This is a genomic window from Salinicoccus halodurans (genome assembly GCF_900114445.1).
Lineage (GTDB): Bacteria > Bacillota > Bacilli > Staphylococcales > Salinicoccaceae > Salinicoccus > Salinicoccus halodurans.
This window is the reverse complement of record NZ_FOTB01000005.1, coordinates 57,672-288,357: the sequence shown is the minus strand read 5'-3', so window position 1 is coordinate 288,357 and position 230,686 is coordinate 57,672. Positions and strand designations below refer to the sequence as shown.

Annotated in this window: 244 protein-coding genes, 1 tRNA gene, 4 pseudogenes and 2 riboswitches (2 of these 251 only partly in view); of the genes and pseudogenes, 85 read left to right on the top strand and 164 right to left on the bottom strand. The window is 43.8% G+C overall.

Going from position 1 to position 230,686, the window contains the following annotated elements; genetic code table 11:
* The 6 genes and pseudogenes from acsA to BM271_RS12025 form a co-directional block, all read right to left on the bottom strand.
* Positions 1-458: the 5' end (the start) of an acetate--CoA ligase gene (gene acsA, locus BM271_RS12050; RefSeq protein WP_046791541.1), read on the bottom strand. The gene continues 1,213 nt to the left of window position 1, outside the view; 458 of the gene's 1,671 nt are visible here — the first part of the coding sequence; the start codon lies at positions 456-458; its stop codon lies off the left edge, out of view.
* A 55-nt stretch (positions 459-513) separates the two neighbouring features.
* Positions 514-2,313 (bottom strand): PLP-dependent aspartate aminotransferase family protein, encoded by a 1,800-nt coding sequence (locus tag BM271_RS12045; protein WP_046790685.1) that lies wholly within the window; start codon positions 2,311-2,313, stop codon positions 514-516.
* A gap of 74 nt (positions 2,314-2,387) precedes the next feature.
* A riboswitch (SAM riboswitch) is annotated at positions 2,388-2,498 on the bottom strand.
* 138 nt (positions 2,499-2,636) lie between these two features.
* The gene (locus BM271_RS12040) at positions 2,637-3,494 is read right to left on the bottom strand and encodes an NAD(P)-binding domain-containing protein (protein ID WP_046790686.1); all 858 of its coding nucleotides are present in this window, start codon (positions 3,492-3,494) and stop codon (positions 2,637-2,639) included.
* Between the two features lie 12 nt (positions 3,495-3,506).
* Positions 3,507-3,779: a YciI family protein gene (locus BM271_RS12035; protein ID WP_046790687.1), complete on the bottom strand. Its 273-nt coding sequence runs from the start codon at positions 3,777-3,779 to the stop codon at positions 3,507-3,509.
* A 136-nt stretch (positions 3,780-3,915) separates the two neighbouring features.
* Positions 3,916-4,161, bottom strand: a pseudogene (locus tag BM271_RS12030) (glycoside hydrolase family 2 TIM barrel-domain containing protein); the annotation flags it as partial.
* A gap of 162 nt (positions 4,162-4,323) precedes the next feature.
* Positions 4,324-4,905: a TetR/AcrR family transcriptional regulator gene (locus tag BM271_RS12025; protein ID WP_159430865.1), complete on the bottom strand. Its 582-nt coding sequence runs from the start codon at positions 4,903-4,905 to the stop codon at positions 4,324-4,326.
* A 144-nt stretch (positions 4,906-5,049) separates the two neighbouring features.
* Here BM271_RS12025 and BM271_RS12020 point away from each other — a divergent pair, with 144 nt between their 5' ends.
* Complete coding sequence (locus BM271_RS12020; RefSeq protein ID WP_046790689.1) at positions 5,050-8,355, top strand: efflux RND transporter permease subunit; 3,306 nt, start codon at positions 5,050-5,052, stop codon at positions 8,353-8,355.
* Positions 8,356-8,572: 217 nt separating this feature from the next.
* On the opposite strand, the gene BM271_RS14590 is transcribed toward BM271_RS12020, so the two are convergent.
* Positions 8,573-8,704 (bottom strand): hypothetical protein, encoded by a 132-nt coding sequence (locus BM271_RS14590; protein WP_268794019.1) that lies wholly within the window; start codon positions 8,702-8,704, stop codon positions 8,573-8,575.
* A 132-nt stretch (positions 8,705-8,836) separates the two neighbouring features.
* Between BM271_RS14590 and BM271_RS12015 the strand changes: the two genes are divergently transcribed.
* Together BM271_RS12015 and BM271_RS14670 are read left to right on the top strand one after the other, a co-directional pair.
* Positions 8,837-9,244 carry a helix-turn-helix domain-containing protein gene (locus BM271_RS12015; protein WP_052749890.1) on the top strand — a complete coding sequence of 136 codons (408 nt, stop codon included), beginning with the start codon at positions 8,837-8,839 and terminating at the stop codon, positions 9,242-9,244.
* 14 nt (positions 9,245-9,258) lie between these two features.
* The gene (locus tag BM271_RS14670; RefSeq protein ID WP_082103678.1) at positions 9,259-9,360 is read left to right on the top strand and encodes a helix-turn-helix domain-containing protein; all 102 of its coding nucleotides are present in this window, start codon (positions 9,259-9,261) and stop codon (positions 9,358-9,360) included.
* A 51-nt stretch (positions 9,361-9,411) separates the two neighbouring features.
* On the opposite strand, the gene BM271_RS12005 is transcribed toward BM271_RS14670, so the two are convergent.
* The gene (locus tag BM271_RS12005) at positions 9,412-10,185 is read right to left on the bottom strand and encodes an acetoin reductase (RefSeq protein WP_046790690.1); all 774 of its coding nucleotides are present in this window, start codon (positions 10,183-10,185) and stop codon (positions 9,412-9,414) included.
* Between the two features lie 146 nt (positions 10,186-10,331).
* Between BM271_RS12005 and BM271_RS12000 the strand changes: the two genes are divergently transcribed.
* A tRNA-Val gene (locus BM271_RS12000) sits at positions 10,332-10,403 on the top strand.
* 68 nt (positions 10,404-10,471) lie between these two features.
* Here the strand turns inward: BM271_RS12000 and BM271_RS11995 are convergent.
* The 9 genes from BM271_RS11995 to BM271_RS11955 form a co-directional block, all read right to left on the bottom strand.
* Positions 10,472-11,365 (bottom strand): YitT family protein, encoded by an 894-nt coding sequence (locus BM271_RS11995; RefSeq protein WP_143544948.1) that lies wholly within the window; start codon positions 11,363-11,365, stop codon positions 10,472-10,474.
* A 130-nt stretch (positions 11,366-11,495) separates the two neighbouring features.
* The gene (locus BM271_RS11990; protein ID WP_046790691.1) at positions 11,496-12,446 is read right to left on the bottom strand and encodes an arsenic resistance protein; all 951 of its coding nucleotides are present in this window, start codon (positions 12,444-12,446) and stop codon (positions 11,496-11,498) included.
* A 45-nt stretch (positions 12,447-12,491) separates the two neighbouring features.
* Positions 12,492-12,860, bottom strand: coding sequence for an iron chaperone (locus tag BM271_RS11985; protein ID WP_046790692.1), 369 nt, complete (start codon positions 12,858-12,860; stop codon positions 12,492-12,494).
* Positions 12,861-12,881: 21 nt separating this feature from the next.
* Positions 12,882-13,409 carry a hypothetical protein gene (locus BM271_RS11980; protein WP_046790693.1) on the bottom strand — a complete coding sequence of 176 codons (528 nt, stop codon included), beginning with the start codon at positions 13,407-13,409 and terminating at the stop codon, positions 12,882-12,884.
* Positions 13,410-13,582: 173 nt separating this feature from the next.
* Positions 13,583-14,434 carry an aldo/keto reductase gene (locus BM271_RS11975; protein WP_046790694.1) on the bottom strand — a complete coding sequence of 284 codons (852 nt, stop codon included), beginning with the start codon at positions 14,432-14,434 and terminating at the stop codon, positions 13,583-13,585.
* Positions 14,435-14,453: 19 nt separating this feature from the next.
* Positions 14,454-15,584 carry a DUF1722 domain-containing protein gene (locus tag BM271_RS14115; protein WP_052749891.1) on the bottom strand — a complete coding sequence of 377 codons (1,131 nt, stop codon included), beginning with the start codon at positions 15,582-15,584 and terminating at the stop codon, positions 14,454-14,456.
* Positions 15,585-15,728: 144 nt separating this feature from the next.
* Positions 15,729-17,123 (bottom strand): 23S rRNA (uracil(1939)-C(5))-methyltransferase RlmD, encoded by a 1,395-nt coding sequence (rlmD, locus tag BM271_RS11965; RefSeq protein WP_046790695.1) that lies wholly within the window; start codon positions 17,121-17,123, stop codon positions 15,729-15,731.
* Positions 17,124-17,215: 92 nt separating this feature from the next.
* The gene (locus tag BM271_RS11960; protein WP_046790696.1) at positions 17,216-17,740 is read right to left on the bottom strand and encodes an RDD family protein; all 525 of its coding nucleotides are present in this window, start codon (positions 17,738-17,740) and stop codon (positions 17,216-17,218) included.
* A 15-nt stretch (positions 17,741-17,755) separates the two neighbouring features.
* A complete protein-coding gene (locus BM271_RS11955; protein WP_046790697.1) occupies positions 17,756-18,175 on the bottom strand; it encodes a hypothetical protein in 420 nt (139 codons plus the stop codon).
* Positions 18,176-18,310: 135 nt separating this feature from the next.
* On the opposite strand from BM271_RS11955, the gene BM271_RS11950 reads away from it, so the two are divergent.
* Entirely contained in the window at positions 18,311-19,210 is a 900-nt protein-coding gene (locus BM271_RS11950; RefSeq protein WP_052749892.1) for a protein-ADP-ribose hydrolase, read from the top strand.
* Positions 19,211-19,239: 29 nt separating this feature from the next.
* Here the strand turns inward: BM271_RS11950 and BM271_RS11945 are convergent, their stop codons facing one another.
* The 3 genes from BM271_RS11945 to cysK form a co-directional block, all read right to left on the bottom strand.
* Positions 19,240-20,184 (bottom strand): VOC family protein, encoded by a 945-nt coding sequence (locus BM271_RS11945; protein ID WP_046790698.1) that lies wholly within the window; start codon positions 20,182-20,184, stop codon positions 19,240-19,242.
* Positions 20,185-20,208: 24 nt separating this feature from the next.
* Positions 20,209-20,991, bottom strand: a complete 783-nt coding sequence (locus BM271_RS11940) for an ABC transporter ATP-binding protein (protein WP_046790699.1) — start codon at positions 20,989-20,991, stop codon at positions 20,209-20,211.
* Positions 20,992-21,082: 91 nt separating this feature from the next.
* Positions 21,083-22,003 carry a cysteine synthase A gene (gene cysK, locus BM271_RS11935; RefSeq protein WP_046790700.1) on the bottom strand — a complete coding sequence of 307 codons (921 nt, stop codon included), beginning with the start codon at positions 22,001-22,003 and terminating at the stop codon, positions 21,083-21,085.
* Between the two features lie 58 nt (positions 22,004-22,061).
* Between cysK and BM271_RS14425 the strand changes: the two genes are divergently transcribed.
* Positions 22,062-22,289 (top strand): hypothetical protein, encoded by a 228-nt coding sequence (locus BM271_RS14425; protein ID WP_046790701.1) that lies wholly within the window; start codon positions 22,062-22,064, stop codon positions 22,287-22,289.
* A 31-nt stretch (positions 22,290-22,320) separates the two neighbouring features.
* On the opposite strand, the gene BM271_RS11930 is transcribed toward BM271_RS14425, so the two are convergent.
* The 5 genes from BM271_RS11930 to dcm form a co-directional block, all read right to left on the bottom strand.
* Positions 22,321-23,292 carry a tRNA dihydrouridine synthase gene (locus BM271_RS11930; protein ID WP_046791545.1) on the bottom strand — a complete coding sequence of 324 codons (972 nt, stop codon included), beginning with the start codon at positions 23,290-23,292 and terminating at the stop codon, positions 22,321-22,323.
* Positions 23,293-23,332: 40 nt separating this feature from the next.
* Positions 23,333-23,503 (bottom strand): hypothetical protein, encoded by a 171-nt coding sequence (locus BM271_RS14320; protein WP_159430864.1) that lies wholly within the window; start codon positions 23,501-23,503, stop codon positions 23,333-23,335.
* Positions 23,496-23,915, bottom strand: coding sequence for a very short patch repair endonuclease (locus BM271_RS11925; RefSeq protein WP_046790702.1), 420 nt, complete (start codon positions 23,913-23,915; stop codon positions 23,496-23,498). The genes BM271_RS14320 and BM271_RS11925 overlap by 8 nt, the downstream gene beginning before the upstream one ends.
* A gap of 75 nt (positions 23,916-23,990) precedes the next feature.
* Positions 23,991-25,166 carry a type II restriction endonuclease gene (locus BM271_RS11920; RefSeq protein WP_052749893.1) on the bottom strand — a complete coding sequence of 392 codons (1,176 nt, stop codon included), beginning with the start codon at positions 25,164-25,166 and terminating at the stop codon, positions 23,991-23,993.
* Positions 25,153-26,145, bottom strand: coding sequence for a DNA (cytosine-5-)-methyltransferase (gene dcm, locus BM271_RS11915; RefSeq protein ID WP_046790703.1), 993 nt, complete (start codon positions 26,143-26,145; stop codon positions 25,153-25,155). The genes BM271_RS11920 and dcm overlap by 14 nt, the downstream gene beginning before the upstream one ends.
* A 109-nt stretch (positions 26,146-26,254) precedes the next feature.
* Here dcm and BM271_RS11910 point away from each other — a divergent pair, with 109 nt between their 5' ends.
* Positions 26,255-26,551, top strand: a complete 297-nt coding sequence (locus BM271_RS11910; protein ID WP_046790704.1) for a hypothetical protein — start codon at positions 26,255-26,257, stop codon at positions 26,549-26,551.
* A gap of 287 nt (positions 26,552-26,838) precedes the next feature.
* Here BM271_RS11910 and BM271_RS11905 read toward each other — a convergent pair whose 3' ends face one another.
* The 3 genes from BM271_RS11905 to BM271_RS11895 are packed head-to-tail and all read right to left on the bottom strand — an operon-like array spanning position 26,839 to position 30,275.
* The gene (locus BM271_RS11905) at positions 26,839-27,084 is read right to left on the bottom strand and encodes a hypothetical protein (protein WP_143544946.1); all 246 of its coding nucleotides are present in this window, start codon (positions 27,082-27,084) and stop codon (positions 26,839-26,841) included.
* 39 nt (positions 27,085-27,123) lie between these two features.
* The gene (gene rlmD / locus BM271_RS11900) at positions 27,124-28,482 is read right to left on the bottom strand and encodes a 23S rRNA (uracil(1939)-C(5))-methyltransferase RlmD (RefSeq protein ID WP_046790706.1); all 1,359 of its coding nucleotides are present in this window, start codon (positions 28,480-28,482) and stop codon (positions 27,124-27,126) included.
* An 11-nt stretch (positions 28,483-28,493) separates the two neighbouring features.
* On the bottom strand, positions 28,494-30,275 hold the full coding sequence (locus BM271_RS11895) for a 5'-nucleotidase C-terminal domain-containing protein (RefSeq protein WP_046790707.1): 1,782 nt from the start codon (positions 30,273-30,275) through the stop codon (positions 28,494-28,496).
* An 87-nt stretch (positions 30,276-30,362) separates the two neighbouring features.
* Between BM271_RS11895 and BM271_RS11890 the strand changes: the two genes are divergently transcribed.
* A complete protein-coding gene (locus BM271_RS11890) occupies positions 30,363-31,175 on the top strand; it encodes a glucose 1-dehydrogenase (RefSeq protein ID WP_420806933.1) in 813 nt (270 codons plus the stop codon).
* Here BM271_RS11890 and BM271_RS14530 read toward each other — a convergent pair.
* From BM271_RS14530 to BM271_RS11870, 3 genes are all read right to left on the bottom strand, one after another.
* The gene (locus tag BM271_RS14530; RefSeq protein WP_234960573.1) at positions 31,099-31,548 is read right to left on the bottom strand and encodes a hypothetical protein; all 450 of its coding nucleotides are present in this window, start codon (positions 31,546-31,548) and stop codon (positions 31,099-31,101) included. The genes BM271_RS11890 and BM271_RS14530 overlap by 77 nt on opposite strands.
* 451 nt (positions 31,549-31,999) lie before the next feature.
* The gene (locus BM271_RS11875) at positions 32,000-32,935 is read right to left on the bottom strand and encodes a diacylglycerol kinase (protein WP_046790708.1); all 936 of its coding nucleotides are present in this window, start codon (positions 32,933-32,935) and stop codon (positions 32,000-32,002) included.
* A 156-nt stretch (positions 32,936-33,091) separates the two neighbouring features.
* On the bottom strand, positions 33,092-33,598 hold the full coding sequence (locus BM271_RS11870; protein ID WP_046790709.1) for a GrpB family protein: 507 nt from the start codon (positions 33,596-33,598) through the stop codon (positions 33,092-33,094).
* 124 nt (positions 33,599-33,722) lie between these two features.
* Here BM271_RS11870 and BM271_RS11865 point away from each other — a divergent pair, with 124 nt between their 5' ends.
* On the top strand, positions 33,723-34,475 hold the full coding sequence (locus tag BM271_RS11865; RefSeq protein WP_046790710.1) for a hypothetical protein: 753 nt from the start codon (positions 33,723-33,725) through the stop codon (positions 34,473-34,475).
* 241 nt (positions 34,476-34,716) lie between these two features.
* Here BM271_RS11865 and gatB read toward each other — a convergent pair whose 3' ends face one another.
* The 3 genes from gatB to gatC are packed head-to-tail and all read right to left on the bottom strand — an operon-like array spanning position 34,717 to position 37,924.
* Positions 34,717-36,147 carry an Asp-tRNA(Asn)/Glu-tRNA(Gln) amidotransferase subunit GatB gene (gene gatB, locus BM271_RS11860; protein ID WP_046790711.1) on the bottom strand — a complete coding sequence of 477 codons (1,431 nt, stop codon included), beginning with the start codon at positions 36,145-36,147 and terminating at the stop codon, positions 34,717-34,719.
* A complete protein-coding gene (gene gatA, locus BM271_RS11855) occupies positions 36,147-37,622 on the bottom strand; it encodes an Asp-tRNA(Asn)/Glu-tRNA(Gln) amidotransferase subunit GatA (protein WP_046790712.1) in 1,476 nt (491 codons plus the stop codon). Before gatA ends, gatB begins: the two co-directional genes overlap by 1 nt.
* Before the next feature lie 11 nt (positions 37,623-37,633).
* Complete coding sequence (gene gatC, locus BM271_RS11850) at positions 37,634-37,924, bottom strand: Asp-tRNA(Asn)/Glu-tRNA(Gln) amidotransferase subunit GatC (protein ID WP_046790713.1); 291 nt, start codon at positions 37,922-37,924, stop codon at positions 37,634-37,636.
* Between the two features lie 295 nt (positions 37,925-38,219).
* Here gatC and putP point away from each other — a divergent pair, with 295 nt between their 5' ends.
* Positions 38,220-39,788 (top strand): sodium/proline symporter PutP, encoded by a 1,569-nt coding sequence (gene putP, locus BM271_RS11845; RefSeq protein WP_046790714.1) that lies wholly within the window; start codon positions 38,220-38,222, stop codon positions 39,786-39,788.
* Positions 39,789-39,858: 70 nt separating this feature from the next.
* Here the strand turns inward: putP and BM271_RS11840 are convergent, their stop codons facing one another.
* The 10 genes from BM271_RS11840 to BM271_RS11795 form a co-directional block, all read right to left on the bottom strand.
* Positions 39,859-41,073, bottom strand: coding sequence for a CamS family sex pheromone protein (locus BM271_RS11840; RefSeq protein WP_046790715.1), 1,215 nt, complete (start codon positions 41,071-41,073; stop codon positions 39,859-39,861).
* A 2-nt stretch (positions 41,074-41,075) separates the two neighbouring features.
* Positions 41,076-43,046: an NAD-dependent DNA ligase LigA gene (gene ligA / locus BM271_RS11835; RefSeq protein ID WP_046790716.1), complete on the bottom strand. Its 1,971-nt coding sequence runs from the start codon at positions 43,044-43,046 to the stop codon at positions 41,076-41,078.
* A gap of 9 nt (positions 43,047-43,055) precedes the next feature.
* Positions 43,056-45,227: a DNA helicase PcrA gene (gene pcrA / locus BM271_RS11830; RefSeq protein ID WP_046790717.1), complete on the bottom strand. Its 2,172-nt coding sequence runs from the start codon at positions 45,225-45,227 to the stop codon at positions 43,056-43,058.
* 15 nt (positions 45,228-45,242) lie between these two features.
* Positions 45,243-45,911 carry a heptaprenylglyceryl phosphate synthase gene (gene pcrB / locus BM271_RS11825; protein ID WP_082103682.1) on the bottom strand — a complete coding sequence of 223 codons (669 nt, stop codon included), beginning with the start codon at positions 45,909-45,911 and terminating at the stop codon, positions 45,243-45,245.
* Positions 45,912-46,040: 129 nt separating this feature from the next.
* Positions 46,041-46,727: a M15 family metallopeptidase gene (locus tag BM271_RS11820; protein ID WP_046790719.1), complete on the bottom strand. Its 687-nt coding sequence runs from the start codon at positions 46,725-46,727 to the stop codon at positions 46,041-46,043.
* A 34-nt stretch (positions 46,728-46,761) separates the two neighbouring features.
* Positions 46,762-48,057: an adenylosuccinate lyase gene (purB, locus tag BM271_RS11815; RefSeq protein ID WP_046790720.1), complete on the bottom strand. Its 1,296-nt coding sequence runs from the start codon at positions 48,055-48,057 to the stop codon at positions 46,762-46,764.
* 118 nt (positions 48,058-48,175) lie between these two features.
* Positions 48,176-48,370, bottom strand: coding sequence for an NETI motif-containing protein (locus BM271_RS11810; protein ID WP_046790721.1), 195 nt, complete (start codon positions 48,368-48,370; stop codon positions 48,176-48,178).
* Entirely contained in the window at positions 48,339-48,983 is a 645-nt protein-coding gene (locus BM271_RS11805) for a DUF2179 domain-containing protein (protein ID WP_143544945.1), read from the bottom strand. Before BM271_RS11805 ends, BM271_RS11810 begins: the two co-directional genes overlap by 32 nt.
* 50 nt (positions 48,984-49,033) lie before the next feature.
* Positions 49,034-49,867 carry an ammonia-dependent NAD(+) synthetase gene (gene nadE, locus BM271_RS11800; RefSeq protein WP_046790722.1) on the bottom strand — a complete coding sequence of 278 codons (834 nt, stop codon included), beginning with the start codon at positions 49,865-49,867 and terminating at the stop codon, positions 49,034-49,036.
* A gap of 6 nt (positions 49,868-49,873) precedes the next feature.
* Positions 49,874-51,325, bottom strand: a complete 1,452-nt coding sequence (locus tag BM271_RS11795) for a nicotinate phosphoribosyltransferase (RefSeq protein WP_046790723.1) — start codon at positions 51,323-51,325, stop codon at positions 49,874-49,876.
* 105 nt (positions 51,326-51,430) lie between these two features.
* Here BM271_RS11795 and BM271_RS11790 point away from each other — a divergent pair, with 105 nt between their 5' ends.
* From BM271_RS11790 to BM271_RS11775, 4 genes are all read left to right on the top strand, one after another.
* On the top strand, positions 51,431-52,612 hold the full coding sequence (locus BM271_RS11790) for an MFS transporter (protein WP_046790724.1): 1,182 nt from the start codon (positions 51,431-51,433) through the stop codon (positions 52,610-52,612).
* Positions 52,613-52,674: 62 nt separating this feature from the next.
* Positions 52,675-53,223, top strand: a complete 549-nt coding sequence (locus BM271_RS11785) for a cysteine hydrolase family protein (RefSeq protein WP_046790725.1) — start codon at positions 52,675-52,677, stop codon at positions 53,221-53,223.
* Positions 53,224-53,288: 65 nt separating this feature from the next.
* Positions 53,289-54,212: a manganese-dependent inorganic pyrophosphatase gene (locus BM271_RS11780; protein ID WP_046790726.1), complete on the top strand. Its 924-nt coding sequence runs from the start codon at positions 53,289-53,291 to the stop codon at positions 54,210-54,212.
* A 15-nt stretch (positions 54,213-54,227) separates the two neighbouring features.
* Positions 54,228-54,491, top strand: a complete 264-nt coding sequence (locus tag BM271_RS11775; protein ID WP_046790727.1) for a GNAT family N-acetyltransferase — start codon at positions 54,228-54,230, stop codon at positions 54,489-54,491.
* A 121-nt stretch (positions 54,492-54,612) separates the two neighbouring features.
* Here the strand turns inward: BM271_RS11775 and BM271_RS11770 are convergent, their stop codons facing one another.
* Both BM271_RS11770 and BM271_RS11765 read right to left on the bottom strand, forming a co-directional pair.
* Positions 54,613-54,921, bottom strand: coding sequence for a hypothetical protein (locus tag BM271_RS11770; RefSeq protein ID WP_046790728.1), 309 nt, complete (start codon positions 54,919-54,921; stop codon positions 54,613-54,615).
* Complete coding sequence (locus BM271_RS11765) at positions 54,922-55,941, bottom strand: lactonase family protein (protein ID WP_046790729.1); 1,020 nt, start codon at positions 55,939-55,941, stop codon at positions 54,922-54,924.
* A 147-nt stretch (positions 55,942-56,088) separates the two neighbouring features.
* On the opposite strand from BM271_RS11765, the gene BM271_RS11760 reads away from it, so the two are divergent.
* Positions 56,089-56,472, top strand: coding sequence for a YolD-like family protein (locus BM271_RS11760; protein ID WP_052749894.1), 384 nt, complete (start codon positions 56,089-56,091; stop codon positions 56,470-56,472).
* Between the two features lie 192 nt (positions 56,473-56,664).
* Here the strand turns inward: BM271_RS11760 and BM271_RS11755 are convergent, their stop codons facing one another.
* Both BM271_RS11755 and rpmG read right to left on the bottom strand, forming a co-directional pair.
* Positions 56,665-57,537, bottom strand: a complete 873-nt coding sequence (locus tag BM271_RS11755) for a bifunctional 5,10-methylenetetrahydrofolate dehydrogenase/5,10-methenyltetrahydrofolate cyclohydrolase (protein WP_046790731.1) — start codon at positions 57,535-57,537, stop codon at positions 56,665-56,667.
* A 153-nt stretch (positions 57,538-57,690) separates the two neighbouring features.
* Positions 57,691-57,840, bottom strand: coding sequence for a 50S ribosomal protein L33 (rpmG, locus tag BM271_RS11750; RefSeq protein ID WP_046790732.1), 150 nt, complete (start codon positions 57,838-57,840; stop codon positions 57,691-57,693).
* A gap of 348 nt (positions 57,841-58,188) precedes the next feature.
* Here rpmG and BM271_RS11745 point away from each other — a divergent pair, with 348 nt between their 5' ends.
* Complete coding sequence (locus BM271_RS11745; RefSeq protein ID WP_046790733.1) at positions 58,189-59,178, top strand: metal ABC transporter solute-binding protein, Zn/Mn family; 990 nt, start codon at positions 58,189-58,191, stop codon at positions 59,176-59,178.
* Positions 59,171-59,359: a hypothetical protein gene (locus BM271_RS14195; protein ID WP_143544944.1), complete on the top strand. Its 189-nt coding sequence runs from the start codon at positions 59,171-59,173 to the stop codon at positions 59,357-59,359. The genes BM271_RS11745 and BM271_RS14195 overlap by 8 nt, the downstream gene beginning before the upstream one ends.
* A gap of 104 nt (positions 59,360-59,463) precedes the next feature.
* Here the strand turns inward: BM271_RS14195 and BM271_RS14420 are convergent, their stop codons facing one another.
* Positions 59,464-59,634 (bottom strand): hypothetical protein, encoded by a 171-nt coding sequence (locus BM271_RS14420; protein WP_200795350.1) that lies wholly within the window; start codon positions 59,632-59,634, stop codon positions 59,464-59,466.
* Positions 59,635-59,844: 210 nt separating this feature from the next.
* Positions 59,845-60,243, bottom strand: coding sequence for a secondary thiamine-phosphate synthase enzyme YjbQ (locus BM271_RS11740; protein ID WP_046790734.1), 399 nt, complete (start codon positions 60,241-60,243; stop codon positions 59,845-59,847).
* Positions 60,244-60,311: 68 nt separating this feature from the next.
* On the opposite strand from BM271_RS11740, the gene BM271_RS11735 reads away from it, so the two are divergent.
* Positions 60,312-60,728, top strand: coding sequence for a DUF2188 domain-containing protein (locus BM271_RS11735; RefSeq protein WP_046790735.1), 417 nt, complete (start codon positions 60,312-60,314; stop codon positions 60,726-60,728).
* Positions 60,729-60,763: 35 nt separating this feature from the next.
* Here the strand turns inward: BM271_RS11735 and BM271_RS11730 are convergent, their stop codons facing one another.
* The 3 genes from BM271_RS11730 to BM271_RS14415 all read right to left on the bottom strand — a co-directional run bounded on the left by BM271_RS11730 (position 60,764) and on the right by BM271_RS14415 (position 62,949).
* Positions 60,764-61,828 (bottom strand): NAD/NADP octopine/nopaline dehydrogenase family protein, encoded by a 1,065-nt coding sequence (locus BM271_RS11730; RefSeq protein ID WP_046790736.1) that lies wholly within the window; start codon positions 61,826-61,828, stop codon positions 60,764-60,766.
* Positions 61,829-62,103: 275 nt separating this feature from the next.
* Positions 62,104-62,496, bottom strand: a complete 393-nt coding sequence (locus BM271_RS11725; RefSeq protein ID WP_046790737.1) for a (deoxy)nucleoside triphosphate pyrophosphohydrolase — start codon at positions 62,494-62,496, stop codon at positions 62,104-62,106.
* A gap of 279 nt (positions 62,497-62,775) precedes the next feature.
* A complete protein-coding gene (locus tag BM271_RS14415) occupies positions 62,776-62,949 on the bottom strand; it encodes a hypothetical protein (protein WP_200795349.1) in 174 nt (57 codons plus the stop codon).
* 103 nt (positions 62,950-63,052) lie between these two features.
* Here BM271_RS14415 and BM271_RS11720 point away from each other — a divergent pair, with 103 nt between their 5' ends.
* Positions 63,053-63,940, top strand: a complete 888-nt coding sequence (locus BM271_RS11720; RefSeq protein WP_046790738.1) for a helix-turn-helix domain-containing protein — start codon at positions 63,053-63,055, stop codon at positions 63,938-63,940.
* 50 nt (positions 63,941-63,990) lie between these two features.
* Here the strand turns inward: BM271_RS11720 and BM271_RS11715 are convergent, their stop codons facing one another.
* The 4 genes from BM271_RS11715 to nagE form a co-directional block, all read right to left on the bottom strand.
* Positions 63,991-64,485 (bottom strand): GNAT family N-acetyltransferase, encoded by a 495-nt coding sequence (locus tag BM271_RS11715; RefSeq protein WP_046790739.1) that lies wholly within the window; start codon positions 64,483-64,485, stop codon positions 63,991-63,993.
* 17 nt (positions 64,486-64,502) lie between these two features.
* Positions 64,503-64,799, bottom strand: coding sequence for a protease inhibitor I9 family protein (locus BM271_RS11710; protein ID WP_046790740.1), 297 nt, complete (start codon positions 64,797-64,799; stop codon positions 64,503-64,505).
* Between the two features lie 11 nt (positions 64,800-64,810).
* Entirely contained in the window at positions 64,811-65,917 is a 1,107-nt protein-coding gene (locus BM271_RS11705; protein WP_046790741.1) for an iron-containing alcohol dehydrogenase, read from the bottom strand.
* 90 nt (positions 65,918-66,007) lie between these two features.
* Positions 66,008-67,486 carry an N-acetylglucosamine-specific PTS transporter subunit IIBC gene (gene nagE, locus BM271_RS11700; RefSeq protein WP_046790742.1) on the bottom strand — a complete coding sequence of 493 codons (1,479 nt, stop codon included), beginning with the start codon at positions 67,484-67,486 and terminating at the stop codon, positions 66,008-66,010.
* A 137-nt stretch (positions 67,487-67,623) separates the two neighbouring features.
* On the opposite strand from nagE, the gene nagA reads away from it, so the two are divergent.
* Positions 67,624-68,763 (top strand): N-acetylglucosamine-6-phosphate deacetylase, encoded by a 1,140-nt coding sequence (gene nagA, locus BM271_RS11695; RefSeq protein WP_046790743.1) that lies wholly within the window; start codon positions 67,624-67,626, stop codon positions 68,761-68,763.
* Positions 68,764-68,822: 59 nt separating this feature from the next.
* On the opposite strand, the gene BM271_RS11690 is transcribed toward nagA, so the two are convergent.
* The 3 genes from BM271_RS11690 to BM271_RS11680 form a co-directional block, all read right to left on the bottom strand.
* Positions 68,823-69,314, bottom strand: coding sequence for a hypothetical protein (locus tag BM271_RS11690; RefSeq protein ID WP_046790744.1), 492 nt, complete (start codon positions 69,312-69,314; stop codon positions 68,823-68,825).
* A 136-nt stretch (positions 69,315-69,450) separates the two neighbouring features.
* The gene (locus BM271_RS11685; protein ID WP_046790745.1) at positions 69,451-71,067 is read right to left on the bottom strand and encodes a BCCT family transporter; all 1,617 of its coding nucleotides are present in this window, start codon (positions 71,065-71,067) and stop codon (positions 69,451-69,453) included.
* A gap of 100 nt (positions 71,068-71,167) precedes the next feature.
* Entirely contained in the window at positions 71,168-71,470 is a 303-nt protein-coding gene (locus BM271_RS11680) for a hypothetical protein (protein WP_074924577.1), read from the bottom strand.
* A 141-nt stretch (positions 71,471-71,611) separates the two neighbouring features.
* Between BM271_RS11680 and exaC the strand changes: the two genes are divergently transcribed.
* Both exaC and BM271_RS11670 read left to right on the top strand, forming a co-directional pair.
* The gene (exaC, locus tag BM271_RS11675; RefSeq protein WP_046790746.1) at positions 71,612-73,132 is read left to right on the top strand and encodes an acetaldehyde dehydrogenase ExaC; all 1,521 of its coding nucleotides are present in this window, start codon (positions 71,612-71,614) and stop codon (positions 73,130-73,132) included.
* A 1-nt stretch (position 73,133) separates the two neighbouring features.
* Positions 73,134-73,472, top strand: a complete 339-nt coding sequence (locus BM271_RS11670) for a DUF779 domain-containing protein (RefSeq protein ID WP_046790747.1) — start codon at positions 73,134-73,136, stop codon at positions 73,470-73,472.
* 161 nt (positions 73,473-73,633) lie between these two features.
* Here the strand turns inward: BM271_RS11670 and BM271_RS11665 are convergent, their stop codons facing one another.
* Entirely contained in the window at positions 73,634-73,939 is a 306-nt protein-coding gene (locus BM271_RS11665; RefSeq protein WP_046790748.1) for a thiamine-binding protein, read from the bottom strand.
* A gap of 114 nt (positions 73,940-74,053) precedes the next feature.
* Here BM271_RS11665 and BM271_RS11660 point away from each other — a divergent pair, with 114 nt between their 5' ends.
* Positions 74,054-74,245: a hypothetical protein gene (locus BM271_RS11660; RefSeq protein WP_046790749.1), complete on the top strand. Its 192-nt coding sequence runs from the start codon at positions 74,054-74,056 to the stop codon at positions 74,243-74,245.
* A gap of 33 nt (positions 74,246-74,278) precedes the next feature.
* Here BM271_RS11660 and BM271_RS11655 read toward each other — a convergent pair whose 3' ends face one another.
* The 7 genes from BM271_RS11655 to BM271_RS11625 all read right to left on the bottom strand — a co-directional run bounded on the left by BM271_RS11655 (position 74,279) and on the right by BM271_RS11625 (position 81,039).
* The gene (locus tag BM271_RS11655) at positions 74,279-75,418 is read right to left on the bottom strand and encodes a CapA family protein (RefSeq protein ID WP_046790750.1); all 1,140 of its coding nucleotides are present in this window, start codon (positions 75,416-75,418) and stop codon (positions 74,279-74,281) included.
* Positions 75,419-75,435: 17 nt separating this feature from the next.
* Positions 75,436-76,260 carry a DNA-3-methyladenine glycosylase family protein gene (locus BM271_RS11650; protein WP_234960571.1) on the bottom strand — a complete coding sequence of 275 codons (825 nt, stop codon included), beginning with the start codon at positions 76,258-76,260 and terminating at the stop codon, positions 75,436-75,438.
* A gap of 47 nt (positions 76,261-76,307) precedes the next feature.
* Positions 76,308-77,183 (bottom strand): M23 family metallopeptidase, encoded by an 876-nt coding sequence (locus tag BM271_RS11645; RefSeq protein WP_046790752.1) that lies wholly within the window; start codon positions 77,181-77,183, stop codon positions 76,308-76,310.
* 69 nt (positions 77,184-77,252) lie between these two features.
* Entirely contained in the window at positions 77,253-78,176 is a 924-nt protein-coding gene (locus BM271_RS11640; RefSeq protein ID WP_046790753.1) for an ABC transporter substrate-binding protein, read from the bottom strand.
* Between the two features lie 126 nt (positions 78,177-78,302).
* A complete protein-coding gene (locus tag BM271_RS11635) occupies positions 78,303-78,695 on the bottom strand; it encodes a hypothetical protein (RefSeq protein ID WP_046790754.1) in 393 nt (130 codons plus the stop codon).
* Positions 78,696-78,708: 13 nt separating this feature from the next.
* Positions 78,709-79,272 (bottom strand): VanZ family protein, encoded by a 564-nt coding sequence (locus BM271_RS11630; protein ID WP_046790755.1) that lies wholly within the window; start codon positions 79,270-79,272, stop codon positions 78,709-78,711.
* Positions 79,273-79,290: 18 nt separating this feature from the next.
* The gene (locus tag BM271_RS11625) at positions 79,291-81,039 is read right to left on the bottom strand and encodes an ABC transporter ATP-binding protein (protein ID WP_046790756.1); all 1,749 of its coding nucleotides are present in this window, start codon (positions 81,037-81,039) and stop codon (positions 79,291-79,293) included.
* A 98-nt stretch (positions 81,040-81,137) separates the two neighbouring features.
* Between BM271_RS11625 and BM271_RS11620 the strand changes: the two genes are divergently transcribed.
* Positions 81,138-82,037: an ABC transporter ATP-binding protein gene (locus tag BM271_RS11620; RefSeq protein WP_046790757.1), complete on the top strand. Its 900-nt coding sequence runs from the start codon at positions 81,138-81,140 to the stop codon at positions 82,035-82,037.
* The gene (locus BM271_RS11615; protein ID WP_046790758.1) at positions 82,030-83,250 is read left to right on the top strand and encodes an ABC transporter permease; all 1,221 of its coding nucleotides are present in this window, start codon (positions 82,030-82,032) and stop codon (positions 83,248-83,250) included. The genes BM271_RS11620 and BM271_RS11615 overlap by 8 nt, the downstream gene beginning before the upstream one ends.
* A gap of 346 nt (positions 83,251-83,596) precedes the next feature.
* Here the strand turns inward: BM271_RS11615 and nagB are convergent, their stop codons facing one another.
* From nagB to pxpB, 10 genes are all read right to left on the bottom strand, one after another.
* Positions 83,597-84,319, bottom strand: a complete 723-nt coding sequence (nagB, locus tag BM271_RS11605) for a glucosamine-6-phosphate deaminase (protein ID WP_046790760.1) — start codon at positions 84,317-84,319, stop codon at positions 83,597-83,599.
* Positions 84,320-84,465: 146 nt separating this feature from the next.
* Positions 84,466-85,062, bottom strand: a complete 597-nt coding sequence (locus BM271_RS11600) for a pyroglutamyl-peptidase I (RefSeq protein ID WP_046790761.1) — start codon at positions 85,060-85,062, stop codon at positions 84,466-84,468.
* An 86-nt stretch (positions 85,063-85,148) separates the two neighbouring features.
* A complete protein-coding gene (locus BM271_RS11595) occupies positions 85,149-86,681 on the bottom strand; it encodes a glutathione ABC transporter substrate-binding protein (protein ID WP_234960570.1) in 1,533 nt (510 codons plus the stop codon).
* A 154-nt stretch (positions 86,682-86,835) separates the two neighbouring features.
* Complete coding sequence (locus BM271_RS11590) at positions 86,836-87,606, bottom strand: putative hydro-lyase (protein ID WP_046790763.1); 771 nt, start codon at positions 87,604-87,606, stop codon at positions 86,836-86,838.
* An 11-nt stretch (positions 87,607-87,617) separates the two neighbouring features.
* A complete protein-coding gene (locus tag BM271_RS11585; protein WP_046790764.1) occupies positions 87,618-88,832 on the bottom strand; it encodes an NRAMP family divalent metal transporter in 1,215 nt (404 codons plus the stop codon).
* A gap of 22 nt (positions 88,833-88,854) precedes the next feature.
* Positions 88,855-89,610: a LamB/YcsF family protein gene (locus tag BM271_RS11580; protein WP_269146997.1), complete on the bottom strand. Its 756-nt coding sequence runs from the start codon at positions 89,608-89,610 to the stop codon at positions 88,855-88,857.
* Between the two features lie 19 nt (positions 89,611-89,629).
* Positions 89,630-90,976 (bottom strand): acetyl-CoA carboxylase biotin carboxylase subunit, encoded by a 1,347-nt coding sequence (locus BM271_RS11575; protein ID WP_046790766.1) that lies wholly within the window; start codon positions 90,974-90,976, stop codon positions 89,630-89,632.
* Between the two features lies 1 nt (position 90,977).
* A complete protein-coding gene (locus BM271_RS11570; RefSeq protein WP_046790767.1) occupies positions 90,978-91,409 on the bottom strand; it encodes an acetyl-CoA carboxylase biotin carboxyl carrier protein in 432 nt (143 codons plus the stop codon).
* A 4-nt stretch (positions 91,410-91,413) separates the two neighbouring features.
* Positions 91,414-92,397, bottom strand: a complete 984-nt coding sequence (locus tag BM271_RS11565; RefSeq protein WP_046790768.1) for a 5-oxoprolinase subunit C family protein — start codon at positions 92,395-92,397, stop codon at positions 91,414-91,416.
* Positions 92,397-93,116: a 5-oxoprolinase subunit PxpB gene (pxpB, locus tag BM271_RS11560; RefSeq protein WP_046790769.1), complete on the bottom strand. Its 720-nt coding sequence runs from the start codon at positions 93,114-93,116 to the stop codon at positions 92,397-92,399. The genes BM271_RS11565 and pxpB overlap by 1 nt, the downstream gene beginning before the upstream one ends.
* Before the next feature lie 192 nt (positions 93,117-93,308).
* Between pxpB and BM271_RS11555 the strand changes: the two genes are divergently transcribed.
* Together BM271_RS11555 and BM271_RS11550 are read left to right on the top strand one after the other, a co-directional pair.
* On the top strand, positions 93,309-94,037 hold the full coding sequence (locus BM271_RS11555; protein ID WP_338054655.1) for a DUF554 domain-containing protein: 729 nt from the start codon (positions 93,309-93,311) through the stop codon (positions 94,035-94,037).
* A 64-nt stretch (positions 94,038-94,101) separates the two neighbouring features.
* Complete coding sequence (locus BM271_RS11550; RefSeq protein ID WP_046791551.1) at positions 94,102-95,367, top strand: Zn-dependent hydrolase; 1,266 nt, start codon at positions 94,102-94,104, stop codon at positions 95,365-95,367.
* A 58-nt stretch (positions 95,368-95,425) separates the two neighbouring features.
* Here BM271_RS11550 and BM271_RS11545 read toward each other — a convergent pair whose 3' ends face one another.
* The 4 genes from BM271_RS11545 to BM271_RS11530 form a co-directional block, all read right to left on the bottom strand.
* Complete coding sequence (locus tag BM271_RS11545; protein ID WP_046790770.1) at positions 95,426-96,127, bottom strand: ferredoxin reductase domain-containing protein; 702 nt, start codon at positions 96,125-96,127, stop codon at positions 95,426-95,428.
* Positions 96,128-96,280: 153 nt separating this feature from the next.
* Positions 96,281-97,186 carry a macrolide 2'-phosphotransferase gene (locus BM271_RS11540; protein WP_046790771.1) on the bottom strand — a complete coding sequence of 302 codons (906 nt, stop codon included), beginning with the start codon at positions 97,184-97,186 and terminating at the stop codon, positions 96,281-96,283.
* A gap of 272 nt (positions 97,187-97,458) precedes the next feature.
* Positions 97,459-99,078 carry a MutS-related protein gene (locus BM271_RS11535; RefSeq protein ID WP_046790772.1) on the bottom strand — a complete coding sequence of 540 codons (1,620 nt, stop codon included), beginning with the start codon at positions 99,076-99,078 and terminating at the stop codon, positions 97,459-97,461.
* Between the two features lie 11 nt (positions 99,079-99,089).
* Positions 99,090-99,878, bottom strand: coding sequence for a DUF429 domain-containing protein (locus tag BM271_RS11530; protein WP_234960569.1), 789 nt, complete (start codon positions 99,876-99,878; stop codon positions 99,090-99,092).
* 87 nt (positions 99,879-99,965) lie between these two features.
* Here BM271_RS11530 and BM271_RS11525 point away from each other — a divergent pair, with 87 nt between their 5' ends.
* The gene (locus BM271_RS11525; protein ID WP_046790774.1) at positions 99,966-100,838 is read left to right on the top strand and encodes an AraC family transcriptional regulator; all 873 of its coding nucleotides are present in this window, start codon (positions 99,966-99,968) and stop codon (positions 100,836-100,838) included.
* Between the two features lie 184 nt (positions 100,839-101,022).
* Positions 101,023-101,910 (top strand): RluA family pseudouridine synthase, encoded by an 888-nt coding sequence (locus BM271_RS11520; protein ID WP_046790775.1) that lies wholly within the window; start codon positions 101,023-101,025, stop codon positions 101,908-101,910.
* 146 nt (positions 101,911-102,056) lie between these two features.
* On the opposite strand, the gene BM271_RS11515 is transcribed toward BM271_RS11520, so the two are convergent.
* The 12 genes from BM271_RS11515 to BM271_RS11460 all read right to left on the bottom strand — a co-directional run bounded on the left by BM271_RS11515 (position 102,057) and on the right by BM271_RS11460 (position 112,908).
* Positions 102,057-102,860 (bottom strand): hypothetical protein, encoded by an 804-nt coding sequence (locus tag BM271_RS11515; RefSeq protein ID WP_046790776.1) that lies wholly within the window; start codon positions 102,858-102,860, stop codon positions 102,057-102,059.
* Between the two features lie 188 nt (positions 102,861-103,048).
* On the bottom strand, positions 103,049-103,297 hold the full coding sequence (locus BM271_RS11510) for a DUF2188 domain-containing protein (RefSeq protein ID WP_046790777.1): 249 nt from the start codon (positions 103,295-103,297) through the stop codon (positions 103,049-103,051).
* 162 nt (positions 103,298-103,459) lie between these two features.
* On the bottom strand, positions 103,460-104,911 hold the full coding sequence (locus BM271_RS11505; protein WP_046790778.1) for a glycoside hydrolase family 32 protein: 1,452 nt from the start codon (positions 104,909-104,911) through the stop codon (positions 103,460-103,462).
* A gap of 26 nt (positions 104,912-104,937) precedes the next feature.
* Positions 104,938-106,344 carry a sucrose-specific PTS transporter subunit IIBC gene (locus tag BM271_RS11500; RefSeq protein WP_046790779.1) on the bottom strand — a complete coding sequence of 469 codons (1,407 nt, stop codon included), beginning with the start codon at positions 106,342-106,344 and terminating at the stop codon, positions 104,938-104,940.
* 99 nt (positions 106,345-106,443) lie between these two features.
* Positions 106,444-107,439 (bottom strand): LacI family DNA-binding transcriptional regulator, encoded by a 996-nt coding sequence (locus tag BM271_RS11495; protein WP_046790780.1) that lies wholly within the window; start codon positions 107,437-107,439, stop codon positions 106,444-106,446.
* Between the two features lie 72 nt (positions 107,440-107,511).
* Complete coding sequence (locus BM271_RS11490) at positions 107,512-108,117, bottom strand: class I SAM-dependent methyltransferase (RefSeq protein ID WP_046790781.1); 606 nt, start codon at positions 108,115-108,117, stop codon at positions 107,512-107,514.
* Complete coding sequence (locus BM271_RS11485) at positions 108,117-108,917, bottom strand: CHAD domain-containing protein (protein ID WP_046791552.1); 801 nt, start codon at positions 108,915-108,917, stop codon at positions 108,117-108,119. Before BM271_RS11485 ends, BM271_RS11490 begins: the two co-directional genes overlap by 1 nt.
* Before the next feature lie 85 nt (positions 108,918-109,002).
* Positions 109,003-109,857 (bottom strand): fructosamine kinase family protein, encoded by an 855-nt coding sequence (locus tag BM271_RS11480; protein ID WP_074924576.1) that lies wholly within the window; start codon positions 109,855-109,857, stop codon positions 109,003-109,005.
* A 104-nt stretch (positions 109,858-109,961) separates the two neighbouring features.
* Positions 109,962-110,429 (bottom strand): thioesterase family protein, encoded by a 468-nt coding sequence (locus BM271_RS11475; RefSeq protein WP_046790782.1) that lies wholly within the window; start codon positions 110,427-110,429, stop codon positions 109,962-109,964.
* Positions 110,429-111,394 carry a 3-hydroxyacyl-CoA dehydrogenase NAD-binding domain-containing protein gene (locus BM271_RS11470; protein WP_046790783.1) on the bottom strand — a complete coding sequence of 322 codons (966 nt, stop codon included), beginning with the start codon at positions 111,392-111,394 and terminating at the stop codon, positions 110,429-110,431. The genes BM271_RS11475 and BM271_RS11470 overlap by 1 nt, the downstream gene beginning before the upstream one ends.
* Positions 111,394-112,269, bottom strand: coding sequence for a beta-keto acid cleavage family enzyme (locus BM271_RS11465; RefSeq protein ID WP_046790784.1), 876 nt, complete (start codon positions 112,267-112,269; stop codon positions 111,394-111,396). The genes BM271_RS11470 and BM271_RS11465 overlap by 1 nt, the downstream gene beginning before the upstream one ends.
* 102 nt (positions 112,270-112,371) lie before the next feature.
* Positions 112,372-112,908, bottom strand: coding sequence for a TetR/AcrR family transcriptional regulator (locus BM271_RS11460; RefSeq protein ID WP_046790785.1), 537 nt, complete (start codon positions 112,906-112,908; stop codon positions 112,372-112,374).
* Between the two features lie 290 nt (positions 112,909-113,198).
* On the opposite strand from BM271_RS11460, the gene BM271_RS11455 reads away from it, so the two are divergent.
* The 6 genes from BM271_RS11455 (at position 113,199) to purU (ending at position 118,342) form a co-directional block, all read left to right on the top strand.
* A complete protein-coding gene (locus BM271_RS11455) occupies positions 113,199-113,621 on the top strand; it encodes a universal stress protein (protein ID WP_046790786.1) in 423 nt (140 codons plus the stop codon).
* Between the two features lie 171 nt (positions 113,622-113,792).
* Entirely contained in the window at positions 113,793-114,134 is a 342-nt protein-coding gene (locus BM271_RS11450; protein WP_046790787.1) for a DUF6176 family protein, read from the top strand.
* Positions 114,135-114,269: 135 nt separating this feature from the next.
* Positions 114,270-114,422 (top strand): hypothetical protein, encoded by a 153-nt coding sequence (locus BM271_RS14315; protein WP_158462235.1) that lies wholly within the window; start codon positions 114,270-114,272, stop codon positions 114,420-114,422.
* A 657-nt stretch (positions 114,423-115,079) separates the two neighbouring features.
* Positions 115,080-116,279, top strand: a complete 1,200-nt coding sequence (locus BM271_RS11445; RefSeq protein ID WP_052749895.1) for an ElyC/SanA/YdcF family protein — start codon at positions 115,080-115,082, stop codon at positions 116,277-116,279.
* Between the two features lie 18 nt (positions 116,280-116,297).
* On the top strand, positions 116,298-117,107 hold the full coding sequence (locus BM271_RS11440) for an endonuclease/exonuclease/phosphatase family protein (RefSeq protein WP_046790788.1): 810 nt from the start codon (positions 116,298-116,300) through the stop codon (positions 117,105-117,107).
* A gap of 383 nt (positions 117,108-117,490) precedes the next feature.
* Entirely contained in the window at positions 117,491-118,342 is an 852-nt protein-coding gene (purU, locus tag BM271_RS11435) for a formyltetrahydrofolate deformylase (protein ID WP_046790789.1), read from the top strand.
* Positions 118,343-118,658: 316 nt separating this feature from the next.
* Here purU and BM271_RS11430 read toward each other — a convergent pair whose 3' ends face one another.
* From BM271_RS11430 to BM271_RS14525, 5 genes are all read right to left on the bottom strand, one after another.
* Positions 118,659-119,444, bottom strand: coding sequence for an SDR family oxidoreductase (locus BM271_RS11430; RefSeq protein WP_046790790.1), 786 nt, complete (start codon positions 119,442-119,444; stop codon positions 118,659-118,661).
* A 95-nt stretch (positions 119,445-119,539) separates the two neighbouring features.
* Positions 119,540-120,433 carry an NAD(P)/FAD-dependent oxidoreductase gene (locus BM271_RS11425; protein WP_046790791.1) on the bottom strand — a complete coding sequence of 298 codons (894 nt, stop codon included), beginning with the start codon at positions 120,431-120,433 and terminating at the stop codon, positions 119,540-119,542.
* A gap of 87 nt (positions 120,434-120,520) precedes the next feature.
* Positions 120,521-120,904, bottom strand: a complete 384-nt coding sequence (locus BM271_RS11420) for an RrF2 family transcriptional regulator (RefSeq protein WP_046790792.1) — start codon at positions 120,902-120,904, stop codon at positions 120,521-120,523.
* Positions 120,905-121,036: 132 nt separating this feature from the next.
* Positions 121,037-121,822, bottom strand: coding sequence for an SDR family oxidoreductase (locus BM271_RS11415; RefSeq protein WP_046790793.1), 786 nt, complete (start codon positions 121,820-121,822; stop codon positions 121,037-121,039).
* On the bottom strand, positions 121,815-122,000 hold the full coding sequence (locus BM271_RS14525; RefSeq protein ID WP_143544942.1) for a hypothetical protein: 186 nt from the start codon (positions 121,998-122,000) through the stop codon (positions 121,815-121,817). Before BM271_RS14525 ends, BM271_RS11415 begins: the two co-directional genes overlap by 8 nt.
* Before the next feature lie 211 nt (positions 122,001-122,211).
* Here BM271_RS14525 and BM271_RS11410 point away from each other — a divergent pair, with 211 nt between their 5' ends.
* Positions 122,212-122,967: a hypothetical protein gene (locus BM271_RS11410; protein ID WP_046790794.1), complete on the top strand. Its 756-nt coding sequence runs from the start codon at positions 122,212-122,214 to the stop codon at positions 122,965-122,967.
* A 129-nt stretch (positions 122,968-123,096) separates the two neighbouring features.
* The gene (locus BM271_RS11405; protein ID WP_046790795.1) at positions 123,097-123,864 is read left to right on the top strand and encodes a glucose 1-dehydrogenase; all 768 of its coding nucleotides are present in this window, start codon (positions 123,097-123,099) and stop codon (positions 123,862-123,864) included.
* Between the two features lie 39 nt (positions 123,865-123,903).
* On the opposite strand, the gene BM271_RS14410 is transcribed toward BM271_RS11405, so the two are convergent.
* On the bottom strand, positions 123,904-124,059 hold the full coding sequence (locus tag BM271_RS14410; RefSeq protein ID WP_158462236.1) for a hypothetical protein: 156 nt from the start codon (positions 124,057-124,059) through the stop codon (positions 123,904-123,906).
* Between the two features lie 235 nt (positions 124,060-124,294).
* On the opposite strand from BM271_RS14410, the gene BM271_RS11400 reads away from it, so the two are divergent.
* The 4 genes from BM271_RS11400 (at position 124,295) to BM271_RS11385 (ending at position 127,179) form a co-directional block, all read left to right on the top strand.
* On the top strand, positions 124,295-125,143 hold the full coding sequence (locus tag BM271_RS11400; protein ID WP_046790796.1) for a patatin-like phospholipase family protein: 849 nt from the start codon (positions 124,295-124,297) through the stop codon (positions 125,141-125,143).
* 134 nt (positions 125,144-125,277) lie between these two features.
* Positions 125,278-125,655, top strand: a complete 378-nt coding sequence (locus tag BM271_RS11395) for a GntR family transcriptional regulator (protein WP_046790797.1) — start codon at positions 125,278-125,280, stop codon at positions 125,653-125,655.
* Entirely contained in the window at positions 125,652-126,518 is an 867-nt protein-coding gene (locus tag BM271_RS11390; RefSeq protein WP_046790798.1) for an ABC transporter ATP-binding protein, read from the top strand. The genes BM271_RS11395 and BM271_RS11390 overlap by 4 nt, the downstream gene beginning before the upstream one ends.
* 1 nt (position 126,519) lies before the next feature.
* Entirely contained in the window at positions 126,520-127,179 is a 660-nt protein-coding gene (locus tag BM271_RS11385; RefSeq protein ID WP_046790799.1) for a hypothetical protein, read from the top strand.
* Positions 127,180-127,234: 55 nt separating this feature from the next.
* Here BM271_RS11385 and BM271_RS11380 read toward each other — a convergent pair whose 3' ends face one another.
* The 4 genes from BM271_RS11380 to abc-f form a co-directional block, all read right to left on the bottom strand.
* On the bottom strand, positions 127,235-127,579 hold the full coding sequence (locus BM271_RS11380) for a DMT family transporter (RefSeq protein ID WP_046790800.1): 345 nt from the start codon (positions 127,577-127,579) through the stop codon (positions 127,235-127,237).
* Positions 127,580-127,592: 13 nt separating this feature from the next.
* Complete coding sequence (locus BM271_RS11375; RefSeq protein ID WP_046790801.1) at positions 127,593-127,901, bottom strand: SMR family transporter; 309 nt, start codon at positions 127,899-127,901, stop codon at positions 127,593-127,595.
* Positions 127,902-128,438, bottom strand: a complete 537-nt coding sequence (locus tag BM271_RS11370; protein ID WP_046790802.1) for a TetR/AcrR family transcriptional regulator — start codon at positions 128,436-128,438, stop codon at positions 127,902-127,904. It abuts the gene before it with no gap.
* Positions 128,439-128,565: 127 nt separating this feature from the next.
* On the bottom strand, positions 128,566-130,017 hold the full coding sequence (gene abc-f, locus BM271_RS11365; RefSeq protein ID WP_046790803.1) for a ribosomal protection-like ABC-F family protein: 1,452 nt from the start codon (positions 130,015-130,017) through the stop codon (positions 128,566-128,568).
* Positions 130,018-130,391: 374 nt separating this feature from the next.
* On the opposite strand from abc-f, the gene BM271_RS11360 reads away from it, so the two are divergent.
* Positions 130,392-130,598, top strand: a complete 207-nt coding sequence (locus tag BM271_RS11360) for a hypothetical protein (RefSeq protein ID WP_046790804.1) — start codon at positions 130,392-130,394, stop codon at positions 130,596-130,598.
* A 5-nt stretch (positions 130,599-130,603) separates the two neighbouring features.
* Here the strand turns inward: BM271_RS11360 and BM271_RS11355 are convergent, their stop codons facing one another.
* The 5 genes and pseudogenes from BM271_RS11355 to BM271_RS11335 all read right to left on the bottom strand — a co-directional run bounded on the left by BM271_RS11355 (position 130,604) and on the right by BM271_RS11335 (position 133,931).
* On the bottom strand, positions 130,604-130,996 hold the full coding sequence (locus BM271_RS11355; protein ID WP_046790805.1) for a hypothetical protein: 393 nt from the start codon (positions 130,994-130,996) through the stop codon (positions 130,604-130,606).
* A 274-nt stretch (positions 130,997-131,270) separates the two neighbouring features.
* Positions 131,271-131,441, bottom strand: coding sequence for an aminoglycoside 6-adenylyltransferase (locus tag BM271_RS14665; RefSeq protein ID WP_420806932.1), 171 nt, complete (start codon positions 131,439-131,441; stop codon positions 131,271-131,273).
* Positions 131,398-131,502: pseudogene (locus BM271_RS14580) on the bottom strand (aminoglycoside 6-adenylyltransferase); the annotation flags it as partial. The pseudogene BM271_RS14580 and the gene BM271_RS14665, both read right to left, overlap by 44 nt.
* A 19-nt stretch (positions 131,503-131,521) precedes the next feature.
* Positions 131,522-132,001 carry a hypothetical protein gene (locus BM271_RS11340; protein ID WP_046790806.1) on the bottom strand — a complete coding sequence of 160 codons (480 nt, stop codon included), beginning with the start codon at positions 131,999-132,001 and terminating at the stop codon, positions 131,522-131,524.
* 133 nt (positions 132,002-132,134) lie between these two features.
* On the bottom strand, positions 132,135-133,931 hold the full coding sequence (locus tag BM271_RS11335) for a cation:proton antiporter (RefSeq protein ID WP_046790807.1): 1,797 nt from the start codon (positions 133,929-133,931) through the stop codon (positions 132,135-132,137).
* 183 nt (positions 133,932-134,114) lie between these two features.
* Here BM271_RS11335 and BM271_RS11330 point away from each other — a divergent pair, with 183 nt between their 5' ends.
* From BM271_RS11330 to BM271_RS11315, 3 genes are all read left to right on the top strand, one after another.
* Entirely contained in the window at positions 134,115-135,212 is a 1,098-nt protein-coding gene (locus BM271_RS11330; protein ID WP_046790808.1) for a glycerol dehydrogenase, read from the top strand.
* Positions 135,213-135,724: 512 nt separating this feature from the next.
* Positions 135,725-135,997: a hypothetical protein gene (locus tag BM271_RS11320; RefSeq protein ID WP_143544941.1), complete on the top strand. Its 273-nt coding sequence runs from the start codon at positions 135,725-135,727 to the stop codon at positions 135,995-135,997.
* A gap of 44 nt (positions 135,998-136,041) precedes the next feature.
* Positions 136,042-136,755 (top strand): GDSL-type esterase/lipase family protein, encoded by a 714-nt coding sequence (locus tag BM271_RS11315; protein WP_046790811.1) that lies wholly within the window; start codon positions 136,042-136,044, stop codon positions 136,753-136,755.
* Between the two features lie 123 nt (positions 136,756-136,878).
* Here the strand turns inward: BM271_RS11315 and BM271_RS11310 are convergent, their stop codons facing one another.
* Entirely contained in the window at positions 136,879-137,751 is an 873-nt protein-coding gene (locus BM271_RS11310; protein WP_046790812.1) for a LysR family transcriptional regulator, read from the bottom strand.
* A gap of 92 nt (positions 137,752-137,843) precedes the next feature.
* On the opposite strand from BM271_RS11310, the gene BM271_RS11305 reads away from it, so the two are divergent.
* From BM271_RS11305 to BM271_RS14575, 3 genes are all read left to right on the top strand, one after another.
* On the top strand, positions 137,844-138,482 hold the full coding sequence (locus BM271_RS11305; RefSeq protein WP_046790813.1) for an HD domain-containing protein: 639 nt from the start codon (positions 137,844-137,846) through the stop codon (positions 138,480-138,482).
* A gap of 238 nt (positions 138,483-138,720) precedes the next feature.
* Positions 138,721-139,425, top strand: a complete 705-nt coding sequence (locus BM271_RS11300) for an alpha/beta fold hydrolase (protein WP_046790814.1) — start codon at positions 138,721-138,723, stop codon at positions 139,423-139,425.
* 215 nt (positions 139,426-139,640) lie between these two features.
* Complete coding sequence (locus BM271_RS14575) at positions 139,641-139,763, top strand: hypothetical protein (RefSeq protein WP_268794018.1); 123 nt, start codon at positions 139,641-139,643, stop codon at positions 139,761-139,763.
* A gap of 788 nt (positions 139,764-140,551) precedes the next feature.
* On the opposite strand, the gene BM271_RS11290 is transcribed toward BM271_RS14575, so the two are convergent.
* The 3 genes from BM271_RS11290 to BM271_RS11275 form a co-directional block, all read right to left on the bottom strand.
* Positions 140,552-141,703: a zinc-dependent alcohol dehydrogenase gene (locus BM271_RS11290; protein ID WP_046790816.1), complete on the bottom strand. Its 1,152-nt coding sequence runs from the start codon at positions 141,701-141,703 to the stop codon at positions 140,552-140,554.
* A gap of 429 nt (positions 141,704-142,132) precedes the next feature.
* Positions 142,133-142,609, bottom strand: a complete 477-nt coding sequence (locus BM271_RS11285; protein ID WP_046790817.1) for a GNAT family N-acetyltransferase — start codon at positions 142,607-142,609, stop codon at positions 142,133-142,135.
* A gap of 991 nt (positions 142,610-143,600) precedes the next feature.
* Positions 143,601-144,143, bottom strand: a complete 543-nt coding sequence (locus BM271_RS11275) for a recombinase family protein (RefSeq protein WP_046790819.1) — start codon at positions 144,141-144,143, stop codon at positions 143,601-143,603.
* 111 nt (positions 144,144-144,254) lie between these two features.
* On the opposite strand from BM271_RS11275, the gene BM271_RS11270 reads away from it, so the two are divergent.
* The 7 genes from BM271_RS11270 to arsB all read left to right on the top strand — a co-directional run bounded on the left by BM271_RS11270 (position 144,255) and on the right by arsB (position 152,169).
* Complete coding sequence (locus tag BM271_RS11270) at positions 144,255-145,706, top strand: SulP family inorganic anion transporter (protein WP_074924574.1); 1,452 nt, start codon at positions 144,255-144,257, stop codon at positions 145,704-145,706.
* A 19-nt stretch (positions 145,707-145,725) separates the two neighbouring features.
* Positions 145,726-146,139 carry a universal stress protein gene (locus BM271_RS11265; RefSeq protein WP_046790821.1) on the top strand — a complete coding sequence of 138 codons (414 nt, stop codon included), beginning with the start codon at positions 145,726-145,728 and terminating at the stop codon, positions 146,137-146,139.
* Positions 146,140-146,845: 706 nt separating this feature from the next.
* A complete protein-coding gene (gene arsD / locus BM271_RS11260) occupies positions 146,846-147,193 on the top strand; it encodes an arsenite efflux transporter metallochaperone ArsD (RefSeq protein WP_020006645.1) in 348 nt (115 codons plus the stop codon).
* The gene (gene arsA / locus BM271_RS11255; protein ID WP_020006646.1) at positions 147,174-148,901 is read left to right on the top strand and encodes an arsenical pump-driving ATPase; all 1,728 of its coding nucleotides are present in this window, start codon (positions 147,174-147,176) and stop codon (positions 148,899-148,901) included. The genes arsD and arsA overlap by 20 nt, the downstream gene beginning before the upstream one ends.
* Position 148,902: 1 nt before the next feature.
* Complete coding sequence (locus tag BM271_RS11250) at positions 148,903-150,561, top strand: FAD-dependent oxidoreductase (protein ID WP_046790822.1); 1,659 nt, start codon at positions 148,903-148,905, stop codon at positions 150,559-150,561.
* Positions 150,545-150,877 carry an ArsR/SmtB family transcription factor gene (locus BM271_RS11245; RefSeq protein WP_033426511.1) on the top strand — a complete coding sequence of 111 codons (333 nt, stop codon included), beginning with the start codon at positions 150,545-150,547 and terminating at the stop codon, positions 150,875-150,877. The genes BM271_RS11250 and BM271_RS11245 overlap by 17 nt, the downstream gene beginning before the upstream one ends.
* A 2-nt stretch (positions 150,878-150,879) precedes the next feature.
* The gene (arsB, locus tag BM271_RS11240; protein ID WP_046790823.1) at positions 150,880-152,169 is read left to right on the top strand and encodes an arsenite efflux transporter membrane subunit ArsB; all 1,290 of its coding nucleotides are present in this window, start codon (positions 150,880-150,882) and stop codon (positions 152,167-152,169) included.
* 66 nt (positions 152,170-152,235) lie between these two features.
* On the opposite strand, the gene BM271_RS11235 is transcribed toward arsB, so the two are convergent.
* The 3 genes from BM271_RS11235 to BM271_RS11225 all read right to left on the bottom strand — a co-directional run bounded on the left by BM271_RS11235 (position 152,236) and on the right by BM271_RS11225 (position 153,680).
* Positions 152,236-152,352, bottom strand: a complete 117-nt coding sequence (locus BM271_RS11235) for a hypothetical protein (RefSeq protein WP_046790824.1) — start codon at positions 152,350-152,352, stop codon at positions 152,236-152,238.
* Positions 152,353-152,385: 33 nt separating this feature from the next.
* A complete protein-coding gene (locus BM271_RS11230) occupies positions 152,386-153,270 on the bottom strand; it encodes a permease (RefSeq protein ID WP_046790825.1) in 885 nt (294 codons plus the stop codon).
* A gap of 89 nt (positions 153,271-153,359) precedes the next feature.
* On the bottom strand, positions 153,360-153,680 hold the full coding sequence (locus BM271_RS11225; RefSeq protein ID WP_020006652.1) for an ArsR/SmtB family transcription factor: 321 nt from the start codon (positions 153,678-153,680) through the stop codon (positions 153,360-153,362).
* Between the two features lie 557 nt (positions 153,681-154,237).
* Here BM271_RS11225 and BM271_RS11220 point away from each other — a divergent pair.
* Positions 154,238-156,424: an AAA family ATPase gene (locus BM271_RS11220; protein ID WP_046790826.1), complete on the top strand. Its 2,187-nt coding sequence runs from the start codon at positions 154,238-154,240 to the stop codon at positions 156,422-156,424.
* A gap of 288 nt (positions 156,425-156,712) precedes the next feature.
* Here the strand turns inward: BM271_RS11220 and BM271_RS11215 are convergent.
* The 5 genes and pseudogenes from BM271_RS11215 to BM271_RS11195 all read right to left on the bottom strand — a co-directional run bounded on the left by BM271_RS11215 (position 156,713) and on the right by BM271_RS11195 (position 162,011).
* Positions 156,713-157,987, bottom strand: a pseudogene (locus BM271_RS11215) (MFS transporter).
* 335 nt (positions 157,988-158,322) lie between these two features.
* On the bottom strand, positions 158,323-159,102 hold the full coding sequence (locus BM271_RS11210) for a sulfite exporter TauE/SafE family protein (protein ID WP_046790827.1): 780 nt from the start codon (positions 159,100-159,102) through the stop codon (positions 158,323-158,325).
* On the bottom strand, positions 159,102-160,463 hold the full coding sequence (locus tag BM271_RS11205) for an MBL fold metallo-hydrolase (RefSeq protein ID WP_046790828.1): 1,362 nt from the start codon (positions 160,461-160,463) through the stop codon (positions 159,102-159,104). The genes BM271_RS11210 and BM271_RS11205 overlap by 1 nt, the downstream gene beginning before the upstream one ends.
* Positions 160,464-160,522: 59 nt before the next feature.
* Positions 160,523-161,623 carry a DsrE/DsrF/DrsH-like family protein gene (locus BM271_RS11200; RefSeq protein WP_046790829.1) on the bottom strand — a complete coding sequence of 367 codons (1,101 nt, stop codon included), beginning with the start codon at positions 161,621-161,623 and terminating at the stop codon, positions 160,523-160,525.
* A gap of 112 nt (positions 161,624-161,735) precedes the next feature.
* Positions 161,736-162,011 carry a metal-sensitive transcriptional regulator gene (locus BM271_RS11195; RefSeq protein ID WP_234960586.1) on the bottom strand — a complete coding sequence of 92 codons (276 nt, stop codon included), beginning with the start codon at positions 162,009-162,011 and terminating at the stop codon, positions 161,736-161,738.
* A gap of 605 nt (positions 162,012-162,616) precedes the next feature.
* Here BM271_RS11195 and BM271_RS11190 point away from each other — a divergent pair.
* The 4 genes and pseudogenes from BM271_RS11190 to BM271_RS11180 all read left to right on the top strand — a co-directional run bounded on the left by BM271_RS11190 (position 162,617) and on the right by BM271_RS11180 (position 164,544).
* Positions 162,617-163,000, top strand: a complete 384-nt coding sequence (locus BM271_RS11190; RefSeq protein WP_046790830.1) for a DUF302 domain-containing protein — start codon at positions 162,617-162,619, stop codon at positions 162,998-163,000.
* Between the two features lie 123 nt (positions 163,001-163,123).
* A complete protein-coding gene (locus BM271_RS14570) occupies positions 163,124-163,258 on the top strand; it encodes a hypothetical protein (RefSeq protein ID WP_268794017.1) in 135 nt (44 codons plus the stop codon).
* Between the two features lie 473 nt (positions 163,259-163,731).
* Positions 163,732-163,971 (top strand): SHOCT domain-containing protein, encoded by a 240-nt coding sequence (locus BM271_RS11185; protein ID WP_046790831.1) that lies wholly within the window; start codon positions 163,732-163,734, stop codon positions 163,969-163,971.
* A pseudogene (locus BM271_RS11180) lies at positions 163,961-164,544 on the top strand (class I SAM-dependent methyltransferase). The gene BM271_RS11185 and the pseudogene BM271_RS11180 overlap by 11 nt, the downstream one beginning before the upstream one ends.
* A gap of 350 nt (positions 164,545-164,894) precedes the next feature.
* Here the strand turns inward: BM271_RS11180 and BM271_RS11175 are convergent.
* Complete coding sequence (locus tag BM271_RS11175) at positions 164,895-166,343, bottom strand: bifunctional metallophosphatase/5'-nucleotidase (RefSeq protein ID WP_046790832.1); 1,449 nt, start codon at positions 166,341-166,343, stop codon at positions 164,895-164,897.
* Positions 166,344-166,552: 209 nt separating this feature from the next.
* Here BM271_RS11175 and BM271_RS11170 point away from each other — a divergent pair, with 209 nt between their 5' ends.
* The 5 genes from BM271_RS11170 to BM271_RS11150 are packed head-to-tail and all read left to right on the top strand — an operon-like array spanning position 166,553 to position 170,307.
* Entirely contained in the window at positions 166,553-167,212 is a 660-nt protein-coding gene (locus BM271_RS11170; RefSeq protein WP_046790833.1) for a hypothetical protein, read from the top strand.
* Positions 167,199-167,957 (top strand): cytochrome c biogenesis CcdA family protein, encoded by a 759-nt coding sequence (locus tag BM271_RS11165; RefSeq protein ID WP_046790834.1) that lies wholly within the window; start codon positions 167,199-167,201, stop codon positions 167,955-167,957. Before BM271_RS11170 ends, BM271_RS11165 begins: the two co-directional genes overlap by 14 nt.
* Positions 167,958-167,973: 16 nt before the next feature.
* Positions 167,974-168,513, top strand: a complete 540-nt coding sequence (locus BM271_RS11160) for a TlpA family protein disulfide reductase (RefSeq protein WP_046790835.1) — start codon at positions 167,974-167,976, stop codon at positions 168,511-168,513.
* Between the two features lie 38 nt (positions 168,514-168,551).
* Positions 168,552-169,235, top strand: a complete 684-nt coding sequence (locus tag BM271_RS11155) for a response regulator transcription factor (RefSeq protein WP_046790836.1) — start codon at positions 168,552-168,554, stop codon at positions 169,233-169,235.
* A gap of 49 nt (positions 169,236-169,284) precedes the next feature.
* The gene (locus BM271_RS11150) at positions 169,285-170,307 is read left to right on the top strand and encodes a sensor histidine kinase (RefSeq protein WP_234960564.1); all 1,023 of its coding nucleotides are present in this window, start codon (positions 169,285-169,287) and stop codon (positions 170,305-170,307) included.
* A gap of 319 nt (positions 170,308-170,626) precedes the next feature.
* Here the strand turns inward: BM271_RS11150 and BM271_RS11145 are convergent, their stop codons facing one another.
* The 8 genes from BM271_RS11145 to BM271_RS11110 all read right to left on the bottom strand — a co-directional run bounded on the left by BM271_RS11145 (position 170,627) and on the right by BM271_RS11110 (position 177,939).
* Complete coding sequence (locus BM271_RS11145) at positions 170,627-171,997, bottom strand: adenylate/guanylate cyclase domain-containing protein (protein WP_046790838.1); 1,371 nt, start codon at positions 171,995-171,997, stop codon at positions 170,627-170,629.
* Between the two features lie 4 nt (positions 171,998-172,001).
* The gene (locus tag BM271_RS11140) at positions 172,002-172,730 is read right to left on the bottom strand and encodes an adenylate/guanylate cyclase domain-containing protein (RefSeq protein ID WP_046790839.1); all 729 of its coding nucleotides are present in this window, start codon (positions 172,728-172,730) and stop codon (positions 172,002-172,004) included.
* A 1-nt stretch (position 172,731) separates the two neighbouring features.
* A complete protein-coding gene (locus BM271_RS11135) occupies positions 172,732-173,295 on the bottom strand; it encodes a Pycsar system effector family protein (protein ID WP_046790840.1) in 564 nt (187 codons plus the stop codon).
* 762 nt (positions 173,296-174,057) lie between these two features.
* Positions 174,058-174,549 carry a dihydrofolate reductase gene (locus BM271_RS11130; protein WP_046790841.1) on the bottom strand — a complete coding sequence of 164 codons (492 nt, stop codon included), beginning with the start codon at positions 174,547-174,549 and terminating at the stop codon, positions 174,058-174,060.
* Positions 174,550-174,686: 137 nt separating this feature from the next.
* A complete protein-coding gene (locus BM271_RS11125) occupies positions 174,687-175,106 on the bottom strand; it encodes a pyridoxamine 5'-phosphate oxidase family protein (RefSeq protein ID WP_046790842.1) in 420 nt (139 codons plus the stop codon).
* A gap of 104 nt (positions 175,107-175,210) precedes the next feature.
* Positions 175,211-176,011: an alpha/beta hydrolase family protein gene (locus BM271_RS11120; protein WP_052749896.1), complete on the bottom strand. Its 801-nt coding sequence runs from the start codon at positions 176,009-176,011 to the stop codon at positions 175,211-175,213.
* Positions 176,012-176,055: 44 nt separating this feature from the next.
* Positions 176,056-177,522 carry a PTS transporter subunit EIIC gene (locus BM271_RS11115; protein WP_046790843.1) on the bottom strand — a complete coding sequence of 489 codons (1,467 nt, stop codon included), beginning with the start codon at positions 177,520-177,522 and terminating at the stop codon, positions 176,056-176,058.
* Positions 177,523-177,684: 162 nt separating this feature from the next.
* A complete protein-coding gene (locus BM271_RS11110) occupies positions 177,685-177,939 on the bottom strand; it encodes a hypothetical protein (RefSeq protein ID WP_046790844.1) in 255 nt (84 codons plus the stop codon).
* Between the two features lie 144 nt (positions 177,940-178,083).
* Between BM271_RS11110 and BM271_RS11105 the strand changes: the two genes are divergently transcribed.
* From BM271_RS11105 to BM271_RS11095, 3 genes are all read left to right on the top strand, one after another.
* Entirely contained in the window at positions 178,084-178,743 is a 660-nt protein-coding gene (locus BM271_RS11105) for an SDR family oxidoreductase (RefSeq protein ID WP_046790845.1), read from the top strand.
* Positions 178,744-179,136: 393 nt separating this feature from the next.
* Positions 179,137-179,580, top strand: coding sequence for a LytTR family DNA-binding domain-containing protein (locus tag BM271_RS11100; protein ID WP_046790846.1), 444 nt, complete (start codon positions 179,137-179,139; stop codon positions 179,578-179,580).
* Positions 179,577-179,966: a DUF3021 family protein gene (locus tag BM271_RS11095; protein WP_082103689.1), complete on the top strand. Its 390-nt coding sequence runs from the start codon at positions 179,577-179,579 to the stop codon at positions 179,964-179,966. Before BM271_RS11100 ends, BM271_RS11095 begins: the two co-directional genes overlap by 4 nt.
* A gap of 51 nt (positions 179,967-180,017) precedes the next feature.
* On the opposite strand, the gene BM271_RS11090 is transcribed toward BM271_RS11095, so the two are convergent.
* From BM271_RS11090 to BM271_RS11080, 3 genes are all read right to left on the bottom strand, one after another.
* Positions 180,018-181,721 carry an ABC-ATPase domain-containing protein gene (locus tag BM271_RS11090; RefSeq protein ID WP_046790848.1) on the bottom strand — a complete coding sequence of 568 codons (1,704 nt, stop codon included), beginning with the start codon at positions 181,719-181,721 and terminating at the stop codon, positions 180,018-180,020.
* Positions 181,722-181,846: 125 nt separating this feature from the next.
* Positions 181,847-182,644, bottom strand: coding sequence for a carbon-nitrogen family hydrolase (locus tag BM271_RS11085; RefSeq protein WP_046790849.1), 798 nt, complete (start codon positions 182,642-182,644; stop codon positions 181,847-181,849).
* A gap of 21 nt (positions 182,645-182,665) precedes the next feature.
* Complete coding sequence (locus tag BM271_RS11080; protein WP_046790850.1) at positions 182,666-183,103, bottom strand: SRPBCC family protein; 438 nt, start codon at positions 183,101-183,103, stop codon at positions 182,666-182,668.
* 180 nt (positions 183,104-183,283) lie between these two features.
* Between BM271_RS11080 and BM271_RS11075 the strand changes: the two genes are divergently transcribed.
* A complete protein-coding gene (locus BM271_RS11075; RefSeq protein WP_046790851.1) occupies positions 183,284-183,724 on the top strand; it encodes a GNAT family N-acetyltransferase in 441 nt (146 codons plus the stop codon).
* 115 nt (positions 183,725-183,839) lie between these two features.
* Here BM271_RS11075 and BM271_RS11070 read toward each other — a convergent pair whose 3' ends face one another.
* The 9 genes from BM271_RS11070 to BM271_RS11030 all read right to left on the bottom strand — a co-directional run bounded on the left by BM271_RS11070 (position 183,840) and on the right by BM271_RS11030 (position 193,370).
* Positions 183,840-184,862, bottom strand: coding sequence for a hypothetical protein (locus BM271_RS11070; RefSeq protein WP_046790852.1), 1,023 nt, complete (start codon positions 184,860-184,862; stop codon positions 183,840-183,842).
* Between the two features lie 239 nt (positions 184,863-185,101).
* Positions 185,102-186,175, bottom strand: coding sequence for a hypothetical protein (locus BM271_RS11065; RefSeq protein ID WP_046790853.1), 1,074 nt, complete (start codon positions 186,173-186,175; stop codon positions 185,102-185,104).
* Between the two features lie 122 nt (positions 186,176-186,297).
* On the bottom strand, positions 186,298-187,137 hold the full coding sequence (locus tag BM271_RS11060) for a YitT family protein (protein ID WP_082103724.1): 840 nt from the start codon (positions 187,135-187,137) through the stop codon (positions 186,298-186,300).
* Positions 187,138-187,281: 144 nt separating this feature from the next.
* Entirely contained in the window at positions 187,282-188,172 is an 891-nt protein-coding gene (locus tag BM271_RS11055; RefSeq protein ID WP_046790854.1) for a diacylglycerol/lipid kinase family protein, read from the bottom strand.
* A gap of 223 nt (positions 188,173-188,395) precedes the next feature.
* Positions 188,396-188,656 (bottom strand): DUF378 domain-containing protein, encoded by a 261-nt coding sequence (locus tag BM271_RS11050; RefSeq protein ID WP_046790855.1) that lies wholly within the window; start codon positions 188,654-188,656, stop codon positions 188,396-188,398.
* Positions 188,657-188,800: 144 nt separating this feature from the next.
* The gene (locus tag BM271_RS11045) at positions 188,801-190,030 is read right to left on the bottom strand and encodes a metal-dependent hydrolase family protein (protein WP_046790856.1); all 1,230 of its coding nucleotides are present in this window, start codon (positions 190,028-190,030) and stop codon (positions 188,801-188,803) included.
* A gap of 26 nt (positions 190,031-190,056) precedes the next feature.
* Positions 190,057-191,208: a hypothetical protein gene (locus BM271_RS11040; RefSeq protein ID WP_046790857.1), complete on the bottom strand. Its 1,152-nt coding sequence runs from the start codon at positions 191,206-191,208 to the stop codon at positions 190,057-190,059.
* 142 nt (positions 191,209-191,350) lie between these two features.
* Positions 191,351-192,844 (bottom strand): pyruvate kinase, encoded by a 1,494-nt coding sequence (locus BM271_RS11035; protein ID WP_046791558.1) that lies wholly within the window; start codon positions 192,842-192,844, stop codon positions 191,351-191,353.
* Between the two features lie 115 nt (positions 192,845-192,959).
* Positions 192,960-193,370, bottom strand: a complete 411-nt coding sequence (locus tag BM271_RS11030) for a hypothetical protein (RefSeq protein WP_046790858.1) — start codon at positions 193,368-193,370, stop codon at positions 192,960-192,962.
* A 135-nt stretch (positions 193,371-193,505) separates the two neighbouring features.
* On the opposite strand from BM271_RS11030, the gene BM271_RS11025 reads away from it, so the two are divergent.
* From BM271_RS11025 to BM271_RS11010, 3 genes are all read left to right on the top strand, one after another.
* Positions 193,506-195,587: a HelD family protein gene (locus BM271_RS11025; protein WP_046790859.1), complete on the top strand. Its 2,082-nt coding sequence runs from the start codon at positions 193,506-193,508 to the stop codon at positions 195,585-195,587.
* An 81-nt stretch (positions 195,588-195,668) separates the two neighbouring features.
* Entirely contained in the window at positions 195,669-197,060 is a 1,392-nt protein-coding gene (locus BM271_RS11020; protein WP_046790860.1) for an L-cystine transporter, read from the top strand.
* 414 nt (positions 197,061-197,474) lie between these two features.
* Positions 197,475-197,870: a VOC family protein gene (locus BM271_RS11010; RefSeq protein ID WP_046790861.1), complete on the top strand. Its 396-nt coding sequence runs from the start codon at positions 197,475-197,477 to the stop codon at positions 197,868-197,870.
* 60 nt (positions 197,871-197,930) lie between these two features.
* On the opposite strand, the gene BM271_RS14310 is transcribed toward BM271_RS11010, so the two are convergent.
* Positions 197,931-198,080 (bottom strand): hypothetical protein, encoded by a 150-nt coding sequence (locus BM271_RS14310; protein WP_158462237.1) that lies wholly within the window; start codon positions 198,078-198,080, stop codon positions 197,931-197,933.
* A 377-nt stretch (positions 198,081-198,457) separates the two neighbouring features.
* On the opposite strand from BM271_RS14310, the gene BM271_RS11005 reads away from it, so the two are divergent.
* On the top strand, positions 198,458-198,739 hold the full coding sequence (locus tag BM271_RS11005) for a hypothetical protein (protein ID WP_046790862.1): 282 nt from the start codon (positions 198,458-198,460) through the stop codon (positions 198,737-198,739).
* Between the two features lie 14 nt (positions 198,740-198,753).
* On the opposite strand, the gene BM271_RS11000 is transcribed toward BM271_RS11005, so the two are convergent.
* The 3 genes from BM271_RS11000 to BM271_RS10990 all read right to left on the bottom strand — a co-directional run bounded on the left by BM271_RS11000 (position 198,754) and on the right by BM271_RS10990 (position 200,854).
* Positions 198,754-199,182 (bottom strand): GNAT family N-acetyltransferase, encoded by a 429-nt coding sequence (locus BM271_RS11000; protein ID WP_046790863.1) that lies wholly within the window; start codon positions 199,180-199,182, stop codon positions 198,754-198,756.
* 106 nt (positions 199,183-199,288) lie between these two features.
* Positions 199,289-199,927, bottom strand: a complete 639-nt coding sequence (locus BM271_RS10995) for an FMN-dependent NADH-azoreductase (RefSeq protein ID WP_046790864.1) — start codon at positions 199,925-199,927, stop codon at positions 199,289-199,291.
* A 129-nt stretch (positions 199,928-200,056) separates the two neighbouring features.
* Entirely contained in the window at positions 200,057-200,854 is a 798-nt protein-coding gene (locus BM271_RS10990) for a class I SAM-dependent methyltransferase (RefSeq protein WP_046790865.1), read from the bottom strand.
* Positions 200,855-200,970: 116 nt separating this feature from the next.
* On the opposite strand from BM271_RS10990, the gene BM271_RS10985 reads away from it, so the two are divergent.
* Entirely contained in the window at positions 200,971-201,639 is a 669-nt protein-coding gene (locus BM271_RS10985; RefSeq protein WP_046790866.1) for a type 1 glutamine amidotransferase domain-containing protein, read from the top strand.
* 63 nt (positions 201,640-201,702) lie between these two features.
* Here the strand turns inward: BM271_RS10985 and BM271_RS10980 are convergent, their stop codons facing one another.
* Positions 201,703-202,158 carry a DinB family protein gene (locus BM271_RS10980; protein WP_046790867.1) on the bottom strand — a complete coding sequence of 152 codons (456 nt, stop codon included), beginning with the start codon at positions 202,156-202,158 and terminating at the stop codon, positions 201,703-201,705.
* 123 nt (positions 202,159-202,281) lie between these two features.
* On the opposite strand from BM271_RS10980, the gene BM271_RS14405 reads away from it, so the two are divergent.
* Complete coding sequence (locus BM271_RS14405) at positions 202,282-202,458, top strand: hypothetical protein (protein ID WP_200795348.1); 177 nt, start codon at positions 202,282-202,284, stop codon at positions 202,456-202,458.
* Positions 202,459-202,534: 76 nt separating this feature from the next.
* Positions 202,535-204,001, top strand: coding sequence for a DHA2 family efflux MFS transporter permease subunit (locus BM271_RS10975; protein WP_046790868.1), 1,467 nt, complete (start codon positions 202,535-202,537; stop codon positions 203,999-204,001).
* Between the two features lie 61 nt (positions 204,002-204,062).
* Here the strand turns inward: BM271_RS10975 and BM271_RS10970 are convergent, their stop codons facing one another.
* Entirely contained in the window at positions 204,063-205,487 is a 1,425-nt protein-coding gene (locus BM271_RS10970) for a DHA2 family efflux MFS transporter permease subunit (protein WP_046790869.1), read from the bottom strand.
* Between the two features lie 75 nt (positions 205,488-205,562).
* On the opposite strand from BM271_RS10970, the gene BM271_RS10965 reads away from it, so the two are divergent.
* Positions 205,563-206,030: a MarR family winged helix-turn-helix transcriptional regulator gene (locus BM271_RS10965; protein ID WP_143544938.1), complete on the top strand. Its 468-nt coding sequence runs from the start codon at positions 205,563-205,565 to the stop codon at positions 206,028-206,030.
* A gap of 57 nt (positions 206,031-206,087) precedes the next feature.
* Here the strand turns inward: BM271_RS10965 and BM271_RS10960 are convergent, their stop codons facing one another.
* Entirely contained in the window at positions 206,088-207,512 is a 1,425-nt protein-coding gene (locus BM271_RS10960; protein ID WP_082103691.1) for an MDR family MFS transporter, read from the bottom strand.
* 68 nt (positions 207,513-207,580) lie between these two features.
* A complete protein-coding gene (pepT, locus tag BM271_RS10955) occupies positions 207,581-208,807 on the bottom strand; it encodes a peptidase T (RefSeq protein ID WP_046790871.1) in 1,227 nt (408 codons plus the stop codon).
* Between the two features lie 117 nt (positions 208,808-208,924).
* On the opposite strand from pepT, the gene BM271_RS10950 reads away from it, so the two are divergent.
* Positions 208,925-209,971 (top strand): LLM class flavin-dependent oxidoreductase, encoded by a 1,047-nt coding sequence (locus tag BM271_RS10950; protein WP_046790872.1) that lies wholly within the window; start codon positions 208,925-208,927, stop codon positions 209,969-209,971.
* A 136-nt stretch (positions 209,972-210,107) separates the two neighbouring features.
* On the opposite strand, the gene BM271_RS10945 is transcribed toward BM271_RS10950, so the two are convergent.
* Genes BM271_RS10945 through BM271_RS14305 form a run of 4 tightly spaced genes read right to left on the bottom strand, consistent with a single transcriptional unit; the run spans position 210,108 to position 212,364 of the window.
* Positions 210,108-210,620 (bottom strand): GNAT family N-acetyltransferase, encoded by a 513-nt coding sequence (locus tag BM271_RS10945; protein WP_046790873.1) that lies wholly within the window; start codon positions 210,618-210,620, stop codon positions 210,108-210,110.
* A gap of 36 nt (positions 210,621-210,656) precedes the next feature.
* Positions 210,657-211,109 carry an 8-oxo-dGTP diphosphatase gene (locus BM271_RS10940; protein WP_046790874.1) on the bottom strand — a complete coding sequence of 151 codons (453 nt, stop codon included), beginning with the start codon at positions 211,107-211,109 and terminating at the stop codon, positions 210,657-210,659.
* A gap of 9 nt (positions 211,110-211,118) precedes the next feature.
* Positions 211,119-212,180: a D-alanine--D-alanine ligase gene (gene ddlA / locus BM271_RS10935; RefSeq protein WP_046790875.1), complete on the bottom strand. Its 1,062-nt coding sequence runs from the start codon at positions 212,178-212,180 to the stop codon at positions 211,119-211,121.
* 46 nt (positions 212,181-212,226) lie between these two features.
* Positions 212,227-212,364, bottom strand: coding sequence for a hypothetical protein (locus BM271_RS14305; RefSeq protein ID WP_159430863.1), 138 nt, complete (start codon positions 212,362-212,364; stop codon positions 212,227-212,229).
* A gap of 38 nt (positions 212,365-212,402) precedes the next feature.
* Here BM271_RS14305 and BM271_RS10925 point away from each other — a divergent pair, with 38 nt between their 5' ends.
* Complete coding sequence (locus BM271_RS10925; RefSeq protein WP_420806934.1) at positions 212,403-214,133, top strand: ABC transporter ATP-binding protein; 1,731 nt, start codon at positions 212,403-212,405, stop codon at positions 214,131-214,133.
* Between the two features lie 132 nt (positions 214,134-214,265).
* On the opposite strand, the gene BM271_RS10920 is transcribed toward BM271_RS10925, so the two are convergent.
* The gene (locus BM271_RS10920; RefSeq protein ID WP_046790878.1) at positions 214,266-215,738 is read right to left on the bottom strand and encodes a Na+/H+ antiporter NhaC family protein; all 1,473 of its coding nucleotides are present in this window, start codon (positions 215,736-215,738) and stop codon (positions 214,266-214,268) included.
* A 559-nt stretch (positions 215,739-216,297) separates the two neighbouring features.
* On the opposite strand from BM271_RS10920, the gene BM271_RS10915 reads away from it, so the two are divergent.
* Together BM271_RS10915 and BM271_RS10910 are read left to right on the top strand one after the other, a co-directional pair.
* Positions 216,298-217,152, top strand: coding sequence for a prephenate dehydratase (locus BM271_RS10915; RefSeq protein ID WP_046790879.1), 855 nt, complete (start codon positions 216,298-216,300; stop codon positions 217,150-217,152).
* Positions 217,145-218,374, top strand: coding sequence for a dicarboxylate/amino acid:cation symporter (locus BM271_RS10910; RefSeq protein WP_046790880.1), 1,230 nt, complete (start codon positions 217,145-217,147; stop codon positions 218,372-218,374). The genes BM271_RS10915 and BM271_RS10910 overlap by 8 nt, the downstream gene beginning before the upstream one ends.
* A gap of 190 nt (positions 218,375-218,564) precedes the next feature.
* On the opposite strand, the gene BM271_RS10905 is transcribed toward BM271_RS10910, so the two are convergent.
* Genes BM271_RS10905 through BM271_RS10895 form a run of 4 tightly spaced genes read right to left on the bottom strand, consistent with a single transcriptional unit; the run spans position 218,565 to position 223,563 of the window.
* Positions 218,565-221,573, bottom strand: coding sequence for an efflux RND transporter permease subunit (locus tag BM271_RS10905; RefSeq protein WP_046790881.1), 3,009 nt, complete (start codon positions 221,571-221,573; stop codon positions 218,565-218,567).
* 33 nt (positions 221,574-221,606) lie between these two features.
* Positions 221,607-221,762 carry a hypothetical protein gene (locus tag BM271_RS14400; RefSeq protein WP_200795347.1) on the bottom strand — a complete coding sequence of 52 codons (156 nt, stop codon included), beginning with the start codon at positions 221,760-221,762 and terminating at the stop codon, positions 221,607-221,609.
* 21 nt (positions 221,763-221,783) lie between these two features.
* Positions 221,784-222,365 (bottom strand): nitroreductase family protein, encoded by a 582-nt coding sequence (locus tag BM271_RS10900; RefSeq protein WP_046790882.1) that lies wholly within the window; start codon positions 222,363-222,365, stop codon positions 221,784-221,786.
* 31 nt (positions 222,366-222,396) lie between these two features.
* Positions 222,397-223,563, bottom strand: a complete 1,167-nt coding sequence (locus BM271_RS10895; protein ID WP_046790883.1) for an amidohydrolase — start codon at positions 223,561-223,563, stop codon at positions 222,397-222,399.
* A gap of 145 nt (positions 223,564-223,708) precedes the next feature.
* Between BM271_RS10895 and BM271_RS10890 the strand changes: the two genes are divergently transcribed.
* Positions 223,709-224,632 (top strand): DMT family transporter, encoded by a 924-nt coding sequence (locus BM271_RS10890; protein ID WP_046790884.1) that lies wholly within the window; start codon positions 223,709-223,711, stop codon positions 224,630-224,632.
* 226 nt (positions 224,633-224,858) lie between these two features.
* Here the strand turns inward: BM271_RS10890 and BM271_RS10885 are convergent, their stop codons facing one another.
* The 3 genes from BM271_RS10885 to BM271_RS10880 all read right to left on the bottom strand — a co-directional run bounded on the left by BM271_RS10885 (position 224,859) and on the right by BM271_RS10880 (position 226,660).
* Complete coding sequence (locus BM271_RS10885) at positions 224,859-225,896, bottom strand: tellurite resistance/C4-dicarboxylate transporter family protein (protein ID WP_046790885.1); 1,038 nt, start codon at positions 225,894-225,896, stop codon at positions 224,859-224,861.
* Between the two features lie 150 nt (positions 225,897-226,046).
* A complete protein-coding gene (locus BM271_RS14565; protein WP_268794016.1) occupies positions 226,047-226,172 on the bottom strand; it encodes a hypothetical protein in 126 nt (41 codons plus the stop codon).
* 89 nt (positions 226,173-226,261) lie between these two features.
* Positions 226,262-226,660: a DUF805 domain-containing protein gene (locus BM271_RS10880; RefSeq protein ID WP_046790886.1), complete on the bottom strand. Its 399-nt coding sequence runs from the start codon at positions 226,658-226,660 to the stop codon at positions 226,262-226,264.
* A 170-nt stretch (positions 226,661-226,830) separates the two neighbouring features.
* Positions 226,831-226,931, top strand: a riboswitch (purine riboswitch).
* A gap of 128 nt (positions 226,932-227,059) precedes the next feature.
* On the opposite strand from BM271_RS10880, the gene BM271_RS10875 reads away from it, so the two are divergent.
* The 3 genes from BM271_RS10875 to BM271_RS10865 all read left to right on the top strand — a co-directional run bounded on the left by BM271_RS10875 (position 227,060) and on the right by BM271_RS10865 (position 229,410).
* A complete protein-coding gene (locus BM271_RS10875; RefSeq protein ID WP_046790887.1) occupies positions 227,060-227,659 on the top strand; it encodes a xanthine phosphoribosyltransferase in 600 nt (199 codons plus the stop codon).
* Positions 227,646-228,959 (top strand): nucleobase:cation symporter-2 family protein, encoded by a 1,314-nt coding sequence (locus BM271_RS10870; RefSeq protein WP_046790888.1) that lies wholly within the window; start codon positions 227,646-227,648, stop codon positions 228,957-228,959. The genes BM271_RS10875 and BM271_RS10870 overlap by 14 nt, the downstream gene beginning before the upstream one ends.
* A 100-nt stretch (positions 228,960-229,059) precedes the next feature.
* Entirely contained in the window at positions 229,060-229,410 is a 351-nt protein-coding gene (locus BM271_RS10865) for a DoxX family protein (protein WP_046790889.1), read from the top strand.
* 71 nt (positions 229,411-229,481) lie between these two features.
* Here the strand turns inward: BM271_RS10865 and BM271_RS10860 are convergent, their stop codons facing one another.
* Both BM271_RS10860 and BM271_RS14515 read right to left on the bottom strand, forming a co-directional pair.
* Entirely contained in the window at positions 229,482-229,928 is a 447-nt protein-coding gene (locus BM271_RS10860) for a DUF5342 family protein (RefSeq protein WP_046790890.1), read from the bottom strand.
* 123 nt (positions 229,929-230,051) lie between these two features.
* A protein-coding gene (locus BM271_RS14515) for an ABC transporter ATP-binding protein (RefSeq protein ID WP_052749900.1) crosses the window boundary here: on the bottom strand, positions 230,052-230,686 show its 3' portion. The gene runs 823 nt beyond the window's last position; the window shows 635 of its 1,458 coding nt (coding positions 824-1,458); the start codon falls outside the window, past its right edge — the gene reads right to left on this strand; the stop codon is at positions 230,052-230,054.

Here is a 230,686-nt window from a genome sequence, read left to right as displayed (position 1 = left end):
ATCAGGAGAGAAGCATTACAATCATTCATCCTATCACGGACCGCGTCTTCCATGAATGCTTCAAATAAAGGTCCTGCAATTGCACCAATTTTTATGACTGAAAGGATTGCGATGTAACACTCCGGGGTTTTAGGCAGAAACACAAACACCCTGTCTCCTTTAACGACCCCATTTTCTTTCAGTACGCGTGCGTAATGATCCGTTTTCTCTTTCACTTCTTTGAATGTATAGCTGATCCTCTCGTCACCATTCACATAATGAAGGGCTGTTTTATCTCCATGGCCATCATGTACATGACGATCTATCGTCTCATAGGCAATGTTCAATTTTCCTGTTTCATTAAAGCTCAAACCAATTTTGGCATCTTCCCAATCAAAGTGCCGGCGCACCTCCGGATAGTTAGGAAGATTGTGCTCACCGGACACCGGTTCAATAATTTCCAACTGACTCAAACTCATCATAAAAGCCCCTTCCTGGATGGTTGATTATAGATGTGAATTCACAAAAACATTTTCATATTTCACACGCATACGTGGAAATCGTTCCACGCAGCCGTTGTGCTTCTTTGTAAGTACAACGGTTGTGGATGACCTGGAGTCCGCCGTTCCTTGCGATATCCGCGGCTTCTGGTGAAATGACCCCTTCCTGCAACCAGAAAACTTTCGGGTTTACTTCCAATGCCTCTTTGGCAATTTCAATCGCCGCTTCAGGGCTTCTGAATACTTGGACCACATCAATCTGATCCGGAACACTCGCGAGGTCCGGATATGCCTTTTCTCCGAGTATTTCTGTTTCTCTCGGATTTACCGGAATGATCTTATATCCGAGTCTCTGCATCTTGCGTGCCAGACGGTAGCTCGGTCTTGCTTCTTTACCGCTCAAGCCGACAACCGCAATTGTTTTTTGGCGGGTTATTTCCTGGCCATCTACATCCACCGTTTTTTCTGTCGGTGAATTCAGCGCCCATTTGATGACACCTTCGTCATTGATGACGATTTCTTTATTTCCCCCGTTATCTATACCTGTAGCTGTAGCCAGTGCCTGACTGAGATCGTTTTGAATGTCCCTCACGGATTCAATCCCCACAGATAATCTGACAAGTTCTTCGTAAACGCCCGTTTCTTCGAGCTGTTCTTTCGTCAGCTGCTGATGTGTAGTCGAAGCCGGATGGATAATCAGTGATTTGGCGTCTCCGACATTTGCAACATGCGACCACAGGGCCACATTATCAATCAGTTTCTTCCCTGCCGCTTTGCCGCCCCTTATGCCGAAAGTGATGATTGAACCAAAACCGTTATTGAAAATCCTTTTGGCGATATCATGGGACGGATGGTCTTCCAGCCCCGGATATGTCACCCATTCCACAGCCGGATGACCGGACAGGAACCGGGCCAGTTTTTCCGCATTTTCATTATGGCGTTCTACACGGATGTGGAGTGTTTCAAGACCCTGGATGAGCTGGAAAGCATTATTCGGGCTGAGACTCGCTCCAAAATCCCGAAGCAGCTGGACACGGATCTTAGTGCTGAACGCAAGTGTTCCGAAATCCACGGCATAGCGGATGCCATTGTAGCTCGAGTCCGGTTCTGTAAATTCCGGAAACTTATCTGTATTCCAGTTGAAGCGTCCGCCGTCCACGACAATACCGCCAATGGAAGTTCCGTGGCCGCCGATCCATTTGGTTGCAGAATGAACGACAATGTCCGCACCGAGAGTAATCGGTTTGCATGTATGAGGCGTTGCAAAAGTATTATCGACAATCAGAGGGACACCTGCTTCATGCGCAACAGCAGCAACCTTCTCGATATCCAGTACTTGAAGACCGGGATTGCCGATTGTTTCGCCGAATACCGCTTTTGTCTTATCCGTAATCGCCGCTCTGAAGTTTTCAGGATCAGTCGGATCGACAAATTTCACATTGATGCCATACCGCGGCAGCGTCACTGCGAATAAATTATATGTACCGCCATACAGGTTCGAGCCGGCAACAATTTCATCGCCCGCACTCGCCAGGTTAAGAATCGACAGAGTGATCGCCGACATGCCTGATGAAGTTGCAACAGCAGCAACCCCTTCTTCGAGAAGTGCCATACGCTTTTCAAATACTTCTACAGTAGGATTGCCGATGCGGGAATAGATATTACCCGGCTCATCCAGAGAGAATAAGCTTTCTGCATGATCTGTATCGTGGAATACGTAGGAAGTCGTCTGGTAGATCGGCACTGCCCTCGAACCCGTCGTAGGATCCGGTGCCTGACCGCCGTGCAATGATAATGTTTCAAGGTCGTAAGTTGAATTATGTTCGTTTGACATGTCCATTCCTCCAAATATGTATGTGGTTATAAAAAAACTCTCTTCTTTGTATAAGAAGAGAGTTTGTTATCCTCCTCTTATCTTCCAGGAATAAATCCCTGCAGGAATTAGCACCTTTTTAAGCAAGTCTGCCTAATGGTTGCCGGGCGTCATAGGGCCAGTCCCTCTGCCTCTCTAGATAAGTTGGTAATATTAATTTCTAATAATGTATACTACAATACTAGGATTATTTGTATTTGTCAAAACATTTTATAAATACTAAATATTAAGTCAAATTAATCTTGTTCAAAACGGTGCCGGAGGGCACTGTCCTACGACATTTTTCATTCATCCTGATAATATTCATAGAGACCGCTGTGATCATTATTGCCTTTATCCTGAGCGATCAGTTCATCCATGATCTCCTTTGTTTTCGAAGTCACCGGCAGTTTCCCCGCACTATCCAGACTTTCGAAAGCATTATTCAGATCCTTCATATGAAGATTCATCTTGAATCCCGGTTCATACGCGGATTCTATCATCCTTCCGATTTTGGCATCCATGACATTGCTGCCTGCCAGTCCGCCTTTTATGGCATCATACATCGTATTCAAATCAAGACCCAGTGCACGGGCGACAGCAACCCCTTCAGAGAGTGCAATGATATTGTTGGCTACGATTACCTGATTGACCAGTTTTGTCGCATTTCCAAGTCCGACTTCACCAACATGCGTCACCCCTGCTCCCATGATTTCAAGCAGCGGCTTCACTTTTTCAATTGAAGCATCTCTGCCTCCGGCCATGATGGCGAGTGTACCTTCTATCGCTTTCTCTTCCCCGCCGCTGACCGGCGCATCGATATAATCTGCATCCTCTTTTCTCAGTTTTTCCGCCACCTGCCGGCTCATTTCCGGCGTAATTGAACTCATATCAACGACTACCGTACCCGGTTTCAATGTTTTGTACAAATTGCTGCCGATCACAACGTCATAAACATCCTGTGAGTTCGGAAGCATTAAAATCAGAACATCGGAATTCGCCGCCACTTCACCATAGTCTTCCATAATATTTGCATTCAATCTTTTTAACGCTTCGTTGGTTGATGCTTTACTGCTCGAAATATAAATTTCAATATTCTGTTTCAGCAGATTCTCACACATCGGTCTGCCCATTATGCCGAGGCCGATAAATCCCGCTTTCATAAAAACACACTCCTAAAAATTATAATTCGATTCCATTTCCCATTCATGAATTTCATAATTTCTCGCCCCATTAATGATATACGGATCCGTATTGACTAATTTCTCAACCGTTTCCAGAGATTCTCCTTTATAGATGACCAGCCCGCCTGCACCGTCAATAAACCGTCCGTTCATCAAAATTGACCCTTCCTCTCTTCCGGCGCTCAAAAATTCGAGATGCTGAGCGCGGAAATCCTTACTTTTCTGTTCGTCTTTCATCGGTAAAAATACTGCAAAATATTTCATTTTAGTCCTCCGCATTGATTTATGAATATTTAGATTACTTGATTTCATATTATCAGACGGTGGATGTTTTTTCCTTAAATCTCTTCTGAAACAGAAAAATGAAACACTGATCGAAATGACCAGTACCTACAGTGACCTACTTCTTATAGTTATAATCCGGAATACTTTCCCAGCGCTCTTTCATATAATGCGCTGCAAGTTTGGGCATGCAGTCACGCGTGAATATACCTTTTCTATTTCCCTGTACTCTGATGACACCCTGACTCGTTTCAAAGTCTGCAAAGTTCCAAATGTGCTCGCCCACGAAATTCTTCGTTTTATCGAATATTTCATGATTCGCTTCAAGATAGAGTTTCTAGTACTCTTCTGTGAACATGATCGGCTTATCCGGATATTCATTCGCATAATGGTCTGATATGTTCATACGCCCTTTCCTCTTCAAATCCTTTAATATAGACGCGCTGATCGATTCCAAAGCGGGAAAATAAAAAAATGGCTCCCGGTATCAGGAACCATTTTCAAATCATCATTAGATGTAGTATATTTACTTTGTATCATTCAACATATGGTTTATGACAGACAATGCTCCATCGTACGCCGTTTTTTCATACACGAGACCCAGTGACTCTTCATCGATATTCTGCTTTTTTTCCAACCAGAGCTGATACATGCTTATGAGACCGGCGATATGGTATTCAATGACATACTCAAAATCTTCCACTTCTTTTATTTCCAGATCTTCGGCATAGTTGATGATGATCTGCCTTAGACGGGCTTTCAGCTCATGGACGAAACCCGGGTCCCCTTTCGGACCGAGCAGCACCGCAATTTTCTCACCATTCTTCTTGAGATAATCATTTGTTCCCTCAATCGGTTCTATAATTTTGCCATCATTATCTTTTAGCTCTATGAAAGGATTGATAATCATATCTTTATCTGGCATCAATGATGCTTTCAATATTTCCAGCGCTTCATTGATATCAACGAAATATGTGTAAAACGTCCCTCTGTTATATCCGGCCTTGTCCGTAATCTCTTTTACAGTAATTTTAGTCAGCGGTTTCTCTTTATAAAGTTCCCAGAAAGCATCCAGAAGGTTATTTTTCGTTTCTTCTTTTCGACTCATTTCAGACATATTCCCTCTCTTTTCAACACATTCGATTAGATTGTTTATTGATATAAATCTACAATTTAATTATCATATAGCATTGTACAACATGTTGTTGGATTAGTAAAAATAAATTTTTTCTTAATAAGGAGCGAACATATTTTGAAGCTATCGGATTTTTCCATAAGGCGCCCCAATTTTACCATTGTGGTAATGATCATACTGCTTTTGCTTGGCGCCGTTTCCCTTACCCGTCTCCCTCTGCAGCTGATGCCGAATATAGAACCGCCAATCGCAGCAGTAGCCACTACTTACCAGGGAGCAGGCCCGGAAGAAGTCATGGAGGACGTTACGGTCCCCATCGAGTCGGAACTCTCCTCACTCAGCGGACTGACAAATATTTCTTCCCAGTCCCAGGAGAGCTCATCCGTCGTCATTTTGGAATTCGGATATGACACTAAGATTGACGATGTTGAAAATGATATTATGCGCGCAGTTGAATCTGCCGACCTGCCTGACGAGGCGGGCGATCCTTCTTTCCTTAAATTTGATATTTCCATGATGCCGAGCATTCAGATGGCAGTGACATCCAGTGGTGACAGTGTTGCTGAATACCAGGATCAGGTCGATGACCTGATCACGGAACTTGAAAATATCGAAGGTGTCGCTTCAATTACTGAAAATGGGTCAGTGACTGAAGAGATACAGGTTAATTTGGATACCGAGGCACTTGAACAATACAATATGAGCCAGAGTGATATCGCCGGTATCATTGAAGCGAATAATATCTCTATTCCAAATGCTACAGTAACGGATACGGAAGATCGCACTTCCATTTCGACCCGTACAGTAAGTGAGATAGACGGGGTGGAATCCCTCCAGGAACTCGTTCTTGCTGAACTTCCCGATGACGGAGGCACTATAACACTCGATGATGTTGCGGAAGTCTCCATTGAAGAGCAATCAAGCAATACATTGACGAGAATGAACCAGGAAGAAGCACTGTCAATCGATGTCATGCTCGCTTCCGATGCTAATGCATCGAACGTCAATAAAGAATTCAATGCCGTGCTGGACGAAAAACTGGATGAAGAAGAATTCAGTAACCTTACAGTAGAAACTTTATATGATGAAGGGGAATACATCGATATCGCAATCAACAGTGTCTATACTTCACTGATTTCGGGCGCAGTCCTTGCGATGATTGTCCTGTTCGCTTTCCTCAGAAATCTGAAAGCACCACTTATAATCGGTATTTCCATTCCGTTCTCCGTCATCACTACATTCGCGCTGTTGTTCTTTACAGATATCAGCATCAATATGATGACGCTTGGCGGTTTGGCACTTGGTATCGGGATGCTGGTCGATAACGCAGTTGTCGTAATTGAAAACATATACCGGCATCTGTCCATGGGCAAAAAACCCAAACAAGCAGCGAGTGAAGGTACGAAAGAAGTCGCATCGGCAATCATCGCCTCCACTTTGACGACTGCTGCAGTATTCCTGCCGGTCGTATTTGTCAGCGGTCTTGTCGGCCAGCTGTTTACACCTTTCGCCATAACAGTGGCATTCAGTCTGCTTGGCTCTTTATTCATCGCATTGACTGTCGTTCCGATGCTTGCAAGCAGAATTTTGACAGCGCCTGACGAAAACATGGAAAAAATCCGAAGTGAAAGATCCTACATGAGAATGCTGAGGAAATTCACGAGATGGTCTCTGAACCACCGGGTCCTCGTGCTCATATTGACTACGCTCCTATTGATCGTCAGTGCACTGGGCATCTACAACCAGGGAATAAACCTGATGCCTGAAAGTGATGAAGGTGCTCTGACAATTGAAATTGAAAAAGAACAGGGTACGATTTTTGAAGATACTTTTGATACAGTTGAAAATATAGAAAACGAGCTCAAAGATTACCCTGAAGTCGATACTTACCTGAGCAACATCGGTTCCTCGTCGCCGATGATGTCAATGTCCGAAGAACCGAACAAAGCAAGCATCACGGCGACATTGGTGGACCCGGCCGACCGCAGCGTCACTACCAATGAGTTCATAAATGATATTGAAGATGAGATTGAAAAAATCGATGATTCTGCAGAAATCAATATCGTTCCGATGTCTCAGTCAGGCATGGGCGGGGAACCGAATACCCTCATGCTCAACGTCTCAGATGATTCTGCAGACAGACTGGCCGAATCTGAACAAACAATCATCCAGGCACTGGAGGATGACGAAAAGATAGAAAGCGTAGAATCCAGCCGGGAAGAAATGGTACAGGAGCTGCAGGTGCAGGTAGACCGCGCAGCAGCCAGAGAAAACGGTCTGCAGCCTGCCCAGGTCGGTTCTGCACTGTATGAAGCATCAAATGGCGTACAGGCAACGACCGTAGAGAACAACAATGAATTCCTGTCCATTGTCGTCAAATATCCGGATGATGTCCTTTCCAGCATGGAAAATTTCCGAGATATCCAAATTGCGAATAGTGAAGGCGAATACGTTGCTCTAAGTGAAGTGGCAGAACTTGAAGAAGTGGACATGCTCCCAATGATCACCCGGGACAGCATGGAGGAAACAAGTGAACTGACTGTCACTTATGCTTCAGACATGTCACTTAATGAAGCTGGCACGTATGTAGAAAATATTATAGAAGATGCAGATTTCAGTGATGATACACACTATTCCATCGGCGGAGACCTGGAAATGCTGACAGATGCCATGCCTCAGATGCTGCTTGCATTGATTCTCGGCGTGCTGTTCATCTATCTCGTAATGGTTGCACAATTTGAATCATTCAAGCACCCATTCATAGTGATAATGGCAGTGCCGCTCAGTATTATCGGGGTTATGCTGGCATTGGTCATTACAAATAACCCGCTCAGCATCGTTTCGTTTGTAGGTATCATTATGCTGCTCGGTATTGTCGTCAACAACTCGATACTGCTGGTAGACTATACCAACCAGCAAAAAGAAAAGGGTTATCCTACACTGGAAGCTCTTGAACTGAGTGTACAGCACCGCTTCCGTCCAATCGTAATTACGGCACTCACGACAGCACTTGGCATGCTGCCGCTTGCTCTGGGTATCGGTGAGGGCGGAGAAATGGTCGCCTCGATGGGTATTGTGGTAATCGGCGGACTTACCAGCAGTACAATCTTCACACTGTTCATCATCCCTATCTTCTACAGCTACGTTGATAAGGAAACACGTAAAATGCATAAGAAGTATATGACGCCGGATGGTGAAATTATTACTCAAAAAGAAATCGATGCAAAGAAACGTGAAGAAGAACGTGAACAAAAAGAAAGATCAGATAACGACTATGATTATGAAATGAAAGATAATCATCCGGAGGGCACTGAAGAAGCACCTGAGGTTCAGGAAGCCGGACAGGACCGCTCAAAAGATGATTACATCAGTGAAATGCAGCAACTGATTGATAAAATGAAGAATGACAAATCCGATAGATAATATTGGAAACAAAAACCGGTCCGGGGAATTTCCCGGACCGGTTTTTATAATAGAAAAGCACTTTACATATGTTCAGGAAGAAAGTTCTTTTTCCAGATGTTTTACTGTCGGTGTCAGATTCAGAAGAAAATAAGTCTCTCTTAGTCTTCTGGAAGGATGACTGAAAATAAAAAGACGGATCCGTCATGTATCCGTCCTCTAATCTCCGATTCGATTTTTATTTCTTATATCCGAAGTCAGGAATGCTGTTCCAGCGTTCACTTAAATAGCGCGCAGCCATCTTCGGTTCTCTTTCTCTTGTGAAAACGCCCTTTTCATTCTCCTGGACGCGCTGGATTCCGAATTTCATCAAATATTTTATTGTTCATCCTGTAGTAGTCTTCCTGGTATTCTTCACTGAACGGTTCACCGTAAGGACAGTGGAACCCTGCCGCAGTATCTGCACCGTATACCCGGCAGTCCGATACGGTCATCCAAGAATATGGCTCTGGTTTCAATTACATCTTTCAGGGGCGCTGCCGAACGCAGTGGTGTCCATCCCGTCTATCTTCATATCATTTCTGAAAGATTCGCCATCCTGATTGAAAAAACAGATACACTGCCCAACCTGAAAAAGCTGATCCTCTCCATGGCAAATGAATACTGTGGATTCATGCGTTCTTGTCAGACAGGCGCTTACAGTGCGAATGTGCAAAAGGCAATGGATTATATCATGATGCACCTCGGGGAACCGATGACACTTGTAAAGATTGCAGAAGAGATACATGTGAATCCATCTTATCTTTCGAGAAAATTCAAAGAAGAGGCGGACTTGACCGTAACTGAATTCACAACGGGGAAAAGAATCGAGGAAGCAAAACTGTATCTTAAAAAAGAAACAATTCCGTAACAGATATCGCTTTGATGCTTGGATTCAATGATTTGAATTATTTTAGTAAAGTATTTAAAAAGCATACAGGAAACACACCTACCCAATATGCTGAAAACCATACAGTAAAATCATAAGAACCTTAAAAAATCCCCTTGATACAGATCAAGGGGATAGGCCGGCATCGTTTATCTGAATACCAGACCGCCGTCTGTGACAATAGCCTGTCCTGTTATATAATCCGAGTCATCCGACGCCAGGAAAGACACAAGGTTTGCTACATCTTCAGGCTCCTGGGGCCTCCCCAGCAGAATATTGCCTGAGAATTCCTTGAATGCGTCCCCCGGCTCCATATGGTCATAGTATTTGACCATCTCTTCATCGATCCTGTCCCACATGGCCGTGCCTGCCACACCCGGGCAGTACGCGTTCACCCTGATATTATACGGTGCCAATTCCTTAGCCGAAGAATGTGTAAAGGATTTGACCGCATGCTTCGTAGCAGAATAAGTGGAAAGCATCTCATAGGATTCATGTCCTGCAATGCTGCATGCATTAATGATTTTACCTTTGCTCTCCTGCTTTTTAAATTGCTCGGCAGCCGCCTGTGTGCCAAATACAACGCCGTTCACATTGATTGAAAATGCCTTGTTCAGCTGTGCTTCATCTACGTCAAGAAATGGAGTGACAACATCTATGCCTGCGTTATTGACGAAAACATCCAGCCGGCCGAATACCTCCACTGCACGCTGGACAAGAAGAAATTGGTGCTCCTTTTTTGAAACATCTCCCTGCACACCGATGACTTCATATCCGCCTGCCTTAATCTCTTCGACAGTAGAGTTAACCGCTTCTGCATTGATATCATTAACAACCACTTTAAAGCCGTCTTTTGCGAGACGTTCCGCAATCCCTTTTCCGAGCCCGCCGCCTGATCCTGTAATAACAGCTACTTTAGACATATTGACCCTCCTCAGTTTTATCCTTCGGTTCAATTATAATCCTTAAAGGTTATTACCACAATCAATATATCTGAAAATTCCATCTAATAATAAGTTTGACATTTTAATAAAAAACGTGTAAATTAGATTGCAGTGATTTAAATAATGACTCCGTAGCTCAGCGGGAGAGTGCTTGCTTGACATGCAAGAGGTCGGTGGTTCGAAACCACTCGGAGTCACTAAAGAAGCACCCGGAAAATTTTCCGGGTGCTTTTTCATTACTGGAGAAGATTTTTAATATAGGTGTTTAGACAAAAGAGTTTCCAAGCACGCTGTTCACGTCGTTTACCACTACAAAAGCATTCTCGTCATATTTTTTGATCAGGCGTTTGAGCCGGACCAGCTTGGATTTATTGATGACAACATAAAGTATGTCCGTTTCTTCCTTGGTATAGAAACCTTTGCCATTCAGCATGGTTACCCCCCGGCCGATCTCACTGTTGATCAAAGTACCCAGCGCTTCGGGTTTTTGCGAGACAATTGTAATTGCCTTTTTCGGGTCCATCCCTTCTATGATGAAGTCCATGACTTTTACCGCGATATACATTGAAATGACGGTCAGCAGCACCTGCTCGACAGTAAGTACTGTCAGACTGAGCAGAATGACAATGAGATCAGCCACCAGTATAGCTGAAGATATTTTTACATCCAGATATTTGTTGGCAATGCGTCCGATTATTGCCGAACCGGCTGTCGTAGCACCTATACGGATGACAAGACCATTGCCGAGGCCTACGAACAGACCGCCGAATACAACATTGATCATTATTTCATCCGACTGTAACACCCAAGTCTCTGTAAGTCCCAAAAACAGCGACATCATGATCACCGCAAATATTGTATAATACATCGAGCGTCTCGAGAGAAAGCTGAATCCGACAATAAGCAGAAGGCCGTTTAGTATCAAGGTGGATATTGCAGGGGATATATCAAAGGCATACAGAAGGATAATTGCCAGTCCCGTGACGCCGCCTTCCCCCAAATTACCTGCAATCATAAATGTATTAATACCAACGGAAAAAAGAAATGACCCTAATATTACGACCGCTATATTTATCAACGTCTGCATTGTAATCCTTGGCGTCATGTATATTCTTATCTTTTCAAAGTTGATTTTACCGCGCTTTTTTCTATTTTTCACAATTACCCTCCTTTTAAATCGTCCCAGTACCGCCGATTCATAATAAAGGAGAACGCATATGGATTTCAACTCTTTTTTTGTATTCCTAATTTTTTATATTTTTCAACAAGTTAATAAATCATGATATAATTCATTTTTCTCCGGTCCGGAGAAGTATATTTGACGTGAGTGCAAGTACAGGAAGCTCAATCAGGGGGCCGATTACAAGCGCCAGTGCTATCAGCGGTTCATCTGCAAATGCAGTAACGGCGATGGCCAGTGCAATCGGTGAATTTCTTGCCATGCTCGTCATGATCAGACTGATTGAATCGGCACGGTTAAACTTCATCAGACGTCCCGCCAGGCTGCTTATGAAAAATGTTACGAGGAAAAACAGCAGAACCGGGAGGAACATCAGCAGTACAACACCGGGATTGCCGGTCAAAACATCTCTTTCTGAGGCAAACATGGCCATTACAGCAAGCGCCAGGAAAATTATATTGTATCGCCCGAAGAACGGAGAAATCTTCTTTTCCAGAATATCTCTCCGCCGGCCTGAGAATAACATTCTGACCGCTGCTGCAAGTATCATCGGCACCACGAGTACAAGCAGTATGCTGCCCAATATGTTTTCGAACCCGACAGTTTCATATGTACCAAAAAATAAATACAGATAGACCGGCAAAAGTATAACCTGAACTACCAGATTAACCGGCAGGAGTGATGTGGACAGAGCAGTATTCCCTTTCGCCGATTCAGTAAATACCAGATACCAGTCGGTGCAGGGTGTCACCATGAGCATGAGGAAACCGATCCATAGCATTGGATAGTCGGACAGGAACATCATGCCGAGAGAATAGGCAAAAAGAGGCGTCCATATGAAATTTATTATGAGAGATGTCCAAAAGAATCCGGTCTTTCGGAATGACATGATGATGCTGCCTGTGGGCATCATTATGAAGAGGCCGAAAAGCATGACTGTCAGAAAAGGCACTATGAAAACCCCCGCATACATTTGTATGCCAGAGATGCCGCCGATTACGAGTCCTGTAACTACTGCTGCCATGATGATGAACGGCTGATATTTTTCCAAGGCATTCACAGCTGTCCCAGCCCCCTTTTCATATCAGTAAAGAACATTGTTCCATCATCTCCAAAACTTGTCATGATCTTTCTTATCTTCAATATTGAAGTCGATCAGTTTTTCAAGCAGTTCATAATCCATCGGTTCATTCCAGGTTATCCGGATGACATTATCTGTGTAGCTGTGGCCGGCTTCTTTGATTTCCTGTTGACAATGTTTGATTGCCGCTGTTTCCGGTGCAACAGATACATGTTTTTTCGCTACGCTGAAAGCGATTATGAAAGTGCCGTGATCGGTAAACATCGGCTGATTCCATTTCACCGTTTTACCCATTCCCGGGTATTTATCTGAAATCCACTGCAACACTTCCTCAATTTTAAAGCGCACGTCCTGATCGTCCAATTTATTCAGAAAAACTTCAAATTCCTGCATGATTCCCTTTCCTTTTTATCATTATGACAGCAGCTCCTCTATATACCAGGACTCCCTCTTGTATAATTTAAACATGAAAAACATCAGGATTACTACTGCAAAAACCACGCTGTTTTCTTCAATTTTATCCTCAATGATAATGGAAATCTTTTCAGCCGAATGTTCATTGACCACAGCCGCTTTGCCGCGGTCAATGAAAACATTCATGTTTCCCTCTTCATCTTCTTTTATATACATATGGTTTTCCCCGACGTGTCCTTTGACCCTGAAATGCAGAAGGTTCTTTCCCGCCCTCTCTTTCAGGAACATTGTAGTTTCCCCTGCAGCAATGATATAATTTGCGATATTCAAATCCTTGAATTTACGCCGTTTGAGCCCTACTATCACTTTAGAACCATCAAGTGGAGTAAAAGCATAAGTATATCTTTCTTCACATTTTCTAAGTACATCTTTTTCGATATGACCTACTACCCTCTCCATATCATTTATTATTTTGACAGATCTGTGATCATCCGGTTCAATAGTCGCCTGGAACTGATATTCTTTCATAGCTGCCTCCTTAATCACTGTAACGCTTAAATCATATATTTCTTTAATTATAAACATAATACCCTTACCTTCAAAGCCCAAGCACTATTGAACAGTAAAAAACATGTCCGGCTGTACTTTGTCCGGACATGTTTCTCATTGACTTTCCATTTTCAGCTTTATATGGCGGTTTATTAAACAAACTCTTCATACTCATTCGGATGCTGGCCTTCCACCCTGCCGGGCTCCCCTTTATCCAGATCATCTATGGCATTTAATTCTTCATCAGTCAGCTCAAAATCGAACACATCCAGGTTCTGTTTCTGGTGAAGAGGTGAAGATGATCTTGGAATCACCAGTACATCATTCTGCACATTCCAGCGCACAATGATCTGGGCCGTTGCTTTATCGTGTTTTTCGGCGATCTTTCTGATGGTCTCATTTTCCAGAACATCGTTGATTTCCCGTCCGAATGGACTCCACGCCTCCGGCATGATACCGAGGCGCTTGTTATCTTCAACCAGCTCTTTATTATTAAAATAAGGATGCCGTTCAATTTGGTTGGTCGCCGGCGTGACACCTGTTTCATCAATGATTTTCTCAAGATGCTCTGTAAGGAAATTCGATACACCGATTGTCTTTATCAGCCCAAATTTCTGTGCATCTATCAGCGCCTGCCATGCTTCCACATATTTACCCTGCTTCGGCAGCGGCCAATGTATAAGATACTTATCGAAATAATCGATTCCCAGACGATACAGGGATTCCTGGATCAGCTGGATCGCCTGATCGTAGTCATGAGCGGCACCGGGGAGTTTTGAATTGATGATCAATTCTTCCCTTGGAACGATTGTGCGGCGGATGGCTTCTCCCACTGCTCCTTCGTTATTATAATTAGTCGAGGTGTCTATTAGACGGTATCCATTCTCTTCTATTGCCGTGACGATACTGTTCACGCCTTTGGCGCCTTTGAGATCGATGGTCCCAAGACCTATTGCCGGCGTGCTGCTGCCATCATTCAATTGATAATTTTTATCCATTGTCATCATCAAACTTCCTTTCTTTCTACGTTCTTCCGTGTGTTTTGGCTACTGTCGAGTTGAGTAGATACGGTTCTCTGTACTTCAAGGCCAGGAATGCCACAAAATCATTGATTTTTTCAATATCCAGAGCCAACATTAATTCTTCATACTGCTTTTTTTCATCCTCATCAGCTTTATTCTTGAAATAGCCCCAGACATGCTGGAAATAGTTTCGTATATGTTTCTCATCGTATTTTTTCCGGTAGGCTTCATCGAGCAACTGTCTGAATTGTGAAACGGACATCTCCGTTCCCTCTTTGAACAGTTCACGAATTTCATCGTAAATCTTCTGACTTTTGGACAGGATGAAGTACTTCTCTTCCGCCCACACCTGTTCAAGCATGCCGACATCTTTTTGAGTCAGCTGGATTTCCTGCATGCGGCCGAGGAATGAGCGTTTATACATGTAGTGGCGGAGCAGCGGCATTTCTCCATTGGGGTAATAGCCGAACGGAGCATTCATTGCATCCATATATTTAATTTCCTTACTCGCCGGATGCTGGTCGATCAATATATAACCAAGATATATTTCCGATTCCGGTCTGTAGTCCGTGTGAGACTTGTCTTTTTCGGCATAAAGGTTGATAAGTCCGGTTTTTGTTTTATAATCCATACGAAATTTGAAATATTCATTCCCATAACTGTGGGTGGAATAATAGTTATGATTCATGTTAGTCTTTTTCGGAAACCATCTCACAATCTTTCCCAAATGCCGGTATAAATCACCCGTTTTAAATATATCGACGAAACGCAATACATTCCTGTATTTCAGAAATAAATGGATTTTATAGAACAGCCCTATGGATTCAGAAGATGAATCAAATGGAAAATAAGGAAAATTCACACCGATGATATCAATGGGTCTTAATGCATGATTGAATCGGACTGAACACCCTTTAATGTTGACCAGCCAATTTGGCACTCGTCCCGATGTGGAGGCATTCGAGAGGCGTACGAGTGCATGCTCGACATCTCCGAAAATTGCTTTCCCCATTTCATTCAGTGCCACCTGCCCTTTATGGTGTGACCCCGCGCCGTGTGCTCTTCTACTTCCGGGATCATGCACATCGAATCTTTCTATCAAGTCAATGATGATATCACCTGCCGTTTTCATGAGTTCCTCCCTTCGTCTTTCAAATATTATTCTATTCCCTGCAAATCAAGCATTCAATCACGCTATAAATCCAAATCGTTCAAATAAAAAAGAACCGGACAAATATGTCCGGTTCCGAAGTTTGGCTTTAAACAATATGAAATATTATTTTTCAATTCTTCTTAAAATCGAGACAACTTCAACATGGACAGTGTGCGGGAATAGATCCACCGGCTGCACCTGTTCCAATTCGTATCCGAATTCTCTCAGCCATGTAATATCGTCGGCGAATGATTCAGGATTGCAGGAAACATACACTACCCTGTCTGTCTGGAGCCTGCCGATTCTTCTCATCACTTTGCCGCCGGCACCCGAGCGCGGCGGATCCAACATGAGAAGATCCGGTATTCCCCATGTCTCAAGCACTTCATCCATGCCGCGTCTGGCATCTTTGGCAAGAAAGAATGTATTGTCTATTCCATTATCCCCTGCATTGCGTTTCGCGGATTCTATGGAAGACTCCACTATCTCAATGCCGGCAAGTTCTTTTACTCTCGCAGCAAACGGCAATGAAAATGTCCCTACGCCACAGAACAGATCGATCATACGCTCCTGTTTCTTAGCATCAGCCATCTCTATCGCCAGATCCACGAGTTTTTCTGCCTGTGCCGGATTTGTCTGGAAGAAAGTATCAAACCAGATTCTATACTTATAGCCGTACATTTCATCATTGATATAATCTCTGCCATATAATGTGTGCGTCTTCTCTGATTGGGCCATATCCGCCCAATCCCTGTTTTCCATCCACATCAGACTTTTCACGTTCTTGAATTTATCCGTGATCCTTGCAATCAGATTGTCCACTGCATTTTGCAGCGCGCCATCCGGTGATTCAGTTGCAAATACAGCGAGCATGAGTTCATCCGTCTTCTGGGATTGTCTCACCATCAGATTGCGGAGCAGCCCTGTATGCTGATCTTTATCATAGCCGCTCAGGTTGAATTCTTTTCTCCACTCCGAGACCTCGAGCATCGTCTCCACCATCTCATCCCCTGCAATCAGGCAGGTATCAAGATCGATGACTTTACGGAAATTCCCCAGCTCATGCATGCCAAGCGAACCGTCACGACCGAATGTGAATTCCATTTTATTACGGTATTCCCATGGATTTTCAGCACCAAGCGCATTTTTGACGACACTCGTATCAAATCCATGATGATTCAGGAACCGCTTCACTTCATCGGTTTTATACTCGAGTTGGTTTTTGTATGACCAATGCTGCCAGACACATCCCCCGCACAATTCAAAATGCGGACAGGCAGCCTCAATCCTCTCGGGACTTTCTTTGATAATCTCATCAGCCAGTACACGGGCCACTTTCCGGTTTGGATTTGAAACCGTCACTTCCGCTTCTTCACCGATCAAGGTCTGCGGCACATTCAGCTTCAGTTTCCGTGGATTGCTTCCACCTGTATCTCTCCATACTGCACCCATACCGGATCCCTTTTTATCCAATTTCTCTATGGTCACAGTATGCTTTTCATAATCTTGATTGGACACACTAGCAACTCCTCAAAATATCTATTGCTCAATTATAGTTAAATCTCTATATATTTTATAGAGTGTAAACCGTATTGGCAATAGATTCATACTTACTTATCCTTAAGCACATAGGTATTCACAGCAATGTCATAAACCGACTGCTTTTTCTTCGTAAAAATTGCTGTCAGTATATATGCCAATATCAGCATATAAGTAAGTATACCAATAATCCAGTCTTCAAGCGCCACATTATTATCACCCACATTCGCCATCCTGAAAGCCGTATAGTGTCCGAATTCCCACGGAATGAATTTAACCAGATTTCTTCCGAAAGAATGAAAGAAAGACGGGCGCTTTCCTTTTGAGTTGATCACCTTAAGCTCCATCTTCCTCTTGCCGAATGTCCCATGGCTCAAGCCAGAGTCAAAAAAGGAAAAATAAAGCGCGACAGGCAGAGTGACGAGACAAAAAGCGGTCAGCTGAGATCTCAGGACCGAATGCAGAAACAGCTCCTGTATCTTTGGTCCGATGAACATGGACATGACTACAATCGACACCAAATACAGGAAGATGATAATGTAATCGAAAAGGAAAGCTTTGAATCTGGCTAAAAACCGGGCGTAGACTGCATTCATGAATTCCATTCCTCTTTAAATCCAGAGTTTAATCAGGAGACCGATTGAAAGTCCGAACACGCCATGGCCGAATGTCCAGTAGAACCATGCTGCAGTATCGTTGTACGCAGGCGGCGTTTCTGTCAATGCACTGAGGAAATACAAAACCCCTCCTCCTGCTGCAAATACTAAAACGTAGGGCCACACATCCATTTCCCGTCCAAAAGGGAACAATATATAAAACAGAATGACTGCACTGGCTATGCAGGTTACATAGTGAAATAAAACCCCAGTAATCCAGTAATGATCCCATTTCTTTAAAACAGGCATATAGTCCATGTTATAAAGCAGTATATCCGCCTTATTTCCAGTAATTTTACGAATGATCTTCATTATTCCCGCGAGTATCACTCCAGAAATAATTCCTATTAAAATGAGTTTAATAAAAGTAGTCATCACAGCACTCCATGAATAATTGATTTTCAGTATACTTTTTTATACCCATTCCAGGCATTTTTTATCGCTCAGACTTTTACTTGGATAATTTTTATCCTGCATGTCAAAATAGTATTAAAGGCGAGGTGATCATTAATGGAACAGTTATCCCTTGATAAATATGCATCAAATATAAAACTCCGGGAGCCGTTCATTCCAAAACAGAGTGAAATCTCCGATAAAGAAATTCTGGTTGATGACATTCTCTTCATATTGCGGAATGAAAAGGCGGGTACTCAGGATATTGATATACCGGAAGACTATAAGTCTAAAAGACGTCTGATCAGAGCACTCCTCAATATCAGGCAGCCCCTTCCCTTGGATAAGGAAATGATGATAAAACTGGATACTTTACTGCAGATTGAACTGGATGAAAAAACAATCATCGAAGCGGAGCAGCTGGAAACCATCCGATCACATTATCCAGATACTTCATTATCCCAGGCAGATAAGATGAGTCTCTGGCAGGGTGATATTACTGAGCTGAGGGCCGATGCCATAACGAATGCCGCCAATGCACAACTCCTCGGCTGCATGCAGCCGCTGCACAATTGTGTAGACAACGCTATCCATTCCGCTGCCGGGCCACAGCTTCGGGATGATTGTGCCGAAATCATTCATGTACAAAAAGCGGATGAGCAAACAGGAGATGCTAAAATAACAAGAAGCTACAACCTTCCGTCCGGATATGTACTCCATACTGTCGGCCCGACCGTGCCAAAAGGAGACGGGCTGACGGAACGGCACATGCAGGAGTTGGCTTCAAGCTACAGTTCCTGTCTGGAGATCGCCAGTCAATTCGATGATATAAAAACTTTAGTGTTCCCTTCGATCTCAACAGGTGAATTCGGCTTTCCCATCACCCAGGCAGCAGAGATTGCTGTCGGCACGGTAAATGAATGGCTGGAAAATAATACGCATGACTTTGAAAAAATCATATTTAATGTGTTCAATGAAGCCGACAAGGATGTTTATATGAAAATATTCCGCCAATAATTAAACCTCCGGGATTCCCGGAGGCATTTTTATGTCCATTCTTCTATCGGCTTGAGTTTCGATTCTATTTCGTCCCTCTCCTCTTCCAGAAATGGCGGCAGATCCAGGCGCATTCCCAGCTCCTCTACTGAGGCATCCGCTGTGAAACCACGTGCTTCTGTTCCGACGATTTCGATCATCACGCCATTATCTTCGCGGAAGTAGAGACTGTCGAAATAGTATCTGTCCTTCACTCCTGTGGTTACATACCCCTTCTCTTTCAAAAGCCGGTCCCATTCTTCAAGTGATCTCCCTGCAGATTGGATTGCCAGATGATGGACGCTGCCCCTCCCCGGCCGTTCTTTATCCTCAGAAGATTCCTGTATGAGGATTTCTCCAAACACTTCCCCTTCCACCGCCTGCATAAGTGCTTTTTCACCATCTTCAAAGCTCAGTGTATATCCAAACAGGTCTTCGAGCAGACTTACCAGCCTTCCCTTATTGCTTACTGTTATCTCTACAGTGCCCATGCCAAGAATCTGGTGTGCTTTGGCGATTTCGTTTTCGCTCCATGGTGACCATTCATCAGGTATTTCTCCTCCAGCATGGTTGATCAGTATCAGTTTCAGTCCTTCATGATCTTCAAAAACCAGTGCATCCCTGCCGGCATATTCAGCAATTCCTTCATTTTTCACATCGTACTTGTCCAGTCTCTCCTGCCAGTAAAACAGTGAATCATACGATGGCACAAGGAGGCCGATACCTGAAATTGCGTCCGTTCCCCTGCGTGCAGCACCTATGTTGGGAATTTCGAAAAAAGTCAGATCATTGCCGGCAGCACCGGTTGTATCACCGTAAAACACATGATACATGCCAGTATCTCCCTGATTCACAGATATTTTGACTCTTCTCAAACCTAGTACTTCTGTATAGAACCGGTTATTCTCTTTTAAATCTTTTGTAAACATGGATATGTGATGATGTCTTCTGATCATTGAACAGCAACCGCCTTTATAATATTATTTAATTATGCTCATCCACGGCCGTCCGCCTTCCCAATGTACTTTTACCGGAATTTTATAAGTATCTGAAAGCAGTTCATCAGTAAGCACTTCATTTTTCGGACCTTCTGCGACGATTTTTCCATCGCGTACCAGAAGTACATGGGTGATGGCGTTTGTTATCTCCTCGATATGATGCGTCACGTATAACAGATGGGAAGATCTTCCCGCCACTTCTTCTGACATATCAAGAACATCCTCTCTGGCAAGAACATCAAGCCCTGAACAGGGTTCATCGAGTATAAGCAGTTCCGGTCCTGCCATTAAAGCTCGGCCGATCAGAATTCTGCGCTGCTCCCCCTGTGACATCAGATTATATGTTTTGCCTTTCAAATAAGACAATCGTAATTCATTTAATATGTCATCTGCTTTTTCATAATCTGCATCAGTGATTTCCTGATACAGGCCAAACGATGCATATTTACCGCTGACAATGATATTCTCTGCTGTTTCACGGTTCATCGTCTGGGAAAATCGTCCAAGTGAACTGCTGACATAGCCGATTTTTTTGCGCATATCCGGGAGGCTGGATTTTCCAAATTCAGCATCCAGCACTTTGACTCTTCCCGAAGTGGGATAGTTGTAACCTGTCACGATATTAAGCAAAGAAGTTTTGCCGGAACCGTTCAGTCCCAGAATCGCCCAATGTTCCCCCGTGTTGACCGTCCAGTTGATATCTTTAAGTATTTCTTCGCCGCTTCTTCTCCAGCAAACATTTTCCAAAGTGATAATCCCGTCCATAATCCAGTCACTCCTGGTGAAAATTTTATTTGTACTTTAACATGAATATACATAAAAAGACGACGGAATCAAAGTCCGCCGTCCTTTATACTCATTCATCAAAAAGATTCATGCTTAAATAACGTTCGCCTGTATCCGGGGCTATGGCCAGCACACGTTTGCCCGGTCCGAGTTTCCTGGCAACTTCAATCGCTGCAAAGGCAGATGCGCCTGCAGAAGGACCGACGAAAATTCCTTCTTCCCTGGCCAGCCTTTTAAACATGTCCACCGCATCTTCATCAGCAATCTGGATGATTTCATCATAGACATCCGTGTTTAAAATATTCGGGATGAAACCGGGACTGGTACCGACCAATTTGTGTTTTCCCGGCTCGCCGCCTGATAACACAGGTGAACCTTCCGGTTCAACTACCGCGATATGGAGATGCGGCAGATGTTCTTTCAAAGTTTCACCGGTTCCGGTGATGGTACCACCCGTGCCCGCGGTCGCAACAAAAGCATCCAGATCATTATCCATCTGTTCCAGTATTTCGACGGCAGTCGTCGTACGGTGTATATCAGGATTGGCAAAATTCTCAAACTGCTGCGGGATGAAACTGTTCGGAATATCCGCCTGAAGCTCTTTTGCCTTCCTGATACATCCCGGCATCTTCTCTTCGCTCGGTGTGAGCACCACTTCCGCCCCATAGGCTTTGAGCAGATTGATACGCTCGTTCGTAGAACTGTCAGGCAGCACGAAAATTGCCCTGTAGCCTTTGGCAGCAGCATTCATCGCCAAGCCGATCCCTGTGTTACCGCTTGTCGGTTCAATGATTGTTCCTCCCGGCTTCACAAGACCTTCTTCTTCCGCCTTTTTGAGCATGGCAAAAGCTGCGCGGTCCTTGACGCTTTTACTTGGATTGAACATTTCCAGTTTGACATAAACATCCGCCGCGCCCTCTGGCACCACTTTATTCAGTTTTACAACCGGTGTATCACCGATCAGATCAACAATACTATCCACTCTGTTCATGACAGAACCCTCTTTTCACGTTTAATTCCTATTACCATAGTATATTATAAAACGGCGAATGGTCAAAGTCACATCATCCGTCTTCATTCATAAAAGGACTCAACGCGCCATACAAGGCGGCATCATTAAACAATTCAGCTATGCTGAATTCAGTTTTCAAAAAACCAGGCGGCAGGAATGCTTCTATATGTTTTTCCATGATGGGGATTATCATTCTGAACTGGAATTTAAAGGTTCCAGAGAATTCAACCAGTTCGTCGAACTGAGCTACAAAGTAAAAAAATAATTCAAAAAATCCAAGGGAGTCCCTTGGATTTTTACTGTTCTACCATATTTTCAGAAAAGTTTCTCAGCAGACCGCGTGCTTCATCTGTAGACTTTGTATTCATCAAGCTGTTTCTCAACTGTCCCGCACCCCGGAAACCTTTGACATATATTTTGAAAAACCGGTGGAGCTGGGTGTAGTGCCGGAGTTCAAGTCCGGAATACTTGTCATGGAGATCGAGGTGCAGTTTCAGAAGATCCAGCAGCTCTTCACTGGTATGCTCTTTTGGTTCGTGTTCAAAGGCAAATGGATTTTTGAAGATGCCGCGTCCGATCATTACACCGTCCACACCATATTTTTCCGCAAGTTCCATGCCCGTCTGACGGTCCGGAATATCTCCGTTGATTGTGAGGAGTGTATCCGGTGCAATCTCGTCCCGGAGTTCCTTTATCTCCGGGATCAGTTCCCAGTGTGCATCAAACTTGCTCATTTCCTTACGTGTACGCAGGTGTATCGAAAGGTTCGCTATGTCCTGCTCCAGCACATGCCTCAGCCAATCGTGCCATTCATCTATTTCGGTATAGCCGAGCCGCGTCTTTACACTGACAGGCAGACCGCCCGCTTTAGCGGCCTGGATTAGTTCAGCCGCAACCTCGGGACGGCAGATCAGCCCGCTCCCTTTGCCGTCACCGGCAACGTTCGGGACGGGACAGCCCATGTTAAGGTCCAGGCCCTTGAATCCACGCTCCGCCATGCCGATGCTCATCTGGCGGAAATGTTCAGGTTTGTCCCCCCAAATATGGGCGACAATCGGCTGTTCATCCTCAGTAAAAGTCAGTCTTCCTCGCAGACTGTGGATGCCTTCAGGGTGGCAGTAGCTGTCCGAGTTTGTAAACTCCGTGAAGAATACATCCGGTTCAGCCGCTTCCGCCACTACATGGCGGAATACGACATCCGTCACATCCTCCATCGGTGCGAGCACAAAAAAAGGCCGCGGAAGATCGCGCCAAAAATTCTCTTTCATATATAAATTCCTTTCATCGCTTTTATGCGTATCACTCATTTCAATCATTATATTTTACACCAGATACAAATAAAAATCCAGATTCTAAAATCCGGATTTTCTTCTGCTCATCTATTTTTTTCAGCGGTTTGGCCGGCACACCGGCAACCACTGTATCTGCCGGCATATTTTGATCCCAGCCTACATATATAAAAGTACTTAACTTAGCCATTTTTTTTAGCTAAATTTATAAACTCACTTAATTCCTCAACTACGTTACCTAAATCCATTTTCACATCGTGCTCCCATATTCGTTTTATATACCAATTTTTTTCTCTATAGTATTCATTAACTTCCTGATCTCTTTCTGCATTCCTTTTAAGTTTCTTTTTCCAAAATTCAGTATTAGTCTTGGGCGTATTCCCATGGATAGGACATTGGTGCCAGAAACAAGAATCTATAAATATAACAATTTTATACTTTTTTATTGAGATGTCAGGTTTACCAAATAAATCTTTAGTATTTCTCCTAAATCGATACCCTTCGTTCCATAATTTACTGGATATAATAGATTCCAATTTAGATATAGATCTAATGGCTTTCATATTTTTTCTTCTTTGATCGGCAGTTAAAACATCAGTCATTATAAACACACCTATTATAAGAGCATAATAAATAATAATATTTACTTATAACTATACCTTATGAATTTAAATTATTTAACTCATCATATAAATATATTTATCTTGTGCAAAATCAATAAATTGCTGCACTGTCCAAATTTTATCTTTAAAAGATTTGGGATATTGTTTATGATAGGGCTTTGGTACTACTAACTGCAAATTAGCTGCTTCCATTTCTTCTAACTGATTTTCTGATATCCCTTGCTGTAAAGTAATTAGATGTTTCCTTTCTACCCTTTCCCCTTCACTTAATACTTGTCTCCATCGATCTTTACATGTTGTTTTAGCTCCTACTAATATTAAATTTTCAGCTGGAAATTCTGAGTTCTGATAATCTTCCGTTGAAGGTAAAAGAAAGTCAGGTTTTTTTCTTCCTTCTGTTTTTCCAGGATTATCAAAAGGAAGTTTGTATTTTTTGAATATATAATTCACATGATGTTCAAGACTTCTACCGGCTCTACTTTTTCTTCTATTTAAGGCACTGTTAGCAAAATCCAACAATGGTTGTAATTCATTAAAGGGTTCAGTTATGTATTCTTTATAAATTTGCTTCTCTAACATTTTAAATACATCATATTCTGTATCTACCCAGTTAACCAAATCACTATCTGGATTTATTTCATTTTTATGATGGTACTCCATAAAAGTTTTCCTTGAAATATCAGACATAACAATACTTGCAGGAAAATGATCATATCCATGAATTAATTTTTTTATAATTAATTCAAATGATTCTTTTTCTATTGTTTCGTCATTTTCATAATAAGTCATGTGATTTTCTGCAAGAGATAGTGAAAAAGTCTCTATAAATTCTTCAATTTCCTCTTCGGTATTAAATATATATACTTTGTATTCATCAATATGCATTGGTATGAAAAGTATTAATGCTCCAACCATTTCAGTATGAGGAATAAAAATATTTGTCCAAAAACGAGTTATTCTGAATTCTTTTTTCGAGCTATAATAAACTAGTCGACTTTCAAATTCTGTTTCATCATTAAAGTTTATCTTTACTTTTCTACTTTTTATTTCATTATTTGGTATGGGACCTTCAAAAAATATATCCCATGAACTCATATTCAAATATACTCCTGTTTGATGAGATCCGTTTGCTCCAGTGTCATTTGCGGATAAAAATTTACAAAAAAAGCAACCAATACCTCTGGCCGCTTCTATTGCATTAAATATACTTTCTCTTTCATTTTGTTGCATACTGTATCTCTCCCTCATCCTTAGGATTTTCAACAATTTGCCCTTGTTCTAATGAAAAAATCATTTTTTCAGCTATCATTTCAACAACGGGGACAGCAACACTGTTACCAAATTGTTTATAAGCAGCTGTATTACTAACAACAATTTTAAAATCTTCCGGAAAGCCTTGAAGGCGTGCACATTCTCTCGGGGTTAACCTTCTTGGGTTTTTTCCTTCTTCTTGAGGGATAAGTATCTCAGATCCATCTTTGTGATACCTTGCAGATAGTGTTCTGCTATGAGAATTCAAATCTGCCAATCCAAATCCAAAACCATTCCCTTTCTCAGCATGCTTTTTTTTATAATTCTGAAGATAACCCCATAGTTTATCAGATAAAGTATATTTATCTTCAACAGTTTCTTCAAGAATTGAACTTAAAGGAGGACCATTTAACGGCACTTCTGGAAATTCAAAATCCATAGGGTCTTTAAAACCGACTAAATATATTCTTTCTCTATTTTGAGGGACTAGTCCTTTAGCATTTATAACTTGATCGTAAACAGTATATCCGAGTTCTTCTTCCAAAACTTTTTTAATTACTTTATATGTGTTCCCTTTATCATGACTTCTTAGATTCTTCACATTCTCTAATAAGAACATTTTAGGTTGTTTTGCTTTGATAATTTTAGCAATATCAAAAAACAAAGTACCCTGAGTCTCATCCAAAAAACCATGCTTAAGGCCCAAGCTATTTTTCTTACTCACTCCAGCAAGAGAAAATGGTTGGCAAGGGAAGCCTGCCAATAAAATTTCATGATCTGGAATCTCTTCTGCGGAAATACTTTTTATATCACCATAAGGTTTTTCATTAAAATTCGCCTCATAAGTTTCTTTAGCCTTCCCATCCCACTCAGATGAGAAAACACATTGACCATACGGCTCAAATGCTAATCGTATACCACCAATACCAGCAAATAGATCTATAAATCTATATAGCATTATTATCACTCCTGTTCTGTTTATTATAGCAGGTATTACACAACACGAATATTTTTTATGGTAAAATAGTTTATTATATATTTTAACTACATAAAAGGTGTGTTACCTAATGTTAAACATCGCCGTTTATTATAAATTAGACAAACATGAGACAGATACCAAAGCTGTCAACCGTATCAATTTATTAATTAATACACTTACTTCTAAAAAATACAATATTAAACAAGTATTTATCGATGAATGGTCTGATAACAAACAATTGAATAAACTTCTTGAGTTTCAATTAGAAGAATTAGATATCCTATATTTAAAGGACCACTCAAATGATTACTTTAACGAGGAATTATTAAATGAAGTTGCAAAAATCAATGATTTTTCAATAGTTAATTTTGACTCACAAATTTAACTTCTCCTTTATAATAAGACCACTGTATTTTTAGAGGATATTTCATACTTAATAATTTCAGGTTATTTTTAAACAAAAGGAGAGATGGAAAAGCCATTGATGTATGATGTTTCAAATATTTAAGATGGAAAGATAAGAAGTCTTCTTCCTCTCCATCAAAATACTTATAACAAAATAGGCTCTCTAATGAATTATAATATTCTTTTTATCTTTTTCATACTGCTCCAAAACTTCAATCTGTTTTAGTTTTGGCAGATTTTTTATAAAGTCAATAAAGGGAATATCCATTAAATGATATTTATAGTATGATTTTCTTTTATTGAGAACATCACCTCTATAAAATTCTTGTCTAATATTTCTTTAATAATATTTAATTTGGAGACAGACCTATCTTTAATCTTTACTAGATAATCTTTCGGTATAATAACCTGAAGGTCTATATCTTCATCGAACCCCCCTATATTTGAAACAATTAACTTTGCTGCCTTAAACTCTTCAATAGGAGTTTTAATTTCGGAAAATATGTAATCCATAACAAAATCATCGAGTTTAAAATACAATCCTGAATAAATTTATTTCATGAGCTCCAGCGCCACTACACCTTCGACATGGTTCGTCTGCGGGAACATATCGACCGGTGTGACCGGGCTTACATCATACCCTTGCGCGTTTAAGTATTTAAGATCTCTCTGCAGCGTACTTGGGTTGCATGAGACATAGATGATTTTTTGCGGCTTCACTTCGGCAAGTGCTTCCAAAAATTCAGGATGACATCCTTTTCTGGGCGGATCGACGAATACGACATCGGGCTTCACACCCTGGCTCACGAGTTTCTTCATCACTTCTTCCGACTTGCCCAGATGATAGTCTGCATTTTCCACACCGTTCAGCTCTGCATTTTCCTTCGCATCTTCCACTGCGGAATCCACAACTTCAATACCGATGATCCTCTCTGCCTTATCAGATGCGCACAGACCGATTGTTCCGATTCCGCAATACGTATCGATGATTGTCTCATCGCCTTTAAGGTCTGCCGCTTCCAGTGCCTCTTTATACAGCTTCTCTGTCTGTTCGTGATTTACCTGGTAGAATGATCTTGCCCTGATACGGAATTTCTTCCCGAGCAGTGTATCTGTGATGTAGTCCTGTCCATAAAGGATGTTTGTCTTATTCCCAAAAATCACATTCGTTTTCTCTGTGTTTACATTTTGCACAATGCTTGTGACCATCGGGAAATGTTCTGTAATCGCCTGATTGATTCCCCCGAACACATTTTTTCTGCCGTTGGTTACAAAAGCGATCTGTACTTCGGAATCATCATTGTTGGAACGGATGATGACGTGTCTGAGCAGCCCCTGATGCTTTGCTTCATCATAAATCGATACTTTTTCATCGTTGAGTAATTCTTTGATGAAAACCATAAGGTCGTTATGGATTTCCTTCTGTATCAGGCAATGATGGATATCAACAATGTCATGGCTGCGGGGTTTGTAAAATCCCATCTCCACTTTACCATCATTGAATTTCACCGGTATCTGGGATTTGTTACGGTAGTACATCGGTGTTTCCATGCCGATCGTATCATTGACTGTCTGATTGAGCTGCGCCATGCGGTTGATGCTTTTATCCATTGTACCTTTTTTGAAGACTCGCTGTTCTGTGTAATCCAGTGTTTGAATCTGACAGCCGCCGCACTGGAAATAGTACGGGCATGGCGGTTCTATCCTGTTTTTTGCAGGTTCGATGACATTGATGAGCTTTCCGAATCCGAATTTCTTATTGGCCTTCAGCACTTTGACTTCAATTTCTTCTCCCACGAGTACATCGGGGACGAAAATCGGATAGTGCTCCACTTTGATGACTCCCATTCCTTCATGAGTGTAGTCTGTCACTGTTTTTGTATAGTATTCATTTTTGGATACTGTGGTCATATTCATCCCTCTTAATCCAGATTGATTTCATACCAGCTGAAGCCGTCACCCTTTTCTTCAAGGTGCTTTATCTGCTGATCTTCTGTTATATAATCTTTCGCTTTTGTTGCTGTGCTTATTTTATATCTGCCCCTGGGTAGTATGGTCATCGGATCGCTCAGAACGAAATCAGGACTGTCCTTTATATATTCGATGACAATATCCCTTACATTCAGCTGCGATTCATGCAGTATTTCAGCATTTCTTAAAAATGGCGTGTAGGCTACACGGTAGCTGTTGGCAGGCACGATAAATACTTCCTCATCCTCTACTGCCTTTCCCCTGTACCTCACTTCAACCAGTCTTGATGAGTTGTTAATAAGTTTAGCTGTACTATCATACTTCGGCGGCTGTGTAATGTCAAAGACATAATCGAGGTCGAAGAAAGTATCATAATTATAGCTCGGGAATCCATCTCTTGAACGGTTCGGTTTCAATAAAATATCCGTCTCATCCGGGGAGTTGAACTGCGATGCACTCCACTCCAGCCATTCCTTGAGTGTGGCGCCGTTGATCTTGATGATGACCATCGAATTGGCATGCTTGTATAAATTAATAGCCTCCGACAATGTAACCTCTCCTGCCTCAAGCACTGTAAAGTCATCAGGCCCGTCTCTGCCGGCTTTGATCGCAGCATTGAAACCAAGGACCGGCTGACTTTCAAGCTCCCCTGACTGAATCAGTTTTTCCGTATAGGCTTTGCCTGCTTCAGCCACAACCTGTACTGCTTTTGAAGGAAACAGCCTTGAGAAATAAGTATGCCATACAGCCTCTATTTTACCGATCGGCTGAGACAGGAATTCCCGTACTTTTTGATGATCCGGCTCGTATTTATTCTTAAGTTCCTGTGTGAGCGGGATTTCCCTGGTGTCGATCAGACATGCAGTCCGGTCGAGGCTGTTCCAGGAGCCATCCTTTTTTTCAATTTCAAAAGTGAGCATTCCTAAATGGCTTGCATAAACGCCCGGCTGGACCATCGGCTTGTCGTTGATTGTGCCCTTTCTGAAATCGATAGTGCCGATTTCAACTTCAAAATCTGCATCGGGAAAAAACTCATGTGTATGACCGAATATGATACCGTCGATATTTTTGACCATTGTCATCAGAAGCGTTTGGTTCTCCCCGTATTTCCTGAGATGATCCGGGTTCTTGCTCAGACCCGAATGGGAAAGCAGTATAGTCATGTCTGCACCTGCGGCTTTCATCTCAGCCGCAGTCTCTTCCACCGTCTTTCTCATGTCCGCGACAGTCAGCCTGCCTTCCAGGTGGAATGCGTCCCACTTCATAATCTGGGTGGGGACGACGCTCAGGAAACCGATCTTTATTATCCCGGACGATGTTTCTTTTTCCAATATTTCGTAGGGCAGCACACGCTTTTTCAGTGGATGATCTTTGAAATCCACATTGGCATTGATGATTACCGGCTCGATCTCCTTATAAACTGTGTACAGATAATCCAGGCCGAAATTGAATTCGTGGTTGCCGATCCCGATGATGTCATACAGGTCATTGATGATTTTGGGTACAAGCATGCTCCCGGCGCGATGCTCATAATCGTAATCATTCCAGACACCTCCCTGCAGAATATCTCCGTTATCAACGGTCAGAACAATTTCTTCGGGGTTTTCCTGTTTATACCAATCGATATAGGATTTTATATGGAGCAGGCTTGAATTCTTATCTGTATCGGTAAAGTAATCATAGGGATAGATTGCACCATGGACATCAGTCGTTGCAAATACCGTCAGTTTCATAATGCACCTCATAATCGTAGTAGTTATCATTATATCAGATACAGTCAGGCAATAAGCATATCGATTAAAATAACGGGTATAGTCCAAATGATCAAAACAGAAAGTGGTGAGCATGTGTATAAAGAATTGAACGGCAAGACTGCAGTGGTTACCGGCGGATCCAGCGGAATTGGCAAAGCGATCGTTGAGCGCTTTTTTTCAGAGGGGATGAATGTACTGTTTTCTTTCCACAGCGACGAAGAGGCAGCAGATAAAATAGCAGGGGCACTCGACAGTGACAGGGTTTTGACTCAAAAATGCGATGTCACGAAGGAAGAAGAAGTGATTGCTCTCGTCCGGCATGCGATTGATCACTTCGGCGGTGTCGATGTCATGGTCAATAATGCCGGCATCCAGGCGGATGTGCCGAGCCACGAACTGGCCGTCGAAGATTTTGATAAAGTGATCAATACGAATCTGCGCGGTGTCTTCATAGGTTCCAAAGAGGCAATCAAACATTACCTGGATACTGATAAGAAAGGCAGCATCATCAACATATCCAGTGTCCACGAAATCATACCCTGGCCCCACTACGCTCACTATACAGCTAGTAAAGGCGGGGTAAAACTGCTGACCCAGACACTTGCCCTTGAATATTCAAGGCTCGGCATCCGCGTGAACAATATCGCCCCGGGCAGTGTGAATACCCCGATCAATGAGGATTTCTTCTCCACCGCCGAGGAAAAAAAGGGCGCTGATGATTTCGTGCCGATGGGATTCGTTGCTGAACCCGAACACATTTCAAATATCGCAGCATTCATGGCTTCGGAAGAATCAATCTATATTACAGGACAGTCAATTGTTGCAGACGGCGGCTTGAGTCTGTATCCTTCACACCGTAATCCGGAACATGACGGATAAATATTATTATGCTAAAAAACGTTCCTTTACTGTTAACAGTCAGTAAAGGAAACGTTTTTTCACATTTTATATTTTCCTTTTTCTTCTTTGCTTTCTCTTTCTTTCTCTGCTCCTCTTTTTTCTTCCCCCTCTCTTTCTGAAGCCGGTCCTGGAGCTCCTTCATTTCATCCTGATATTCCGTTTCTATATCGGATGTGGAGGGAAGAAAAGGTGTTCTATTATGGTCTATTCTCCTGCCATACCTGATGAGTTCGTATATGATCATGCCGTTATTCGGCATTCCGTTTATCGTTTTCATCGGAACCGAATCAAACAGGACGTAATAAAACGTGTAGAAGATGAATCGGTTCCAGAACGTGGCCTGCTCTTCCATATATCCATTTGCGAGCAGAGCGTTTATTTATAAGCCCTACAGCGACATTGATCAATATCGGACTCAAATAGAGACAGACATACGCAAATTTCCCATGGTGTCTGAGTTTATCATAGGAAAAACAGCTGTAGAGATGATAATATTTGCGCACATCAAACATCCCCACTTTAAAAAGACGAGGACCCGACCCCGATGTAACTCGGGGATTCACAGCGCCAAATATCTTCCCACCAATCAGGTATCCCATTTCCCTGAGAAATATGACAACCGGAAGTATAAAAAATGCTGATATTATTAAAGAGATCAATTCCGCTATGCCGAACATACACTGACAGCTCCTGCTACATTTCGTTTTTAAATACGGTTATATGATTATTAAATATACTTCCCCAATCCTCCGGGCACAAACCTGATTAAAAAAATCCGGAACCTCTTTTTGAGGCTCCGGATTCTAATAGTTGTATTTGTCTTTTTTGTCATTCAGTATATGTGTATTAAAGAAAGCTTCAGGCACTCTCACTTCCAGATGCTCTTTCAGGTTTTGGAAATGTGCAGGCAGCACGCCCCCGAATTCACCATCCAGATTCAGCTGTACTTCTTCATAGGAGGAAATGTGGACATCCTGCGCCTTGAACACATGCACTTTGGAATGTTTCAGGTGTTCCCCTCTTGTCGCAAGGGTTAGAATATGTCCCAGTTCCGCGAGACTCGCTTCTTCGACAATGATCAATGAAAACTTGCCGTCGTTGAATTTCGCATCCGGCACCAGCTTATCAAAACCGCCGATTGAATTTGTAAGCCCCAGCAGGAACAGCATGACTTTCCCTTCAAAAATATTACCGTCATAATCGATTCTGACATTTGAACTCCTGATCTGCGGCAGCATTTCAATCCCTTTGACATAATAGGCCAGAGGTCCGATGATAGCCTTCAATTTACTCGGTGCTTCATACGACACTGCTGTGATTTTTCCGCCGCCGCCGATATTCATGAAGTATTTGCTGTTCATCCTGCCCAGATCAATCCGTGCTGTTCTGCCGGTTATAATCATATCGACGGCTTCAAGTATATCCGAAGGAATAAGCAGTGCTTTGGCAAAATCATTCACAGTCCCCATCGGTACAATGCCTAGTGCCGGCCTGTCTTCAAAATCAGCCATGCCGTTTATCACTTCATTGACTGTCCCGTCACCGCCTGCGGCAACGATCAGATCAAAATCCATCTCACATGCTTTTATGGCAGCAAGCGTTGCATCCCCTTCTCCTGTAGTCGCATGCGTGCTTGCTATGTATCCGTTTATTTCCAGACGTTCAAGAACATCTGCCAGCGATTCTTTAAATGCTTCTCTTCCTGAAGTTGGATTATATATGATTCTCGCAGTTTTCATTTCTTTCTCCTAATCTCATGTTTTGAATATGAATAAAACAAATAGACACTAAGTAAAAATACGACAATCTGAAGTATGCGGGTCAGGACGGATAATTCCAATGTCGACATGAATATCATGATCCCGATCAGCACGAAATTCAGGACGAATAAAAATCTATACAATTTCGACTTCCCCCGGCCGGCCCATGATGCTTAAGAACAATTTTGATTTTTTCTTCTGGTACTCGTTAAACCCTATTTTGGATTTCAAGTAGGCATCTTTGATATTTTCCAATTGACGGGCGTAAACCGGGTTTTTATTGATGCAGTCCCTGCAGTAAAGGATATCTTTTTTCCGCTTCGAATTGTGCTCCATCAGTATGAAATTCACTTTGAAACCTTCATATGAGCAGCGCAGGATCGTCTCGCCTTTGTAATATTCAGTTACTGTTTCAACGACTTCGTAACCCTCATCAATCATATGACCAGGGAGGTTTCCCAATGATTCACTGTTTTTTACAAGGACCAGTATATCTATGTCTCCCGGCAGGTTTACAGATTCCAGACTCGTTGATCCCACATGATGTACTTCCATCACAATTGATTTATAATGATTGAGAATGTCGAGTGTCGCCTGAACATAACACTCGGATGCTTTTTTATATAGTAAGCTGTCATTCATTGTTTATCATTCCTATATATCATTCACAAAGAGTTTTGTGTATAATTAATTTGAAAATTTTTTTATTTTTCATATTATACCATATACTAGTAAAAGTATGAACATCCCGTATAAGGAGGGCACCATGAAGAATGTATTAATAGTCATATTGCTTATCGCCTTTGGCGCTGGGCTGTATGTAAACTTTGGCATGAGCCAGAATATTGATCAATCAGATATCATCTCCGAATCCACCGAAGGTGAAACAGAGGAAAACACTGAAGATGACGCCTCTCAAACTTCAGACGAAGATGGGAATTCCGGGAATCCGGCAACGAGTGGAGAAAACCTCACATTCAGCCAGGAACCTTTGCAGGAGCGCTATACACAGGCCGTAGAAAATAACGAGGCACTGATCATCGACGTCCTCCTCCCTTCGTATTATACAGATGGTTTCATTGAAACGCTTGCCGGGCAGTTTGGTACGGATAATATCCAGTTCAACCGTATCGATATTGATACCAACACAGTCGATTTGACCGAACTTACAGTCAGTGAGAACAGTGATGCTGTAATCATGGACGCATTGCAGATCAGAGATTATAACGACGAAGTGCTGCCGGAACGTAATGTCGACAATCTGACCAATGCCTACATGAATATTTACAACAGTGATAAAATCGTGTATATACTGGGGAACCCGAACGTACACGAACATGAAAACCTCGCGGACATCCTTGCAGAAGATCAGGCATCGCTTGTTGAAAATGACTATTTCTATATAGATAATCAGGATGTGTCGGTTGATGGCGAATTTTATGATTACGAAGCAGATACCCTGACACCCGAAACAGAAAGCCGGATCGCAGAAAGCATATACGGATATATGGTTGAATAAAAATTGAAGAAACGATAACAGAAGCACCGGCCCATTTGGGTCTGGTGCTTTTTTTGCGATTAGTCAACAGGTTTATGGCGGTTTTTCGTGATTTTAATTCCTTCTCTGAGGACGCTCTTCCCCTGTCACTTTGTATGATGATGACGCCCTTCTCCTCAACGAAACAAAACACTGAAGTGGAAATTCCCCCATCAAATAAAAAAACAGATACACACCGGCCGGTGTGTATCTGTTTAAATCATTATCTCTTATTAATTTCTTCCAACAGGATCTGGTTGACCATTTTAGGGTTGGCCTGCCCTTTGGATTTCTTCATGATCTGACCGACGAGGAAGCCGATTGCACGGTCTTTGCCGTTTTTGAAGTCTTCAATGGATTGTTCATTCGCATCAAGTACTTCTGTGACCATTTCGCCGAGGATTTTCGGATCTGAAATTTGTTCCATTCCAAGATCTTTGACAGTTTTTTTAGCATCTCCGCCTTTTTCAACCAGGACATTGAATACTTTCTTAGCCTGTTTACTGGAGATTGTACCATCTTCGATGAGTTTGATCATATCTGATAGATTTTGAGGTGTAAGCTCTGTTTCACCGAGTTCCACCTGATTTTTATTCAGATATTCATTTACACCACCCATCAACCAGTTGGAGGCGAGTTTCACATCCGCTCCATTTGTTTCCACCATTTCATTGAAGAAGTCTGATGTTTCTTTTTTCAAAGTCAAAACATGCGCATCATACGCGGGCAGTTCATACTCTTTCACATATTTTTCTTTCAATTCATCAGGAAGCAACGGGATGCTTTCGCGGATTCTGTCTTTCCAGTCCTGATCGATATGGATTTCTACAAGATCCGGTTCCGGGAAGTATCTGTAGTCATCGGAGCCTTCTTTGACACGCATCAGGATTGTTTCGTTCGTCTTCTCATCAAAACGGCGTGTCTCCTGTTCGATGATGCCGCCTTTCATCAGTACTTTCTCCTGACGTTTCTCTTCGTGTTCAAGACCTTTTCTAACGAAGTTGAATGAGTTCAAGTTCTTAAGTTCAGCTTTCGTACCGAATTCTTCCTGTCCGTATGGACGGAGTGAAATATTGGCATCACATCTGAGTGAGCCTTCTTCCATTTTCACATCGGATACGCCCGTGTACTGTATGATTGCCTTGAGTTTCTCCAAATAGGCATATGCTTCTTCCGGCGTACGGATATCCGGTTCGGAAACAATTTCCACAAGCGGTGTGCCCTGACGGTTCAGATCCACGAGTGAGTGGTCATCTTTATGCGTGGATTTACCCGCATCTTCTTCCAGATGCAAACGTGTGATTCCAATGCGTCTTGTTTCACCATTCACTTCGATGTCGATCCAGCCATTCTCACCAATCGGTCTGTCGAATTGTGAAATCTGGTATGCTTTCGGGTTATCAGGATAAAAATAGTTTTTACGGTCGAATTTAGTGATGTCCGCGATATCCATATTAAGTGCCATCGCTGCTTTCATACCGAAATTGATCGCTTCTTTGTTTGGAACGGGAAGTGTACCCGGATAGGCAAGATCCACTACACTCAGGTTGGTGTTTGGTCCGGCACCGAAATGTGCCGGTGCATCCGAGAACATTTTAGTGTTTGTTTTCAGTTCGACGTGGACTTCCAGTCCTATTACTGTTTCGAAATGCATTAGTGCACCTCCAACTGCAGGCTTTTCAATTGTTCATGAAGATTATACTGCTCTTCAAATTTGAATGCTGCGTTATAAATTTTCTTCTCATCAAAATGATTGCCAATGAGCTGCAGACCTATCGGACGTCCTTTTTCAGACAATCCGCTTGGTATGGACAGTGCAGGCATGCCAGTCAGGTTCGCCGGCACAGTAAGGATGTCATCCTTGTACATTTTCAGGCTGTCTTCACTTTTTTCACCGATTTCATATGCCGGTGTCGGTGTTGTCGGTCCCATGATCAGGTCATAGCTGGAGAATAATTCTTTCATTTCATCTTCCATCAGACTGCGTAGTTTCTGTGCCCTGATGTAATGCTGATCATAGTGTCCCGCACTGAGCACGAAAGTCCCCAGAAGAATTCTGCGTTTTACTTCTGATCCAAATCCTTCGGAACGTGTTTTCTTATAGTGTTCTTCCAATGTCTCTGCACCTTCAGCCTTATATCCGTAGCGGATACCGTCAAAACGGGCAAGGTTGGCACTGGCTTCACTGGATGCAATAAGATAATATGCGCTGACACCGTATTTAGTGTGCGGAATCGAAACCTCTTCCACTGTTGCGCCGAGTGATTCGAATATTTTAGCAGCATTCTTAACAGATTCACTCACTTCGTCATCGATGCCTTCACCGAGGAATTCTTTTGGAAGTGCTATTTTCATACCAGTAAGGTCAGCGTCGATGCCTTCAAGGAAAGTATTATCCATATCCGGCATGCTTGTCGCATCCTTTTGGTGGTTTCCTGAAATGATTTCAAGAACTTTTGCATTGTCTCTTACATTCCTGGTGATTGGACCGATCTGATCCAGTGAAGATGCGAATGCCACAAGACCATATCTTGATACACGGCCGTATGTCGGCTTCATTCCTACCACACCGCAGAAAGCTGAAGGCTGACGCACGGAACCACCGGTATCGGAACCCAGAGAAAATGGCACATACCCTGCTGCGACCGCTGCCGCAGAACCTCCGGATGATCCACCCGGCACCGCTTTTGTATCCCATGGATTACGCGCAACTTTAAAGTAGGAATTCTCTGTGGAGCCTCCCATTGCGAATTCATCCATGTTCTGTTTACCCATCATTACCGGGTTTTCATGGTTCAGTTTTTCCATAACCGTTGCATCATATACCGGATTGAAATCCTCCAGCATATGGCTCGCGCAAGTTGTCAGAATATCTTTTGTACAGATGTTGTCCTTGATTCCCATCGGAATGCCGAACAGCTGCCCATCCATCTTATCTTCTTCCTGAAGACGATCCAGCTCTTCCGCTCTTTTCAGGCCTTCTTCTTTATTGACAAATAAAAAAGAACCGATTGTCTCATCAGACGCCTCGATTCTATCGAACAGCGCGCCCACAACTTCCGAGGGCTTTATCTCTTTTGATTGTATCTTTTCATACAGTTCTTCAACTGTCAGCTCATGAATATTCACATTAAACCTCCCTATAACATTTTCGGCACTTTGAAGTAGCCATCTTTCGTTGACTTGGTATTTCTCAATGCTTCTTCCTGCGTAAGCGGCTCTGCCACTTCATCTTCACGAAGAACATTATTCAAATCCAAAGCGTGGAACATCGGCTCTGTAGAGCTGAGGTCCAGCTCATCCAGAAGATGTGCATAGTTGACAACTTCATCCAGCTCTTTAGTAAATGCTTCTGCCGCCTTTTCATCTTCAAGTTCTATCCTTGCAAGATTGGCCACATGCTTCACCGTATCTATAGTAATCTCAGACATTCCGTTCCCTCCATTTCTAATTAGAACATTTAAATTTTATCAAATATCCCGTTAAAAATCTATTCAATGGGCATTTTCCTGCTGTTTCCTGTTCAAGTGTAATATTTTCCCAATATTTTCTCAATATTCATTGTAATCGGAAAACTCTGTAGTATAATTAAGTTGTGTAATTTTATCCCGCCATAATCGTTATAATAACAGGGGATAGAGCATATTGGGTGCAATAATTTCAGAAATTCAATTTGCAATACAAATCCAGTTTTTGTATTGTGACTAAGGGGAGGAGATTTATACTATGATTTTAAATGCAGCACTAAGTTCAGAATTCACCTTTACAGCTGGATGGGAACAGTACTCGATGATGGCTGTTTACTTCTTAATTTTAATCCTGGTCGGTTATTATGCCTACAAACAATCCACATCGAATCTTAACGAATACATGCTTGGCGGCCGTAATATCGGTCCATGGGTGACAGCTCTGTCTGCAGGTGCATCAGACATGTCCGGCTGGATGCTCATGGGTCTTCCGGGCAGCATGTACAGTGTGGGCCTGTCCAGTATCTGGATTGCCATCGGCTTGACAATCGGTGCATATGTAAACTACTGGGTTGTTGCACCAAGACTACGCGTCTACTCGGAAGTATCAAAGGATTCAATTACACTTCCGGACTTTTTCGAAAACAGATTCAGAGATAACAGACACATACTTAAAATTGTTTCAGGTCTTGTTATAGTTATATTCTTCGCTGTGTATACAGCAAGTGGAATGGTATCCGGCGGGAAATTGTTCGAAAGTGCATTTAATCTTCCATATCACTGGGGATTATTTGTTACTGCAGGTGTAGTTGTCGTCTACACTTTCTTTGGAGGTTATCTGGCAGTCAGCCTGACAGACTTCTTCCAGGGTACGATAATGTTCATCGCGATTGTAATGATACCTATCGTGACATGGTTGAATCTGACCGGACAGGGTGTGGAGCCTTTTGTCAGAATCGAAGAGCTTGGCGCACTGGCTGATATCAACTATCTGTCATTCATAAGCGGTGTTTCAATTGTTACGATTTTAAGTAACCTGGCATGGGGCTTCGGTTATTTCGGACAGCCTCACATCATCGTCCGTTTCATGTCCATCAGGTCACATAAAATCATTCCACAGGCCCGCCGCATTGGTATTACATGGATGACGATTTCACTTATCGGCGCTTGTCTGACCGGCCTGCTGGGTATTGCTTTCACTGACGCTACACGTCACGCTATAGCCGATCCTGAAACGATATTGATACTTATGAGCCAGGTGCTCTTCCACCCACTTATCGGTGGTTTCTTCCTGGCAGCGATCCTGGCAGCGATCATGAGTACGATTTCTTCGCAGTTGCTTGTGACTTCAAGTTCACTTGTACAGGACTTCTATAAAATGATCCGTACTAAAATGGTGAACAAAGAAACGAAATCCGATGAAGAACTCGATAAACTCTACGTCTTCATGGGACGACTTTCCGTTGTTCTCGTTGCATTGGTTGCGATAATCATCGCATGGGACGATGAATCCGTAATCCTTAACATCGTTGCAAACGCATGGGCAGGGTTCGGTGCAGCATTCGGTCCGCTTGTTGTACTTTCTCTTCACTGGAAAGGCATGACCCGTTCAGGTGCTGTAGCAGCAATCATCGGTGGTGCCGGAACTGTAATCATCTGGATCGCAGCAGGCACTTTCGGTACCGGACTTTATGAAATCATTCCTGGTGTCATCGTTTCTACTCTTGCAGCAGTCATTGTAAGTAAAATGACGCAGGGTGAAGGCATCACGCAGGAAATAGAAGCAGAATTTGATGAAACAACAAGAATTCTTAAAGAAGAAAAATAATATTATCAAAAGCACCCAATAAGAAAAGGACTGCCGATAAAAAATCGGCAGTCCTTTTTCATGTCTTTTATCATTCATATATATGGACATCAAGTTCATCATCAGCTGTCTTCGTGATGAGGGCATAGCTTTTATTCTTATCTTTTATCGCGATTTCCACTTCCGTATCCCTGAAATGTTCCTGAATCATTTCGCTTACATACTGGGTGAGTCCGATCACTTCCCCCCGGGAGCTGTACTCCAGAGGGATTTCTATGGATAGATGTTCGAGCGTACCATCTTTGAAATAACCCTGTCCGATGGATGTTGTGAAACTGTCAAAGTATGATTCCAGCTTCCTGTTGAAATTCTGATACTCACTGTTTATCTCTTCGCTGATATTACCCGCTTCAGAGGATGGAAGAAGCACATAGTTCTCCTCGATTTCAGTGAAGGAGGAAATTTCACTGCTTCCCGGTTCAACGACCGCAGTGGACAGGAAATGTCCTGGTGTAATATCCGTCTCTCCTGACTGCATGAATATGCCGAACACTATGGTCATATCCTGATACTGTTCATTCGCACGGATACGTTCCAGAATTTCAGCCGCCATGCGTTCCCCCTGCTCTCTGACTTCCTGTTCATCGAGCTCTTTTGTATATGTTTCCCCGTACTGCTCTGTCTGATAGTGATATTCGCTGTTCATTGCGAGTCCGATGGTCATACCTGAGAAATCCAGGTTGCCTTCCTCGTCCTGGGTCATATAGTTCTGCTCCAGTATGTGGGAAAGATAGAGCGGTGATTCCTCTGCAATGACTTCCGGGTCTGTTTCCCCTTCTTTGGAGGGGTTGAGACCGAGGTTGCTGAATGCATTGTTTTCCGCCTTTTCCTCCTCACTCATCGCATCGATTTCTTCAGATGTATAACTGCGGTTCAGGAAACCGCGGACCATTTCTTCAGTGAAGACCTGCCCTTCCCTGAATATATAATCTTCAGTGCTGAAGACAGGTTTGCTGATATTAAACAAGCCTTTTTCGAATGTTTCAATATTATAGCTCGATACCATATTGGAACTTGTCAGTCCGCGGGATGGTGAAATCTGGTAAGGAATCACCGTCTGGTAATATCCCGGATTTTCTTCCACTTCATTTGTCACCGTTTCCTCCTGCTCTTCAACAGGGACGCTGTTCATCCCCTCTTCATCCGACGCTGTTTGGGTCTGATCTGCGACTTCGCTTTCTGACGCCCCGCAGGACGCCATAAGGATCATTAACAACAATGGTGTAAGAATGTATAACTTTTTCATAATCACTGCCCCAACTTCTCAATGAATTCATTCTCGTCCCAAACAGTTACACCTAATGACTGTGCTTTTTCAAGCTTGCTGCCTGCTTCTGCACCCGCCACTACTACATCCGTATTGCCTGAAACACTTCCGGTTACTTTACCGCCGGCATTTTCAATCATCTCTTTTGCTTCACCACGTGTCAGTTCTTCGAGTCTCCCGGTCAGGACGAATGTCATTGCCGAAAACTCTGTACTTTTCGCTTCCGTCTTATCTTCCGTCATATTGACCCCGAAATCTGCCAGCTTGTCGATCAGAGCCCTGAAGTCAGGATTCTCGGTGTACGTCACGATTGAACTGGCAATTTTCTCCCCGATTTCAGGAATTTCTATGAACCGCTCCGCCGGTTGCTTCATAATTTCTTCCATGGTGCCGAATTCCTGTGCAATGAGTTCTGAAGCTTTCGCGCCTAAGAATCTGATTCCAAGGCCGACCAGCAGTTTCCTGAGAGGATTTTCTTTTGATGCTTCAACCGCAGCCAGCAAATTGGTGACTTTCTTGTCTCCCATCCTCTCAAGCGGAATCAAATCATCATAAGTCAGGGCATAAATATCACTGATATCCCGGACCAGGCCTGCATCGAATAGCTGACGGACCACTTTTTCACCCAGCCCGTCTATATTCATGGCACCTCTGGATACAAAGTGAATCATTCCTTCGACAAGCTGTGCCGGGCACTGGGGGTTGATACAGCGGATGGCAACCTCATCTTCAAGCTTGATGGTGTCATGGCCGCATCCCGGGCATTCAGTCGGCGCTTCATAGACTGCCTGATCGGTACGTTCTTCCAGAATCGGGCGGACCACTTCCGGTATGATGTCTCCAGCTTTCCTGATGACAACTTTATCATTGATCCTGATATCTTTCTGTTCAATCAGTTCATGGTTATGGAGTGACGCTCTTGCCACAGTCGTTCCGGCCACCTTCACCGGTGTCAGAATCGCTGTCGGAGTAATGACGCCGGTCCGTCCGACTGTCAGTTCTATATCTGTAATATCCGTGACCACTTCTTCGGCAGGGAATTTATAGGCAATCGCCCAACGCGGAGATTTGGCCGTGAATCCCATCTGATCCTGCTTTTTGATATCATTCACTTTGACTACGATACCGTCAATATCATAGTCGAGTGCATTTCGATGATGCGTCCAATACTCTATATACCCGATCACTGCTTCGATATCATCTGCGAGCCTGCGCTCCCGGTTAGTTTTGAATCCTTCCTGATCAAGCCTGTCCATTGCCTCACTCTGCGTTTTTGCATTCAGTTCAGTCAGATCATTGACACTGTACAGGAAAACAGAAAGATTTCTTTTGGCTGCAAGTTTCGGGTCCAGCTGCCTGAGAGAGCCTGCTGCGGCGTTTCTCGGATTCTGGAACAGTCCCTCCCCTTTTTCCTCTTTTGCTGCGTTCAGCCTTTCAAAGGATGTTTTAGGCATATAGGCTTCGCCACGGACTTCGAATGACAACGGATTCTTTATCTTCAGCGGGATTGCCTTGATTGTCCTCAAGTTCGAGGTGATGTTCTCACCGACCGTACCGTCTCCGCGCGTCGTCCCCTGGACAAAACGCCCCTCTTCGTATTTAAGGGATACTGCCAGGCCGTCTATCTTAAGCTCGCACATGTAGTCCACTTCGCCGACCTTCTCACGCACTCTTTTATCGAATGCCCTGAGCTCTTCTGCATTAAATGCATTCGAAAGGCTCAGCATCGGTGTGTCGTGTGCCACTTTTTCAAAGCGGCTCATGACTTCCCCGCCGACTCTTACGGTCGGTGATGTATCTGTCCTGTACTCCGGATATTGCTCTTCAAGTGCAATCAGTTCATGTAAAAGCTTGTCATATTCACTATCTGGAACGGATGGATTATCGAGCACATGATATTCATAGTTATACCGGTTCAATCTATCCTGCAGCTCTTTAATTTTCTCTTCCATAAAATTTACCTACTCCTTCTTTGTCAGCGGTGCAAAGTTTGCAAGCAGCCTCTTGACACCCACCGTAGTGAATATTATATCCAGCTCCTGGCTGTCTCCTTCTCCCTTTATGCCGGAGATGATGCCTTCACCGAACTTCCTGTGTTCCACCTTGTCTCCCACTGTGAATGAAACACCGCTGTTGTTCGTGATGACGCGGCTTTTCTTCTTCGGCCCGCGGCTGTTCATGGTGAAGCTGTCCGATGCAATCGGCTTGGGTGTATCCGCAGCTTCGCCTTCGACGAGTTCCTCCGGGATTTCCGAAAGGAAGCGGCTGCGCATATTCGTCTCCGTCTTACCATAGATCATACGGCTGTCCGCCCTTGAGAGGAACAGCCTGTCCTCAGCCCGCGTCAATGCCACATACATCAGACGCCGTTCCTCTTCCAGTTCCTTGTCATCGAACATCACTCTCCTGGATGGGAAAATGCCTTCCTCGAGTCCGACAATGAATATGATTTTGAATTCCAGTCCTTTGGAGGCGTGCATCGTCATCAGTGTGACTCCGCTGTCCTCATCCACACCATCCTGGTCGGATACCAATGCCATATCGCTCAGGAACGTGAATAAAAGTTCATCGGATACTTCATTATCCTTATCGAACTCACGTGTCACTGTCCTGAACTCTTCCAGGTTTTCGATACGGCTGCGGGATTCGAGTGAATTTTCCTTCTCCAGCAGATCCAGGTAACCGGTATCCGCCAGCACTTCATCCACCAATTCAGTGACTGACATGTATTTGGATTTCTGTTTCAGATTATCGAGCATATCATTCAGATTCATGAGTTTGACGACTGCGTTCTTTGAAATCCCGATAAAATCGGACTCCTTGATTGCCTCGTATATGCTCGCACCCGTATGCACTCCGTGTTCCTTCAGCTTATCCACCGTTTTTGGACCGATGCCCCGTTTAGGGACATTGATGATGCGCTCAAAAGCAATATCGTCATTCGGATTCTGGATGACTTTCATGTAGCTCATAAGATCTTTTATCTCCATGCGGTCATAGAACTTCATGCCGCCGACCATCTTATAGGGGATGTTCGATTTCACAAGCGCATCTTCTATCGCACGGGACTGGGCATTGGTACGATAGAGTACCGCCATATCGTTGTAGGAATATCCGGATGAGAGATCCTGAATATTCCGCACGATTTCCTGCCCTTCCCCGCGCTCTGATGCCGATACGATGCTATGCAGTTTTGGACCGCCGTCCCGGTCTGTACGGAGCGCCTTCGGCTTGCGCTCGGTATTGTTTCCGATGACAGCATTCGCTGCGTCCAGTATGTTCTTGCTGGAACGGTAGTTCTGTTCAAGCTTGATCACTGCTGCTTCCGGATAGTCGTCCTCGAAGTTTAAAATATTGGTGATGTCCGCTCCGCGGAATTTATAGATGGACTGATCAGAGTCCCCCACCACACATATATTACGGTATTTTGCCGCAAGCAGTTTGACCAGCTGATACTGGGCATGGTTGGTATCCTGGTATTCATCCACATGGATGTATTGGAATAGGTTCTGGTACCTTTCAAGCACTGTCTTTTCCTTCTCGAAAAGTTCGATTGTCAGCATGATCAGATCATCAAAGTCGAGGGCGCTGTTGCGGTAAAGAATCTGCTGATAATCATGGTAGATTTCACTGTAGAGCGTATCCAGATACCCTTCCGCCTCTTCAGCACTCTGTTTCGGTCTGATCAGGGAATTTTTCCTGTCGGAGATGAATCCGATGATACTCCTTGGATTATGCTGTTTGATATCGAGGTTGCGGCGCTTCAGTATATCTTTCACTACGGATCTCTGATCAGTCGGATCCAGAATTGAAAAACTGTTTTCATATCCCAGATAATTGATGTTGCTGCGCAGTATTCTCACACACATCGCATGGAATGTGGAAACCCAGATGTCACTCGCGCCGTTCCGGATCAATGCTGAAACACGGTCCCTCATTTCACGCGCCGCTTTATTCGTAAAAGTGATTGCCAGTATGTTCCTTGCCGGCACTTCCTTCTCCTGCATCAGGTAGGCCACACGGTGTGTCAGTACACGTGTCTTTCCACTCCCCGCACCGGCCATGATTAGCAAAGGGCCCTCAGTTGTCTGGATTGCCCTCTTTTGTTCCTTATTCATTAAACTTAGATCCATTTTAAAAACTCCAATTTACTTGATAATTGTTCTGAGCGCCTTTTTGGTGCTGTCATATATCACATTGCCGACGACGATCGTGTCGGCGTACTGTGCCATCTCGCGGGCCTCATCGCGTGAAGTGATCCCGCCGCCGTATATGAGATGGGAATGAGCGGTGTTTTCACGCACCGTTTCCATCACATCCGCTTCACCGTATGCCCCGCTGTACTCTATGTAAATATAAGGGGTCTGGTAAAGCTTGTCCAACATATTTATATAATGCGGCACCATGTCCACCGGCACTTCCACTGCATCCGATTTTTTAAACGCCTTGCACTCTTTATTCATGATGATGTAGGGCAGTAGTGACATCTCACTGTAATCCAGCAGATGCCCGTATTCAGCCAATGCTTCCAGCATCAGCCCATGCTGCCACTTGATATCCGCCGTATTGAAAACCGCCGGAATGAAATAGTGATCGAACCCCGGAACAACCGCTTCAGTCGATGTCACTTCAAGGGCCACCGGCACGGAAAACCTGCGCACACGCGCCATCAGATTCAGGACATTGTCCTCCGTGACGCCGTCAGTTCCTCCGACGATGATTGCATCTGTATCCGATTCACAGATTTTCGTCAGTGCCTCATCGCTGATATCCTTTGCAGGATCCAATTTAAATACATGTTTACAATCCTTCAGCATATAGAAAACTCCCATTAAATTTCATAAGGACATTATATCATTTTTATACCTTTACTGTTTTATATTATGTGTGGAAATAGTGGATTTCCCGGACAAAAAAACGCGGCTCAATGAGCCGCGGCAGAGTCTTCAGTCTATTCCCAGATATTCTTCCAATGTCAATCCGCTTTCGTAGATGGCTTCCGCCGCATCCCCGACATACCTCAAATGCCACGGCTCGTACTGGTAGCCCGTAATATCTTCCTTACCTTCAAGATATCTTACGATGAACCCGTATTCATGGGCAACATCTTTCATCCACTCGTATTCAGGTGTCTCTCCGAATTTTATGCTGAGGGTCGTGGCACTGTCCGTTGAACCGACATCAATTGCGAGACCCGTCTGGTGCTCTGAATGTCCCGGTCTGGCACTGTACTTGTCCGCTTCGGCCTGACCGTCCCTCGCAACATAATTGTTGTACAGACCGGCCTGATAATCGTATGTCCTGAAATCGCTGACCAGGGTGAAGTCAAGACCGCGCTCTGCACCATCGGCAAACATCTCGCTGTAGGCATCGATCACTTCCTGCTGCAGCCCCGGATTATAATCCGCCGGCAACGGAATTTCCTTATTGACGACCAGAATACCGTCCACATATGTGACACCGTCAATGACTTCAATATCCGGCAGCGCCTGGATGTCACCGACATCAGCCGGAGTATATTGTTTAAAAAACGTTTCGTGCTCCCTGGTCTCTTCATCATCCAATGTAATGCTGCATCCCGACATCAGCAGTGCTGCTGAAATTGTTGTTCCTGTTAACAGCTTTCTAATCATACAATTTCCCTTTCTGCACTGCTGGAATCAAATGTTACTCGAGACCGGCACGCTGGAATATAATATCGACACGTTTCAGATGATGGTTTTCATCAAAGCAATCTTCAATCTCTTCCGGGCTCAGAAGTTCCCTGACACGTTCGTCTTTCTCTACAAGTTCCCTGAAAGGTACTTTCGTTTCCCATGATTCCATCGCTTTGGGCTGGACAAGGTCGTACGCTTCTTCCCGTACCAGGCCTTTATCAATCAATGTAAGCATAACACGCTGGGAATATACGAGGCCGAATGTTTTATCGATATTCGTTTTCATATTATCCTCGAATACAGTCAGATTATCAATGATATTCGAAAATCTGTTAAGCATATAATCCAACGCAATCGTTACATCCGGCATCATTATACGTTCGGCAGACGAATGTGAAATATCACGCTCATGCCAGAGCGGCACATTCTCATAGGCTGTCGTAATATAGCCACGGATGACGCGGGAAAGTCCTGTTACATTTTCACTGCCGATCGGATTCCTCTTGTGCGGCATTGCACTTGAACCTTTCTGCCCTTTCCCGAATGCCTCTTCCACTTCTCTCGTTTCCGTTTTTTGAAGACCGCGCACCTCAACAGCGAACTTTTCAATGGAAGTTGCAATCAGGCCCAGCGTCGCGATGTAATACGCATGGCGGTCGCGTTGGAGTGTCTGTGTGGAGACTTCCGCAGTATCGAGTCCCAGGTGATCGCAGACATAGGCTTCGACTTCAGGCGGGATGTTTGCGAATGTGCCGACAGCACCGCTCATCTTGCCGACTTCGATTTCTTTTCTCACATTTTTGAAGCGCTCCAGGTTACGTTTCATTTCCATATACCAAAGTGCCATTTTAATACCGAATGTCGTCGGTTCTGCATGTACACCGTGCGTCCGCCCCATCATCAGTGTCGTTTTGTGTTCTTTCGCTTTTTTAGCAAGCACATCTATAAATCGTTCCAGGTCACGTTCAATGATTTCATTTGCCTGCCGGATGATATAGCTCTGTGCCGTATCCACGACATCAGTGGAGGTAAGGCCGTAATGCACCCATTTCTTCTCTTCGCCCAATGTCTCTGACACCTGCCTGGTAAATGCGACAACATCATGGCGGGTTTCCGCTTCTATTTCCTTGATGCGGCCGGTATCAATTTCAGCGTTCTCTCTGATGCGTCTTACTTCATCCATCGGTATGTACCCAAGTTCTGCCCACGCCTCGGAAGCCAGAATCTCCACTTCAAGCCATGCTTTGAATCTGTTCTCTTCTGACCATATCTGTGACATTTCTTCACGGGAATAACGGGAAATCATGCATACACGCTCCTTAATTATTAGTTCGGTATCATTATAACAAATTCTCATGAAAAACGAACATTAAAATGATGGTTAATTTTAATGTTCGCAAAATCAGCGTTGCCAACACTGATATCTATTCTTCTGTAAGCTTTCCTTCAAAGATTATTTCCTGATGGTCCACGACTCTTTTACCGTCCTTTTCCATGAATACAGGCTGTTCCATGCGCCTCACGGGAGCATAGCCTTCAGCCCGCATCCGGTCCAGGCAGTCACTCAGATTTTCCGTCCTGTCCACTTTAAACTTTTTCTTTTTTGGCTTCTCTGGCATCTTCCCGTTCCTTTTCTTCATAGATTTCTTCCAGTACTTCTTCCACGTTTTCCGGTTCATAATTTTTCAGACGGCGGCGTCTGACGCCTTTTGTCCAGAATCCACCATTGATGTTTTTCGGTTCATGGGTGATGATGAACGCTTTTTCATCCAGTTCCTTGATCGTCTCGATGAGTTTACGTTCATACTTCCTTGGCGTCAGGATCTGCATCGTCGTCCGTTCTCCGTCACGGCCGTATTGGTAGCCGTGCGTGACACCGTAGCCCAGATCCCGGATGTTTTTAGGCAGATCCCTGTCTTTCTCTGCTGTAATCACATTGACCACGAGATATCCGAGCGCAAGCTTCTCTTCAATCTTAAGGCCGACAAGTATACCTGCACCAAAACCGAGTGCATATGCCACGACGTTCTGGAACTGGTCCAGGTTCTCAAGTACAAGACCCAGCCCGATGACGTAGACGAATGTTTCCAGAATACTGAATGTTGCTGCGGTATACCGGTATCCTTTAAGTGTCGAAATGGTGCGCAGTGTCAGGAAGCTGACATATATGATGTTAATGACGAATATGACGAGCACCATCAGCCAGGGATTTCCAGAAATGGCTGTTATCATTCTATATTACCTCTCTACTCAACAATTTCTATTATAATACCATTCATTTATCATTCGGTGTCGTATTTAGGCAGATTATGCCTGTGATACGGCAGGTCCCGCTTATGCTGGGTCTTCTTGTACCACTTCGTAATCGTTTCATAATCTGCATCGGAAATCTCTCTGCCTTCGAGGAAGTCATCAATCGCCTTATAGGACACGCCAAGCGCCTCCTCATCACTGATGAGCGGTTTATCGTCCTCCAGATCCGCCGTCGGCACCTTGCTCAGCAGGTTTTCCGGCGCCCCGAGATATTCCATGATCATCTTGCCCTGGCGCTTATTGAGTCCGAACAGCGGCACGAGGTCGCTCGCCCCGTCACCGTATTTCGTATAAAACCCCGTGATGGCTTCAGCCGGATGGTCGGTCCCGAGTACAATCCCCTGCCTGGCTGCTGCTACCGCATACTGCGCTTTCATACGTTCACGGGCCTTTTCATTCCCTTCGACAAAATCACTCAGTTCATATCCGGCTGCCGCAAGTGATTTGACACTTTCATCGACACTTGGTCTGATATCGATGGTTGCCTGGTGCGTCGGGCTGATGAAATCAAGCGCATCCAGTGCATCCTGTTCGTCATTCTGTTTTCCGTAAGGCAGACGGAGTGCATGGAATTCATAGCCGCCGTCTGACTCCTGGTTGAGCTCATCCACAGCCATCTGCGCCATTTTGCCGAGCAGTGTGGAATCCTGGCCGCCCGAGATGCCAAGTACAAATGACTTTATGAAGGTATTGTGTTTTACATATGTTTTCATGAAATCGATGATTTCCCTCGCTTCGGTTTCGGGATCGATTTTCGGCTTTACATGAAAATTGTCAATTATTTCCTGCTGTAACGGTCTCATCAATCATCACTCCAATGTTTTATTACTTACGTCTTCGATAAGGTTCTGCTTAATCTGCCATAATTCAGTGGAGAGATCCACCGGATATGCTTCCGGATTCAGGAACCTCTTATACTCTTCCCAAAGAATGGAGAGGTTATTCTCAAGACGCTGTTTTATATCGGTTATTTCTTCACTTTCGTACACAAGTCTGCCGTCTATGAAAATATCTTCCAGCAATTCGACTTTTTCAAACGAGCGGATCAGTTTCCTCTTCATCGTGTGGACAGGATGGAACATGAGTAGCGGCTGCTCCTCATTCACTTCTTCATCAGCGTGAGTGATGTACTCCCCTTCTGACATACCTGTGTATTTATTGATGATCCGGTAGACATCCTTCTTGCCCGGCGTCGTGACTTTTTCAGGGTTGCCGGAAATCTTGATGCGGTTTTCCATTTCCCCCGCTTCATTTTCCACAGCAACGAGCTTATAGACCGCACCCAGTGCCGGCTGGTCATAGGCCGTGATCAGTTTCGTCCCGATGCCCCAGCTGTCCACCTTTGCCCCCTGGGACAATAATGAAACGATGGTCACTTCATCCAGATCGTTGGATACGACGATCTTGGCATCCGGGAAGCCTGCTTCATCCAGCATTTTACGTGCTTCCTTCGACAGATAGGCAATGTCGCCGGAATCCAGACGGATTCCGATGAAGTTTATCCTGTCCCCATATTCTTTGGCCACTTTGATGGCATTCGGCACGCCGGAATTCAGCGTGTCAAAAGTATCCACCAGAAATACGCAATCCTCATGAGTGTCGGCATAGGCCTTGAACGCTTCATAGTCATCACCGTAGGCCTGGACCATCGCATGGGCATGGGTGCCGCTTGCGGGAATGCCGAATAATTTAGCTGCACGCACATTGCTGGTCCCGTCGAAACCGCCGATGATGGCAGCGCGTGCCCCCCAAAGTGCGGCATCAAATTCATGCGCCCTTCTGGTGCCGAATTCCATCAGTGTATCATTTGGCACAATCTGGCGGATCCGGCTCGCTTTAGTCGCAATCAGCGTCTGGAAATTGACGATGTTCAGCAGCGCGGTTTCAATCAGCTGTGCTTCGATGATCGGTGCTTCCACCTGAACGAGCGGCATGTTGGCAAATACGAGCTCACCTTCCTGGACGGCGCGAACTTTGCCCGTAAAACGCAGATCCTTGAGATAGTTTAAAAAGTCCGCTTCATAACCCAGTGTCCGCAGATATTCGATATCCGAATCTGTAAAACGGAACTTTTGTAAATAATCTATAATCCTTTCGAGCCCGGCAAAAACAGCGTAGCCGTTGCCGAACGGCATGTTCCTGAAATAAAGATCGAACACCGCAGTGCGGTCCGCCAATCCTTGTTCTAAATACGTCTGCCCCATGTTGATCTGGTACAGATCCGTATGCAGCATGAAACTGTCATCTTCAAATTTAAACATTTTTGCCAATCCCTTCATGTATGCTCTAAATCAGTTATAATTATTCATAATCAGTTTAACACAAGAATATACCGCACCATTACTATAATAGACTGGAGGAATACTATGAAACTTGAAAGCTTCAGAGCCCGCTTCATCATTTTGTCAGCCATCGTCTGCATATCCGGGTTCTCCCAGGGGATGCTCCTCCCACTGATATCGTTCATCTTCGAGAACCGTGAAGTCAGTGCAGCGATTAACGGACTGCATGCTTCCGGTCTTTATATAGGTGTTCTGCTGTCGGCATTATTCATCGAGGCACCGCTCAGGAAATACGGCTTCAGACCGATGATCATCACCGGCGGGGCCGTCGTCGGCCTGTCACTGCTCGCGTTTCCCCTGCTCGATACGATATGGCTGTGGTTCATACTGCGGCTCATCGTCGGTATCGGGGATAATGCTCTCCATTTCAGTACACAGACATGGCTGACCCAGAGCACACCGCACCATAAGCTCGGTAAAGTCATCGCATTCTACGGCTTGTTCTTCTCGGCGGGGTTCATGGTCGGACCGAAAGTCAGCGAACTGGTAACGATCTGGGAACCTCTGCCGTTCATCGTTTCCGGCGCACTTACAATGATGGCCTGGCCGCTGATCTTTCTGCTGAAAGATGCAGAAAATGCGAAACCGGAGGATACCGGGGTGCAGGTCAGTATCTTCAATACACTTAAAAACTTCAAAGATGTACTGCTCACCAGCTGGGTGGCATTTTTATTCCCCATGCTGTACGGGGTGCTGGAAGCCTCATTAAACAGCAATTTTCCGGTATTTGCCGTCAGAAACGATTTTGAACTGTCGGAAATCACGTGGATACTGCCGGCATTCAGCTTCGGGGCGATACTGCTCCAGGTGCCCATAGGCGGTCTCGGGGACAAAATCGGACGTGCAAAGCTCATCAATATCCTGCTTCTGTTCGGAGCCGCGACATTCCTGATGATGGAAGTCTTCAGCGGCTCATTCGTCATGCTGCTTCTTTCCTTCATGCTTGCAGGGATTTTTGTCGGTTCCATGTACTCACTCGGCATCAGCTATATGACCGATATCACTCCGAGGTCCAACTTGCCTGCTGGAAATCTGATGGCGGGCATCATGTTCAGTCTCGGCAGCATTTCAGGTCCCATAATCGGAGGTGCGATCATCGGCATGACCGGAGGAGCACATTATTTTACATTTTTCGCACTCGTCATTCTCATCATTATCGCCTTGAATATCGTGTTCACGAAGCGGCGGCACACAGCAGTTCAATAGAATTATCCGTTGTTTAATGGAATAATAAATACAAACAATTCATTTGGAAAAGAGGGAGTATTATGACAGAAGCACTTCTTGTAATTGATTATTCATATGATTTCGCGGCACCTGACGGCAGACTGACAGCAGGCAGACCGGCACTGGAAATTGAAGCGGCACTTGTAGAGAAGATAAGGAATTTCCATGAGGCCGAGAAACCGGTCTTCTTCATGATGGACATTCATCAGGAAGAAGATCCCCATCATCCTGAAACCAGGCTTTTCCCACCGCATAATATCGCCGGGACAGAGGGTCGTGAACTGTTCGGCAGGGTGAAGGACATTTATGAAGAAATAAAGGATGCCGGTCATGTATTCTTCATAGACAAGACAAGATACAGCGCATTTGCCGGAACCAATCTCGAACAGCTGCTCCGGGAGCGGGGGATCAACAGTGTTGTCCTGACCGGCCTGGTGACGGACATATGCATCATGCATAGTGCAGTTGATGCATATAACAGGGGATACAGGATTACAGTACCCGCCTCCTGTGTGGCATCGTTCAACCCTGACGGCCACACATTCGCACTGGAACATTTCAAAAATTCTCTCGGAGCCACAGTCGAATAATAGAAGAATGAGTGTTTGAGTGATAAAATGGGAATAGTAATAACATATCAAAGGAGACATTTAATATGAGTGCAGTTAAAATTTTTGGACATCAGAATCCGGATACCGATACAATCACTTCAGCGATTGTTGCAGCAGACATCGAAAGCCGTCTTGGCAATGATGCGAAAAGCTTCCGCCTGGGGGAAATTGGTGCAGAAACAAAATATGCCCTTGAATATTTTGGTGCCCAGGCACCTGAACTTCTTGAAAAACTCGAAGACGGGGAACAGGTCATTCTTGTCGACCACAACGAGTTCCAGCAGTCTGCCGAGAATATCGGGAATGCACATATCCTGAAAGTATTGGACCACCACCGCATTGCGAACTTCCAGACAGAGTCCCCGCTCTACTACCGGGCAGAACCTGTGGGATGTACAGCAACCATCCTCAACAAAGTGTATAAAGAGAACTCTCTTGAAATCACCAAAGAAATGGCGGGACTGATGATTTCAGCAATCATTTCAGATACTTTACTGTTTAAATCCCCTACTACGACTGAAGAGGATATCGATGCAGCGGCGGAGCTTAAGGAAATCGCTGGTGTCGATCTTGAATCCTATGGGATCGAAATGCTCAAGGCAGGTGCTTCGACACATGATAAGTCCGCTGAGGAGCTCATTACAGGAGATGCCAAATCATTCGACATGGGCGTCAAAACGACACGCATTGCCCAAATCAATGTAGTGGATGTTGATGAAGTGTTTGAGAGAAGAGCAGAAATCGAAGACGCAATCAACAAGCAGATTGACACAGAAGGCTATGACCTGTTTGTCCTTGTAGTGACAGACATCCTCAAATCCGAGTCCAAAGTACTCTCACTCGGAAAAGAATCCGGCGCTGTGGAGAAAGCCTTCGATGTTTCCCTTGATGATAACACTGCAGTATTGGAAGGTGTCGTTTCACGCAAGAAACAGGTTGTACCGAATATTACTAAAGCTTTGTCATAGAAAGGAGCAGATTTCATGCTTAAGAAGGAAGATGGAAAACTTTTTCTTGAAGAAGGCCACAATGTGGTTGCGGAACTCATTTACGAAGAGCATGATGCATATTATGATGTGACCAGTACTTTTACAGAACCTGAGTATCGCAACAGAGGTCTTGCACGGGATCTCGTAGATGAGATTGTGGAGATGGCACGGGCGAATGACAAGAAGATCCAGCCGACATGTCCATATGTCGCTTTTGTCATCAGGAGCGATCAATATGACGATGTAAAAATAAAATAGAACATGAAAATGCCCCTGCGGAAGCAGGGGCATTTTTTAATGGAAGGCAATTCCAAAAAAATAATAGTTGAAAGAATGAAAAAATGGTATAAACAAATAATACCACCAATTTTCTGAAAAATCAATATAGTATATCAACTTTTTGTTTAATTATTTTACTTATTACACTCTCCTTGCCTTCCTGCAAGTATTTCTTGGAACATTCATCTTTCACTGTATATCCAAGTTCTTCCGTTGCCCGTGAATATGAAACCTCATCGATATAATTGGTCAGGTCTGCCTGGTCAAAACAGGAAGGATGCACAATCTCATGAAGCGTATTATCGATGATGACCCGTTCAGAGCCACTGGTCTTATCCGCCAGCGGCAGTACGAGCAGCAGGACCGCAGCCAGAACGAGTACAATGATGATCATGCTGCTTTTCTTCATTTACAGAAATCCCACGAAGACGCCTTCCGGCACTTCCGCTTCACTTTCCCGGCGCGTGAGTGTGCCGTCTTCATTTATATCGAACAGCACGAGGTTATGCGAACGCTCGTGGGCACATATGAGATACGCCCCGTCCGGTGTAATGTTGAAATCACGCGGCCAGTCACCGTTTGTCGGTTCAATCTGGATTCTTTCGAGTTTCTTTCCTTCCTCATCGACTTTGAATACAGCAATGCTGTTGTGTCCTCTGTTGGATACATATAAAAATTTCCTGTTCGGATGTTTGCGGATGGCCGCTCCCTGTGAATGATCGTCAAAGTCTTCAGGCAATGCGGAATAAACTTCTTCAGGTGTGAAGACACCGTCTGCATAGGCTGCACCGATCACTTCATTTGAAAGCTCGGTGAATATGAACGCGAAATCCCCTGTTTCGTTAAATACGAGATGACGCGGACCGCTGCCCGGAGCGACTTTGCACTCTGCCACTTTTTCCAGTCTGCCCTCTTCAATCTTGAGCGTGACCAATTTATCTGCACCGAGATCCACTGCTGTAAGATACTGGCGGTCCGGTGTTTCAGTCACAAAGTGTGCATGTGGACCGTCCTGGCGCTCATGGGGCCCATCGCCTTCGATCTGGAAGACATCCAGCCTGTCCGTTACCACACCTCTGTCATCCACTTCATATAATCTCACTTCACCGGATCCATAGACCGTGTCCACCAGATAGTTCTGGTCTGACGTCAGCATCAGATGGCAGCCTGAACCGCCTTCCTCAAGACAGTCATCGATGAACCTGAGTTCACCTGTTTCAAAGTCGGCAATTTCATATGTAGCAATCCCGCCTTTGGTTTTTCCTTTTTTTATCGCATAGATGCGGTCGTTCTGAATATCCAGGTAAGTGGCGTTCGGTGTTTCTGCAGCCGTTTCAACAGATTTGAATTCGCCTTTTTCAGTATCCAGTTCATATCGGTATATCCCTTTTCCATTTTCTTTGGTATAGGTTCCAATATATCCAATCATTTAATTTTCCTCCTAAACTTGCTTTTCTAATAATCTTAGCATACACATCATCATTCCCTAAACAAACAGTTTACTAACTCCTTCTTGAAAAATAGAACATATGTTCGTATAATGAGTTTAAACCGCACGTGAAAAGAGGCGATGTCAATGGATTATCGGGATATGCCCATAGAAAAACTCAATTCCAACATTCCGCAGGGCAGGGGCATGATCAAATGGGCCCCTTTTGCGACGATGCCTGAACAATTCGAAACGGTGGACCGTCTGATTGATGACCAGACCAAAATCACCCGTCCGGAACTTTCAGATGACCGGCTGGAAGAGATGGACCGCGTCTTGACAAAAGCCCATGCAGACAAGAGACGGATAAAGGTCGAATACTACTATGACGGCAGACGCTTTCATATCACACTGAATATCGTCAAGATCGATATGTGGAGCCTCATGCTGATCGGACAGAAAACAAAAACCCGGACAGACGATATGGTATTCATATCCTTCATGGATATTCTGGATATTGCAATGCTTTGAAAAGTCATTTCCCGGGTGAGCACGTCTCGCTATTCATTTTCATTCCCGTTCTCTTTGATAAGAGTTGTTTTTTCTCAGTGCTTCGTCATTCATGATGATCCCTCCGTTAAATAAAAATATGACAATACGCCGTCCTTTCATATAACCGCCAAAAAAGAATAAGACCGGGACCCGATTCCCGGTCTCTGCCAATCAATCCTCCAGAAACAGTACTGGTTCTTTTTGAAAATCGGTTGCCAGCATCAGGTGATAGGCAAGCACTGTCGTGGTGATCGCCCCCACACCGCCCGGCACCGGGGTGATGAATGATGTCTTGCCTTTGACCGCTTCGTAATTCACGTCGCCGACCATCCTGCCTTCTTCAGTGAAGTTGATCCCGACGTCGATAACGACGGCACCTTCTTTGACGTGTTCTTCGTCAATCAGGTTCATCACCCCTGCTGCACTGATGACCACATCTGCATTCCTGCATTTGTCCACCAGATCATCAGTATAGAGGTTGCATGTCGTCACCGTCGCTTCTTTATTCATAAGTGATAAAGAAAGCGGCTTGCCGACAACCGTACTTGCACCGACAACAGTGACGTTTTTCCCTTTCAGGTCAATATCATAGAATTTCAGAATTTCCATCACTGCAGCAGGTGTGCAGGGTTCTAGGCGATCATCTTCAGCCATAAGCACCTTTCCGATGTTGATCGGCGTCATTCCGTCAATATCCTTGATCGGGTTCATCAGTTCCACGACACGTTTCATATCGATATGCTTTGGAATCGGCTGCAGCAGCAGAATGCCGTTGATCGCGTAATTCTCGTTGATCTCCCTGAATTTCGTCAGGAATGCTTTCGCAGAGACATCCCCCGGAAAATGGTACTGTTCCGTATCGATACCCAGTTTTTCAAAACGTTTTACAGCCGCATTCTCATATGAAATGGCGTCTGTCAGGTCACCAATCCTCACAAAAGCGACTTTGGGCTTGATCCCATGTTTATGGGATTCCCGAAGCGCATCTTTGATCTCTTCGGAAAGATATGCAGCTACTTTCTTGCCTTCCATAATCGTCGTCATTATCAAGTTCTCCTCCATGCATTTTTAAAAACACAAACGGTATACTTCCTCACTTTCAATGATAGCAGAATAAACGCTGCAACTTCCACTAATCGTATATGTAAAAGAATAAAAAAAAAGACCGCCTGGTCACAGGCGGCCAACAGGCGACACTTACTTCGTTTCACGATGCAGTGTGTAGCTGTTTGATCTAGGGCAGTATTTTTTCATTTCAATACGCTCAGGATTGTTTTTTTTGTTTTTAGTCGTAATATAGTTACGATCTCCACAGTCAGTGCAAGCCAAAGTTACATTTACTCTCATCAGTTCCGCCTCCTTTGCTATACGTGTTTCTAGTTCGATTTGCGGTGATGGATCTGCAAAATTGGAACAATATTAATATTATACCATGTCAGACAGCACTCTGAAAGTACTGCCGGGCTACTTTTCAACTGGCCAGTTGATCATCCTGCATGCAGGATGAAACGATTGCTATTCAATATCAGCCAGATCCCCGTCTTCATTAAACCGCCTTAACCATTTTAAGCGTTAATGCTGATTTTTTCAATACTTTTATAAAAATATCAATTCCCCCTTGCCTAACCGTAACCGTTACGATATAATTTTAAATCGTAATCATTCCGTTATGATTGATAAAAGGAGCACACTTACATGAAAAAAATTATGACAATCCTATACACAAGTCTGCTTGTGCTCACACTTGCTGCCTGTGGCAGTGACACAGCCGGAGATACAGACGGAGATAAAAACACTTTTGAAATATACACAACAGTGTTCCCTCTGAAAAGTTTCGTAGAACAGATTGGCGGGGACACGGTTGATGTGGAAACAATTTATCCGAACGGTGTCGATATCCATTCCTATGAACCGACACAAAAAGAAATGCTCGACTTTGCGGCCGGCGATTTATTCGTCTATACGACAGAGCAATTCGACCCTGTAGCGGAAAAAATCAAAAATGCAGTCGGAGAACACAGCAATTTCTTTGCAGCCGGGAAAGTCATTTCTGAAGACGATTTTATAGAAATGCATGAAGGACATAACCACGAAGACGGAGAGCACGGCCATGACCATGACAGCGAAAATGGAGACGAGGCACACGATCACGGACATGACCATGGTTCGGAAGATCCGCATATATGGCTCGATCCCAACTTTTCACTGCAGATGGCTGAATCGATAAAAGATAAACTTGTTGATATGAATCCAGAGCAGGAACAGCTTTATAATGAAAATTTCGAGACTCTGAAGAACGATCTGGAAGACATCGATTCAAAATTCAAAACGATTACAGAGTCGCCTGAGCGGGACACCGTCTATATTTCACATGAATCTCTCGGTTACCTGGCAGACAGGTATCATTTCAATCAGGTCGGCATAACAGGCATGAACAACCAGGAGCCTTCCCAGCAGGAACTCGTGGAAATCATCGAAAATGTTGAGGCGCAGGATGCACCGTATATTTTATACGAACAGAACCTCACTTCCAAAATTGCCGATACCATCCGCCAAGAAACAGGCACTGAACCACTGGAATTCCATAACCTTGCAGTCCTGACTGACCGGGATCGGGAAGATGCAACATATCAGTCGATCATGCGGGAAAATATTGAAGTGCTGGATAAAGCATTGAATGAATAGATTTGAAGTTTATGTTTTGAAGCAGGACGCCTCTGTTGACGGGGCGTCTTTTTTTATTGAAGTGACAGTGTGGCTTGCTGATTATCATCGCTCCGGTTTCGATAATAACTTTTTCTCATCTCAACGAATAAAAATCGATACTGCGACCTTTGTCGGCCGCCGTTTGTGCTGCCAACGCTGATACGGGACTTCTTCGTTCTTATCAACGCGGCTGAAACAGTGATGTAAGCCCGCAGCAAATAAAAAAAGGAACACAAAAGTGTCCCTCCCCTAGTATAAACATCTCTATTCTTTTTCCGAATTGATTTCCCGCTTCAGATTTTCTGTGAATTCTTTGATTTCATCCACATCTTTTTTCAGGAAGAAAGCCAGTACGGCAATTCCCGCTGTAGCTACGACCAACAGAACAACGAACAGTTTAAACAGAAATATAAGTAATGATTTAATGAATTCCATAATTGCCTCCAATACCCTTTTGATACTATCTACCCCATATCAAAAAAATAAATCCAAAAAAGTGAAATAAACTCTTGAAATTAATCAGAAAATTCAGTATTATAAAGATAGTTAATAAATATTAACTACAACCTATTCCATTTTCTTAATAAAAATTTCTCCTATTTTTCCTGCACTCACCCGGTGCAGGTTTTTCTATGCCTTTTTAAATTACCCTTTAATTACTTTTATATAGACTGTTCTCGTGCGTGGTCCATCAAACTCTGCAAAATACATGCTTTGCCATGTTCCATATATCACTTTACCATTTTCCACAATTAAAGTCTCACTCTCCCCCACAAGTGACGATTTCATATGCGAATCTGAATTACCTTCAGCATGCTGATACTCTTCTTTATTGTCGAAAGTAATATTCATGCCATATACCAGATCTTTCACGACATCCGGATCTGCATTTTCGTTGATGGTGATTCCGGCAGTGGTATGGGGTGTGAATACGGTTATTATTCCGGCTTTCAACTTACACTCATCCAGTGTCTGCCGGATCAGTGAATCGATATTGATAAAAGTTTCCCGCTTATCAGTTTCCACTTCATACTTAAATAACATTTTATCACCTTTATTCTTCAGTATTATGGGTACTATATTACTAGATATTGATGAAAGGAGAAATCGGTATGCCTTATACAACAAATGATTATCCGGATTCACTCAAGAATATGGAGAAACTGGAACGCAAAAAAGCGATTGATATCATCAATGCACTGCTTGAGGAAGGGTATGATGATAACCGCGCGATTCCAATCGGAACTGAACAGGCCCAGGATTGGTATAAAAATGCAAATGATGACGAATTAAAAGAACTTGAAAATAAAGATGTTACAGAACATGAAGACGATCCTGACGTTCAGGGCGGTAAGATTGCAGATAACGATGTTGAAGTATTCTATGAAGATGATGAATGGAAAGTACAGACAAAAGGCGCCAAACGTCCAAGCAATACGTACGATACAAAAGATGAAGCCGTGAAACGCGCAAAAGAAATCGCCGGAAACCGCGGCGCGGAAGTCATTACCCATAAAAAGAATGATTAACCAGAATGACCCGGCCCAACAGGACCGGGTCATTTTTACACTTGTGCATTCAAATTCATTGCAGCATCGATACCGAGCTTTTCCAATGTCAGCCCTTCCTGCATAAAATTGTACTCGAGCATGATTGATGCCAGATGAATGATTGAATCGATGGTCGGCGTTTTAATATTCAGCGCTTCACCGATACTTTTCCACAACACAAGTCCGTAACCGACATCTTCAATGATGTACCTGTTATTGAGCGTAGTCGGGCCCAACAGATCCTTAAGTACGATACTTTCGTTATATTGATCTTTTAGACTTTTATTCTCCTCAAAATATGTGCTTCGTTCCGAACGTGCAGATTTATCAAGTACTTCAAAATCAAGCGCTGCGCAAATTTCCTGACGTTCTTTATCAATCGCTTCAATCGCTTTTACTGTATGTGTCGTCACGCCCTCTTTATACAGATAAAACTCATCCCCGTGATTATCGATATATCCGGTGTTTAAAATTGACGGCGCAGGATGGCTTTCCGGATTTCCGTTGTTTAGCGCCGTCTCGATGACGTTATCGGCCGGCACCAGCGTATCATAGAGCCCCTGCAGTTTCTCAAGCATCAGCTCGGTGTCGCTGGCGGGAAACGCACTGAACAGGTTATGCTTGCTGCGCAGTATGATATCCGCATCGTTAGATTCACAGTCATACCTTGCTGCGTAAGTGAGCGACATCGATTCACCTATAAGCACAGATATGCCGCTTCTTTTTTCCTTTAACAGAGTACTCAGGACGACACTGTTCATGGCACTCGCACCGTTGATGAAAATCATCTGCCCGTTACTCAGATACGGAATCAGTTCTTCGAACATCTGCGGCAGTATATTCGTCGGCAGACATGTCATGATCACTTCTGCCCCTTCTACCGCATCCTCCGGGTCCTGAGTAAATTTATGGAAAACCACTTCCTCCCCTTCAAACATCAATTTCTCCTGCATGATATCCTGATGCGGGTCCTTCAACGCCTGCAGAGAATGATACAATGTCACTTCATGCCCTCTTACAGTCAGATCAGCTGCTGCAACAATTCCACCATTTCCTGCACCTATTATGGAAACTTTCATTATGTGTAAGACACTCCCGTAAATAATTTAGATACAATTATACTGAATATTCTCTAAATAATCCAATGGAACATCAAAATATAAAAAAAGAGATCCTTTTCATAGAATCTCTGCGCTACTGTAATAAATATAATATATAGTTTGTAAGGTCATTTGCAAACTGATAGATAACAGTCCCCAGCGCACTTACTGTAAAACATATAAACAGTAACTTAATTATTGATGCCGTCCCGAAAAATCCGACAATGTAATTAATACAGCTTTGCATTCAGACACTATCCTTTTTTAATCAGTTCAATCGCCGGAATATCCGCCGGCGCCCATTCCAATGTATCGATAACTTCTCTTTTGAGCCATTTCATATCCACATGTTCGAGCAGCTGGATATCACCGGAAATCACTTTGGAATAATATGTCGTCAGCTCAACGATACCAAAGTCATATTCATGGACTGTCGTTATAATCTTGTCACCGACTTCGATCTGACAGTTCATCTCCTCTTCCAGTTCACGTCTTAAAGCATCAAGTGGTGCTTCTCCCTCTTCGATTTTACCTCCGGGAAATTCCCACATCAGCTCAAGGCTCTTACCTTCAGGACGCTGGGCACACAGAATTTCATCGTTTTCATTTACAATTACCGCACCGACCACTTTTATGTATTTCTTCATCTTTTCCTCCGAAAATCTTTTTCCCCAATTATAACAAACTGCTTCAAAAATGAAATTAAATCTGTTCTTATGTATAATTATGATAAATTATTCTTAATTTTATATTAAGTCATTTCATATTTGGGTATGATAATATGAAAGATAACTCAATTATATGCATCCGGCATATTTTTTGCACAAAAAAACCCCCTGCCTGAAATTATTAAGAGGTCGGGTGCATTTCTTAGGCAGGGGTAAATCCAATTAAGGGTAAGGAAAAAATGAACTTACTATAAGTTGCTAATAAACATCGATAGGGCGGGGTCTACCATCAGACATATATGCGCCCCCAGCTACTCCAAATTCTGCTGAATCCGGCTGAACAATACTCGCTTCTACTGTTTCCGGATTGCTGAATGATACTGAAGCAATAAGCATGAGGCCCAAAATGAATACGCCGATAAGTTTTTTCATCCCTTTCACCACCAATCAATGTCTATAACCATATTATGAAGTATTCTAAATTTTTAATCAATATTCACATATGCAAAAATTGTGAACAAAAAGGAGGATATTTATGGAATATTACGAACGCTTTAAAGAGATACGACATCTGAAAGGATTAACCCATAAAGATCTTGCCGAGGGCATATGTGGTATGACAACCATCTATAGATTCGAGCGCGGAGACACCGCCATCACTGCAGAAGTACTCTATCAGCTGTGTCAGCGTCTGGGCATCAGCATGCAGACATTATTCGTTGATGAAGATTCAGAATACGCAATGATAGACTACTACTTAGAGAAATTGCGGGAATATGTTTATTTCCGCCATACTGATATGTTGAAAGCGACTTTAAAAGATGCAGAGGAAACAATCATTCAAAATTCGAATTTCGATCTGAAGTACAATAATTTCGACAGGCTCTTCAGAACATATTCCGCCATCGTATTAAGAAATGAAGAAAGATATGATCAGGCAGAGAAAATCTTGATTGAACTGATGAAAGAAAAGAAGAATAAGTCGGACCTCGAACTTGAAATCATCAATACGCTCGGTGACTTGTATATCACTCAGGACAAATATGAGGAAGCACTGGAACTATACACCCGCCACAGGAGACGCATTCTGGAATATGAAGACAGTCATTATTTCGACCATTATATGTTGATCCAGCTGTATTATGGTTATGCAAACAGTCTATATAGTAATTTTAAAGATGTCCAGGCTCTGGATATTTGCTTTAAACTGCTCATCCGGATTCAGGAATATAATACAATGTACTATCTGGGGCGGGCCCACCATTTAATATGCTTGATCTACACCGCTTTAAATGATTCCGATAATGCAGAGGAACATCTAAGAAAAGCAGAATCCGCATTTCATCTTGAAGATCTCAGTGAAAAGATGGCAGAGCATATTGAAGTAGCTGAAAAAGAGATAAAAAATCTCCGTAAAAATTAAAACAGCCTGCAAACCAAATCATAATCACAATGAATTGGTTTGCAGGTTGCTTATAATTCACGTTTAAACCGCAATGATACCTGTACTTCACCGGTTGCTGTCTTTGTCTCTTTTGAATGACGGCAGCTGAATCCCCTTGCTTCATAGAACGGCCTTCCGTAAATGTTTCCTTCCTGTACAGAGACCCATTGTTCAGATGCGCCTCTTTTAATATGCCCTCCGGTAATTTTATCAAGCAGTTTTTTCCCTATGCCTTGATACCGGTATTCTTCGTGCACATAGAAGACAAAGATTTCAGACGTATCCACCGCTGTCATTCCTCCGCCGATGACGCCGGCGACTGTGTCGTCCACTTCTGCGACATAACTGTAGCTGCCTCTTCTGATATCCTTTTGCACTTTTCCCTCTGTATACCAAAAAGAAATTACAGCGTGCTGATGAGACGAGGACATCTTTCCTTCCACAGTCTGACGCCACCCTTCGCTGCATATAAGCGCAACCCCGGGCGCATCCGCCGATTCGGGTCTGCGGATGATCAAAGCCATTCACATGCACCTCCCGGTCATTTTTCTTCATCTCCCGGTTCCGGTGTGGATACTTCCTGATCCGCTTCGACGTAGTTCACCTTTTCATGCCCTTCCAGCTTTTCTACCTGGCTCTCATTCAGTGAAATCAAGTACATATCCATAAATGAAAATTTATGTTTTATATCCGCTTCGTCAATATTCAGGGCTTCCAGCTCTTCTTCAGTAAAATCTTCTTTGACACTCACAAGATAATCTTTCTTTTCTTCCATACCATCACACCCCGCAAGTAAAATCAGTGAAAACAACCCCGCTAAGAACAGGATCCTCTTCATAAAGACGCCACCTACTTCCTTTCGAGCAGCTGCACGATTTCAGTTTTGTCCAACTGTGCTGTATTGTTCTTCATATTCGCCTGTTTCAGGCTCTCCTCCGCTATATTCTCTATATGATTACGATCGATTCCGAGTTCATCCAAAGTGATCCTTAAACCGACTTTGCGTTTTAAATCATTGAATCGTACGCTCAAGTGATCGGCATCCTCGAATCCGATATCTCTTGCATGATGATGCAGTTCCGGATTGGCTTTCGCATTGATTACAAACCATTCGTCCAATGAAAAAGCACATGCTTCCCCGTGGGGAACATCAAAATGGGAAGTCAGATAGTAGCTCATTGCATGAGATGCGGTTGTGCCAGTCTGACTGAACGCCATGCCCGCAAGAACACTCGCCAGCGACATGTTTTTACGCGCTTCCCTGTTTTCCGGCTCGTCGAACGCTGTGGACAGGTTTTCGAATGCGAGCTTCGCTGCACGGATCGCCAGCGCATCGGAAATCGGATTGTTTTTAGACGAACCCAGACAATCGAGTGCATGACAGATTACATCAATACCTGAGACAGCGGTGACATGCGGCGGGCAAGTAAAGGTCAGTTCAGGATCCACGATCGCCAGTTTCGGATAAAGACCGGGACCGGACAAAGGCACCTTGAGCTCATTTTCCTTATCACTGATGACACTTGACGGGGTCACTTCTGATGCCGAACCGCTCGTAGACGGAATTGCTATGACCGGCAGCGCTTCGGAGAAATCTTTATGCCCGAATAATGCTCCGATTCCAATGCCCTGCATATAGGCAGCTGCGGCAGCTTTCGATGCATCCATTACAGAACCGCCGCCCGCTGCGATTACAGCATGGGCATCGTGTTCATACATTGCGCTGACAATCGATTCGACATTTCCCAGTGTCGGATTGGCTTCAATACCGGTGACAACCTGTCTCACCTTATCCCCAAGCAGCGATTCGATCAGATTCACAACACCATTCCCGACCTGCGAGCCGGATGCAGCCACAACTATTCTTTCATAATCATACTCCTCAACAAATTCATTCAAACGGGTAAATATGCCTTCACCGAATTTTATCTCCACAGGGTGGTTAAATGAGAACATAAGCCCCCTCCTTTGCCGCTATTATATAATAAAACTCCGCTGCCACAACTGAAAAAGGCATTCCTCATCCGGAATGCCTCTCTGAAAATCTTACAGCATGCGCTTCATTTCTTCAGCCACATGTTCAACTTCCGTCCCCACTACAACCTGGACGTTGTTTTTTCCCGGTTTGATTACACCATGGGCCCCCGAAGTCTTGATCTGTCCTTCATCGACTTTTGAATCATCGTGGACATTTATTCGCAGTCTGGTTGTACAGTAGTCCACTGTATCGATATTTTCCTTACCGCCGAGGCCGATCAGGATCTTGTCCGTCTGCTGAGAGTACTTATCATCAAAGCCGCCGCTCTGACCTGTCTCCTGTACGCTGTCATCAGAGACAGCAGAGGAGCCGTCGTCAGCAAGGACAGATGCATCACGTCCCGGCGTTTTGAGATCGAGCATAGTGATGATCGCTCTGAAAATCACATAATACAGCACGAAGAACACGAGTCCCTGCACAATGAGCATGTAAGGCTGATTTGCGATTGGAACCTGGGTACTGAGGACGAAGTCGATCAGTCCCGCACTGAATCCGAATCCTGCTGTCCATTCGAATGCTGCTGCGATGAACATGGACAATCCTGTGAGGAATGCGTGAACCACATAAAGCAGTGGCGCCAGGAACATGAATGAGAATTCCATCGGTTCCGTCACGCCTGTAAGGAATGCAGTGAGGGCAGTTGCCAGCAGCACCGACCCTGCCGCTTTTTTATATTTCGTTTTAGCCGTATGGTACATCGCAAGTGCAGCACCGGGAAGACCGAACATCATGATCGGGAAGAATCCGGCCTGATAACGGCCTGTGATGCCCTGTTCCCCTTCACTTGCCCAGAAGTTACCAATGTCATTGATGCCGACTGTATCGAACCAGAACACCGAGTTTAGTGCATGGTGCAATCCAGTCGGAATAAGCAATCTGTTGAAGAAACCGTAAATACCCGCACCCAATGCACCAAGTCCGCTGATCCATTCACCGAAATTGAACAGTGCATTATAGAGCAACGGCCATGCAACGTAAAGAATACCCGAAACAGCGAGCATCACGAATACTGCGATAATCGGCACTGCCCGTCTGCCGCTGAAGAAAGCCAGATACGGCGGAAGTTTCGTTTCACTGAACCGGTTATATAAAGCAGCACTGATCAAACCGGTGACGATACCAATCAGGACGTTATTTTCTATGACACCAAACGCCTCACCGACCTCTTCTGCCGGCACACCCTGCAGCAATGCAACAGATTCAGCATTCAATAGATTCGTAACGACTAAAAATGATACCAGACCTGTAATTGCCGCAGCCCCATTCTTATCCTTGGACATACCAAAGGCAAGCCCTACTGAAAAGATGATGGCCAGATGATCAAGTATCGAACCTCCGGCGTTGATGAAGAATCCTGCAACAACACTTTCCCCGCCCCATCCTGTAGGATCGATGGCATAACCGATGCCAAGCAATAAGGCGGCAGCCGGAAGTACTGAAACAGGGAGCATGAATGATCTCCCCATATTCTGGACATAACGTAACATATCATTTCCTCCCTCTATTCACCCTTAATATATGTTATCGCTTACAATATAGCATATTTTGGTATATGTTTGATATACTAATTTTATTAACAGATCCATTTATGATAAATTATATTTCCCAGCAAGGATGCGATTATATGAAATTATTAATAAAGAACGCCAATATCGTCACGCATGAATGCGTTTATGCGGAACATTGGCTGCTCATAGAAGATGGGAAAATCCATTCATTCGGCCCGATGGAGGATTGTCCGGAAGTTGAAAATTTCATTGATGCAGAAAATAAAAACCTTCTGCCTGGGGCGATTGAAATGCATATCCACGGTGCAGATGGTGCAGATGCGATGGATGCGGATATGGAATATGTGGAAAAGATCTCGGCCCACCTGCCAAAAACAGGATCCACTTCATTCCTCGCGACAACGATGACATCAACGATAGAGAATATTGAACGGGCACTGATGAATCTGGCTGATTACACCTACCAGTCCGGAGCGGAAATGCTCGGCATCCATCAGGAGGGACCCTTCATTTCCAAAAAACATCCAGGCGCCCAGCATCCTGATCATATCGTCACACCGGATGTGGATCTGATCCGCCATCTTCAGGATATTTCAGGGAATAAAATCCGGCTGCTAACATTTGCACCGGAAGAAGATGAAAACGGCAGTTTCCTTGAGGCGTTGAAGGAACTTGATATCATACCTTCCGCCGGTCATACGGACGCTTTGTACGGCACACTTCTTGAAGCTGAAAAAAATGGTGTGAGTCATGTGACCCATCTTTATAACGGCATGCGCGGTCTGCATCACAGGGAGCCGGGTGTCGTCGGCTTCTCCTATATGTCCAGTGCATTCATCGAAATCATTTCCGACGGTATCCATTCACGGCCGGAGATGGTGAAGCTTGCCTATGACAACATCACTTCCGACCGCATGATCATGATCACTGATGCCATGCGTGCACAGGGGCTGCCGGACGGAGAATATGATCTCGGCGGACAGGATGTCCATGTAGTTAGAAATGAAGCCCGCCTCGCTGACGGCACACTTGCCGGCAGTGTCCTGACGATGGATCAGGCAGTGAGGAATATGCTGGATTTCACAGGCTGCGGATGGACCGACATTGTAAAGATGTCATCATATAATCCCGCAACCGAGCTTGGAATCACCGGCCAGAAAGGTGTCATCAAAGAAGGTGCAGATGCAGATCTCGTCCTCTATGATCAGGGTGGCAGCCTGATTCATACAATCGTTAAAGGCGAAGTTTTGGTGTAAATTAAAAAGGACCGCTGTATAAGAGCCGAAGCCTTGTACAGTGGTCCTTTTATCATAGATCAATACTGGAAGATGCTGATCTGGGCTATTTTTTCAATGCCGCTCCCGAATTTTTCCCATCCTTCCGGGAAAGCGTTATTGCCTGAACGGAGCAGATCCCCCGCATCCCGCTTCAATGTAATATCCCATTGGGTCCCATCCAGTACAAATGGATTATCGTAGCTGCGTTTCCAGTTCAGTATATCCACTTCTTTAAGCATATTCATCAATTCCGCTGTCTCTTTATCATCAAGGGCCCTTACTGTTTTTTCAGTCTTGCCGCGTGTAAAGTCCAGGGTGACTTCCCTGTTCTTCAAGTCAACATCAATTTCGTTGTATCCGCCGAAAAATCCGCCATAGGAAACTTTCATGACATTGATTTCATCGTAAGCTGCATCAATGGCTTCATCTTTGGTCCATTGCCTTCCGCATTCGCTGCAGGCATATTCATCGACTTTCAATTCTTCGGTTTCGCGTGAGCCACAGTCCAGACATTTTTTATAAATGATCACTGCACTCATCCTTTCAATTTACTGTACATACCATTGTCTCACTAAACCGCTATTATTGCTTGGTTTTCAGTTTTATTAAGTAAAAACACCTTATCAGGATAGTTTACCCTGATAAGGTGCCGTGATGGAAAAGAGACTATTCCCACCATCTGTCACGCTTGGCGTGTGTGATGGAAAGTGTCTTCCTCTCTTTTTCCTTGTATAATCTTCTTCTCTCTTCAAGTTTGACCCTGTCCTCCCCCAATGTCCTTATGAAGGAGACCATCAGCATGATGAATATTAAAATCAATGGTGCACCGGCAACAATTGACGTTGTCTGAAGCAGATTCAATGAGTTCTCACCGCCGATGAGCATCAGTGCCAAAGGAAGGAGAGACAGCGCAAATGCCCAGAACAGCCGGTTCCATCTGTAAGGCTCTCCATCCACCTCGGATTGGGTCGTTCCAGCCAGAATATAAGATCCTGAATCGAATGTCGTAGCCAGATAGATCAATGCGGTAATGAGGAACAATACAGTTGTTACATCCCCCATCGGCAGCTGACCGATGATGGCCATGATTGCATCTTCACCACTTTGAGCCGCCAGTACTTCAGTAACTGAAAATGTTCCTGAGAGTTCCAGCCAGAGACCATAGTTGCCGAGTATGCCAAAGAACAGGATACACCCTAGAGTGCCATAGATCAATGTCCCTAAAACAACTTCCTTCAGACGTCTGCCTTTGGAAATGCGGGCGATGAACAATCCTACAAATGGCGCATACACCAGCCACCATGCCCAGTAGAATACCGTCCAGTCCTGCGGGAATGAAGTTTCCGGTATATCGCTCAAACCTCCAAACGGTTCAAGCCATGTTGCCATGCGGAAGAAGTCCTTGAACATCAGTCCCACGCTTGACACTGTTGTTTCCATGATGAAAACTGTCGGTCCTACGATAAAGACAAACGCCAGCAGAATAAACGTCAGCCAAATATTGATGTCACTGAGTATTTTGATACCCCGCCTCAGGCCGGAATAGGCACTGAAGGCAAAAATCAGCGTCGCCACAACCAGGATACTCAAACGGAGCAGAATGTTTTCACCATCCACTCCAAACAGTGATTCAATGCCTGCAGCGATCATTGGTGTCGCAAGGCCGAGCGTGGTGCCGGCACCGCCCAGCAGACCGAATACGAAAAGGATATCAATGATCTTGCCCGGCCACCTCGTCGTATACTTGCCCAGTATCGGTTCACAGGCCAGACTTATTTTGAGTATCGGTGTCTTTTTGACGTACAGCGAATAGGCAATCGGGAGTGCCGGCAGAACGTAGATCGCCCAGGCAATCGGTCCCCAGTGGAACATGCCGTAAGTACTGGCATAGTTGATGGCCTCTTCGCTTCCCGGTTCCAGGTGGAACGGCGGCGCCTGATAATAATAAACCCATTCAATGACACCCCAGTACAGAATGCTGGACCCGATACCGGCACAAAAGAGCATGGCCGCCCAGCTGAGTGTGCCGAATTCAGGCTCATCCGACGCCTCTCCGAGTGTCACCTGTCCGTATTTCCCAAATGCTATATACAGTACAAAGAAGAAGACTGCGAGTCCCAGTGCAAGATAGACCGCACCCAGACCTGTTGTCACTATGTTGTTCAGTGACAGTATGATCGTATTACTTGCCTCCGGGAATACAATGAGTGGTATGACTACCGACAGCAGTATCAACAGAGATATGATGAACGTTGGCCAGTCCATCAGATTTTGCTTTTTCATTTCCCCTCACCTCGTGTGATTTTCTGTTCATTCAATAAGCAACTTTTTCATCTTAACACAGTGAGGGATAATTTCAACCGTCCGGACGGTAAACCTTCGTTTATTCATAGTCGTATCTTTTGAACCTTACAGTAAGCGGCAGGAAAACTGTGAGATAAATGATCAGTAATGCCAGGCTTATCAGTAACGAGGCCATGACAGGCATATGCATGATCGGTATGAACAGGAACACCATCAGTGCAACACCGATGATCGCAATGTAATCATAGATGAGTGTCAGTGTAGACGGTTCTATGTATTCCCTGCATTCCGGGCATTTTATCCGCGTTCTCGGCTTCAGTGCATAGCCCAGCAGTTTCTCTTTATATGTCCATTCATGACTGCAAAACGGGCATTTTCCCATTCTCTTCACCCCAAATCTCTGATATCCACTTCATTATAAAGGAAAAAGCTCCGGCGTACAAAAACATCACAGTATGAAAACCTTTACAAAATACAGAGTATTCAGATAAAATTGAGGTATAACTATTAGGGGGTATGACAGATGGTATTTGAATTTCCAAACAAAGAGAATGCACAGTACAAAGTCAAGGAGCAGTATGAGAACTACATCGGAGGGGAATGGGTTCCGCCCGCAGGCGGCCAGTATTTCGACAACGAATCTCCGGTCATCGGAAAAGCTGTATCGAAAGTGCCGCGTTCCACGAAAGAAGATGTCGATAAGGCAGTCGCTGCCGCCCATGAAGCACAGAAAACTTGGGGAGAGACTTCACCGACTGAGCGCAGCAACATCCTGCTTAAAATTGCCGACCGCATTGAGGAGAATCTTGAAGAACTTGCGGTGCTTGAAACATTTGAGAATGGTAAAGCTGTCCGTGAAACTTTGAATGCCGACCTGCCGCTTGTCGTCGACCACTACAGATATTTTGCCGGCGCCATCAGAGCACAGGAAGGCGGGATTTCCCAAATCGACAATGATACCGTAGCCTATCACTACCATGAGCCGCTCGGGGTCGTCGGTCAGATCATCCCCTGGAACTTCCCGCTGCTCATGGCGACGTGGAAGCTTGCCCCTGCACTTGCCGCAGGAAACTCTGTCGTGCTGAAACCCGCAGAGCAGACACCTTCAACGATACTCCACCTGATGGAACTGGTCGGGGACCTGATTCCGAAAGGTGTGGTCAACATCGTCAACGGCTTCGGTTCAGAAGCCGGACAGGCACTCGCGACTCATGACAAGATCAACAAGATCGCATTCACCGGCGAAACGACTACAGGCCGGATCATCATGCAGAATGCCAGCCAGAACATCATCCCGGTCACATTGGAACTTGGGGGCAAATCTCCAAATATCTTCGCCAAAGATGTGATGGATGCGGATGACGATTATCTGGATAAGGCCATTGAAGGACTCGTCATGTTCGCACTGAACCAGGGCGAGGTCTGCACATGCCCGTCCCGTGCCCTGGTCCATGAAGATATTTATGATGAATTCATGAAACGTGTCATCAAACGCGTCGAAAAGATCCAGGTGGGCAACCCATTCGATGAAAATACGATGATGGGTGCGCAGACTTCCAAAGAACAAAAAGAGAAAATCAATTCCTACCTGGAAATCGGACGGAAAGAAGGCGCCGAAGTGCTGACCGGCGGGAATATCAAAGAAGTGGATGGTGATATCGAAGGCGGGTATTACTTCGAACCGACGATCTTCAAGGGAGACAATACGATGCGTATCTTCCAGGAGGAGATATTCGGACCGGTCCTTGCCGTAGCAACATACAAAGATGATGACGAAGCCATCGCCATTGCCAATGATACACTGTACGGCCTCGGAGCCGGGGTGTGGACCCGTTCGCAGAACAAGGCATACAGGTTCGGACGTGCAATCCAGGCAGGCCGTGTATGGGTGAACACTTATCACGACTACCCTGCCCATGCTGCATTTGGCGGCTACAAAATGAGTGGTATCGGCCGCGAAAACCACTTGATGATGCTCAGCCACTATCAGCAGACTAAAAACCTGCTCGTAAGCTACAGCGAATCTCCAAAAGGATTCTTCTAAAATGGAAACACTGAGCAGTATAGATGCAACAGAAGCGGCCAGATCCCTTATCAGGGAATTGAAAGAAGAACACGGTCCACTCATCTTCCATCAATCCGGCGGATGCTGTGACGGCTCAAGCCCGATGTGCTTCAGAGAAGGCACGATGATCATCGGTGACGCCGACGTCAAGCTGGGTGAAATAGAAGATGTGCCATTCTATATGCATCACAGACAATACGAATACTGGAAACACACACGGCTTACACTCGATGTCGTAGAAGGCATCGGCGGCATGTTCAGCATAGAAGGTCCCCGCGGAGTCAGATTCCATATCCGTTCGGAACCGATAGATAGTTAGATTTTGACAGAAACCGGGGAAACCCGGTTTTTTATTTTGCGAAGTAATGTGATTTTTCCGCTGCCATGAAACCAGGATGACGGCAGTGCCATCGACGCCACGAGGCGCCGCGCAAAGAGGCCCGGGACAACTGTCCCGGGCCTCTTTGCTCTCGTCCAAATCTACTCGTCGTCGTCAAATTCGTAGTAATCTGAGAGGATTTCTTTAATTTTGATCGGTTTTTCTGATTGGATGAGTTTGATGTTGGAAGTCACCTGGTCGCATCCTTCATTTTCAAGATGGCGGTTAAGTTTTTTGACAAGATTCATCAGCTCGTCGATCGAGCCTTCGACTGTCGTTTCCATCGGACCGACAAAATGTGTCAGGCCGCTCTCTTCAATGATTTCAATCGAGCCGGCTACGTGTTCATAGTAATCACTTTTCTCCGGGTGGTGCGGTAACAGCTGAATAGCCATAATGTAGTTCATATTTTTTCCTCCCTGCTAAATAATGCTTTCCAGTTTCAATTTTATGATAACATTACGGTAAGCGCTTTTAAAGTAAACGCACTGTTATCAATCCGTATCAAAAGGAGTTATAAAATGAATTTCAAAGGAATGAAATGGCTGAATTTCATATTGACCGCTGTCGCCCTGCTTGCAATCTACATTTTCCTGGACGGCAGACTGGAACCGGCGCTGAATAATATCCTCATAGGTGCACTTGCCGTTATCGGTCTGGTTTCTTTCGTGCCGGTGATCTGCGATTTCAAAAAGAATGACAATGATGCATGAAACTGCGGACCCTTAAAAAGGACCCGCAGTTTTTTATTCCAGATATTCCACTATCTCTACTTCACCCGAGTATTCAGTCATATGGGAGCTGACACCGTCATAGACCGATTCTGCATCGTCCAGTCCATGTTCCGCCGCATCGGCAAGCGGCACAAGCTGGAAATTGTCATACTCCTCGCTCGCCACATATGTCGGCATGAATTCTATATTTTCCACACTGGTTTCCCCGCCCTGTTTCGTCACATCGAAACCGATGATGCCGCCGAGTTTGGTTTCAAGCGACTGCTGGGCACTGAAGAAGTTCCCGAGTGAATAGGCGATGACCGCTTCCCTGCCGTCTTCGGTTTCGTTGATCTCGATTGGCTGAAGTACATGCGGGTGGTGACCCAGCACAACATCCGCGCCATGCTCTGTCATTTCAAGCATCTGCTGTCTGTGCTCTTCTCTCGGATACTCTTCATATTCAACGCCCTGGTGCATGCTGACGATGAGCAGATCCACTTTCGCGTCCAGTTCCTCGATATCCTGATTGATCGGACTGCCGTCGATGAGGTTCACCAGATAATCCTTGCCTTCAGGCACCGGCATCCCGTTCGTTCCGTATGTATATCCGAGGAACCCGACTTTGATGCCGTTAACTTCAAGTATCCTGTCCCGCTCTGCATCTTTTTCACTTTTATTGGCACCGACATATTCAATGCCTTTCTCTTCGAACAGATCGATGGTACGCAGTATGCCCTCTTCCTTTTTGTCCAATGTGTGGTTGTTCGCGTTTGAAACGATGTCCGCACCGAATTCCTTCAGCAGATCCGCCGCTTCGACCGGCGAGTTGAAATTCGGGTAGCCGCTTAAGCCCAGTGCCTCCCCGCCGATCGGCGTCTCCTGATTCAGGAAGGTAAGGTCTTTATTCTGCATATAAGGTGACACTTCAGCCACACGGGAAATAAAATCATATCCATCTTCTGTTTCAACGTCCTCATAAAGATGATCATGGATCAGCACATCCCCCGCGCCTGCGAATGAAAAATGCTTTGTAAAATGCTCGGCGATGACCGTCTCCACCGAGGATGCTTCAAGGGGCGCAAGCTCCTTCTCAAATGTTTCGGCCGGCCCCGCGTCTGCACCGCCTCCGAATAACCCCAAAAACATTAATACCGGCAATAAAAACTTCATGTATTCCCTCCTTATCCTCAACCGAGTATGCGCCACATGTAGAGTGTCGCGTATGTGCCGAATTCTCCCCATCCGCTGATGATCCGTTCCATATATCCGGCAGTCGGTTTGACTTCAAGCCCATCCGTAATCCTGAATGCGTTCCTGAGTCCCGCGTCCCCGATCGGAACCGCATGCCTGAATTTGATTGTCCGCATCAATACAACATTGGCGCTCCAGGGACCGATGCCCTTCACTTTTGTCAAGTGTGCCATGGCTTCGTCATAATCCCCGAAACTCTGCAGGTGTTCCTTGGAGAGCACCCCGTTTTTCATCCCTTCTGCACAGTTCAGGATGTATTCCGCTTTCCTGTTTGAAATCTGCATCTCCCGCATCTCTTCCACACTCAGCGTAAGCAGTTCTGCCGCTGAAGGCATGATCCAGTATTTTTCACCATCGTACTCGACAAAATGATTGAAATGCGCAACGAGCCTCTCCTTTAAAGTAAAGGCGAATTTCATATTGATCTGCTGGCCAAGGATGGACCACATAAGCACATCCACAATATTGACATAGGCAATCATGCGGAAGCCGTGCAGTTCCCGCGTCACTTCTTTAAAACGTGCATCCGAAGCGGCAAAGTCATAAAAACGCTCCAGATCGTAATCCAAATCGAACCAGTCCGCCACATATTCCCGCACGAGGCGCTCTTCTACACCTTCGTTATAAAGGATTTCCACATCCACAGCATCCGATTTTACACTTTCCGACAGTTCGAATAAAACCCGTTTCCCTTCAAAAACTTCCGCCCGGCGCACCTTTCCTTCCGCAGTTGCATAGAGACAGTCATCCTGTACCGACATAAAGTCATACATCGCCTGATAACTGAACGGTCCATTGGCATGAAGGATCATGTTCTCATACGCCCTTTCACAGTATCCCCCTGCTTCGGTTCGCGCCCTTCGGCAAACTGGATCCTGATTGAATCCGCTTCGTAAGGGTGGGAGCCGTTCATGACATGGAAATGGAGATGCGGTGTATCTGATGCGCCGCTGTTGCCGCACTGGGCGATTTTATGTCCCCATTCCACTTCATCGCCGACTTCGACCGTGATGGAATGTTCCCTGAGATGTGCAAGCATCGAGTATTCATTATAGCCGTGTTCCAAAATGATGCAGTTGCCTTCAGGGGAGACCGTATTCATCCGGTGCGGTGCATTGTCTTCGACATCCTTTATGACATGGATGACTTTACCCGGCCTCGGAGCAACGACATCCTCGCCGAACGCATGATAGGACAACAGCTGCTCCGGATCACCGGCCCATGCCCCGCCCTCAACTTTTTTGATGAAGTCATAGGCATACCGCTGATGTTTATGCGAGTAATGATAATTGAGGAAGCTGTCATTCCCGCCCCACAGCACAAACCATTCCCCCGTGAACGGGACCCGGTAACTGTTAATCGTAACTTCCCTGTCCGTATCGAACTTTTCATAAATATCAAACTGGATGCCGATGATCTCCCCGGCATTGTTGAAGGCCGTAACGATCATCCGCCCGCTGTCTTCTGCAACCCACTGATAGCGTTTGATTCCCGGTTCAAGCTGATTGCTGCGCTTCAGTGAAAATGTGCCGGCGCCGTCATTGAAATTCTCTGCTGACTGTACAAATTCGGCTTCTCCCATGCTCAAACGAAAGTCTTTGACCGTCTGTCTGTAAATCCGGCCGAAGTTGCCCTGCGAGAAGTGGAAGCCGAACTCTTCGGGAAATACTTTGTCCTCCGCCATCTGATCATCTCCATACGTAGTATTATTACCCTTATCATACCGAAAATAGGCATGCCCGTCACGGCATGCCTATTTTATGCGTTCTATAATCTCTTTTGTCTGCTTCTCGACCGATATCAGATCGTTCAGCCTGAAAGTTCCGTAATCGAGCAGGATGACTTGCCCGGGCGGCACATCAAATGCCTGTGCCACCTCTTCCTTAACTCCGTCTGCCTCACCTTCTCTGACACTCACAAATATATAGTCCGATTCTATCTCTGCAAGCTCCCGGAGTTTTTTGGACCCTGATCCCCGCTCCTCGAATTCGGCGGCAAGGGTCTCATCAATCCCGAACTTCAGGACATCGTAGACCGCCTCAGTACCAAAAGCCGTGTATTCATCATAAAGGAAATACCCGTCATCTTCTTTCGAAAGCACGACAGCAGTATTCCCCGCGACACGTTCCGCCGCTTCCCGCTGCAGCCGGGTCGATTCCTCCAGCCAGGCATCCCCTATCTCTTCCGCCTTTTCCTCTTTATTCAGAATGACACCCAGATTGAACAGGTGCGTCAAATACAGGCGTTCCTTGAACGGACTGAATGTGGAAGTGCTGTAATTCACCTGTACTGTCGGGGCGATTTCCTGATATTCAAACAAATGCTCATCCGGCGTATACGTCACAATCAGATCCGGATTGACCGCCTCAAGCGCATCCAGATCACCGTGTTCCAAATATGTAACATCCGCGCCCAGGAATTCATCTGAATATCCGCTGTCCTGGACGATTCCGTTCACACCAACTGTACTCCCGCCGAGAAGTTCCGCATTACCGGCATCAATCCCGCGGAACAGCACAACCCTTTTTGGATTGGCAGGAAGTTCGATTTCCTCACTGTGCTCCGTCATTATCTGCCTGATTTCCCTATCATCCGAAATCCCTGTCTCCCGGAAACTGCTGCAGGCTGACAGGCACAAAACCGACAGAACCACTGCCATCATAAATTTAAGCTTCATTTTTACAAGTCCTTTACGTCCGAATCAGTTTTCATTATACACCAAAGGTTCCCCGGTTAAAATATATGCTATTTAAAAAGGACCGGATGATGACCCGGTCCTCCATTTATGAAATATTGTATCCGGCTATCCGGCATTGCTCTGCTGTTCCGGTTCCAGATGCAGTTCCCGTGTCCTGTATTTATATAAGAACTCTAAAAATCTCTCTATACTGCCGTCTGAAACACTTTTAAGGCTCAAGCCTATATTTTCCCCGATCCAGACATGGATCACCGTACCGATCATCAGCAGCTTTTCTTTACTGATTCCTGTAATATCCTTGTACAGCACGTCGTGGCTCTCGATTTCATTATCATCGGTGTGGATCCTTATGAATAAACGATGGGTTGTAGGTATGATCGCACCATAGAACTCATGTCTGCCATCCTGCTCGTACTCGATCGTCCCGACCAGCTCAGGACCTACCACTTCATTCTCGATAAGCACTGTGCCTTCCATGTTTTTTAATCTCTTGTGCATGCTTTCATCCCCCTTAATGTTTGTTGTTATCACTACCCCCATCTCTAATATAATAGACAATTCCAAATTTTGCAAATATTGTACCGGACACCATACCAACGATGCCTCCGACGGTATTGAGAATCACGTCGTCCACATTGGAAATCCTGCCGATCGGCAATACATACTGGAGGAATTCTATGGATATCGAAGCCATAAACGCCAGTAATACCGTTAAAAATGCTCTCCGTATCAGTAAATATACAAAGAACCCGAAGGGGACGAAAAGAATGATGTTCATCAAAAGTGAATTGATGATGGCTCTCGTCGTTGCGTATTCCCATGTCTCAATGATGCTCAGAAACGGTATGAACGAAGTGACTTTTTCCGGATTATTACTCGGCAGCAGCGTAACCAGTGCCATGCCGATCAGCGTCATCACCAGTCCGACATATGTAAGGTAGCTGACGATTTTCCTTCTGTTATCCAGTTTGTATCCACTGCGGTTATTGATGAGCAGCGTAATGAATACGACCGCAAAGAACAATATGATGAAAACCGGTATTATCGGTTCGAATGCATTATATAATTCGTACATTTCCATTCCTCTCATCTATCAGCCAAATTGCTGTTCTGTAAATATTCTGTACATCTCATGCGTGGTCATGAGTTCCTGATGTGTTCCGTTCCCCGTCAGATACCCATTATCAATGAAGAATATATTATCTGAGTTTACAACAGTGGACAGCCTGTGTGCAATCACAAGCACTGTGCGGCCTTCCATCAGTTCATCCAGCGCTCCCTGTACATACCGTTCCGACCTGGAGTCGAGACTCGCTGTCGCCTCGTCCAGCATGAGCAGTTTCGGATTTTTCAAAAATGCACGGGCGATGCCGATACGCTGCCTCTGCCCGCCTGAGAGTTTCACACCGCGTTCACCCACCTGTGTATCGAGACCTGCTTCAAGCGCATCTATGAACTCTTTTGCGTAAGACCGTTCCACTGCCATTTCCACTTCTTCCCGCGTATAGTCCTCTTCCCTCAGACCATAAGTGATGTTTTCAAGGATGCTCCCTGAAATGACCGAACTTTCCTGCGCGACATATCCGATGTTTTTCCTGAGCGTTTCAAGTGGGAGCTCACGGATATCCACTCCGTCGATTTCAATCGAACCTTCGCTTACATCATAATATCTTTCGATCAGTGCAAACACTGTCGATTTTCCGCTTCCGCTTGGACCGACGAATGCCACTTTCTGATTATGCCCGGTCATGAAGCTGATGCCGTGCAGTACAGGCGTATCTTCGCCGTAGCCGAAATGGACATCCTTAAACTCCAGACTGTTGAACTGAAGTTGTTCTTCCGCCGTCATCTGTTCAGCATCCGCCTCTTCCGCCCTGTCCAATATTCCGATGATCCTGTCAGTGGCGCCGAGGGCTTTATTATACTCGGTGAAAAACATGGCGAACATCGTCATAGGCATGATTATCTGGAAAAGATAGAGCAGAAAGGCCACCATCGTCCCGATCGACAGCGTGCCTTCAGCGACGCGGAGGCCGCCGTAGCCGATGATCAGTATGATGACAAACATCATGACCGTGCCCATGATCGGTGACAGGAAGGCATTGATTTTAGCTTCCTGCATGCCGTATTTATAAAGGTTCCGGATGCCGGCACGCCCTTTCTGTCTTTCATAGTCTTCGCCGTTGAAGGATTTCATCAATCTTATTTCACTCAGTGTCTCCTGGACACTGCCAGTGAATTTCGCTGTTTCATCCTGCAGCTTCTTCGATATCCTGCTCATCTTTTTCCCGAGCGGCATGATGACCACGATTGAAATCGGCACGGATATGAACATGATGAGTGACATGCGCCAGTCCAGGACGAATAAAATGACCACCGATCCGACAACCGACATGATGCCGCCGATGAGCTGCGGGAAATGGCTTGTGATGAGATCTTTGATGATTGCCGTGTCATTGACTACCCGGCTGACGGACTCCCCGCTTTTCGTCTGGTCAAAATAGCTGACAGGCAGCTTTAAAAATTTGTCCCATACAATTTCCCTGAGCTTCGAGATGATCGTCTGGCCGACCCGCGCCAGTATATAGTAGGAAATCCCGTCCAGCACGGCACTGAGGAGGAATACGGAAATGATCAGGACGATGATTCCGGCCGAGAACATCTCGGTGTTGAACCCGTCGATGAAACTCTGGGTCAGAAGCGGTACGATCAGGCTGCCGATGGTGCCGAATAAAGTAAGCACGATCGCAAGTGTGAAAAGCCCTTTATTCAACTGTGTCCGCTTGATCAGTCTCATGAAATCCGCAAATGAAGCGGAGTGTTCCTGTGTTTTATCTTTCATATGCTACGACCTCATTTTTATCTCAAGTATTATTAAGTATATAGTAACAACATACATTTCACTATGATAAAATCAATGTAAGAAAAGGAGGAAATGCCATGTCACTTGAACTGAAACAGCTTACGAAGAAATTCAACGAAAACATTGCAGTTGATGACATCAACCTCACTGTGCCCACCGGCAGCATGTACGGATTCCTGGGTGGAAACGGTGCGGGCAAGACGACGACCTTCCGGATGATACTCGGGCTTCTGAAACAGACGGAGGGCACCATTACATACAACGGAAACCCGATTGACTACAGCGTCACAAACCGCATCGGCTACCTGCCTGAAGAGCGTGGACTGCACCCGAAACTCAAAGTCGAAGAACAGATCCGGTATCTCGCCCAGCTGAAAGGCATGGCGAAGCGTGACATCGATGTAAAGCTTGATGAATGGCTGGAACGATTCGAAGTTCCGGAAAACCGCAACAAGCGCATCGAGAAACTTTCGAAGGGGAACCAGCAGAAGATACAGCTTATCGCCTCAATTATACACGAACCGGACCTCATCATTCTGGATGAACCGTTCAGTGGTCTCGATCCCGTCAATGTGGAGATACTTAAAAAATCAGTGAAAGAGCTCAACAGAAAAGGTGCAACAATCATTTTCAGTACACACCGGATGGAACATGTTGAGGAACTGTGCGAGGAACTCTGCATTCTCAACCACGGCGCCCAGGTCGTGAGCGGCAATATCGACCAGATTAAGAGCGACTTCGGGCAGAAGGAGATCATCATCGAAGGAGATCATGATATTTCATTCCTGAGTCAGATGCCGGGAGTGCTGGACATGAAGCAGATCAGAAAGAAAACGACATTGAAAATAGCAGATGAAAAATTCGCCGAACCGATCTACAATGAAATTGTGAAACTGGGATATTTCAAACGCTTCCAGGTGAACGAACCTTCGCTCAACGACATTTTCATTTCGAAAGTAGGTCGTCAATATGAATAAATTCATGACAACTTTCCTGCAGACATATGTTTCCAAAGTACGGGCAAAATCGTTCATCATCAGTACACTCATCATCGTCCTGCTGATCTTTTTGGCAGCAAATATTGATAAGATCATGGATATCTTCGATTCGAGTGAAGAAGTGACGACACTTCAGGTCGATGCGGAAGAGGCGCAGTACGCATCCATTGAATCGATGTTCGAATCCATGGACTCGGAATTCAGCATCGAACCATATGAAGGCGGGGACGCCCCGCCTACAGGTGCGATACTGACATTGGAAGAAACGGACCCGCTGACATTTACAATCTCCGCCGAAAATGACCTTCCGGAAGAACAGAAAACGGAGATTGAGACCGCGCTTGGCGAAGTGCAGCGGATGAATACAATCCAGGCACTCAACCTTTCACCGGAAGAAACGGCCAGCCTTGGTGAGGCACCGGCGATCAATTATGACATCGCATCAGAGGAAGGTGCCGAGGAAGAAGAGGAAGCTGCCGCGGAGATGAATCCTTTGAACAGCATCATCTTCTATGTCACAGTCATCATCATGTTCTTCATCATCATCAACTATGCGAGTCAGATAGGAACGGAAATAGCGATGGAGAAAACATCCCGTGTCATAGAGATGATCGTATCAAGCGTACCTCCGGTTACCCATCTGATGGCCAAAATATCCGCAATGATTTCGGTCAGTCTGACCCAGCTTTTTGTGTTCGTGCTCGCAGTCGTTGCAGCAATCCAGCTCTTCGATTTCAACGACCTGATTTCCGAATTCGGACTGGAATCGAACGACCGCACAGTCACACTGGCAATCTATTCGCTGATCTATCTGGTGCTTGGCCTGATACTCTACCTGTCCATTTCAGCACTGCTCGGTTCATTCATCAGCAGGATGGAAGACCTGCAGCAGGCATTGCTCCCTGTCACGATGTTCTCGCTGATCGGATTCTATATCGCAATCTTCAACATCTGGACAAGCGAGAACATGCTCGTTACAGTTTCAAGCTATGTTCCGCCGTTCACACCGTTCGTCATGCCGCTTCGGGCAATGCATGAGGGTACCAGCCAGGTCGAACTCCTCCTCGGTGTCCTGATATTGCTCGTCACCATCGCCATCGTCATCTGGCTCGCGGCAAGCATCTACAGGAACAGCGTCCTCTCAACGGATAAAGGGATACTGAAAAATCTCAAGAGGATCAGAAGAGAATAATCTGCTTCATTTTACAGGAAGGACTTGCCGGTCCTTCCTTTTTTATTTGAGCGGGTATTTTATTATTCCCTGTCGCATCACCGGAATAAAGATCACTGATATGCAGGTGGATGTTCCGTATCAATGATTTATGATCACTGATATGGAAGGGAGTGTTCCACATCAATGATTTGTGATCACTGATATGCAAGGGAGTGTTCCGTATCAATGATCTGTAATCACTGATACGAAATGGATCAGTGGCCGCTAAACAGACAGCTTCTCACCCTCTCCTTGCTTCCGTTCATCTGTTTTTTCAACAACAAAAACCCTCCGCACACAGATGCGGAGGATCTTCATTCGAAATTTATAATTTTATATCTTCTACATCAGTGATCACTTTTACATCATGATGGCGCTGAAGAATTGATGCCGGCACCTCTTCAGTAACTTTACCGTGGATCATGTCCTGAAGCGCCTGTTTTTTACCTTCACCTGAAGCGAGGAGCAGGATGCTTTTTGCGTTCATGATTGTTCCAAGTCCCATTGAAACTGCTTTTGTAGGAACATCTTCAATTTTCTCGAAGAATCTTGCATTGTCCTGGATTGTACTTTCTGTCAGATCGACGACATGCGTTCCGGAATCGAATGAAGTTCCCGGTTCGTTGAAGGCGATATGTGCGTTTCTGCCGATTCCGAGGATCTGCAGGTCCACCCCGCCCAAATTTTCGATCATCTCGTCATATGCTTCCGTCTCTCTGTCGAGATCTTCTGCAACACCGTCAGGGAGTTTTGTATTCTCAAGCGGGATGTTCACTTTATCAAAGAAAATCTCTCTCATATAGTAATTGTAGCTTTGTGTATCTTCCGGCGAAAGACCAACATACTCATCGAGATTCACCGTGTACACATGTGACAAGTCCACTTTATTTTTATTAAGCATGTCTGCCAGGTATTCATACATCTTTTCCGGTGTCGAACCTGTCGCAAGGCCCAGTACCAGCCTGTTTGAATTCACAATTTTCTCAAATACGATTTTTGCTGCTTCCATGCTCATTTCATCATAATTTTTCACTTTGCTTAATTCCATAAAGCGCCTCCGAGTTTTATAACAGTTTAGGGTATGTATTCCAGGATATCCTTCATCTGGATATTCTGGATGCATTTAAAATCATATTATCATGAAAAATGTTTAAAAACTAGAAAAATTGATAGTTATTTCACATATCATTTCAATTAAATTTTTTCTATAATCGTTCGTACCGCCCGCGTGATGTCCTCCTGGGACCAGCTCGGGATATCAAGTTCCGTCCCGATTTCATGATGTGCAGGAATGTGGATGAAGCCGGCGCGTATATCCATATCATTCTTCCGGATATGATTGAGCGCAGAGTACATCACATTGTTGCACAGATAAGTACCGGCGGTGTTGGATATTTTTGCAGGGATTTCCTTTTCCTTCAGCACTGCTTCAAGTTTCTTTACCGGCAGTGTTGAGAACAGGCCATCCGGTCCTGTCTCGTCAATCTTCTCCCCGTCGGGATTGAATCCATCATTATCCGGCCGGCCATCTATGCAGTTGATTGCGATGCGCTCTATATGGATTGTATGCCGTCCGCCGGCAAGCCCGAGACAGATGACGGCATCCGGCTGTTCTTCTTTGATGTCATTTGTAATTAATTCATCGATTTTATCAAAAACGACAGGGTACACTTTCCCTGTTACAGCATACTCCCCTATTTCCAGGCCACCGAGTTCACGCACAGCCGCCTCTGTCGGATTGGATCTGAATTTCAAAAATGGCTCAAAACCTGTGAGCAGTAATTTCTTCATGATTCTCCCACCTTGCAAATTAATATTATGTTCAATGTATCAGACTGAAAGGAAAAAAGCTCCCATCTTAAGACAGGAGCCCGGTATCAATCCAAGTCTTTCAAGTATGGAAAACTGCTTGGATACTGGTAGTATCCGTCCAGTTCCTCATTGATGCCTGCCAGCAGTACGGAGTGATAGATCGGCACAAGCGGTGACTCATCAATGATAATCTGCTGCGCCTTGGCATATTGTTCCATGCGTGCAGCCTCGTCCGTTTCCGTTCTCGCCTGATCAAGGAGTGTATCGACTTCTTCATTGGAATACCTTGTACGGTTACCCGGGGCCCCGTGGTTATCGGAATGGAACATCGGATGCAGCCCATAATCGGCATCAAGCGTCACAGTGCCCCAGCTTCCCATGAATATTTCATGTTCGCCGTTAGCTGTGAATTCCTGGTAGGCACCGGATTCCATCTGACGGATTTCCAAGTTGATATTCAAATCTTTCAACTCTTGCTGGATATATGTTGCGATATCCGCCGTCGTCCGATCATTCACGACTATTTCTGCAGTGAATCCATCACCATGACCGCTCTCTGCAAGCAGTGCTTTTGCCGCCTCCTTATCGAATATCACAGGCTCCAGATCCTCACTGTGACCCTTGACTGTCGGATTGAGCGGCGTATCGGCAACAGCAGGAATGCCTTCCAGCATATCGTTTATGATTGCTTCCTTATCGATGGACATTGCGATAGCTTTTCTTACGTCCGGATCGTCAAAAGGTTCTTTTTCCACATTGAATCCCATATAGGACATGCTCGCACTCTGATTCTGGGTTACACAGTTCCCTTCTGTACCGTCAATGCGCGCAACATCACTCGGATTTACAGGATAGATCAGATCCGCATCTCCCGTAGATAATTCCGCAATTCTCGTCCCATCTTCAGGCACTGCCTTGAACGTGACGGATTCCGGTTTCGCAGGCTCTCCCCAATAGTCTTCGTTTTTCACGAGAGTGACATGATCCCCTTCCGCTATTTCTTCAAATTTGAAAAATCCCGTCCCCACTGGGTTTTTATTGACTTCTGTCAGTGGATTTCCGCCTGTTTCCATTCCTGCATAATCTGCATCGATCACTTCTTTGCTGATCATATGTCCGCCGGGATGCGCAAGGTGTGCAGGCAGCGCAGCAAACGGTCCTTTTGTATGTATCTGGACAGTGTAATCGTCAATAATTTCCACTTCATCAATTTCTGTGAATAAAAATTCCAGCGGTGCTCCGACTTCTGGATCCCTCACACGATCAAGGTTCGCTTTGACAGCTTCGGCATTGAATTCACTGCCATCATGAAAAGTGACCCCTTCCCGCAATTTGAATTCCCATGTTGTATCATCCAACTGCTCGTATGATTCAGCCAATCCCGGCTCAAGCTCCAGATCCTGATTCATTTTAACGAGTGTTTCGTAGATGTTCGTCATCACATAAAGTGAGTAGCCATCATTCGCAGCATGCGGATCAAGTGAACTCGGCATTGCCAGCAGACTGAAATTGATAGCTTTTCCTTCAGCCTCTTCTGTATCTTCGCCTGAGTCGGCCGATTCGTCCACATCACTGTCATCTGTACATGCCGCCAGCACAAAGATCAGAGAAATCAGTAACAGATACCATTTTTTTCATGATTACCCCTCCATTATTTACTTATTATACCTATAATAATACTATGTATTAAAGGAATAAAAAAGTGGAAATGTGCATTAATTTTACACAATTCCACTTCTTTGTTACTTTCATCTACTTTTGTCTGTAATCTTCATTTTCCAGATCGGTTACAAACATGTAACCCGGAGCATGGGTGATCATAACCCGCGGTTTGGCATTCACTGCTGCATTCTGCGGTGTGACGCCGCACGCCCAGAACACCGGCAGTTCGCCTTCATCGATTTCAATCGACTCACCGTATTCAGGGTGACCAATATCTTTGATGCCGATTTCACGAGGATCTCCGTAATGCACCGGCCCTCCGTGCATTTCAGGAAATTGCTCAGTGACCCTGGTGACTGTCTCCACCGCATTTTCATCAAAGGGTCTCATCGATACCACCAGTTCTCCGCTGAATACACCCGCCGGATCCGTGGCGATGTTCGTTTTATACATGGCTACATTCCTGCCCGCGTCAATATGTTTGATGCTTAATCCTTCATCCAATATCGCCTGTTCGAATGTAAAGCTGCATCCGATGAGGAACGTGACGAAATCGTCCTGCCAGTATTCACTGATATCATCGACCGTATCCGTCAGCACCCCATCTTTATAAATATTATACTTTGGAATATCCGTCCTGATATCAGAATCATCCGCATATCTGCTTTCTGTCTGTCCGTCTTCCAACACTTCTATGACCGGGACCGCTTTTTTATTGCGCATGGCGTACAACAGGAAATCGAAGGCATAAGCTTTCGGCAGAATGACCAGGTTTGCCTGGACTTTATTGCCTGCTGCGCCTGATGTACTGCCTGTGAAGCTGCCGTTCCTGATTTCTTCTCTCAATTTTTTTGCATCCAAATTGTTTCCTCCTATCGGTTCCAAAGATCCGCTAAGCCTTCAAGCGACATGACTCCGGCAACAAGTGTAACAATGACTGCAATGACACCGAACACAATCATCCACGTCGGATGGCGGTAATCCCCGACGATTTTCTTCCGTCTCGAGGCAATCAGTATCGCCCCCAGCGTAACCGGCAGGATCAGGCCGTTGAATGCGCCTGCTAAAATCAGCAATGCCACCGGACGGCCGACGAATGTGAATATCAAAGTCGACACGACAATAAAAGTCACAATGACTATATTGTTGTGTTCATCAAAGAATCTGTGCATCGATCTCAGGAATGAAGCACTTGTGTAGGCAGAGCCGATGACAGAGGACAGGGCCGCCGCAACCAGTACAATACCGAAGATCTGCATTCCGATATCACCGAGTGCAATCTGGAACACTGAAGCCGGCGGGTTGGATGGATCAAGCGTTGCGCCCGTTGCTACGACACCCAGCACCGCAAGGAATAAAAGTATCCGCATGACCCCGGTCGTCAAAATACCGTAGTTCGCTGATTTGCTTACAAAATCAAGGTTTTCCTTCCCCGTCATCCCTGCTTCAATCAGTCTGTGGGCACCGGCGAATGTAATGTAGCCGCCGACTGTACCTCCGACGAGTGTAATGATCGGCACTACAAGTGACAGCGGGTTTTCAGGCGCAATCGACCGCAATGCCGCTTCGGCATACGGCGGATTCGACTGAATCATAACGTAGGCTGTAATCAGTATCATCAGCACCCCGAGCACCTGCGTAATGACATCCATTACGGCGCGGCCGTTTTTAACAAGAAAGACGAAGATTGCGAACGCGCCGGTCAATGCAGCCCCTACACGAGCATCCCATCCGAAGATGGCATTGAAACCAAGGCCTGCACCGGCAACGTTACCGATGTTGAATGCAAAGCCGCCCAGTACAATAAGTAATGCAACGACATGGCCGAGCCCCGGCGCGACATCGTTTGCGACATCCTGCCCTCTTTTGCCGGAGACACTGAGCACTCTCCAGATGTTCAGCTGGGCGCCGATATCAATCACAATCGACGCCAGGATCGCGAACGCAAAACTTGCCAGGTACTGCTCTGTGAATACTGCCGTCTGCGTCAGGAATGCCGGCCCGATGGCGGAAGTTGCCATGAGGAATACGGCACCGAACAGCAGCCGGCGCTGTGCTCCTGTCATTTTCGGTTTTTCATTGTTCATTTTTCCACACCCCTTAGTCAAGTTACATCGTTTTTATTTCTATCCCATTCTCACTTAGCTGTTTTCTGATCTCTTTCACAAATTCCAAAGCTTTTTCACCATCACCGTGCACACAGATGCTGTCGGCCCGGATATCGATATCCCTGCCGCCTGTGCTCTCCACTTTGCCTTCACGCACCATGCGGATGACACGTTCCACCGCAAGACTGGTATCTGTGATCATCGCGCCTTCCTTCCGTCTTGACACGAGTGTACCGTCATCCTCATAGGCACGGTCCGCAAACACTTCATGTCTGACTTCAAGTCCCGCTTCTTCCCCTGCTTTTACGAGGTTTTGATTGGACAGTCCCATCAGCTTGAGCTTCGGATTATAATCCTTCACTGCGTCCGCAATCGTTTTGGCAAGTTCTTTGTCCTCGAAAGTCGCGTTATAGAGCGCACCGTGCGGTTTCACATGGTTCATTTCAATGCCTGCCACTCTGCAGAAACCGTCCAGTGCCCCGAGTTGGTAAAAGATGAGAGATCTTACTTCCGGCATGGAAAGTTCCATATATCTTCTGCCGAATCCCATCAAATCAGGATAAGCAGGGTGGGCACCGATGCCGGTGCTGCCATTTTCCCTGATCATCTCCACTGTCTTCTGCATCACAGACGGATCACTCGCATGAAATCCGCAGGCCACATTCGCAGATGAAATCAGAGGGATGATCTCGTCGTCATTACCAATCGTGTAGTTGCCGTAACTTTCTCCCAAATCTGCGTTCAAATCGACTGTCAGCATATTTTCTACTCCCTTTCTATTCGATAATTCCGTTACGCTCCAGAAACTTTATGTCCACTGCATTATCTATATATTTCGGATGATTCATCAGGTAGTGCTGAAAATCGAGCGTCGTGTCAATCGGTGAAATCACCGTCTCCCCGAGCACGTGGCGCATCTTTTTAATGGCTGCCGCACGATCTCCGGCATGTGCGATGATTTTCGCTATCATAGAATCGTAGTTCGGTGGAATGTGATATCCGGCGAACACATGCGTATCCACGCGCACACCATTGCCGAGTCCAAAATGTAACCGCTCGATTTCACCCGGTGCGGGCATGAACCCTTTCGCAGGGTTTTCTGCATTTATTCTGCATTCAACCGCGAAACCGTTGATCTCAATATCTTCCTGACGGATGCTGAACGTATCAAAGAGCGCCACTTCGACCTGGAGACGGATGATATCGACACCCGTAATCATTTCGGATATCGTATGTTCCACCTGGATACGCGTGTTCATCTCTATGAAATAAAATGCGTCCTCTTCCTCGACATACAGGTATTCCACCGTCCCTGCCCCTGCATACGCAAGCTTCCCTATTGCAGCGGCTGTTTTTTCCGTAATATCCTTCCGGGATGCATCACTTAATACGGCAGCCGGCGCTTCTTCTATCAGCTTTTGATTTTTACGCTGGATGGAACAGTCACGTTCAAACAGATGCACTGCGCCTCCCCTGCCGTCACCGATAACCTGCACTTCGATATGACGCGCCTTCGGTATATATTTCTCAACATAGATGCGATCGTCATTGAAGGCATTCTTCGCTTCCTTCTTGGCTTCTTTATACTGTTTTTCGAGAGTTTCCTCCCTTTCGACGAAACGCATCCCTTTTCCGCCTCCGCCGGATACTGCTTTGATGACGATCGGAAATCCGATTTCCTCCGCCACTTCCCGTACCGCATCGAAACTGTCCACGACTCCTTTGCTCCCCGGGATGACAGGGACCCCCGCCTCTTTCATCGTTTTCCGCGCTTCTGCCTTGTCTCCCATCCTTTTCATGATTTCAGAACCCGGGCCGATAAAGATGATACCGGCCGCTTCACACCGTCGCGCAAATTCAGGAGTTTCTGATAAAAAGCCGTAACCCGGGTGGATGGCATCCGCCCCTGCTGCTTCCGCCGCCTGAAGAATGCGGTCGATATCAAGATAGCTTTCACTGCTTTTAGGCGGTCCGATGCAGATGGCTTCATCCGCCATGGTGACGTGGAGGCTTCCGCGGTCAGCCGTGGAATAAACAGCCACACTCCGGACATCCATTTCCTTCAATGTCCGTATGATCCTTACTGCAATTTCACCGCGGTTGGCGATCAATACTTTCTTCATGCTAGTCCTCCTTCGGCCGTATCGTGATTAGCGGCTGATCATATTCGACAGTGTCTCCATTCTCTGCAAGAATCTCCTCAACCAAACCGTCTGCATCTGCAAACACATCATTGAAGACTTTCATCGCTTCGATCATGCCGATCTGATCACCGGCCGACACCGCGTCTCCGGCTTCGACGAAATTCTCATTGCTGTCCTCTTCCTTATGCGTATAGAACGTACCAACCTGCGTCGCTTTCACTGTATGGAGGCCGGGGGCTGAACTTCCCCCTGAACCAGCTGCTCTCGATCCATCGCCGTTTTCCGTCACGACTGCCGTACCTCCCCCTTTCGTTTCAATATGCACTTCCGAATCCATATCTCCCACTCTCAGCACTTTAAGGTCTTCCTCTTTTGCGAGTTTTATCAGTTCTCTGATTTTTTCGATATCCATCCCGTCACCTCTTCATGATACTTTCAATTTTTTCTGACAGAGGTCTTCTATGCAAGCTGAAGTTATTATCCGTTTCAAAATAAAAGCCCGCATTGACCCTGTCAATTTCTTCTTTATACAATACTGCCGCTTCACGCACATCAATCTCTTTAAAACGGATTTCATCACCCTGGCGTTTCTGCACCAGCTTCGGAATATCCGCAAGCGCCACCGTCGCAATGCGTGCATATCCCCCTGCGGTCTGCCGGTCGTTCAACAAGATGATCGGTTTGCCGTCTTTCGGAATCTGGATGCTGCCGAGCTGGGTCGGCTCACTTAATACATCGTGGCCGCCCGCGGCTTCAAGCACGGCACCATCCAGCCTGAATCCCATCCTGTCACAATCTTTAGTCAGTTCATACCCGGATTCATAAAACGTATCCAGATTTTCTTTGAATCTGTCATACTGCTGCCCCGGGATCACCCGGATGAGCGCATCGTTTTCAAAATTCTTCACCCTGAGAAGAGTTTCCGTCACACTGCCTCCATGCACTTTCAATCTGTCGCCCGTCTGCAGTGTCCTGCCGTGCATACCGCCGATGCCGCTCCTTGTATGAGTGGATGTGCTTCCGAGCACTCCGGGGATATCAAAGCCGCCCGCTGCAGCCAGATAAGTTCTTGCACCCTCCGACGCGCCGCCAAAGGCCAGTGTCTCCCCTTTCAATACATGGACCACAGTCCCGATCTCCACTGCTCTGTCATTTACATGCATCGGCATTTCTGCACCGGCAGTCGCAATCACAGTATCTTCAAGCACTTCGAAGGACGCACCGTGCAGGGTCATTTCCAGCACAGCCGAATCCCCGTCATTGCCAAGCATCAGATTGGCAAGCATATATGCCCGCCAGTCCATTGCACCGGCCGGAGAGAAACCTTCGGCCTGATGACCGGACCTGCCTTTATCCTGAACCGTTGTAAACAACCCGGGATTCTTCACTTTCAAGACCATCAGCCCTCACTCCTCATTTCAATTTTCACTTCATATTCACCTCTTGCCGCCTGCCTCGCAATTTCACCGTACTCCTGTTCATCAATCGGACGGTACAAAATGCGGTCCCCCGCCCGGTAGAGGATCGGCTCCTCACGCCCCGGATCGAATAAAGGCACCGGTGTCCGTCCGAGCAGATTCCACCCGCCTGGGGATTCGAAAGGATACATGCCGGTCTGTTCCCCTCCGATACCCACTGTACCTGCCGGAATCCGCATCCTCGGAGTATCAAGCCTTGCCTTATGTAGTTTTTCATCGAGTCCCCCGAGATAAGGAAATCCCGGCATGAAACCGAGCATATAAACGAGGTACTCCCTGCCGCTGTGCATATCAATGACCTCATCTGCGGTCAAGCCATTCTCTTTGAAACTTTCAATATCCGGCCCGAATTCCCCGCCGTAGCAGACAGGGATTTCCACCGTTCTGTATTCGAATCCACCCTCAAGCAGAGAATCCGTATCTATGTTCCTAACTGCTTTTTCAATCTCTTCCGCATCCGCATCAAAGAGATCGAAGTAGATGATCAGACTCGTATAGGAGATTACAATTTCTTCAATGCCCCGGATTTCCTGCGCCTCAATTTTTTGTTTGAGTGAGACGAGCTGCCGGTTCACATTCTCATCAATGTCATCTCCCATATATATTGTAAGCGCATTCTCGGAATATTGACTGATTTCCATTTCCTCACCTTCTTCTCCAATAATCGTTCTCCTAGATTATAACTTAAATCGATGAAAATTAAATATTGTAATAATTTTAATCATTCTCCTCTTTCGTACGTGACTGATATGATATAGTTGAATTTCAATTATCCAGGAAATGCTTCCGGTGGCATGATTGCCGTCACCGTCCAATCGAAAAGAGGAAAAATAATGATGTCACTACTGGGTACACTCGTAAATGCCGCTGCAATTGCCGCCGGCAGTTTCATCGGGTTGTTCTGGCGCAATATCAGTGAAAAGATGAAAACGACCATCCTTCAGGGGCTTTCGATCACAGTCATCGTCCTCGGTATCGACATGGCACTCGAGACCAAACAGATCATCATCATCGTTGCGAGCATTGCATTCGGAGGCATGCTCGGGGAAAAATGGGATATTGAGGGAAAGATGAATCATTTCGGCATCTGGCTTGAAACAAAAACCGGTGCAAAAGAAGGCGGTGTTTCTGCCGCATTCGTGACGGCGACACTCGTATATGTAGTTGGAGCCGTGGGCATTGTCGGTGCGCTCGACAGCGGTTTAAGAGGAGATCATACGATACTGTTCACAAAATCACTGATTGACGGGCTGATGGCTGTCTTCCTGACGTCTACACTCGGCATCGGCATTATCTTCTCGGCCATTCCGGTATTTTTATTCCAGGGGGCAATCACATTGTCCGCTGCACAGATCGATCGTTTTGTTCCTCCGGAACTCATGGACCAGCTCATTGTTGAAATCACGGGGGTCGGCGGGGTCATGATCATAGCCATCGGCATCAGACTGCTCGGCATTCTGAATATCCGTGTGGCGAACCTGCTTCCGGGTCTGATATTTACAGTGGGCATTGTTATCATGATGCACTACTGGGAGCCTTTGATCCGTTTCGTTTTCCAATGATTCCATTTTTGAAAAACCGCTGCACATGAGAATAAAATATAAATGTTAAAGGAGAAAGATCATGATGAACACCTTCCTAGACAAAATGAAAGCAGAAACCCTTGACGATCAGACGACAAAACGACTGCACAGCCGCATACTCGAACTCTCTGAAATCGGCTTTACTGAAGATCAGGGATCGAAGCGCATGGGATATTCAAAATTTGAGACGGAAGCCAAGAAAAAGATCATCAATTGGATGAAAGACGTCGGCATGACAGTCCGTACAGACGGCGCTGGAAATGTATTCGGACGATACACCGGCCATGACGACTCACAGGTGTTCATGGCCGGGTCGCATGTGGACTCTGTACCGAACGGCGGCCATTTCGACGGTGTGGCAGGCGTGCTGAGCGCACTTGAGATCGCAGAGCTGTGGCATGAGGAGAACTATACGCCGGCGTACTCCTACGAAGTCGTGATCTTCTCGGATGAAGAAGGCAGCCGCTTCAACAGCGGTCTCACCGGAAGCCGGGCATTCATGGGACTCATCGATGAAGAGGAGCTTGATAAGTACCGCGATCCGGAAGGAAAAACAATCGATGAAGTACTCGGGAATATCGATTCGAACCGGAAAAAGTTCCTCGCAACAGACGGACCGGACTATAAAATTAAAATGTACGGGGAAATCCATATAGAACAGGCCAGGCAGTTGGAGGAAAAAAACCTTCCTGTCGGAATCGTCAGTGGCATCGCAGGAGCGACACGGACGAACATCACATTCAGAGGGGAAGCGGGGCATGCCGGATCGACACCGATGCATCAGAGGAAAGACGCTTTAGTCCAAGCATCGGAATTCATCAGGACTCTGCCCGAAGTTGCAACATCCATCAGCACGACGGCCGTCGCGACAGTCGGGAAGATGAAAGTCAGTCCAAACGGTGTAAACGTGATCCCTGGTGAAGTGCAACTTGTCGTGGATGCAAGAGACATCAATGAAGCGCAGCAGGCCGAACTCATACAGGCCATCCGCCGGCATGCAGAGAAAATTACAGCACAATCAGAAGTCACAGTTGATGTGGATCTTACAACCCGCATCACACCCATTCCGATCGGTAAAGACGTCATCGCTAAAATGGAGGAATCCTTCAGGAGACAGGACCAGATTCCGGTCCATCTGCCAAGCGGAGCCGGCCATGATGCAATGAGTGTCGGCACGAAACATCCGATCACCATGCTTTTCGTCAGAAGCATCAGAGGCATCAGCCACAATCCGGAAGAATTCAGCCATATCAGTGACCTCCGGGATGCCGTCCTTATACTCAAAGACTTCTTTGAAAACTTTGAATAACGTCAAAGAGGTTCCAGTCATCAAATGATGACTGGAACCTCTTTATTCTTCGATCCATCTATACCAGGAATTCCTGCAGCGTGTGCTCATGCTTATCCAGCATAATCCGATCTTTTTCAACGCCCTCTTCACGCAGTACGGCGATATTCTGAGCAAGGAACTCGTCACTGCCCACTACATAGAACAGCGCCTCTTTATCCTGAGCCAGTTTTTGGACATCACCATAGTAATCTTTGCGGTTATCCACAAAACGGGATGTGAATCCTTTTTCCGGGACGCCTTCAAATACATTCGTGAAAAGGTAATCCCTCGATGAATCAATATTCAGCGAATGGATCTTATTGACCTGTTCAGCGTTATTCAAATAATCCAGGACAAGCGGTCTGAATGTCGCCAGACCGACACCCGAGGAAAGCAGGTAAATATTTTTATCTTCCCGTTTCAACGGCACATTCGAGTGCGTCTTGAATATCGCAACGGAAGTTCCTATTTCAAGATCGTTCAGAATATGCTTGAATTCAGAACGCTGTTCCCTGATGCGCGTTGTAATCCCTATGGATTTCTCATCCGGCAGCGTCGATATGGACATGTGCCGCACCAGCCCTTTATTCGGTTTCTCCCCCGCATTGAATCCTTCCAGTCCAAGATGTGTATGAGAGCCTTCCTCCCAAGTAAATCCTTCCGGGCAATCCAGCATATAAGTCTTTATCTCAGGTGTCTCTTCGATCACTTCATTTATTCTGGTCCAATAGATTTGCATATATAATACAGTCTCCCAACTATGAATTTAATATATATCATTATTGATTAACATACAACAACTGATAATCATTATCAATTAAATGAGCCTGAAAGAATTCAAAAACTCCGGCGGAACAAAAAAACAGCGGACACCAAATGCCCGCCGGTCTTCCTATTCATCCATTACACCCAATTCTTTTTTGGCCATCTTTTCATACTCTTCCATCCCTGACTCCATCGCAAATTCTGCAACGTCGACAGAGAATGCATTCATCAGTTCCATCATATGTTCTTTCATACCCGGCCAATGATAACCGCCGGCAATTTTATAAGCTTCAATCAGGTCCTCCAGCCCTTTTTCTCCGAATACTCTGTAGTGACCCATGAAGTCCTTCGATATATCCGACACTTTCGCTTCGGTCCAGTCGATCAGTCCTTTGACATTGGAGTGCTGATCCACCATGATGTGGCCGGGATGCAGGTCGCCATGAATCATGCCCGCCTGTCTTGGCCACAGTTCATCTGTCTCCACCCATTTCATCCAACGGCTCCACAATGCTTCGGAGACACCGAATTCTGCTTTGACTCTCACCATGCGTTCTTTCATATTCTTTCTCAGATCGTCGGGGGCAACGGCCTCTATCCCGGCCTTCTCCGCCTCTTCAATTGGTATGCTGTGCAGCGCCACCATTATCTCCGCCATGGTCCTTGTAAAGTTTGCAGGGAGATTCTGTTCATCGATTTCAAAAATATAATTCTGGATCGACGGATCAATCGTCCCCGCCGGTATGCCCGTCAGACGTTCGTAGGCAATTATATCCTTCTCGTATATTTCCCAGACCGGCACTTCAAAATCCACACGGCTTGCGACCAGGTCCAATGCCTTCTTTTCCGGTTTTGTCCGTTCAAATACATCTTCTCTTCTCGGCAGTCTCAAAACCCAGTGCCTGTCCGATTCATCCGTTGCAAAAAAGACCTGGAAATCAAGGCCCGATGCATTCTCCACCAGGGTTTTCGGTTTCAAATCCAATCCATGCGATTTAGCAAGCTTCACAACTTCCTCCTGTGTCCTGCCCATGCAACCACCCCTTTATACGAATTGTATAATTTCACCATTACATTGGTAAAGGGAAAAGATCTTATCTAAAGGGCACGCATAAGAGTTTCTTCCAAACCCATTCCAGGAAACCCATCCCCATTCATCTGATAAAGATTTCAGCAATGTCCATCATTATTAGAGTGATAAGAACGAATATGCCGGTGAACCCCGTAAGTGTTCCATAATATAAAATGATTTTACAGTAAATAAAAATCATCCGATACATGTGGCACGTACCGGATGAAGTCTGCCTAATTACTTATTTTACTTTTCGCCCCCTCATAAACCTCTTCAGGGAATTTATACAGCCTCAAAAGCTCGATGGCATTAGAGGTTGATGCGGCACCTTCCCGGATCTTGTAGTCGAAGTAAATATCATCACCCGTCAGATGCTCCCTGAAATGATAAAAGGCCAGTTCATCTTTGAGCAGTTCCGTCAATTCCATATCATGCGTCGCTGCAATCAGAAAAACATCATTTTTATCATTCAGATATCTCAGAACCGTCTCTGCTGCCGCAACACGTTCTATGGTATTCGTCCCTTTGAATATTTCATCGATGAGGCAGTAAAGGTTCCCGTCAAAGTGTTCCACTTCCTCGATGATCCGCTTCAATGACTTGATTTCACTGATGAAATAACTGTCCCCTTCGATGACGCTGTCCGTAATATCCATCGAAGATATCACCTTGCCCGGCTTATATTTGAACAGGCTGCTTGTAGAAGTGTTCAGCCCATTGCTTATGGCCACATTGATGCCGAGGGCTTTCATGAATGTGGATTTACCGGCGGCATTTGAGCCGGTAAGCAATATGTCCTGATCGAAACGGAGGTCATTCTCAACCGGATCATTCACCAGCGGGTGGTATAGATCTTCAGTGTTTATGCAGGCACTGTTCTCCATTTCCGGAATTGCATAATAAGGCAGCGTTTCCCGCCACATCGCTACACTGTAATTCAAGTCCAGCTCCGCAACATAATGCCAGCTCTCTTTGTAGAGACTGTGATTTTTATTCAGCGATTTTAAAATCAGATGGTACAGATGATAATCAATCATGAACATCAATTTCATTGCAGAAAACACCTGTATACCGATATTCATTTCACCCGCACTGTCATCATTGACGAATAAAGGACTGAGAAACGATAATCTCCTCAACCCCTTACTGTTATAACGCGCGTCCAGCCGGCCGGCTGTCACAATGATGTTGATGGCATAGAAAATATCAGTGTAATCAAAACCGGTCGTATTTTTGTGTTTCTGCGAAAGATATGCGTTTGCACCGAATCCCCCCAGCACTGTCATTATCGACAGAAAAGGGTCGACAAAGAAAAGCAGCACACCGATAAATGGTGACAGGCTGAGCAGAATATACAGTGGATTGTATTTCTGTTCCGGTTCAAATTCATACATGAATTTGCTGGTATTCGAGTTTTTCGATTTGCCCAGCATCGCCAGACGGTATGAAAACTTTTCCCTGAAAGCCGGTTCCTTCTGGATTTTACCGATCTGTTCTTCATCGACAGCCACCTGTTCCGGCGCATTTCTCAGGGAAGCATACAGCAGTTCATCCCCGATCGTAGTGAAAGTGTAATTGATCTTCTCAATCAGCTGGCCCAGATCCAGATCACTCCACGTTTCATCATCTACTACATTCCTGTCATCAGTATCCTCATTCTCCATGATGTTTACAAAGTAGTTATGATAATGGACAAAAGGCAGCTTGTTCCCTGAAAATGAAACTTTCCTGTCCCATAAAGTTTTTACATGTTTTCTTATCTTATAAATCTCATAGATCTTGAGTCCTGTTGAAAGCAACAGAATCAGGACCAATACGATTGCGAATAAATACAGCGTCTGAATGACGATCACCCGTTTTCCTTTTAATTGTTTTGCACTTCACCTTTGACCGGCAGCATTATGAATCCACCCTCAACATTTCCAAACATTCTGCCATCTGCCAGTCCTTTATGTATACTGTACATACCGTAGGCACAAAGAAAGGCATCAATTTTGTCTTCGATGTGCTTATGCTGTTTGCGTGTGAGTGCAGTGATATCCACTTCGAGTCTGGAAGCCAGTCCGCTGACATGCCTTTCCAGTTTTTCAATCTCCTCAAACCGCTTGAGCAACACCTCCATATGGCTACATGTTTCCTCAAAAGTGATTTTTGGTTTTCTTTTATACTTGACCGGATAGATTTCCGGAAAAAGCCCGCAGCATATGCCTGTGGGAAATGTTTCTACAAGATTGGACTCTGAATCACTGAAGCCAATTCTAACATTCGAAATTTCCAGTTGTATCACTTTCCTCAGAGTCTCCCCGCGTATGTCCCCAAAAACCTTATTGAAATAATTTCTGTTGGAATTGAATGCAGACAGCCGGTGCCCGTGGATTCTCGCACGCATCAATGCACCTTCTGCACCCCTTGAGCCGCTTTCATTGTTTACAATCAGCGGTGCGTCAATCGCGATGCATATTTCTTCATCTGAGCCGTGACTTTTGATGACTTCCAGTATATCTCCATTTGAATAGATTTTGGAATCCAGGAGTTCCACTACTCCGTCTGCACTGATGACACATATCCCGGTCTCATTCCTGTAAGTCCACGCCAGATCGATTCCGATGAACACCATACATCTACTTCCTTTTTCCTGTAGTATTGTATCCATGATACCATCCGACATAATCTGTGTGGAAATTATCGAGTATTTCCGCCTGCATCTCTTTAGAATAAAGTTTGAAAGGACGGGGAAATGATGCTTAAAACATTGAATGACGTGATTGATTTCATAGAAGACAATCTCACAAACGATATCAGAATCGAGGATGTGGCGCAGTATATCGGGGAATCCGACTATCACTTCAGGAAGATATTCCAGTACATCAGCGGCATGCCGCTCAGCGAATATATCAAAAAGAGAAAGCTGGCCAGAGCAAATCACGATCTGGTGGACGGACAAAGCGTGACGGATACGGCGTTCAAATACGGCTATCAGTCCGTTGATGGCTTCACCAGGGCATTCAAATCCTGGAGCGGCTATCTGCCTTCTGAAGCACACAAGGATAAAATCATCATTTCTTTCCCGAAACTTTCATTCTACATCGATGTCAATGGAGGAGAAAATATGGAAGTACACATTAGAGAACTGCCGGCATTCACAATTGCCGGCGTCAAAAAGAGAGTGCCGATGCAGTTTGAAGGCGTGAACCAGGCAATTGTCGAACTGGCGGAAAGCATCACTGATGAACAAAAAGCTGAAATGCACAGACTGAAGAGCATGAAGCCAAAACAGGTCATCAATGCCTCGTATGAGGCAGATGAGAAATTCCTGAAGGAGGAAGGTGACCTTACCCACGCCATCGGTGTGCTGACAACAGAGACGGATATAAGCCCGATACTTGATACCGTAGATGTCGGGGCTCACACATGGGCTGTATTCCCGAATGAAGGGCCTTTCCCTTCAACGCTACAGAATACGATGGCACGCACATATTCCGAGTGGCTGCCGTCATCGGACTATGAAGTTGTAGATGCCCCTTCTTTTTCATTTACGAACATGGATGATGAAAAAGAGAATTATGCATACAGTGAAATATGGATTCCGGTAAAAGAACGCCAGCGTTCATAAAATAAGCCCAAGGCTGTTTAAAACATCCTTGGGCTTCATACTGCCATAAAAATTTCACTCCAATATCCACCGACAGGTCGTTTCCAGCGAATTTCATTTCGTACTTTCTGTTATTATAGAAGTGTCAGATTCATAATATCATCTCCCGGCTGAAGACCGGGAGATAGAGTAAAGGAAGTTTATGATGCAAAAAAAAGCGAAATCAAGTGAACTGGATGCAGAATGGATTGTCGAGGAACCAACGGAGCTGCTGAAGTTTTTATTTAAAATGATGCCTTCCAAGAGCCGGAAATCAGTAAAAGGCATTTTGGGCCGTGGACAAGTTGTTGTAAACGGTGAAGCGACGACACAATTCAATGATGCGCTCCAACCTGGAGACCGTGTGCAAATTCATTCACGCGTCGCCGACTATGCCATGAAATTTACAGGCGTTGAAATCTTACATGAAGATGACGAAATTATCGTAATTGAAAAAGAAGCGGGGCTGCTGTCCATCGCATCAGAAAAAGAACGTCATTTGACCGCCTATCGTCAACTGTCGGATTATGTTCAGAGCGTCAATGCCGACAACCGGGTTTTCATCGTACACCGTTTAGACCGCGACACTTCCGGCATCATGGTATTTGCAAAAAGCAAAGCGGTCCAACAGAAACTGCAGAAATCCTGGCAGGAAGTTGTTTCGGAACGCACGTACATCGCACTCGTGGAAGGCACTGTAGGAAAGAGCGGCAAAATTACTTCCTGGCTGACGGAAGACAAGACGTTCACCATGCGCTCGAGCAGGAAACCAAATAATGGACAAAAAGCTGTAACCCATTACAAAGTCTTGAAATCTAACCGCAACTTTTCATTACTTGAAGTAAACTTGGAGACGGGACGTAAAAATCAGATCCGTGTCCATATGCAGGATTTAGGACATTCCGTCATCGGTGATAAAAAGTACGGTTCCCGCAATAATGCTATCGGCAGACTTGGATTACATGCTCATGTTCTTGCGTTCACTCACCCAAAAACCGGAAAAACTTTGCGGTTTGAGTCGAAGATACCAACCTCGTTTACGCGCAAGGTCTGATCAATATTGGAGAAACCCGATTTTTTAATAGAATTATAAGTTAAATATGGATATCTGAAAAAATTCCATAACAGATTAAAAACATTACTGAATACAAATAAGCCACAGTCCTGATACTATCGGACTGTGGCTTATTTATGATTTATTTATTCTCTTTTGTTAATGGTTACAGCAGGGCTGTTACTCAATTCAACAATGTCACCTGCTTCAAATGAGGCGGTAAATGAAGACATACCTCCATATTCCGGATCTCCCAGCGAGTAACGCGCCTTGACCTGATCCGGGTGACTGTACACTTCCATCGTGCCATAATAATCCGTGCTTTCTGTTTCTACATCATACACACCTGCGGGGAAATCCTCACCGACTATCCACATCCCAGGAAATAACTCGGTCACTTCCTCCGTTTCATATGGTGCGAAATTCACACCTTCCAGACCATTGATTTCAATGGAATGACCTTCTTCCAAAAAGACGATCACCCTGCCGGATCCATAATCTTTTGATTCTTCGGTGCCATTTAGGGTGGTGCTTAATACAGAGCGATCTTCTTCGTTGTCGATAAAGACATTGCCTATGCCGGTATCCGCTGTAATCACGTATCTGCCCGCTGGTATATCATTCCCGACTTTGTGTGTGCCATTTTCCAAAGCCGTTTCCTCACCTTCACCCATCAGATGGCTGTAGTCCAGCGGCTTTGTTTCATTTCCTGCAGACTCTGTTTCACTTTCCGGCACATCCGTTTCATCCGTCTGCCCTTCTTCAGCCGTTTCATCATCAGCTGTTTCCTGAGTCTCCTCTGTCGTCACTTCTTCTGAAGATTCTTCTCCTGACAGCAATCCATTGATTTCGCTTGCGAGCGAATCGAATGGGTTGCTGCATGCTCCGAGCATCAGTGCACTGCCGAGAATTACCGAAATTAGTCTCAAAGAAATTTTCCTGTCTTTCATATGTATGACCCCATTCACATTTTTGTAACATTTCATATCAATTATAAGTCTGGCCATGAATTCGGTCAAATCCGTTCTAATTATATAAATATCATATGCCTGTTCAGCTAAACTTCATCCTCGAAAAATTTCCATAAGTATAACCCCGCCTGCATACAGACGGGGCCATTAATCATCTACCTGTTTAATTATTGATCATATTCGATCTGGTCTTCGATTTCTCCGTCCTCATCATGAATGATGGCTTTAGTGTTCGCCTCTTCCGCCTGTTTCTTCGCTTCATTCACCGCTTCATCTTTGCTGACTGAGGTGAAGACCGGATCGTCTTTACCTTCTTCTTTTACTGCCCATTGTTCCTTATCGCCCGGCACTACATGAAAACGGGCATCCCCTGTCCCTTCTCTTTCCTCAAAGTAATTTCCACGATCATCTGCCATTTCTATCCCTCCTGAGACTGGTTATCAATATGCTTATACTGTACCTCGGGGAATACTATTTTAAACGTCAGCATCAATATACCTTTCCTGATGCCATTGTTGAAATTACGATTCTCTACAGCGGAATATCCGGAGGGGCCCCTGCATATTTCTTCCATCATTTTAAAACATTATTATTCCTTCTTTTTCAAGCGGCCAATGGCAGAGATCAAAGGAATGTGCTTCTTCGACTTTCAGCCTGATAATATTATTTTCGGAATCCGGGAAGTACCTGCATGTGAATACTTCCTCCCCTCCGTTTATGAAAATCTCTATTGATGAATGATCGATATAGATCTGCAGGCTGTTAAGATATTTCAGTGCAACTGCGCGCTGCTCACTTCCATTTCCGGAAAAGCTTTTCCTTTCAACAATAAATCTCCCTTTTTCAAAAACGAGCCGGATGTCTTTTCTGATTTCCAGTTCGAAGCCATCAATCAACGGCGCATCGAAATTGACGGTCACCTCAGAAGATGGAAATACTGTTTCTGTAAACACTTCTCCATCTTTTAAAGTCACTTCATGCCCAATTTTTGTGCCGCGCAGTTCCTCAAGCTCCGGAACAGGTGTCTGAATGACTTTTTCATCTTTGACTTTAAGCACTCTTGGAATTGTCAGGGCATGAATCCATTTCTGCTTGATTGTTGGCTGATTCTGCTCCTGGTCATCTGTCATACCCATCCAGCCGAACAGGATTCTTCTTCCTTTACCATCAACCATGGTCTGAGGGGCATAGAAATCGAATCCTCTGTCGAGTTCGGAGAAGGAACCGTGATCATATCTGATTGCTTCACCATCGAAAGTTCCAACGAAGTATCCCGCCTGATACAGATTCTTATACCTGTCGCCCTCTGCACCGAGTCCCTGCGGGCAGACTATCAGAATATCTTTTCCATCGAGATGGAAAAGATCCGGACACTCCCACATGTAACCGAAGTCTCCGAGCCCATTCATATGACTTCCGGCAATTGGACCGGCGAACTTCCAATCTTCGAGGTTCGAAGATTTGGCCAATACCGCTTCCCCCTGCTCTTTGCTGTTTTGGGCCCCGATCACCATCAGCCACTCTTGGCCGTCCTTCCATACTTTCGGGTCCCTGAAATGCGGCGTGTAGCCATCGGGAAGGTTGAAGACCGGCCCTTTCTTCTCAAAGGTCATCCCATCATCCGACACTGCCAGACACTGATATGTTGAACGCTCGTCAAATTCATTTTTCACATTGCCTGTGTAGAATAAATACATCCTGCCCTCATGCTCTATTGCACTGCCTGAATAACAACCGTCCTTGTCGTACCAGCTGTCGGGCGCAAGCGCAGCTTTCTCCAATGTCCAATGGATCAGATCAGTTGAAGTATAGTGGCCCCATGATTTTTTGCCGTGTTTCGTTTCGAAAGGGTTCCACTGGAAAAACACATGGTATTTGTCTTTAAAATGAATAAGTCCGTTTGGATCGTTGAGCAGTCCGACCGGTGGCGTCAGATGATACTGCAGACGATGCGGGTCTTTGGCAATGGAAGTCCTATTCCCCTCGATCTGCTCATCAATCTGTTTCTGGTAACTCATATTTTGAACCATTCAATAACTCCTTTCAATAACTCCTTCTAATCTTCAATGATTTTTTCTTCCTGCTTATCGGAATAGCCAAAGAGCCATGTCAGTACAAAGGCGGTGGCAATCGCGATCAGATTGACAAGGATATACATGAAAATCTGTTCATTCAGGTACAGCAATGTGCCCGGTATAACAGTGATTGCCATGCCCGTTCCCTCTAGCCCAGAAATCGAAGCCACAAAACCTCCGGCCGCACCCCCGATGAGTCCCATGATGAATGGTTTGACGAATCTCAGGTTCACACCGAATATTGCCGGTTCAGTAATACCGAGAAATGCAGAAAATGACGACGGCAGCGCCAGTGCTTTCAGTTTTTTGGACTTGGTCTTCAGACCGACAGCAAGTGTTGCCCCGCCCTGTGCTGCAACTGATGCTGTAATGATGGCGTTGTAAGGATTGGCACCCAGTTTATCCAGCAGCTGGATTTCAAGAAGATTGAAAATATGATGGACCCCGGTAATTACGATGATCTGATTCAGCCCGCCAATCAGAATACCACTGAGTCCGAACGGCCAAGCAAGCACGGTTAATGTCACATCGAGAATGACACCTTCCAGCGCATGGAAGATGGGTCCGATAAGAAATAAAGCCAGCGTGATCATAATCAGTAATGTCATAAATGGAGTGACGATCAAATCCAGTGCTTCCGGCACTTTATTCCGGATCCATTTTTCAAGCTTTGCACCGAGTATACCCGCGATGAAGGCAGGCAGGACCGATGCCTGATAGCCTACAACCGGTATGAAACCGGCGAACATGATCGGCTCCACGCCTCCGCCTGCAACGTCCCATGCATTCGGCAGCGCCGGACTCACAAGCATCAGTCCGAGAATCAGGCCGACAATCGGCGTGCCTCCAAACACCCTGAATGTCGACCATGCAACAAGTGCCGGCAGGAATATGAAGGCGGTATCCGTCAGGATTTCAGTGAACAGCAGGAAATTTTCCGATATGTCGTCAGGCGACATCCCGAACAATCCTAGAATCTCTTCCTGCACAACCAGCCCGCGAAGACCCATGAAGAGACCTGTGGCAACAAGTACCGGAATGATCGGTACGAAAACGTCACCGAAAGAGCGGATTGCCCGCTGGAAGAGATTGCCTTTCTTTGCGGCTTCCTGCTTCACTTCACTCTTATTTTTTCCTTCCAGATCGAATTTCAGGACTTCATCATATATCCGGTTGACAGTTCCTGTACCCAGAATCACCTGAAACTGTCCGGAATTATAAAAAGCGCCTTTTACTTTATCAATTTCTTCAACTGCATCCTGGTCTATCTTTTCCTTATCTGCAACGACGATCCGCAGCCGTGTGGCACAATGTGCAACGGATTCAATGTTACCTTTCCCCCCGGCCGCTTCAATGATTTCTTTTGCGATCTTAGTGTTTTCAGACATGTATTACACTCCTTTGATTAAATGATCTAAAATAGGGAATCGATTCCATATTTGATTAAAAAAATGAAGATGAATCGAATGATTGCGTTTTCATCCTCATTATAAACTATCTCTCGATACAAGCTTAAAGTCAAGAAGTTTTTTAACAGGGACATTCGCTTCGCCGTTTAAAATATCCAGCAGTATTTCAGCGCCTGTTCTGCCCGCTTCTTCAAATTCATACTCGACCGTGGTCATGGCGGGGTCAATGAACCGGGAAGTTTCAGAGGAACCGATTCCCACCACCGCAACATCCTCGGGAATGGAAAGCCTTTCTTTGCGCAGATACTTAAAGGCACCGATTCCCATCCGGTCCGTTGCAGCAAAGACAGCATCCACGTTGCGGGAACCCTCGAAGATGCGCCTTGCTGCTTCATATCCGGAGTCGATTGAGAAATCACCAGTCTGAATCCAGGTTTCCCCGATTTCGAGATTATGTTTTTCCATTGCATCGATATATGCCTGTTTCCTAAGCACTCCCACCGCTCTGTCGGACGATTCCACTCCGATATATCCGATTTTTCTATAGCCATTGTCAATCAGCGTTTCCATCAGGCTGGCGGACGCACCATAGTCATCAAAGATAACGGAAGGAATCTCTGAATCACCCGCAACCTCCTGGCCGATTACGACGACCGGCACTTTCGATTTCCGGATTTCTTCGACCAGGTCTTCATCTGTGTTCGTTGCAAGCAGAATGATTCCGTCCACCTGCCGGTTCTGAAGCAGTCTCAGATGTTCTATTTCCTTTTCCTTGTCCAGATTCGTACTGGTCAAAAGAATCTGATACCCTTTTTCGCCGAACACTTCATTCATGCCGTCTACTGTTCTGGAAGAAGTATCCGTGCTGATTTTGGGCAGGATGACACCGATGATCTTCGTCTGTTTCGTTCTGAGGGACTTGGCGTGCTGGCTCGGCACATAACCGGTCTCCTCAATCACATCCATCACTTTTTTTCGGGATTTTTCACTGATATACCCGGAATTGTTAAGTACCCTCGATACTGTGGTCCTGGAAACACCGGCCAGTTTCGCTATATCTTTGATCGTCCGCATCTGAAAATCACCTGAATCCCGTATCTTAATTTATAACTCCAATATTAATAGACTATATCAGAATATCTTTCTTTAATCAGCCTGTTTCACAGAACTGGCAAGGAATAAAGATGCATCCTTCTTCATGAAGATATTTTTTCCATGATGGAATGTACGAAGATGGAGGGATTCGAACCCGGCTTCCTGCAGCTTAGTTTCCATCTCTTCACGGCTAAAGCCATTACGGACTTTCGGATGACTGATTTCAGGATTTTTGTCAAAATCGACGATAATCAGTTTCCCGCCGTCATTCAAAATTTTATACAGCTGCTTTAAAAGCCCCAAAGTATCCGGTACATGCAGAAGCACCAGCGACACCAGAATGACATCTGCATCCAGTTCTGTATAGTCCCTGGTAAGATCGAGATGCAGAGTTTCGGCATTTTCCAATCCACCGCTCTCAATCTTGCTTTGGGCTGCCTTCACCATTTGTTCTGAAGCATCTGCAATCAAAACAGAATCGAACTGATCTGCCAACTCGAGACTCACCAGCCCCGTTCCACCGCCGTAATCGAGCAGTGAACCGTAAGCATGTCCTTCCAGCTCTTTCTTCACCTCAACCACTATGATATTCGCCAGTTCAATCCTGTCTTCTGTATCATATTTTTTTGCGAGATTGTTAAATATATTCTCTTCCATCATGCACCTCTCCGTTTATTTTTCTTGTGAAGAAGTTTCTCCTGCTCTTTCGCCATCTTGCGGAACAGCTTTTCCAGTGCCTCATCATCCGCTTTTCCAGCATATTCCATGAGCATCCGGCGGTTCACACGGGCATCTGTAACCAGTCCGAAATCATCCTGAATGTTTTGTGCCTCTCCAGCCATTTTCTTATGCTTTACAGAGGTCAGTTTTCCAAGATACTTTGCTGAAAATCTCATCTTTTTCGCTTTCTTCCTGATTTCATGGACCGCCGTATAGTCATCCATGTCAACAGTATCATAGTCATTCATCAGCCGGCGATTCTTTTTGACGAGGCGCTTTTTGATATAGCGGCCCCAATCGGATTTTTCGTCCAGGGAAAGGTTCTCCACGCCGGACTCTACAATATCCATTGCAGACTCCGCAGCACGCACATTGGTCTTATTGAATGTGCGTCTCATCTCCTTCCGGCGTTCTTTACCGAGATAATTGAACATGTTCCTGTAATGGCCGCTCATATCCGGTTTATCACGTGCAATCTCGGCACACCATTGAGCGAGGATATCCGCTTCCCGGACCGGACCGTAGATCATAGCCAGAGCTTTAAGTTCACTGTTCAGCCTCTGATATTCTTCTGCATCAAAAGTTTTCTTGAGGAAATTCAGCACACTCCTTAGTTTCCTGCTGTTCGTCCGGATGGCATGGGCAGTTTCCGGGTCATAAGGATTGTTCTGATAATCGATATACGCTTTCTTCAGCTTGGCCAGTCGTTTTAAAATCACTTTTTTAATTTTTTCCATTGGTTCTTCCATCACCTTCCCGGGCAAAATCATTGAATATTCACCATATATTTACCCGATATCGCGGAATTTACAGATTTATATTTCATCGATTCAAAATGTCATCCATCGACTTTTCCACACTATTTGCATAAGTGCCTCCGAACTTGGCCAGGTGGACCATCAGAAGATACAGGCGGTAAAAACGAATCCGCCGCCACGCGCCTTCATTGAGCGGGTATTCCTGCTGGTAGGCATCATAGAAGTCTTCCGTGAATCCGCCGAAGACTGTGGTTGCACCCAAATCAAATTCTCGGTCACCATATAAAGGGGATGGATCGAATAGAGCCGGCCTTCCGTCTGAGAGGAACATATAATTCCCCGCCCACAGATCACCGTGCAGAAGGGAGGCGACGCTTCTGTGTTCTTCGAGGGCATCTGTAATAACCTGGCGCACCTGCAGGTACTTTTCAGCATCGTCTTCCGACCACAAATTCTCTGCAACGATTCTGTCCCTCAAATGATCCAGTCTCCGTTCGACGAATAATTCACTCCATGAATCTGTCCACTCATTATTGAATGAAATATCCCCGCCCTCGTGCGGCAGACCGAAGCCGAACAGATTGCCGGGCTCGTGTGTCAGGTGCATTTTGGCAACAAGCTGTCCCAGTTCACGCTGACTGCCCTGCCCTTCTTCCAAATAGTCCAGTAAAAGATAGGCATCCCCATCAATAACTCCATTCCCAAGCACTTTGGGTGCAGTGATACCCGCTGCTTCGAACGCTTCGAGACCTGCGATTTCCGCTGCATAAAATTCTGCAGTACGGCCGGGCTGTACGAGCAGGAAACGCGGTTCTCCGTCTGTATCTATCCGGTAGGCATCATTGACATCACCGCCCATCACAGGGGTTATTTGCTTAATGCCGTCCACCGGCAGTTCATTCTGCCATTGCTTGTTCAAAATATCTTCCCCTCTTTCTTCAAAATGTTTATATAGAACCCTATTCCCTCCTGCATCCCAATTAAAAAAGACTGCCCGAAATCCGGCAGCCATTCCTGAAATTTTTATCTTCTGATTCCTATTTTCCGGCCAAGCTCCTTGATCTCCGCGTCATTGTCCTGAGCATCATAGTACTTCTTGACAGCATCCGCAAAGAACTCCGGGAACGGTGCCGGACGGCCGGCTTTCTGGTCCATTCCCATATACATCACTTCGTATGTTGCACAAGCGTCGCCTTTTGGATTGCGCAGTGTCATGAAGACATGCAGCCGCTTTGCATCAAAATCATGGAGTCTGATTTCAACCGTGATCTCGTCCTGTGCAAACACTTCTTTCTGATACACTATATGGCTCTCAAGCGTGAAGATGGTGTAGGAGAGTTCTTCGATCTTTGATTCACCGAGACCGAGTTCTGACAGCCACGCCATTCCGGCATCGCTGAACGCACGGTTGTATTCCGCATCATTCATGTGGCCGTTATGGTCCACCCATGATTCAGGTACCGTCGTCTCATATTCGAACAGTTTTTCCATTATGACTGTGCCACCTTTTTGTTTTTACGCATCGATTCAGTTTCCGCCGGCCAGTATTCTTCCGCAAGCTGTTTCACTTTCACGAGGAATTCATTGCGGTTCTGATCAAGCTCCGACATTGTATATGCGTTAGAAGATGATTCACATCCACTCACTACATTATCGTACAGATTTTGTGTGAGCTCCGGTGCTTCCAGTTTTGTCCATGGTTTTTTCAGTGCCGGACCGAACTGCTTCAGCATGTGGCGCATGCCGCCTTCTCCGCCCGCAAGATGGAATGTCATGAATGGGCCGTGCTGGGCATAGCGCAATCCTGCGCCGTGCGTGAACGCCTTATCCACTTCTTCTGTCGTTGCGATGCCGTCATTGACGATATGCAGCGCCTCCCGCCACAATGCTTCCATCAGACGGTCTGCGATATGTCCTTCTACTTCTTTACGGACATGCAGTACATCCATTCCGATGCTTTCATAGATGGTTTCCGCTTTTTTCACATTTTCTTCAGTTGTCGCCGCGCCGGGTACGATTTCCACCAGCGGCAGTATATAGACCGGATGGAACGGATGGGCGACGACAAAGCGTTCCGGATGCTTCAGGTTCTGCTGCAGTTCAGACGGCATGATGCCGGAAGTGCTGGAGCCGATCAGTGCATCAGGAGGTGCATATGCATCAATCTCCCGGAGTACCGTATTCTTGATGGACTCCACTTCAGGTACGTTTTCCTGAATGACGTCCGCATCCATCACCGCTTCTTTGAGGTCCGGTGTAAATGTCAGACGGTCAATCGAAGCTCCCGGTGCGAGACCAAGCTGCTCTGCATACGGCCAGTTTTGTTCCACCTGTTTCATCATTGTTCCATATGCGCCTTCCGCAAGATCTGTTGCGACGACATCATGTCCATGTGCGAGAATACGCGTAATCCAGCCGGAGCCGATCACGCCTGTGCCTACAATTGCGAATTTCATCATTGGCCTCCTTTCGGATCTCTGAGATTATAGAGTTCACGCGCTTCCTGAGGTGTCATCGGTTCAATATCCTGTTCTTTCAGAATCTCTACTGCACGCTCAACCAGTGCTTCATTCGTCGCCTTTACACCTTTGGATACGTATAGATTATCTTCCAGTCCGACACGCACATTGCCGCCGCGTTTTGCCGCTTCTTCGACAGTAGGAAGCTGCATGCGCCCGATGCCGAATGCAGACCAGTGTGCATTTTCAGGAATGCGCGTCTTGAAGTATTCAATCGTTTCCGCATCATTTTCCGCACCCCACGGAATGCCGAGACAGAATTGGAATAATGGCTCTCCTTCGATGAGTTCCTCTTTGATCAGCTGCTTTGCGAAAGCGATATGGCCGGAATCAAAGCATTCAAGCTCCGGTTTAACGCCTGCATCTTTTACAAGCTTCGCCTGTGTGCGCAGCCAGTCCGCCGGACTCAAGTACACCTCATCTCCAAAATTGACACTGCCGCAGTCCAGCGTACACATTTCCGGAAGCAGCGCGCCGACTGGTTCGTGCCGCTCTTCCGGCGTCTGCATATCAGACCCTTCTCCTGCCTGGTAAGGATTGCTCAGGTCGGGAATGAAATCTCCGCCGCCGCCTGAAGTCAGATTGATTACGACATCCTGGTCGGATTCACGGATCAGTCTGACCGCTTCTCTGAACAGTTCCGTATCATGACTGATTCCTCCGGTTTCTGGGTCACGTACGTGCAGATGTGCAACCGTCGCACCCGCTTTTGCCGCCGCGATGGCAGAGTCCGCGATTTCCTTTGGCGTCACCGGTACATTCCCGTTCTTTTCAACTGTATCTCCAGCGCCTGTTATTGCTGCAGTGAGCATCACTTTTCTAGTCAAAACTACCGACCTCCGTTAATACTATTTTTAACACGTCCGTTAGTATACCAACTGGTCGGTATTTTTTCAAGATTAAAATCCATCTTTTTATTTTTCCGTATAACTGCTTAAACGATCCAGTATTTTCTCCCGCATCTCATCATCTATCGCGTCCAGCCCGAATATTTCAGACAGCCACAATCCGTCCACCGCCAGGCGGATGATGGTAGCATCCACATTATCGATTTCATCATTTTCTATATTGGCCTGCCACTCGCCGTAGGTTTTCTGCAGCGGTGTCAGCAGTTCCCGGTTTATGCCCTGTGCCGCGAGCATGCCCGATGTTATATCCGCGTTGTCCACCCTGTTCTGCCGCGTCGCTTCTATGAAGGCACGCAGCCACCTGCCGTTGGAGTCGTCTTCAGGCTCGATATGTCTGTCCACATTATCACGGTACAACTGGTTCGCGTGCTCCACCAGCCCCCGGATCAGTGCATCCTTGTTTTTGAAGTGATAGATCAGTCCGCCTTTGCTCACCCCGGCACGTTCCGCCACAGCATCCAGTGTCAGGTAATCACTGCCATGTTCATTTACAATGTCGGCAGCCGCCTCCAGCAGCTGCATCTTTTTAGAAACCTTCGCCATAATCCTCCTACTTTCCTATACGCTTTTATACTTATACTCTATATTAAACAGACTGTCCTTTGTAAATAAATACCCACATTCACATCAATACCCTCAAAAATCGAAGTGTGGTAAAATGAATTCTGCTCGGCTGCTCCGGCATGGATTCGGATGAAGTGGAGTTCTGAATTCATATCAATTTTCAAACATCTTCTTTTTTGTAGTTTTTATGAAACCGGCCGCGGGTAAAATATAGTATAATGTGATATAAATAATAATTTTTTTATATAAAACAGAAGGATGTGTGATAGATGTACAAAAATATTCTGCTCCCCTATGATTTCGGCAACTCCTTTACAAACGTTCCCGATGAGCTTGTCAAACTGACCGGCCAGAATGAAGATGCCGTAATTACGATCTTCAACGTGATTTCAGAGACTGACCAGGCCGATAACGTGAAATATCACGGCAAGCATTTCGAGGACATCTGCAAAGATAAAGTCGAAGATCTCAAACCATTCACAGACCAGCTCAATGAACGCGGTCTGAAATACAGGACTTCCTTCAAGACAGGACGCATCATCCCTGAACTTATGAATGAAGTGCATGAGAATGATTATGAAATCGTCGTCATGAGCAATAAGCGTTCAAAGCGTGATATCAAGCACGTCCTCGGACACGTTACCCACAAACTGGCAAAACGCGTCAACATACCTGTTCTGATCATCAAATAAATATCCTATACAGACTCCCCCGATCTGACAATAAAGATTGGGGGTGTTTTTTTGCTGTCTTACCCTATGAATAATACCGGTTCTTAGTATATAGTATACGTAAATGCTTTAGTAGCAATCAAATTTGGAAAGGATGGACCCTTTTCTATAAAGAGCCGTAAGGAGGCAGTAATGAGAGTAGAATTAACGAAGTACAGAGTAAAACCAGGTAAAAGCGAACGTGTCGATGAATGGTTCAAGTACATGCATGACCACATGGATGATGTACTGATGAACCTTGAAGGCGAGAAGATGTATGTAGAGACCATCTTCCGTGAGAAGTTCGACAACAGGGAGTACCTCTACTGGTACAGCGTACAGGATGACCAGAACCCAGAACAGATCGAAGACGCCTATCTCGATGATAATCATCTCGAGTTCATGGATGAGTGCATCGACAAGACATTCCGCCCGGATGATATGGAAGCGGAAGTCATGATGATGCCTGAAAAGGTGAGTAAAGTAATAAAATAGAACCGATTCAAATCCCTCTCTTCCAGGAACAACTAGAGGTACTTCGCATTAATGCAGAAGAATCGAAATTGTCTCCCCTCGGGTTTACAGATGAAATCTGGAAAGGAGTATATCGACTCTGTGAAGTAAGATACTATGAACATCAAGTGCAACGCTTTCTGCAACTTCGTTTATACGGTTTCATTCGCAATGTGTGGGATCGCCGGCATAAATGATTCCATAGGTGAAGACATGACTGTCGGGTTCGATGGTGTACTACTTGTCGAAGAAAGCAACAAGCCTGATTAAATCATCACTGGAGAAGTCAGGCTGGACCTTGCATATGAAACGTGGACACAATGGACGATGAAAAACGGTATCTATCAGCTTGGCCATGGCGGTTATGCACCCGTTGAAAACGGTATGACCGATGCTCCTTACACTCTCACAGTACAGAGTGGATGGCGGCATGGGTGCCACCAGCTAGAATAAAGAAATTGGGCCCTCAACAAAAACGAGACTGCTGTTAAATCAGCAGTCTCGTTTTTCATTACACATCTGAACATTTCCAACAATAATTTAATGTTTATAAACGGAAATAGTTTTATCGGACCAATAAAGTGATTTTTACCTAGTGCACTTAATACAAAAAATATTGTGAAAAGTATCATCAATTCCTAAGATGATATGCACTGCATCTCCACTATCTGCCTGGACTGAGATGAAGACAGTATAGTAATAGCGACTACACACTTTAGCTTAATCTAAAGTGTCTAAAGTGTGTAGCTTTTTACGGGAGTTGAATGTTATTACTGAAGTATAAAACCCCTATCAATATCTTCCCTGCATAATATTTAAAAATATTCAATTTAAAAAATCTGAATAATTTGTGTTTTTATTTAGATATCTACATACTATGAAGTGAATTGTGTTTATCTTACTTTGTACAAAAGAGGGGGAACTGAAGTGAAAAGAAGTATAGGGTCTATCTTCATATTTAGTATCATTATTTTTGCCACGATAGGATATAACAATGCTTTTTCAGATTTAGAAGAACATTCTATAGTTAAGGCCAGTGAATCCAATGAGAACACAAACGAAGAAGTAAGTGAAGAAGAGGAAACAACTAGTGCATCAGACCTTTTTGATCAGGTAAAAAACAACGAACCGACAAGCGAAAGAATCAGTGCCTTAGAAGATATTGGAATGCACTATTATTGGCATGGTGGAGACATTAAAGAAGCTGAAGAGGAAATATTCAGCGGTATCTCTCTCCACGGTGATTATGATGTGGTCGAAGAGGCTTTCCGGCAGGCTACAGTACTCGACCCATATGATTTGGATTTAAAATATTCTCTCGCTTCTGCTCAAATCCTTCAGCAGAAAATCCCCGAAGCACTTGCTACTTATGAAGAGATTCTCGCTCATAAACCAGATCATTTTGAAGCGCAGCTCATGCATGCTGTTTATTCAAAAGTAGAAGGAGATGAAGAGAGTTATGAGGCTGGCTTTAAAAAATTACATGAAGTTGACAATGAAAGAGCCGAAGAATATAAAGAGAGAGTTAACAAAGTAGAAGACATTCAATCTGTTTCCTTAAATACTGAAGTGCCGCAAGATCTCCCGAAAGAAAATCATGCATTCGTTGTTCTTGGCTATGCCCTTTCGGATGAAGGGGAAATGGAAGAAACATTACTTGAAAGACTGAAAGTAGCAAAAAAAGCAGCAGAAGCTTATCCAGATTCTAAAATTATCGTGTCGGGAGGCGTCCCAAAAGAAGGTATTACGGAAGCGGATGTAATGCATGAGTGGCTGATCGTTGAAGGTATCGATAAAGACAGGATTTTTAAAGAAGACTTGGCTACAGACACCGTAGAAAATGGGCTGTTTTCGATGGATATTCTTGAAGCTCAAGAAGTTAAAGATATGACATTGATTACAAGCGCGAGTCATATGAGAAGAGCTCTGGTAGTTTTTGGTGATGTGAATCACATGATGGAAAACACTGACAAAAATGCAGGTGAACGTGATATCTCTCATATAGCATATATGGATTATGATACTCAGGAAGAAGCTCAAGAATTTAGTAAAGATGAAGAGATAGTCGTTTATCGGGACTTGATCCGTGCTTCTGGCATATGGTCCTATCCGGGCCTTCAAAGATAAATAAAAGGAGTCTAAAATATGAAAAAAATAATTGTATTTTCTTTTTTGAGTATGTTTATTTTACTGTCGTTTTCACCTGATACTTTGGCGAATGGATATGGAAAACAAGTCAGTGTTGATGTGATGTCTTACAATATTTACCACGGTGTAGGTGAAGATGAAGAACTAAATTTAGAACGGATTGCAAATGTTATTAGAGATGCAGACGCTGAAATTATCGGTTTGCAGGAAGTAGACCGTTACTATGGAGAACGCAGTGATTTTCAGGATCAAACTAAAGAACTCGCTGATTTACTAGGGTATCACTATACGTATGGCGCTAATTTGGAGTTGGAACCGGAAGGAAATCAAGAGCATAATCGTCAATATGGCAATGCTATTCTGAGCAAATACCCTATAATAGAATCGGAAAATATAGCGCTAACTAGTGAGGGGGAGCAACGAGGCGTCCAGCAAACTAAAATTAATATTCGGGGTGTGCACGTAAACGTGTATAATACACATCTAGGGCTAGACGAAGAAAGTCGAACGACACAAATTGGGGAAATTCTTAGGCTGGCTTCTCAAACACACAGTCCAAAACTGTTATTTGGAGATTTAAACACAGAGCCGACAAGTCCAGAATATAAAAAGTTAATAGCAGCTGATCAGTTTAAAGATATTTTTTCTGATATAGAGAATGCAGAAACGTTTCCTATAAATAATCCAGAAAAAAGAATTGACTATATTTTCGCTTCGCCTGACGTAACTTTTAATGATCAAGAAGTGATTCAATCAAACGCCTCAGATCACTTACCCATAAGATCCAACGTGACATTTCATCGTTAACATCACTGTTATGGTAAGTTTATAACTTCTTGAAAACCAGGCATTCCGATTGATTTCTAAGTTATTTAACAGATATTCCGAAGATTTCCGCCTACTTTAACCGTAAATTTAAAAAATAAGACAATAACCTTGTACCACCTTCATGGTGCTACAGGGTTATTTTGAAACAATGGTCCGAATGGATTAATCTATTTCGATTTTAATGGTTGTATCTTTTCCTTGCATGAATATTGTAAATTTTAGTATGCTACTAATTATATCTGCTTATTGAAATTTTTTTATAACCGTAAAACAAAAATAAACGGCACTATGTAATCACTACTCAAAGAAATAAAATCAGTTATAAGTAAAACAAATTATATTTTGACAAGGAGACAGAACGTATGAATAATACATATATATTATTGGCAAGTTGTAAAGACCGGGTAGGCATCACTAACCTGATTACTGGAACAATTTCAAAATATGATTCCAATATACTGCGCCTGGATCATTTTACGGAATATGAAAATGAGAATTCTGAAGAGGGTCAGTTATATTTAAGGTTTGAATTTGAAAAAGTAGATTCTCTAAAGGGAGCGCTGGAAAAAGAACTCGAACAGCAGAATATCTATTTTGAACTATTCGATAGTTCGGTAAATACGAAAATCGCTTTGTTTGTTTCAAAGGAAGACCATGCTTTCAACGAAGTATTACTCAGAGTGGAACGTGGAGAAATCCCAGCAGAAATTGTATGTGCTGTAAGTAATCATGAGGATAACAGACACTTCGCAGAGAGTCTCGGCGTACCGTTCTATCACGTACCGAGCAATGAACCCAAAGAGAACGTCGAGGAAAAGATGATTTCTATCTGTGAGGAACATGGAGTAGATTTGATTGTTCTGGCCAAATATATGCAGATCTTATCCGATGATTTTGTTAACCATTACAAAAATAAAATCATCAATATACATCATTCGTTTTTACCATCATTTATCGGTGCGAACCCATATAAGCAGGCATGGGAACGCGGCGTTAAGTTTGTCGGTGCGACCAGCCACTACGTTACTTCCGACTTGGATGAAGGACCAATTATTGAACAGAATGTTATACGAGTAAATCACAGGTATGACGTAAAGAGTCTGAAGAAGATAGGACGCCATGTAGAGGCATCCGTATTAGCTCAGGCAGTTGAGTTTCATGTTCTTCATAAAGTCATCGTGAACAATGGCAACAAAACGATTGTTTTCGATTAATGGATAGTAAGCTCGTTTATAATGAAAGATGGACTCTAAGGTGTGTCAGGTATTGGAAGCACTGAAATATCAGATTAAAGCATATATCATTAAGTATAATAACGAGCGCTGCCAGTATGGATTTAACAAAATGATGCGAGTCCAGTGAGCCATCTCAGAAGTTATATCTGAAATTTAAGTTCCGGTGAAAAATCGATTATTTATTGAAAAACTCTTTATTAAAACACTATGAATATTTTAGATGATTTCGACGATTATAAGGGAATAAGCCCTCCGGCCTGCTGGCTGGAGGGCTTATTCCGTGAAATTCCCCATTCTATATTTCCATATCCCAGTCCTTTTTTTCTTCTTCACGCATGTCTTCTGCCGTATCTTCCGGATAGACTTCCCGGAATTTATGATGGTCCATTGGAATAATTTCCACCATTTTATCAATCATCATCTGCGGGTTCAACTGATGGTTCAGACTGTCTCCGCTCGCTTTCAGCTTATCCAGAGAAGTATGATGTTTGTTCTCATCGAACCATTTCCAGTTCGCTTCCACTGCCCGATCATTGAACCCTGTACCGAACCGGCCAGGATTTATCGTGGCAACCTGGACGTTGAATTCTTCCATTTCCCCTTTCATCGCTTTCGCTATGGCTCCCAGGGCATGCTTGGAAGATGAATAAAGTCCTTTATAAGCAGAACTCATTTTCTCTGCCTTGGATGAAATGAAAATGATTTTACCTTCTCGCTTGCTGACGAAATGTTCTGCTGCGATACGTGCAGTTTCAAGTGTGCCGAATACGTTGATTTCGAATAATCTTCTGATGTTTTCCATCGGCATTTCCCAGATTGGACCGCCTTCATTGATTGCTGCGTTGGCTACGAAAATATCATAACTGTATTTTTTCATGGATTCTCTGTCTTCGGAATTTGTAATATCCATTTTAAAGATTTCCAAATCTGTACCCGCTTCCTGAACCGCTTCACGCAGTTCACCAATCTGAAAATCTTTTTCGACAGAAGCAATAACCTTATGTCCTTCCTTTGCCAATCCAATCGCTGCACCCTTGCCCAGTCCGGTACCTGCGCCTGTAATCATGATCGTCTTACCCATTTATACTGCCTCCTTCAATGATAATTCAAATCTTCCCTTTCATTACTATCATAAACGGATTTGTCCGCCCCATAAAGACAGATGAATCAATCGTCTTAAAAATCTGTCTGGATCAGCTTCATCATCATAAATTTCGCAACGTCCGCCCCGTTTGCCGCAGCATTGATCAGCTGCCCGGCAAAATTGGTTTTTGTTTCACCTGCTGTAAACAGGCCCGGAATCGAAGTCTCTCCAAACTGATCCACTTCAAGTTCTCCTTTCTTTCCTCTTTTAAGATTCAGATTCTCGAGAAAATCAAATTTTGTATCCCATTCCATCTTGACGATCATACCTTCGATATTTTCAACAGTCCCGTCTTCGAATATCAGCGATTCCACCAGACCGCTGCTGCCTGTCATTTCTGAAATGGCCGTCTCATTATATTTGAACCCTTTATTCGTCAGTATTTCCTTATTTTCTTCGGATATTATATCTTTGCCATTCGAACAGATGAGTATATCCTTGCTCCAATTGGAAATCAGCATTGGCATATGAGCGATGGAATCTTCATCAACCATCACAGCCAGTCTGCGGTTTCTAAGTTCATAACCATCACACCACGGACAGTAGAACACCGAAGTCCCATAGAACTGCTCGAAATTCTTTATGTCCGGTCCTTTCTCTCTGAGACCGGCGGCAAGCAGCACCTGACGGCTTGTAAAATGAGCTGATGATGTGGATACGATGAAGCGATCTTCATGTTTTTCGATATTGGTTACCCGGTCACGCTCAAGTGATACGTCTTCATACTTCAATGCATCTCTTTGTGCAGACTTCCTGAATTCACCCGGACTGACACCGTCCTGGGTCAGGTATCCGTGTGACTCCTCCGTCACTCCGTTTCTCGGCTGATCTGCATCAATGATGAGTGTGCGTTTCAACCCGCGTCCAAAGTTCAATGCGGCACTCAGACCAGCTGGTCCCCCGCCTATTATGATTGCATCATACATATTAATTCCACCTTTATATATATTACAGAGTCATAATATCCATGATTAGAAGATTTAAAAACGATTTGAGCTACAAACCGTTTTGAACTATATCAATTCCTCGACACTTTTCTTCTTGAATCCTTCGATCATATCGGCTTCCACTTCCATCATCAGCCGTTGGATTTTACATTCATCCCCGTGATTGAAGCTGTCTTCAAACAGTGTCAGTTCACCGTCTATAGCGACAATGATGTCATACACTGATATGTCCTCCCAGTCCGCAGGGAGGGAATACCCGCCCTTTGCACCACTGGTCGCAACAATGTACTTCTGCTTTACCAGACGCGCCAGTATCTTCGATAGATAAGTACTGGATACATCCAATTTCCCTGCAAGTTCCTGGACAGGAAGTTTATCCCTCTTCCCGTTCTGACTGACGAGATAGGCCATTGCATGCAATGCATAGTCCGTTCCTTTTGAAACTTTCATTCCTACACCTCTAATTATGGATATTATGAGTCTATAATAACTGGGAAATAAAAATAATACAACACCAATATATTAAAAATGCAGAATCTCTATTTCAGGATTCTGCACCTTATCTTTAGGAAAGAGAGACTTTTATATCTCAATATCCCAGTTTTTCTTCTCTTCTTTTCTCATGTTTTCCGCCGTATCTTCCGGATATGCTGTTCGGAACTTATGATGATCCATCGGAATGATTTCCACCATCTTGTCGATCATCAATTGGGGGTCAAGCTGGTTCTCCAGCCCCTTTTCGCTTTCCTTCAATTTTTCGACAGAAGTGTGATGCTTGTCTTCATCAAACCATTCCCATTTCTCTTCGACTGCCCTGTCATTGAATCCGGTATCGAACGGTCCCGGATTGATTGTGGCAACCTGTACATTGAATTCTTCCATTTCCTGCTTCAATGACTTGGCGATGGCTTCCAGTGCATGTTTGGACGATGCGTAGAGACCTTTGTAGGCAGAAGCCATCGTTCCTGCCATGGATGACATGAAAATGATTTTTCCCTGTCGTTTTTCAACGAAATGCTCTGCTGCAATACGCGCGGTTTCAAGTGTACTGAACACATTGACTTCGAATAACTGCCGTAAAGCTGTCATCGGCACTTCCCAGATCGGACCGCCTTCATTGACCGCAGCATTAGCCACGAATATGTCATAATCATAGTGTTTCATGCGTTCCCGATCATTCGCATTCGTGATATCCATCTTCACAATCTCCAGGTCTATGTTTTCTTTATTAGCCGCTTCCTTAAGCGCAGTCACCTGCGGAAGATTTTCAACAGCGGCAATGACCTGATGCCCCTCTTTCGCGAGCCCGATCGCCGTTCCCTTGCCCAGGCCCGAGCCTGCGCCTGTGATCATGATAGTCTTAGTCATTTATAACTGCCTCCTTCATAATATTTAACATTAATTTCAATTTTCCCTTTCCATGTTTTGATAAACCTGCATTCATGCATAATAAAGACCAAAAATGATTGATACAGTAAACTCCATGTCTTTCAACCCATATACTTTCAAGCTGTAATCGCAGATTCATTTTTTTGAATAATTCCATTCATTTTCATACTTCTGTTTAATCGAACATATGTTCGTGTTACAATGAAAATATGTTCGGGTGACATTGAAAATTACGGTGATGAAAGAAGTATGCAAAGCTGACCATCAAAGATACCTCTTCCGGAAACCCGCGCCGGAATAATCGGCCAGACATCGGTGAATGTCAGCTTTACAGAAACTGTTCACCCTACAACATTGGAGGTTAGGCTATGTTTTATAACCTGATATATTTTAATGAAGATCTGTATGATACCTACTACACATTTGCCAATGCCGGCCAGGCAGTACAGTTCAAGGAAATAGAATCCCAGACGGATAAAGGGGGACAGCTCGGGTTCAATGATACACACGTGAATCTTGGAAAATCTTCTGTCTTAAAGGGTGAGATCATCAATAACGCCCCTTCCAAGCTCATCAGTCTGGAAAAAAGCCTGGAAGATAATGACTTCTATATGGATTTCGAGTCGGGGGAAAGTTTAAGCCATATAGAGGACCTGACCAGAAGAATGATATTCAAAGCAACTCTGCCTCTGGAGATACATGCTGCATTCGATATGCATGAAATATTCCACCTGCTGAATGATCAGCTGAAGAATTTGGACCGTACGGGGATAGAACATGCGGATGCTGAGTCATTCAATACGTCCCTTGATTTCAGTAATATAAAACTGCCGGTCTACAATGACCAGACTGGAAAGATTATTTTCAGTAAAATCCATAAAAACTGTCTGCTCATTGAAGAGAATGAACTCGACGAACTTGGTGAAGACAACATCATACTCGCCAAAGTTAAGAAAATATACAGGAATGAGTTTACGCTGTTCGATCCACTGAAGGATTTTATAAACCTGAATAATAGTATGCGCAGTAAATTTGAGGAAAGCATCAGGGATAATAAAATACTTGCGCCCATTACAATCACTTCTGATGCAATTGAAGTTGAAATCATAGCCATCTATAGCTGAAGACATATATTCTTCGAGATTTTCCTGCTCTGAAGGCAGACAATTCGAGTCATGTATTTGAAATCGTTTATATTCTTGTGGCTAAAGTATAAAATTAAGGTGAGTCGCAGATAAAAAGAAGAGATATGAATGGCTAAGCTTGAAGGTAAGGTTGCGATTGTTACAGGCGCCGCATCCGGGATGGGTAAAGCGATTGCGAAATTATATGCAAAACAAGGTGCGAAAGTCATTGTTGCGGACTTCAATGCCGACGGTGCGGAATCTGTTGTACAGGAAATTGCTGGTGCCGGCGGCACTGCCAAGGCAGTCAGTGTCAATGTGGCTGATGCCGGACAGATTGAAAATATGATCGATACAGCCATCAGCGAATATGGTGAGTTGAACATCCTTGTTAATAATGCAGGTATCATGGACGGCTTTGAACCCGTCGGTGAAATTACTAACGAGAAATGGGATCAGATTTTCGATGTGAATACTAAAGGGGTCATGCGTGCAATGCGGAAGGCGGTCAATTACTGGCTGGATAATGAAAAAGAAGGCGTGGTAGTTAACACGATTTCAACCGGCGGCTTGAATGGTGCCCATGCCGGTGTCGCCTACGGTGCATCGAAACATGCTGTTGTGGCTCTGACTAAAAATACCGGTTACATGTATGCGCAAAAAGGCATCCGTGTAAATGGCATCGCCCCCGGTGCAATCGAAACAAATATCGGCTCCAGTATGAAAAATGTCAGTGAATTCGGTATGGACCGTACAAAATTGACTCAGGCAGTGATTCCCCACACAAGGAAACCAGAAGAGATTGCGGAGGCCGCACTGTTCCTCGGATCTGAAGAATCGAGCTTCGTAAACGGTACTGTCCTTACGGTTGACGGCAGATGGACTGTCGGATTCTAAAACATTTCAGTTTGCCCTCTTTTTCTTATAGGGCAGGCTTTATTTGTTTTCATGATCTTTATTCTTCTTATAATCCTTATTGAAATAATCGTACTTGAGAATATGGTCGAAAAGTATTTTGATCAACAATACAGGCAGCAGCAAGATGATTGGAATCACTGCGATCGGCATCGTATACAGCCAGTCTATGAGCACAGTCCTGATTAGGACATATGAACCCCCTACCCAAATCAAGCCAAGGATGAGTGAATTTTTATTTATTTACGGCATACTGTTCCCTTTCGAAAAAACTTCTTTTCACTTATTTATCTCATTTAAAAGTTTACAGACTCCTGCTTCCGACTTCAACGCTTACACGCATGACGATAGTCTGTTAAAATTGTTATTTATATGAACAATTCAAAACAAGATGGAATTGAAGGTGCAGAAAATGACAGACGCAGGACTGGTACTTGAAGGCGGTGGCATGCGCGGATTATATACAGCAGGGGTGCTTGAATACTTTATGAGCCGGGATCTTTATTTCCCATATGTAATCGGGGTTTCCGCAGGTGCATGCATGGGCGCTTCTTACCTTGCCCGGCAGCCTGGCAGAAATAAAAAAGTGAACTTGGATTTTGTTGGCGATAAACGCTACATATCATTATCCAACTATATAAAGAAACGGGAACTTTTCGGCATGGATTTCATATTCGACGTAATTCCGAATCAACTCGTACCGTTTGATGTAGAGACATTGGTCGGCAGTCCGGAACAATTTGTCATCGTAACGACTGATTGCGCGACCGGTGAACCAGTCTACTATAAGAAAACGGATAACCGCAACAATATCCCCGAGCTCTTAAGAGCATCGAGTTCCCTGCCTTTTGTGGCATCCAGCGTCAGATATGATGACCGCCAACTCATGGATGGAGGCATATCCGATCCCATCCCTCTAAAGAAAGCGCAGAATGATGGATTCAATAAGAATATTGTCATTCTTACCAAGCCGAGAGGCTATTTCAAAAAGCCGGGCAAAATATCCAAAATCATTAAGTATAAAGACCACCCGATGATTAATGAAAAGCTGGGCGTCCGCTACAAACATTATAATAAGACTCTTGAATATCTGTATAATCAGGAACAGCAGGGCAGCACTTTTGTCATAGCTCCAAGCAAAACATTGAAAGTCGGCAGGACAGAAAGAAATAAGAAACGTCTGGAAGACCTTTATGAGCTTGGTTGGAATGATGCGAAGGAACAGTTTGAACAGTTAAACAGCTTTCTTGAAAACAACTGATTGTTATACACCTGACAGGATTATCTGTCAGGTGTATTTTATTGGATTCTCCTCTTCTGCAAATAATAATCTTGACACAAATGTATATATTGTATATATTAGGTATACATATTATATACAGAGGAGTTGATTTCTTGAACATTCAAATATCGAACAACACCGACATACCGATATACGAGCAGTTAAAGAATGAAATCATCCGCTCCATCATGACAGGCGAGATCAAACCGGGCGATTCCCTCATGTCGATGCGGGCACTGGCCAAGGAACTGAAAATAAGCATCATCACCACGAAACGTGCCTATCAGGATCTCGAGCAGGAGGGATATGTATACTCTGTCGTCGGTAAAGGCACGTTCGTCAGCGAACAGAATGCCAGTATCCAAAAGGAGCGGGTTTTGCTGCAAATCGAGAAGAATATCGAAGAATTGCTTAAAACAGCGCATCAGATCGGTTTACCCACTGAAGAATTAATCGACATGATCCATGTTATTGAGGAGGACACGAGATGAATGCTATAGAAATTAATGGGCTGTACAAGCAGAACGGTCCCTTTAAAATGGAAGATTTAAACCTGAATATTTCCAAGGGATATATCACTGGTCTAATCGGTGAAAACGGGGCTGGAAAATCGACTCTGATCTATCATATGATCGGGCTGATGAAAGCGGACAGAGGTGGGATTGAAATACTCGGTTCTGAAGACATGGAAAAAGATCGTTCTGAATTACTGAATCGTATCGGCATGGTATTCGCCGAAGATAATTTTCCGAAACACATGTCGCCTGTCGGATTGGAGAAGCTTCTTTCTGTTTATTATGACCGTTGGGACAGCGATATCTATCATAACTACCTTGAAAGATTCAAAATCCATAAAAACACAAAAATCAGGAGACTGTCCACCGGAGAAAAAGTAAAATTGTCACTCGCCGTTGCTCTCAGCCATCATGCTGAACTCCTGATTCTCGATGAACCTACTTCCAGCCTGGATCCCACTTTCAGAATTGAGTTTCTGGATGTTCTGCAGGAACTGATGATCGACGAGGAGATTACTATTCTGTTCAGCACACACATCACGAGCGACCTGGAGCGGATTGCAGACTATATCGTAATGATTGACGATGGTGAGATTTTATTCAATATGGAGAAAGAAGCGTTGCTCGATACCTATAAAAAAGTAAAAGGACCCAATGACATACTTGATGATGAAATCAACGAACTGCTGATGGGGAGGCAGACCAGCTCCCTCGGATTTGAAGCAATGAGCAACTCACCGGAGACATTGACAGAGTTGTTTGGAAGTAAAGTAATTGTTGAAAAACTGACTGTCGATGAAATGATGTACTTCATCAAAAACAATAAGAGAGGTGTCTGATATGAAGAAGCAGCTTTATTTGAACTTCAGCTACTCAAAATGGATATGGTTGTTCGGCGGTGTGATGATCATCGTCAATCTGACACTGACAGCTTTCCAGTCTGCTGACAATATCCAGCCGCTCATTGAAATCATCAATATACTGAATATCATCGCTCTCGGATACACCATGTCAAGCATGCAGAGTATACACGCCCGCATTCGGGAAAATGACAGTCATCAATTTTTATATGCACTGCCTGTCCGAAAGAGTGAAATATTAAGAGCAGACTGCATCTATCACATCATAATGCTTCTGTTAACTGTTGCCGTATTCTCAAGCTATGTCACTATCGGCCACAAATACCATCTGTACTATGGCCTGCTAATGCTCGTAGGTGCCAGCCTGTTCATGATGAGCCTGTACAATATAATGTTTTCACAAACGTGGATACAAAATGTATATATTAAAACGTTCATCTACTTCATTCCGTTAGGTATTATATTCATGTTCCATGTCATGCCGTTGAACAACACGTTTATTTACGACCTTGATCTTGGTGCCGCATGGGAGTTCTATCTGTTCAGGATACCATTCATCGTCCTTGTCGCCGGAGCACTTGTTTACGCAGTATCCTACTATTTTGCCAAGAAGAAAATTATAAAATCGGACATCATATAAAAAGCGGAAGTGGATATTTTCCACCTCCGTTTTTAAAATTTTTACTATACAGAGTTTATATCGGCTTCCTATCCGCCTTTTCCCCACTCGACATGTTCATAATGACCACGCCTGCTATAATGACCAGCAGACCAATAATGTTCACCGGAGTCATTACTTCGTCAAAAAGGAATACGCCGATCACACCCGCTCCTGCGGTGCCGAGTCCTGCCCAAATACTGTATGCCAGGCTCAATGGAATTGCTTTCAAAGCATAAACAAGGCATATGAATGAAAGAGCAAAACTGATAATCAATGCAGCTGTCGGTACCAGATTTGTAAAACCGTCTGATAGATTGAGCAGTGTTGTACCGGTCACTTCAAATATGATCGCCCCTGCCAAAAACATAAAATTCTTCATGATCTATTCTCCTTTAAATCCTCATCATTACTAACCCAATGATTAAAATTATAATGCCGGCAATCATTTTAATGTTCACCTGTTCTTTAAAAATCACAAAACCTACTGCAGCAGTGAGAGCAGTGCCTACCCCACTCCAGGCGGCATAGGCAAAACTGAGAGGCAGTGAGAGCAATGCCAATGACAGCAGATAGAATGCCAGTCCATAGCACAGTGCTACACCGAGAATGGGGAGTTTATTGTCTGATACTGCCGTCACTTTCAACAGACTCGAACCGAAAACTTCAGACAAGATGGCACCGAATAAAGATAAAAATCCCATTTAACATTTCTCCTTCGATAATATTTGGCACTCCATGAGCAGCAGCTTTTCGATTCTTTTTTTATAATACTCATCTTTATAATATAAAAGATAGAACCAGACACCATCCGCCATCAGACGCAGTCTGAGAACTTTATCCTGATCACCGTCATCATTGATGAATGATTCATTCCAATGATCTGCAAATCGCTCCCACAGTCTCTGACTTTCTCCATCTTCATGGGATGCCACAAGCACCGCTGGAAGAAGACTCTGACTTTCCTCATTTAAATAATAGAGTGTCGCCATCGCATAGGCACGGGTGAACTGATAACTGCCGGCCATATCCGCTTGATACATTTTTATTTTTTCCTCAAACTCGTCAATGACCATTTCATTCATTTTTATAAGAAGATTGCCTTTACTTTTGAAATGGTACAGCACGCCTCCTTTGGTCATATCTGATTTTTGTGCCAGATAATCCATGGTCAATTTCTGTATCCCTTCATTTTGTATGATATTAGCTGCCGTTAACAGAAGATCCATCTTTTTACTCATCCAAGTCACCTCGTCATTTACTATACTGAACGTTTAGTACAGTAATTTTATCAGCTCTATTTATCTTTAGCAATAATATTTTTCTTTACATAAAAAGAGGCTTGGACTTTTGTCCAAACCTCTTTGTTCATATCCTGTTGAGTTTTCTTTCCTCAATTTTATAAATACTCTCGGCTATTCTGTCGACGAAATATTTATCATGGGATGTGACGAGGACAGTACCTTCGTATGCTTTAATGAATGTCTCCAATGCTTCGATCGTATTCAAATCGATGAAGTTCGTCGGTTCATCCAAAATAATAACGTTCGACGGTCTGACAAACATCAGAGCGAGTGATACTCTTGTCGCTTCTCCGCCGCTTAAATTATGGAGCGGCTTCATTACTTCATCCTGGCTGAACCCGAGATTCTGCAAGATGCTTCTCACCAATGGTTCCTGGAATTCTGTCTGTTTCATCAAATATTTTATGACCGGTTCGTCGGTGAACATCTTGTAATCCATCTGACGGTAGCTTTCCATTTTTACTTTCGGGGAAATATCCATGCCTTCTGTATCATTCATGATTTCGTGCAGCAGGCTCGATTTCCCGGCGCCGTTCGGACCTGTAATAGCGATTGCCTGACCCAACGGAAACTGGAAGCTGACTTTATCCAACAGCACTTTATCTCCCCGCTTCACTGTAATATCCTGCCCCATGATCGGGAAGCTATTGTGGATATCCATTGATTTTGAAAGCGGGAACTTCAACTTCTTATCTTCACCCATCCGCTCCACTTCATCCAGATGGCTGATTCTCGATTCAATGGATTTCGCAGTTTTGAATACCTGCTTCTGCACTGTATCCTTCTGCTTGCTCGAGCTCAGACGGTCCGGTTTTATATCCTGTTTCCTATTTTTATCACCGCTCATCTTAGCCGCCTTCTCCATCTGTTTCTGAGCAGCATCTTCAAGTCGCTTCTTCTCGCTGATGAAGCTCTGATACTGGCGTTCGTTCTCCAGCCTTTCCTGTTCTTTCTGATTTTCATAGTCATCATAATTCCCTGTGTATTCACGAACATTACCGTCCGCCACTTCCCAGATTTTATCTGCGATACTGTTTATGAAATGACGGTCGTGGCTCACAAATATCAAAGTACCGAAGTAATACTTCAGCTCATCAATCAGCAGATTTACGCTCTCCTGATCCAAATGAGTAGTTGGTTCGTCCAGCAGCAGCCCCAGTTTATACTCGGACAACACCTGTGCCAGACGGAATTTCGTCTCCTCTCCGCCGCTGAGCCCTTTATTATCTGGTACATTCAGCCGGCTCAGCAGTTCAAAGTTGAAATTGTCATCAATGCGTGAATCCAGTTCACCGATCTGGGCGAAATAATTGAAGTCGGTCTCACGCTGGACCGCCCCTTCAAAACCATGGAACTTATCCGCGATGATCTTGAGCAGCGTTGATTTTCCTGTCCCGTTCGGACCGATGATTGCAACCTTATCGTCCATATACGCCGACAGTTCCTCTATTTTCAATACATCCTTATTTCCAAAACTCACATCAATATCTTTTAATTTTACTGACAGTTCATTCATTATAATTTGCACTCCTTATGAGTCTGCAAACTATATTCTTGCACACAAAAAAGAGACAGCCATGTGCTATCTCCATGTGTTTATATCAGGGTCATCCTGAAAATGGATACACTTATCCCCCATAGAATATAGTTATAGCAAGACTTTTGAATTTAATATTTAGTTAGATATTCAAAAGTGACTGCCAAATTCTAGGGATACCCATTTTCAAAATCTCCTTCCGTTCAATTTATATAATGTTATTTTACCATATTTTGAATGAAAAATTAAGAGCAATTTACACACTGGTCATAGTCAAATATAATTTGTTTAAAGTGCCAGATTTAAATGATAAGCTCAAAACACATAATTTCTCGCATAAAGAAGGGATTCAAATGCCGAAAACACGAAATGATCCGGAGCTCACAGCCAGCGTCATTCCTCTCGGAATGATTTTCGGAACGCTTGTCGGTGTGATCATCAGTCTCATTATCAATCCTGATATTGTCATGTACGCACTTGTGGCCGGGGCCTCACTCGGGCTTAATATTGGAACTGTCATTTATGCGGCACTCCATCATAATAAAGGTGAAAATTCGTAAAGCGCCTATCCTATTCTGTCGCCTTCTCCGAGCCCGGTGACATCAAATGCCTGCTCTTTATCATCATATCGCCCCAGAGCACCTACTTTCTCTTTGTTAAAAACGAGGACCGTATAGACGTCCTGCTCCTCTTTGACAGTATCATCTTCATTCATCCACTTGCCGTGCTGGCCCATGACGACTTTGTTGTCCCGGGCGTAATGTTCGAAAGTCTCAAGTTTCATATTTGCCCGTTCCATCCACTCAGCAAGTCCTGTCTTATCGATGGTTGCCGTCCCTTTCGGACCATGCACTTCGAGCTCTTCCGATGTGATTTCAGAAAGCCTTTCTACATCCTGATCGTTGCACATTTCAATCCATCTGTCGGCAGTTTCTATCATTTCGTTGTTATTTGTCATACTCGATCAGTCTCCATTCTCATGAACTTTAATTGCTCCTTCCATTCCCTTTATTAATAATTTACCCGGAGCATCCCTCAGGTAATCAACGGGAAAGATTCACTTTCATTCTTGTTGCCCGTATTTCCTGTACATATCAACCGTAAACCTAATCATATTCTCATCGTAACCGGGATATTCATACTTGAGCAGACCCAAAACTTCCTGTGATGTTTTCCTGAACAGCTCATGGATGATGAAGAGGCTATTTCAACTTTGTTCAATCGACCTCATACTATATGACTCCAGTAATCTCTCCCGGTGTCTGCATCATTATGATATTACCGGATTGAGCCATCCATTCTTCATCATCCATAAAAGACTCCACTTCCTCGACGCAAAACGTGATGTCGTAGCCCTGCCTACTCGTCTCTTTGAATATTTTTATTCGTACGTGAGCCTTCAAGTGTTAAAATGCGAACGCGTTCTTCCTGTTCGGCGATCTCTTTTATCCGTTCCATCATATCTTTATTTCCCCTCTTTCACTCAGAATATGAAATGCAGTCCGACAAATATGAACATTGAGATACCAAGTCTGATATGCAGTTTCCTGATTTTCAAACTGGAATCGATCAGCAGCCGGTACCAACCTGACAGGACGAGTATCAGCAGGTTGACGGATGCCAGGAAACCGGTCAATATTTTCATATTTGTCAGATCAAAACTGTACAGATTGATAATGAATATTCCGTGCAGGAGGATAATGAACAGTGCAGCTCTGCCGGTCCAGCGGTGATAAGGGCGAATTTTTTTCGACATCCCCGCCAGTTTGACTTTTGTGTCCCTGCTTTCAACATTGCGGATTGTCGAGAACACCGCATTGCGCGTCCAGTTGAATATGAAAAAGAGAAAACCTGTGAATCCCAGTAAAATATGTATATATTCAGTATGTATCGACAGTCCTGCCGTCACATTCCATATCGCCCATATGAGCAGTGCAGCGTTCAATAAAAACCAGAAACTCATGTTACTCCCCCGCTGTCTTTATTAGTATCACCATTATATCTCAGTTGATATTAATGATACAGGCTGTTCCTCCTGCCTGTAATCAATTAAAATGGACACCGGCTGAAATTCAGCCGGCGCCCGTTTCCATCATCTATTCTTCCTTGTTTTTTATGTTCTTCGCATTTTTCAATAAACCGATTGTGCCATCTTCATCATATTCCAATTTCCGGGTGATTGGTTTAAAGCTTACATTCTTATTCGCATCAATATGATAAAGTACGATATCGTTCTCAGTAATATTTTCCGCTTCATTAACTGGTATTTCTGTAATTTCATTATCTGCAATAAATTTATTCAACCAATAATATGTCGATGTCTCTTCAAAAAGCATATGATGCCGGAGTGATTCTTCCGGCCGGAATTTTACTATGCGGTCACTTGTGGAAATCGGCAGCATCTTGACGTTCCTCAATCCAAATTCATTGGACAGTTCATTGAAAGCCAAGTTGTTCAATACGTAGGACCGGGTCATCAAAAGACACCGGTCATAGCTGGTCAGGTCTGTATAAATCCGGTCATCTTCCGACAGCAGGTTGCCTCTGTAAGTCTCAATACCGAGTTCTTCTGCCTTGCTGGATTTAAAGTGGAGCAGATCCGACATCATGACCGGCAGCCCGTGATCTTTCAATTTCCTGGCCAGTTGAAGTGAAAATTCATTTTCCCCTATGATTATTACACCGGGCGGATCGGTGCTCGAAAGATCCATCGCCTGACTGAGCGGCTTGAACCCGAATCCGTAGACGACCACTGTTACGAAAACAAAGCCAAATGTTACAGGTGTAATCATTTCAGCCATGGGTACGCCCGCATCTATGAAAAGACCGGCAAAGAACTGGGCAACAGTCAGTGCGACGATACCACGCGGTGCGACCATCCCGATAAAGGACCTTTCTTTGATACCAATTTCCGTATTGATTGTAGATAGATGAATCGATAACGGACGGACAAATAGGATCATCACCAGACAGAAAACCACAAGCCGCCAGTCGAGCACATTGATGAGCACGTCTCTTGTCAGAGATGAAGTAATCAGTATGAATACGGTGGACACCAATATCAATGAAATCTCCTCAATGAACTCATCGGATTGTTTGTATACCAGATTACGGTTTTTCATCCTCGCCATCGCAAGGCCGAAGATGGTTACCGACAACAGGCCGGATTCATGGAGGACCGCTTCATTAATGCTGAATATCAACAATATGAAAACAAATTGGATCGGCGCCATTAAATGCTGGGGAATATGTTCTTTTTTTATCAGCCACCTGAACAAGTATGATCCGCCCAGTCCTAAAATGGCCGCAACGCCAAAACCGATGATGAATTCGAATATATAGGTCCCGCCAAAACTGTTTTCCATAATCTGAAATATATAGAAGGAAAACAGTGCAAGCAATGGCCCCACCGGATCCAGTATTATGCCTTCCCATTTTAATATGGAATTCACAGAGTTCTTTACTTTTGCCTGCTTAAGCAACGGGGTAATGACTGTCGGCCCTGTGACAATCAGCAGGCCCGCCATGACCAGCGAAATCGCCAGAGGAAACTCCAGTATGTAGTACATCGACAATGTACCAAGCACCCAGGCAAGAGCAGCGCCGATTGTAATTACCCTTCTGATGGCTTTTGATACACCCTTCAGCTCACGGTAATCCAAGTTGCTGCTGCCTTCGAATAAAATGATGGCAACGGCCAGGGAAACAATCGTACTGAATAAATCGCTGCCCATCATCTGCTCCGGGTTGGCCAGCTGGAATACCGGGCCGACAAGAAGCCCCGTGATGGACATGACAACAATGGCCGGCCACTTTATCATTCCGGCCAGCCATTGGCTGAATATCCCCAGACCTATAAATAAGACAATTATCAACATCAGCGGCAAATCCATATATACACCTCTTCTATAATTAATATTCCTGTTAGTATACCAATAATTTTCAAAACCGTAATCAAAAAAATATTAGCCGTATTTCGGAGTGACATTTTTATGAATTCTGCGTATAAAAGGTTTGCATTCTCATATAACGGATAGATATGTAATGATTGAAATTTAAGTTGGAGGTTTTTTCAAATGGCTAAATTTGTATACCAATCACCAGGTAAATATATACAAGGACAAGGCGTTCTTAAAGATTTAGGAGAAGAAACAGGCAAGCTGGCTAAGAAACCTTTGGTCATCTCAGACGAAATGGTCTGGTCAATCACTGAAGATAAAATCACTGAGAGTTTCAAGAATGCCAATATTGAATTCACATACGAAGAATTCAAGGGCGAGGCATCTGAAGCTGAGATAGATAGAATGAGCGAAATCGGCAAGAAAAATGATGCTGATGTGGTCATTGGTGTCGGCGGTGGTAAGACACTCGATACTTCCAAAGCAATTGCGGATAACCTGTCCACACCGGTCATCATCGTTCCAACCACTGCATCGACGGATGCACCTTCCAGTTCGCTTTCCGTAATTTATTCTGACGAAGGCGTATTCACTGGATACAGATTTTATGATAAGAATCCTAATCTGATCATCATCGACTCTGAAGTCGTCGTTAATGCACCAATCAAACTCTTCACTTCCGGTATGAGTGATGCGATGGCTACCCTGGTTGAAGCAAGAGCTGTACTGAAGAGCAATGGAGAAAACATGGTAGGCGGACAGCCGACGCTCGCTTCCGTCGCAATCGCAGAAAAATGTGAAGAAATATTGTTCAAGCACGGCCAGTCAGCATTCAAAGCTGCATCCAAAGGCATTGTAACACCTCAGGTGGAAGCAGTAATAGAAGCAAACACATTGCTTTCCGGACTCGGCTTTGAAAATGGCGGACTCGCTGCCGCCCACGCGATTCACAACGGGTTCACTTCCCTTTCCGGGGATATCCACCATCTCTCTCACGGTGAAAAAGTGGCTTACGGTACACTAGTCCAGCTCGTACTTGAGAACACTTCCGACGAATCATTGCGTAGATATATCGATTTCTATAAGAGCATAGGAATGCCGACAACACTCAAAGAAATGCATCTCGAAGATACAAGCTTCGAAGATCTTGTGAAAGTCGGTGAACTGGCAACAGATTCCGAGGACACATTTGCCAATCTGAGCGATAAGATTACACCGGAGGAAATCGCCAGTGCCATACTTGCAGTAAATGAAATAAGTGAAGGAAACAAATAAATATATGCGAAACGAAAAAAGGAGCCTTGCCGCTCACAAAGCGGGAGGCTTCTTTTTCGCTGTTATTACATAATATATCCAAAGAACGATATAAGCAGGCCAATCCAGAGAAGGAGCGCCAGCACAAGGAAAAATACACTCCATTTCGAGACTCTATGATTCTCCTGGTATTCTTTTCGTATCTTAATGATGAATGGACCGGAGAACAATATCAGCACTATCGTACCCACTATTATCCTGAAAATCATATTATCACCTAACCGATCATATTATAAAAGCACTATATAGTTATAATACCCGCTTCCCGGTCTGAATATGTCGAAACTACAGCAGATTATCCTCTCTTCGATAAAAATATATACGCATATGCAGAACCGCTTTGTAATCACAGTCATATCTTTTGATTTTCCTAAAACCGGGTATGCATTGATAAAGCGTTAATGAAGGATTTTCGATCCTGCACAGTTAAAAAACGTTCTTAATTAAAATGACGGAATGAAATGAGTGAAATCATGAAAAAAATTGTCATCGGGCTGATCAATACTCCCGGTCTCGCCGAAGATATGATTGAAGATATCAGCCGTGAATTAAGCGGCTTCTTGCATGATGCGGTTGAGGAAGAAACAGCCTGGCATTTTGAATATAAAACCGATCCATTGACATCTTCAGCTGAATATATCCGTGAGATCTTCGATAAGGCTGAATCTATTAAAAACAATAATAACACGGTTACCGGCATCGGTTCCGCTCTCAAAATTTTGACAAAGATTAACTCTGCAACCTGAGAATTTTTGCTCCTAAAGGATATTGAAAAATTCAGGTGATTTATATGAATAGAACAATGAAATGGATATTTATTATAGTTACGGTCACGGCTGTGATTTCAGCAGCCATATATTTCAGTATTGTCAATTTCGGTTCAGAAAATGTGCCCCAGGCAGATGAAGTGGAGGAGGACAATATTAAAGTCGCAGCAGTCGGTGACAGTACGACTTACGGACTCATGATCAACAATCGGGAAGAGAATGCATATCCGTTCAAACTTGGTGAACTACTGGGAGAGGATCACTGGGTGGAGAATTTTGGAGCAAATAATTACGCTGCCATGAAAAGTGCTGACTTTCCCTATCGTATGACTGATGAATACGAAAACAGCCTTGATTTCAACGCGGATATTGCGGTCATCATGCTCGGTACAAATGATTCGAAAAACACCAACTACAAAAACAGCGGACAGTTCAGGGAAGAATATATCGCACTGGTGGATACGTATGCCGAAAACAATCCGGAGATGGAAATTTATTTGGCAACACCTCCGAAAGCATTCAACGATGCTGATATGCCTGGTAACATAAACAATGAGAATATCGATGAAATCACTGAGGTCATAAAGGGTATATCATCAGAAAAAGATTTCGGACTTATCGATATCAACCAGCTTACACAGGAGAAGAGGGACTGGTTCCAGCTTGACGGTATCCATCCCAATGCAGAAGGTGCTGAGAATATCGCAGAAGAAGTCCATCAGCATATCAGTGAATGAATGATCAGCCAGACACAACATCCTCTTTCCACTACACAGGAAAGGAGATATTTTAATGATGAATATTCGATTAGAGATCATTACTATTTGAATATATTGAGATTGGGAAGCACTCCATTGCCGTCACTCTATGATTTTCAATTTCTTCAACTCTTCAATCGTCAGTTTGTAAAAGGCATCAAGATATTCATTCTCCGCCAGGCTCCCATTATGATGCATGACAGCATTACGGCTCAGCAGCGACTGTCTCATCTTCATCTTGTTCAGATCTTCCCCATCGTAAAACGAAAGGGATGTATCGGAAACGAGCGAAATGCCCATGTTATTATTCACCATATTATAGACAACGGACAGATCACTGAGTTCCATGGCCGGAGTGATGGTGAAACCGTGATAATCTGAAAGTTTTTCAAAAATCAGTCTGCAGGAGTATCTTCTGCTCATCAGCACCCACTGATATTGTGAAAGTTCACTTATGTTAGGACTTCCCATGGACTTGGAATGTATTATATTGAAATGATCCTGGTACAGGAAGGTCATGTTATCTTTATTGCCTGTGGTATCATAATCAAAATAAAGATCGAACTCCCCTTTTTCAAGTAGCGATAAAGACATATCCATTGTGTGCAGCACACAATGTACATCAGGATAATGCGTCTTGAATGCAATCATGACGTTGGAAATCAGATCCGTCAACTCACCCTGTATCACGCCGATACGCAGTGTCTTAGCCCCCGGTTTTTCCTGACCCAGTTCACCTATCACTTCATCAAGGTTCTCTTTCATTTCAGCCATTTTATGGAATAAACGCTCCCCCGCCGTTGTCAGCATCACCTTTTTAGAATTCCGGTAGAACAGCCTTACATTCATTTCATTTTCCAGAAGATTGATCTGCTGGCTCAAAGTTGGCTGCTTGATGCCTATTTTCTTTGAGGCCTCGGAGTAGTTCAATTGCTGCGCCAGTATATAGAAATAATATAATCTTTTATAAGACATGTTTTTCTCCCTCATTCGACCGTGCCTATAGCACTATAGTTTGATAACGTATTACTGAATCCATTATATTTATAGTGAAAGGAGCGGTAATTATGATTACAGACTTAGATAAGATTATTGTACCAGACAGTAAGATCATCAAGGATGCACAGGACCTCCTCCATGAATACGGCAATGAATTGATCTGGAACCATTCAAACAGAGTATATTTGTTCGGAGCGACTAAAGGTGAACAGGATAAGCTTAAATATGACCATGAGCTGTTGTATATCAGCGCACTTTTCCATGACCTCGGACTGACGAAGCAGTACAGCAGTGACGATCTGCGTTTTGAAGTCGACGGTGCCAATGCTGCCCGTCAATTCCTCACTACTTACAATATCACTCCGGAACAGATCCAACTCGTTTGGGATGCGATCGCACTCCATACTACTCCGGGAGTTGCCGAGCATAAGCAGGATGAAGTCGCACTTCTTTTCCATGGTGTCGGAATGGATGTCATGGGAGATGATTTCGACCAGTACAGTGAAGAAATCAGAAAAGCGGTCGTACAGAAATTCCCGAGAAAAGACTTCAAAAATGATATCATTGAAGCGTTCTATAACGGCATCAAGCACAAACCGGAAACCACATTCGGCAATATGAAGGAAGATGTCATCAAACACTTCCAGCCGGAATATGAAAATAAGAACTTCTGCACCTGCATACTCCATTCCAAGTGGGAGAGCTAATCATTTGAACATGTAATATATCAGAATGGCTGGGACATAGCCCTCAGCCTATTATTTGTCTTAGATCATAATTCAAATATCAGTATTTAAATATGGAACTCTCCCAATCAATCACTTTAATACAATCCCCCGTCACTTAAAAATCAGAATATTCATTGTTTATAAGCCTCGCTCCGGTATAATGAAATATATATAATATTTTCACTTATTAATGTCATAAAATATACAGGAGAAACATATGATTTTACATACTGAAGATATTGGCTGTGGTTCTGAGACTATTGTTTTTCTGCATTCCGGATTACAGACAGGTTTAACAGATTTCGAAAATATCCTGCCCTGTTTTAAAGATAAATATCGGATTTTATTGCCTGACTTAAGAGGACATGGAAAGTCTGAAAGTGTCAGCTTCGATAACTATTTCGAAAGAACTGCTGATGATTTAGCGGAAACCATCAGCAGCTTAAACATCTCCAAAATACATCTAGCCGGTGTATCGCTCGGTGCATTAATAGCAGTCCATTTTGCGTCAAGACATGAATCTTCAGTTAAGTCACTGACCCTTTCCGGACTCATGTTTAATGAGCCTCATGATTATGGCGAACTACATCGTCATGAAGTTGAAATCCAGGCAAAAATCATGAAGGACAAAGAAACAGTCTCATACTTCAATAATATCCATCCTCCAGGCTGGGAACAGTTCATCAAAATATCTAAAAATAAAGGATGGTATCCATTTACTAAAAATGCAGAGATTATAAATCAGGATCTGCCTGTCCACATTATTATCGGAAGCAGAAGTGATCATGAACTGGAAACGATCACTGATCCTATAAAGGAAAAAGCTTTAATTACAATAGTTGAAAATGCAGGACACCTGGTGAACCATGACAGTCCTGAAAAATTTTCAGAAGCAATCTTAAATTACATAAAGGATTTATAATAACCAGCCAAAGAAGACCAGATTAAATATCAGTAGACGGTTACAAGGGGAGAAACGTTTTGAAGAAGTCTATATTTTGTTGATTCACTGCCTCAATGCTCATATTGATCGGCTGTAATAACAGCACTGACATTCTATCCGGCAGAACTTTTGATCTGGCCTATCCACCCAGTCCGGTCAGTGAAACTAATGGAGAGGATGCTTATAACACCTTTATGACATTAAGCTTAGATGACGGCATCATTACCAAAAAAGATGGCAACGAGGTGCAAGGAGTGTATGCACTCAAAGAAGAAACAATCACGATTACTTTTAAACATAGAGAAGAATTGAATTGAAAGTGGAATTTGATGATTTTGTTAAGAGTGACAAAAAGTTCAGTTCCTATTCTGCTGTAGTTTCCAATTCTCTGCTTGATACCGCAGACTGTGATTTAAACCATTTGATGGATTTGTCAACTGATCTGAGCATGCAGTTTCCGATAGAATTCATATAAGAATAAGCAAGAGGAAAGCGAACACTGTAATATTTCTTTCTGAATATATATAACAGGTATTCTAAATGACTAACACATCTACTAAATTTAAACTATGAATTCCATTATCTTTATTAGTCATCAATATGGTTTTATTTTCTTTTATAGTTGAGGAGTTAATAGAAACTTCCGCACCTAATTACCGTGGACCTTTTAAATAAATGACACCTGTATTCAATAATAATTATTTTTCAAATCATTCACTTCGCATTAATGTTATAGAATAATTAAAAACCGTAGCATAGACTGATACGCTGAAGCGTATCATAAATGATGAGATTTTTAATCATTCTAAGAAATTATTTATTAAATTGAAATAGCTAGTAAATGAGTTTTTATAAATTTATTTATTGGTTGCCTTACGTATAATAATTCAGTATTGTTGAATCTAATTTCTTAGAAGGCAACTTTAACTAGTATTCCTTATCTTCTCTTGTTCTCTCGGGAGTCTAAATATAAAATAGAAAAATCTCTCAATCATAGCATTAAAATAATATAAGAAAGCCCATTTCTATATTATTTCAATAGAAATGGGCTTTCTTCATTTAATCAAGAAGTTACGTTTATACTTCTTTTTTATTTATATAGTTATCATTGCGGTTTTAAAATGACTTTAATATTGTTATCTTTTTTCTGATCAAAAATATCATAAGCTTGTTTTGCTTCTTCTAAAGGCATTGTATGCGTTATAATTTCTGTTGGATCAAAAACTTCATTTTTAATCATTTCATATAACTTTGGCATTTGATGAATAACTGGAGCTTGTCCACTTTTTACTTGAACGTCTCTATTAAAAATTAAATCTAGTGGGTAATTGTCTGCAGGTGAACCATAAATACCAGTTAATTGAATGGTACCAAATTTTCTTACTGCTTCAGCTGCTGTAATAATTGGACTAATATTACCTCGTTGTGCTGAGTTTGAACTTATCTCTAAATCATCTTGAGCTACTTGTCCATCCATTCCCACACAATCTATAATAACATCTGCGCCACCACGTGTTGTTTCACGAAGTGATTTTCCGATATTATCTTCTTTAGAAAAATTATATGTTTCAGCGCCATTGAATTTTTTTGCATGGTTTAATCTGTGCTCCACATTATCAATAGCAATCACACGTTCAGCACCTTTTAATTTAGCAAATTTTTGTGCCATTAAACCAATTGGACCACAACCGAGAACAATCACGGCATCTCCAGATTTTACGCCTGCATGTTCTACACTCCAATAAGCTGTTGGAACAACATCAGATAAGAATAATACTTGTTCGTCTTTTAAGTCACTATCTGGAACTTTGAATGAAGAGAAGTCAGCAAAAGGAACTCTCAAATACTCTGCTTGTCCTCCCCAGTGGTTTCCATGCATGCCACCAAAACCGAAAAGTCCGCCATTGTCCATTTTCCAGTTTGCTGGTGATTGATTAGAATTATCACATTGAGACTCCATCTGATTATCACAATAGAAGCAATCACCACAACCTATGTTGAAAGGGATTACTACTCTATCGCCTTTTTTAAGAGTCTTAACATCTTTTCCTACTTCTTCTACAATCCCCATTGGCTCATGTCCAATAACAAACCCAGGATCCATGAATAAATCGCCCTGATGATAAAGATGTAAATCAGAACCACATATACCTGAAGCTGTTATTTTTATAATTGCGTCTGTTGATTCTTCTATTGTTGGATCATTCACTTCTCGAACTTCCATATTTTTATGACCTTGATAAGTAACTGCTTTCATTAATACCATCCTCCTTGATTCTATCTACCCATCCGTAACACATTAGAAACACAGAATAATAATATATTATTTTTTAAAGAATATAAATATCTTCAAATTTGAGGCCGCTATGTTTCGCAAGTGTAAATGGCAGTATTAAAATGTAGGAAATCGGCAATTGAAAATTGTTGGTTTACCTACATTTTTAAGTTGCCCTTGACATCCCCTTTATATTTATTCCAATTCTTTTTGTTTTGAACATACAGGAGCCTATAAGCTCTTAGTTTTGTGGCGGTTCTACTAGAACCACCACCAGTTAGTTTATTTCATCGTTCTTTTCCAAACAAAAGTTTTCTCGGCATAAATAGACCTCATCGGTTTTTAGCACAGGTGAAGAAATTTAAACAGGACCATCTCTCAAGATAAGAAAAGATCTTGAAAAGCCACTTATCATCTGAACTTTTCAAGTCTATATAACCCTTCTTCATCAACTTCATTTACACCATTTTTAAAATCATATCCCATTTTTTGATAAAAAGTTAACGCAGTTATAGACGCGGGTATCTCAACACGTTTAGACCTTAAAAAATACTCATCAGATTCCAGTGTTTCCATGATTTTTTTCCCAATCCCCATTCCTTGATAATCAGGAGAAACAAAGATTGTAAATAAGCTACTTTCAGTCTCACTTCCCCAATATGAACCAATAGATCCTACTCCTATTATTTCTCCTATATTTTCATTTACAAATACATAGCAATTTGTGAATTTGGCTCTTTCTATAAAAAAGTTTTTATCCATTTGTTTTACATCATCTTCGATATATTCTTTTGAATAATCTTTGATATTTGTCTCTTTTAAAGTTCTTCTTACCAAATCAGAAACTGCTTTAGCGTCTTCATTAACAAAACGTCTACTTTTTATCATTTTAAAACCCCTTTAAAAATATAAGTTTAGATTATAACAGCACAATCTTTTATCTATCTATTTCTTTGTTGCTCAACTCTTCTACACTATCTATTTTTTAAACCTCTGATTCTTTTGTAGTCTTAACCTTTCCTATATGCTGACTTTCTAATAAACAGTCGTTTATTGAAAGGCATATACGAAATTATACTATATATTTTTTGATTAACTATGTGTTTATCTTCAAGCAATATCTTACCCTTAATATCGTTTATACATATATATCTGAAGAATACAATACTATTTTTGTCTCTTTTATTGCTCATGTAGATATTCCAAGAAACGGTATTGTTTTACAAGAAGAAGAAACACGTGATTACAAGTAGATTCCCAATGAAGAGATACATTCCTTTTTAGTTTCTGGTGTTTGTGTACCTGGCCGAAACCAGAGAACTATAAACGACCTTTTTGGGTAGACCTTAATCAAGCAATCGAATATCAGATCCGTGAGATCACTTCAGTATATTTGCTCGGCAATCGATGTCCCGTCGGGAAAACTGCTGGGATAACGCGCCAATGGAATCTTGTCACTTTCAATTTTATTTTTCACTGATTCAGTCGATAATTTTCACTATAGTTAAGAAACCTAGCTTATCTTTTCAAGGAGATAACCGGGTTTTAAAGTTAGTTGTGCAAAATAACGTTTAAAATATATGCAATTTATCGTCAAAAATGACACTCAGTAAAATCAATATCATCACACTGTCTATTTAGGGTCTACCCTAACTTAACAAAAAAGTATTTAAGTCTACCTTTACTTCAGATGGAATACATTTATTACTTATTATCTCTCTGACTTTTCTTTCTTTTCCCAGTTTTACTGAAACTTTGACAGACAACAAAAAAATATATCTAAAATCCTTGGTTGTCGCCAAATCGTATTTATTCCCGAACCATAGTCCCTACACGATGAAAAGTATGCTCACGAACACGATTAATATAGATCGAAATGTTAACTTTCTAAATGTCGATATAACGTGGCCCGGCTGATATTGGTTGCTGCCTTGATGTCATCCAATGTATATTTTTTCGACATATACATTTCAATTGCCTTCTTCATATTGTCATCACTACGCTTAGGCCTTCCAATCTGTTTACCTGCTTTATTGGCGCTACTAATGCCCTGCTTTGTCCTAAATCGAACCACATCACTTTGAAAATTAGATATTTCATTTAAAACTTGTTGAAAGGTAAATCGTGGGGTGGGAGTGATAAAAATCCCGGGATTGATGATACGGACTTTAATCACACCTTTACTTGAGAAGTTGATAATATCAACGAGTTGCTGGGTTGAATCTGCCAAAATACATAAATCGGTGACGATGAGCTCGTCCTCCAACCCCATCACTTCATGCAGGAGTGTATCCAATTGATGCCTATGCTTAGTGTCTGTATGTGTCTCAATAAATATATTTTCTGTGTATGCGTTCAACTTCTGCTTCTGATCGCCTATGTCATCATATAAATCAATGGGTCTGATATAACCGTACTTCACTTAATCACACTCCTATCTTCAAAGAGTATAACATTTAGTATCAAAAGGGGTACACATATGAAACTTTTCTGTTATACTTGCTTTAGTTATTTAGAGAGTAGGAGAGTGAATATGATAGAAAAAATTAAGAGAGAATGGCTCACTGCGCCGGGAGCCAACATTATGGCCGGGATTGTGGTCGCTTTGGCACTCATACCTGAAGCCATCGCCTTCTCGATCATTGCCGGGGTCGATCCCATGGTCGGACTTTATGCGTCATTTCTTATTGCAGTGATCATTTCTATTGTCGGTGGCCGGCCCGCAATGATTTCCGGTGCCACTGGTGCCATTGCTTTGCTGGTGGTTCCATTGGTCAGTGAGCATGGTGTGGAATATCTGCTTGCTGCCACGATACTGATGGGTATCATACAAATTATCTTCGGTGTGCTTAAAGTTGGGAAACTGATGAAATTCATCCCGAATTCGGTGATGATTGGCTTTGTCAACGCACTGGCCATTATGATATTTATGGCCCAGGTGGAACATATCTTCGGTATCTCTATTGATACTTATGTTTATGTGATTGTGACGCTGTTGATTGTGTATGGCATCCCACGATTTCTCAAGAAAATCCCTGCCCCACTCATAGCGTTGGTTGTTTTAACCGGTGTGTATATCATTTTCGGTTCGAACGTCGGGACGGTTGGTGACTTGGGTAATATTGAACGCTCATTGCCAAGCTTCTTTATTCCGGATGTGCCATTCAATATGGAAACATTACAGATTATTTTGCCGTATTCATTATCCATGGCCGTTGTCGGTTTGGTTGAAAGTCTATTAACGGCGAAAATCGTGGATAACGCGACTGACACTTACAGCAGCAAGAACAGAGAATCCCGGGGGCAAGGCATCGCAAACCTGGTCACAGGGTTCTTTGGCGGCATGGGCGGCTGTGCCATGATTGGTCAGTCAGTGATTAACGTAAAATCCGGTGCCACCACTCGACTCTCTTCACTGACAGCCGGTGTGGTCCTGATGTTCCTGATTATTGTACTGGGCAACTGGGTCGTTCAGATTCCAATGCCAATTCTCGCTGGTATCATGGTGATGGTCTCTATTGGCACATTTGACTGGGGGTCATTCAGATATATGGCCAAAGCCCCACGAACAGATGCGTTTGTCATGCTGATCACTGTCATCATTGTTTTATTCACCCATAACTTGGCCATTGGTGTCATAGTTGGAGTGCTGTTCAGCGCCATCTTCTTTGCGACGAAAATTTCTAAGGTGGATGTGCATTTTGAAGCATTGGAAGATCGCAACGTCCTGCGGTTTGAAGGACAAATCTTCTTTGCCTCCATTGATACCATGATCGATCAGATTGTCTTCAAGAGATACGGAAAAGCCATTCAATTGGACTTTTCACAGGCGCATCTGTGGGATGACTCCGCAGTGGATGCGATTGATACGATTGTGAGAAAATTTGAAGAGAAAGGGAATACTGTTTATGTCAGCCAGCTGAATGCAGACAGTCGGAAGATTGTTAAAGAACTCAGCCAGTTGAATGAACAGTATCTCACTTAAAACCAAGGGGGAAATATTTATGTACAAAGCAATTCTACTTGCCGCAGATGGGTCTGATAATAGTTTCAGGGCGGCAGAAGAAACATTAAATTTTATTACGGAAGAGACAGAAGTCACCATACTGAATGTCATCAACGCAGAAGATTCCAAGGATGATGTACTGCACAGCGGCCCGGCCGGCAGTATCATGGATAAACGAAAAGAAAAACTGTCCAAAATCATTGATTTGTATGAAACGAATCATATTCCATATCAAGTGCATTTTGAGCATGGGACACCGAATGAGACCGTGGTCAACTTTGCGAACAATGGGCTGTATCAAGCTGTAGTTCTGGGCACCAGAGGGTTAAATGGATTGCAAGAAATGGTTCTTGGGAGTGTCAGTCACAAAGTCGCCAAACGGGCAGAGATTCCAGTAATGATTGTTAAATAATACGTGTGAAAGCTTATAATGCCGATTGGGCTTATAAGCTTTTTTATTACGTTTTTATGTCGCCATAAATCCTCCTGTTTTTAAAACTGTTGGCACCGGATCGCTTCTTAAGTTCCATTTTTTTCATAATAACCGGGATGTTGATTCTATAAACTGGCATCACATGGGGAATTAGAGTTGATCCATACCGACAATCGTTGATACAGCGCTTTTAAATTGAAAAACCAAAAATTCGGATATCAAAAAGAAGGAAAAAAAGCCACCCCCTAATCTAAAATAGAGGATAACTTAAAAATATCTCGCAGATAGATATTCAATTATTTCGGAGTATAATATATCGAATCAATCGTGTAAATAAAAAATAACTTCACTTTTAAAGTGAAGCTATTTTGTGTAGAAGCTAGTCGAGCACATACTTTACTCGTCAAGTTGTAAAGTCATGTGACACTAGAAGACGTGGTTCAACCATAGAGTGATTGAGAAGTAAGCATACTATGCTTGCCTCTCTCGTGCTAACAGAAACCACTGGCTATAAAAAATGTTTTTATACTTTATATGGACTTCCTTGCCATTACTATATGATTTACCTTATTCATCAATCATGAAATATTAATCTTTGAAATATAATAAAACTAATATAGACATATATCTATATAGATGTTAATCTATATATGAAATTAATTCGATTAATAAGGTGCGTGCTATTATGTTGGAAGTAAAATTTTATGAAGAAGAAATGTGCTGCTCTACAGGCGTGTGTGGGCCGTCACCGGATGAGACACTTATTAAAGTGAACCAACTGGTTGAAGCATTAAAAAGTAACAATATTAATGTAGAACGCTTTAATCTGACCAGCTCTCCCAACGAGTTTATTGGGAATAAAAATATCATATCCAAAATCAAAGAACAGGGCGTAGAAATCCTACCCATCACTGTCATTGACGATCAAATTGTTAAAATGAAAGAGTATATGACTGAAGAAGAAGTGAACGATATTATTATGGTGAATCAGTTGCGGAATGGAGGGTGTTGTGGTGGAGACGGATGTTGCTAAAGACATGCAAAAGATAACCCCCCAAAGTATCGAGCTGACCAAATATCTTTTTTTCACGGGTAAAGGTGGCGTCGGTAAAACGACTGTATCCAGTGCATTGGCCTTGAATTTGGCAAAAGCAAACTTTAAAGTGGCGCTGATTAGTACAGACCCGGCGAGTAATCTGCAGGATGTCTTTAATATGGAATTGACAAATAAACTCCTTCAACATCCAGACTACGAGAATTTGGCCATTGCCAATTTTGATCCGCTGACAGCTGCGGCGGACTACAAAGAGAATGTTGTAAAGCCGTATGAAGGCATATTGCCGGAAGAGACCTTGAATAATATGAAGGAACAGCTCAGTGGGTCATGTACAGTCGAAGTGGCTGCATTCAACGAGTTCACCCACTTTTTATCCGATGAAAAGATAGCGTCTTATTATGATTATATTATCTTTGATACAGCACCGACGGGTCATACGTTAAGAATGTTGGAATTACCGACGGCGTGGAATGATTATCTGGATACAACGAGTCATGAGGCCTCTTGTCTGGGCCAACTTTCCGGCTTGGATGACAATCGTCAAAAATATAAACAGGCGTTGGAAAGATTGCGGGATGAAAAAAGCACAACCATGATGTTGGTCACCCGTCCGGAGCATTCTGCAATGAAAGAACTCCAAAGAGCGCAGGATGAATTGAAAGATCTCTCTATTCGTCATTTTAAGATTATCATTAATGGTTATATTGATTCTGTTCATGGTGAGATCTCCAGGCATAAAAAATATGAACAGGATGTTGTTATTGAAAGCTTTTCTGAATGGTTGAATGGGAATGAAGTGTATCAGGTACCCTATAGCGGGCGGATCAATCGCACGCTTGCTGATGTCGGTGGTCTTTTTGATGACACCAATGACATTGAAGCAGATACATTTGTAAAAGAGCATCACCCAATGATTGAAGGGCTGATAGAAGAGATTGAGACCAGTGGTGTCCGTTATCTCTTCACAATGGGGAAAGGCGGCGTCGGTAAAACGACAGTTGCCACTTTACTGGCTGAAACACTCGCTTCTAAAGGATATAGCGTTCATTTGGCCACCACAGATCCAACGAAAGAAATTATTTCTACGCAGAATCTTGCTAATCTGGTCACTTCATTCATCGATGAAGAGGCATCTTTACAAACTTATAAAGCAGAAGTCCTTTCCGCTCTAGGGTCAGATATTTCACAAGCAGATATAGATTATATTGAAGAAGATCTACGGTCGCCGTGTACCGAAGAAATAGCTTTCTTTAAAGCTTTCAGTAAAGTGATGGAGAATAATGACGAAGCCGATTATATAGTGGTCGATACGGCACCGACCGGTCATACCTTATTACTTCTGGATTCAAGTGAGAGTTATCATGAAGAATTGAAGAAGCAGGGGAATCATGCGACAGACTCAGTGCAAACATTGCTGCCGAAAATTCAGGATCAAAATTTAACACAAATGATTATTGTGACTTTGCCTGAAGCCACGCCATATTACGAAGCCAGTCGTCTATCTGACGATCTGGACCGGGCAGACATTGGACATAAGTGGTGGGTGATCAATCAATCCTTGGTTACCCTGGACAAGAAGGATAAATTATTCAGCAATAAGAAAAAAGACGAATCGAAATGGATTGAGATGATTAAAAACCGAAGTGAAAATCAGTATCATCTTATCCCTTATAAGGAGAAGTAGAATGAAAAAAATTGTGATTATCGGCTCAGTCGCTGCAGGGACAAGTGTAGCGGCAAAAGCGAGAAGAAATGATGAAAATGTAGAAATTACTGTCTATGATAAAGACACTCATATTTCGTATTCTGTTTGTGGCATCCCCTATTTTATCGGGGGAGAAGTCGAGGAAGTGGATGAATTAACACCAAGAGATGCCAAATGGTTTAAAGATAGATTCAATATCGATATCCATACCCAACATGAAGTGTTAAATATAGATAAAGAGAATAAGACCATTTCAGTCAAGAACTTGATGACGGGTGAAATATTTGATCAGGCATATGATGAACTTGTCCTCTCCACAGGATCACGTCCGAAAGAACTGCCGCAACTGGACTCCAAAGATTACAAAAACGCCTTTCAAGTTAAAAACATCAATGATGCCAAAGCCATTCATCAATACATTAAAGCCAACCATGTGGAAAAGATTGCGATTATCGGCGGTGGCTTCATTGGTTTGGAAATGTTGGAACAATTGGCTAAATACCAGACCACGATTATTCAAAGAAGTACATTTATGAGTAATCTGGATCCGGATATGAGTTATATGATTGAAGAATATCTTCAAAAGAAAGCAAATGTCATCACAGGGGAGACGATTGAGCATGTTGTCGGAGCAGATTCGATCGAACAGCTCGTGCTGCAAAGTGGCACGCGGATAGATGCAGATATGGTGATATTGGCGGTCGGTGTGCAACCCAATACATCATTGGCCGAAAAAATCGGCGTTAAAATCGGCATCACCGGGGCCATTCAAGTCAATCAGTATTTGGAGACGAATATCCCGCATGTCTATGCGATTGGCGATGTGACAGAAAGCTTTAGTATCGTTTCTGGTCAGCCGTTATACAGACCCCTCGGTTCGACAGCAAATAAAATGGGCAGAATTGTCGGTGATCGTCTAACCGGTGGGGACTTAGAGCATAAAGGGATTCTGGGTACCGGTATTGTACGGGTTTTCGATATGACCATTGCCCAGACAGGTCTGACTGAAAAAGATGCGAACCAACTGAATATGAAAGTAGATGTCATCCACAACATCAAACCGAATCAGCCGGAGTATATGAAAGGCAAAGAAATGGTCATTAAAGCCATCATTGATAAAGAAACGTCCAGAATCGTGGGCGCACAAATTGTAGGCTATGAAGGGGTCGATAAACGGATTGATGTCCTTGTGACTGCAATTACTTTCGGCGCAAAAATAGAAGATTTATTTCACCTAGATCTTGCCTATGCACCAACTTTCTCTACTACAAAAGATCCGATTATCTACACAGGAATGATTGGCCATAATATTCAAAGAGGCAGAAACATCATCACGCCGAAAGCACTCACGGAAAGAGCAGCGCAGGAGGATATCCATGTCATCGATGTCCGTTCTCCAAAGCAATATGAAGTGAATCATGTAAAAGATGCCGTAAACGTTCCCCTGAAAAACTTAAGAGACTATGCAGAAGAAGTAGACAAAGATCAAACGATCGTCACCTATTGCAACAAGGGCACGACCGGCAATGCGGCACAAAATGTGCTGATCAACCTCGGATTTGAAAATGTCTATAATCTATCAGGGGGCAATAAAAACTATCAAAGGTATGTGAATTCAATTGATAAAAGAAGAAAATAAAGTCAGTTATCAAACACTCTCTCAGTATCTAAAGGTCATTGCTGATAGTAATCGTTTGGAAATATTGGATCTACTCTCATGTGGGGAACTCTGTGCCTGTGATCTGTTAGAGCACTTCGAGTTCTCTCAGCCCACATTGAGTCATCATATGAAAACACTGAGAGACAATAACCTGATTTTAATGAGAAAAGATGGAAACAAAAATATGTATCGTTTAAACACAGAAGTCATCAACAATCTGACAGATCGGCTGTCCCTTTTAAGTTCGGATACTGTCCCTTGTATCTGTGAAGACATCAGGAAAGGCACCTGTTAATAATGACGATACTAGCGCTGGGTATATTTTTAGTCACACTGATCTTTGTTATATGGCAGCCCAGAAACCTAGATATCGGCATTACTGCCTTGGCGGGGGCATTGCTTGCAATCATCACTGGGGTCGTTTCGTTCGGTGATGTAATCGAAGTCACGGGTATTGTCTGGAATGCGACGTTAACGTTTGTTGCAGTCATTCTTATTTCATTGATCCTTGATGAAATTGGCTTTTTCGAATGGGCTGCAATACATATGGTTAAAGCATCAAACGGAAATGGCTTGAAAATGTTCATATATATCGCACTATTAGGTGCAATCATCGCAGCATTTTTCGCTAACGATGGGGCGGCTTTGATACTAACACCCATTGTGCTTGCCATGGGCAGAAACTTAAAATTAGAAGAAAAAGTTATTTTTCCATTTGTGATCGCCACTGGATTTATTGCAGATACCACATCTCTGCCGTTGGTCGTCAGCAACTTAGTAAATATTGTGTCCGCAGATTACTTCGATATCGGATTTCTAGAGTATTTAAGCCGGATGTTTATCCCGAATATTTTTTCATTAATTGCGAGTATTGTCGTCCTTTGGCTACTATTCAGAAAATCCATTCCCAAAACAATCGACCAAACGCAGTTAAAAACGCCCGAGTCTGCGATAAAAGACAAAAAAATGTTCAATTATTCCTGGGTGGTCCTTTTAATATTACTTGTTGGTTATTTGGTCAGTGAATTTATCAATGTCCCTGTCTCATTCATTGCCGGGGGTATTGCGATTATCTTCTTGATACTGGCCAAACAATCTCACGCTGTAAATACAAAAGCAGTCATCAAGGGGGCACCATGGAACATCGTATTGTTCTCAATCGGTATGTATGTTGTCGTCTTTGGATTGAGAAACGTCGGTTTAACCGATGCTCTAGCAAGTGTATTAATGGATATTGGGGAGTATGGGCTGTTTGCTTCAGTAATGGGGATGGGCTTTATTGCCGCAATTTTATCTTCCATCATGAACAATATGCCGACTGTAATGATTAATGCAATTGCCATCGATCATGCGAACATTACAACACTGATCCAAGAAGGTATGATCTATGCCAATGTCATTGGGTCAGACTTAGGACCGAAGATTACACCCATTGGATCTTTAGCCACACTGTTATGGCTCCATGTATTAGCCAGAAAAGATATGAAAATTTCATGGGGCACCTATTTTAAAATCGGCATTATTATCACTCCCCCTGTTTTATTCATTACATTACTCGGTCTCTATCTCACTCTAATAATGTTTTAAATAAGTGAGTGATTTTCCATAAAAGCGTATAGCCCCCGTCGGGCTATACGCTTTTATTACTATGAATTACTTTTGTTTCTTGGGTTCATTTGAATCTTTCTCTGTTTTTTTCTCTTCAATCTCTACTGAGCAACAGCTTTGTTCTTTCGGTTTTAATTTATTAACAAAATCTTTCACACCCATGCGCTCACCTCCTTTGATGGTTGAATATACTTACTAAATGATTAGATTGAAAATCAGACCAGCTCCAATGGCGACTGTTAAGATCGCTGAAATGAAAGCGACTAAAAATTTCTTTTTAAATAGTTTAGACAATAATGCGAGTTCGGGAATGCTGGCTCCTGCGCCTCCGATGATTAAGGCAATGACGGTTCCCATTGCCATCCCCTTGGTCACAAGCGCATCCGCAATAGGAAGCATTGTTTCAGGCCGAATGTACATGGGAATGCCGATTACTGATGCAATGACTATAGAAATAATGCCATCTCCACTTGCATATCGTGTCACGAATGCTTCAGGCACGAAGCCGTATATGAATGCGCCAATAAACACACCGATAAATAAGTAAGGAAGTAATGGATATAAGAAAGACCAGGCATCATTCAACGCTTGCTTTACTTTTGATCCTTGCTTATCAGCGAAAAACCCTTCTCCTTTAATTGTCACACCTTTATAGGCTTCTTCTAAATTAAGCCGGGAAAATATAACACCCACAAGCATACTAAAAAGACTAACAATCAAAAAGTACACCCCAGCCACCTGCCATCCCAATAAAATCCACAACGTAAAAATCATCACTGGATTCATTAACGGTGAAGCAATGAGAAAACTCATTGAGGGGCCAAAAGGGGCTTTTGCGTTCAAGAGACCCGCCAGGATTGGAATGGTTGAGCAGGAACAAAAAGGCGTAATGGCACCAAAGAGCGTCCCTAAAACATAATTGATTCCTTTATTCGGTCCATTCAGTACCCGTCTTATTTTCTCTTCCGACACAACTTGTTGGATCAGGCTGACAACAAAACTGATGATGATAAACAGCACAAGCAATTCAAAAAATAATATTAAAAATGTTTTGATAAATTCCAGTATTGAATCTAACATCAATATAACGCCTCACTTTCATTAAATCAACATTATTTGATATATTAATCAAAAATAGTTGATGTAAACGTTGAAAATAAAGATACTCATTATAAAATTCTGCAACAAGTATCTTCTGATAGCACAACCTGTATCTGTGCCTCATTAATTCTATAATAGTTCCATGTTCCATGTTTTTCTGTTAAAAGAATATTGGCATCCACAAGTTTCTTGAGATGATAAGAAATTTTAGATTGTTTCAAGTCCAACACTGTTTCCAAATCACAGACACACAGATTTTTCTCCGGACTTTTGTTGATTTCTTTTACGATCTTCAAGCGTGTTTTATCTGCCAAAGCATTAAACATATTTTCATAGAATTCGAGTGCTTGATCGTCACTCAATTCATTTATAGCATTCATTAATTTCATTCTAGTCACCTTCTTTAATAAATCAATTTTTTTTGATATATCAATCATAATACTGGCTACAAAGAAAATCAAGTATAAAAGATATGAGCTTCTATGTTAGCTGGAAGATATATATTCATTAGAATATGATGCAAGATAACATTTAAACTAAGTGCAAAATAACTCCTAAAGTGACAGCCAGTAAATTCAATAGCGCTATAATGTCTATTTAGGGTCTACTCTAATCAGTCAAAAATTCAAGAGAGAAAAACACATCTACAAATTGTTTAACCAGAAGATTATTTTTCTAATTACAAATGAAAAACGTTCGTAAAAGTATATGGAAAATATTGAACGTTCGTAAACTATTTTTATATGTTTAAGAACGCTTATTTTGATCTATTTCAAATGTTTTCAAACCGTTCTTAAAAGTGTACTTTTATGAACGGGTATTTAATTTATTTCTTCTATTATTAACAATTTATATTTACTTCTAATAAATGGTAAAATTAATTATAGAATCTATTTTTAGATTTAATGTCCAATTTTATACAATTATTTATTTAGGGGGTCAAAATTTGCTATCGAATATTATTATGAAGAATGTTGCTAGTTATAACGAAGAGGGAACATGTTTTCAAAACCTAAGAAAGGTTAATTTGATTTACGGAAATAATGGCTCGGGAAAATCCACTCTTTCTAATTTTTTTAACGATATTGAGTCTTTCGATGATTGTACATATGAAGGAAAAATGAGTGATGAAAAATTAATATACAATAAAAATTTTATCGAAGAAAATTTCAAATCAGATAATGAAATTCCAGGAATTTTTACTCTAGGTAAGGATCATGTAGAAACTCAGACAGAACTAGAGGAGACAGAAAAGATTATCGAACGTAATTCAACAGCCAGGGATAAAGCTTCGGACGAACTCACTGATACTGAAGGTGATCTAAAGACTCTTCAAGAAGAATTTGCTGACTTGATATGGAATAAGAAAAATGATAGACATATAGATATTAACTTTGTTTATCAACACTCTTTCAAAGGTCTGCATGGAAGTAAAAATAAATTTTATCAAGAATATATAAATCAAAAACACTTAAATAATCAAACCTTATTAGACGAAGAGGATTTACTAAAACAAGCTAAAGTAGTATTTGCAGAGCAACAGACTGAAATTCCTTTAATAGAAGTTCAAAAATTTGAAGTTAAGTGGGATAACGAAGTTTTAAAAAAATCGATTATCGGGCAAGAAGATATAGATTTTGCAGAACTTGTAAACGAGTTGAATATTCATACTTGGGTCCATGAAGGATTTATGAAAGTGAAAGATCACAATCTCAAAAATTGCCCTTTTTGTAGATCTGAATTTGAAGAGAATTTTCTCACTTCTTTACAAGAGTATTTTAATGCAAAATTTGAAGATGAACTAATAGAAATGAAGAGAAATATTGATATTTATAAAGGCTATGCTGAAAATGTAATCTCTTACTTAGGGAACTTACTAAAATTAGAGAATGACTATTTAAATAAACAGGAAGTAGAAAATATTTTTCATAAAATAAATGCTAAAAATGAAGAGAACTTAAGACAGCTTTCAGAAAAAGAAAGAGAACCTATAAAAAAAGTGAATTTAAATACACTCGAAGATGATATGAACATCTTATTTAGTCTATTGGAATCGAATAATACCGACATAAGTGCATATAATCAGACATTAAATCAACTTGGTCAAGAAAGAGAAAAAATTATTAAGATTTGTTGGAGACACTTTTTACATCTAACGGGGGAAGAATTTAAGAGGTTTGAGAAAACAGAAAAACAATTAGCTTCGAAAATACAAGGCTTGTCAAAATCTATCACAAGATACACAGAATATGTACTCGAGAATCAGAGGAAGTACGATGAAATTAAAGAAAACATGTTCGGTGTCTCCTCTACTGTGACTGCTATCAACCAGCAATTAAATTTATATGGATTCAAAAACTTCTTATTAAATGCTACAGAAGAAGATGGGAAATATAGGATCGTTAGAGAAACTGGAGAGAGTGCTAACAAAACTTTGAGCGAAGGTGAAAAAACATTTATTACCTTCCTTTATTATTATCATTTAGTTAAAAATGAAACAAACAAAAAATTAGTTTTTATAGATGATCCAATTTCAAGTTTGGATAGCACAGTTTTGTATATAGTGTCTACTTTAGTTCAAGACCTAATTTCAAACACTGAAACTTATAATATTGATCAAATTTTTGTGTCTACGCATAATACTTACTTTTTTAAAGAAATCACTTATAAAATAGAAAATTGTAGTTTTTATGTTATTAGAAAGGACCGAGAAAATGGGTCGTATACTACAAGGTACGAGAAAAATCCTATTTCCTCATCTTACGAATCGCTATGGAGAGAGCTTGTGGAATTAAAAGATTCCAATTCTAATATTATACAAAATATTATGAGAAGAATCTTGGAAAATTATTTTAAATTTCTTGGAGGTATCGATTTAGAGGATCTTACAAAGAATTTTGAAGAAGATGAAAGAATAATTGTATCTTCATTAATTAAATGGACCCATGATGGATCACATCACGTACAAGAAGATTTGTATATTCAGCAATATTCTGAAATGAATCAAAAATACTATGAAGTATTTTCAAAGATATTCATTAGGAGTAAACACCAAGAACATTTATATATGATGATAGATAAATGTGTAGAAGACGAAACAACAAACCCATTTTTCATTCCAAGTGAACAATAATCAGAGGATCATCTAAAAACATAACATTTATAGCAGCACATTTAAGGTTAATTCAATTTATTCTTTTTGTTAACATAATCCGACTGATCGGTAGTTGCTGTAAGTACAGAAAAAGCTCCAATATCCCTTTCTTAACAAAAGTGTTGGAGTTTCTTCATTTACATGTAAAAAAGACTAAAGTGATAATCAGTAAAATCAATTTACTATTAATATCTATTTAGAATCTCCCTAAACTTTATTGAAAAATCCTACTTCATTTTAATAATAATTACTATAGTTTTACTCACTCTATAAACGAAAATCATTTTTTGGAAAGTCCTTATGATTTTTCCTTACCGTTTTGAATGTTGGTGAGGTTTCCTCTAATCGAATTGCTGCTATGAGTCCAGCGGTTAAAGGTAACAGATCAACTAATCCCATTGCCCAATCTACGTTGAGTATATCCGTTAATAAACCAGCAAATATTGCACCAAAGGCGTATCCACTATCTCTTCAAAATCGATAAACCCCCATAGATGAAGCTCTCCATTTTGGTTTTGCTACATCACTGATTGAAGCTTGTAAGGTTGGGTATACCATTGCAGTTCCTAGTCCTAAAAGAATCGCTGCTATTAACCAGAAACTATATTGATCAACAAGTAAAATCATCCATAGAGAAAGGGCTTGGAGCCACATTCCACTAACAATTAGCCATTTTCTTCCCAATTTATCACTTAAAGCTCCAGTGAACAGTTGAAACACTCCCCATGATGCCGGATAAATCGCCACTATTACGGCAATTTCTGAAACAGTCAAGCCAGCCATGGAAAAGAATAGAGGAAATAACCCCCAAACCATGCCATCTTTAAGGTTTGTACTTAATCCTGCAAAAGTGATACTAGATAAATTTTTATCACCATATGTGGTAATTTTGAAAATTTTCTTTGCAGATAAAGGCGGGCCCTCATTATTAGGCGATTTTGATTGAAGTTTTATATGTCCCTCAGTATCTTTCACGAGTAATGATAAGACAAAACCGATTACCACAATGAAAATACCTAGATAAAAAGGTTCAGGACGGTCCGAAAAATTGGATGCAATAAAACCAGAAACAGCGGCCATAACAGCTAATCCTGTATATCCTGAAAATTCATTTAACCCAACAGCAAGCCCTCTTTGCTTAGGTTTGGAGATGTCTATTTTCATATTTACTGTCATAGACCATGTTAATCCTTGATTGATGCCCAAGAAAATATTTGCAACTACAATCATCCACCATGAAGTTGCGAATATCACTAATAAAGGAACGAATAAGCCGATACTCCAACCAATTAAAAGGACTTTTTTTCTCCCCAATCTATCAGCGATGGCACCAGCAAAGTAATTAACTATTGCCTTTGAAAATCCAAAACTTATAATGAAGGACAATGCTGCACTTGCTGATGCTAAACCAAAATCTTCTTTACCAATGATGGGAAGAATAGTTCTTTCCACGCCAACCATTGAACCCACAAAGAAGTTTGTTATAACCAGAAGTATAAAATTTAATGCATTTTCTTTAATTCCGATTTGTACTTTACTCAAAACTGTCTCCTCCTTAAAGAGAATAAAAAGAGGTTCCATCGATTATTATTTTTCTCATTTCGCTGATTATATAACTGAGTTAACCATAAAAAAAGGTCACTCGTGATACACTCAAAATGCTCTTCTGATTAAAGAATATTTTGAGTGATTACAAATGACCGGTATCCATTTTATATGGGTGTGCTGTTAACAATAGAACTTTATAACCAACAGGAGATCCTTGTTTCAATATTCTGGGTCGTTGGGCAGTGCCATGGGACAGTACACTATTGGAATACATTTTTGAGTTACAAGAATCCAGGCAAACTGCCTTGCTTATTTGATGAATATAACATTTAAAAAAAGATTTCTCCCCATATCTTCAAAGAAGTTCCTAGGATGAGCAGGGCCAGAATCCATTGGAGTATTTTAACATTCATCTTCTGTCCCACTTTTGCGCCGATCGGTGCTGCAATGAGACTCGCAACTATCATGATGGCTGCAGGTCCATAGAGTACCTGGTCTGTGGCAACTTTCCCAATCGTGGCACCGATGGATGAAATGAAAGTGACCGCCAGACTTGTGGCAATCGTTACCCTGGTGGGTATTTTAAGCACGACAAGCATGATTGGTACAAGAATGAATGCCCCTGCTGCACCGACGATGCCTGCTGCTGCACCAGTTATAAACGCAAGCGCTGCTGCCAGCGGCCCATTGAAATCAAGGTCATCACCAGGATTGTATGGGATTTCTTTCTTTGGCAGGAACATCATGATGACAGCAATTGTCGCAAGTACTGCATAGACGATATCTATCTGGGTCTCGGTGAGAAATTCTGATCCGTATCCGCCGAGAAGACTGCCGATGAGTATGGCGCCACCCATATAGGCAATCAATCTCATGTTTAAATAACCACTGCTTTTATATGCCCATACACCAGCAATCGTTGCAAAAAAAACCTGTACGGCACTGATGCCGGCTACCTCGTGGGAGGTGAATGCAGCGATTCCAAGCATGGATGGAATATAAAGCAACATCGGATACTTGATGATGGAACCACCGATTCCTACCATCCCCGAGATGAAGGAACCGATGAATCCGATCAGAAATATAACGATTATAAAAGTAATGTCCATTAGTTCATCGCTTCTTTAATGCCGGCATAGCCTTTTTCTATATTGACGACATTATCGAAGCCACGTGCTTTAAGTGCACTCATTGCGATGGCTGAACGTACACCGGATTGACAGTGGACATAGATTGTATCGTCTGTGCTGAATGGCACTTCTTTTTCGTCGAGATGTCCAAAGTGGACATGGTGCGCATTCTCGACATTGCCTTCCTTGTACTCGGAAGTGGAACGGACGTCCAGAATATGCTTGTCTTCATAGTTCTTAACCAAGTCTTCAGGTGACACATTTTCATATGAGTCATCGAAGTACTTGTCGGCTTTGTCAGCAGGTACGATCAGCTTAAGGTTGTCAAAACCGATGGATGCAAGATCTTCCTGGAGCGTTCTGCTGTCTTCCGGATTTGCAATGACTGTCATCGGCTGGCCATAATCGATATACCATCCGGCAAACTGAAGGAATTTGTCGTTGTACGGGATGTTGATGGCGCCTTTTTTGAATCCTTTTTTGAATTCTTCCTTGCTTCTGAGGTCGAACAGCTGACCTGGAAGCGTATCAGGTGTACCGATTTCGACTTCCTTCACCTTGAATTCAGGCAGGCCTTCCTTATTGACTTTCTTCATCTGTGCAAAGTAGCTTGGCGGCTCCGGCTGGTCACTTGTCAATTCTTTGATGAAGGCATCTTTATCTTCGTATTCGAACACCCAGTTATTTTTGCGCTCATATCCAAGAGTGGACAATGGCACAGCACCGAGGGATTTACCACATGCACTGCCGGCTCCATGGCCTGGCCATACTTGCATGAAGTCCGGATAGTCATTCATCTTCTTGAGGGAAGCGAACATCGCATTCGCGCCCTCTTCGGTTGTGCCTTCCATTTTGGCTGCTTCTTCGAGCAGGTCGGGACGGCCGATGTCGCCAACGAAGATGAAGTCACCTGTGAAGATGCCCATCGGTTCATCACTGCCGCCACCACGGTCGATCAGCACGAAAGAGATGCTTTCAGGTGTATGGCCTGGGGTGTGGATCACTTTCAATTCGACATTGCCGACATTGATGATGTCGCCGTCTTTCAGGTAGACGGTATCTTCTGGCATATTTTCATATTTCCAGTTCTCATCGCCTTCGTCGGACACATAAGCTGTGGCGTTGAAGCGTTGTGACGCATCACGCAGACCGGACGCGAAGTCGGCGTGGATGTGTGTTTCTGCCACCTGAGTAATATTGAAACCTTCAGCCTCTGCTACTTCCTGATATTCATCAATGACACGTTTTGGATCGATGATGATGGCTTCCTGTGTTTTCTGACAAGCGACCATATAGGAAGTTTGTGCAAGTTTTTTATCGAAGAACTGTTTAAAGAACATTGATATACACTCCTTGAAATTTTAATTGATTGTTGGGATGCGCAGGGCAACCTGTTCAATTATATGAACAGGTTCAGGTTGCCGTTTTCTGCATCGCCGAGATAAGTGCCTACGCCACCGAAATTGACATTAGGGAGAAGTTCATCTTCATCAATGGCCATGATATCCATACTCATTGTACAAGCAACCATTTTGACTCCGAGTTTATCCGCCTTTTCAATCATTTCAGTAAGCGCGTCGACCTTTTTCTTCTTCATTACATATTGAATCATTTTGGATCCCAGTCCGAACATGTTCATGTTGGAGATTGGCAGTTTGGAGGCAGATTTTGGCATCATCATGCTGAATGCCTTATCCAGGCCGGATTTGTTCTTTTTCGGTGCATTTGGATCCTTGATAACATTGAGTCCCCAGAATGTGAAGAACATCGTGACATCTTTGCCCATGCTTTTTGCACCGGTAGCAATGATGAATGACGCCAATGCTTTATCCATATCGCCACTGAATACGACCATTGTTGCTCCGTCTTTCGTTTCCACCATCTGATGGCCTTCACCCTCAGCTTTGGCCTGAAGGGCGTTCTTCTGCAGCACCACCATGACCTTGTCTTCTGATTTTTCATTTTTAAGAATGGAATGCCCTGTCTTACGGGCCCATGCTTCGACATCCGTACAGAAGCCGAAGTCTGTGACCGTGATTTCCATCTGTTGACCGGGTTCAAGCTCTCCCATCACTTCGTTCACCTTGAGAAGGGGGCCGGGACATTGCAGTCCACTTGCTTCCACCTTTACCCGGTTTGGATCGATTCCAATGTTTTCATTTGAGGCGGGAGCATTTTCTTCTGCAGCTGTGATTGCACTGTCGAACCTTCCAGTGTAGGCGGAGTAACCTTCTTCAAGATTAACCGCGTCAAAACCATGACGATCCAGTATTTCCACTGCATTTGCCCCACGTTTGCCCCGCTGGCAATATACATGGATTCTTCTGTCCTTGGGCAGCTCATCAAGGCGTTCTTCAATTTCATTTACGGATACATTGTCCGCCTCAGCAATGTGTCCCATTTCATATTCGAAAGGTTCTCTGACATCCAGTAGATATTCATTGGCTTCGACCAGTTGGTCGGCATCATTAACGTGATACTTTGTTTGTGTGTTTTTCATAGTGCTAAATCATCCTCCTGTTTTTAATACCTATAGGGGTATACTAACAATGTTTTTTTGATTTGTCAAATACCCTGTGGGGTATTTTTAGGATAAATAAAAACAGATGAAGTCATCTGCTCTTATTCAGCAATTCAATTGCTTCTTTGACGAGCGCATCTGTATCCTCATCCGGGTTGTTCATCGTTTCTCTGACGCACTGTACAAGGTTTTCACTGACAATGACGTTCATCGACCGGTCGAGGGCGCTCTTGGCCGCACTCAATTGGGTGACAACATCCTTGCAGTCCTTGCCTTCTTCAATCATTTTCAGTGCGCCGTTAATCTGACCTTGAAGACGATTAATACGATTGATTACTGCTTTATCATAAACAGTCTGTTCTTCCAGTGTAGCCAACAACATCACCTTCTTTTTTGATATATTCATATTATAGAGGTTGAAATTGCATTTGTCAAATACCCCCTTAGGTATATGGAGTGTGGTCATATCTGTTCCTTATATACCCGCCTGCGTATAGAGTACACACTAGGAGGGGACAGCATGAAGGAGTATCTGACTGTGAAGGAACAGGATAGTATCGCGTCATCAAAGCCGTCGTGAATGGACAGAGAACAAAAACACAGGTGGAGATTGAGTTGAATCTCACCTGTGATCGACCGATTGATCTATATCTACCGGGAGAAAGCCCGCCACAGCCATTGATCCGCATCTGAGACGGACAATCATCCGGTTGTATCGCGCACAGTATGAGGGATATAACTTTAAGCATTTTTATGAAAAAATGAGAGATACTGAAGGCATCTCCATTTCCTATATATCCCTGTTAACCCTTATGGCCAGTGAATGATGAAAGACCGGCTGAAGCAGAAGGCTCAGTCCCATCAATTTTCGTTAAGTTCTAACGACTCATTTCAACAAAAAATGTTTGATTCGGCTCCTAAAGAGGGAATTTTACCAAGAGTACGCATACAAAAAAGAGAGGAGCAATAAGTATGTTTAATTACACAGTAGAAACATCAAAAAGCAGGGACGAAGCTGTCCATACACTTGAAGAGAATTTAAAGGAAGAAAAGTTTGGTGTCCTGTGGAATTTCGATTTGACGGCCAAACTCCAAGAAAAAGGTACCGACTTCGGCACGCCATTTACAGTACTTGAAGTCTGCAACCCACAGGAAGCGAACCAAATTCTATCAGAAGATCTGCTGGTCGGCTACTTCCTGCCTTGCAAAATTGTGGTGTATGAAGATAATGGTACAACAAAAATTGGGATGCCAAAACCGAGTGCACTGATCGAAATGGTGCAGAATGATTCCATAAAAGAAATCGCTGTGGATATTGAAGAACGATTGATTGGTTGTATTGACAAGTCGTTGTAACGACTGTTGGCTGCATTTTTTGTAAGGTAATATACACCAGCTGGCTCCTGCAGGGAAAGCGCAGGATTGGGCAAATGATCTTTATGAAGCTTTATTCACCGTTATAAAGAGCTGCCCGTTGACTTGCTTGTGCTCCCGACACATTACACTGGTATCAGTGAACCGAGTGAAGACGGCAGCGTTTCTGAAAAACTGCCTGTCCTTTACGAGAAGAACGAAGGTCTGCAGATAAATGGCGAAGCGAAATCAACCATGTGACGGAAGAGCTGAAGGATCAGCCAAAGACCTATGAAGAAATTCGACAAACGCATATGGACAAAATTGATCCACCGCCTGAAGAAGCGAAAGATATGAAAACCTGACCAAATAACTGCGCTGTATAATTGAAGAAACGGATAGTCCTTGACCTCGGCATTTGGCGACCCTGACACAGGTCAATGGATTATCTGTTTTTTACTTCCTTAGTGCAATTACTTTAAATTATACCTATTGGGGTATATGATTGGATTACAGTAGTGACTACCTAATAACCCGTGGAGTTTAGCACTACTGATTCCGGGTACAGCAATTAAAATCTGGACGGATATTCTGTAATGCATACCCGGTTTAAATGTACAGTAAAAATAAACTGGGGTAGACGGGGTTTCAGCACGAAAAGGTGTCAGGTTGCCGGGTTTTCATAAAGTGAAGAAATTAGAAAATGGAACTCAGCGAAAGAAAGGAAAATTCCTATGATGACAGGTGGAATGGGCTTATTTATGATGGTCTTTTCGATTGCGATTCTAGGGTTGCTCATTTATGGGTTTTACCGTTTGATTACTACCAGAGCAACAAAAAAGGAAGATAGGGGCCTGTCGATTCTAAAAGAACGATTTGCTAGAGAAGAGATTAGCGAAGAAGAATACGAAAAACGAAAAAAGATATTAACCAAAGATAAAGCAAGGAGGGCATCCAAAGACTATGTGGAATGATCGCTTCAAAAATGAGAAGTACGTATATGGAACCGAACCGAATGTATTCCTGAAAGAAATGCAGCCCATCCTTTCCGGGAAGTATTGTCCATCGCGGAAGGGGAAGGGAGAAACGCCGTCTACCTGGCTGAACAGGGGATGAGCGTCACGGCATGGGACTATGCCGAATCCGGATTGGACAAAGTGGACAAGCTGGCAGCCCAACAAGGCGTCAGCGTAGACACGGAGATGGTCGATTTGGCAGAAGCCAAGTGGCAGCAAAATCACTGGGATGGAATTGTAAATGTTTTTGGGCATTTTCCAGGGAAAGTCCGGCAGAAAACACTTAAAGGAGTCAAGGAAGCCATAAAGCCGGGCGGCTATTTTATAGCAGAAGTCTACTCCCACTATCAAATCCCCTACCAAAGTGGCGGTCCGAAAGAATTGGATTTTCTCTACCAGCCGGAAGACTTTCTACAGGAATTCCGCGATTGGCGAATCCTCCATTTCTTCATGGGTGAGGTCACCCGCCATGAAGGCGATTTTCACAATGGATTATCTCATGTAATCCAGTTTGTTGGACAGAAGCCTTAATCAGTACTGGACAGTCTACCCATAAAAAAAGACGAACGGTTTTTTGAATTATAACCCTCATAATGGACAGTTAATAAAAGAAGTCCATTATGAGGTACACCCCCCAAAGTTGGACCAAAAATCGACTTTGGGGGTGTTTCTTTATGGGAAGACATTATTCGTTAAATATAATAATGAAAGATACCAATGGGGATTAAAAGAATGACCCCGGTACAGTACCGGGGTCATCTACTTGCAGTATAACATTTTTTAAATGCTTGAATTATGGATTACGGTTCACCCATGATCAGTTTCATTTGGTTTTCTCGAAAATATTTATATATTTTAAAATCTAATACATATCGAGCTTTTCAGATGATCTGGATTGTACCGAGTAGATCTGAAGAAACCGTCCCTGATTTTTTGATGTAATCTGTCAAAGCATCCACAGCGTTGATATCGAGATTTCTACGGTCTTTTCCATATTTTTTGGGGACACCTTGGACAGTGACAAAGGCTGCAAGGTAATATTGTGTTTCATCCAGTGGAATCCCTCCGATATAAATATCCTGGATTCGTAAACCGTTTGGGTTCTCAATTTTTACATACATTTTCATTCCAAGACAGCGTTTTAAATATCCGCCCTTCTGATTGTAGGGGTCTTTGGCAAAAGTGTTCTCCAGATTCTCTTCCAGCATATCGAGTATTTCACGTCCGCTCATATAGACTACGGAAACCGACGGGTTGACGGGAATGATATTCCATACATCATTCACCGTCACCGGACCCGCTGGAATTGGTGCACCGTAGCGCCATCCATTTGAAAATGCGATTTCTGCGCCTGAGACATCCAAGAGGGATTGGAGAAGCAGGTTATCGGTCGTCGATTCCATCTGGCTGTACCGGTGTAAATCTGTGCTTGTATAGCCGATGACTTTTTCAAGCGATTCCCTGTAAGGCTGGACGGCGGTATCGATTATTCCCTGGAGTTCTCCATCGGGCTCGATTTCTTCTGAGATCTCAATCAGCTGATGGGAATAATCAGTGATTTTTCCGTTTTTCATTTCCACATCAAGTCTGCCAATATGTGCCCCGTGACAGCCTGATTGAATAATCAGTGTGTCGTTTATCTCGACAGGCTGCCTTAAAGCATTATGCGTATGGCCGCTCAGCAGAATATCTATACCTTCCGTCTCCGTCGCAAGTTTCACGTCTTGCGGAAAGCCGAAATGTGAAAGAACGACAATCAAATCAACCTGATCGTCCTGTCTGAGCTGATTGGCTATTCTCTGAACCTCATCGACCCCCAAAGTAAAGTAAATACCTTCAGAAAAATGCTCAGGCATCATTTTATCGACAATATGTTCAGCGATACCGATTACACCAATTTTTAAATCTGCCCGTTCCATGATGATGTGGGGGGTGAAGGCTGGTTCATCTGTTTCTTTATTGTAGATGTTGCATGCAAGCATCGGATAATTTAATTTGGACATTAAATTTTTAAGCTGGCCAGGTCCATAGGCAAAATCCCAATGGGACGTCATTGCATCGATCTGCAATGCATTCAGAACTGGAATCAGCATTTCTCCCTTGCTGTCTACAACAGGATACGTGCCATGAAAAGTATCTCCGTTATCAAGGGCCAGCACACCGTTTGGATTCTTTTCTCTCGCCTCCTTAAAAAGTGTGGCAATACGTCCATAACCCCCTGCATTGCGATAACGTTCTTCTCCATTTTCTATGAACATTTCGGGATGAAGATCATAGTAGCCGTGCATGTCGTTCATTTGTAAAATTGTCAGATGTTTTTTGTAGCTCATTAACCATTCCTCCATTCATTCACTCACGTAATCGACGTAAAATTGATATCTATAATCAAGTATAAGCTTTATATGTGAAAGTATGATGAAATTAAGGCGGAAACTGCAAGGAAGAGGCACTTTATAAAAAAACTTAAATTACTTTCATAGTATTTTCACATTCATTCTCTAACCTTATATAAGGAAGGTTGGACTGGAGGAGAAAAGAGATGGTTCTCACCAATGTCATGTTGTCAATGATTGTGGTTATTATAAGCTTTATTGCAGGTGGCGTAGCGTATTACATATTCAGTGAACAGCGCCGTAGAGAAAAAGTGAAAATCATGGAGGAAATCGCCTCGGTTCTAATCAATTATGTACTTTTTATCTGGTTGGCAAAAGTGATTTTAAATTTCTCCTTATTCATCAGGGAACCTCTGACGATATTGGCATATCCGGCTACTGCAGACGCTTTCTATCTGGCATTTGTGTTCAGTGCAGGATTATTCATATATCATTCCGGAAAAAAGAATGCAGACCAAGGAGATTTTATAAAAGCATTTTCAATGGTTTTCCTGATTACTTCCATAGTGTATGAACTGGTTCAGTTTGTCTGGAACAATGATGAAAGTTCCTTTGGATACTTATTATTACTGTCAACGATTCTGATTATATTTTTAATCTTTGAGAGGCGGGTAAAAATAAGGTTTTTAGCTATGGTTCTAATCACTTTATGGTCAGCCGGAATGCTGCTGCTGTTTAACTTTTATCCAGTCGTTACGGTATTTGGATATATTATGCGGCCGGTGTTTGTAATTTTATTTTTTGTGATCAGTAATCTGATCGTATTTTTCACAGTTGGAAAGGAAGATGAGCATGATAGGTATTGAAGCCGATACGATGATATTCGCAGGGATTGCTTTGGCGATGGGGGCCGGGGCGTTGTCATTCCTGTCCCCGTGTGTTCTGCCGCTGTTTCCTGCATACATATCATATATCACCGGTATCAGTGTAAAAGAACTGCAAGTTGGAACGAACACAAAATTACGGAGTCAGATACTCAGTCACTCAATGATTTTTTTGTTCGGTGTGTCTTTTGTATTCATCAGCTTAGGCGCAGGCGCCTCATTTTTGGGACAGTGGATACAGAACCTGCTGATCGGCGACTCGGGACTGCTGCTGCAGCGGATCGCCGGTGTTTTCATCCTGGTCATGGGTCTTTTCGTGGCAGGATGGATCAATATCCCGACATTAATGAAAGAAAGAAGACTGCAGTACTCTAAGAAATCCGCTGGATATTTAGGAACATTTTTTGTCGGTCTTGGCTTTGCAGCAGGTTGGACGCCCTGCATCGGCCCCATTTTCGGTTCGATTCTGCTGCTGGCTGCAAGCAATCCGGGTCAGGGTATGATTTATACAGTGATGTATGTCATCGGATTCGGTCTGCCTTTTATCATGTTGAGCTTCTTTCTTGGATCGACGCGGTGGATTGTCCGCTATTCCGGCATTATCATGAAAATTGGCGGAGTGGTGATGATCATCATGGGGCTTGTGCTTTTTCTCGGCTTGATGCCCCGCATGACGGAATATTTACTTAACCTTGTGGAAGGCACATGGTTGTCAAAATTAGGATGACAGGAGGACTTTTAAAATGAAGAAAATTATACTTATCATTGTGGTCGTCGGTATGGTCGGCTGGGCAGTCTACGAATATATTGGAGCGCCTTCCAATGATGCAGGCATCACTGAACAGAACGAATCTGAAGATGTTGGTCTGGCCGAGGGACAGACTGCACCGGACTTCCTGCTGACAACACTCGAAGGGGAAGAAGCCAAACTGTCAGATTTCAGGGGGCAACCCGTAATCATCAATTTTTGGGCGACCTGGTGCCCGCCGTGCCGGGCAGAAATGCCTGACTTCCAGGAGCTTTATGAATCCGAGGATGTGGAGATCCTGGCTGTAAACCTGACGGAATCGGAGCAGAGCGTAGAAGGTGTCCAGGACTTCGTCGATGAACTGGGTCTGACGTTTCCGATTCCCATGGATGAAGAGACAATCGTCTCTCAAATGTATGAAGTACAGTCCTACCCGACTTCCTACATGATTGATTCCGAAGGTAAAGTGCAGTTCGTGGCGAGAGGTGCGATCAATTATGATATCATGCAGAGTGAGCTGGCCAAATTGGATTAAACGAAGCTCCAGTATATGATCATGGTGAGGTATCTATTATGAAACAAAAGATTTTGGTCGTCGAAGATGACCATATGATAAGAAATTTAATTAAAATCAACCTGGAAAACAATAACTACGATGTAGTGGAAGCCGCTGACGGAGCAGAGGCGAAAAATGTATTTCTGGATGCCCATCCGTGTCTGGTCATACTCGATCTGATGCTTCCAAAAGTGAGCGGGGAGGAATTCTTTGAATGGGTCCGTGAACAGGAGCGTAATGAAGTATCTTTCATCATGCTTTCAGCGAAATCCCGGGTCAGTGATAAGGTCAAAGGACTCAAGATGGGAGCTGATGATTATATCACAAAACCTTTCGAACCGGATGAACTTGTCGCACATGTCGAAGCTGTCCTGAGGCGCACCGGTCAATTTTGCCAAAAAGTCGTCCATGGCGGGCTCTGTATCAAACCGCGTAAAGGCGAGGTACAGCTTTATAATCAAGATATCGCATTGACGAAACATGAATTCAACCTGCTATATTACTTCATGCAGCACCCGAATATCATCCATGACAGGGAGACACTGATCAAGCATCTGTACCCATACGCAGAAGATTCCGTTCTTGACCGGACGATCGATGCACATATCAAGAAACTACGGGGAAAGATTGAAGAAGATACTTCCAATCCACAGCGGATCCAGACAGTCCGGGGAATGGGGTATAAATTTGTCGTTTCGTAAAGTCATCAGAAAACTCCCCCCGCAGGATTTCCTATGGAAACTCTCTTCTTTGAATATCATTGTAATCACTTCGGCAATTGTGCTGAGCGGTCTTGCGATTTATAACACCGCGTGCGTCCTGGTCGGTTCGATGGGAAATTTGAATGATATACAGCAAGCACAGTTCAACTCTGTCCTGTTCAACTATCTGCTTATTTTTGTTTCGGGGACGATCATCACCGCCAGTCTGCTTCACTACTATCTGACAAGGAAATTGGTCAACCCTGTCCAAAAACTGATTGAATCCACCAAGCAGATGGAAAAGGGGGAATATCCGGCTCCTGTGCCCGTGACCGCACGCGGGGAGATTGGAGAACTCACTGAGCATTTCAACGGTCTGGTGGACCAGCTTAAAGCAAATGATGCAGACCGCAGTAAGATGATTTCCGACTTGTCCCATGAAGTGCGTACACCGCTGACTAACTTAAATGGCTATTTAAAAGCACTCCGGGACGGGGTTGTTGAGGGCGATACAGAATTGTATCAGTCACTGCTCAATGAATCGAAACGCATAACCGAGATGATTGAACAGATGGAGCTTTTAAAAGAATGGGGTGAAATATCGTCACATCATTATACCGAATACGAAACCAGAAATATTGCCGCACTGATTGAGCAATGTGCCGGCATGTTCCAGCTTCAGCTGGGAAGGAAGAACATCTCCTTGATAACCGATGCAGAGGACTGTACCTTCCGACTGAATGCTGAGGGTGTGCAGCAAGTGATGACAAATCTGATCGATAATGCGTTGAATCATTATGAAGACAGTGCACCCATACAGATAAAAGGGAGTGCCCAAGGTGGCCTTTATCACGTATCCGTCAGCGCTCCCGGACCTGCAATTCCCGATAAAGAAAAAGAACGTATATTTGAACGCCTGTATCGTCTGGATACTTCCAGAAGCCGTGAGACCGGCGGCCACGGACTGGGACTTGCAATCGTCAAAGAAATCATTGATAAACACAATGGTCAAATCAGAGTTTCCTCAGAAGATGGCATCAACACTTTCTGTTTTACACTGCCTATAAGGTAGTTTTTTATTTTAAAAAGTGGGCTGTACTTCAAATGCAAAGAATATATCTTTAGATCATTTTCGTTCTAAAATATTATATGTAAGATTATAAGTGGTTTTATATAACGGATTCCTCACCTTACTTATCTAATAAGTAAGGTGAGGGTCTACCTAAATCAAACATCACTAATGATGTACAAAATTCCTATATGATTTTTATAATAAACCACATAGCGAGAAAATTACTGAATTACCGGACACCACGGAAGTATTTTAGGGTTACATGAGCAGGCAAGAACTGTCTAGCTTATTTTAACAAACGACGTAATTGAAATTATAGCTACTTAGTTTCTAACCATTGTTGAATTCTTAAAAATTCCGTTCTATCTTCTTCTGGTAAATCATCACTTCTAAGTCTATCTTTAACAGCTGACTTTAGCCTATGAGCATATCCTAAATTATTAATAATGAGCTCGACGCGGTGTAAGTGCAACCACGTTGTAGAAGCTTGTATCACTAAGTATTCATAAGCTTCTTCCCAAATCTTCAGTTTACTATATATATCTACCATATATATACATATGTCTTCCTTTATTTCACTTTCTGTCTTCTCTAGCTGGTTTCCAATACACATTAATTTTGTGACTGTGTTTTCCCAGAAACTTCTTTCCATAGCTATTATATAATCATTTTCCAAAAATGATTTTCGTAGTATTTCATAGTAAAAATTATATTCTTTATTTTGAAGTTTCTTTTTCTGTTCGTTGTAATCATTCTCTAATTCCCTAGCCTCGTCTAATTTTGAGTCAAGTTCTTTTTCCTTAATTGCTAAAACAGCTTCTTTTTCTCCTAATTCTGCAGACTTTGAAGAAAGTTTAGAAAGAGAATCTTCATATATTTTAGAAAAAATATCCAAACTCTTATCTTCTTTGTCATTATATTGAGAAACTACAGGATCAATCTCTTTTTCAATATCTAAATAATATTGGTTATTTGTATAGCCCTTTAAAAGATTGTTTCCTTTAATGGTTTCGAATTTTTTCCATTCTTTATACTTATTGTAGTCAGACAAATTAGAGTATGTAGATGAACTTATAAATATAGTGCTGTTTGAAACTGCACTACTGAATTTACTAGCTAAATTTGTACTATTTCCAATCCACACAGTTCCATATTCCACTTCTTCTTGTTCAGGATTTTTACCTCTCATACCAACTTTAGACAATGATACATCTCCGGTATGTATACCTATGCCACATGAAATTCTATATGAAAATTCTTCATTCAAAATAGGGTTTAATAGTTTATCGAGTAAAGTACACATGTATCTGGCAGAGGACACTGCTTTATCTTCTGATGTATGGTATTGGTCATCTATAAAAGTTGCTAAAACTCCGTCTCCCATAAAATCACGAACTACACCGCCCGAATATCTAACAGCTTGGACAATTATTCTAATATAGCTTCTATATATTTTGACAAGATCTTCAGAATCAAATTGATTTGGTAATTTTGTCGATTCCCTTATATCTATAAATAACATCGAAATTTTTCCTGTAAGAATTTTATTACTATCAGTTAGTGTATCAGTATTTGCTAATATATCGGTCATTTGTTTTTCTAATACCTCTGAGAAAATAATTTTATTAACAGCATTAGAAGCTGATTCCATTGCGTCATTAGGAATTTTATTAATTTCTATTCTGAACACCTCCCTATTTATTTCTGTACATAGAATAACCGTCCTCATTACTACTGAACTTAATATTTCCGTTTTTACCAGAAGGCCATTCATTCTTGATTTTTTTTGAAACTTTCACTTCATTCCGTGTCTGATCCGCATATTTTGAGGCTATATTAATACAGCTTCCAAAAGCTTTAACATCGTACGTGTCTTCAATTCCAATTTTTGTAACTATGACACTATCAAAAGTTACTCCCACCCCTATATCTATAATATTTCCTAGATTTTCATCTTCAATTATTTTATTTATAACTTTCTCTCTGACAGTAAGCATGTCTAGTCCACATAAGCCTGCATTTTGAACTGCTTTAGTTTTAAACATGTGACCTTTTTCACGAGCAGTTTTTCCTCCCCAAAAAACCATTATTCCATCCCCCATAATATCAATTACTTTTCCATCATAGTATTTTATGGTTTCAAGTAATGCTGTTAAAAAAACATGCATAGTTAAAAAGGTTTTTTCAGGACCAACAGTTTCTGCTCGTTGGGTAGATCTCCTCATATCTACAAATAAGACAGCAAAATTTCCTTTGTCAAAAGACCCAAACTCTAATTTATCTGCTTCAAATTCCGGTATAACGTCCGAAATTGCTGATGCATAAAATTCCCTTCTCTTTTCTAATTCTTCTGATAAATTTCTTTTTGCTGCATTGTAGTGATTGATGGTCTTCTGGTATACTTCATCGACATTGATACTCATATTACCCTCCTACTGTTAAAAGGATTAATCCAACTAAGAAAGCAGAAATAAGTGACATACTGAAAGCTCTAGTAACCCATTTCATTGTTTTCATTTTTTGTTTATTAATATCGTTTAATTTATATAATTCGGCTGTCATATTTTCAATGATATCTTGTGAATTCATTTTTAAGACATCATTTTTATAAGTCGTAAAACTATACTTTTTCATCGGGTGTGTAAGGAACCACTTAGAATCATATTGAAAGTTGGATGTACGTCCTTTTATAGTATTTATTCCAAAAATAAACACACTTAATGTACTAATTAGACAGATTATAGATAGTAAAATAATTAAGACTCCTAGCCAACTACAGGGAGAAATAGTTTGAACTAATGATTCAATAGTATTTATACTAGCCAAAATTCCTCCAATCATCGCTACTATAGCTGCCATGATAATTGAGACTTTAGTATCTAAAAATCGAATATTTCCTGATAAATCTGAAATTGCATCTGAAAGAAAACTTTGCTTTAACTGCAAATCTTCATTTATGATTTGAGATTCATTATTATCCCCAGTCATTTCATTACTCCTATATTTTAATTTATTGTTACTAATAAAATATTTTACTCCTTACAAGGCCATTACCTATATTTAGTTAGACCATATTATTACAAAAACTTTTGATTCAACTTCTGTAGTTAAACAGGCGATGAGGATTAAAATTAAAAGAAAGACATGTACTAATAAAAAATTTCTTCATTTCGCTATCTCTCCTAGATATTGTTAATTATATTCTACTACACACGGTGTCATGAAGTATGCTTTTTTCTTATCTATATCATATGTAGGTTAGTAGTCATATAAGATTAATAACCTTGGTAAGTTTTTCACTACATATATAAATTAGTATTACCACTTTTTTGTTCATTATTTTCTTTTCAAAATAAGCTAGAGGATTGTCTCTACTATACTCTTCCAATAAACGACCGTTTATTGGAATATTTTCAGTATTAAAATTCACTCCCTTTTATTAACCTTCTGTGGTACATTAACTCGTCTGTTTAATAATGTATAATTATTTGAAATGAACTAGAGTTTTTATACTATTAATAAAAGCAGTCAGAAATATCTTCTGAAGTTTAAGCAGGTAATGTCTTACTCAAATTATTTAAGATGTCATTTCATTTTTTAATAACATGAGATTACATTTCATTAATATTTTTCAACCTTATCATTCTATGATGAGGTTTTATTCAGATAATTGTCATTCTCTCATATTTTATCTACCATAGTATTTTGCGCTCGAAGGTTCATTAGTTTTTTAGTTATTATATCCTTCTACTACTTCCGTCTCCACAATTCAAAGGTGTGCTCATATTCGTTTTTTTCATCCACGATCCCTTTTTCGGTTTTCACCAGTTCAAATGCATCATAATTGAAGTCATCCGGGAAATACGTGTCCCCTTCAAAAGTATCGTGGATCACAGTCCTGTATAATTCATCGACTTCATCTGCGAATATTTTAAATAAGGCTGCACCGCCGATGATATACAGATCTTCCTCGTTTTTATCTTCAAGCTCGAGCACTTCTTCTTTTGTATGAACTACGATTGCACCCGGTGCTTTGTAATCTCTCTGTGCCGTCAAAATGATATTGCGGCGTCCCGGCAACGGACGGTTTGGTATAGTCTCATACGTCTTCCGGCCTGTAACCATGTCTCCGCGCATCGTTATCTTTTTAAAAAACGCCACATCAGCAGGCAGTCTCCATGGCAGCCCGCTTCCTTTTCCAATCAATTTATTTTCATCTTCGGCCCAAACATAGGCTAACATCCGAATCACTCCCCTTATCGTTGAAAGCTGATAGTTCTCTTTACCCTCAATATCCTGTAGATAAATAAATGGAAATTTAAGAAAGCCTGTCAGTTTTTTTATACTGACAGGCCCCGCTCTCTGATTACCCACACTGTCTATAAGGACAGCGTAACATCTCCATATTCATCATCATTCATGATTTTTATATCTTCAGGTATGATTTTCAATACTTTCAGATGTGGGCTTTCCTTCGAATCAAAGAATTCTTTGTCCCTTTTTTCCCACAGCCAGTCAATCAGCTCCTGATCGTCTATCCTCTCAACATTCCCGTAAACTTCAACAAAAGCATGATCCTGAGAATCATGGAAACCCAGAAGCACATGGGCATGAGGATTATCTTTCAGTTCATCATATTTTGGTGATTTATCGTTTGTTTTGGCATAGAGTGTCAAACCATCATTATAGAACCACATATAACGTGCATTCGGCTTATTATTTTGTGCTGTAGATAAAACACCGATCTTCGATTCACTTAATATTTCAGTAATACGATTTACAGCTTCAGACTGTTCCACAATATCACCTGTCCCTTTTAGCGTTATACAGGTTAATACCACAAACCCAGTCAACTCAACCATTACACGGATAGTGAGGAAAGTATTTTCAAGGAGGTTTCAATTTAGATATGCCTCTTTATCCAGTCAACGGTTGTATCCAGGACATATTCATCCTTACTGCTTTCCGGATCCAGACAGTTGAATATATGATCCGCATCTTTGACAATTTTCATATCCCTCACTCTTGCATGACGGCAGGTGTCTATGATTTCATGCGCATGCTGATATGGCACTAATACATCCTCTGTCCCTGCAACAGCCAATATATTGCCTTCGTATTTACTGATTTCATCCATTGGATTGGAAGCTTCAATTTCATCAAACCATGTTTTAGACAGGATAAGATCTTCTCTCCAGCCCATCGGGATTGTTGCATATCCCTTTTCTTCGATTTCATCATGATAGCGTTCAAACCAGCCGTTAAAAACACCCCGTCCATTATGGCAAGCACCTGACAGGCTCACTGCAGCCGTTATAGAGTCAGCATGTCCCCCAAGAAATTCCGTCATCACACGCGCCCCTTGGCTGAACCCGAGAATACCGATCCTCTCTGAATCGATACGTTCATGTCCAATCATATATTCATAGACTTTCTCAGTATCAGAAACTTCCCCGTAAAACGTAAGGTCCTTCTGATCCGCTTCGCTGTCACCGCATCCTGCAAAGTCAAAACGGACAGATGCAATGCCGACTCCTGCCAGTTTTTCGGCCAGATTTACGAACAGGTCCCCCACTTCGTTTTTCTGCGATCCTGTGCCATGACATAAAATCACTCCAGGGGAAAATTCTGTCTTTGTCTCTGGTATGTTTAAAACTGCCGGGATATTATAAAATTCATTACTTATATTCAATTTTGACTCCATATACACACTCCTGCTCACACAAATATTAAAAGCCTGCAGGGAAATCAGTTCTTAAGATTCTCTTTCGCTGGATTTTTAGGTTTTTCACGCTTCTTTTCCATTTCCATATTATCATTATATCCCCAGACATATGTCAGTCCGAAAGCTAAAAGCAATGTAACGGCAGTTACCAGGACGGCATACCAGAAATTCGCAGTGATGCCGAGTTCAGGGTCGATGAACGACGGCAGACCGATGATGGATCCGATGATGCTCCACATGTTGACGCCGAGCAGCCCTGTCAGAAACCCGCCGACTGCACTGGCGATGCTGGCGCATATGAAGGGCCTTCGGAAACGTAAGTTTATACCATAGATCGCCGGTTCAGTAATTCCGCAGAATGCTGAAAAGGCTCCGGCATAACCCAGTTCCTTGATATCCGCTTTCTTTGTTTTTACCGCGACACCCAGGGACGCACCGGCCTGCCCCACGATAGTTGCACTGACTATAGCCGACAGATAGCTGTACCCCAGCGTCGCAAAATCATTCACATAGACCGGTATGATGCCCCAGTGCAGACCGAAGACGACAAGCAGCTGATAGAACGCATTGATGACAGCTCCAAAGATGGGTGCATTCATGTTCAGCATGGTTTCCAGCCCGTTGGCAAGAAGTGACGAGAATCCAACCAGAACAGGTCCTGTAATAATGATTGTAATGGTAGAGACGACTCCGATTACAACGATTGGTACAAAGATAGCCTGAATATATGTAGAAACCCAGCTTTTCAGCCAATTCTCCAATTTTTTCACCATCCAGGCAGCAAGTATCATTGGAAAAATGGAATATGTATACGCAATGAAAGGAAAGTCGAAGGAACCAAGGGAAAAGATACTCGAGCCATTGTCCGCTGCTTCAAGTACGGTCGGATGAATGATGACACCCCCAATGACAGCAGTCAGAAGCGGGTTCCCGTTCAAACGCTTCGCTGCATTGAAACCGATCAGCACAGGCAGGAAATAGAATACAGCATCAGCCATTGCATTGATGATCAAATAGGCAGTGCCGGTTTCAGAAACAACATTCGTCGTAGTCAGTACTGCCAGCAGACCTTTAATAATCCCTGCAGCAGCAAGAATACTGATAATCGGCATGACAGAACCGGTAATGATACCGATAAATCTATTGAAGTTTCGACCCATTTTTCCAAAAACAGAACTGTCTTCATCCAGGGCAGAAACCGGCTCTGGATCTGATGACGAATCTTCCGAAATGGACAGTCGGGCAGCGACTTCCTTATAGATGTCATCCACCGCCGGCCCTACAACCACCTGGTATTGACCCCCCGCTTCCACAACACCCATCACACCATCCAGCTCTTTGATTTTCTCTGTTTTGGGTTGAGTATCATCTTTTATGTAGAAACGCAGACGTGTTACACAATGTATGACATTGTCGATGTTATCTTCACCGCCGATCAATTCAATGATCTGTTTCGATAGTTCATGATAATCTTTCTTCTTATTCTTCATGAAAGCACCTGCCTCCCCTTCCAATATTTATCTTTTATTCTTCTATACAATAACAGAATACCCTAAAATCAGGCTTCGAGACGGTTTTAAAATCGTCTGTATATAAAATTAAAAGCTTTAGGAGTAACAATAAATACTCTCTGTCCTCTACGGAAAAAGCTTTCAAATAAGTACGATTACCAAGATAGGAAGCAGCAGCAAAATACCATTCAATATTATCAGCAGCAAGCTCTGCCCCCTCCTATTTTCATCTATCAAAGATACGATGGATGCAAAGAACAGCATAAAAGCAATGACTGCCGGGAAGCCGAAAGGGAGCAGGAAAAAATTGACGACTATATTATTTTGATTCATGGATGCTGTAACAATAAAATAGATGATATTCAATATTGTAAATAATATCAATGTATTTTTCATAATATCCTCCCCGCCCGGGTAATCATCATATCGGTGTCTATATGATTTCCATAAATTTTCTGCCCGGTCTTTTATCTTGACCCAAAGTGATCTTCAGGTAGTATCCTATATACATAGAAGTAAACATACAAGGAGGAAGTATCGATGAAAGTGGGAATAATTGGAGCAAATGGAAACATCGGATTACGTTTAGGAAAAATTCTGTCGAGTCGTGGTGTAGACACTTTAGGGTTCGTCCGCAAAGAGGAACAAGCAGAAAAGCTTAAATCCATCGGAGTCAACCCAAAAACCGCAGATATCATTGAAACCTCAACCGAAGACTATACGACGTTGCTCGAGGGCACAGATGTATTGGTCTTCACAGCAGGTGCCGGCGGTGCCGGAGTCGAAACCACCCGTAAAATTGATGGTGAAGGTGTATCAAAAATGATTGAAGCGGCTGAAGATGCCGGGGTGAAACGCTTCATCCTCGTATCCGCATTTCCGGATGCATGGCGTGATAAGAATATGCCTGAGAGTTTCGAATTCTATATGAAGATGAAACGCCAGGCGGATGTCGCCCTTGTAAAATCCAAATTGGATTGGACCATCCTCCGGCCAGGCACATTGACGGATGAAGGCGGAAGCGGGAAAGTTACAATCGGACCCGCTGTTGAATATGGGGATGTATCCCGCGACAACGTGGCAGCTGTTATTGCGGAGTTAGTCGAAACTGAAGAAACTTCCCATTCGATTTTAGAACTGACAGATGGAGATACACCAGTAAAAGAAGCGGTGGAAAGTCAGAAACGCCCGCATAAATAGAAATAATCAATTTAGCGAGAAGATATTATCATCTATTTTATATCGATAATTGCAATGGCAAAACTTGAAAATTTATTATTTTCCATGAATCTTTCACAACAGGCATCGGCCAATCTTAGCCGACGCCTGTTTCTTTTTCATCATCTGTCAATCCTCTGACGATGACTTCTCAATTTTCCCCCAAACAAACTTACCGGTTGCGACAAATCACTGACCGCTTAGGAAAAATTCGCACGCAGGTTAAATCTTCCGTTATATACTGTGAACAACAAATAAAAGGAGAGGTTACTTATGTTATCAGATTTAAGAAGAACATCTATCGATTCTACTAAAATCTCTTGCAATCAGACTTAGCTTCACTACAGAATAAGTTAAGTGATAAGGGGGATTTTTATGAAGACTGAATTGGTTATTAATGAAAAGTTACATGACGATGAAGTAAAGATTCACACAAAAACTGCAACAGCAGGAGCACGCATTTTATCTTATATAGATCACTTTACGACGGATAGAGAGAATTTAATTATTCGCTCGGATGAAGAATTTTTGATGATACAAAAATTGGATATCATCTGTGCTGAAGTACAGGATAAAACCTTGACGATTTACACCCAAAACGAACAAGTCATGACGACAAAGAGTTTAAGTGGATTAATGGAAGAAATAAAATCCGAAACCTTTTTGAAAGTGTCTAAGTCCGAAATGCTAAACATCCAGATGATTGACCGTGTCGAACCATCGTTTTCCGGAAATTTAATTGCACGCATGAAAAACGGTAAAAAAGTCAGCATTTCAAGACGCTACGTTTCATTAATAAAAGAAAGGCTGGGGATATGATGTTAAAGAATCTACTCAATAGTGTATGCATTTCTATTGGCATTGGGAGTTTTATCTATCTATTAAATGCTGTTTTCGGTCAATTTGATGCGGTTCAACCAAAAGAAATTATTTCTGTGTGGATTGCCTCTATGCTTATCGGTATTGTTTCGTCGTTATACTATACAAAAATGTCAGGTTCACTCGTTACCGTAATGCAGTTCGGAGTCGGTATCGCAGCGTTTACAGCCATCGCATTGGTAAATGAATGGATAACGATCAGTCTGGCAGAAATTCTTTTCTACGCCGCCGCAATATTTATTATCATGCTCATTATCTTCATTTCATTCTACTTTATCTCGCTACTCGACAGTAAGAAAATCAATGATAAATTGAATAACAAATAGCATACTAAAACGCACTCTCCAATAAGGACAGCTAGTGCGTTTTAAATTTCATCACTTTATCTTGAGATTTCTGTAACGGTTGAGCGCTCCGATGAATTCCTGTTTTCTTGGCAGCGCCAGGTTACCCGGATGTCCGGCATAGGGGGAAATGGAATCTAATCCATTCTGCTCTATATGTTCATACACTTGGTCTGCTGCCTGGGATAATGTCAGTCTGTCATCCAGTATATTGTTCCTGAGATAATCTATCATCACCGAGATGCAATTAGTCTGGCTGTCGTCGACAAGTTGTTCCAGCCCCGCGAGTTCAATCGGTTCCCTGCCATACATTATGACAGTCCGGCCTTTCGGTTTCAGCCTTGCATCTTTACCGGACTTCGAAAAACCAGATTTCAACGGAACTCTTTGGGTAATCTCACCGAATATGTTGTCTGACATATCCTCTTTTTGGTATGCGTCTGAATCAGCAATATTTTTTGCGGCATCAGTGACATCTTTCAATTTGTATTCATCCATCATGAGCACCTGATCAGCGACATCAAAATAATCTCCGGAGCCGCCGACAATCAGTATCGTTGAAACATTCTTATCTTCGTACAGTGGTTTCACTTTCTTTGAGAACGGCGTGATCGGTTCTTTGTCAGGTGCAATGAGTTTCTGCATGCGTGCGTCCCGAATCATGAAGTTGGTCGCTGAAGTATCTTCATCAATCAGCAGGAGACTGGAGTCTGATTCCAGTGCCTCCATCACATTTGCTGCCTGTGATGTACTGCCGCTTGCATTTTCTGTTGAAAACACACGGGTATCCTTCTTTGCCGGCAAGTTATTAATGAAGGTGCTGATGTTCACTTTTTCAATATTCCGGCCGTCTTCAGCCCGAATTTTCGACGCATCCTGCTTTACAATGACCATCTCACGCCCATCGCCCGGGATATGGTTGTACACACCGCGTTCCAAAGCCTGAAGCAAAGTGGACTTGCCGTGGTAACCGCCTCCGACAATCAATGTAATGCCTTCAGCAAGCCCCATCCCTGTAATGATCTTTCCACTTGGGAGACTGATTTCTACTCTAAGATTATCAGGACTTGAAAATGGAACCGCCTTTTTCATAGGTTTATCCGATACACCGCTTTGTCTGGGTAAGGTTGCACCATCGGCAACAAATGCGATGAGATTTCTTTGATCAATTTCTTTTCGAATATGCTCCTGGTCCAGCATCAGGGACACCTGCTCCTTGAGTCCTTTCTGATCAAGATTCTTATAGAGCATAGCTTCGTCCACAATTTCAGGGAGTATGCGAGTTAAAATACCAGCCGCTGCTTTGCCCAAAATCTTCCGTCCTGCAGCAGGCAGACCGATTTCGAACCGTACTTCAACTTCATCTTCATCAATGACGACAGACGTCCGTTCAACAATTTCCTCACCGGGACGGTCAATTAAAATTTTGATATTTTTATTGTTCATTCCAGTCGAATTCTTATGTTTTTGTATGCTTTCTCCAAATGCACGCGTCAAAAAGTCTGACACTGCTATGATTTTATTTTTTGAATCCAGTAAATCAACTGGAATTCCTGCTGTTTCCCGATTCATGATGACCCGTATTTTAGATGGAGGGGCGTATGGATCGACTTGAATATGATCGACAGCAAGCTTGAAACGGTTGAACTGATAAATACCTTTCAGCTGTTTATAGGCACCGTATTTCTGTCCGTCCAGATTGTTCAATACAGATTCAAGTTGTTTAGCGTTTTTCATACATATGCTCCTTTTGGAAAATATATGTTTACGATACATATACAATTTTAACAATGGGGTCGACTGAATTATAGTGGTATGTTCATTAAAAAAGACATCAACCTCAGTCGATGTCCCTGTAAATATTATAAGAAGTGATACATTTCCCTTTTTCTGCTGTCGAATATCGGTACTTCTTTCCTTATCCGGTCCACTTCTTTGCCGTCTGTCTGCCCTTTGACGGTGGCTTTTGAATTGTCATCCGCTTCATCCACAACGTCTCCGAAAGGACCAATGATCATCGAACGCCCGGCGAATGTCTCATCCACTATTTCTCCATATGTGTTTGAAGCAATGATATAGCACTGGTTTTCAATCGCACGTGCGGCGAGCAGTGTCTCCCAGTGTTTTTTGCGGGCGAGCGGCCACTCTGCCACGACGAATATCGATGTTGCACCTTTTAAGGTCAGATCCCTGAATAGCTCCGGGAATCTGAGATCATAGCAGATGACGAGACCGAATGTCTCCCCGTCTAGTTTGAATGTGTCGACTTTCTCTTTGCCGCCTGTGAGGTATGCCGGCTCGTCCAGCATGGGTACCAGGTGCATCTTGGAGTACTGATAGACCAGTTCCCCGCTTCTATCCATAACGAAAGCTGTATTATAAACATCATCAGTGTCATCCACGATATTTGCTACAGATCCTGCGACAATATTGACATCGTATTTTACTGCAAGCTCTGAAATGACAGACTTTGCCGGCTCGAGATTGCGGCATGCAAGCCTGTCCACATTCTTAAGGTCGTAACCGGTCGTCCACATTTCCGGCAGCACGACGATATCTGTTCTGCTAAGATTTTCTTCTTCAAAAAGTGCTTTCACTTTTGAGACGTTACTGTCTACATCACCATATTTCACTTTGAACTGTAATACTTTGATGTTCATCATATACACCCCCATTTTCGGTTATTTGACAGCCAGCTGCTCCAGCTTATTCACCTGGCTGTCGAGCACTTTTTTTATTACAGGTTTGGCACCTTTTAAAATCAGATTATACTTCCTGCCGGCACCTTCAAAATTACTCGTCACAGTCACCTGTGTTTCATCATTGCTTGCCGGAGCAAGCTGGAACTCGGAAGTGATGATGCCCTGTCTTAAAGTCGTCCTTACTTTTACATGGCGATTCTCTTCGTACTCTGTGATTTGCGAACGGAACTGATAGGTTTTATTCAACACTTTCAACTTTGTTCTGAATTTGGTCCCCTTAGCCCGATGTTCCTCTGTGAAATATTCATTGCCCTCGAATATGGGGCTCCACTGCTTCAGTTTTTCATCATCATTGACCACATCGAATATTTCTTCAGGCGAAGCTTTCATCTGTCTGTCATATCTGTAAAGTTCCATTTGAAAATCACTCTTCCTTCAAAGTAGTTGGATAGTCTGTAACAATCATATCATTTTCCCGGGTCTCGACAATCACTTTGGCTATTTCTCTGCTTTAAAATATCGCACGGATATTCTCAGCACATTTTGCTTTCTTTTATCCATGCTCTCGATTATCATGATTTTAAAAAGGATGACAGAATGATGAAACTAAGAAAAGACAGAAGTTTCAATTCTAATGATATCAATGGTTTATACTTGAGCAAAGGGTACAGCTCTTACGAAAACAGACTGGATGCACTGTTTGATGCGGTCCTCTCTTCGGATCATGTCATCACAGCATGGGATGAGGCCCGGATGGTCGGCATCATCCGTTCTTCCGGAGATCAGAATTTCACCCAGTATATTTCAGACCTTATCGTCCATCCGGAATACAAGACCAAAGGTCTCGCTTCAAAATTGATGAACACATATATAAATGAAGTTTCTGAAGTGGATGAAATATTCCTGATGATGGATGCGGCACCTGGCAATTCATTCACCAAAAACTGGCTCATCTATAAAGGGTTTGAAATCATTGCCGAGACTGGGGAACAAACCATATATCTGATGAAAAAGGATGAGGAAGAAAACGAAATGTGAGGGTCTGCCTGATGAAGCCGCATCATTCCTCATACTAGACATCGTCACCCCAAAACAGAAAAACAGGGCGGGAATCGCGATTGATTCCCGCCCTGTTCAAGTTTTTGCCGGTCTTTTATTCAACAGATCCTTCTATGCCTTCATCTTCTGTTGAAGGGCTGACGATTTCATCCGGATTCGGCTTTTTGATTTCTGTATCGTCAAATGCACCATAATCTGAGTAATTCAGGATGATTTCGACTTTAATTTTCTGCTGTGGATTCTGCTCTCCTGGTGCAGAAGCGATCAGATTCACACTTTCGAGTTCACTGGATTCTTTGTTGATGAATGCTACAAAGCCGGTCTCAAGCTCTTCCATGTTTGCACCTGTAAATTCCACCTGGAAATACTTCTGATAAAGCTGATGAACTTTCTCATCATCACCGGTGTAGTACAGAAGGTCATAGTTCCCCGCTTCTTTCACCTGCAGTGACTCCGGCATCTGTTCAATGATTTCATATACTGTGGAATAAGTGCCATATACCAGTTCTTCAGGACCATATTGAGCGGAATAGTCCGTCCAGCCCCGGTCTGTATTAAGAATCACTTCGCCTGTCTCACTGTTGGCATAACCATGCGGATAAGTCACATTGAAACTTTCATCTATATAATCCGAAGCAACTTCCAATGTTCCCTCAGTCTCATCAATCTGCGCCCTGTTCCCTGTAAATGCTTCGTCCAGGACCTGCTCGCCCTCAGTGACTTCGATCATGATTGCAGTCTCCTGCTGATATGATGTGACTTCTGACGGTGCCTGGAGCACATCTTCGACGGATTGATCAGTTTCCGTTGCACTGTCAATCATGTCGGCTTTATCCTCGCCGAGATCATAGGCCGACTTCATATCTTCTTCATCGATTTCCGCTTCCGCCAGATCTTCGGAAGACCCTTCATCTGACGCAGCATCAGCATCTGATTCTGCACCTTCACCGGATTCTTCTTCTGTACTTTCTTCCTCTGTGCTCTCTTCTGAAGATTCTTCAGTGGCTGCCTCTTCAGCAGTGGCCTCTTCCGTGCTTTCTTCTGTGTTCTCTTCCCCGTCGCTGCACGCTGCTAAAAACAATGCGCTAACCAGCGTGGCCGATAATAATTTTTTCATATTAGTCCACCCACCCAAATATAAATATGATATTCTACATATCATTGTAACATTATCGTGATATTTCTGTAACATTTTACAAAAAGGATGGGCAAGGCAAACATTTTAAATGCAGACAGTGGATTTGCTCTCCCCAAAGAATGAAAAACAATAAATCATTATGTTGTTTTTTGTCACATTAAAAATACAGGGCGGGAATCAATCGCGATTCCCGCCCTGTTCAAGTTTTTGCCGGTCTTTTATTCCACCGATCCTTCTATGCCTTCATCTTCTGTAGAAGGTGCTGCTATGTCATCCGGATTCGGTTTCTTGATTTCCGTACCTTCGTCAAATAAGCCGTATTCCTGATAGTTCAGGATGATTTCTATAGTGAGAGTCTGTTCCGGATTCTGCAGTCCCGGTGCTGTTGCAATCAGATTGGCACTCTCGAGGTCTCCGGATTCTTTATTGATGAATGCCACCAGGCCCATTTCGAGTTCATCCATGTTCGCTCCTGTAAATTCCACTTTGAAATTATCCTGATAGAGCTGATGGACGACATCATCATTACCGGTGTAATAGAGGATGTCATAATCCCCCTCCTCCAGCACTTGAAGTGAATCCGGCATCTGTCCGATGATTTTATGGAGATTGGAATAAGTGCCATATATCAGTTCTTCAGCTTCATACTGAGCTGAATAGTCCTCCCATCCTGCTCCTGTATACATGAACAGCTCACCGGTCCCGCTGTTACCGTAGCCATGTGGCTGGATAATCTGGAAATTTTCATCGAAATAGTCGGAAGCAACTTCCAGATTTCCGTCAGCTTCATCGATTTCCGCTGTGATTCCCTGGAAGGACTGGTTCACGATCTGCTCCCCTTCAGTGACCTCAATGATGATTGAAGTATCCTGTATATAGGAAGTTATTTCTGAAGGTGCTTTAAGGACATCATCGACAGTATTATCGGTTTCCGTGGCATTTTCAACCATCCTGACCTTATCTTCATCAATATCATATGCATCATCCGGATTTACTTCGTCCATTTCCCCTTCTGTCAGATCTTCCGTCCTATCATCAGATGAAGCCGATTCTGCTTCATCGCTTTCCTCAAGCGAATCTTCTTCCGCCTCTACGGTTGTGGCATTGCCGGAACCTTCCTCACTGCTTTCTTCCGATTCTTCATCAGTGGTTCCCGCCGACTCTTCTTCGACCGTCTCCTCTTCAGAGGATTCTTCCATCGTCTCTTCTTCCGTACTCTCTTCCTCTCCGCCGCCGTTGCACGCTGTTAAAAACAACAATCCGGCAAATGTTACAGTCCATATCCTTTTCATAAAATTCCACCATCCATCATAAATATTTTTCAGAATATTATATCATCCGTAATATTTTTGTAATATTACTATTCTACCCATAAAAAAAGGATTGGAAGCATAAAACTTCCAATCCGTTCATATTATATAAAATAGTTTCCAAGGACGCTGTTGACGTCGTGTACGACGACGAAGGCACTGTCATCATATTTTTTAATGAGACGTTTTATCCTGGTGAGCTGGGATTTATTGATTACTACGTAAAGGATGTCCTTATCCTCTTTCGTATAGAACCCTTTGCCGTTCATCGTTGTAACACCGCGGCCGATTTCGCTGTTAATCATTTTACCCAGCAGTTCCGGATGTTGCGAAATGATGGTGATTGCCTTTTTCGGATTCATGCCTTCGATGATGAAGTCCATGACTTTCGTCGCGATATATAGTGCGATGACTGTGAGCAGCACCTGTTCTATCGTCATTACGGTAAGTCCGATGGTGATGACGATCATATCGAAGAATAAAAGCGCGTAGGAGACGTTGACATCCAGATATTTGTTGGCAAGCTGCGCCAGAATCGTCGTCCCTGCCGTAGTCGCCCCTACTCTGATGATAAGTCCGATGCCCAGTCCCACAAACAGGCCGCCGAATACGGTATTGACCAGGATTTCATCCGTCTGTATGTGCCACGTCTCTGTGAACCACAGGAAGAATGACATCAGGAATACGACAAGTATCGTATAGTACATCGAACGTTTACTTAAAAATTTAAAACCTACCGCCAATAAAATTGCGTTAAGTATGAATGTTGATATTGCCGGTGATATGTCGAATGCATAAAGGAGTATAATTGCGAGACCAGTGACTCCGCCTTCACCCAAATTCCCTGCGATCATGAATGTATTGACTCCAATGGAAAATATGAAGGAGCCAAATATGACGGTAGCCAGGTTGATCAATGTCTGCAGGGTGATCGTCGGGCTGATGGTCAATTTTCTTTTGTCAAAGTTTATTTTTTTAAGTCTTTCTCTGATTTTCACAATATATTCCTCCTTCTGCGCGTTTATGCCACCCGATATATGATAAATCAAAAAGGGAAATATTTCAATATGCCGGCCTGGCTTTTTCCATCAGCGGCTTTTCTCCGGGATGCTGATCCTGATCCGTCCCGGAACCAGCTTTATACCGAGCGGCCCAAAAGGATGGGCATCTCCGTCGACATTCATCACTTCAAGCCTGTCTGCCGTAATTTTCAACTGCCTGCTTTTTATATACCGTACATTTTTGTGCTCCGCAATTCTGCCCTTCATCGCCAGCCAGATAATTTCCAGAATGTCCTTTGTATTGGAATCTTTGATGTTGAGCACATGGAGCGCTCCATCATCCAGTGCCGCATCCGGGAGCAGCCTGCTGAAACTGCCGACAGATGATGCATTCGCAACAATCGTTGCAAGGGAGGAAGCGGTTATCTGTTCCTCTTCCGTTTCGATTTTAATATCATAGGGTTTCATGGACATGAGTCCCCGGATGCCTTTATATAAATAGGCAAGGGTGCCATACCGGTTTTTCGTCTCCGACCTTACCCTGGTGAATGATTCCATGAAATCACCCAAAGCAATTAGATATCCGGCATATTTACCATTGTACTCGACTGCATCCGCTTCAACGATTTTTTGTGGCCGGGAGAGCGCTTCGACCGCTTCTTCGAAATCCAGAGGGAGGCCGAGTGTACGGGCATAATCATTCACAGTTCCGGCCGGCAGTATGGTAAGAAGCGGATTCCCGCCACTCTCTGTGATACCGCCTATAATTTCACCGATTGTTCCGTCACCGCCGACCGAGACGATCAGGTCACACTCTTTCGCATTCTGCAAAGCAAGGGTTCTGGCACCTGTGGAAGGCGTGTATAAAATCTCCGCCTCATAGCCGAGGCCCGTCAGCTGTTCAATAATCTGATATTCCACCGGATGTTTCTTTTTCCTGCCTGATTTTTTATTGAGGATAACTACTGCCTTTTTCATAATTTTCTCCTACATTTTAATACTTTCATTATAGCAGAGACGGGGAATCAAGAAGAGAAATTGAGTGTTTAGAACAGTCGGATAAAACTAGCAACTAAAAAAATTCATCATTTCCAGCAATATAAAAAAGCCAATCTGCGATTGGCCTTTCCTGATTCGGTAGTCACGTTATTTAAAATATGCGATATTTCCATCCTCTTCCAACTGACTTGCTCTTTGCTGATTATCTCACATCATGTTCTGTTTCTGGTCTTCGCTTATCATCTCTTACTATCCTTGCATCATAATAGTTATTGATATATGCAAAGAACTTCAGGGAGTACAGCGCAGACAGACCTACAAGAATATAGATGATTTTTGAAAGGATGGCATCCTGTCCTCCAAAGATGGAAGCAACGAGGTCGAATTCAAAAAGCCCTACAAGAAGCCAGTTTAAACCACCAATAATTACCAGTGCCAAAGCTATCATATCCAATGCTTTCATGATATTCCTCCTTTTTTCTATTAAATATTTTTCCTTACTTCTTAGAGATAAACCCAATACATATTTATTATTCAAATCAGACTTTGACCAGGTTGAAAAAGAGAAGAACAGAGGCGGTATACCGCCTCTGTTCTTTACAGTTAATTAAATGATATTTTTATGGATGACGCCATCTTTCGCGACAACCTGGATATTATCGTGATCTTTCAGTGCACCGATATTTTCCAGCGGGTTTTCGCGTGAAAGGATAAAGTCAGCTACATAACCTTCTTTGACCAATCCAATATCTGTATAGCCCAGGCATTCCGCAGAAGTTTTCGTAGATGCCACAATGGCATCCATCGGAGTCATGCCGCATTCGACCATTAGTTCGAGTTCTCTAAGGTTCGTCCCGTGTTTAAACACGCCGGCATCTGTACCCATGGCAATTTTCACACCCGCCTTGTACGCTCTGGTGAAGCTTTCCTTGTGGTATTCCAGCACCTCTTTGGATTTATCGACCGCAGTCTGGGGCATGCCGAGCTCTTTTGAAAACTCGAGGACTGAAACCGGTGCAAGGAGTGTCGGAACCAGATAAGTACCCTGATCTTTCATCTGTCCGCACACTTCATCATCGAGGAAAATGCCATGCTCAATCGAATGGATGCCCGCTTCCACACATTGTCTGATCCCTTCCAGGCCCTGGGCATGCGCCATGACTTTGACACCATTCCTGAATCTTGCCTCTTCTACGATCACTTTGAGTTCTTCCAATGAAAACTGTGTGAATTTAGGATGGTCTGTCGGACTGGAAACACCGCCGGTCGCATGGACTTTGATTACATCGGCTCCGGCTCTGAGCATCTCCCGCGTCTTCTTGCGCACTTCCTCGACACCGTCACATACACCATGGGGCATGCCCGGATGGGCCTGAATCAGATCAGTGACGACGCCTGAATAGTTATAGCCGTCGCCGTGGCCGCCCGTAATCGTGAGGGCATTCACACTAATCTGCATTCTTGGCCCTGCAACGAGCCCGTCATCAATCGCTTTTTTAAGTCCAAGATCACTGCCGAGTGCATCTCTGACAGAGGTCACGCCGGCATTCAATGTCCGGTTCAGGTATTCTGTGGCAGCATAGAAATTGTATGAAAATGGTGTTGTAAGCCTTTGTTCCAATGGTTTGAATTCCGTCATCATATGCACGTGGGCATCGATCATGCCGGGAAGCATGTACTGTCCCTTCCCATCAAGCACCTCGGCATTTTCCGGCTGCGCTTGATCAGAATCGATTTCACTGAATTTGCCATCTTCGACAAGCACATTCGTATTTGTTACAACATCGGATCCTGTTCCATCGATCAGATTGACATTTTTGATAAGCAGTTTACCCAATATAAACACTCCTATTTTTTAATGAATTAAATGAGACTCATGACAAATGTAGCAATAAATACAGACGCGACGGTCACTGTTACAAACCCGCCAATCAGCATCGGCGTGACCAGTTCCTGGAAAAGTTTCGCTTCGTCTTCAGCATTATCGGTCTCACTGCGGGCCACCTCTTCACAGATCAGATAGTCCCCCGGGAATCCGATGAGTGCTGTCAGTGCAACCGGCATCCCTTTATAAGGATGCCATCCGACAAGTTTCGAAGCAATCAGACCGCCGGCCATGATACCGAAAATCCCGAGGCCCAGTATCAGAATCACCGCTAAAATGTTATCGAGAACATCCTGGGGTGTAATGCCGCCCATCGTACCGATGATTACGAAAATCAGCGCGACCATCATGAAACTGAATGAATTCGCTGATTCCAGTGCACTTTTCGGCAGAAGATTAGTGTTCAGAGCCAGTATGCCGAACAGCAGACAGAACAGCGTATAGTGGATACCTGTCACACTGCCGAGCATGACACCCGCTGCAGCAAGAACGAATATGGCGAACAATTTGATCGTATTGTTTTTCATCAGGCTGAATCTCACCGGTGCAACATCTGTTTCATCATCAAACGGGATGCTGCCCGCTTCTTTGCCTTCAGCCATAAACCTGCGGCCGTATTTTTTCATGAATGCGGCTGCAAGCGGCATTCCGATGACTCCCTGGAATGACTGGACCAGGACAGGCACCACAATCAGGCTCGTAAGACCGAGTTCTGTCAGCTTTTCATTGGTGATCAGAAGCGCAACGACCCCGCCCGAGACAGGACCGATACCACTTGCGGCTGTCGGGAAATCATATATCAAAGTAACAAGACTTAAAATCAGCGCAAGCGCCCCCGCCAGACCGGACAGCGCAATGACAACCGCCCTCCACTGTTTCTTCAATATTCTGAAACGCATCAATGTGCCCATATGTACAATCAACGGTCCAATCAGTATTGCCCCCAGTGCGGGCAGTGTTGAAAGTTCAAGTATATTTTCAGGGAAAACACCAATCCATGTCAGGACCAGGAATCCCAGCATTGCCGTCATCAGCATCGGAATCCGTGCTCTGGTATAAATGGAAATACATTCACCCAAAGCGATCAGGGCAAACAGTATGACTGTAGCAACTATCGGTTCCTGCAACATGATCATTCACTCCTTTTCAATAAGTAGATTAAGTCATTATACAGCCAAATCACACATAAAGAAATAGATTATTCAGAAGAGAAAGAGTTTTTAGAATAAAAATACACAAAAAAAGAACCTGCAGATGCAGGCCCTTCAGGATTTACGTTTCGAATGTTTCCCGTGCGATACTGAGCGATCTCAGCATCGACGTTTTTTTATATTGATGATCTTCAAATTTTTTGAGGATGTCCGAAACGACTTCGACACCGTCGACAATATAATCACCCTTGTTCAGCATGATGCACTCAGCACGCGAACCGGCAACGACATCGGAAATTTCAGACCGGGTCGGGATACCTGTTTTGACCAGTGATTCCACAACCTGTGTCGCCCAGATCACCGGCACCTGGGCCGCTTCACATATCCACAGCAGTTCTTCCTGCACTTCACTCAGCCGCTCGTAACCTGTCTCCACCGCCAGGTCACCGCGTGCAACCATGACACCGAACAGCCGTGCGCCAGCTGCACGCTGGATGATATCCGGCAGATTCCTTATGCCTTCGGTCGTTTCGATCTTAGCAATCGTCGGCAGACCCTTTCTGTCGGCAGGCAGCTTGTCACCAAGCGCCTCTTCTATCAGTTCTATATCACTTCTGTCTTTAATGAACGAAAACGCTATGGCATCGGCATGGCCGGCTGCGAAGTCCAGATCCTTGTAGTCCTGTTCTGTCAGGACCGGCAGTTTATAATCCACATCCGGGATGTTGATGCCTTTCTCCGTCTTCACTTTGACACCGTCTTCCTTGACTGTGCGCTTGACTTCACAGATGACACCGTCCGCATGCATCTCTGCCACCTCGGCTTCAATGTGGCCGTCGTCGAGTTTCACCATCTGTCCCGTTTGCATATTATCGAGCACTTCCGGCACCGATGTGTTCACGGCGATTTCTATGCCTTTCGGGAGGGCCATGGAGGTTTTATTAGAAATCAGGAAGCGTTCCCCTTCCTTCACTTTCGGGTTCCGCTTCGTTGTCAGAAGCATCTTCGTACGGATTTTGGGACCGCTGATGTCCATGAGCACCCGGCAAGTGTGGCCGGTATTCTTTTCCGCCTTCCTGATATTTTCAACCATCGCCTCCCAGGTTTCCGGCTCATCGTGGGCACAGTTTATCCGTGCCATATTCATCCCGGACGCAATAAGCGACTCCACGAGCTCATAATTTTCAGCCGCCTCAGACGGCATGGTCACAAGTATCCGGGTCTCGCGGTCATGTTTTATATCGCCGAACAGTTCATCCGTATTGTTCTTAAGCGCTTCATTGCGCTCACGGAAAGTCGCCGAAGAACGATAATCGATTTCCCCGACATTTTCTCCTGTAATGTTGCCGAGCGTTTTCGTCACGGCATTCAGCGTGCCGAGGACATCCGCTTCCAGCCTGCCGAGTGAGGATACACCCCATGGAATGAGACGTTCCTGCAGATCCCTCATATCCTTTTTGCGGAAGGCCATATAGTATGCCAGATTCCGCGCACTGTCTTCATATTCCTCTCTTATCGGCGTCTCGTTCCATCTATCATACAGTCTGTCGCCTTCCTCTATCACAAACTCCCGCACTTCCATCACTTTTTTAAGCAGCGCCCTGCCTTCTTCCATATCCACTTCATATCACTCCTCGTACGTTTCGCATATACTGTATGTATACCCGGGAGCAGGCAGATTAATTTAGCGCACTTAAAAAAGCACAGGACCAAATCGTCCCATGCTTCATTTAAAGTCGGAGTTTATAACAGACATGCAGCACTTCCAGATAACCAATATGGAATATTGCCCACAGTGTCCAGCCGATATAACTGTGCAGTTCCATCGGCTCTACTGCTGAAGATGATAAAATGAAATACAATACAGTGGTGACTATCCAGATAACCACCATCAGAGGTATGTATAGTTTACTTTGGTTTAGATAAAACCATTTCAGAATGGTTGCTATCACAACAGAGACAAGTAAGTGGAGCAGTACCTGAATCACAATATGCGGCTCGTCATCGCTTATAAAATCCAAATTGAGCAGTAAATCCATCAGTTCTATATCAGTGGATAACTGGACATATAAAAATGCACCCAGTAAAAGCAAGCCCGCTATAGTGCCGCTGATGAGACCGGAGAGTAGAATTTTGCCCATAGCACCTGTTCCTTTAATAATTTAGTCTTTAATTTTACAATTCCATTATATCATATGCAAAAAAGTAATTTAAGACTGTTATTAAAGTACAAAACCATATATGATATATTCTCGACCAAAAAGGGGGATAAGCACTTGGCACACTTATCATTAGAAGAAGAAAAACGGCATCTGACACTGACTGTCGATTTTTTAAAGGCATATAACGCACAACTGACACTCCAGCGGGACAATGTCAAAAAAGGCATCCGTTCAAGCAGGGAGGAAATAAATGAGGAAATCGCAACGATCGATGCAGATTTCGAATCCGGGAACATCTACGAGTTCATCCAGATGCTGCCGGAACTCCGTACATCAGAAGTGAATTTCAATTTCATCGATTCCATGTACAAAAGAACGAAGCGCATGATACCAAAACCATACTTCGGGAAAATCATTGTCGACGATGAAGAAATATACATCGGCACCGGAACCATCAAGAATAATGACAATGACATTTTGATATATGACTGGCGGACACCTGTCGCAAGTCTGTTTTACGAGAATAATACCGGTGAGCTGTCCTACACCATCCCGGACGGCAGCCGCATTGGTGCTTTCGTTTCCGGAAGAAGGCAGTTCATCGTCGAAGACGGCAATCTGCTGAAGATGTTTGACAGTGACGTGTATATCGGGGATGAAGTACTCCAGAATATGATTACGGATTCTTCCCAGTCAAAACTGAAAAACATCGTCTCCACCATCCAGCAGGAACAAAATGAAGTCATCCGTCAGCCGCTCAGACAGGACACGCTTGTATACGGCCCTCCGGGCAGCGGTAAAACATCCCTTGCCCTCCAGCGGATCGCATTTTTGCTCTATCAGCATAAAGAGACTTTGAAGCCGGAAAATATACTGCTTGTTTCCCCAAACGAAGTATTCAACGACTACCTGTCCGACGTTCTGCCGGAACTTGGTGAAAACCATGTCAAGAACATTACATTCTACCGTCTGATCGGCCAGTTCCCCTACTTCAAAGCACGACGTTTTGAAACGATATATGAAAATATAAGAAGGCTGCGAGAAGACACGGCATCCCATGACATATATAAGTTCAAATCTTCTCTGGACTATTTCAGGACACTCCATAATTTCATAGAATCACTGGCAACAGCGGGCATGGAGTTCCGCGACCTCAAAGACAGGGACGGCATCTTCATATCGAAAGAGAAGCTGAATGATATATTCTATAAAGAACTTGGCCATCATACTCCGAATAAACGCCTGTTTAAAATCAGGGAACGGCTGCTCTCCTTGTATTCAGTGCGTATCGAGGAAATCAAAGAAGCGAAGTTCAAGGAACTGAACAGCCAGAATAAATATATCGGCGAACAGCATCAGTTGAAAGAGAGGGCGCACTCGTTTGCGAAGGACCAGCTGAAACAGGCACACAGGCAGATCATGCTTTTCAGGTTTGTCCATATTGAAAAACTTTATATCAATTCCATCACCGACAGGCAGTTCAGGAATGCGACCATCCGTTCCATTAAGGAAAATGATTTTAAATATGAAGATATTGCACCGATGCTCTACATCTATATCCATCTGCTCGGGGTTTATGATCGCTCCGTCCAGCACGTATTGATCGATGAGGTGCAGGACTACTCCAACATGCAGTATTACGTGATGCGCCACTATTACAGGAAGGCATCATTTACGAGCCTCGGTGATCCCAATCAGCAGATTCATCACGTGGATAAAGATCCGCTGGTTGCCAAAAATCATGTGCAGAAGAACCTGGTCCGTTCGTATCGTTCCACCAACCAGATCAATGCATTTCTCAACAGCATCGTACCGGATTCCATTCAATCCGTCTCTGTGGACGGTGAAGAAGTGCAGAAGATCACTTCAGACGATCAGACGGAAAAAATCCGCAAAATACTGCGGACTGAAGAGCCCCCGCAGGTGGCGATCATCACATCTTCCAAAGCATCTGCAGATGCGCTTTACGGCCGGCTGGAAGAGGAATTCCCGCAGTTCCGGAATCTTCAGGAGGAGGATACGCTGTATAATCAGTCGTTCCTCATCCTGCCCTATTACCTTTCAAAAGGATTTGAGTACAATACAGTCATCCTCGCCGATGCGCAGGATTATGAAGCGGAGGATCACATAATGTATGTGCTCGCTTCCCGTGCGACCAGACACCTTTACATCATTGAACAGTTAAGTGAATATTGAGACTTTTCAATACCTACTTTACAAGTAGGATTAACTCCTATATAATTACTCTACTTTGAAAATATAGAGGAGTTTAATTTTATGGATCTTTTGCTTATCATCATCAACCTTATCATCTTCCTGGCATTGATCGGTGCGCTTATGTTCCTGAAAAAGCGCAATGTCAAATTTTCATACCGTGTTATGATCGGCCTGCTCATCGGCCTGGTATTCGGAGCTGTAATCCAGCTGATCTACGGTGTCAGCAACAATATTACCGTACAGACGACGGACTGGATGTCAATCGTCGGCGACGGCTTCGTCCGCCTGCTTCAGATGATTGTCATGCCGCTCGTATTCATCTCTATCCTGGGCGCGTTCGCCAAGATGGACATGAAAGAAAAGTTCCTGAAATCAGGATCGAAAATCATACTGATCCTGCTCGGCACAACAGCCATCGCTGCAGCCATCGGAATCACAGCAGCCCTGCTTTTCAATCTGGATGCGTCCAGTTTGAACCTCGGAGAAGCAGAAAATGAAAGAGCCGCTTCCCTGCAGACAAGTGCCGAGGAAGTCGAGGGCCAGACATTGCCCCAGCAGCTGATTTCACTGCTCCCGGCAAACCCGTTCCTTGATTTCACAGGGGAACGTGCAACATCAACAATCGCAGTTGTATTTTTCGCAGTATTCATGGGGCTCAGCCTTGTGCGGCTGATCAAGAGCAACCCGGAAACCGGAGAAAAAGTCAGAGCTGGCATCGTGGCTGTCAACGAATGGGTCATGCAGCTTGTTAAGATCATTCTTGCCCTGACCCCCTACGGAATATTCGCCATCATGGCAAATACAGTTGCCACTTCCGATTTCCAGGCCATCTATGACCTCGGATTATTCGTAGTCGCTTCATATGCTGCCCTGATTGCAATGTACCTGGTTCATCTGATAATCATTACCCTGACCGGATTAAACCCGGTTCAATACTTCAAGAAAACATCAGAGACACTGTTATTTGCGTTCACATCCCGTTCAAGTGCAGGCACACTGCCGCTTAACATCCAGACTCAGAGGATCCGTCTCGGTGTGCCTTCCAGTATTGCAAACTTCTCCGGAAGTTTCGGCCTGTCTATCGGACAGAACGGATGTGCAGGCATCTATCCAGCTATGCTCGGCATCATGATTGCACCGGCTGTCGGCATTGAAATTAATGCGACATACATCATTACACTCATTGCCGTCACAGTCATCGCATCACTTGGTATCGCAGGCGTCGGTGGCGGAGCGACATTCGCAGCAATCGTCGTCCTCTCTACAATGAACCTGCCGATCGCACTCGCTGCCGTGCTCATCTCGGTAGAACCGCTCATCGATATGGGCCGTACTGCACTAAACGTCAGCGGCTCAATGGTTTCCGGTACGGTAACCGCCAAAACCAACGGTCAGATCGATAAAGACATTTATAATTCCGATAATCTGGACGAACTTACAGCAGAAGTTTAATATGATAATGAATACCGGTTCCTTAAATCAGGGATCCGGTTTTTTTTGTTTCAAAAACCATATATATTTGTAATTTCTTTCAGGTTTCAACTTCTTCTAAGCGATTCGAGGAGATTCCCCAAACTTTTCATTCAACGGCGCATGGAATGACTTCCTGGGACCGCTTCTCTACCTGAATGATGAGTCACTCTATACATTACAGCTCGGCCTGCAGGTATTCAAAGAACAATCCAGCACACAGTGGAACTACTTAATGGCTGGTTCTCTGCTGGTACTTTTACCGGTCATCATACTGTTCTTTTTCTTTCAGAAATACTTCATCGAAGGCTCGAATATACTCGGCAATACAGATGAAAAATGATGAAGCCGGAAATCTTCTGTTATACTTGGAGCATATAGATGAGGAGGCTGATTATGAAGTCAATGACACCCTTCCTGATGTTCGAAGGCCGTGCAGAGGAAGCTATGGAATATTATATGGAAATTTTCGAAGATGCGGAAATCCGATATGTAAAGAAATATGATGCGGACAGCCCTGAAATGCAGGGCAAGATCATGCAGGGCGTAATCCGCATCCATGACCAGCTTGTCATGATGATGGACAGCAACGTGCCCCATGAGTTCTCATTCACACCCAGCATGTCCTTCTTCATAGAATGTAATTCACTGCCGGAAATTGAGGCCTGCTATAGAAAACTCAAGAAAAAAGGCGCCATACTCATGCCCCTGGATGAGTATGGCTTCTCCGACAGCTTTGCATGGGTTCAGGACCAGTTCGGTGTTTCATGGCAATTGAACTTTTCCAGATAGAATTTTATAAATACAAAAATGCCGTCCCTCTTCTGATCAGGGACGGCATTTCCAATTCAATTATGCACCAAATCTGTTGATGATTTTACTGAAGAAAGATTTTTTTGATTTTGCTTCTTTCTTGTTCTGAGAAATATGGCTGTAGCTCTCAGCAATTTTTTTGTACTCTTCCATGCGAAGATCTGCAGAAATACGATCAGTTGAAAACATTTTATTCCCTCCCATATTTGTAATTTTAATTTATATTAATTTCATTATTCCTGTTCGTCTATAGTTACATAATACCATTAAAACAAGCTTCCATCAACGTTTATGTGAATTTTTGACCAAAGTAAATATATTAATAATTTTTAAATAATTCAAATTCTAAATGTAATTTTCGATTTAAAATTTCACAAATAACAATAGTTTAGATATTAAATGCTTATAATTGCATCATTATGCCGTTTGATAGCGTTTTCCAACAGTTATACTGTATATTTATTTTCAGGTTTCAGTGATAGTTTATTCATAAACTTAAAACTTTTACACTTTAAAGGAATATAGTGGTAAAATTAATGTAATGATGTATAGGGGGGGTCTGCTTTATGCTGTGGATTTTGGGCATTGTACTCATCGCCACAATTGGTGGCTTCGGAAGCGAATATTTAAAGCATCAGAGAAAAATGGAGAAGATGAGAATCGATGCCATAGACAAACAATTGGAGCTTGAACGTCTGAAGCAGGAAAATTTCCTGCTCGAAAATCAGCATATGAAATCTGAACTTGAGCGGATCAAAGAAGAGAATAAGAAGCTGCTGGAAGCTAAACAAAAGGACAAAGACAGCCCCTGGCTCATAGAAGAGACAAAAGCAGAAAGTGAGGAGTGAATGATATTCACTCCTCACTTTCTATATTCCATATGATAATGCGGAATATCATCTTCCAGATGCATATCCGAGACCGTTTTAAAGCCGAATGACTGATAATATTTCTCCAAATGTGCCTGGCCGTGGAGATATATCAGTTCGCCCGCATGATACGAGTCTACATAATCCATCGCCTTCTTCATCAATTCCCGGCCGAGTCCTGTTCCCCTCTGATCTTCCCTTACTATGACACGTCCAATAGAAACAGGGGATTCATGGACGATTCTTAAATATGCGCTGATGCCAGAATCATCTGTTTTATAAATGTGTGTTGAGACCGGATCTTTTCCGTCTATCTCCTGATAGGCGCATTCCTGCTCTACTATGAATACTGAAACCCTGAGCCTGTAGATTTCTTCGAGTATATGTAAATCAAGACTTTCAAAATTTTCAACATGCCACATGATATCCCTCCGATTTAATACATATTATAAGTATATTAACACAAAAAGAGCCCGGCACATCAGTGTGCCGGGCTCAGTCCAGAAAAAACCTGTCCATATGACCGTTTTACGCAAATTGTGAATTCAATTCTCTTGCTGATTCACGTACGCTTTCCAGACCCTCTTCTATGATTCTTGCAGCGTCCTGCGGCATTGCATTGTGGCCTTCAATGATGATTTCATCAGTGATTTCCATACCGAATACACCGCCGAATACATTTTTCATATAGTTCATGGACATATCCATGCCCTGCGCTTCAGGTACACTGTATACGCCGCCGCGTGCGTTCAACAGTACTACTTTCTTATCCGTCATAAGCTGTGCCATTGAACCGTCTGCATTGTATTTGAAAGTGAATCCTGCAGCATACACATAATCTATGAAAGTCTGCAGACGTGCAGGGATTGTCAGATTCCACAGCGGGAATGCAAATACGAGTACATCCGCCTTTTCGAAAGCATCCATCGCTTTTTGCTTTGCATTCATAAGACGCTGTTCTTCTTCATTCAATGCTTCTTCGTTTTGCAGTTTGCCGAAAGCACTGAAAAGCTCTTGGCCGATGTAAGGCATATCTTCCTCGAAAGTGTCATAGACTTCAACATTCAGGTTGTCACTTTGTTTCAGTGTCTCCATGTATGCTTCATACATTTTAGTAGAGACTCCGTCAGGACGGTTGTTTGCTTTCACTACAAGTACATTTGTCATGTATATGTTCCTCCAGAAATTATCATCTTTTTTAATCACAAGTTATATAATAACAAAAAGTAAGTTGATTGTAAATGTTTTGTGATGGTTTTCGAAGAAACTTTCCATAACAGTACTTTAGGCTGATTTTTATTCCTTGTTCCTGTTTTGCAGGATGGCTACGCTGAGCACATGCGGTATCTTATGGCTGTCCTTTGACTTGTCTTTTTCGAGATATTCCTTTACCTCCTCAAGCGTTCTTTTACGTTTTTTTTCTTTGAACGCTGCAAGCCATGAGACGGTGGCAAGACGCCCCAGCCACTCTTCATTTGTAAATGTCACATCATAATCCATTTTGTATAGATCCAGCAGATCAAAACGGGAGTATTTCCATTCATCGAACCATTCCACAGGGAAACTGTTGATCATCTGTGTTGCATCCTCTTTTGCACCTGCAGCTTTGAGCTGTTTGTCACTGGCATTATTCTTGATGATTTTCATGGATTTTTTCACTACTTTTATGCCCGAAGTGAATCCTGAATCCATGATGATCAGATGTCCGCCCGGTTTTAAAATACGTTTGATCTCCTTGATCGCCTCTTCAGTATCAAACCAGTGCCAAGCACGCATTACCGTAACAATATCATAAGTATTCGGCTTGAGGCCGGTATCTTCTGCATATTTCTGCGTGAAATTGATGCGGGGATCATCCCCTACAAATTTCTTGCCTACCTTGATTAATTCCTCAGACGGTTCCACTGCATCTACAATCGCACCATGATTACTGAGCATCTTGCTGAGGAGACCCGGTCCTGCCCCAAGGTCCGCCACTTTGCTCCCGCTGATTTCCACCCCTCTTTTCTCCAGACCTTTCAATAGATTTTCGGGGATATCATCTCTGTACTTCAGGTATTCTTTCGCAACATTACCAAAGTCCACTTTTTTCATTCGGTACACTCCTATTTTAATGAATTTTTGATTGTCTATGAATTCTAATGCAGATTTCTTGAGATTACTTTACATCTCTTGTGGGTAAACAGATGTAAAGGAGAGTTGATATTAATATGAACAAATCTGTACTTATTGTTGCAACGAATCATGGAACAATCAATAACGACAAAGACAGACCTACAGGTCTATGGTTGAGTGAAGCAGCTGAGCCATATCAAATCTTCCAGGGTGCCGGATTGCAAGCGGATATCGTTTCGCCAAAAGGCGGCGAAGTACCGCTCGATCCTGCTTCTCTTTCCAACGGACAGGATGATGAAAAATTCAATGATGTCATCAGGCTGCTCCAAAACACCCAGAGCCTTAAAGATGTTGTCTACGAGGGCTACGATGCAATTTTCTTTGCCGGCGGTCACGGTGCAATGTATGATTTTCCCGGCAATCCGGAAATCCAGAATATCATGGCCTACTTCAAAGATGACGGCAGAATAATCGGTGCAGTGTGCCACGGACCGGCTGCATTTGCAGATGCCAAAACCAAAGACGGCAGCTATCTCGTGGACGGTGTTAAAATCACCGGGTTCACAAATGCAGAAGAGGAATCCATGAATCTCATGGATGACATGCCATTCGCACTCCAGACAAAATTGGAATCCCACGGAGCCGGTTTCGTCGCCGGCAGTGAGATGGAAAGCAATGTCGTCAAAGACAGGAACTTCGTCACAGGCCAAAATCCTGCTTCTGCAGCAGACGCTGCACAGGCAATCGTCAATCAACTCACTTAAAGATTATATAACATTTGAAGATATAAAAACACAGAACATCGGCTCCGATGTTCTGTGTTTTTATCATTTGATCAATTTTGCCATTTCCTGTATTTTTCCTGCATGAAGAGACTCATGGAGAATCATGAAGGACAACTGTTCATATCTTTTGGTCATCCCCATGAATTCACGGGGAAGATCCTCCTCCAGCCTCTCTTCTTCAATATCTTCAAGCCGCGGCACCTGTCCTTCCAGAAGTGCTTTGATTTCATCCAGTGAAGGGGTTTCGTCATCAAAATCATCCGGACTTGTACCATAGCCGAAATATTTTTGATACCTTTTACTATCATCCGTTTTTGAATCTGTAAGCGCTGCAGTCGGCAGTTCCATCATGCCTGCCACATGCCCGAGCTGCCAGTGAATATTATTTTTGAATCCTTCCGGGATTTTTGTCATGTCTTCCACCGAAACTTTGTCAAAAGTATCGAGAATCCACTCTCTTGCTGTTTTCACCTGGAATAATAGTGTTTCTTTTCTCACTGAGAAAACTCCTTTCAAAAATGTATTCCTTAACTATTAGTATACATACCCTGTTTTCGAATTGCTTATTCAGGGCATCATGTATAATATGGATATGAAAAAATTTGATTGGAGGCATCATACATGACCCGATTTCTGCTCAACCTCGTCCTGATGGGAATCATCACTCTTGGCATCTACTGGGTGATTATTACTTTCATCCCGCCCCTTGCAGGATATTCGATTCCAATCGCATTGCTTTTAGGCATTACGATCGGTTTCTTCATATATATACAGATAGACAACAGAATGGGTCCGTAACCAGAATAAAATCCTTGCTTATTTCGGGAATCGGAATATAATAGTGAGTATTGATTTTAGAAACAGAGGTAATATTATGGAACCAAAAACTAATGACAGGCCGGATTACAGACTGATTTTCATACTGCTTTCCGGTGCTTTTGTCGCATTGCTTTCGAACACATTCCTGAACGTCGCACTGCCGTCCATCAAGGATGATTTCGGCATCACCACTTCCACAGTACAGTGGGTGTCCACTGCCTACATGCTGGTCAGCGGTATTGTCATTCCGACCACCGCTTTCCTCATGCAGAGGTTCAGCGCGAAGAAATTATTCATCGCTGCAATGCTGCTCTTTTTGACAGGTACACTCGTTGCAGGGCTGTCCCCCACATTCATGGTGTTGATCCTGGGACGTATGATCCAGGCATCCGGTTCAGCGATTCTTATGCCCTTGCTGATGAATGTGATGATTACAAGCTTCCCTCCGGCACAGCGGGGAACGGCTATGGGCCTGTTCAGTCTTGTGATGTTTTTTGCGCCGGCAATCGGTCCGACACTCTCAGGGTTCATCGTCCAGCATTATTCATGGCATATGCTTTTCTTCATGATGGTCCCGATCCTATTGATTGTTCTTTCCATCGGCTGGCTCAAACTGCCCCAGACGGATACCCATTACACGACTAAAATTGATATTCCCTCTGTCATTCTCTCGACGCTCGGATTCGGCGGCATACTTTATGGCTTCAGTGCAGCCGGCAACAGCGGGTGGATGAGGCCTGATGTCATTCTGACACTCTTCATCGGTTTCACAGCGGTGTTCTTCTACATCAGAAAACAGATCCATATGAACGATCCGATGCTGAACTTCAAAGTCTATAAGTTTCCCATGTTCACCCTTGCCTCACTGCTTATCGGCACGATGAACATGGCACTCTTCTCCGGCATGATACTGATGCCGATCTATCTGCAGGACATCCAGGGGATTTCGCCGTTGGATACAGGAATTTTATTACTCCCCGGCGCTCTGATCATGGGATTCATGAGTCCCATATCCGGCAAGCTGTTCGACATGTTCGGTCCGAAAGTGCTCGCAATCACCGGTCTGACCCTGACGGTTTCCACCACATTCTTCTTCAGCCAGCTCGAAGTGGATACGAGCTATACATTTCTGATCATGCTCTACTCCATAAGGGCATTCGGGATGACCCTGGTCATGACCCCGGTGATGACCAACGGCATGAACCAGCTGACACCTGAACTCACACCGCACGGGTCATCGATCAACAGTATGCTGAATCAGGTTTCCGGGGCAATCGGCACCGCCCTTCTGATCACAGTGATGCAGAACAGGATGAACCAGAAGCTTGCCGATATTCCAAGCCCGGATACTGCAGCCATGAACCAGGCGATGCTCGACGGAATAAACTTTGCATTCCTGATTGCGACAGTTCTCCTGGCCATTGCCCTCGTACTCTCTTTCTTCCTGAAACGCGTGACTTCCGACGAAGTCATCGGAAATGATATGACCAAGGCAAGACCCATCGAATCAGACGAAAGATAGAAAAAAAGACATGCCGGAAAAAATTCCGGCGTGTCTTTTTGAGTTTGAAAACCTATTATTGCTATTGATCATATGCTTCATCATATTCCGAATCATCCGGCTTCCTGAGTTTGAAGGCCAGTATGAAACCGATGAGGGCAAGGCCGCCGGCAAACATAAAGGAAATATTTACGCCGTGGATCATACCTTGTGCGCCCTGGTCGGGCAGCATCGTGTTGGTCATTATCGAAACCAGCAGTGCGGTGCCGACGGCACCTGCAATCTGGCGCATCGTATTATTCATTGCTGTACCGTGGGGCACCAGTTTTTTCGACATCTGGTTGAGCCCGGCCGTCGTTACAGGCATCATGACCATCGAGACGCCCAGCATCCTGAATGCATTGACTACAGCAAGATATGTGAATGTCGTTTCAGTATCCAAATTGGTAAACATCAGGGATGTCACCGCAACGATGCCGAGGCCGATGATTGCGAGCCAGCGTGCACCGTATCTGTCAAAAAGCCTTCCTGTAATCGGACTCATCACACCCATGATTACTGCGCCCGGGAAAAGCATCATGCCGGATGCCAGGGCCGAGAATCCGAGCATATTCTGCATCAGGATAGGCAGGATGACTGCCCCGCCGATCATGGCCATGAAGACAATCATGCCGAGAGCGGTCGTCAGGGTGAAAATCTTATCCTTGAATACACCGAATTCCAAAATCGGCTGTTCCAGACTGTTCTGACGTCTGATGAAGATGAACAGAGCGACTGCACCTACAGCGAGCGAGATGATTACCGCAGAGCTTAACCAGCCACTGTTGCCCGCAACACTGAATCCGTAAAGCAGTCCGCCGAAACCGAGCGTTGAAAGGATGATGGACAGCATATCCAGCTTGGGATTCGTCTGCTCTGTCACATTCCTCAAAATAAAGTACGCGACGATCAGGTCGATGATAACAATTGGGAGCAGCATGTAGAACAAGCCGCGCCATGGATATATATCGATGAACCAGCCGGATAAAGTCGGTCCAATTGCCGGAGCGAAGCTGATGACAAGGCCGAACATGCCCATCGCCTTGCCCCGCTCACTCTTCGGATAGACCAGGAACAGGATCGTCTGCATCAACGGCATGATGATACCGGCACCTGCAGCCTGCAGGACACGTCCGGCCATGAGAATCGGGAAATTCGGGGATATTCCGCATACCAGCGTACCTAATCCGAACAGGGACAATGCTGTGAAAAACAACGCTCTGGTCGAGAATTTACTTATTAAAAAAGCTGTAACAGGAATCATGATTCCATTGACCAGCATGAAGACGGACTGCAGCCATTGTGCAACATCCGCTTCCAGTTCCAGATCGGCCATTATATGGGGAATCGCTGTGGCCAGCAGGGTCTGGTTCAATATTGCGGCAAATGCACCGGAGAGGAGCACAGCCATTAACGTCAGCCTTCCTGCATTGGTCAGCTGACCTTCATTTTCTTTCTGTAGAGACATAAATTTTCCTTCTTTCATAGACATACAACAGAAATGATTGTATTATACAACTATATCGAATGTCAACTGTAACAATTGGAAATTTTGGAAAGGCAGCGTGATTTACAAGTGGTCAATGATAAATCTTTGGAGAAACTGGAGCTTGAAATTGCCATGATGGTCCGGGGGCTTCGGAACCGGGCAACCGAAGTGGATGAAAAACAGAAATTGAGGCGTGCCAGCTACTTCATCATGCTAATCATTTCAGATAAAGGACCGATGGGTGTAAAGGATATGGCAGATCAGCTTCATCTGGATGTCTCCACAGTCAGCAGGCAGGCCGGAGATCTGCTGAAAAAGGAATTCCTGAAAAAGACACCTTCAGAGACGGACCGGCGTTCCTACACTTATGAAATAACAGAAAAAGGATGGGAGGCGCTGGCATCCAACCGGGAAGGCCGGCAGGACCGTTTCCGCACAATGATAGAGCAATGGGAAACGGGAGAAATAGAAGAATTTGCCCGGCTCCTTAAAAAATTCAATAGTCTTCTGGAATCAGATTGAAGCTGGAAATAAATTAAGCTGCCACCCGCTGTATAAACGGAATGGCAGCTTTCATTTTTATTTTTTTGATCCGGTCGGACTGCGCAGTCTGAACGCGAGGATGAACCCGGCAAGCGAAAAGATGCCGGTCAATATGAATGACATGTTTACACCGTGGATCATGCCTTCGGCTCCCTGACCCGGAATCATCGTTATCGTCATGACTGACACAAACAATGCAGTTCCTACTGCGCCGGCAACCTGTCTCATCGTATTGTTCATCGCCGTACCATGCGGCACCAGCTTATTGGTCAACTGGTTCAGTCCTGCTGTGGTCGATGGCATCATGACCATGGAAATACCGAGCATCCTTACAGCGTTGACTACAGCCAGATACGTAAATGTGGTTTCTGTATCCAGAACCGCAAACATGAATGTGGTTACAGTGACAATGCCGAGCCCGGGAATCACGAGCCATCTGGCTCCGAACTTATCAAACATACGGCCGGTAACCGGGCTCATGATACCCATGAGCAAGGCACCCGGCAGCATCATCAGCCCGGATTCAAATGCCGTGAAGCCAAGCATGTTCTGCATGAAGATCGGCAGGATGATGGCACCGCCGATCATCGTCATGAATGCAACCATGCCGATGATTGTCGCAAGAGTGAAAATAGGATCCCTGAATACCCTGAACTCCAGGATCGGCTGTTCCAGCCTGAACTGCCTTTTTATGAACAGGGTCAATGTAATCGCACCGACTCCCAGTGATATGAGTACCGTGGGGCTCAGCCATCCGCTGCTGCCGGCGATACTGAATCCATACAGCAATCCTCCGAAACCGAGAGTTGACAGTATGATCGAAAAGACATCCACTTTCGGATTAGTCTGTTCTGTAACATTCTTAAGGACGAAATAGGCAATGATCAGATCGATGATGACAATCGGAAGTATGATGTAGAATAGCCCGCGCCAGGGGTAGATTTCTACAAACCAGCCTGAGAGCGTCGGTCCTATGGCCGGTGCAAAGCTGATGACCAGGCCGAAGAATCCCATCGCCGTCCCCCTCTTTTCGCGTGGGTAGATCAGAAACAGGATCGTCTGCATCAGCGGCATGATGATGCCCGCTCCGGATGCCTGCAAAATTCTTCCGAGCAGCAGTATCGTGAAATTCGGCGCGAGTCCACACACCAGCGTACCGATGCCAAACAGGATGAGTGCTGTAAAGAAAAGACTCCTTGTCGAGAATTTGCCGATCAGAAAAGCCGTCACCGGTATCATGATTCCGTTGACCAGCATAAAGACGGACTGCAGCCACTGTGCGACGTCCGCCTCCAAATTGAGATCGGCCATGATATGCGGTATGGCAGTCGCAAGCAGCGTCTGGTTCAAAATCGCTGCAAACGCCCCCGACAACAGAACCAGCATCAGCGGCAGTTTTTTTATTTCTGTCTGTGGTTCATTTTCATGGGCATGCTGTGTCATAGAACTTCCTACTTTCATGAATCAAAAAATACGGGTCTGATATTACAGAAAAAAGAATATAAAAGCCCGCGGAAGACGGGCCCTTATCATTGTCTGGCCGCGGCAATCCTGCTGATTTCCGTAATGACCTTCACTGCTTTCTCCATTACATCAACCGAAACATATTCGAATTTCCCATGGAAATTCTCCCCGCCTGTAAACAGATTTGGTGTCGGCAGCCCCTTATAGGATAATTGTGAGCCGTCCGTTCCGCCGCGGACCGGTCTAATGACCGGTTCGATTTCCAGGTTCTGCATTGCAAGTTTTGCATTTTCGACGATTGCAATCACCGGCTCGATTTTGTCCTTCATATTGTAATACTGATCATTCATCTCAAGTACCACACGGTCTTCCCCGTATTTTTCCCTGAGCTTTGAAACGTTTGTTTCCATCAGGCGTTTCCGGGCTTCGAATTTACCTTTGTCAAAATCACGGATGATGAATTCCGCCTCTACTTTCTCAACATCTCCGCCCATTCTGGTCAGATGGATGAACCCATCATATCCTTCAGTATGTTCCGGTGTGTCTTCAGGATCGAACATTGTGATGAATTCAGATGCCATGCGGCCGGCATTGACCATTTTATCCTTGGCTGTCCCCGGATGTACACTGTTGCCTATGAACGCCACTTTGGCACCGGCCGCATTGAAGCTTTCATACTGCAGCTCTCCCTCAGGTCCTCCGTCCACGGTGTAGGCATATTCCGCACCGAACCGGTCCACATCAAAATGATGGGGCCCCCGGCCGATCTCTTCATCCGGCGTGAATGCCACGCGGATCTTACCATGTTTAATATCTTCATTATTGATCAGGTATTCCATAGCCGTCATGATCTCGGCCACGCCGGCTTTATTGTCGGCACCGAGAAGTGTCGTGCCGTCCGTTGTCATCAGAGTATGGCCCTTGTACCCTGGGAGTTCCGGAAACTCGGCAGGCGACAGTACGATGCTTTCTTTTTCATTTAAAATGATGTCGCCGCCTTCATATTCAACTACCTGCGGAGATACATCCGCACCTGTAAAATCGGTCGCCGTATCCACGTGTGCCAGAAATCCGATGACCGGTGCGTCTTCCACATTGGCCGGTAAAGTGGCCATCAAATATCCTTTGTCATCCGTTTTCACTTCGGACATGCCGATCTCTTTGAGTTCCTTTTCAAGATACCTGATCAGATCCCACTGTTTATCGGTGGAAGGCGTCGTTTCGCTTGATGCATCCGATTGCGTGTCGATTTTTACATAGCTGGTTAAACGTTCAATAAGCTTGTCCTTCATGTCCCTATTCCCCCAAAAATCAATTTATCTATATTCTATCACAGGTTTAAGCGTAAATTTATATATTGATATAGAATGATGATAGAATGAAATCAATATGGAATCGGAGGAGATTACATGGAACTTGGGATAAGCACTTTCGCTGAAGTACTGCCTGATCCGCAGACCGGAGTCACAATCAGCCACGGTGAAAGATTGAGGGATATTGTAGAAGAGATTGAGATGGCGGATAAAGTGGGCCTCGATGTTTATGCTGTCGGAGAACACCACCGCGAAGATTATGCAGTCTCTGCACCTGAGGTCGTCCTGGCAGCCGGTGCTGCACGGACAAAAGATATCCGTCTGTCGAGTGCAGTGACTGTGCTCTCCTCAGATGATCCCGTCAGAGTTCATGAACGTTTTGCGATGCTTGACGGCATATCCGGAGGACGCGCGGAAATCATGGCCGGCCGGGGGTCATTCATCGAATCGTTCCCTTTATTCGGCTATGACCTGAATGATTACAATGAACTGTTTGAAGAAAAACTGGACCTTCTCCTGAAACTGCAAAAAGGTGGTCCCGTCAGCTGGAGCGGCAACCACCGCGCCCCGCTCAATGGCCTGGAAGTGTTCCCGAAACCCGACCAGGATCAGATTCCGATCTGGATTGCGAGCGGCGGCACACCGGATTCGACTGTGAGAGCAGGAAAGCTCGGCCTGCCGCTTGTACTCGCAATCATCGGTGGAAGCCCACAAAACTTTGCACCGCTCGTTGAACTGTACAAACAGACCGCGGCCCGGAGCGGCCATAAAGTCGAGAACCTGGGAATCGGTTCGCACAGCCACGGCTTTGTATGGGATACGGATGAAGAAGCCGCAGAGCTGTTCTTCCCTCCCACCCGTCAGGCCATGAATAAGATCGGCCGTGAACGCGGCTGGGGCAACTATACGACACGCAGCTTCGATATCGCAAGGTCTCCTAAAGGTGCACTGTACTGCGGGAGTCCCGAAACTGTCGCACAGAAAATCATTGACCTGCGTAAGAATGTGGGCATCAAACGCTTCCTTCTCCATACTCCGCTCGGTACGATGCCGCATGACCAGGTCATGCAGTCCATCCAGCTGTTCGGTGAAAAAGTCGCACCGATCGTAAGAGAAGAAATCGATGCCTGGGAAGGAAAATGATTTTTAAGGAGGCCTTTATGGCCTCTTTTTATATCAGATTGTTTGCAAGCCGGCCAGCTAATGCCAGCCTGTCTAATGTTCTGCCCCGGTCTGACCCCACATAAAAAGCAGACCCCGGGGCCTGCTCCTATCCACTCTATATCTTTTTAATGTCCCTCCATCCGAATACCAGCTCAGTGAACTCATCGCCGCCAATTTCGGATTTTTCTTTACCGATGACAACCCCGCCCATCTTCTCATAGAAACCGCATGCAGGGTTATCTTCCAGGGCAATGATGATCATGCTCTCAAATCCGCGTTCGATCAGATCACTGACAACCGCATCAAACAACTGTCTCCCTCCGCCATTGCCCTGCGCTTCTTCATATAAATAGATTGCATAAAGCTCACTGTCAAACCCGACATGCTCCTCGGAGCGTTCGGGACCGCCGACGGCGAACCCGACTGTTTCATCGTCGTTATCGAGAAGTAGGAATGCTGTATTCTGAACTACGGCCTTCTTCCATACTTCTTCGCGCTTTTTATAAGCAAGTCTATCCAGATAATCATCGCTGACTATTCCCTTGTAAGTCGTTCTCCAGCTGTCGACCTGCACTTTCGCAATGTCCAGTGCATCGGATTCGTCAGCTTTTCTGATATTGAATGGCATAGAACTTCTCCCCTTTATCTTTAATGGCTTGCATCACTACAGCAATCTCAGTTTGAATTCTTCCTCTTCTTTATAATAATAGAACTCCGACAGTATTTCTGAGTCAAAAACTTCGAACATCTCCTGAAAATCATGGGCCAGCCTGAATTCTCCAAGCTCACTCTTATCAATCCAGAACACTTCTCCTTCATCACTGGATGCAAGTTCCCCTTCAAACGCATCAGTTTTATAGAATAAAACGACATACCTTGCATCATTTTCATCCTGGAACTGCTTGGTCCCGCACAGCTCCACGGAATTCACGATGAGCCCCGTCTCTTCCAGCACTTCCCGTTTGACCGACTCGACGAATGATTCTCCCCGTTCCACTTTGCCGCCCGGGAAAGTGATGCCGGGCCAGTTTTTACTCACCCGGTTCTGCACAAGGATCCGGTCTCCGCTGTAGATCATGCACATGTTTGTAAATATCGCATTTTCATATTCAGCCATATCACATACCTACATGATGTCCGTCTTCAGCTGGCGATTGCGGTTGTGCCTCTCGAGGGAGAGTTCAATCAGCCGGTCCAGCAGTTCAGGATATTCAATGCCGGATGCTTCAAGCAGTTTCGGATACATGCTGATGCTGGTGAATCCCGGAAGCGTATTGATTTCATTGACGATGACTTCACCGTTTTCTGTAAGGAATACGTCCACTCTTGCCATGCCTTCGCAATCGAGGATCCTGAAAGCATCCAAAGCTGTTCTACGGATGTTTTCCTCAGTCTCTTCATCCAGTTTCGCAGGAATCTCGAGTGCTGCACCGCTCTCATCGATATACTTCGATTCGTAGCTGTAAAATTCGGTGTTTGAAACAATCTCACCCGGTACGGACGCAACTGGATTGGTGTTCCCGAGGACAGACACTTCGATTTCCCGGCCTTCCACCGCACTCTCGACCATCACTTTCGTATCAAATTGAAAAGCGAGTTCTACTGCTTCATAGAAACTTTTCTCATCAGTGACTTTGGAGACACCGACGGAAGATCCCTGATTCACGGGCTTTACAAACATTGGCAGACCCAGTTTTTCCCTGACTGTTTCGTAGTTCACACTCTCTTTTTCATCATGTCTGAATAAAATCCAGTCGGCCACTTTTATGCCCTCAAACTTCAGCAGTTTTTTCGTCATGTCCTTATCCATACAGACTGCTGAACTTCTCACGTTACAGCCGACATAAGGAATATCCGCCATCTCCAAAAGCCCCTGTACACTGCCGTCCTCTCCGGCTGTACCATGCAGGATCGGCAGGATGACATCGAAAGCCTCCCCACCTTCCGCAGAAGACAGCTGCTTCGGGGGAGTGACTGACAGGCCTGTAGCCCCGCTGCCCCGCTCCAGACTTTTTATCTCATCGGACTGGTGGCTGAGCAGCCATTCTCCTCTCTTGGAAATATGTACGAGCTTCACATTATATTTATCTTTGTCCAGAGCTTCCAGCACACTCTCGGCTGAACGCATCGACACCTCATGTTCTGTCGATTGTCCGCCGTATAGAATCCCCACATTTAATTTTGCCATTTCATTTCACTCCTAAATTCTGACCGTTTCTATTTCTTTTATAATATCACATGGCGTCTCTGCTTTCTTTTATTTTCCACTGCCGGTCGTCTGTCTTTTTGCGGACAATCCCCTCACCCTGATTCCGCAGCAGCCAGAGTCGACTTTTTTCATCAAAATCAATGACCGGAACCGCCTTTTCCATGCTATAATTTTTGGTGTATAAATATTTCATATATCGAAATAAAAGGAGGTCCACCATTGAAGAGATTCTTCTCCTATTACGCCCCCTATAAAGCACTGTTCACACTGGATTTTACGTGTGCAGTGATCGTCGGGCTGCTCGAGCTTGCCTTTCCGCTCATCGTCAATCTTTTCATCGATGAGCTGCTGCCGGGTGAAAATGTCCGGATGATTCTTCTTGCAGCTGCAGGCCTGGTCATCATTTACCTTTTCAATACGCTGCTGCAGTTTGTCGTTACATACTGGGGTCACATGCTCGGCACAAATATCGAGCGTGATATCAGAAATGATCTGTACAGCCATATCCAACGGCTGTCGTACCGCTTCTTTGACAATACAAAGACCGGCAAGCTCCTGACCCGGCTGACAAACGACCTGATGAACGTCGGTGAGATGGCCCATCATGGTCCTGAAGACTTGTTCATTGCCGTCATGACACTGCTCGGAGCATTCGGCATCATGCTGACAATCAATGCGGAGCTGGCTGTGATTTCATTCATCGTCGTGCCCGTCATCCTGATTCTCGCCATCTACTTCAATAAGAAGATGACGGTTGCATTCAGGGAACTGTTTGGACGGGTATCGGACTTCAACCATATGATCGAAGACAAAGTCGGCGGCATCCGCCTGGTGCAGGCATTCGCCAATGAAGACCGCGAACTTGCAGCTTTCAGGAAGATCAACGAGGCGTTCAGAAAAACGAAACTCAAGGCTTATAAGATTATGTCTTTCAACAACTCTTCGACTTACATGCTGATGCGTCTGGTGACTGTGTTCATCCTGATCGCAGGTACATACTTCGTCATGAACGATGAATTATCATACGGGGAGTTCGTCGCTTTCGTACTGATTTCCAACATGTTATTCAAACCGCTTGAGAAAATCAATGCCATCATCGAGCTGTATCCGAACGGCATCGCCGGTTTCAACCATTTCACTGAAATCATGCGTGAAGAACCGGATGTGCAAGAACGCGAAAATGCAGTGGCATTGGAAAATGTCAGAGGAAACATCGTTTACGAAAACGTGAATTTCAAATACGAAGAAACAACGATTCTGGATAATATCTCACTCAGCATCCATCCCGGTGAAACGATTGCGATAGTCGGGCCGAGCGGTGCCGGCAAGACGACACTCTGCTCGCTGCTGCCGAGATTCTACGATGTAGACGGCGGCTCGATCAGTATCGACGGCACCGATATCCGTGACATGACACTCAGTTCTTTAAGGGAGAACATCGGCACCGTGCAGCAGGATGTATTTTTATTCTCAGGATCACTTCGGGATAATGTTGCCTACGGTAAACCGGAAGCATCGGACGGAGCAGTGTATGAAGCACTGAGGAAAGCACAGCTCACTGAACTGGTTGAAAGTTACCGGGACGGCCTTGATACCATTGTCGGCGAACGCGGCGTCAAGCTGTCAGGCGGACAGAAGCAGAGGATTGCGATTGCCAGGATGTTCCTTAAAAACCCGCCGATCCTTATCCTTGATGAAGCGACAAGTGCACTCGATACCGAAACAGAGCTACAGATCCAGAAGGCACTCAACCGTCTGGCGGAAGGCAGGACGACGCTGGTCATTGCACACAGGCTCGCAACGATCAAAAATGCCGACCGCATCATGGTTGTGACCAAGGATGGCATTGCAGAAACAGGGACACATGCAGAATTACTCGGTATTGATAACGGTATATATAAAGGGCTGCACGACGCACAGTTCAGTGTGTAGAACATGATCAGCTGTTAAAAAAACTCCCCGGGACCACTTTTACATTCGAGTGACCCGGGGAGTTTTCTAATTTGAGTTTTACGCTGAAATATCATCATTCAGCTTTCTTGTGAAATCATCCTGTAAGAATAATTAATCTTCAGGCCTTTCCTTTAATTCTTCACCATTCTTTCCTTCATAGCGCAGTCCCCAGCCAGTCAGGGCGGCAATAAGCATAATGAGGAACAGGAACCAGCCCTGGAATACAAACGGGAACACTGCTGTCGGTTCAACGACAGGCAGCCACTCGTATGACTGTTCCTTTATCGTCTGGATTGTCGACCAGCCTAACAGGACCGGCGCTCCCCAAGGGAAAATATAGCCAAGTGCTGAAGTGACAGCATCCAGCATATTCGCTCTCCGGTAGCGGTGAATCTTGTATTTCTCACCGATTTCCTTCACGAATGGTGCAGCGGCAATTTCTGCTGCGGTATTGATGGTGATTGAACTGTTCAATATGGCTACGATCGCCCATATGGAAAGTTCTGCTCTCCGGACGGAGTTTTTAATCCATTTGACCAGACCATTGGTGATGGCCGCCATCGTTCCGCCGAGTCTCATCAAGTGCGCGGCACCCACAATCAGCAGAATCAGGATTGCCATATTGAAGTATCCTGTGAGCCCCGAAACGAGTGCCCCTTGAACAACGTTATCAGAGTCCGGATTAAAACTTATGATATCCCCGAGTGTCCCCGGAGCGATTACCAGAATCAGCACGATGGCTGACAGGATGCCCCATGTAAGTGAGGTCAACAGATGCTGTCCGGATAAGGCCAGAATAAGTACAATTGCGAACGGTATCAGCATGATCAGTCCATTCGCGCTGACAGATTCCATTATTGAACCTGCCGAAGCCTCTTCTGTCGTGGTACCTCCGCCTCCGAATATTGCAAATAAGATAGCAGCAGGAACCGCTGCGACGATTGAATACTTGAAACGGCTGCGTACAACTCCTGGAACATCGGCATCCTGGGTTGTTGCTGAAACGATTGTTGTATCCGATACCGGTGCAAGGTTATCACCGAATACTGCACCGGCCAGAATAGCCGCGAACATGAAAGTCGGATCTGCTCCGACAGCAACACCTGCCGGATACATCAATGTACAGAACGCAACGGTTGTACCGTAACCAGTACCGACAGCGGTTGAAAAAGTTGCTGCCAGCAAAAAGGTCAGTGCGACGAACAAGCCCCCTTCCACACCTGTCACTGAACCAATCCATACCAACCCTTCAACAAGTCCTCCAACCTGCAGAATCTGTGCAAACATACCGGCATAGAACCATGCCACCATGGCAATCACACCTACAGGCTGGGCCAGACCGTCGAACAGCCCCTGGGCATAGTCTTCCCATTTGCTTTTACACAGCAGCAATCCGAGCGTTACCCCCATAACAGCTCCGAGCACGAGCGCAACTTCAGATGATAGCTGCATCACACTGATTGTTATCGCCCACACGACAAAGAACAGCAGCGGAACCGCTGCACCAAACGGTCCCAGACGGAACTCCAGTTTTTCAACCGTCCTTTCTCCTGTAGCACGATCTAATTCTTCATTATTAGACAAATTTCTCCCTCCCCCAATTCTATAGACACCCTAATCGTTAAGATGTCTTCATTCCATTTTGTATTCTATCACAATTTCTGATTCTTCCGAATAGACTAAAAACATTTTTCATCTAAACTATTAATACTCGCATTTCCCAGTCATGACCGGAAGCTCTGGATGATGCTTTTAGAAAGTCTGATAATGACAGGATTGATGGCATTGAAATTAATTTGCCTGAATATTCTATAAAAACGTTGACTTTTCAGATTAGTATTGATAATATTTATTACAATCTTGAATGAATTGAGTGATACTTATGTCAAACACATATATACAGACTCAATTGAATACTTTCTTTTTCAGCGATTTTAGATAGCGTCTATATTCCATCGTGGATATAGGCGGCGTGCATATATCTATGATGGCTGATTTGAACGTGTGAATTTCAAAATCCGGCCATATGAGCAATCTAAATGGCTGGATTTTTTATAACACATTTTTAACCATTTGGATTTCTCTCATTGACGGAGCGATTCAGATGGTTTTTTTATTTCACAAAATTCGAGGAGTGGTTTTTATGTTGATTGGATATCAGGGAGCTGAAGGTTCATACAGTGAGTTGGCCTGCAGAAAGTTTGCAGGAGACGCGGAATACCAGATGAAAGGCTATCCTACTTTCAGAACACTGGTAGAAGCGATGATGGACGACCAGCTGGATTATATCGCACTGCCTGTGGAAAATTCCACAAGTGGTCCGATTACGCGGACGATCGATCTTATGAAGTACCTGGAAGTTTCCGCAGTCGAAGAAGTTTACATCAAGATCGACCATGCACTGATCATGAAATCAGATGCAGATATGTCGGAAGTCACAACCGTCTATTCGCATCCGGAGGCACTGGAACAGTGTTATTCATATTTGAGCCGGTATCCCAATATAGAAGTCCGTGAGTATACGGATACTGCGGAATCGGTGAAAATGGTTAAGGATTCTGAAGACCCAAAAATTGCCGGCATCGCAGGCAGTCATGCCGCAGCCTTGTATAATATGACCGTCGTCCGGGAAAACATCAGTGACAATCCGCTCAATACGACGCGCTTTTTATTCTTCCGCAAAGGTGTGCAGGGCGTGCGTCCGGAGACGAATAAAACATCGCTTTATATAGAATCGGACCACAGTACCGGTTCACTGAGTGAAATATTGAATATTTTCAGCGGGCACGGCATCAACCTTCTCAACCTGACTTCCCGTCCGATCCAGCACAAGCCGTTCTCATATGGATTCTTCATCGATGTTGAAAAAGGAAAGGAAGATTCCGTTCTGGCAGAAGCGCTGGACGATATTGGAAAAGTCAGCAAATACATCAATATGCTCGGGACATATCAAAAAGGGGAAATCCCCTCGTACAAAGGAGTACTGGTAAATGAATAGTCTTCTCACATCAAAACAGCATCTCTTCACCCGTATTGCCATCGGTTTCGTATTGGGCATAATAATGGGGATAGTCATCCCTGAATTCTCCATCCAAACGAAGTTTATCGGTGATGTTTACCTCAATCTGATCCAAATGATGATCATCCCTGTCATTTTTGTGGCAGTCGCCGGCGGTATCATCAACATCGGAAGCACACAGGATTTGGGGAGGATCGGCTTTAAAAGCGTAATCGTCTTCGTCCTCATGTTCATTGCGACTGCAGCAATCGGCCTGATAATATCCTATCTGGTCAGGCCGGGAAACCATATAAACATCGATTCTCCCGGCTTTGATGAAACAGTCACTTCCCCTTCCGTTCAGGATTTCTTCATGAATATTGTCCCGAGCAACATATTCCAGGCCGCCAGTGAAGGTGCCATTCTTCCTGTCATACTGTTCACTCTGCTGTTCTCAGTAGCAATTGTTGCGGTCGGAAAAGAAGCTGAGCCGGTTAAAACTTTTCTCAACAGTCTGTCGAAAGTGGTATTCAAAATTCTGGACTTCGTCATGGAACTGACACCGATCGGTGTACTTTCCCTGATGGCATTTGCGATGGCTGAATATGGTGCCGGTATATTCTCTGCGCTTGGTCTGTACATAATCACTGCATGGGCCGCCTGTATCATAGCATTCATAGTTGTCATGCTCCTGCCCGTCTGGTTATACACCGGCCTGTCTCCGATCCAGTTCATCAAAGGTATTTATAAGGTATGGCTCGTTTCTCTTTCAACGACGAGTTCAGCTGTCACACTGCCTACAAACATGCGGGTCAGCATCAATGACTTCAAAGCGTCCGAGTCCATAACTAATTTCGTCGTTCCTTTAGGTACGACAATCAACATGGCAGGCGGTGCCATTTCCTTCAGTCTGCTGGCAGTCTTTGTATCCGATTTTTATCAGATACCCTTAAGTGTGCCGGAAATCATCTATCTGGTTGTCATTGCCACCGTCCTTAATATGGCGGCCCCCGGAATCCCCGGCGGTGGAATCGTACTTGGAGCTTCTTTCCTGACATTGCTCGGCCTGCCGATAGAATTGATGGGGCCTATTGCCGCCATATACAGACTTCTCGACATGGCATACACTACAATGAATGTTACTGGTGATGCAGCGGCAAACCTTTTGATTTCAAAATCAGAAGAAAAACGTTTGTATAAAAGGGCTCTTGCAGAAAAATAGGTTTTTGTATATGATGCCCTCTCCGGCATGCGGCCGGAGAGGGCTTTTTCCGGTTCTCAACATCGTTTGGAATTCTGGGACAGTATTGACTCCTCACCTTATCGTCTCATCTTCACCGATGCCTGGTTGCGCTTCATCAAACAATCTCCACAAAAAAACCCTCCATCTGGAGGGCCTGAAAAACTACTATCTATTTTCTGTATCTCACTCTGTAATACAAATAATAAAGTGCCGGTGTAGCTATCAACGACAGGATTGTCGAGAACGCAAGTCCTGCGATTACTGTTACCGCCAGCGGTTCAAATAACACATCTCCGCTCAGTGCCACCGGGACGAGTGCCAGTATGCTTGTGAGTGTGGTCAGCGCGATCGGTTTGAATCTTACCCGTCCACTTTCAAAGATCGCCTGATAAATATCGAATCTCCCGGCTTTGCGCCTTGCTTCGATGAAGTCTATCAGTACGACGGCATTCCTGACGACGATACCGGACAAGGAAACCATTCCCATTATGCCCAGGAAACTGATTGGCGTCTGCGTTACAAACAATCCGATGATTCCGCCGCTGAACGCGAGGAAAATGCTGAATACTGTGATGAGCGGCATGACGACGGAATTGAATTCTATGGCGATGACGAGGTAGACAAGTACCAGTATCACTGAGAATAAAATCCCGATCTCGATGAAGAAGTCCGCCTGGTCTGACGACTCCCCGCCGACTGTAAGCTCGGTCGTTTCATCCAGATTGCTGCTGAATTCTTCTATCGTCCGGTTCACAGTCTCCTCATCATCCGAATAGACCTGAAGTTCAGCCGTCCTCTCACCATTGCTGTGCTGGATGGAAGTGGTGTCTTCAGTCTCTTCTATATTCACAAAATCCGACAGTGGATAGGTCTCCGGCTCTCCTTCTCCGGTTTTGACGATATCCACGTTATCTATAGTATACTCATCTGAATATTTGAGGTTAGTTTCTCTGGAATCCCCGTCCACAATGATCTCCTGGATCGGAATACCTTCTGAAATCATATTCAGTTCATTTTTCACCTGTGAAACGGATACATCATTCTCTTCCAGAGCTCCATAGTCTATGCTGTAGTTCATCGTCCTGACTGGACTGCCGATATTGGAAGTGACGATTGCTCCATCCGCTTCCAATGTTTCGGTAAGGTCAGTCACTTTATTGTTCAGCGTTTCCAGATCATCCTCAAAGATTTCAACTGTAATCGGTGCACTTGCCGGAGGCCCCTGGATGATCGTTTCCATGAACACCGTAGCTTTCGGGAACGCTTCACGGACTGCGTTCTCATACTCATCTATCGTTTCAGATGCACTCATCTGCTCTTTATCGATCTGAAGCGCAATCTGTGCCGTATTTGGTCCCGATTGTTCCAGTGATGCCCCAAACAAGTTCGGCAGTCCATCTCCTGTGAATAATGAAGCGGACTCCACATGCTCCATCTCCCCAAGCATATATGAAAGCACATCCTGTGCATCTTCATGCGTCTTTTCAATCGTCTGTCCTTCCTCAAATATCAGATCGACCGTCACTTCCGAACGATCCGCTTCCGGGAAGAATTCAAACGGTGTGAAACGGATGAGACCTACTGATAATACTGCGATAATCAATACTGTCAGAAATGCCAGCAGCGGTCTTTTTATAATTTTAGGAAGAAGTTTATCTGCATACACATTACTTCCCCATGTAAATGCTTTCCCTATAATGCCCGGGTGCTTTGGTGCTTTCTTCCTTACGATAAGATACCTGACAGCAGGTACGAATGTCAGGGCAAGCACAGTCGATACGATCATCGTTGAAATCAGAATGCTCGGCAGTGCTTTTATGAAATCACCATTTGCGCCGGAGAGCAGCAGCAGCGGTGAAAATGTAAATACGATTGCAAGTGTGGATGCGATGACAGAGGGAGCAACTTCTCTCACACCATTGTATACAGCATCGAGCTTGTTGTCGCCGACGGTGAACCGCCGTTCGATGTTGTCGTTGACAACAATCGAATCATCGACAAGTATACCGAGCGCAATGATCAGTCCGATGACGGATATCTGGTTGAGATCGACACCCATCCACGGAATTGGTGCGAGTCCAATCAGCACTGACAGGAAGACAGTAATCATCACCGTTATGGAACCAAACCATGACAGGCCGAGAGATGTGCCGACGATAACCGCGAGCAGCGCGATTGCAAGAGATATATACAATCCGACGAATATATCCTCCACATTTTCACGTTCAGAGGAAATATTATCAACTGTTATATTATCAGACAATCCTTCAAAACTATCATCCATGATGGATTCAACTTTCCGCGAAACTGAAGGCACGTCCTCTCCTGCAGCAAGGAATACAGTAAATGAAACTGCTGGTTCACCTTCGTACTCCACAATGTCTTCCGGCTGTTCATGAACTTCTGAAACTTCTGCGACTTCATCGAGCGGAATATCATCAGTCCCCACCCTGACCTGTTCCAGCACTTCAAGTGGTTTTTGGTCCTGGAAAGACAGACGTACTGTCTCGTCATCTTCTGTATCCTGCCCAAGTATGACCGGATTCAGAGACTGTTCAATCTCGTTCATGATTTCGTTCGGATTCAACTGGTTTTCAGCAAGTGCATCCCAGTCAAGCTGTATTTCATACTTATAATCTTCATACCCTTTGAGCGTGACACTGTCGACGCCGTCCATCTGGGTGACTTCCTGTTCCAGCTTCTCCAGATCATCTCTTATGCCATCCAGATTTTGCACATCTTCACTGTGGACCTGGTAGCTGAGCAGAGGAAAGTTATTGCTCAATGACTCAACTTCCGGTTCTGCAGCATTTTCCGGGAGATCACTGGCAATACCGCTCACAACGTTATTCACATCATTCAGCACATCATCCGGATTCCCGTCGTCTGAAAGCTGGAGTGTAATGACGGAAATATCATCCTGTGAAACGGATGACACATCCTCAATATCCTCCACATTGAATAATTCCGATTCAATGATGTTCGTGACATTCGTTTCCATATCTGATTTGTCAGCGCCCGGCCATGCAGTTGTGACATTGACCAGATTGACTTCAGTTTCAGGTATTTCGCGCTGTTCGATTGTCAAAAACGTATAGACACCCAAAATCGAAACAGTAAATATCAAAATAATGAACAGCAAGCTTCTCCCGAGTAGTATTTCGTAAAGCTTTTTCATCCAATTTCCTCATTCCATGTTTTCTTTCTTCTATTATAATTCAGAGCCGTATGTAATATATATTCCGGCAACGAATAAAAAGAATACTGCAAAATAACCCGGCACTATCAATGCATCCGGTAAAAACGTCTGTGTCCCGAACATGATCAGCGTACCCAGTGCAAAGCAGATTGCTGCTGCCGCTTTCATAAAAAATCCTCCACCCTTGTTCTACTGTTGATCTGTGTCAATCCATGCCGTCTTTTCATCGAAAGGTATTCGTTTGATGTTGTCCTTCGTCATGTCAGGTTCCCCTGCAAAAACAAGTCCCAGAATCTCTTCATCTTCACGAAGGTCAAATAGCGCCTTCACCTCAGGTGTATTATAGATTGGTCCGCTTCTCCAGATTGCACCGAGTCCAAGCTCGTGTGCAGTCAGCAGCATATTCTGTGTTGCCGCTGCCACAGCACATACATCTTCTATATAGATGGCTTTCGGATTGTCAGAAGGAGATAATGCGACCACAATGACGGTCGGGGCAGCGAATGGTTTTCTGCTTATTTTTTCGATTCTCTTCTGTCCTTCTTCAGATTCAGGGTCTTCAACTCTCCCGTGAGCCACCTCTTTCAAAACACGGGACAGCGGATTCCTGCCCTCTCCGCTCAACACAAAGAATTTCCATGGCTCTGTACGGTGATGATTCGGCGCCCACACTGCCGACTCCAGCATAGTCTCAATCTTTTCTCTGTCCACCGGCGTATCCTTCACCCTGCCCAGGCTGCGTCTTTGTCTGATTGCTTCTGAAACGTTCATAATCACTACTCCTCAAATTTTTATAGCACCACTAGAGTACCAGATTTTCAGCAATTTCCATAAAATAAAGTGCACCTTTCTCCAGTGCTTCCTCGTCCACATTGAATTTAGGATGGTGCAGTGGATAAGCTTCTTCCTTGTCCGGGTCATGAACACCGATGAACTGCATCGAGGCAGGAACTGCCTGTGAAAAGGAGGAGAAGTCTTCAGTGCCAAAGATCGGCTGCTCCACCTCAATCATTTTTTCTTCTCCATACACTTTTTTAGCGGCCTGCCTTGTGACATCCACCGCTTCTGTCCTGTTGAACACTGAAGGATATCCGATATCCCAGTCAATTGTATATTCTGCCCTGTGTGCTGCTGTAACGCCTTTCAGGATGTGTTCCAATTCCTCCCGCGCCTTTACTCTCGAGGCTTCATCGATGGATCTTATGGTACCGCCGATTTCAACTGTGTCCGGAATGACATTCATCGCATCGCCGCTGTGGAAATTGGTGACCGATACGACCGGCACTTTGTGCGGGGATATCTTCCTCGACACAATTGTCTGCAGACTCATCGTAAATTCCGAACCCACGATAATCGGGTCTATCGTTGAATCCGGAATCGCTGCATGCCCGCCTCTGCCTGATATTTTAATCCGGAAGTCATCCGCTGCTGCACAAAAAGCCCCTTCACGAACAGAAAAATATCCTGTTTCATAATCCGGAGAGACGTGAAGCGCGAAAGCATAGTCCACACCTTCAGCTACTCCGAGATCAACGAGTTCATAGGCGCCGCCGGGAAAATCCTCCTCCGCGTGCTGGAATATAAATCTTACTTCCCCATTCATCTCTTCTTTCATGGCAGATAATTCCTTTGCCGCACCAAGCAGCATTGAAGCATGGGCATCATGCCCGCATGCATGCATCACACCACGGTTTGAGGACTCAAATTCCAAACCGGTCTCTTCAGTTATAGGTAATGCGTCGATATCCGCACGGAGCAGAATGACCGGACCTTCAGTTTTTGCCCCTTTCAGGGTCCCAAGCACACTCGTTTCCGTCGGTCTTGATACATCAATACCGTCAAAGGAATCCAGTATACTCTCTATATAATCTGCCGTTCCATATTCTTTATAGGAAAGTTCCGGATTCCTGTGAATATGTCTGCGCCAACTGATCAGCGCATTTTTCAAATCTGTGTTTTCTTCATCCATATCCGTCACTCCAAACGATTTATTCTCTATTTCAAGTATACTAAAGGCCCAGTCATTAAATAAGCCTTTAAATCAAGTTGCTAAGATTATATATCTCATATAAAATGACTTAATACTATTAAAATAAAAAAGGAGATGGAAGACTTTGATAATGCTGATTCTTCTGGGAGCCGTTGCCGGTTCACTCATCCCTGTCCAGACTTCCATCAACAGCCGCCTCGCTGTATTCACCCGTTCAGTCTTCCTGTCGTCATTCTACTCATTTCTGGTCGGCACAATTTTACTGATCTTCTTCAATCTTTTTGCCAACCCTGAAAAATTATTGCCGTCTTACATAATATCGCAGGATTTTTCATATATCTGGTTTGTCGGCGGACTGATGGGCGTCATCTATCTGACAGGCAACGTCCTGCTCCTGCCGAAAATCGGAGCCGCACTTACAGTGATCATGACGGTCGCCGGCCAGATGATCATCGGCCTCATGGTCGATACATTCGGGTGGTTCGATGCCGAAATCCAGCCCATCAATATTTTCCGCATACTCGGCATCGCCGTCATGATTGCCGGCATCATTTTCATGAACTATAAGAAGAAAAGTGCGCGTACGGCGGCGCATTCATCAAACGCCTGGCTGGCGCTCGGCCTGTTCACAGGTGCAATGCCGCCGATCCAGACTGCTGTGAACAGTGCCCTCCGGCATGAAGTGGATTCATTCTTTTTCGCCTCTCTCATCTCATTCATCATCGGTACTGCCGCACTTCTTATGCTTTCGCTGATCATTGCGAAACATATCAGCTTCGTCACTTATGATAAAACGATCGGTAAGATAAAACCCTGGCATTTCATCGGGGGGATACTTGGAGCACTCTATGTCACGACCAATATCATACTGATGCCGCACCTTGGTGCGACACTCACTCTGATGACGGTCATCTTCGGGCAGATGGTGATGGGGCTTCTGATTGACCATTTAGGACTTCTCGGCATCCATAAGAACAAGGTCGATGCGAGAAGAGTCATCGGCGTCATAATGATTCTGTCGGGCATCATACTGCTTCAGATATTCTAATGAAAAGGGATATATTGATATTCAGGGGTATTCAATGAAAGCGAAATTGAGTACATTTAAGATCAGTTCCCCGCTATATGATATTCAGGACTTCAATAATGAGTGCTGTTCGTTATATACGGATTTTAATCTTTAGAAAAGCGATCTGACTGTTGAAAGTAAAATCTGATAACTGCTCATCATGCAGGAAATAAAACAGAGGACGACCCGCCGGGCTGTCCTCTGTTTATCTGTGTTTCAATTGTCTTCTCACGAGACTGAATGCCATACCGGCCAGTATGGACAACCATACGCCGAGCGCCGCAAATATCGTGACATAGGGAATGATCATCAAGAACTCCGTCTCCAGTGCAATGGATAATTTTGTCGTGCCGACTGTATACATCGCAATCGGGAATGCCATCCCCCACATCTGTGGATCATAAGTGAATGGATAATGGTTCATAATATGCCGCCATACGCCGAGAATTACAAGCAGCGGAATCCACCATGTGCCGAGCACCCAGTAGAACAGTGTGAAGCCTTTGATGAATACTTCCAGTTCCCTGACCAGACTGGACTCCATGCCGTAGATCATCAGAACCGATCCGGCAAGGGTTGTAATCGCGAGTGCGCCCATATTGATCCAGTACGGCGGGGCCAGCGACATCGCTTCGACCTTCAAAAACATCAGCCTGTAAAATATGAAGGCGATGATATTGAGATACAGCATGCATCCCAGCAGGAAGTGACAGAGGGAAATGAAGAGTATGATCTCACTGAATTGTCCCATCCCTGAAGAAATCAATGTACCGAGTACCGCAATGGACTGTGTAGAGACCACAGCAAGAAGCCATCCGCCGTTCACGGCTTCTTCAATTACAGGCTTCACTTTCTTCACTATGATGATGGTAAAGAAGGTATACATCAGCACAATCCAGAGGAAGAATGCCACACTCCAGAAAAAGAATCCCCATACATACAATCCCTTTATAACGACCAGCTGGCTGCCCAGCACCTCAGTTCCGGCAATCAACGTAAAAAAGCCAGGGCCTTTGCTGTGGTCTCCCAGATCCTGGAGAAACGCGCCGGTATTAAGCATAAGCCGCATGATATTTAGTAAGAGTAAGACGACATATATGAAAACATTAAAATATATAAGTAGTTCCGCTGCAATGGGTAACCCCAGATACCAGCAGGAAAGGGATAATGCACCGGTTGCCATGACCATCGCAAAATAGCCGGGAAAAAGGTTTCGTGACTGGCGCCTGAAAAAATTCAACACGATATTCACTCTTTCTGTCCTGATTTATAAAAAGTATAACCTATTCATAGTATACAACTTTGTGAACTTTTTCAATTTGCCTTTATTCGAAATTAAAAAAAGCCGAAACCGAAATACGGTGCCGGACTGGAAGATCTATAGTGTTTATTACTACTGCTTTTCTTGCACATTATCTTTTTCGCCACTGTGATTGAGTCTGTAGACTAAATAGCCGAAACCGCCGATTGCTGATAATCCGGCAAGCTGGATGAGAAAATCTGAAAGAGATGCTTCCATAATGATCTCCCTTTCTGTAATTGTTAAAAGGATTGTATCATGTTATGAAAGTGATTTCATTAATTTTTCTGCTGATAATCAGAGAAATTTTACGGACACTTTCCATACTCGTTGTCTCCGTCACTCGGCAGAAGTGTCAGTATGAAACCCATGATGCTGAACAGAGCTATAATCGTTATTGCTGCCGCTTTCATCCATCTTTTCACAAAACTCATAAAAACAACCGGCAGCAGCAGAAATGACAACAGCTGCGGCAGCTGCAGCCATCCCGAAATCCCTGTGTCCTGATACCGTCTTGAAGTCAGTGCAATCATGGGTACTGTAAATATCACCGCTAAAGCATTTTGGACTTTGATTGGCGCCTTGAAAATGGAGAGACCGATTCCAATCAGTCCATACACGATGTTCGGAACCCAGTAGTCTTTTCTTGTCGATCTTCCTGTAAATTTAAATGCTTTCGTAAAATAATCCATCATCGCCTGTCGCAAATTGGTTCCTCCTCGTGGATTCTGATACTTTCATCATACAGGAAAAAAGTGTTTGACATAATCCCATAAAAACACGAAAGTTCTGATATAAAAAACATAAAAAAATGACTAAAACATGAACTTAAATCAAAATACCTATTGAAAAGTTCGTTATTGGTGTTAGAATAGTATTTATCTAAAATAAAAGCACTCATATAATAGCAGAGATATGGTCTGCAAGTTTCTACCGGACGCCGTAAATGTTCCGACTATGGGTGGGCAAAATACGGACTGTATATGGATTGTACCGACGTACAATTCTCTTTGATCCCGAAACGATTGCTCATCCGATGGATGCGCGGTGGTTTTGGGATTTTTTATTTGGAAGAATGGTTTTAAAAAATGGCTGAGGTGAAAATAATGGATATTTTGAAAGATAAGATTTTATCAGAAGGCACGGCACTTTCTGAGTCAGTGCTGAAAGTGGACAATTTTTTAAATCATCAGATCGATCCACAGCTGATGCATGAAATCGGTGCCGAGTTCAAAAAACGTTTTGAAGGCAAAGGAGTCACTAAAATACTGACGCTTGAATCTTCCGGCATTGCCCCGTCAGTGATGGCCGGACTGCTGATGGATGTTCCTGTAGTCTTTGCACGCAAGAGACAATCGCTCACTTTGACTGACGGACTTCTCACTTCCGAAGTCTATTCATATACAAAGCAGGAAACGAACCAGATCTGCGTGGCTCATAAATTTCTGGAAGAAGATGACACTGTTCTCATCATCGATGACTTCCTTGCCAACGGCAAAGCGGCCGAAGCGCTGATTGATCTTGCAGAACAGGCAGAGTCAAATATCGCCGGTATTGGAATCGTCATCGAAAAATCATTCCAGGAAGGCGGCGGCCTTCTCCGGGACAGAGGACATCATGTGGAGTCGCTCGCCCGCATAGCGAACCTGGCGGAAGGCAAAATTGAATTTGTTCAGGAAAGGGAGAATTCCAATGCAAATGTCTAAGACAAAATCCCTGTCGCTCGGACTCCAGCATGTTCTCGCGATGTATGCCGGTGCCGTCATTGTGCCGCTCATCATCGGTGCAGGCATCGGCCTCTCCAACGCCCAGCTCACTTATCTGATTGCCATCGATATCATGATGTGCGGGGTGGCGAGCATACTGCAGGTTTGGAAGAATAAATTCTCGGGCATCGGCCTGCCCGTTGTACTCGGATGTACGTTCACAGCTGTGGGTCCGATCATCGCAATCGGCAATTCGTACGGTATCGAATCGGTCTATGGATCCATCCTCGTTTCCGGACTCGTTGTTGTTCTAATCGCAAAATATTTCAGTAAAATGATCAGATTCTTCCCGCCGGTCGTTACAGGTTCCGTCGTTACGGTAATTGGTATTACACTCATTCCTGTCGCAATCAATGACCTTGCCGGCGGTCAGGGCAGTAAAGACTTTGCTTCACCGATGAATCTTGCAATCGGATTCGGAACTTTATTCGTCATATTGATGATTTTCAAATTCGGCAAAGGATTCGTCAAATCCATCGCTATTCTGCTCGGCATACTGATCGGCACCGGGGTGAGTGCATTTTTCGGCCGTGTAGATTTCTCTGCAGTTGGTGAAAGCTCATGGTTCCATCTGCCGCAGGTGTTCTACTTCGGCATGCCGGAATTCCATCTGGCGCCAATACTGACGATGGTTCTCGTTGCGATTGTCAGCCTAGTCGAATCAACAGGCGTATACTTCGCTCTTGGTGATATAACTGATAAAAATCTGGATGAAGATGATATGAAGCGTGGATACCGGGCAGAAGGTCTGGCGATACTTTTCGGCGGATTATTTAATTCATTCCCATATACGACATTTTCACAGAACGTCGGTCTTGTGCAGCTTTCCGGAGTGAGAAGTAATCACATCATCTACATTGCAGGCGGCATGCTGGTCCTGCTCGGACTCGTTCCTAAAATCGGTGCGTTGACACTGGCCATTCCAACATCTGTACTCGGCGGTGCAATGCTGGCCATGTTCGGCATGGTCATCGCCTACGGTATTAAGATGCTCTCCAATGTAGATTTTGAAAAACAGGAGAACCTGATGATCGTCGCAATTTCTGTAGGCATGGGACTCGGCGTCACAGCAGTACCGGAATTATTTGCTGCGCTTCCAGCACGTATTTCAGTCCTCACAGACAGTGGCATCGTGATGGGCAGCCTGACTGCCATCATCCTCAACATCGTTTTCAACATGAGGAAAGCACCGTCTGTCAAAGCAGGTAAAGTATCTCGTGAGCAGCAGGCCGCAGGATAGATTTTGAAACGTCTTCCGACTTCGGAGGCGCTTTTCATTTGAATCGGAACGGCCGGAAGCATATACTGTTGCACATGGACCAGTTGGAGGGGTCAAGATTATGAAAAGAATAATAATGGGTACAGTATTTTTGATTGCAGGAACCGTCCACTTTTTAAAACCGGGAATATTTTCCAGGATCACCCCCGCATTCATTCCCTTTAAAACTTTCATCGCCTATTTCACAGGCGCTCTGGAATTTATATTTGGGACGCTGCTGCTTTTGAACAGGATCAGAAACTGGCAACTTTCCGGCATGCAGAAGTTCCTGTGGGCTGTATTCCCAGCCAATGTCTATATGTATACGCATCAGGAGCATCTGGGTCTCGGGAAATATCCGAAGTGGGCACTGCTCGGGCGTCTGCCGCTTCAAAACCTCATGGTGGATATGCTTGAGGATATTAAGAAATAATCTATTATAATTTCAAATCTTAATTTAAAGGGCAGGCTTTTCTAACGAAAAGCCTGCCCTTTAAATTTGCTCTATTCAAGTTTTTCTTTCATTTTCTCATGGACTTTTTCTTCAGCTCTGTCCACCCGTTCATCTTTTAACTTACGTCGTGGTTTAGGGTGAAACCATTCTATTTCCCCACTTTCAAGAAAAACACCTCTGAATTCTTCACCTTGGAGCTTTAGTTTAAACATATGAAGCTTGCGTGCCTGATTTTTTGAAATCGGTTCTACTTCAATTTCATCCATTTCATTTTTGATGCCATGTTCATCCAGCAATTCATGTATTTCCGCTTCTACTGAAGCTAATTCAGCTTCGCCGATATCCTGCTTCGGATGGGGATTCAGCCATTGGATTTCTCCTTCGGCATAATCTCCTTTATAATTACGGCCATCGATTACAAGTTTGAATTGATGTCTTTCATGCTGCCGGGTTTCGAATACCGGTTCTACTTCAAAGTTATCTACCAGTGGAAACACCTCCTGAAAACAATTAGTTACTACTACATTCCCGCTTCAGAGAGAAATATGCCTCTTTCAGGAATTTAAAACTCAGCTTAACCATTTTGCATCAGGAAGTCAAATGGCGCAGCAGCACAAAAATCATTTCAGATCATCGAAATGTATGATGCGGTCACATACCCTCTCAAGCAGGTGATAATCGTGACTGATTGCTAAGATTCCCACTCCCCGTTCATCAGCCAGTTCTATCAATGAATGCCAGATCTGTGATTGCGTAACTGCATCCAGCATCGTCGTGATTTCATCTGCAACAAGGTACTCTGTATCACCGGTCATTGCCCGTGCCAGACAGAATCTCTGCAGCTCCCCTCCTGATAATTCACTCGGCCATCTCTCAAGCCAATCCTGTCTTATACCCAGTGTCTTCAGAAGTTTTTGATCAATCTCTCCTGCTTCCTGCAGCGTTTGTTTAATACGCCATCTTGGATTGATCGCTTTCTCGGGATGCTGCCAGACCATTTGAACAGGATGTCTGCCTTTTTTCGGAATCGTCTTTCCTGCAATCTCGACAGTGCCTCCTAATGTCGTCCTATACCCGGCGATAACCTGTGCCATCGTCGATTTCCCAGACCCGCTGTGACCGTATACCCCTACAATTTCACCCGGCTGCACTGTCAGATCCAAGTCTTTGAACAGCCATGAACTGTTTGGATAATGATAGCTGATACCTTTTATTTCAAGTGAAGGTTTCCCCGATTTACGAGAATTGGAATACG

Excerpts from the sequence above, each read along its gene's own strand:
- BM271_RS11625 (WP_046790756.1), bottom strand. The coding sequence starts at position 81,039 with ATGAAAGATAAAACACAGGAACACTCCGCTTCATTTGCGGATTTCATG.
- arsB (WP_046790823.1), top strand. The coding sequence starts at position 150,880 with ATGACGATACTAGCGCTGGGTATATTTTTAGTCACACTGATCTTTGTT.
- BM271_RS11925 (WP_046790702.1), bottom strand. The coding sequence starts at position 23,915 with ATGACTGATGTTTTAACTGCCGATCAAAGAAGAAAAAATATGAAAGCC.
- BM271_RS14305 (WP_159430863.1), bottom strand. The coding sequence starts at position 212,364 with ATGGAAAAGGCGGTTCCGGTCATTGATTTTGATGAAAAAAGTCGACTC.
- abc-f (WP_046790803.1), bottom strand. The coding sequence starts at position 130,017 with ATGAATGAACTGTCAGTAAAATTAAAAGATATTGATGTGAGTTTTGGA.
- BM271_RS11910 (WP_046790704.1), top strand. The coding sequence starts at position 26,255 with ATGTTAAACATCGCCGTTTATTATAAATTAGACAAACATGAGACAGAT.
- BM271_RS11775 (WP_046790727.1), top strand. The coding sequence starts at position 54,228 with ATGCTTAAGAAGGAAGATGGAAAACTTTTTCTTGAAGAAGGCCACAAT.
- BM271_RS10870 (WP_046790888.1), top strand. The coding sequence starts at position 227,646 with ATGCAAATGTCTAAGACAAAATCCCTGTCGCTCGGACTCCAGCATGTT.
- ddlA (WP_046790875.1), bottom strand. The coding sequence starts at position 212,180 with ATGGCAAAATTAAATGTGGGGATTCTATACGGCGGACAATCGACAGAA.
- BM271_RS12040 (WP_046790686.1), bottom strand. The coding sequence starts at position 3,494 with ATGAAAGCGGGATTTATCGGCCTCGGCATAATGGGCAGACCGATGTGT.
- BM271_RS14425 (WP_046790701.1), top strand. The coding sequence starts at position 22,062 with ATGGTCAAAGTCACATCATCCGTCTTCATTCATAAAAGGACTCAACGC.
- BM271_RS12045 (WP_046790685.1), bottom strand. The coding sequence starts at position 2,313 with ATGTCAAACGAACATAATTCAACTTACGACCTTGAAACATTATCATTG.
- BM271_RS11375 (WP_046790801.1), bottom strand. The coding sequence starts at position 127,901 with ATGGGATTTTTATCTTTATTCGGTGCCATCTTGTCTGAAGTTTTCGGT.
- BM271_RS11035 (WP_046791558.1), bottom strand. The coding sequence starts at position 192,844 with ATGGAAGAAGGCAGGGCGCTGCTTAAAAAAGTGATGGAAGTGCGGGAG.
- BM271_RS14530 (WP_234960573.1), bottom strand. The coding sequence starts at position 31,548 with ATGGAAGAGCAGGCCACGTTCTGGAACCGATTCATCTTCTACACGTTT.
- BM271_RS11265 (WP_046790821.1), top strand. The coding sequence starts at position 145,726 with ATGTACAAAGCAATTCTACTTGCCGCAGATGGGTCTGATAATAGTTTC.
- BM271_RS11055 (WP_046790854.1), bottom strand. The coding sequence starts at position 188,172 with ATGAAAAAGGCAGTAGTTATCCTCAATAAAAAATCAGGCAGGAAAAAG.
- putP (WP_046790714.1), top strand. The coding sequence starts at position 38,220 with ATGATTTTAAATGCAGCACTAAGTTCAGAATTCACCTTTACAGCTGGA.
- BM271_RS14320 (WP_159430864.1), bottom strand. The coding sequence starts at position 23,503 with ATGGCTAAGTTAAGTACTTTTATATATGTAGGCTGGGATCAAAATATG.
- BM271_RS11530 (WP_234960569.1), bottom strand. The coding sequence starts at position 99,878 with ATGGATACAATACTACAGGAAAAAGGAAGTAGATGTATGGTGTTCATC.
- BM271_RS11640 (WP_046790753.1), bottom strand. The coding sequence starts at position 78,176 with ATGAAGCTTAAATTTATGATGGCAGTGGTTCTGTCGGTTTTGTGCCTG.
- BM271_RS12015 (WP_052749890.1), top strand. The coding sequence starts at position 8,837 with ATGGCTCTGGTTTCAATTACATCTTTCAGGGGCGCTGCCGAACGCAGT.
- BM271_RS11905 (WP_143544946.1), bottom strand. The coding sequence starts at position 27,084 with ATGGATTACATATTTTCCGAAATTAAAACTCCTATTGAAGAGTTTAAG.
- gatB (WP_046790711.1), bottom strand. The coding sequence starts at position 36,147 with ATGCATTTCGAAACAGTAATAGGACTGGAAGTCCACGTCGAACTGAAA.
- BM271_RS10895 (WP_046790883.1), bottom strand. The coding sequence starts at position 223,563 with ATGGATGAAGAAAACACAGATTTGAAAAATGCGCTGATCAGTTGGCGC.
- BM271_RS11730 (WP_046790736.1), bottom strand. The coding sequence starts at position 61,828 with ATGAAAGTTTCCATAATAGGTGCAGGAAATGGTGGAATTGTTGCAGCA.
- BM271_RS11500 (WP_046790779.1), bottom strand. The coding sequence starts at position 106,344 with ATGTCTGAAAACACTAAGATCGCAAAAGAAATCATTGAAGCGGCCGGG.
- BM271_RS11785 (WP_046790725.1), top strand. The coding sequence starts at position 52,675 with ATGACAGAAGCACTTCTTGTAATTGATTATTCATATGATTTCGCGGCA.
- gatC (WP_046790713.1), bottom strand. The coding sequence starts at position 37,924 with ATGTCTGAGATTACTATAGATACGGTGAAGCATGTGGCCAATCTTGCA.
- BM271_RS11095 (WP_082103689.1), top strand. The coding sequence starts at position 179,577 with ATGATGTTAAAGAATCTACTCAATAGTGTATGCATTTCTATTGGCATT.
- BM271_RS11385 (WP_046790799.1), top strand. The coding sequence starts at position 126,520 with ATGAAGAAGCAGCTTTATTTGAACTTCAGCTACTCAAAATGGATATGG.
- BM271_RS14115 (WP_052749891.1), bottom strand. The coding sequence starts at position 15,584 with ATGAAAACGGCAGGTGATATCATCATTGACTTGATAGAAAGATTCGAT.
- BM271_RS11565 (WP_046790768.1), bottom strand. The coding sequence starts at position 92,397 with ATGGTCTTGAAAGTGAAGAATCCCGGGTTGTTTACAACGGTTCAGGAT.
- BM271_RS11985 (WP_046790692.1), bottom strand. The coding sequence starts at position 12,860 with ATGCAGGAATTTGAAGTTTTTCTGAATAAATTGGACGATCAGGACGTG.
- BM271_RS11090 (WP_046790848.1), bottom strand. The coding sequence starts at position 181,721 with ATGAAAAACGCTAAACAACTTGAATCTGTATTGAACAATCTGGACGGA.
- BM271_RS11320 (WP_143544941.1), top strand. The coding sequence starts at position 135,725 with ATGAAAAAAATTGTCATCGGGCTGATCAATACTCCCGGTCTCGCCGAA.
- BM271_RS11010 (WP_046790861.1), top strand. The coding sequence starts at position 197,475 with ATGAAGTCAATGACACCCTTCCTGATGTTCGAAGGCCGTGCAGAGGAA.
- BM271_RS11290 (WP_046790816.1), bottom strand. The coding sequence starts at position 141,703 with ATGAAAGCAGTTACTTATCAAGGTCATAAAAATATGGAAGTTCGAGAA.
- BM271_RS11895 (WP_046790707.1), bottom strand. The coding sequence starts at position 30,275 with ATGAAACTGACGGTATTTGCAACGACTGATGTCCATGGTGCAATCTAT.
- BM271_RS11285 (WP_046790817.1), bottom strand. The coding sequence starts at position 142,609 with ATGATAAAAAGTAGACGTTTTGTTAATGAAGACGCTAAAGCAGTTTCT.
- BM271_RS11235 (WP_046790824.1), bottom strand. The coding sequence starts at position 152,352 with ATGGGTGTGAAAGATTTTGTTAATAAATTAAAACCGAAAGAACAAAGC.
- BM271_RS10990 (WP_046790865.1), bottom strand. The coding sequence starts at position 200,854 with ATGAAAAAAGTGGACTTTGGTAATGTTGCGAAAGAATACCTGAAGTAC.
- BM271_RS11430 (WP_046790790.1), bottom strand. The coding sequence starts at position 119,444 with ATGGGTAAGACGATCATGATTACAGGCGCAGGTACCGGACTGGGCAAG.
- pcrA (WP_046790717.1), bottom strand. The coding sequence starts at position 45,227 with ATGGATCTAAGTTTAATGAATAAGGAACAAAAGAGGGCAATCCAGACA.
- BM271_RS14565 (WP_268794016.1), bottom strand. The coding sequence starts at position 226,172 with ATGGAAGCATCTCTTTCAGATTTTCTCATCCAGCTTGCCGGATTATCA.
- BM271_RS11950 (WP_052749892.1), top strand. The coding sequence starts at position 18,311 with ATGGAACAGTTATCCCTTGATAAATATGCATCAAATATAAAACTCCGG.
- BM271_RS11080 (WP_046790850.1), bottom strand. The coding sequence starts at position 183,103 with ATGGAACTTTACAGATATGACAGACAGATGAAAGCTTCGCCTGAAGAA.
- BM271_RS11890 (WP_420806933.1), top strand. The coding sequence starts at position 30,363 with ATGATCAAAACAGAAAGTGGTGAGCATGTGTATAAAGAATTGAACGGC.
- BM271_RS11160 (WP_046790835.1), top strand. The coding sequence starts at position 167,974 with ATGAAGAAAATTATACTTATCATTGTGGTCGTCGGTATGGTCGGCTGG.
- BM271_RS11585 (WP_046790764.1), bottom strand. The coding sequence starts at position 88,832 with ATGAACAATGAAAAACCGAAAATGACAGGAGCACAGCGCCGGCTGCTG.
- BM271_RS12025 (WP_159430865.1), bottom strand. The coding sequence starts at position 4,905 with ATGAGTCGAAAAGAAGAAACGAAAAATAACCTTCTGGATGCTTTCTGG.
- BM271_RS11250 (WP_046790822.1), top strand. The coding sequence starts at position 148,903 with ATGAAAAAAATTGTGATTATCGGCTCAGTCGCTGCAGGGACAAGTGTA.
- BM271_RS11660 (WP_046790749.1), top strand. The coding sequence starts at position 74,054 with ATGAATTTCAAAGGAATGAAATGGCTGAATTTCATATTGACCGCTGTC.
- BM271_RS11425 (WP_046790791.1), bottom strand. The coding sequence starts at position 120,433 with ATGTATGATGCAATCATAATAGGCGGGGGACCAGCTGGTCTGAGTGCC.
- BM271_RS11545 (WP_046790770.1), bottom strand. The coding sequence starts at position 96,127 with ATGCAAATCTATTGGACCAGAATAAATGAAGTGATCGAAGAGACACCT.
- BM271_RS11470 (WP_046790783.1), bottom strand. The coding sequence starts at position 111,394 with ATGAAATTCGCAATTGTAGGCACAGGCGTGATCGGCTCCGGCTGGATT.
- BM271_RS11030 (WP_046790858.1), bottom strand. The coding sequence starts at position 193,370 with ATGGGCAAAATTCTACTCTCCGGTCTCATCAGCGGCACTATAGCGGGC.
- BM271_RS11000 (WP_046790863.1), bottom strand. The coding sequence starts at position 199,182 with ATGTGGCATGTTGAAAATTTTGAAAGTCTTGATTTACATATACTCGAA.
- BM271_RS11575 (WP_046790766.1), bottom strand. The coding sequence starts at position 90,976 with ATGAAGAAAGTATTGATCGCCAACCGCGGTGAAATTGCAGTAAGGATC.
- BM271_RS11085 (WP_046790849.1), bottom strand. The coding sequence starts at position 182,644 with ATGAACATCAAAGTATTACAGTTCAAAGTGAAATATGGTGATGTAGAC.
- BM271_RS11140 (WP_046790839.1), bottom strand. The coding sequence starts at position 172,730 with ATGAGTATCAATGTCGATGAAGTATACCAGAAGACCATCAATCACTAC.
- pcrB (WP_082103682.1), bottom strand. The coding sequence starts at position 45,911 with ATGCTGAAGGATTGTAAACATGTATTTAAATTGGATCCTGCAAAGGAT.
- BM271_RS11805 (WP_143544945.1), bottom strand. The coding sequence starts at position 48,983 with ATGATAACAGCCATTTCTGGAAATCCCTGGCTGATGGTGCTCGTCATA.
- rpmG (WP_046790732.1), bottom strand. The coding sequence starts at position 57,840 with ATGAGAGTAAATGTAACTTTGGCTTGCACTGACTGTGGAGATCGTAAC.
- BM271_RS11670 (WP_046790747.1), top strand. The coding sequence starts at position 73,134 with ATGGAAACACTGAGCAGTATAGATGCAACAGAAGCGGCCAGATCCCTT.
- BM271_RS11820 (WP_046790719.1), bottom strand. The coding sequence starts at position 46,727 with ATGATTAGAAAGCTGTTAACAGGAACAACAATTTCAGCAGCACTGCTG.
- BM271_RS11550 (WP_046791551.1), top strand. The coding sequence starts at position 94,102 with ATGAACACCTTCCTAGACAAAATGAAAGCAGAAACCCTTGACGATCAG.
- dcm (WP_046790703.1), bottom strand. The coding sequence starts at position 26,145 with ATGCTATATAGATTTATAGATCTATTTGCTGGTATTGGTGGTATACGA.
- purU (WP_046790789.1), top strand. The coding sequence starts at position 117,491 with ATGAATAATACATATATATTATTGGCAAGTTGTAAAGACCGGGTAGGC.
- BM271_RS11020 (WP_046790860.1), top strand. The coding sequence starts at position 195,669 with ATGGATCTTTTGCTTATCATCATCAACCTTATCATCTTCCTGGCATTG.
- BM271_RS11655 (WP_046790750.1), bottom strand. The coding sequence starts at position 75,418 with ATGAAGTTTTTATTGCCGGTATTAATGTTTTTGGGGTTATTCGGAGGC.
- BM271_RS11370 (WP_046790802.1), bottom strand. The coding sequence starts at position 128,438 with ATGAGTAAAAAGATGGATCTTCTGTTAACGGCAGCTAATATCATACAA.
- BM271_RS14400 (WP_200795347.1), bottom strand. The coding sequence starts at position 221,762 with ATGAAAGCGGCAGCAGCAATCTGCTTTGCACTGGGTACGCTGATCATG.
- rlmD (WP_046790706.1), bottom strand. The coding sequence starts at position 28,482 with ATGACCACAGTATCCAAAAATGAATACTATACAAAAACAGTGACAGAC.
- BM271_RS11315 (WP_046790811.1), top strand. The coding sequence starts at position 136,042 with ATGAATAGAACAATGAAATGGATATTTATTATAGTTACGGTCACGGCT.
- BM271_RS11760 (WP_052749894.1), top strand. The coding sequence starts at position 56,089 with ATGGATTATCGGGATATGCCCATAGAAAAACTCAATTCCAACATTCCG.
- BM271_RS11510 (WP_046790777.1), bottom strand. The coding sequence starts at position 103,297 with ATGGCAGATGATCGTGGAAATTACTTTGAGGAAAGAGAAGGGACAGGG.
- BM271_RS14670 (WP_082103678.1), top strand. The coding sequence starts at position 9,259 with ATGCTTGGATTCAATGATTTGAATTATTTTAGTAAAGTATTTAAAAAG.
- BM271_RS11725 (WP_046790737.1), bottom strand. The coding sequence starts at position 62,496 with ATGAAGAAATACATAAAAGTGGTCGGTGCGGTAATTGTAAATGAAAAC.
- BM271_RS11225 (WP_020006652.1), bottom strand. The coding sequence starts at position 153,680 with ATGAAATTAATGAATGCTATAAATGAATTGAGTGACGATCAAGCACTC.
- BM271_RS11110 (WP_046790844.1), bottom strand. The coding sequence starts at position 177,939 with ATGAAAAATACATTGATATTATTTACAATATTGAATATCATCTATTTT.
- pepT (WP_046790871.1), bottom strand. The coding sequence starts at position 208,807 with ATGAAGGACAAGCTTATTGAACGTTTAACCAGCTATGTAAAAATCGAC.
- BM271_RS11810 (WP_046790721.1), bottom strand. The coding sequence starts at position 48,370 with ATGCCAGAGAAGCCAAAAAAGAAAAAGTTTAAAGTGGACAGGACGGAA.
- BM271_RS10995 (WP_046790864.1), bottom strand. The coding sequence starts at position 199,927 with ATGACAAATGTACTTGTAGTGAAAGCAAACAACCGTCCTGACGGAGTC.
- BM271_RS10910 (WP_046790880.1), top strand. The coding sequence starts at position 217,145 with ATGAATAGTCTTCTCACATCAAAACAGCATCTCTTCACCCGTATTGCC.
- BM271_RS10875 (WP_046790887.1), top strand. The coding sequence starts at position 227,060 with ATGGATATTTTGAAAGATAAGATTTTATCAGAAGGCACGGCACTTTCT.
- BM271_RS14405 (WP_200795348.1), top strand. The coding sequence starts at position 202,282 with ATGACCCGATTTCTGCTCAACCTCGTCCTGATGGGAATCATCACTCTT.
- BM271_RS11300 (WP_046790814.1), top strand. The coding sequence starts at position 138,721 with ATGATTTTACATACTGAAGATATTGGCTGTGGTTCTGAGACTATTGTT.
- BM271_RS14575 (WP_268794018.1), top strand. The coding sequence starts at position 139,641 with ATGACATTAAGCTTAGATGACGGCATCATTACCAAAAAAGATGGCAAC.
- BM271_RS11620 (WP_046790757.1), top strand. The coding sequence starts at position 81,138 with ATGTCACTTGAACTGAAACAGCTTACGAAGAAATTCAACGAAAACATT.
- BM271_RS10975 (WP_046790868.1), top strand. The coding sequence starts at position 202,535 with ATGGAACCAAAAACTAATGACAGGCCGGATTACAGACTGATTTTCATA.
- BM271_RS11570 (WP_046790767.1), bottom strand. The coding sequence starts at position 91,409 with ATGGATATCGAAAAAATCAGAGAACTGATAAAACTCGCAAAAGAGGAA.
- BM271_RS11155 (WP_046790836.1), top strand. The coding sequence starts at position 168,552 with ATGAAACAAAAGATTTTGGTCGTCGAAGATGACCATATGATAAGAAAT.
- nadE (WP_046790722.1), bottom strand. The coding sequence starts at position 49,867 with ATGAGACCGTTACAGCAGGAAATAATTGACAATTTTCATGTAAAGCCG.
- BM271_RS11520 (WP_046790775.1), top strand. The coding sequence starts at position 101,023 with ATGCAAAAAAAAGCGAAATCAAGTGAACTGGATGCAGAATGGATTGTC.
- purB (WP_046790720.1), bottom strand. The coding sequence starts at position 48,057 with ATGATTTCCCGTTATTCCCGTGAAGAAATGTCACAGATATGGTCAGAA.
- BM271_RS11490 (WP_046790781.1), bottom strand. The coding sequence starts at position 108,117 with ATGGAAGAGAATATATTTAACAATCTCGCAAAAAAATATGATACAGAA.
- BM271_RS11615 (WP_046790758.1), top strand. The coding sequence starts at position 82,030 with ATGAATAAATTCATGACAACTTTCCTGCAGACATATGTTTCCAAAGTA.
- BM271_RS11390 (WP_046790798.1), top strand. The coding sequence starts at position 125,652 with ATGAATGCTATAGAAATTAATGGGCTGTACAAGCAGAACGGTCCCTTT.
- BM271_RS11200 (WP_046790829.1), bottom strand. The coding sequence starts at position 161,623 with ATGAAAAACACACAAACAAAGTATCACGTTAATGATGCCGACCAACTG.
- BM271_RS11450 (WP_046790787.1), top strand. The coding sequence starts at position 113,793 with ATGAGAGTAGAATTAACGAAGTACAGAGTAAAACCAGGTAAAAGCGAA.
- BM271_RS11355 (WP_046790805.1), bottom strand. The coding sequence starts at position 130,996 with ATGACAAATAACAACGAAATGATAGAAACTGCCGACAGATGGATTGAA.
- BM271_RS11335 (WP_046790807.1), bottom strand. The coding sequence starts at position 133,931 with ATGGATTTGCCGCTGATGTTGATAATTGTCTTATTTATAGGTCTGGGG.
- BM271_RS11175 (WP_046790832.1), bottom strand. The coding sequence starts at position 166,343 with ATGAGCTACAAAAAACATCTGACAATTTTACAAATGAACGACATGCAC.
- BM271_RS12035 (WP_046790687.1), bottom strand. The coding sequence starts at position 3,779 with ATGAAATATTTTGCAGTATTTTTACCGATGAAAGACGAACAGAAAAGT.
- BM271_RS11780 (WP_046790726.1), top strand. The coding sequence starts at position 53,289 with ATGAGTGCAGTTAAAATTTTTGGACATCAGAATCCGGATACCGATACA.
- BM271_RS11485 (WP_046791552.1), bottom strand. The coding sequence starts at position 108,917 with ATGGAAAAAATTAAAAAAGTGATTTTAAAACGACTGGCCAAGCTGAAG.
- BM271_RS14525 (WP_143544942.1), bottom strand. The coding sequence starts at position 122,000 with ATGGAATTATTCAAAAAAATGAATCTGCGATTACAGCTTGAAAGTATA.
- BM271_RS10945 (WP_046790873.1), bottom strand. The coding sequence starts at position 210,620 with ATGCCATTCAATATCAGAAAAGCTGACGAATCCGATGCACTGGACATT.
- BM271_RS11075 (WP_046790851.1), top strand. The coding sequence starts at position 183,284 with ATGATGAAACTAAGAAAAGACAGAAGTTTCAATTCTAATGATATCAAT.
- BM271_RS11765 (WP_046790729.1), bottom strand. The coding sequence starts at position 55,941 with ATGATTGGATATATTGGAACCTATACCAAAGAAAATGGAAAAGGGATA.
- BM271_RS11600 (WP_046790761.1), bottom strand. The coding sequence starts at position 85,062 with ATGAAGAAATTACTGCTCACAGGTTTTGAGCCATTTTTGAAATTCAGA.
- BM271_RS11190 (WP_046790830.1), top strand. The coding sequence starts at position 162,617 with ATGTTTAATTACACAGTAGAAACATCAAAAAGCAGGGACGAAGCTGTC.
- BM271_RS11310 (WP_046790812.1), bottom strand. The coding sequence starts at position 137,751 with ATGTCTTATAAAAGATTATATTATTTCTATATACTGGCGCAGCAATTG.
- BM271_RS11170 (WP_046790833.1), top strand. The coding sequence starts at position 166,553 with ATGGTTCTCACCAATGTCATGTTGTCAATGATTGTGGTTATTATAAGC.
- BM271_RS11400 (WP_046790796.1), top strand. The coding sequence starts at position 124,295 with ATGACAGACGCAGGACTGGTACTTGAAGGCGGTGGCATGCGCGGATTA.
- BM271_RS10865 (WP_046790889.1), top strand. The coding sequence starts at position 229,060 with ATGAAAAGAATAATAATGGGTACAGTATTTTTGATTGCAGGAACCGTC.
- BM271_RS14415 (WP_200795349.1), bottom strand. The coding sequence starts at position 62,949 with ATGAAAAAACTTATCGGCGTATTCATTTTGGGCCTCATGCTTATTGCT.
- BM271_RS12005 (WP_046790690.1), bottom strand. The coding sequence starts at position 10,185 with ATGTCTAAAGTAGCTGTTATTACAGGATCAGGCGGCGGGCTCGGAAAA.
- BM271_RS11440 (WP_046790788.1), top strand. The coding sequence starts at position 116,298 with ATGAAAAAAATAATTGTATTTTCTTTTTTGAGTATGTTTATTTTACTG.
- BM271_RS11420 (WP_046790792.1), bottom strand. The coding sequence starts at position 120,904 with ATGAAAGTTTCAAAAGGAACGGACTATGCATTGCATGCAATGGCCTAT.
- BM271_RS11040 (WP_046790857.1), bottom strand. The coding sequence starts at position 191,208 with ATGTTGCAGGAACCGATAGTTGCTACAGTCATACTGTTTGCCCTGATC.
- BM271_RS11555 (WP_338054655.1), top strand. The coding sequence starts at position 93,309 with ATGATGTCACTACTGGGTACACTCGTAAATGCCGCTGCAATTGCCGCC.
- BM271_RS14315 (WP_158462235.1), top strand. The coding sequence starts at position 114,270 with ATGAACATCAAGTGCAACGCTTTCTGCAACTTCGTTTATACGGTTTCA.
- exaC (WP_046790746.1), top strand. The coding sequence starts at position 71,612 with ATGGTATTTGAATTTCCAAACAAAGAGAATGCACAGTACAAAGTCAAG.
- BM271_RS11635 (WP_046790754.1), bottom strand. The coding sequence starts at position 78,695 with ATGCACAAGAGATTAAAAAACATGGAAGGCACAGTGCTTATCGAGAAT.
- BM271_RS11685 (WP_046790745.1), bottom strand. The coding sequence starts at position 71,067 with ATGAAAAAGCAAAATCTGATGGACTGGCCAACGTTCATCATATCTCTG.
- BM271_RS11005 (WP_046790862.1), top strand. The coding sequence starts at position 198,458 with ATGCTGTGGATTTTGGGCATTGTACTCATCGCCACAATTGGTGGCTTC.
- BM271_RS11735 (WP_046790735.1), top strand. The coding sequence starts at position 60,312 with ATGCCTTATACAACAAATGATTATCCGGATTCACTCAAGAATATGGAG.
- BM271_RS11870 (WP_046790709.1), bottom strand. The coding sequence starts at position 33,598 with ATGAATGACAGCTTACTATATAAAAAAGCATCCGAGTGTTATGTTCAG.
- BM271_RS11070 (WP_046790852.1), bottom strand. The coding sequence starts at position 184,862 with ATGAAAAAATTATTATCGGCCACGCTGGTTAGCGCATTGTTTTTAGCA.
- BM271_RS11790 (WP_046790724.1), top strand. The coding sequence starts at position 51,431 with ATGAAACTTGAAAGCTTCAGAGCCCGCTTCATCATTTTGTCAGCCATC.
- BM271_RS11630 (WP_046790755.1), bottom strand. The coding sequence starts at position 79,272 with ATGTACGAATTATATAATGCATTCGAACCGATAATACCGGTTTTCATC.
- BM271_RS11745 (WP_046790733.1), top strand. The coding sequence starts at position 58,189 with ATGAAAAAAATTATGACAATCCTATACACAAGTCTGCTTGTGCTCACA.
- BM271_RS11405 (WP_046790795.1), top strand. The coding sequence starts at position 123,097 with ATGGCTAAGCTTGAAGGTAAGGTTGCGATTGTTACAGGCGCCGCATCC.
- BM271_RS11495 (WP_046790780.1), bottom strand. The coding sequence starts at position 107,439 with ATGCGGACGATCAAAGATATAGCGAAACTGGCCGGTGTTTCCAGGACC.
- nagA (WP_046790743.1), top strand. The coding sequence starts at position 67,624 with ATGAAATTATTAATAAAGAACGCCAATATCGTCACGCATGAATGCGTT.
- BM271_RS11115 (WP_046790843.1), bottom strand. The coding sequence starts at position 177,522 with ATGAAGAATAAGAAGAAAGATTATCATGAACTATCGAAACAGATCATT.
- BM271_RS10900 (WP_046790882.1), bottom strand. The coding sequence starts at position 222,365 with ATGAACGTTTCAGAAGCAATCAGACAAAGACGCAGCCTGGGCAGGGTG.
- nagB (WP_046790760.1), bottom strand. The coding sequence starts at position 84,319 with ATGGAATTAAGCAAAGTGAAAAATTATGATGAAATGAGCATGGAAGCA.
- BM271_RS11065 (WP_046790853.1), bottom strand. The coding sequence starts at position 186,175 with ATGAAAAGGATATGGACTGTAACATTTGCCGGATTGTTGTTTTTAACA.
- BM271_RS10905 (WP_046790881.1), bottom strand. The coding sequence starts at position 221,573 with ATGAAAAAGCTTTACGAAATACTACTCGGGAGAAGCTTGCTGTTCATT.
- BM271_RS11645 (WP_046790752.1), bottom strand. The coding sequence starts at position 77,183 with ATGGCGGAGGACAAAGTATTTCCCGAAGAGTTCGGCTTCCACTTCTCG.
- BM271_RS11340 (WP_046790806.1), bottom strand. The coding sequence starts at position 132,001 with ATGAGTTTCTGGTTTTTATTGAACGCTGCACTGCTCATATGGGCGATA.
- BM271_RS11135 (WP_046790840.1), bottom strand. The coding sequence starts at position 173,295 with ATGACTGGGGATAATAATGAATCTCAAATCATAAATGAAGATTTGCAG.
- BM271_RS11770 (WP_046790728.1), bottom strand. The coding sequence starts at position 54,921 with ATGAAGAAAAGCAGCATGATCATCATTGTACTCGTTCTGGCTGCGGTC.
- BM271_RS11930 (WP_046791545.1), bottom strand. The coding sequence starts at position 23,292 with ATGAAAGAGAATTTTTGGCGCGATCTTCCGCGGCCTTTTTTTGTGCTC.
- BM271_RS10950 (WP_046790872.1), top strand. The coding sequence starts at position 208,925 with ATGGAACTTGGGATAAGCACTTTCGCTGAAGTACTGCCTGATCCGCAG.
- BM271_RS11865 (WP_046790710.1), top strand. The coding sequence starts at position 33,723 with ATGAAGAATGTATTAATAGTCATATTGCTTATCGCCTTTGGCGCTGGG.
- BM271_RS14590 (WP_268794019.1), bottom strand. The coding sequence starts at position 8,704 with ATGAAATTCGGAATCCAGCGCGTCCAGGAGAATGAAAAGGGCGTTTTC.
- BM271_RS11185 (WP_046790831.1), top strand. The coding sequence starts at position 163,732 with ATGATGACAGGTGGAATGGGCTTATTTATGATGGTCTTTTCGATTGCG.
- arsD (WP_020006645.1), top strand. The coding sequence starts at position 146,846 with ATGTTGGAAGTAAAATTTTATGAAGAAGAAATGTGCTGCTCTACAGGC.
- BM271_RS11415 (WP_046790793.1), bottom strand. The coding sequence starts at position 121,822 with ATGACTAAGACTATCATGATCACAGGCGCAGGCTCGGGCCTGGGCAAG.
- BM271_RS11975 (WP_046790694.1), bottom strand. The coding sequence starts at position 14,434 with ATGACAATGGATAAAAATTATCAATTGAATGATGGCAGCAGCACGCCG.
- BM271_RS11740 (WP_046790734.1), bottom strand. The coding sequence starts at position 60,243 with ATGTTATTTAAGTATGAAGTGGAAACTGATAAGCGGGAAACTTTTATC.
- ligA (WP_046790716.1), bottom strand. The coding sequence starts at position 43,046 with ATGGAAGAGAAAATTAAAGAGCTGCAGGATAGATTGAACCGGTATAAC.
- nagE (WP_046790742.1), bottom strand. The coding sequence starts at position 67,486 with ATGTTACGTTATGTCCAGAATATGGGGAGATCATTCATGCTCCCTGTT.
- BM271_RS11475 (WP_046790782.1), bottom strand. The coding sequence starts at position 110,429 with ATGGAAAAACTGTTCGAATATGAGACGACGGTACCTGAATCATGGGTG.
- BM271_RS11945 (WP_046790698.1), bottom strand. The coding sequence starts at position 20,184 with ATGATCAGAAGACATCATCACATATCCATGTTTACAAAAGATTTAAAA.
- BM271_RS11960 (WP_046790696.1), bottom strand. The coding sequence starts at position 17,740 with ATGAATGCAGTCTACGCCCGGTTTTTAGCCAGATTCAAAGCTTTCCTT.
- BM271_RS11795 (WP_046790723.1), bottom strand. The coding sequence starts at position 51,325 with ATGTTTAAATTTGAAGATGACAGTTTCATGCTGCATACGGATCTGTAC.
- BM271_RS11305 (WP_046790813.1), top strand. The coding sequence starts at position 137,844 with ATGATTACAGACTTAGATAAGATTATTGTACCAGACAGTAAGATCATC.
- BM271_RS11665 (WP_046790748.1), bottom strand. The coding sequence starts at position 73,939 with ATGAACTACATTATGGCTATTCAGCTGTTACCGCACCACCCGGAGAAA.
- BM271_RS11755 (WP_046790731.1), bottom strand. The coding sequence starts at position 57,537 with ATGACGACGATTATGGAAGGCAAGAAAGTAGCTGCATATCTTTCCGAA.
- BM271_RS11955 (WP_046790697.1), bottom strand. The coding sequence starts at position 18,175 with ATGACTACTTTTATTAAACTCATTTTAATAGGAATTATTTCTGGAGTG.
- BM271_RS11505 (WP_046790778.1), bottom strand. The coding sequence starts at position 104,911 with ATGGTTCAAAATATGAGTTACCAGAAACAGATTGATGAGCAGATCGAG.
- BM271_RS11205 (WP_046790828.1), bottom strand. The coding sequence starts at position 160,463 with ATGTTCTTTAAACAGTTCTTCGATAAAAAACTTGCACAAACTTCCTAT.
- BM271_RS11460 (WP_046790785.1), bottom strand. The coding sequence starts at position 112,908 with ATGGCGAAGGTTTCTAAAAAGATGCAGCTGCTGGAGGCGGCTGCCGAC.
- BM271_RS11465 (WP_046790784.1), bottom strand. The coding sequence starts at position 112,269 with ATGCTCACTGCAGCAATAACAGGCGCTGGAGATACAGTTGAAAAGAAC.
- BM271_RS11330 (WP_046790808.1), top strand. The coding sequence starts at position 134,115 with ATGGCTAAATTTGTATACCAATCACCAGGTAAATATATACAAGGACAA.
- BM271_RS11120 (WP_052749896.1), bottom strand. The coding sequence starts at position 176,011 with ATGGAGTCAAAATTGAATATAAGTAATGAATTTTATAATATCCCGGCA.
- BM271_RS11540 (WP_046790771.1), bottom strand. The coding sequence starts at position 97,186 with ATGGGCAGGACACAGGAGGAAGTTGTGAAGCTTGCTAAATCGCATGGA.
- BM271_RS11680 (WP_074924577.1), bottom strand. The coding sequence starts at position 71,470 with ATGGGAAAATGCCCGTTTTGCAGTCATGAATGGACATATAAAGAGAAA.
- BM271_RS11165 (WP_046790834.1), top strand. The coding sequence starts at position 167,199 with ATGATAGGTATTGAAGCCGATACGATGATATTCGCAGGGATTGCTTTG.
- BM271_RS10940 (WP_046790874.1), bottom strand. The coding sequence starts at position 211,109 with ATGGCTGAATATGAAAATGCGATATTTACAAACATGTGCATGATCTAC.
- BM271_RS11710 (WP_046790740.1), bottom strand. The coding sequence starts at position 64,799 with ATGAAGAGGATCCTGTTCTTAGCGGGGTTGTTTTCACTGATTTTACTT.
- BM271_RS11230 (WP_046790825.1), bottom strand. The coding sequence starts at position 153,270 with ATGTTAGATTCAATACTGGAATTTATCAAAACATTTTTAATATTATTT.
- cysK (WP_046790700.1), bottom strand. The coding sequence starts at position 22,003 with ATGAACAGAGTGGATAGTATTGTTGATCTGATCGGTGATACACCGGTT.
- BM271_RS11705 (WP_046790741.1), bottom strand. The coding sequence starts at position 65,917 with ATGTTCTCATTTAACCACCCTGTGGAGATAAAATTCGGTGAAGGCATA.
- BM271_RS11050 (WP_046790855.1), bottom strand. The coding sequence starts at position 188,656 with ATGAAAGCATTGGATATGATAGCTTTGGCACTGGTAATTATTGGTGGT.
- BM271_RS10960 (WP_082103691.1), bottom strand. The coding sequence starts at position 207,512 with ATGAAAGTAGGAAGTTCTATGACACAGCATGCCCATGAAAATGAACCA.
- BM271_RS10915 (WP_046790879.1), top strand. The coding sequence starts at position 216,298 with ATGTTGATTGGATATCAGGGAGCTGAAGGTTCATACAGTGAGTTGGCC.
- pxpB (WP_046790769.1), bottom strand. The coding sequence starts at position 93,116 with ATGGAAATCAGTCAATATTCCGAGAATGCGCTTACAATATATATGGGA.
- BM271_RS11650 (WP_234960571.1), bottom strand. The coding sequence starts at position 76,260 with ATGTCGGTACAGGATGACTGTCTCTATGCAACTGCGGAAGGAAAGGTG.
- BM271_RS11875 (WP_046790708.1), bottom strand. The coding sequence starts at position 32,935 with ATGAAAACTGCGAGAATCATATATAATCCAACTTCAGGAAGAGAAGCA.
- BM271_RS11980 (WP_046790693.1), bottom strand. The coding sequence starts at position 13,409 with ATGAAAGAATATCAGTTCCAGGCGACTATTGAACCGGATGATCACAGA.
- BM271_RS11920 (WP_052749893.1), bottom strand. The coding sequence starts at position 25,166 with ATGCAACAAAATGAAAGAGAAAGTATATTTAATGCAATAGAAGCGGCC.
- BM271_RS11210 (WP_046790827.1), bottom strand. The coding sequence starts at position 159,102 with ATGGACATTACTTTTATAATCGTTATATTTCTGATCGGATTCATCGGT.
- BM271_RS11130 (WP_046790841.1), bottom strand. The coding sequence starts at position 174,549 with ATGTTAGCCTATGTTTGGGCCGAAGATGAAAATAAATTGATTGGAAAA.
- BM271_RS14310 (WP_158462237.1), bottom strand. The coding sequence starts at position 198,080 with ATGTTTTCAACTGATCGTATTTCTGCAGATCTTCGCATGGAAGAGTAC.
- BM271_RS11455 (WP_046790786.1), top strand. The coding sequence starts at position 113,199 with ATGTACAAAAATATTCTGCTCCCCTATGATTTCGGCAACTCCTTTACA.
- BM271_RS11410 (WP_046790794.1), top strand. The coding sequence starts at position 122,212 with ATGTTTTATAACCTGATATATTTTAATGAAGATCTGTATGATACCTAC.
- BM271_RS14195 (WP_143544944.1), top strand. The coding sequence starts at position 59,171 with ATGAATAGATTTGAAGTTTATGTTTTGAAGCAGGACGCCTCTGTTGAC.
- BM271_RS11940 (WP_046790699.1), bottom strand. The coding sequence starts at position 20,991 with ATGGACGGGATTATCACTTTGGAAAATGTTTGCTGGAGAAGAAGCGGC.
- BM271_RS11525 (WP_046790774.1), top strand. The coding sequence starts at position 99,966 with ATGCTTAAAACATTGAATGACGTGATTGATTTCATAGAAGACAATCTC.
- BM271_RS11105 (WP_046790845.1), top strand. The coding sequence starts at position 178,084 with ATGAAAGTGGGAATAATTGGAGCAAATGGAAACATCGGATTACGTTTA.
- BM271_RS11360 (WP_046790804.1), top strand. The coding sequence starts at position 130,392 with ATGCCGAAAACACGAAATGATCCGGAGCTCACAGCCAGCGTCATTCCT.
- BM271_RS11380 (WP_046790800.1), bottom strand. The coding sequence starts at position 127,579 with ATGAAGAATTTTATGTTTTTGGCAGGGGCGATCATATTTGAAGTGACC.
- BM271_RS14420 (WP_200795350.1), bottom strand. The coding sequence starts at position 59,634 with ATGGAATTCATTAAATCATTACTTATATTTCTGTTTAAACTGTTCGTT.
- BM271_RS11720 (WP_046790738.1), top strand. The coding sequence starts at position 63,053 with ATGGAATATTACGAACGCTTTAAAGAGATACGACATCTGAAAGGATTA.
- BM271_RS11840 (WP_046790715.1), bottom strand. The coding sequence starts at position 41,073 with ATGAAAAAGTTATACATTCTTACACCATTGTTGTTAATGATCCTTATG.
- BM271_RS11715 (WP_046790739.1), bottom strand. The coding sequence starts at position 64,485 with ATGGCTTTGATCATCCGCAGACCCGAATCGGCGGATGCGCCCGGGGTT.
- BM271_RS11515 (WP_046790776.1), bottom strand. The coding sequence starts at position 102,860 with ATGAAAGACAGGAAAATTTCTTTGAGACTAATTTCGGTAATTCTCGGC.
- BM271_RS11270 (WP_074924574.1), top strand. The coding sequence starts at position 144,255 with ATGATAGAAAAAATTAAGAGAGAATGGCTCACTGCGCCGGGAGCCAAC.
- BM271_RS11100 (WP_046790846.1), top strand. The coding sequence starts at position 179,137 with ATGAAGACTGAATTGGTTATTAATGAAAAGTTACATGACGATGAAGTA.
- BM271_RS10985 (WP_046790866.1), top strand. The coding sequence starts at position 200,971 with ATGAACAAATCTGTACTTATTGTTGCAACGAATCATGGAACAATCAAT.
- BM271_RS10970 (WP_046790869.1), bottom strand. The coding sequence starts at position 205,487 with ATGTCTCTACAGAAAGAAAATGAAGGTCAGCTGACCAATGCAGGAAGG.